This window comes from Ectopseudomonas chengduensis (assembly GCF_900102635.1).
Lineage (GTDB): Bacteria > Pseudomonadota > Gammaproteobacteria > Pseudomonadales > Pseudomonadaceae > Aquipseudomonas > Aquipseudomonas chengduensis.
Genome location: NZ_FMZQ01000015.1, coordinates 1 through 167007, shown reverse-complemented (window position 1 = coordinate 167007; position 167007 = coordinate 1). Strand labels below are relative to the sequence as shown.

The window sequence follows — 167007 nt, the reverse complement described above, 5'->3', positions numbered from 1 at the left end:
ATTACGAAGCGCTGCTGCCGTGGAGTTGCTCGCCAGCGAGCGCATCCTGACAGACCCGCCACATCAGCAGTAGGTGGGGTTTATGGAGCAGTTACTTCTGCACCACCTGAACCCCGGGAACCCGGGCGAGCAATTCATTGACGCTGGCTGGGCGCAGGCGCTCGATATCAGCGCGGGTAAAGACGCTGACTGCCGAGCTGCTTTCGCTTCGCTTCTGGACGTCGCGGTTGGCGGTTATCAACGTGTCGTCGAGTTTCAGGGCGTCGTCGCGAGACGGTGTTTCGGCCAGAACAAGACTTGGTGCCAGGGCGATGGCCAGGGCCAGGCGTGACAGTTTCATTTTCTTTCCTCAAAGGTCGGCAGATGTTCGAGGAGGGCAGGCGGCGCTTGACCGTGTCGCCCTCCGCAACACCAGTCGCACCGCCTTGGCCGGTCTCCGGGCTCTCGACCCGCGTCCACCTTCCCAGGCTTGGCCCAGTGGCTGTTGGACGTGGCGCAAGCTCAGCGCTTGCCGTCGATTACCGTTGCGGGGGCAGCGTCGGGTTTGCTCAACACAAGCGCACCGACTTCCCGTTTAACAAGCTGTTGAAAAACTACCTGCGTTGCCATTGCTGCGTTAAAAACAGGCTCGGAATGCTCATTTACAGCTCGTAAACTCTGCTTCCTCGCCTGTTTTTGCCTTGCACTGGCAGCCTCGCCTACGTTTTTCAACGAGTTGTTAACACCGCTTGCGCAGCGCACCCTGGCGGAACATGAATGGCGCGCACCTTAGTGCGCGCGAGTATGAATGACAAGCAAGCCCCGCTCATTCAGCGATGAGTGGCGCTCATGCTCTGATCGGTCTTCATCCTGGGCGGCGCTTGCCAGCCGTGCTGGATCGTCGTGCGCTGATCAGGCGGAGGCTCCTGATGGCTGAGGCGGTTCGCCGTCTTGTGCAGATCGAGCACCAGTTGCGCCAGGACTTGTGCAGCTTGCAGGGTTTCATCTGCACTCTGGCTACTGCGTTCGGCGGCGCCAGTAATGGCCTGGGCCTGATCATTGACTGCATGCACCTGCGCCAGTTGGGATTGCATGCCCTGACTCAGTTGGCCAAGGCGGCTCTGCATCGCTTCCACTTCGTGCTGGATGCGCGCTAGGGCTGCGGTGGCTTCATCGGAACGCGTCACGCTGCGCTGCGCCGCTTCCTGGCAACTGTGCATGCTGCTCATGCTGTCCAGGGTCTGCTGGCGCACGCTGGCCAGGGTGGTGGTGATCTCTTCGGTCGCTTGCGCCGTGCGCTGCGCCAGGTTGCGTACTTCATCTGCCACCACCGCGAAGCCGCGGCCGCTGTCGCCGGCACGGGCGGCTTCGATCGCAGCGTTCAGGGCCAGCAGGTTGGTTTGCTCGGCGATGGCGTGGATCGCCTCGCTGATGTGCTGAATCTCTTCGGTCTGTCGATTCAGTGTCTGCAGGGATTGGCTGGACTGTTCGATGCACTCGGCCAGCTGGCTGACTTCCTCGGCATTCTGATTAACCGCAGCGCTGCCCTGGCGTGTCATGGCCAGGGCCTGTTGCGAGGCGCGTTCGCTGTCGAGGATGTGCGCGGTGGCCTGGCCGATGCTGTGGTTGACCTCGACCATCGCGCGGGCAGTGGAGGTCGCCGCGTTCTGTCCCTGGGTGGCACATTGACTGGCGTTGATGGCGGTGCGCGTAAGCCCTGTGGAGGTCTGTTGCAGGGCCGCACCGGCAGTGAGGATGCCCTGCATGGTGTGGTCCATCTTGTCGACGAAGCTGTTTACCCAGCCGGCCAGCGCGCCGGCCTCGTCACTGCCGAACAGTTCGGGAGCCAGGCGGTTGCTCAGTGGTGCGCCGCATTCGGCGGTTTCCAGGAAGAAGTCCGAGAGCGCCTGGAGCCTGCGCACGCGCGGACGCAGGCTCAAGCCCCAGTAACCGAACATCATGGCCGCTGTGGCGATCATGCCGGCCTGTACCGCGAACGCCGGTATCAGTTGCTGCAGTTGCCACTGCAGCAACCCCAAGGCCAGTAGACCAAGGAGCAGGTGGCTGGAAAGTGTGTAGCTGAGGCTACGCTGACGGTAAACCTCCTCCAGGTCGCCCTCGCACATCAGCCCCCAGGTATCGGGCGAGCCGGGCATCTGCAGCGTCAGTCCGGCGCCGATCACCGGGATGTGCCGGTAATCCGGGTAGCCTGGGTAAAGGGCGAAAAGGTTCCTGCCGTTGCGGATGGTTTCGCGCACCCCCGGGTGCAGCTCGCCCGTTGCAGGATCGGTGAAGCGCAGCTCGAACTCGGTGTGGTTCTGCACTCGAACGGTGCCGAAAGCGGTTTTTACGCCCTGTTTCAGGTTGTCGCCGCCGCTGAAGGTGTCGTCTTCGAAACGTGAGCGGGACAGGGCGGTGCCCGGGGCGATCTGCGGGTCATGACGGCTTTGCACCATGAACAGGTAGTTGTCACCCGAGTCGCGGTAGACGTGTCCGGCCTCGCGCTGGATCAGGTCGCTCAGCACGTCGTTGGGAATGCGTGCGCACAGGCAACCGACTACCTTGCCGGCATGGCGTAGCGGTTGATGGAACATCAGGGTAACGGCGTCATGGAACTTGGAGGTGGTCGCACCCAGTTGCCGGGTCACCGGGTCGATATAAGGACCGTGCAGGAAGGGCGCGGCCAGGCCGGCGGCGAGGGCCTTTGCATCGTGGCGCTGACCTGCGCGGGGTGCATGAGTGGAGGCGATAACGAGGCCACTGACGTCCACCACGAACAGCTCGGAGACTTCCGGCATGTGGCTGTGCGCTCTCTGCAGCTCGCTGTTGGCCGTGACGGGCCAGGCCTGCTGCAGGCCACTGGCGATCAGCTCGAGCTCTTGCCAGTGCTGGCGCGTCCAGCTGACCAGCAGATCGACACGGGTTTGCGCCAAGCCGGCGAAGGTTTTCTCGACTCGCGCCACCTGTCCGGCATTGAGCAGGCATGACCAGCGCATGGCCAGTTTGCCGGTTTTGCCGAACCAGGGCAGCCAGCGTCGTTCCTGTCCGGTGAAGTTCATCTGATGACTGCGTAACGACATGATGCGCCCCTGTCCGCTGCTCAATGCTGAGAGCGTAGCCCAAAAATTTTGCAATAATTGGGCCGGGCAGGGCGTCAGATCAGGGCTGTAGCTGGCTCAGGCGTTGGCGTACTGCGCGTTCGATACCGGCTTCGTCGAGGCCACATTCGGCGAGCATCTGGCTCGGTTTGGCGTGCTCGACGTAGTAGTCGGGCAAGCCCAGATGGAGCATTGGTACCTGGATGTTCTCGGCGGCGAAAAATTCGCTGACCGCGCTGCCGGCGCCGCCCATGATGCTGTTTTCTTCGATGCTCACCAGCAGCGCGTGGCTGCTTGCCAGTTCGCGCAGCAGGGCTTCGTCCAGCGGCTTGACGAAGCGCATGTCGACCACGGTGGCATCCAGTGTTTCACCCACGCGCAAGGCTTCGGCCAGTTGCACGCCGAAAGCCAGCAGGGCGACGCCCTTGCCCTGGCGGCGTACTACCGCCTTGCCGATCTCCAGCGGCTGCAGGCCAGCGTCGAGCGGTGCATTGGGGCCGGTGCCGCGCGGGTAGCGCACCGCTGCCGGGCCGTCGAACAGGTGGCCGGTGGTGAGCATGCGGCGCAGCTCGTTCTCGTCGCTTGGGGTCATCACCAGCATGCCGGGGATGCAGCGCAGGTAGGACAGATCGAAGCTGCCGGCGTGGGTCGGGCCGTCTTCGCCGACCAGGCCGGCGCGGTCGATGGCGAACAGCACGTCGAGGTGCTGCACGGCGACGTCGTGGATCAACTGGTCATAGGCGCGCTGAAGGAAGGTGGAGTAGATCGCCACCACCGGCTTGGCGCCTTCGCAGGCCATGCCGGCGGCCAGGGTCACGGCGTGCTGCTCGGCAATGGCGACGTCGAAGTAGCGCTCGGGGAAGCGCTCGCTGAAATCCACCAGATCCGAGCCTTCCTTCATCGCCGGGGTGATGCCAACCAGGCGGTTGTCAGCTGCGGCCATGTCGCACAGCCACTGACCGAACACGTTGGAGTATTTCGGGCCGCTTGGCCGCTTCGGGCTAGAGAGCGGCGCGGCGACCGGAGTCACCGGTTCCAGCTTGGTGATGGCGTGATAGCCGATGGGATCGGCCTCGGCCGGGGCGAAGCCCTTGCCCTTCTTGGTCACCACATGCAGGAACTGCGGGCCGTCGAGGTCGCGCATATTGCGCAGGGTGGCGAGCAGGGTGGGCAGGTCGTGGCCGTCGATGGGGCCGACGTAGTTCCAGCCCAGTTCCTCGAACAGGGTGCCGGGTACCAGCATGCCCTTGGCGTGTTCCTCGACCTTGCGCGCGATTTCCCAGGCGCCGGGCAGGCGCGAGAGGATCTTCTTGCTGCCCTCGCGCATGCTGGCGTAGGTGCGGCTGGAGATGATCTTGGCCAGGTAGTTGGACAGGCCGCCGACATTCTTGGAGATCGACATGTCGTTGTCGTTGAGGATCACCAGCATGTTGGCGCCGACGTCGGTGGCGTGGTTGAGCGCTTCGAAGGCCATGCCGGCGGTCAGTGCGCCGTCACCGATCACTGCCACGCTCTTGCGCTTCTCGCCCTTCAGGCGGGCGGCGATGGCCATGCCAAGGGCCGCGCTGATGCTGGTGCTGGAGTGGCCGACGCCGAAGGTGTCGTACTCGCTCTCGCTGCGCCGCGGGAAGGCGGCCAGGCCGTCTTTCTGGCGCAGCGTGCCCATGCGCTCGCGCCGGCCGGTGAGGATCTTGTGCGGGTAGGCCTGATGGCCGACGTCCCACACCAGGCGGTCATCGGGGGTGTCGAAGACGTAGTGCAGGGCGATGGTCAGCTCGATCACGCCGAGCCCGGCACCGAAGTGCCCGCCGCTCTGGCCAACGCTGTAGAGCAGGTACTGGCGCAGTTCGTCGGCGAGGGTTTCCAGGTCCGCTTCGGCCAGGCGGCGCAGTTCGTCGGGCGTGTTGGCGCTGTCGAGCAGCGGCGTCAACGGGCGCTCGCGGGGGATCTCGTGGAAAGTGGTCGGCATCAGGCGAATCGTTATAGGTGTAAAAGATGCGGCAGTTTACCTGATGCCAGGAAAACAGCCCAATCCGCTGACCACATCGGCGTTACCGGTAGTTTCGTGCGAGAAAATCCAGCAGCAGGGCGTTGACCCGCTCGCCGCATTCGGCCTGCAGCCAATGGCCGGCGCCGGGCAGGTCATGGCGTTCCAGGTGCGGCACCTTGTCGCCCATGCGTTTCAGCGTCGGCGCCTCGAAGCGGCCCACCGGATCATGCTCGCCGAGCAGGAATAGCGTTGGCTGCTCCACCTGAAGCTCGGCCAGGGCCTCGGTGCGTTGCCAGTTGCGCTCGAAGTTGCGGTACCAGTTCAGCGCGCCGCGAAAGCCATGGCGCTCGAAGGTGCGCAGGTAGTGGGTGAACATCGCCTCGCTGCACCAGGCCGGCAGTGGCAGGTCATCCGGCATGCCGTCGAACAGCCGCGCATCGGCCGGCTTGTCCGTCGCCAGCAGGGCATCGCCGAGGCCGCCGAGCAGCAGGCGCAGGCTGCGGCCAATGTCTTCGTCCAGCTCGGCCTCGGCCAGCCCCGGTTGCTGGAAATAGAGGATGTAGTGGAAGCGCCCGGCGTAGGCTTCGCGCATCATCTCGATGGCCGGGCGTTTCGGCCTGCCGCCGAAGGGCACTGACAACGCGCCGAGCGCCTTGACTCGCTGCGGCTCCAGTAGCGCCAGGTGCCAGGCCACTGGTGCGCCCCAGTCGTGGCCGACCACCGCCACCTCGCGCTGGCCGAGCTTGTCCATCGCCGCCTGGATATCGCCGCACAGGGTGAGCAGCTCATAGGCCGCCGGGTCGGCCGGCGCGCTGCTGGCGCCGTAGCCGCGCATCTCCGGGGCGAACACGCGGTAGCCGGCGGCGGCCAGCGTCTCGATCTGCGGATGCCAGGCGTACCAGCATTCGGGAAAGCCATGCAGCAGCCACACCGGCTTGCCGTACTCGGGGCCGGCGCTGTACAGGCTGAGTTCGATGCCGTTGACGGCGAGCAGGCGATGGTCGATGTGCATGGATAATTCCTTGGCTATGTCTGAGTTAAGTGTTGGGGGGGTAAAGGGCCGTAGGGTGGGCCGGGCGGCGCTCCGCTTCAGCCCACCACCGACGGTCAGCGTGGGCTAAAGCCCACCCTACAAGGCTCCGAACCTTCCCGGAACTGCTTGGCAACAGCTAACGCGGACATAGCCAATTCCTTACCAGGTGTCGACGAAGGGACGTTTCTTGCCATCGCGCCGGGGCGGGCGCGGCGCCGCATTGAGGCCGCGCAGCAGCCAGGCGCGGCTGTCGGCTGGGTCGATCACGGCGTCGATCTCCAGATAGCTGGCCATGTTCAGCGCCTTGCCGTTGTCGTAGGCCTTGGCCACCAGCTTGTCGAACAGCGCCTGGCGCGCGGCCTCGTCCGGCTGGGCCGCCAGCTCCTTGGCAAAGCCCAGGCGCACCGCGCCTTCGAGGCCCATGGCGCCGAACTCGCCACTGGGCCAGGCAGCGGTGAACAGCGGCGAGTGGAAGCTGCCCGCGGCCATGGCCTGGGCGCCGAGGCCGTAGCCCTTGCGCAGCACCAGGGTGAAGAAGGGCACCGTGAGGCTGGCGGCGGTGACGAACAGGCGCGAGACGTGGCGCACCGTGGCTTGTTTCTCCGCGTCCGGGCCGACCATGAATCCGGGGGTGTCGCACAGCGAGACGATGGGCAGGTCATGCGCCTCGCACAGTTGCAGGAAGCGCGCGGCCTTGTCGCCGGCCACGGCATCGATGGCGCCACCCAGGTGCACGGGGTTGTTGGCGATCAGCCCGAACGGCTTGCCCTCGATGCGAATCAGCGCGGTGATCAGGCCGGGTGCGAACTGGCGGCGCAGTTCCAGCACGCTACCGTGATCGGCGAGCAGCTCGATCACCTTGCGGATGTCGTACACGCGCAGGCGGTTTTCCGGGATCACCTGGCGCAACTCGCGGCTATCGCTGCATTGCCAGCCGGGTAACGAGCCTTGGAAATAGCCCAGGTATTGCTTGGCCACGGCAACCGCTGCGGTTTCGTCCTCCACCAGCACGTCGATCACCCCGTTGGGGCCTTGCACGCTGGTCGGGCCGACCTGCTCGGGGGTGAAACTGCCGAGGCCGCCACCTTCGATCATCGCCGGGCCGGCCATGCCGATGGTCGCGTTCCTCGTTGCGATGATCACGTCGCAGCAACCAAGCAGCGCGGCGTTGCCGGCGAAGCAGCGGCCGGAGACCACGCCCACGGTCGGCACCAGACCGGAGAGTTTGGCCATGGCCACGAAGGTATGACAGTCCAGCCCGGCTACGCCGACGAAGTCGGTATCGCCCGGGCGGCCGCCGCCGCCTTCGGCGAACAGCACCACCGGCAGGCGCCATTGCTCGGCCAGGGCCAGCATGCGGTCGGTCTTCTTGTGGTTCATCACGCCCTGAGTACCGGCGAACACCGTGTAGTCGTAGGCGATGGCCATGCAGCGCGCGGCCTCGGCGCCGAAACTCGCGGCGTTCACCGTGCCGATTCCGGCGACCAGGCCGTCGGCCGGGCTCAGCTCCAGCAGCTCCTCGGGCGAACGCCGACGGCGCTGGGCGGCCAGGGCCATGGCGCCGTATTCGATAAAGCTGTCTGCATCGAGCAAGTCCGCCAGGTTTTCCCGCACGGTGCGCTGGCCGGTCTTGCGCCTTTTCGCCACGGCCTCGGGGCGACCCGCATCGGTCAGGCGCGCGTGGCGTTCCAGTACCTCGGCCAGATCGGCGCGGATATGCGCCAGGTCGACTGCCTGCTCGCCGTGGGCGTCGAGGCCATCCACCTCGGCTGGCTCCAGGAATGCCAGCGCCTGGCCCTCACCGATGGCGTCACCGGGGGCCACGGCCAACGCACGGACGATGCCGCTGTGCTCGGCCTTGACCTCGAACTCCATTTTCATTGCTTCCAGCACGGCGATGCGCTGGCCAGTGGCTACGGCATCGCCCTCGGCTACCTCCAGGCTGACCAGCACGCCAGCGTTGGGGGCGCTCAGGGCCAAGGTGCCGGGCGGTGCATCGACAGTGGCCTTGGCGCTATGCAGCGAGGCGTCAGTGGCGAAGTAGCGGTGCGGGTGGGCCTGTGCGCGGGCTGCCAGCAGGGCGTCCAGTTGGCGTTCGACGTAGGTGGTGTCGACCTGATTGGCGATCACCGCCTCGCAGTGCAGCAGGTTCTGCAGCAGGTGCAGGTTGCTCGCCACGCCGTCGAGGCGGAACTCGCACAGCCCCCGATAGGCACGGCGCAGGGCACCGGGGTAGTCACCGGCGCTGGCGATCAGCTTGGCGATCAGCGAATCGTAGGCCGGGCTGACGGTGTAGCCGGCATAGCCGCAGCCATCCACACGCAGGCCGGGGCCGCTGGGCGGCTGGTAAGCGCTGAGCACGCCGCTGGCCGGGCGCGTCGTACCGTCGGCGAGCAGGGTTTCCAGATTCAGGCGCACCTGCACGGCATAACCGTTGGTCGCGGGCGGTGTGAGCAGCTTCAGTTCGGCCAGGCTGCTGCCGGCGGCCAGGTGCAGTTGCGTGTGCAGCAGGTCGACACCGGTGACCTGCTCGGTGACGGTGTGCTCCACCTGCACGCGCGGATTGGCCTCCATGAAGTAGAAGCGTCCTGGTTGGTCGAGGTCGAGGAGGAACTCGAAGGTGCCGATGCCGCGATACTGCACCTCGGCGGCCAGGCGCAGGGCGCTGGCGATGATCGCGTCACGGGTAACCACATCCAGATCGGGGCTGGGCGCGATCTCCACCAGCTTCTGATGGCGGCGCTGCAGGCTGCAGTCGCGCTCCCACAGGTGGCTGACTGCGCCACTGCCGTCGCCGAGTACCTGCACTTCGATATGCCGGGCGCGGCGCACGCGCTTTTCCACGTACAACGCGCCACTGCCAAAGGCGCCCTGGGCCTCGGAGGCGCAACGGGCAAAGGCCTCGGCCAGTTGCGCCGGCTCGTCCACTGCACGCATACCGCGCCCGCCACCGCCGGCCAGGGCCTTGAGCATCACGCTGCCGTGTTCGGCGAGAAAGGCCTTGGCCTGCTCTGGCGTCACCGCCTGGTTGATACCGGGCACCAGTGGTACGTCGCAGCGCTCGGCGAGATCACGGGCGGCGGCCTTGTCGCCGAACAGCTGCAGGGTTTCCGGCGTCGGGCCGACGAAGGTCAGCCGGGCAGCCTGGCAACGGCGGGCGAACTCGGCGTTCTCGGCGAGAAAACCGTAGCCGGGGTGGATGGCTGCACAGCCCTGTTCACGGGCGATGCCAATGAGCTGATCCATATCCAGATAGGCCGCCGGGCCGCGTCCCGCCAGCGCCACGGCCTGATCTGCCTTGCGCGTGTGCAGGCAGGCGCTGTCGTCCTCGGCGTACACAGCGACGCTGCGGATACCGAGGTCGGCGCAGGCCTGGGCGATACGAATGGCGATCTCGCCGCGGTTGGCGATCAGCAGGGCGGGGAAGGGCATGGCGGCTCCGGACGTCTTGTCGTTATGGAGCCATCTTAGGAGGCTGGTCGCGTGGGTAAAGCAAGCCTTATGCGGCGATCATGCGGTCATAGATGACAATGATGGAGCGGGGCGGCTATCGCGGCTGAAGCCGCCCCCACAACAGCGGCCTAGCTGCGTCGTTCGACTATGTAGCGCGCCAGCTCGCGCAGCGGTTCGGCGCTGTTGCCGAACGGGCGCAGCACGTGCAGGGCCTGGTCGCGCAGCTCCAGTGCGTAGTCCTTGGCCGCGTCGAGGCCAAGCAGGGCGGGGTAGGTGGGCTTGTCGTGGGCTTCGTCCTTGCCCTGGGTCTTGCCCAGGGTGGCGGTATCGCTCTCCACGTCGAGGATGTCGTCCTGCACCTGGAAGGCCAGGCCGATGGCGCGGGCGTATTGCAACAGGGCCTTGTGCGCCAGTTCGTCGGTGTTGCCACTGGCCAGGGCGCCGAGCGCCACGCTGGCTTCGATCAGCGCGCCGGTCTTGTGCCGGTGCATCACTTCCAGCGCCTGCTGGTCGAGTTGCAGGCCGACCGAGCCAAGGTCGATGGCTTGACCGCCGACCATGCCGGCCGGGCCTGCAGCCTGGCTCAGCAACTCGATCATCTGCAGGCGCGTCTCGGCATCCTGCGGATTGCGCCGGTGGTCGGCGAGCACTTCGAAGGCCAGGCTTTGCAGACCATCGCCAGCAAGGATGGCACTGGCTTCGTCGAAGGCCTTGTGGGTGGTCGGCTGACCGCGACGCAGGTCGTCATCGTCCATCGCCGGCAGATCGTCGTGCACCAGCGAGTAGGCATGGATCAGCTCCACCGCACAGGCAGCGCCATCGGCACGTTCGAGATCACCTTCGAGAGCCTCGCAAGCGGCGTAGACCAGCAGCGGGCGCACGCGCTTGCCGCCGTTCATCACGCTGTAGCGCATGGCCTGGTAGAGGCGTTCGAGCTCTGTGCGTGGAGCTTGAAACAGCGCTTCCAGTGCAGTGTCGACGCGACTCTGGCAGCGCTTCTGATACGCCGCAATCATGCGGGCTCGTCCGTGTCGAAGGGGGCGGGCTGCAACTCACCGTCGCGCTCGAGCAGAATCTGCACCTTCTGCTCGGCCTGGGCCAGGGCGGCCTGACATTCACGGGTCAGGCCGATGCCCTGCTCGAAAGCAGTCAGCGAGTCTTCCAGCGACAGCTCGCCGCTCTCCAGGCGCTCGACCAGCGTCTGCAGTTCGGCGAGGGAGTGTTCGAAGTCGGGGGCGGCTTTCTTGCGGGCCATGGTGGCTGGTCTCGGGAAGCGTAGAATCGGGCGCGACACTAGCAGAGGCGCGCTTCTCGGGCAAATCAGCGGGTTTTGGAGGCGCAGAGCCGCGCGCCTGGGGAATGTCGATTCAACGCGATCGTTCGTAGGAGCCCCGACTCGGGGCGAAGCTTTTCAAATGCGCGGCGCCTTGATTCGCGGCGGGGCGCTGCTCCTACACATTCGATACGTTGACGCCTGACTGAGTGGCATCAGGCGTGCTCGGACACTGTCCGGTCTATTTTTCGCAGGGCTGGTTTTTACGCGGAGAAGTAGGTGCTCCAGAAGTAGTACAGGGTCATCGTGCTGCCGACCAGGATGACGAAGCAGCGCAGCAACGCAGGCGCTAGTTTCTCGCCCAGTGCGCCGCCGACATAACCGCCGATGGTGGCGCCGGTAAGCAGGATGGCCAGCTCGTACCAGCTGACCCGGCCGGCGATGACGAAGGTCAGTGTGGCGATGCTGTAGATGACTGCCGAAATCAGGTTCTTCAGGGCGTTGGCGCGGGCCAGCGGGTGGCCTTCGATGGAGAACGCGGCGAGCTGCAGAATACCCATGCCGGCGCCGAAGTAACCGCCGTAGATCGAAACGCCGATATGCGCGCCCAGCGACAGTGGCGTATGCGGCGGATGTGCGGATGCCTTGTTCTTGCGCCGCTCGGCCAGCCAGCGTCCCAGCCATGGGCTGGCGGCGAACAGTGCAGTGGCGGCCAGCAACAGCCAGGGGATCAGCACGCGGAACACATCGTCGCCTCCGGCCAGCAGCAACAGACCGCCGAGCAGGCCGCCGGCCAGACCGGCCAGCAGCAGTGGAAGCAGATAACGACCCAGCGGCCGCAATGAGGCGCGCGCTGCCCAGGCACCGGCCAGGCTGGCCGGCCACAGGGCCACTGCGTTGGTGGCATTGGCCGTCACCGGTGGCAGGCCGGCGGCGAGCAGGGCCGGGAAGGAAAAGAAGGTGCCGCCGCCAGCCAGGGCGTTCATGCCCCCAGCGGCGAAACCGGCGAGGGCCAGCAGCAGTAGATCGAACAGAGACATCGGGCAGGCTCGCACAAAAAAGGTGCAGCATAGAGCTGACCCTTCGGTCAGCCAAGTGCGACTAAAGTGACGAACCTGCCAATTGTCGTCTGTGCCAGGCCTATGCTTTGCGGCATCATCGCAGCACCTGTATTCGGTACCCGCGATGAACATCGACACCCGTATCAAATTCCGCCACCTGCTGTGCTTTCTCGAAATCGCTCGCCAGCGCAGCTTCGCCAAGGCAGCCGATGCCCTTGCGGTCAGCCAGCCGGCGATCTCCAAGACGCTCAAGGAGCTGGAGGAGATCCTCGAGGCCAGCCTGTTCGAGCGGGGCAGGAACGGGGTGAGTCTGACCGCTGCCGGGGTGGCCTTCATGCGTTACGCCGGCCCCTGCGTGCAGGCGTTGCGGGATGGTGTGAACAGCCTGCGCGAAGGCGAGCACGAGGCTGGGCAGGTGCGCGTGGGCGTGCTCTCTACCGTCGAGAGCCTGCTGATTCCCGAGGTGGTGCGGCGCCTGCATCAGCGCCACTCGGCGCTGGTGGTCAGTGTTGCTACCGGGCCGGGCGCCTACCTGCTTGGTCAGTTGCGCGTTGGCGAGCTGGACCTGGTGGTCGGGCGCATGACCGACAGCCCGGACATCCAGGGCCTGACCTTCGAGCACCTGTACAGCGAGTCGATGAGCCTGGTGGTGCGCCCCGGTCACCCGCTACTGGCCGCCGGCGCCGCCGCGCTGGGACAGCTTGGCGATTACCCGCTGGTGCTGCCGACGGCAGGTACCACCATCCGCAAGCATGCCGACAGCCTGTTCGTGCAGTGCGGGGTGACGCCCTCGCGGCAGCGCCTGGAAACCCTGTCGCCGGCGCTGAGTCGGCGCTACGTGCTGTCCGGCGATGCGCTGTGGGTGGCGCCGCAGGACGCGGTGTGCCTGGACGTACAGCGTGGCGAGCTGGTCGAGCTGCAGTTGGGTGTGCAGGAACCGGGTGGCTCGGTGGGTATCTGCCGCAACAGCGCGCTGGCCCTGCCGCTGGCCGCCGAGCAATTCTGCGCGGCGCTGCGTGAGGTGGCCGAAGCCTACCGCGAAGGGCTTTTTTAATAACCATTTGGTTATGGATAGGCGGCGTCTTTTCAATATTCCCCGCGTCTGCTTTGTCGGAAACTGTGTTTCAGCCTGATCCCAGGTCGACTCCACAATACTCACAACAGGAGCGCACCATGCCTGCCGAGGACAATCGCCGTTTCGTCATTCGTGACCGCAACTGGCACCCCAAAGCCCTGACGCCCGATTACAAGACCTCCATCGCCCGCTCGCCGCGTCAGGCGTTGGTAAGCATCCCGCAGTCGATTTCCGAAACCACCGGCCCGGACTTCTCGCACCTCAAGCGTGGTGAGCACGACAACGACCTGCTGCTCAACTTCAACAACGGTGGCCTGCCCATCGGCGAGCGCATCATCGTTTCCGGGCGGGTGATGGATCAGTACGGCAAGCCGATCCCGCACACCCTGGTGGAAATGTGGCAGGCCAACGCCGGTGGCCGCTACCGGCACAAGAACGACCGCTATCTGGCGCCGCTCGATCCCAACTTCGGTGGTGTCGGCCGTGCTTTGCTTGGTGGTGATGTCATTGCGGTTATGTAGGGCTGAGGTTTTTTGAATCGAATGGCTGTTCAGGATCCCAGCCGTGTCCGTCGGAAGCAGTGCTGGCCTTTGAGCGCATGCCATGGCTGACCTGGCGCCCTTCAAAATCCATTCGCTGGCGGATCCTTGCGTCTGTACTTCACCAAATGGACAACCCTTTCATCGGTTTGATTATTTGCTCAACTCTACCGTCTACGAGCTGAGGTGCGAGCCCTTCGGTGGAGTATCGGTGAGGCAATAAAAATCAATATATATCAACGATTTATATCGTGATTAAAGCCGCAGGTTAACTGCTGGCACAGGCGTTGCTCTAGCGTCATCAACCGCTTCAAGACAACAACAATCACAAGTGGTGAGACGTGATGAAAACGCGAAACTCTCTCGATGGCCGTTGGCCGTTGAGTGCCTACCGCCGTGCACCCTGTTTGCTTAGCGCAATACTCCTACCTGCTTTCTTGGTTGGCTGCGAAGCGCAGCTAAATCTCTCCGGCGTAGAGGCCAGCAGCTCCAAGGCCGTTCAGCGCACCGATTTTTACCAGGCCATGGCCAGTACACCAGGCGTCACTCTGCTGGCCGGTAACAATGGCGTGCTGTTGAGCAGTCTCGATCAGGGCAAGAACTGGTCGCGTCAGATCATCGCAAATGGTCGCAGCCTGATTGATCTGGATGCCTGCGCCGACGGCAGCTTCATCGCGCTCAGTTTCGACAACTATCTGTGGCATAGCCACGATCAGGGCAAGAGCTGGCGCGAGATCCAGTTGCCGACCCAAGAGCAGATGCTAACGGCGGCCTGTTCGCCAAGCGGAGCCTGGTGGGTCGCCGGCGGCCTAAGCACGTTGCTCGGCAGCACTGACTTGGGGGCCAACTGGCAGGAAACCAGCCTCGACGAAGACGCCATGCTGACCAACCTGCAGTTCATCGACCGCGACCATGCGGTGGCCGTGGCTGAGTTCGGCATGCTCTTCGCCAGCCAGGACGGCGGCGCCAATTGGCAGCTGGCCGGCACCCTGCCGGATGAGTTCTACCCGCACGCCAGCTACTTCCGCAGCCTCGAGGAGGGCTGGGTCGGTGGCCTCAACGGCTTCATCTACCACACCACGGATGCTGGGCAGAGCTGGCAACGCCAGAGCACGCCGAGCAGCGCGCCGATCTTCGGCTTTCTAGCGAGCGACAACGGCCTGTTCGCCGTCGGCGACCACAGCAGCGTGCTGCAACTGGCCGGTGAACAGTGGCAAACGCTGCCGACGCCCGATGCGCCGGTCTACTTGCGCGCCATCACCGCGGATAGCGCGCAACGCCTGATCGTTGCCGGCGGCCGCGGCCTGCTGCTGACCCTCGACACCGCGCCCAGCGCTACGCCCGCCGTTGCCACCACGACCGACTGAGACCCGTCACCATGCCGATACTGCATCCGTTTAGCCATAAGTTGGCTCAGGCCAAGGTCTGGCTGTTCGACCACCCGCGCACCGTGCTGGCGATCATCGCGGTGCTGACCCTGTTCTTCGCCCTGCGCATTCCCGGGCTGAAGGTCTACACCGACTTCTCCGATCTGCTGCCGCAGGAACACCCGTACATCCAGCTGCACAACAGCATCAAGGACAGCTTCGGCGGCGCCAACGTGCTGGTCATCGGCGTGGCCTTCGACAAAGGCGACCTGTTCAGCAACGAGCGCCTGGCCTTGATCGATCGGGTCACCCAGGCGGTGGACAGCCTACCCGGAGTCAACCACAACCTGGTCAGCAGCCTGACCCACCGCAACTCGCGCAAGGTCTGGCTGACCGAGGTCGGCAGCATCAACTCCGAGCCTTACTACCAACCCGAGTTTGGCCAGCTCTCCGCCGCGCAGTTGGACGCGATGAAAGCCGACGTGGTGGCCAACCCGCGGGTCTATGGCCCATTGGTGTCGCCGGACCTGCAAGTGGCGCTGGTCAAGGCGCAACTGATCGAAGGCCAGCTCGACTACGCCAAAACCTTCGCGCAGATCCAGGCGCTGCGCGAAGCCGAGAAGATCGACGGGGTGACCCTCTACGCCACCGGCCAGCCGGTGCTGGTGGGCTGGGCCTACACCTACATGAGCCAGATTTTGCAGATCTTCATCTGCACCGTGCTGATCATGCTGGCGCTGCTGGTAATGCATTTCCGCAAGGCCTATGGCGTGCTGATCCCACTCGGCGGGGTAATGATATCGACCATCTGGGGCCTCGGCATCATCAGCCTGCTGGGCTACAACCTCGACCCGCTGGGCCTGGTGATTCCCTTCCTGATCGCCGCCCGGGCCATGAGCCACGGCGTGCAGCTGGTCGAGCGTTATTACGCCGAGGTCAAACTGCTCGGCGACGGCCCGCTGGCCGCGCGCGCCACCTTCGACAGCCTGTTCCGCCCCGGCACCCTGGGCATTGTCTCGGACGCCATCGGCCTGCTGCTGATCGCCATCGGCTCAATCGCCCTGAACACCAAGCTGGGCATCTATGCCTCGCTGTGGGCGACCACGGTGATCTTCAGCGTGCTGATCGGCGTGCCGCTGCTGCTGTCGATCCTGCCCAAGCCGAAGAACCCGGAGATGCGCGAGACCGCGCTGCGCCACATCGGCGCGATCTGTGCGCGGACGGTGGCCAACCCGAGCGCCGCGCGCAAGGCGCTGGGCCTGGCCGCACTGGCCATCCTCGCCAGCCTGTGGGCCTCCTCCCAGGTGCGCATCGGCGACTCCGAGCCCGGTTCGCCGATCCTCTACCCGGAACACGACTACAACGTCTCGTCCAAGGAGATCAACCAGCGCTTCCCCGGCTCGGAAGAGCTGTACATCGTCGCCGAGCATGCCGAGAAAGGCGGAATCAAGAAACCCGAGGTGCTGCGCGCCCTGCAATCGCTGCAAAACCACATGCTCAGCGACCCCTCGGTCGGCGGCAGCAAGGGCTTGCCGGACCTGATCACCCAGGTCAACCGGCTGATGCACAACGACGATCCGCGCTGGCTGCAGATTCCCCACGACGCCAATTACGTCGGCGGGCTGATGTTCACCTACATGGCCTCCAGCCCGATCCCCGGGGCGCTCAACGAGTTCACCGACACCGACGACCGCGTCGCCAACCTGGTGTTCTATTACAAGGATCGTCAGGGCGAGACCATCCGCCGCGCCATCCACATGGCCAAGCAGTGGATCGAGCTGCACGGCGATGCAGTGCCGGGGCTGAGCATCCGCCTGGCTGGCGGTACCCTCGGCGTGGCCGCGGCGATGAACGAGTCGGCATTCGAGACCAACCTGGTGGTGCTGCCGCTGGTGTTCCTGCTGATCTTCGCCTTCGTCATGCTGTTCTACACCTCCTGGCATGCCGGCTTGATGATGCTCCTGGCGATGGCCTTCGCCACCGCGCTGACCTACGCCTATATGGGCCTGGCCGGCATGGGTATCGACATCAACACGGTGCCGGTGATCGCCGTCGGCATTGGCGTGGGCATCGACTACTCAATCTACATGATGGATCGCATCCGCGAGGAAATGGTCAAGTTTGGCCGTCTCACCGACGCGGTGCGCCAGGCCATCGCCACCACCGGCATGGCCATCAGCTTCACCGCACTGACCCTGATGGCCGGGATCATCATGTGGGTGATCCTCTCGGACCTGCGTTTCCAGTCCGATGCCGCCCTGCTGCTGTGCGTGATGATCGTCATCAACGCCATCGCCGCCATGTTGCTGGTACCCGCCTGGGTGCTGGTGTTCAAGCCGAAGTTCATCACCGGGGCCTATGCCGACGCAGACGGCATTCTGCACGCCGACGCTGTCGTGCCCGCCTCAGCCGAACCCCTGCCGGTCGCGCCCTGCGTGGCGACCGGCGGGCTGCCGCAAGAGGAACGCCATCCGGCCTGAACCGGATGTCTTCCCACACTTAAACCGCACGAGGACCTGTCATGCCGACAACAACAAAAATGGGCCTGCGACACTGGAGTCTGGCCCTGCTGGGCGGCTCAAGCCTTGCTCTGACGCCACTGACTTCGGTCATGGCCGAGGAAGAAATGCAGTTCACCGGTTTCTACGAGAATGCCACCTTCGTTCGCGATAGCGCCGGATTGTCGAAATTCCGCAACACCGTGCAGGTCAACGCGGACAAGAAATTCGGCACCCTGGGCCAGCTGAACTTCAACAACGTGGCCTTCCACGGCACATTCCGCGCTACCTACGACGGGGTCTACGACCTCAACAGCAGCGAGTACGGCAGTGGCGCCGGCGGCGCGGTCAACCTGGAGAACAACATCGCCGGCGCGGGCTCGACCGTGCCGCACGGCGGTGGCATCCGTCCGCCAGGCACCTTCTTCGGCTTCAACGACGCGCGCAACCCCAACGAGGGGATGATCGTGCTCGGCGAAAACCTGCACAAAACCCGTGGTGGCGTGGCCTTCGGCGTGCCGGTACGGCCCTGCGACAAGGACAGCCGCGGCTGCATCGACGACTATCTGGACTACAGCAGCAACGACCTGCGTTTCCCCGAGTTCAACGAACGCCTGGACTTCATCCGCGAGCTCTACGTCGACTTCGACAACGATCTGCCCAACGGCGATATCCTGAGCTGGCGCCTGGGCAAGCAGCAGGTGATCTGGGGCCGCACCGACCTGTTCCGCGTGCTCGACGTGATCAACCCGGTCGACTACTCGCGTAACAACATCTATGACGAGCTGGAAGACATCCGCATTCCCATGTGGATCGCCAAGGCCGACTGGCGCATGGGCGCCGGCGAGGTGTTCGACGACCTCAACCTGTCGTTCGTGTGGAACTTCGACAAGTTCCGTCCGCACAACCTCGGGCAGTGCGGCCAGCCCAACTCGATCCTCGACGCTGGCTGCTTCTTCCGCGGCATGAACAACCTGTGGGAAAACGGCGGCACCGTGGCCAACTTCGCCGGCGGCAACATCGCCACCGACTTCGGCCCCGGCCAGATCGGTATCCGCAAGGCGCACATGCCGTCCTGGAGCCTGTCCAACAGCCAGTTCGGCATCAAGCTGGAAGGCGTCTATGGCGATTTCGGCTTCTCGCTGAACGCCCTGACCTACCGCTCGCAACTGCCCTCGCTGCGTGGCGGCATCCCGGCGCAGAACGCCTTCACCGGTGAAACCGCGGTATGGCCGGGCCTGATCGCCTTCGATATCCATTTCCCGCGGGTCAACCTGATCGGCGGTTCGATGGACTACTACTCGCAAGCGATCGACACGGTGTTCCGCTTCGAAGTCGCGCACACCGAGGGCGAGGAGTTTGCCAACACCCTGCAATCACGGCTGTTCTCTGAGTCCGACGTCACCCGTTACGTGATCGGTGCGGACAAGAACATCTTCATCCCCTTCCTCAACCCGGGCCGCGCCTTCCTCTTCTCCGGCCAGCTGTTCGGCCAGCACATCCACGAGCACCAGCTTGAGGATCGCCCACTGGGCAAGGCCGGCATGCCGGACTGGGAGCAGAACTGGATCGGCACCCTGCTGGTGAAAGGCTGGTGGATGAACGACCGCCTCAGCCCGCAAATAATCGTCGCGCATGACTTCAAGGCCCAGGCCACGGCCATCGCGCCGAGCGTGGAATACCTGTTCAGCGACAACTTGAAGATCGTCGCCGGCGCCAACCTCAAGGTCGGTCGCGGCGCTCGCGAGTTCGACGACTGCCGCAGCTGCAACCCCTGGGACCCCTTCACCAGCTATGGCCTGCCGGAGGGCGCCACCGCCGGTCTGAGCGGCTACGAGCCGCTGGGCCGCTTCCGCGCCGGCCCCATCGGCATGGCGCAGAAGGAAGACGAACTGCAACTGACCCTGCGTTACAGCTTCTGATCAATCACGAGGAATAGCCATGAACAACAAGAAATCCCGGCAGAGCCGCACCCTGGCGCTGGCCCTGTTGACGCTGGGCGCGACCAGCGGCGTGCACGCCGCCGACGAGGCGGTGATCCAGCAGTCCTTCTACCCCTACCAGAACGACAAGCCGAGCTTCGCCGGTCTGAGCGCCGGCATGACCATCAACAAGGGCAACGTCGCCCAGTTCAAGGAGATTCTCGACCCGGCCTTCTACGGCTTTATCGAGAAAGGTTGGGTGGAGCTGAAGGTCGGTGACACCACCTCCTTCGACCTGCACCCCAACTATGTCGAGGCTACCCGCCAGCACATGGACACGGTCAAACTCGGCGCGAAGCCCGGCGAGATCAGCGGCGCCGTGGCCGGCCGGCCGTTCCCCCAGGAGCCGGACGCGAACGACCCGCGCGCCGGCGAGAAGCTCGCCTGGAACTACAAGTACGGCTACAACTGGGGCGACAGCGCCGCCATCTCGCCGTTCTACTGGAAGTTCCGCGACATGAACACGGGCAAGTTGGAACGCACCATCAAGTTCGACTTCCACTTCCTCAACTTCACCCGCCGGGTCAACCAGGAGCCCACGCCGGCGATCACCCCAAACCCGTCGCAGCTGTTCCGCGGCATCTACGTCAAGGTGCAGGAGCCGTATGACGTACGCAACACCCAGCTGTTGATCCACCGCGCCGAAGACGACCTCAAGCGTGACAACTCCTGGCTGTACCTGGGCTTCCAGCGTCGCGTGCGGCGCCTGGCCACCGGCCAGGTGACCGATGCCTTCCTCGGTTCCGACTTGATGATCGAGGACTTCGAGGGCTACAACGGGCGTATTTCCGACATGCAGTGGAGCTACAAGGGCACCCGCTTCATGCTGATGCCGTTCTACAACCACAACGACCTGACGCTGGACAGCGAAACGCACAAGGACAGCGACGGTTACCAGGTGGTGGCGTTCGGCGGTCAGGGCGGCTGTTTCCCCAACATCACCTGGCAGCTGCGCAAGGTCTACGAGGTGGAATCGGTGCCGGTGGACGGCAGCCACCCACTGTCCAAGCGCGTGCACTACATGGATGCGCAGACCTTCACCGTGCCGCGCACCGTGTCGTATGACCGCAAGGGCAGCATGTGGAAGACCTTCACCATCGGCCAGGCCCACCCGGATCACCACCTGCCGAAGAACAAGGGCTCCGGCGTGTCGATCGACGACAGCTTCACGATGATCGACATCCAGGCCATGCACTGCACCACGGGGCAGTTCAAGGGCCAGGTCGATCCGGAGATGAGCAAGCCGGAGATGTTCAGCGTGCAGCACATGCGCGCCACCGGTAACTAAGCAGCGCCACTCGGTCCGGCCGGTTAGACGCGGCCGGGCCTTTCTCCCAACCAGCAGCCCAGCCAACAGCGCCGTCCGCATGGGCGGCGCTGTGAGAAGCCGTGCCCGCAGGCCAGGAACCTGTCGAGCGGGATCCCTCCAGCAAAGGTTCAGCCATGAATAATAACAACAGACTGTTTTGTGCCTTGCTCTACCTCAGCCTGCACCCGCTGTCCGCCCTGGCCGATGACGAGCTCATCGACAAGGCCTTCTACCCTTACCGCGCGGCAATACCCGAGGCCGACGGTCTGAACACCGGCATGCTCATCGAATCCGACAACGTCGAGCGCTTCAAGGAGCTGCTCGACCCCGCCATGCTCGGCTTTATCCGCCAGGGCTGGACTCGCATCGAGGTCGCGCCGACCACCTCGTTCGACCTGCACCCCCACTACGTCGAGGCCACCCGCAAACACCTGAACAGCGCCAAACTAGGCGCCAACCCCGGTGAGATCAGCGGCACCATTGCCGGCCGGCCCTTTCCCGCGGAGCCGGATGCCGCCGATCCGCGCGCCGGGGAGAAACTCGCCTGGAACGTCAAGTACGGCTACAACTGGGGCGACAGCGCGATCATCTCCCCGTTCATCTGGAAGTACCGCAACATGGACACGGCCGAGGTGGAGCGCACCATCGGCATGACCATGAACTTCCTCAACTTCACCAATCGGGTCAACCAGCCGCCGCTACCGGCCATTACCCCCAACCCGTCGAACAAGTTCCGGGCGATCTACCTCAACATCGACTCGCCGCAGGATCTGCGCAACACCCAACTGCTGATTCATCGTTTCAACAACGATCTGAAGCGCGACAACTCCTGGCTCTATCTGGGCTTTCAACGCCGCGTCAGACGCCTGGCCACCGGGCAGATGACCGACGCTTTCCTGGGCTCCGATCTGATGATCGAGGATTTCGAGGGCTACAACGGGCGCATCGCCGACATGCGCTGGAGCTATCAGGGTACCCGCTTCATGTTGATGCCCTTCTACAACCACAACGACCTGGCCCTCGACGAGGGCAGCACCGACAGCGAGGGCTACCGCATGGTGGCCTTCGACGGCAAAGGCAACTGCTTCCCGCGCATCACCTGGCAACTGCGCAAGGTCTATCAGTTGCAGGCAACGCCGCTCAATACGTTCGCCCGCCACCCGCTGTCCAAGCGCGTCCATTATGTGGATGCACAGACCTTCGCCGTGTCGCGCACCGTCTCCTACGACCGCCAGGGCGAGCCGTGGAAGACCTTCACCATCGGCAAGGCGCACCCGGATCATCACCTGCCGATCAACAAGGGCAGCGGAGTCGCGCTGGACGACAGCTTCTCGATGATCGACATGCAGGCCATGCACTGCACCACCGGACAGTTCAAGGGCCAGGTCGACTCCGAGCAGAGCAAGCCAGAGATTTTCAGCGTGCAGTACCTGCGTGCAACCGGGAATTGATCCCTCGTACAGAGGCGCTCTTATCTCTGCTCATCTCAGGATCGCCAGTGCATTAAAAAGGACGTGCAATATGACACTCACTCATGCTCACCCCGCCGAACAGTTGCTCTTGCTGTGCGACGCCAGCGGCCTCATCACCTACGTCAGCCCGGCCTTTGCCAGCCTTGCCGGCTACCGCCCTGGGCAATTGCTCGGTCAGCCGGTCAATTGTCTGCGCCACCCAGAGATGCACGCCGGCCCGTTCAAGGATCTTTGGGGCACGGTGAACAAAGGCCAGTCGTGGATGGGCATGCTGCAGAACCGCCGCGCCGATGGTCAGGGATTTTGGGTCGACGTCTACATCAGCCCGATCCTCGAAAACGGTGAGGTACTCGAGTATCAGGCGATCTACCAGTTGCCGACCCCGCAGATGATTGCCCGCGCAAGTGAAACTTATCGTGTGCGCGCTCAAGGTCGACAGCCGGCCTGCCTGCGCTGGCCGAACCCGAGTCAGGCGTCTCGCCAGAGCCTGTGGGCTTGCCTGTCAATCGCCCCTCTGGCTGCGCTAAGCATCAGTCTGCAGCCCATGCTCGGCGGGCTCGCCACGCTAGGTTCGGCAATACTCTGCTGGTTGCTGCTGCAGCGACAAGCCCGGCCATTCGCTGCGCTCGTGCGCAATAGCCGCAGTCTGGTGCAGCATCCAATCAAACAGTTGATCTACACAGGCCGGGTGGATCAGATCGGACAGATAGAGCTGGCCATGCGCTTGCTGGAATTCAGGCTGGCCGCCTTGCTCGCACGCATTCACGACAGCAGCCGTCAGGTTGCTGAGGGCGCCGGTCAGGCTACTAGTCTGGTCGGCGCTAGCAGTGCTGCCTCGCACGACCAGCAACAGGAGCTGGCCGGAATCGCTGCGGCCGTCGAGGAGTTCGCTGCGACCACTCAGCAAGTCGCCAAAAGCACCTTCGACGCAACCAGCCTGGCCCAGCAAGCCGAAGCATTGACCAATGACGGTCGTCAACGCATGGAGCGGGCCAGATGGAGCATCAACCGGCTTTCCGACACGCTGGAGAGCTCAGGGAGCGCGGTAGCCGCCCTCGCTCAACACAGCCAGGATATCGGGCGCATTTCCGAGGTGATTCGCAGTATTGCCGAACAAACCAACTTGCTTGCGCTCAACGCCGCCATCGAAGCCGCGCGGGCGGGCGACAACGGTCGTGGCTTCGCAGTGGTCGCCGACGAGGTGCGCTCGTTGGCCCGCCGTACGCAGAGTTCTACCGACGAGATACAGGGCATGATCGAGGTACTGCGTCAAGGCACTAGCCAAGTGGTGCAGACGATGGAGCAAGGCCGCAGTCATCTACTGTCAAGCGTTAGCGAGGTTGATGGCGCCGCCACAGTGCTACTGGGTATCCTCGACAGCACCGCCAGCATTCACCAGTTGAGCACGCAAATTTCCAGCGCCAGCGACCAACAAAGCCTGGCAGCGGAGGAGATTAACGCCAAGCTGCATGCCATTCATCAGCTGGCGTTGCACGGTGGCGAACAACTACGCAACACCCTGAAGTTTGCCGAACATGTAAAGACTCAAGCTCAACGCCAACAGGCCTTGGTTGGACATTTGCTGAACGGCTAAGGCGTTGTCTGAACGCCCGCTACCGCTCGCGCTGGCTGTTTGCTGGGGCGCTACGCCGCGGCACACGGACAGCGGCGAGTCTGCTCCAGCCGCCTCAATGGGCGCCTGCCTGAGTCGCACCAGGTGACTTGGGCAGACGCCTACGAGGCATACGCATTACTAAGGAAGTTCTGCAAAGGCCATTTACCGTCACTCCCGCGCAGGCGGGAGCCCAGGTACTACGCAGCTTGTGGATTATTCCCCTGCGGGCCTGCGCCAGCGCTGTGCAGTGATAAAGCTGCTGTCGCGCCTGCGCCCGACTATTTCAGCGTTTCCCTAAGCGAGGCGCTGAGGTTTCGTCAGGGTACGAATGCAACCTCAGCAGTATTGGAGCTGGTAAATGGCGACTCAATCCTCGATGCCGATCTTCTTCAGCCGGTAGGCCAGAGCCGGGCGGCTCAGCCCCAGCAGGCGGGCAGCACCGGAGACGTTCTGCTTGGCTTGCTGCATGGCTTCGCGCATTAGGCTTTCCTCGATCTCGTCGAGGCTCAGGCCGCTGCCCAGCAACTGGCTGATCCAGCTGCCCTGGCCATTGTCCGGCTGGATCAGCACGCCGTCCGATGACACTCGCTCGCTGTCGATCGACGTTTCTTTCGGCGGCCGTGGAAACAGCGCCGGCACGCTGATGCTTTCGTTCGGTTCGGTGAGGATGATGCCGCGCTCGATGACGTTTTCCAGCTCGCGGATATTGCCCGGCCAGCTGTAATGCAGGCAGGCCTCCAGGGCTTTGTCCGAAAGGCCGAGGGTTCTCTTGCCGTACTCCTCGTGGAAGCGCTGCAGGAAGTGCTCAACCAGCAGCGGAATGTCCTCGCGGCGTTCGCGCAACGCCGGGATCGCCACCGGGAAGACGTTCAGCCGGTAGTACAGGTCGGCGCGAAAACGCCCGGCCTTGACCGCTTCGGCCAGGTCCTCGTGGGTGGCGGCGATAACCCTTACGTCGATCTTGCGCGTGCGGTTGTCGCCAACTCGCTCCAGCTCGCCCTCTTGCAGCACGCGCAGCAGGCTGGCCTGAGCGCGCGGGCTGAGTTCGATCACCTCGTCAAGGAAGATGGTGCCCTTGTCGGCCCGCTCGAAGCGGCCCATGCGTGGCTGAGTGGCGCCGGTGAAGGCGCCTTTTTCCACGCCGAACAATTCGGACTCGATCAGGTCCGGCGGGATCGCCGCACAGTTCACCGCGACAAAGGGCTCGGCGGCGCGTTTGCTACGCAGGTGCACGCTGCGCGCGATGACCTCCTTGCCTACCCCGGTCTCGCCGAGCAGCAGCACCGAGACTTTGCCCTGTGCGGCCTTGTCCATCATCTTGCGCACGGTCTGGTAGGCCGGGGTCTGGCCGATGCCGTAGTACTGGCCTTCCTGTTTGTCGAGGTTGGTACGCAGCGACACCAGTTGCGATTGCAACTCGTAGAGTTCCTCGATGATGGGGTCGCTCTTGAAATACTGTTTGAAGCTGGCTACATCGTCCCACTCTTCGGCCGGCTTGCCGATGATCCGGCACTTGTCGCCGCCGCAGCCGCGGCAGCTGACTTCCTTGAAGATGACTTCCCGGCCCATGAACGCCGAGGAATAGGCGCAGGCGTAGCCGAGCAGAGTCCAGCACACCGGGTCTTGCATCAGCCCCAGCTCGGTCTGGCAGATTTCCACCTCGAAGGAGTCGATCCACTCCACCTCGACGTAGAAGCGCCCGCTTTCCTTGTCGATATCGACCTCGGTGGGGCGGGCCTTGACCAGGCCCTTGAGCGAATGCAGCTGCGGGCCGGCGAGGAACATGTCGTACTCGCTGGCATTCGGGCGCAGCTTCCAGGCCAGTTCGGCGTCCTTCAGTCCGGACTGGTAACCCATGCGCAGGAAGAATCCCTTGGCCCGCTCGATGCCCAGGGTGTTGACCATCTCGCGGCGGAAATTGGCCATCGCGGAAACCTGCAACAGCAGCATGCGCTGCTCGCCCAGCCAGATCTTGCCTTCCGTGCTCTGGAAGTGGATGAGGCTGGTGAGGTCCTTGAAGTCTGCGTATTGCATCTCGGGTTTATAGCGGATAGGCATGAACTCAAATCCCCTGATTTATTGTTGTAGGGGGCGCTGAAACACCTGGAAAGCACACGGCAGTCGATGTATTCAGCGAACACTCCAGGCGGCCTTTCCGGCCGTGTTGGCGCAACGCCAACTCACCATATTCGCCTTTTTCGGCAGATGAAAGTCAACCAAATGATGAAAGGCACGAGTATCCGGGGCTGTGCCATCGGTTGCCCTGCGCAGGGGCTGTGAGCATTTGCTCAAGTGCGGCGAAGCAATTGAGCAAATGCTCAAAAAGCCCGTGTGGCGCCTGCCTTCACGGCGTGTTGCAGGTGCCGTTCAATAAATTAAAAATCATTTAAATACAAATACTTATGTTCTTTTTTGACGCCTTGGCACAGGCGTTGCGTTAGCGCCTTGGCCAGCAACCAGCCAGGAACCGGCCGAGATGAAAGACCCAGAGATTCCCTTCGATCAGCTGACCCGGTTTGTCCGGGTGCGCAGCGAGCCGGATGCCAGGTTCGTCGAATTCGATTTCGCCATTGGTCATCCGGAGCTGTTCGTCGAGCTGGTACTGCCACGCGCAGCCTTCGCCACGTTCTGCCAGCGCCAGCGTGTGGTGCAGATGGACGCGGCGATGTGCCAAGCGGTGGATGAAGACGCGGCCAAGTGGCGCTACGGCGATGTCGGACGACGCGAGGCAAACGATCGAGAGTAAGCCCGAGCGACAGCCGAACACACACAACAACAAGAAGGTACGTTTGAAATGAGCGTAGAGATCAAGACCAATACGGTGGAAACCCTCCGCCACACCTACGGCAACCTGCAGCGCCGTTTCGGTGACAAGCCGGCGAGCCGCTATCAGGAAGCCAGCTACGACATCGAACCGACTACCAACTTCCACTACCGGCCGCTGTGGGAGCCGCAGCGCCAACTCAACGACCCCAGCCGTACGGCGATCCGCATGGCCGACTGGCACGCGGTCACCGACCCGCGCCAGTACTTCTACGGTGCCTACGTGCAGGCCCGGGCGCGCATGCAGGAAGCCGCCGAGCATACCTACGGCTTCTGTGAAAAACGTGGCCTGTTGAGCCGCCTGCCCGAGGCGCTGCAGCACAAGATCCTGCGTTGCCTGGTGCCGCTGCGCCACGCCGAGATGGGCGCCAATATGAACAACAGCGGCATTGCCGGCGACTGCATCGCCGGCACCATGACCCAACTGCACATCTATCAGGCCATGGATCGTCTGGGCATTGGCCAGTACCTGTCACGCATCGGCCTGCTGCTCGGCGAGGGCAGCGGCAGTGCGCTGGATCAGGCCAAGGCTTACTGGATGGACGACCCGATCTGGCAAGGCCTGCGGCGCTACGTAGAAGACAGCCTGGTGATCAAGGACTGGTTCGAGCTGACCCTGGCGCAGAACCTGCTGCTCGACGGCATGAGCTACCCGCTGATGTACCAGCGCTTCGATCAGCAACTGGGCGAAGAGGGCGCTGGCGACGTGTCGATGCTCACCGAATTCATGCGCGACTGGTACGCCGAAAGCACCCGCTGGGTCGACGCCATGCTCAAGGTGGTGCTGGCCGAAAGCGCGGACAACCACGCGCAGATCCAGACCTGGGTGGATGCCTGGGAACCGCGCGCCTATGCCGCACTGCAACCGTTGGCCGAAGCGGCCACCGGCCTGGCCGCCCTCGACGACGTGCGTGCCGCGCTGGCCGCCCGCCTGCACAAACTTGGGCTGCGCAGCCCCGGAGTACCAGCATGAAACAACTGGCTTTCATCGTATTCCAGGACAACGACAACGCCCGTTACCTGGTGGACGCCATCATCCAGGACAACCCCCACGCCGAGGTTCAGTACCAGCCCGCGATGATCCGCATCCAGGCCGAGCAGCGCCTGGAAATCCGCCGCACGACAGTGGAGGAAATAATCGGTCGCGAGTGGGACGTCCAGGAAATGCTCATCGACGTGATAAGCATCGGCGGCAACGTGGCCGAGGACGACGACAGCTTCGTCCTCGAGTGGAAGAACTAGGAGGCAGACCATGACAACTCAGAAGAAAAAACTCAGCCTGAAAGACAAGTACCAGTACCTGACCCGCGACATGGCCTGGGAACCGAGCTACCAGAAGAAGGAAGACATCTTTCCCTACGAACGCTTTGAGGGGATCAAGATCACCGACTGGGACAAGTGGGAAGATCCCTTCCGCCTGACCATGGATGCCTACTGGAAGTATCAGGCCGAGAAAGAGAAGAAGCTGTACGCCATCTTCGACGCCTTCGCCCAGAACAACGGCCACCTGAATATTTCCGATGCGCGCTACGTCAACGCCCTCAAGCTGTTTCTGACCGGTGTTTCGCCGCTGGAATACGGCGCGTTTCAGGGCTATGCCAAGGTTGGCCGGCATTTCAGTGGTGCCGGTGCGCGGGTAGCCTGCCAGATGCAGTCGATTGACGAGCTGCGTCACGTGCAGACCCAGCTGCACGCCATGAGCCACTACAACAAGCACTTCAACGGCCTGCACGATTTTGCCCACATGCACGACCGGGTGTGGTTCCTCTCGGTACCCAAGTCGTTCTTCGACGACGCGCGCTCGGCCGGCCCGTTCGAGTTCCTCACCGCCATCTCGTTCTCCTTCGAGTACGTGCTGACCAACCTGCTGTTCGTGCCGTTCATGTCCGGCGCCGCCTACAACGGCGACATGGCCACGGTCACCTTCGGCTTCTCCGCGCAGTCGGACGAAGCGCGGCACATGACCCTCGGCTTGGAAGTGATCAAGTTCATGCTCGAACAGCACGAAGACAACGTGCCGATCGTCCAGCGCTGGATCGACAAGTGGTTCTGGCGCGGTTATCGCCTGCTCAGTCTGGTCGGCATGATGATGGACTACATGCTGCCGAACAAAGTGATGTCCTGGGCCGAAGCCTGGGAGGTGTATTACGAGCAGAATGGCGGCGCGCTGTTCAAGGATCTCGAGCGCTACGGCATCCGCCCGCCGAAGTACCAGGACCAGGCCACCATCGGCAAGCAACACATCACTCACCAGATCTGGGCGACCTTCTACCAGTACTGCCATGCCACCAACTTCCACACTTGGATTCCCAGCCAGGAAGAGCAGCAGTGGCTCGCGGAAAAGTACCCGGACAGCTTCGACAAGTACTACCGCCCGCGTTTCGACCACTGGCAGGAGCAGCATGCCAAAGGCCAGCGCTTCTACAACTACACCCTGCCGCAGCTGTGCCAAGTGTGCCAAGTGCCGGCGCTGTTCACCGAGCCGGACGACCCGACCACCCTCAGCCACCGGCAGATCGAGCACGAGGGCGAGCGCTATCACTTCTGCTCGGATGGCTGCTGCGACATCTTCCAGCACGAGCCGGAGAAGTACATCCAGGCCTGGCTGCCGGTGCACCAGATCTACCAGGGCAACTGCGAGGGCGGCGATGTGCAGACCGTGGTGGAGAAGTACTACCACCTGAAAAACGGGGTGGACAACCTCGAGTACGTCGGCTCGCCCGAGTACCTGCGCTGGCTGGCCTGGAAAAAACTCGGCACTCCGGCAGTGCCCGCCGGTGCGGGCAACACGCGCGACGCCGCCTGATGCGTCACCCCGGGTCGGGGTGGCGCTGCCGCCCCTGACCACCCCGATTCCAAGAACAAGAGGGTCAGCTAATGACTGTTAATGCGATCAGCGAATACCGCGCCACGCCGCGCGACCTGCAAGCCAATTTCCATGGCATGCAGATGCTCTACGTCTACTGGGAAAAACACCTGATGTTCTGCTCGCCCTTCGCCTTTCTCGTCGCCCCGGCGATGACCTTCGGCGCGTTCCTCGAGCAGGTGTTCATGGAGGCGATCAAGGCCCATCCAGACAGCGCGCGCATCGATTTCAGCGCGGCTGTGTGGCAGCTCAATGGCCAGCCGTTCACTGCCGATCCCAGTGCCAGCCTGGAAGCCAACGGTATTGACCACAAGAGCCTGCTGCGCCTGAGCACGCCAGGCTTGAACGGCGTTCAGGGTTCGTGCAGCTGAGAGGTGTGCCATGAGTTACAACGTCACCATTGAACCGACCGGCGAAGTGATCGAAGTGGAGGACGGCCAGACCATCCTCCAGGCCGCTCTGCGCCAGGGCGTCTGGCTGCCGTTCGCCTGCGGCCACGGCACCTGCGCCACCTGCAAGGTGCAGGTGGTCGAGGGCGAAGTGGATATCGGCGAAGCCTCGCCGTTCGCCCTGATGGACATCGAGCGCGACGAGCGCAAGGTGCTGGCCTGCTGCGCCATTCCGCTCTCCGACCTGGTGATCGAAGCCGACGTCGATGCCGACCCGGACTTCCTCGGCCATCCGGTGGAGGATTACCGGGGGGTGGTCAGCGCCCTAGTTGACCTGTCGCCGACCATCAAGGGCCTGCACATCAAGCTGGATCGGCCCATGCCGTTCCAGGCCGGGCAGTACGTCAACCTGGCATTGCCGGGCATCGACGGCACCCGCGCCTTCTCGCTGGCCAACCCGCCGAGCCGGAACGACGAAGTCGAGTTGCACGTGCGCCTGGTCGAGGGCGGTGCGGCCACCGGCTTTATCCACAAACAACTGAAAGTCGGCGACTCGGTGGAGCTGTCCGGACCTTATGGGCAGTTCTTCGTGCGCGACTCGCAGCCCGGCGACCTGATCTTCATCGCCGGCGGCTCGGGCTTATCGAGCCCGCAGTCGATGATCCTCGATCTGCTTGAGCGCGGCGATACGCGGCAGATCACCCTGTTCCAGGGCGCGCGCAATGTCGCCGAGCTGTACAACCGCGAGCTGTTCGAGGCGCTGGCCGCGCAGCACCCGCAGTTCAGCTATGTGCCGGCGCTCAGCCAGGCCAGCGACGACCCGACGTGGCAAGGCTTCAAGGGCTTCGTCCACGACGCCGCCAAGGCGCATTTCGACGGCCGCTTCGGTGGGCAAAAAGCCTACCTGTGCGGCCCGCCGCCGATGATCGACGCGGCCATCACCACCCTGATGCAAGGCCGGCTGTTCGAGCGTGACATCTTTATGGAGCGCTTCTACACCGCCGCCGATGGGGCCGGCGAGAGCAGCCGTTCGGCCCTGTTCAAGCGCATCTGAGGTGAACCATGAACCGTGCCGGTTATGAGATTCGCGAAACGGTCAGCGGCCAGACGTTCCGTTGCCTGCCCGACCAGTCGGTGCTCAGTGCGATGGAGCAACAGGGCAAGCGCTGCGTGCCCGTCGGTTGCCGCGGCGGCGGCTGCGGCCTGTGCAAGGTGCGCGTGCTGAGCGGCAGCTACCAGTGCCACAAGATGAGTTGCAGCCATGTGCCGCCGGAGGCGGCCAAGCAGGGCCTGGCCCTGGCCTGCCAACTGTTTCCCCAGACTGACCTGAGCATCGAATGCCTGCGCCGCCAAGGCCCGGGCGACCACAACAACAAGAACCAGCAAGAGGTGTCGTCATGAAAAAAGGCGTAATGCGCCCCGGTCACGTCCAGCTTCGCGTACTGAACTTGGATAGCGCCTTGGCCCACTACTGCGACCTGCTCGGTCTGATCGAAATGGACCGCGACGAGCAAGGGCGCGTCTACCTGAAGGCCTGGACCGAGGTCGACAAATTCTCCGTGGTGCTGCGCGAGGCCGATCAGCCGGGCATGGATTTCATGGGGTTCAAGGTGATCGACGAGGACTGCCTGAACCGCCTGACCCAGGATCTGCTCAATTATGGCTGCCTGATCGAAACCATCCCCGCCGGCGAACTCAAGGGTTGCGGTCGGCGGGTGCGCTTCCAGGCGCCGTCCGGACACTTTTTCGAGCTCTACGCCGACAAGGAGTACACCGGCAAATGGGGGCTGGAGGAGATCAATCCGGAAGCCTGGCCGCGCAACCTCAAGGGCATGCGCGCGGTGCGTTTCGACCACTGCCTGCTGTATGGCGACGAGCTGCAGGCGACCTATGCGCTGTTCACCGAGGTGCTCGGTTTCTACCTGGCCGAACAGGTGGTCGACGACAACGGCACGCGCATCGCGCAGTTCCTCAGCCTGTCGACCAAGGCCCACGACGTGGCCTTCATCCAGCACACGGAGAAGGGCCGCTTCCACCACGCCTCGTTCTTTCTGGAAACCTGGGAAGACGTGCTGCGCGCAGCCGACCTGATTTCCATGACCGACACCTCGATCGACATCGGCCCGACCCGCCACGGCCTGACCCATGGCAAGACCATCTACTTCTTCGACCCCTCGGGTAACCGCAACGAGGTGTTCTGCGGTGGCGATTACAACTACCAGGACCACAAGCCCGTGACCTGGCTGGCCAAGGACCTGGGCAAGGCCATTTTTTACCACGACCGGGTGCTCAACGAACGTTTCCTGACCGTGCTCACCTGAAAGCCCGGCTCGCCTTTTTGCAGAGATTGCGCAGATGAAAGAGATCAAGCACTTCATTAACGGTGCCTTCGTCGGTTCGGCCAGCGGTCGCACCTTCGACGACATCAACCCGGCCAACGGCCAGGTGATCGGCCGCGTGCACGAGGCCGGCCGCGCCGAGGTCGATGCCGCGGTGCAGGCCGCACGTGCCGCGCTGAGCGGACCGTGGGGCGCGATGAGCGTGGCCGAGCGCGCGGACATTCTGCACCGCGTGGCCGATGGCATCACCGCGCGCTTCGACGAGTTCCTCGAGGCCGAATGCCTGGACACCGGCAAGCCGAAATCCTTGGCGTCGCATATCGATATTCCGCGCGGCGCGGCCAACTTCAAGGTGTTCGCCGACCTGCTGAAGAACGTGCCCAGCGAAGCCTTCGAGATGGCCACGCCGGACGGCAGCGGCGCGATCAACTACGCGGTGCGCCGCCCCAAGGGGGTGATCGGGGTGATCAGCCCGTGGAATCTGCCGCTGTTGCTGATGACCTGGAAGGTCGGCCCGGCCCTGGCCTGCGGCAACACCGTGGTGGTCAAGCCCTCCGAGGAAACCCCGCTGACCACCACCCTGCTCGCCGAGGTGATGCAGGCCGCCGGCGTGCCGGCCGGGGTGTACAACGTGGTGCATGGTTTCGGTGGCGATTCCGCCGGGGCCTTCCTCACCGAGCACGCGGATGTCGATGCCTTCACCTTCACGGGTGAAACCGGCACCGGCGAGTTGATCATGCGCGCCGCCGCCAAAGGCGTGCGCCAGGTCTCGCTGGAGCTGGGCGGCAAGAACGCCGGCATCGTCTTCGCCGACTGCGACATGGATAAGGCCATCGAAGGCACGCTGCGCTCGGCCTTCGCCAACTGCGGTCAGGTGTGCCTGGGCACCGAGCGGCTGTATGTCGAGCGCTCGATTTTCGAGGAGTTTGTCGCCCGCCTGAAGGCCGGTGCCGAGAGCCTGGTGATCGGCCCGCCGGACGACCCGACCAGCAACTTCGGCCCGCTGGTTAGCCTCAAGCACCGCGAGAAGGTGCTGTCCTACTACCAGCAAGCCGTCGCCGACGGCGCCACCGTGGTCACCGGCGGCGGCGTGCCGCAGATGCCGGAGGCATTGGCGGGTGGCGCCTGGATACAACCGACCATCTGGACCGGCCTGGCCGACGACTCGGCGGTGGTCACCGAGGAAATCTTCGGGCCGTGCTGCCATATCCGTCCGTTCGACAGCGAAGCCGAAGCCGTCGCCCTGGCCAACAGTCTGCCCTATGGCCTGTCCGCCACCCTCTGGAGCGACAACGTCAGCCGCGCGCACCGCGTCGCCGGCCAGTTGGAGGCCGGCATCGTCTGGGTCAACAGTTGGTTCCTGCGCGATCTGCGCACCGCCTTCGGTGGCAGCAAGCAATCCGGGATCGGTCGGGAAGGGGGTGTGCACTCGCTGGAGTTCTACACCGAACTGAAAAACATCTGTGTGAAGTTGTGAGGCCGTGATGAGCGCACCCCAGAACAGCCCGGAAATCGGCCGCGAAATCCTCGCCGCCGGCTATCGCACCAACCTGCACGACAGCGGCGAAGGCTTCCCGCTGATGATGATCCACGGCTCCGGCCCCGGCGTCACCGCCTGGGCCAACTGGCGTCTGGTGATGCCCGAGCTGGCCAAGCGCCGCCGGGTGATCGCCCCGGACATGCTGGGCTTCGGCTACAGCGAACGCCCGGTCGATGGTCAGTACCACCAACAGCGCTGGGTTGAACACGCGCTTGGCGTGCTGGATGCCCTGGGCATCGAACAGGCCGACCTGGTCGGTAACTCCTTCGGTGGCGGCCTGGCCCTGGCCCTGGCCATCCGCCACCCCGAGCGAGTGCGCCGGCTGGTGCTGATGGGCAGCGCCGGGGTTAGCTTTCCGATCACCCCGGGCCTGGATGATGTGTGGGGCTATGAGCCGTCCTTCGCCGCCATGCGCCGGCTGATGGACACCTTCGCCTACGACCGCAGCCTGGTCACCGACGAGTTGGCTGAGCTGCGTTACCAGGCCAGCATCCGCCCCGGTTTTCAGGAGTCGTTCGCGCAGATGTTCCCCGCACCGCGCCAGCGCTGGGTCGATGGCCTGGCCAGCAGCGAGGCGCAGATCCGCGCCTTGCCCCACGAAACCCTGGTGATCCATGGCCGCGAGGATCAGGTGATCCCCCTGGCCGCTTCGCTGACGCTGGCCGAGTGGATCGTCCGCGCGCAATTGCACGTGTTCGGCCAGTGCGGCCACTGGACGCAGATCGAACACGCCGCCCGTTTCGCCCGCCTGGTCGAGGATTTCCTCGCCGAAGCCGACGCCCGCCATTCCTGAGAGAGACCGACATGGACCAGATAATGATCAACGCGCTCGGCGACGAGCTGTACCAGGCCATGCTCAACCGCGAGGCGATCAGCCCGCTGACCGAGCGTGGCTTCGACATCAGCGTCGACGACGCCTACCACATCTCGCTGCGCATGCTCGAACGACGCCTGGCGGCCGGCGAGAAGATCATCGGCAAGAAGATCGGCGTGACCAGCAAGGCGGTGCAAAACATACTGGGCGTGCACCAGCCGGACTTCGGTTACCTGACCGACGCCATGGTGTTCAACAGCGGCGAAGCGGTGCCGATCAGCCAGCGACTGATGCAGCCCAAGGCCGAGGGCGAGATCGCCTTCATCCTCAAGAAGGACCTGATCGGCCCCGGCGTGACTAACGCCGACGTACTGGCCGCCACCGAGTGCGTGATGCCCTGTTTCGAGATCGTCGATTCGCGCATCCGCGACTGGAAAATCAAGATCCAGGACACCGTGGCGGACAACGCCTCCTGCGGCCTGTTCGTGCTCGGCGACCAGGCGGTATCGCCGCGCCAGGTCGACCTGGTCACCTGCGGCATGGTGGTGGAAAAGAACGGCCACATCATCAGCACCGGGGCCGGCGCTGCGGCGCTCGGTTCGCCGGTCAACTGCGTGGCCTGGCTGGCCAACACCCTGGGCCGTTTCGGCATCGCGCTGAAAGCCGGCGAGGTGATTCTGTCCGGCTCGCTGGTGCCGTTGGAGCCGGTCAAGGCCGGCGACGTGATGCGCGTCGACATCGGCGGTATCGGCAGCGCCTCCGTGCGCTTCACCTAAATTGGAGGCTTGCAGATGAACCAGAAACTCAAAGTCGCGATCATCGGTCCGGGCAATATTGGCACCGACCTGATGATCAAAGTGCTGCGCAACGCCAAGTACCTGGAAATGGGCGCCATGGTCGGCATCGACGCCGCCTCCGACGGCCTGGCCCGCGCCCAGCGCATGGGCGTGGCGACCACCCATGCCGGCGTCGAAGGGCTGATCAAGCTGCCCGAATTCGCCGACATCGATTTCGTCTTCGACGCCACCTCGGCCAGTGCCCACGTGCAGAACGAGGCGCTGCTGCGCCAGGCCAAACCGGGCATCCGCCTGATCGACCTGACCCCGGCGGCCATCGGCCCGTACTGCGTGCCGGTGGTCAACCTGGAAGAGCACCTCGGCAAGCTCAACGTCAACATGGTCACCTGCGGCGGCCAGGCGACCATCCCGATGGTCGCCGCGGTCTCCCGCGTGGCCAAGGTCCATTACGCCGAGATCGTCGCCTCGATCAGCAGCAAGTCGGCCGGTCCGGGCACCCGCGCCAACATCGACGAGTTCACCGAGACCACCAGCAAAGCCATCGAAGTGATCGGCGGTGCGGCCAAGGGCAAGGCGATCATCATCATGAACCCGGCTGAGCCGCCGCTGATCATGCGCGACACCGTGTATGTGCTGTCCGCCGCCGCCGATCAGGCCGCCGTCGCGGCCTCGGTGGCGGAAATGGTTCAGGCGGTGCAGGCCTACGTGCCCGGCTATCGCCTGAAGCAGCAGGTGCAGTTCGACGTGATCCCCGAGTCCGCGCCGCTGAACATCCCCGGTCTCGGCCGGTTCAGCGGGTTGAAGACCTCGGTGTTCCTCGAAGTCGAAGGCGCCGCCCATTACCTGCCGGCCTACGCTGGCAACCTCGACATCATGACCTCCGCCGCGCTGGCCACTGCCGAGCGCATGGCCCAGTCGATGCTCAAGGCCTGAGGAGAATCGCCATGACCTTCAACCCCGGCAAGAAACTCTATATCTCCGACGTCACCCTGCGCGACGGCAGCCACGCGATCCGCCACCAGTACTCGCTGCAGAACGTGCAGGACATCGCCCGCGCCCTGGACCAGGCCAAGGTCGACTCCATCGAGGTGGCCCACGGCGACGGCCTGCAAGGCTCCAGCTTCAACTACGGCTTCGGCGCGCACACCGACCTGGAGTGGATCGAGGCGGTCAACGACGTGATCAGCCACGCCAAAATCGCCACCCTGCTGCTGCCCGGTATCGGCACGGTGCACGACCTCAAGGCGGCCTACAACGCCGGCGCGCGGGTGGTCCGCGTGGCCACCCATTGCACCGAGGCGGATGTCTCCAAGCAGCACATCGAATACGCCCGTGAACTGGGCATGGACACCGTCGGCTTTTTGATGATGAGCCATATGATCGCCCCCGAGCATCTGGCCAAGCAGGCCAAGCTGATGGAGAACTATGGCGCGACCTGCATCTACGTGGTCGATTCCGGTGGTGCGCTGAGCATGCAGGACGTGCGCGAGCGCTTCCGCGCGGTCAAGGCCGTGCTCAAGCCGGAAACCCAGACCGGCATGCACGCCCACCACAACCTGTCCCTTGGCGTGGCCAACTCCATCGTCGCGGTGGAGGAGGGCTGCGACCGCATCGACGCCAGTCTCGCCGGCATGGGCGCCGGTGCCGGTAACGCGCCGCTGGAGGTGTTCATCGCCGCCGCCGAACGCCTCGGCTGGGAGCACGGCACCGACCTCTACACCCTGATGGACGCCGCCGACGACATCGTCCGGCCGCTGCAAGACCGTCCGGTGCGGGTCGACCGCGAAACCCTGGCCCTCGGCTACGCCGGGGTCTACTCCAGCTTCCTCCGTCATTCCGAAGTGGCCGCGCAGAAATACGGCCTCAAGGCCGTGGACATCCTCGTCGAACTGGGCAAACGGCGCATGGTCGGTGGCCAGGAAGACATGATCGTCGACGTCGCCCTCGACCTATTGGCCGCCCGTAAGGAGCGCAACTGATGAACCGTACCCTGACCCGCGAACAGGTGCTGGCCCTGGCCGAGCACATCGAAAACGCCGAGCTGCATGCGCATGACATCAGCAAGGTGACCAACGATTACCCGGACATGACCTTCGCCGACGCCTACGACGTGCAGTGGGAAATCCGCCGGCGCAAGGAGGCCCGCGGCAACAAGATCGTCGGCTTGAAGATGGGCCTGACCTCCTGGGCGAAGATGGCACAGATGGGCGTGGAAACGCCGATATACGGCTTCCTCGCCGACTACTTCAGCGTCGCCGACGGCGGCGTGGTGGATTGCGCCAAACTGATCCACCCGAAGATCGAGGCTGAGATCAGCTTCGTCACCAAAGCCCCACTGCACGGTCCGGGCTGCCATATCGGCCAAGTGCTGGCGGCCACCGATTTCGTCGTGCCGACGGTGGAAGTGATCGACTCGCGCTACGAGAACTTCAAGTTTGACCTGATCAGCGTGGTCGCCGACAACGCCTCCTCGACCCGTTTCATTACCGGCGGGCAAATGGCCAATGTCGCCGACGTGGACCTGCGCACCCTCGGCGTGGTGATGGAGAAGAACGGCGAAGTGGTGGAGCTTGGTGCCGGTGCCGCAGTGCTTGGCCATCCTGCTTCCAGCGTGGCGATGCTGGCCAACCTGCTGGCCGAACGCGGCGAACATATCCCGGCGGGCAGTTTCATCATGACCGGCGGCATCACCGCGGCGGTGCCGGTGGCGCCGGGCGACAACATCACCGTGCGTTACCAGGGCCTTGGCTCGGTGTCCGCGCGCTTCGTTTAAACCCCATGCGGCCGGCTTGCGTGCCGGCCGCTACTATTTTTGAAGGACGAGGCCATGCCCATCGCTCAGCTGTATATCCTCGAAGGCCGCACCGACGAACAAAAGGAAACCCTGATCCGCGAAGTCAGCGAGGCCATGTCGCGCTCGCTGGACGCGCCCATCGAGCGGGTGCGCGTGATCATCACCGAAATGCCGAAAAACCACTTCGGCATCGGTGGTGAATCGGCGAGCAAGCTCAGGCGCTAGCAGCCTGTTGAAATTCCCCTACGGCCTGTCTGACTTTGCCGTGTAAGGTTTACGATATCGGCTCCAATCTGCCGGGAACCCCGATTTCCATGCGTGGCGCCGATATCACACAGGAATCCTTGTTCACTGTCGCCAAGCTTGATGACTTTGTGCCAGCGACTCACCCCCTGCGCGCCATCCGCAAGCTGGCAGACACCGCTCTGCAGCGGATGAGCGCCCTGTTCGACACCTTGTATGCCGACACCGGCCGCGCCTCGATCGCCCCCGAGAAGCTGATGCGGGCGCAGTTGCTGCAGTTGTTCTACTCGCTGCGCAGCGAGCGGATGCTGATGGAACAGCTGGGCTACAACCTGCTGTTCCGCTGGTTCGTCGGCCTGGCCATTGATGATCCGGTGTGGGATCACTCGGTCTTCTCGAAGAACCGTGACCGCCTCAATGCCCAGGCAGTGGCCGCCGAGTTTCTGAGCGAGGTGGTACGCCTGGCGGAGAAGCAGGGGCTGATCTCGGATGAGCACTTCTCGGTCGACGGCACATTGCTGCAAGCCTGGGCCTCTCAGAAGAGTTTCCGTCCCAAGGACGATACGCCAGACGACCCGGGCCCCGGCCCGCGCAATGCCCCGCCGGACTTCAAGGGGCACAAGCGCAGCAACGACACCCACGCCTCGACCAGCGATCCGGATGCCCGGCTGTACCGCAAGAGCCACAACACCGGCGCGCAGCTGAGTTACATGGGGCATGTGCTGATGGAACACCGCAGTGGTCTGGTGCGCAGTGCTCATGTGACTCTGGCCGGTGGCCATGGCGAACGCGAAGTCGCGCTGGCGATGCTGAGCAAGCTGGGTGGTCGCCGTCGCCGCACCCTGGCCGCGGACAAGGCTTACGACACGGCAGACTTCGTGGCCGCCTGTCGTGCCCTCGGCGTGACACCCCATGTTGCGCAGAACACCAATGGTCGGCGCAGCGCCATCGATGGCCGTACCACGCGCCACGCCGGATATGGTCTGAGCCTGAAGATTCGCGCCTGGATCGAAACCCACTTCGGCTGGCTCAAGGCGGCGGCCGGGCTGCGCCAGGTGAAGCAACGCGGACTTGAGCGTGTCGACGCGCTGTTCCAGCTGGCCATGGCGGCAAGCAACCTGGTGCGCCTGCCGAAGCTGCTGGCTACAGGCTCAATGGCATGAGCGCGTTGACGGGGAAGGTGCGCCTGGAGCACGCCAAATCGGGCTATTTCCATCGATTGGCGCCCTAAACGGGAAGTAAACGAGCGCGACCACTGCTGCCAGAAGCAGTGGACGTAATCATCGCGGCGAATTTCAACAGGCTGCTAGATCAGGTCCGTGCTAACGGGGTAGAACCCGGTCCACTTCGTGGTGCTGGGTGTTCAGGGCTGCAGCTGGTAATTGCACTATGACCTTTGTTGTTTGCGTTGTTGCTTGACCTGGTACATCTCGTTGTCCGCCAGCCTGATGGCCTCTTCAGCGGTGGTGCCATCAGGCATCACTGCCACTACCCCAACGCTCGCACCCTGATACTCATAGGGAGGCAGGCCGTTACCCAGGTCATACTGGCCAATAGTGGCCTTGCTCAAGCGGGTCTGCATGAGCAAGGCTGCATCCCGGAGTTCTTGCGCAGAGTCCGGGCGCTGGAGGGTGTTGCCCAGGGCGATGACGATGAACTCGTCTCCGCCGATGCGGCCGACCATGTCGCAGGTTCTAAGGCTGCGCTGCAGCTCAGTGGCGATACCAAGCAGAAACTGATCACCCGCCTGGTGGCCGTAGCAGTCGTTGATGAGTTTGAATCCATCCAAGTCGATGACGGCAACGAGCACATACTTGCTGTCGCGCTGAGCCAAGGCGAACAGCTGTACAAGGTCACGCATGATGCCGCGCCGATTGGCGAGTCCAGTCAGCGGGTCGGTCAGCGCTAGCCGGCCAAGTTCGCTGTTGGCGGCCTGAAGTTGTGCGACCAATAGCTCGCGTTCCAGGGCGTAACCTAGCAAGCCCGACAGCAGAGCAAGCAACGGCTCCACATTGGCTGGACGGGCTACCTGAGCCGAGCTTGCCGCGCAGACGGTGCCCAGGACGCGGCCATCCTGCGATCTGATAGGTGCGCTCAGATAGGTCTTGATGCCCAGAGCCTTGGCCGCGTCGGAGTCGCCCCAGCACTCGGCAACGTTGTCTGAGTAAAGACGGTTCTCTTCAAGGGCTCGCTTGCACAGGGTATCGGCCCAGGGTACGACCAGCCCCTCCGGGATGATCATTGCGCCCGCATTGCGTGCAAACTCGACGCGTTGCACGCCCTGTTCGGTGTCGATAGTGGTCAGGTAGGTCGACTCCATGCCGGTGAACTGGTTAAGCAGCGACAACAAAGGGCGCGCCAGTTGCTCCAGCGTTTGCGCCTTGGGGATGGTTTCCGACAGCAAAGAGAGAATCTGATCCATTGGAGCGTACCGATAGTGACGTTGCGTGGTTAGTGTCATATAGCTGATTGGCATGACATAGAGCAGATACTCCCGCGCTGCGTCAAATCACCCCGTCACCCCAGCGCCATAGTCACAATGAAAACGGCCATTGAGTGTCGTGTTGGAGGTTGGTTTCAGTGTAGTTGTAGATGCTGCGGATATCCTCTTGCGGCGTCATGGCTGGCTTGTGCAGAACTTTGCCCAGCCTGCTTCGAGGTCAAACTCGGGCCATTGAGTGTTGGATCATGTGGTAACGAGCGCCGGTCAGAATCAGCAGTCTGGTTGCGATGGCGTCACGTGTATCGATGTTGAGCAGATCGGCTATAAGTTTCGGTGTGTCTTTCCATTGCAGTACTGGAAAGTGCTGGCGCTGCCTGGCCTTCTTTTTCTCTGCCTTGCTCAGCAGGTTGTCCAAGTGTCCGCGCCAGCGGGCAGGATTGTCCCCCTCGCGTAAGCGCCTGGCCTTGGCTGCATCCAGTATTTGCTCGATCTGGCCCCTGATTTCATCAGCAGTCCGGGTCTTGGTTGCCCAGATGGGTTGCAATGCAGTAAGCACATGCTCGGTGCTGATGATGTCAGCCGACAGCTTGCCCATGGTCGGGAAGGCGTAGAGCTCCAACTTGCGTAGCCAGCCTTTCCGCCACTTCTCAGACCAACTGCCGCCATGTGCCTGTTGGTATTCGCGAGCGAGATCTTCGAACGTCGTGCGACGTGCTGCGGCCTGGCGTTCGGCCTCGCGCTTGGCTTCCTTTGCCGCGTCGCGGGTTGCCAGTGGGTCGCTTCCGGAGGCGAGGAGCTTGCGTTGGTCGGCGGCCAACTGCCGTGCTTGGCCGAGTGTGACGGCAGGGAAGGGGCCTAGCCCCATTTCGCGGCTGCGGCCATCCAGCTTGTAACGGAAGATCCAGCTGGTGTCGCCGCTCTTGGATACCTGGAAGTACAGGCCATCGCCATCATTGGTTTTTCCTGGCGTTGCAGCCTTGGCTATCGACTCCACGGTCTTGCTGGTCAGCTTGCCTATTACTCGCTCCTACTCCAACACACCCCCTCAACCCACACTCTGACCCACACCTTGGTTGCTGATTTTATGGATGGCTACGGGATGTCTTGGGACAGACCCTAAGCTGTAAGGCGCGTATTTTCTAGGGCTGTAGGATCTTGCTGGATTTCTTCGGGCAATAAAAAAGCCGGCTTGTGGCCGGCGTTTTAGTTGTTCAAGCTATTGATATCAAAGGGTAATATGAATTCTGCATTCTCTATCCCCACACTTGTCCCCACATTTTCTTCGTGCGTAGCTCCATCGTTTCGCGAATCCAGTCCAGATCAACACTTAGTGGGGAGCGCCTTGGGCTGTACCGAATCGGACACAGGCTGACTAAGGCTCTTGATGAGATCAGCAATGGCAGGCGGATGAACAGGCCTTTGCTTGTACTGGGCGGCGAAATTTTTGATACCCCCTGGTCTGCCGAATATCCCGCTTAATCCGCCCACTATGAACAGAAGCGATAGCCCGAGCGTGAAAGGCACTAGGATTAGGCCGAGGAATACGAATAGGCAGCCGCCTCCCACATCATTGTTCTGCTCCCGGATTGTTGCCAGCGTCTGCGCATCGGGCTTGATGTAGAGGTTTTCATCCAACCCCAGTATGTCGTGGGCGAACAGCTCTGTCTGGCCACGACCGCACAGCGGCTTGCGAGCATTTTTGCTGTATTTGCCAAAGGCGCGCTGACGGGTGAAGTGCTCAAGCAGGGTTTGTTCGACGTCCCAGGCGTCTTCGCAATAGGTAAAGAAGAACTCTTGGTCAATCATCTTTTCATCGCCGTGCCCGCCGTAGGCGAGGCGTTCCTTGAGACTGGGCTTTTTGGTGTAGCCGAGTTTGTACAAAAGCCCACAGTTAGTCTTCAGGCGTGCGTAATAGACATAGCCGGCCGGGTTTTTTGGCCGTTTGAACCAACGCCATAGGTTTTTGAGCATCGCCAAGGTCCGTCTCGAACAAAAGATCCAAGATTATGCGTTGAGGCGGCGGCGACGGCGAATGGTTGACGGCAAGCAAAGCCTTGGTTGAGTTGACGCGGCTACGAATAACTTCCCCTTCGTCTTGGTGGCTGGAGTTGCCTAGCGGATGTCACCGGCACGAGCCGAGGTCTGGCTGGTGCGGTGGGGTCGCCACGCCGTTCCAGCGCCCCATTCCGGATGCGGACCGAATGACCTATCTTGTGTTCATCCATTGATGAACACAGGGAAGAGTCAAATGGCAATCCAAAAACACTTCAGAAATCCTCTGCTGGCTACCAGCGCCTTGCTTGTGTCCCTAGCTTGGGCGTTGCCGGCCTCGGCGCAGGTACAAAAGTGTGTCGATCCCGTCACAGGGAAAATCACCTTTTCGGATCGCGGCTGCAGCTCAGGCGAAGAAATGACTTCGATTCGGGTCGCTCCGGCCAACAGCAGCCAGTACCGCAATCATCAGCCGGTCTATTCGCAGCCCGAAATCAGCCAGCAGCAAAGCGGCCCGCGCGTCACGGTCGTGGGTGACAGCGGCAACAGCCGGCGCAATGCCGGCCCGCTCCGCTTCGACAGCACCCTGCAAGACGAGGCTTGCGCCGTAACAGGCCGCTCCCGCGCCACATTGCCAACGCAACGGGTTTTCAACGGTCTGTTAGGTTGATCCCAGTCAAGGACTCACCCGACCGCGCTGGCTCATGCTCAACTTGTCGCCGCAATGACATTTGCGCCGGGAGATGCATCGCCTGCGAATGGAAACAGTGATCCGGAACAAAAGCTTGCTTACCCATATCGGTAAATTTAACGTGCATCCACCCAGTACATTTGTTGCTGGGTTTTTCCACCGGGGCGGGCTCAGATCCTCCCCTCAATTAGCCTTGAGGAAGTACTCATGAAAAAAATCCTGGTTCCGCTGTTCGCCCTGAGCGGCGCGCTGATGCTGCAACCGGCGATTGCTCAGGACGGCGAAGCGCTGTTCAAGAGCAAGCCTTGCGCAGCCTGCCACAGCATCGATGCCAAGCTGGTTGGCCCGGCATTCAAGGAAGTCGCCGCCAAATACGCGGGCCAGGAAGGCGCAGCCGACATGCTTGCCGGCCACATCAAGAACGGCAGCCAGGGCGTCTGGGGTCCGATCCCGATGCCGCCAAATGCTGTAACCGAAGAAGAAGCCAAGATCCTCGCCGAGTGGGTTCTTAGCCAGAAGTAACCTAGCGTCCTGGAGGACGTCATGACAGTGTCCCGACACGCAGTATCACGTTTGGGGCTCGCCCTGGCGTCCCTCCTCCTGATTCCCGCAGCCCTGGCCGCGGCACCTGATGCCGAACGCTGTACATCTGCTTGCGATCGTAGAGCCGCGGAATCAGGTGATACAGCGAGCCGATGGAGATCATCGCCACCCAACCGAGGGCGCCGGCATGTACGTGGCCGATGGTCCAGTCGGTGTAGTGGGACAGGGCGTTGACGGTCTTGATGGCCATCATCGGACCTTCGAAGGTGGACATGCCGTAGAACGCCAGCGACACCACCAGGAAGCGCAGCACCGGATCGGTGCGCAGCTTATGCCAGGCGCCGGAGAGGGTCATCATGCCGTTGATCATGCCGCCCCAGCTGGGCGCGAGCAGAATCACCGACATCGCCATGCCCAGGCTCTGCGCCCAATCCGGCAGTGCGGTGTAGTGCAGGTGATGCGGGCCGGCCCAGATGTACAGGGAGATGATCGCCCAGAAATGCACGATGGACAGGCGATAGGAATAGATCGGCCGCTCGGCCTGCTTCGGCACGAAGTAATACATGATGCCGAGAAAGCCCACCGAGAGGATGAAGCCCACCACACTGTGCCCATACCACCACTGGATCATCGCGTCGGTGGCGCCGGAATAGACCGAGTAGGACTTCATCAGGCTCACCGGCACCAGCGCGTGGTTGATCACGTGCACCATGCCGGTGACGATGATGAAGGCGCCGAAGAACCAGTTGCCCACGTAGATGTGGCTGACCTTGCGATACGCGATGGTGCCGAAGAACAGGTAGGCATAGGCCAGCCAGACCAGGGTCACCCAGGCGGCGATCGGCCATTCCATCTCCGCGTATTCCTTGGAGGTGGTGTAGCCCAGCGCGTAGCTGACCACCATGGCGACGCACGCGGCTTGCCAGGCCCAGAAGACGAACTCGCCGAGGCTATCGGAGATCAGGCGAACACGGCTGGTGCGCTGCACCACATAGAGTGAGGTCGCGAACAGCGCGTTACCGCCGAAGGCGAAGATCACCAGATTGGTGTGCATCGGCCGTACGCGACCGAAGCTGGTCCAGGGCAGATCGAAATTCAATACCGGCCAGACCAGTTGCGCCGCAATGAACACGCCCAGGCCCATGCCGATGATTCCCCACACCACCGTCATCAGGGTGAACTGACGCACGACGCGGTAGTTGTAGAGGGGAGATGCCGATGTGGACGCTTCGATCATGGACGTGCATGAGGCAACTACGCACGCGCCTGGGGAACACAGGCATGCCGCGCACCTGCCACTCCTTCGTGAGGTCAGGTTCGTGAGCGCGGCAAGCGGCCGCGTCGGCTGGGAATGCCGCCCATTGTCGACCGACCGTTGAGTTATCTCTAATGAATAGTGTTGCCGTTATAGCGCAATTTTTTTGCTATATATGTGACGCTTCGACGGTACGCGAAACATTAGCGATGCGCGGCTTCAAGCGATCGCCGCGTAGGCCTGACGTCCGTACTGCTCCACCACCGCGGCGACGATGCGCATCACTTCCAGGTTGGCTTCTTCCATCTGCTCAAGATGCCGCAATGCCTTCTCCAGATGCTGCGCCTGGAAGGCATCGATGGCGGCCTGGCCCTGATCGTGCACTGCGGTGTGCGGCCGCTCGATCCGCTGGAAGTGCTCCAGGTCCTGCATCTCGCGGTTGCCTTCCCCGTAGTACCAGCGGCCGAAGCGGCATTCGCGCTCGCTGGGCAGTTGCGCGCTGCCCTGGGTATTGCTGCCGGGCAGCTGGTTGTAGACGACGAACTTGAGCGACAACTCGTCGAGGTTGGCCAGTTCGATACCGCACGGAACGACGAATTGTCGATGCCATGCCGCATGCTGCCGGCCAGCTGATGCAGGGTCCGCATGGCGCCGACGGCCAGCTCGGTGGTCTGGCTGAAACCCTGGGCGAGCTTGCCCTGCAACTGGATGTAGTCGTGAACGCTGGCGATTTCGGCCTGGACTTCGCCGATCTTGCGCACGATGTCCTCGGTGGCGAGCGCGGTCTTTTCCGCCAGGCTGCGAATCTCCCCGGCCACCACCGCGAAGCCGCGCCCCGCCTCACCGGCCCGGGCAGCCTCGATCGCGGCGTTGAGGGCCAGCAGGTTGGTCTGGCTGGCGATTCCGCTGATCAGATCGACGATCCCGTTGATCTCCTTGGAATGGCCGGCCAGGGTGTCGACCTTGTGCGAGGCCTGGTTGAGCCCGCTCTCCATGTCCGAAGCCTTGCTCTGCAGCTCGCCGAAATGCTTCTGGTTGCTCAGTGCCGCCGAGGCCACCTGCTCGGCATGCGCCTTGTTCTGGCCCAGCTGTCCGGTGAGGTATTCGAACGAATCCCCCAGATGCGCAATCGAGTGGCTGAAGCGAATCAGGTTGCCGGCCACGCCGCGGTAATAATCGAACTGCCGACCGCTGGTTCGATTGGCCAGCTTGGCGGCCTCCAGCTCCTGCTCCAGTTCGGCGATCCGCGAGCGCTGCTCGTTACAGGTCGCCTGGAGGCGGTCCTGTTCCTGCTGCAGCTTGCGCGCCGTTTTCTTCCATCCAAACAGCATCGAGGATTCCTCGCTCTTTCAGCTCAGGGTGAAGCCGTTATCGACGACCCAATCCTGACCGTAGACGCCACGCGCTCCTTGCGACAGCTGAAACAGAATCACGTTGGCCACCGCGGCCGATTCCAGGAAATGCCCCGGCAGCAGGCGCTGGGCGATGCCATCGGCCACGCCCTCGAGCTGCTCGTCCGACAGGCCCAGGGTGCCCCAGATCGCCGTCGCGGTAGGGCCGGGCGATACCATGTTGATGCGCACGCCCAGCGGCGCGAATTCCACCGCCAGGGTACGGGCCTGCGCCGCCAATGCCGCCTTGCTGGCGATGTAGGCCGCCAGGCCCGGATAGGTCGAGCGCGTCAGGAAGGTACCGATGAAGACCACCGAGGCAGACTTCGCCAGCTCATGACGCAGTGTTCCCAGCGTATTCAACGCACCCGCTCCGTTGACCGCCCATTGCCGATCGAACGCCGCCATGTCGAGGCCATCCGCCAGCTCGGCAATACCGGCGTTGGGCACCAGATAATCGACCTGCCCCAGCTGCGCGGCGCGTGCCCGCAAGGCCTGCAAGTCGGCCGGCACGGTCACGTCGCCCGCCAGCCAGACCAGTTGCTCCGCGTAGGTCTGCAACAGCGGCTCCAGTCCGCCCAGCGCGCGGGACATCGCCAGCACCCGGGCGCCGCGTTGCAGCAGTGCCGTGCACAGCGCCAATCCTATGCCCGAGCTGGCGCCCGTGACGACCGCCAGGCGATCCTGAAAATCGTTTTTCATCATCATCTCCGATGCTCGACATTGCCGAGCCGCAAGCTGCCCCTCCCCTCCGGGAACGGACAGCGGTTTGGAACTCTCGCCGGCAGACCTGAAAGGGCCGGCATCGCACTCAGCCCGGATGCCCGTCGACCCGCGCGGCGACCAGCATCGGTGCGTAGCGCCAGACGTACAGCGCGAAGGCCGACGCCCAGCAGATCGCCGCCAGCCAGAGCCCCGGCACAGGCCATGCGGTCGCCAGGAATACGCGTGCGAAGGCGCCCAGATTGAACAGCACGAAGGCCCAGACCACGCCCGCCGGCAGCTGCAACGGCCGGCCGGTGTGACCGAGGGTGACGCGCGCGATCATCGCCAGGATCAGCCCGCTCATGGACCCCACGCTCAGCGCGTGCAAAGCGGGGCTGGATTGCGCCAGCACGCCGAAATGCCACAGCGCCAGGCCGAAGCAGGCCACCACCAGCCAGAGCATCGCCAGGTGCAGCGACCACAGCAGCGGCACCTTTCTGAGGTCGGCGTCGTACCAGCGGACCAGGCGCAGCAGATGCCCCAGACCGATGGCCAGGAACAGCAGCCCGATCAGCGCATGGGGCGCCAGCGCCACACCGAATGCATGCAGAAGCGCGATCAGCGCACTGCCGACCAGCAGCGACCAGTCGAGCCAGGGCCAGGCCTTGACCTGCGCCGTACGCCCCAGGCCGCGCTGAGTGAAGAAAGGAATCACCCGGCCGCCGATCAGCGCCATCAATGCCGCCACCAGCCAAAGCCCCGCCAGTACGCCCTGGCGCTGCAGCGCGTCATTGCCTTGCAGCACGCCGGCCAGCATCAGCGCATCGGCACCGATCATCAGCGTCAGCACCACCACGATGGGGTAGTTGCGCTGCTGCCGCACGGCCCAGAGCATGCGCGCCATCATCCAGGCGACGACGAGCAGGAACAGCAGATCCAGCGGCACCAGCAGTGGCGCCGGCAGCCCAAGCAGCCAGCCCAGGCGCGCCGCCAGCCAGATCAGCGCCACGCCCATCAGGCGGTTGCCGGAAGGCGCCACCTGACCGGTCCAGGTCTGGACCGCGGTCAGCAGGAAGCCGGCGACGATGGCCATGGCGAAGCCGAACAGCATTTCGTGACGGTGCCAGGCCAGCCAGCCGCCAGTGGGTTGGAAACCGGGCCAGAAACCCGTCCAGGCCGCGACCCAGAGCGGAATCGCCAGTAGCGCGTAGACGCCACCAGCGAGGAAGAAAGGACGAAAGGCGAGACGCCAGACAGGCGGGATACTCAGGGCTTTTCGCCGGTCGACTACTTGCACGGAAGGCCTCCAGGGTTTTCTTCTAAGCCCGCCGCGCAAAAGCGTCACTGCGCGGCGGAAACGACGCTCCAGCCAATGCGGGAGCCAGGACTACTTTCTACAGGGTAGGCGGCCTCGACAGACTTGATTGCAATCAGCTTTTTACCGAGGCGAGGGGAAAGCGACAGCCGGTGGGGCGAAATACGGTGTAGGGTCTGTTGCCGTTTCGTCGCGAGCCGCGTTGCTGCGGCGCGGCCGCGCACGAAATGGCAACAGAGCCTAGCAACGAACGAAAGAAGCCGGTCACCGGCAGTCCGCAGAACCGCATCGCAGAATGGCATGAGTGAAACGATGCTCAGCGTGACGCACCCGCACGCGATGGGCTGTGGCCTGGGTGATACGAAGCCTTCTCTTCCTGGCGGAAGAGAACTGGAAGAAGCGTGCCCCCGGCAGGCCGGGTTCGCCCTTCGGTGAACCCGGAGCAGAAGCCCTTACTTGAGTTCCGGCTTGACCGGCTCCACCTGGGCCGTGCTTTCACCCTCGCTCACCGACTTGCGAAAGCCCGCGATCGCGCTGCCCAGATCCGAGCCCAGGCCACGCAGGCGTTTGGTGCCGAACAGCATGACCACGATCAGAAGAATGATCAGAAGCTGCCAGATGCTGATACCCATCATTTTGCTTACCTCGATTGCGTCGAATGCGGTCAATGACCCGCGTGATCGTTGTGTTCGGTTTCGGACATGTGCTCATGCATGTCGTGGTGCTGCATGTCCGCGCCCTGCTGCAGCACCGCATGGTCGATCTCTTCGAAGCGCAGCACCCGTCCGCCATGTTCGGCAGCGAGCTGCTGCGCCTGCTGCTCGTCGGCGAAACTGGCCAGGGAGACACCCATGGCGCCCTTGAGCGGCGTACCGGCGACGTACCAGGCCGTGCGGGCGTCGATCAGGTGCTCGTCGCTGGGGTGCGCCCATTCGCTCTTGCCCATGTCATGCACATAGAGCTTGGCATCGAGAAGCTTGTTTTCCGGCTGAAGGTACCAGCCGAGCATCTCGGCGGTGGAGCAGAACTTCTTCACGCCGGCCTTATCCACCGCCTGGCCTTTCGGGCCGGGGAAGTCGGCGATGATCATGCCGCAGACGTGGCATTCGTCACTTTCATGGAAAGCCACCGGGTCGAGCGATTGCTGGACTTCTTGCTTGTCGCCACAGGCGGCCAGCCCGAATGCCAGGAGCATCGCGAGCAGCGCCTGGCCGCCGGTACGGTACAGATTGTTCATCATTCGTTTCCCTCCAGAAAGTCAGGCCAGGCGCCGACGGAAGATGCCATAGGCCAGCAGCAGCGATGCGCCTGCCCAGGCCAACAGGCAGAGCCAGAGCACGGCGTTCGGCACGGGTAGGTCGCCGCCCAGCGACAGCACGCCCATGGCGCCGCCGCCTTCGAAGCCGGACAGATTGATCAGCCGGTAGATGTCGGTGGGGTTGAGCAGCAGCAGCCAGGGCAGCAGTTCGGGGCTGAACTTGCCCTCGCTGAGCACCAGCAGCGCCAGCAGCACCAGGTCGAACACCAGCACGAACAGGAACCAGACCCCCAGTGCCAGGCCGGCGGCGCTGGATTTCTCGCTGACCTTGCTGCTGAGCACGTAAGCCAGGGCAAGGAACACCCAGCCCAGCAGCGTGGAGGAAACCATGAAGCGACCGAAGGCCCAGAGCAGCAGGCCCAGCTCGATATCCTCGACCAGCAGCCCGATCGCCACGGCGGCGCAGCCGAAACCGATGAGCACCGCCAGCGCCAGGATCATTCCATGGCCGACGAACTTGCCCAGCAGAATCTGCCCGCGCCCCAGCGGATAGGTCAGCAACAGCATCAGGGTGCCGCCCTCGTCCTCGCCGACGATGGCGTCATAGGCCAGTAGCAGCGCGATCAGCGGCATGAGGAAGGTGGCCAGGCTGGCCAGGCTGGCGATGGTCGCCGGGATCGAGGTAAAGCCCAGCTGGCCGGAGGCCGCCGCGCCAAGCCAGGCGATACCCACCGCGAGCACGGCGAACAGCAGGCTGATGGCCAGCAGCCAGCGGTTGCGCAGGCCATCGCTGAGTTCCTTGCGGGCGATGTTCCAGACCTGGTTCATACCCTGCCCTCCGCGGCCTGCACATCGCCGGCGCGCTCCATGTAATAGCGGTACAGATCCTCCAGCGAAGGCTGGTGGATTTCCACATCGTCGGGTTCGCTTTCCCCGAGCAGCTCACGCAGCAACGGCAGCTTGTGGCCGTTGATGGCGATCACCTCGACACCATCCTCGCCGAGACGCTGCGCCGAGTGCCCCGCATTGGCCCAGCGCTCCAGCCAGGCCTCGCTCTGACTGATGCCACTGGCGCGGATACGCACCGGCAGGCCGGCCTCGCTGCGCAGCTGCTTGAGGCTGCCGATGGCCTGCAGGCGCCCCTTGGCGAGAATAGCCGCACGGTTGATATGCGCCTCCACGCCGGGCAGCACGTGGGAACAGAGGATCACGCTGGTACCCGTCTGGCGCAGCCGATCGATCAGCAGGTAGAGCTCCTGGGTGGCGATGGGGTCGAGCCCCACGGTAGGTTCGTCGAGCAGCAGCAGGCGCGGCTCGCCGAGCACCGCCTGCGCCAGGCCGAGCCGCTGGCGCATGCCCTTGGAATAGGTCTTCACGCGGCGATCGGCGGCGTGGGCGAGGCCGACCTGCTCGAGCAGATCGTCCACCTGGCCCAGCGGCGTGCTCTTCAGGCGCGCGAAATGACGCAGGGTCTCGCGCCCCGTCAGTTGCGGATAGAAGGTGACGTTCTCCGGCAGATAGCCCATCTGGCGGCGGACATCGGTGGTGCGTGGATCACGCCCCAGCACCTGCACCTGCCCCTCGCTGGCCTGCAACAGGCCGAGGATCAGCTTCATGGTGGTGGTCTTGCCGGCGCCGTTATGGCCGAACAGCCCCAGCACCTCGCCTTCACCCAGGCTCAGGTTCAGATCATGCAATACGGTCATGTCGCCATACCGCTGGCTGACGCCCTGAATCTCTACAGCACTCATGAGTTAGGCCCCTGCGTTGTATTCATCAATTCCTCGGTAGGCAGTTTCATCAACGGATGGCTGTCCTGCACACCCGGCGACTTGATCACCGGGAAGGCTCGCTGCACCCAGCGCAACACTTCGATGCTGGGGCTATTCATCAACAGGCGCACCTGCGGGTACATCCACAGCAAGCGGTCGACGTTGTCGTTGGGTTCGTAGGGCACATCGCCCAGACCGTCGTCGTTGCGGTCCCAGCCCAGGTAGTCGCTCCAGTAATTGCCGCGCCCGTCGACGGACCATTCCTGGGTGCGCACCGCCACGTACTTGACCTGCCGCTCGTTGGCAACGAAGGCATTGTCGGAAATGTAGTTGTTCTCGGAACCGGCAGTCAGGTGGATACCCAGATTGCTGCGCTCGAAATGGTTGCGCTGGATTGTGTTGAACTGCGAGTTGTAGATGAACAGCGCCTTGCCTTCATCGCCGGCGGTCGTGCCGCCCCCCAGATCGACACGCTGCACGTCAATGACGATGTTGTCTCGCAGGGTGGAATAATTGATGTAATTCATCAGGATGCCGTAGTTCTGATCCTGCTCGGAACGGTTTCCGATCACGGTCAACTGGCGGCTCTGCATCAGCGCGTAGCCGGTACGGGTCCGGCGGGTAAGATTGCCGGTGACATGATTGTCATGGGCGAACATGTAGTGCACGCCGTAGCGCAGATCCTCCATCAGGTTGCGCTCGATACGGTTGCCATTGGACGTGTCGATGTACACGCCATCGCGGGTTTCGCTTATATGATTGCCGGCCACCAGCGCGCCACGGGCGCTGAACAGGTGGATGCCGTTGCCGCGATCCTGAGAACGCACCTCGGGATCGCCCTGGATTCGATTATCGAGAATCTGCACATTCTCGGTGCGGTCGGCCCACACGCCGAAGCCTGCGCCACGCAGCCGATTGTTGCGCACGATCACGTCTTTTACGCGATCTCCGATGAAGATGGCCGAATTCATCTCGGTGAGATTTCGACCCCAATCGCGCAGCTCACAGTTCTCGACCACCACGTTGTCGGCGCCGATAAACAGCACACTGCCCTGACCACCCGAGCTCAGCACGGCACCTGGCGCGCACTGCAGCTGTATGGGCTGGTCGATGCGAAAATTGCCGCTGTACTCACCGGCAGGCAGTACCCAGCGGTTGTCGCCCGCCGCCTGAAGCGGCAGGCTGGAAATAGGCTGAGGATTTGCGAAAGCGGTACCGGCACAGGACAGGAGCACGTAAAACGCCCCTTTGACAGCCTGAGATCTGAACAAATCGCTACCTCCCCGGGATCAGACAGTTGGAACAGCCGGCAATCGCCGGCTGGTTAAGCTGCGGCCTGTCTGGTTGACACAACGCAGGCCACAAATGCGGGGCGGCGGAATCCGCTCGCCCCACTGTCGACCGTCAGGCCTTTTCCACCATCATGCGACCCATCATTTCCATGTGCAGGGCATGGCAGAACCAGCTGCAGTAATACCAGTACACCCCAGGATTGTCGGCCGTAAAGGTGATGGACGAGGTCTGCTGCGGGCTGATTTCCATACTCACACCATGGTTGACCATGACGAAGCCGTGAGACACGTCCTCGATCTGGTCGATGTTGGTGATGACCACGGTGACTTCATTACCCTGCTTGACGGTAAACTCGGGGATGCCGAAGCTTGGCGCCATCGAGGTCATGTACACGCGGACCTTGTTGCCGTCGCGGATGACCTTGTTGTCGGTCTCCAGAGTAACGCCATCCTTCTTGGCCATCGCGACGGTTTCGGCGAAGTAGGGGTCGTTACGATCCCAGATCTTCTTGGTCTTGATCTGGTCGCGACGGGCCATGATGCAGTCGTGCGGTTCGGCGAAGGCCGGGCCGTCATGCACCAGCTTCATCACGTCGCCGGAAATGTCGATCAACTGGTCGTTCTCCGGATGCAGCGGGCCGACCGGCAGGAAGCGGTCCTTGGAGAACTTGGACAGCACCACGACCCACTTGCCGTCGGCTTCGCTCGACTCGGTCAGCGAAGCATGGTTGTGGCCCGGCTGATAGTGCACGTCCAGCTTCTGCTTGATGTAGTTGACCTTCTCGCCCTTGTAGGCACGGATGGCTTCCTCGATGTTCCATTTGCACAGCTGGCTGTCGATGAACAGCGTGGTGTAGGCGTTACCGCGGCCGTCGAAGGCGGTGTGCAGCGGGCCAAGGCCCAGTTCCGGCTCACCGACCACGGTGTCGCGCTCATCCTTCAGCTTGCCGGCGAACAGGTCGGGCAGCTTGTCGATAGCGATGATGGTGCAGGTCGGCGACAGCTTGCCGGCGGCGATGAAGTACTTGCCGTCCGGCGAGGTGTTGCAACCGTGCGGGTTCTTCGGCACCGGGATATAGCGGGTGACCTTGCTGTTCTTGCCATCCTTCTTGCGGCCATCGACCACCGGCACCTTGGAGTCGCCGAGGGTGATGAAGTTGCCGGCCTTGATTTCGGCCTCGATGGCATGCACGTCGAAGATCACGACCCAGTCGCGCTCGTTGCGCATGGTGCCGCCCAGGTCCAGGGCTTTTTCCGAGTTGTAACAGGTGGCTGCAGTGAAGCGACCGGTGTAGTCCATGTCGGTGTTGTCGAGGTTGCCGTCGACGATCACCTGCCAGGCCACTTCCATGCTCTCGGCATCGACGGCGTTGTACATGGTGAAGCAGTTGTCACCATCCATGTCGAAGCTGGTGCCATCGTTGGGATGCGGGATGAAGAACTCGGCGTTGCAGAACACATACTTGGTGTACGGCACCTTCTGCAGACGCAGGCCGTGGATCGCCTGGACGTTGGGGATGGTGGTGATCTTGTCCGTCTTCATGATGTCCAGACGGATACGCGCGACGCGGCTGTTGGCCTTGTCGTTGATGAACAGGTACTTGCCGTCGTACTTACCATCGGTCATGGAGATGTGCGGATGGTGGCAGTCGCCGTTCGGGTAGTACTTGCCCATGATGCGCTTGCTTTCATCGGTGATACCCCAGCCAGTGGCCGGATCGGTATTGAACACCGGGATACGCATCAGTTCGCGCATGGACGGAATGCCCAGTACACGCACCTCGCCCTGGTGGCCGCCGGACCAGAAGCCGTAGTACTCGTCCAGTTCGCCAGGACCAACGTGAACCTTCAGTTGCGACTCCTTGACCGCCTGTGCCCAGGATTCGCGGGTCATCACCGCGCCGCCGAGAGCCGTGGCAGCAACGGCGGCACCGGTGACTGCGCTGGCGCCGAGGAAGCCGCGGCGGCTCAGGCCGAGTTTCTCGGGCACTTGCGGAGTGTTCTTGGAATCTTTGTCGCTCATGGGGTTTCGCTCCTTTGGGACGTCTTCAAACACAGGTCTAACAACCAGTTTCGAGCGGCTCGCAGTGGCGCGCTCAGGGTTCCACCACTTGCACGGGGATCAACTGCGGTGCAGCTGGGGCCTTCTTGTCACGCCGGGCGCGCTTGTTCTTCGCAATCAGCGGCGGACACTTGTTCTCGTTGTGATAGGTCATCTGGCAATCCAGGCAGTAATGGCATTCGTTGTGGTTGATATGCCCATCCGGATGAATCGCCTGCACCTCGCATTCATTGGCGCAGATCTGGCACGGACTGCCGCACTCCTTGCGCCGCTTGAGCCAATCGAACAGCCGGAAGCGACCGGTGATCGCGAGCCCTGCACCCAGAGGGCAGATGTAACGGCAGTACACCTTGCGGGTGAATATATTGATCACCAGCAATGCCACCGCGTAGAGCACGAACCACCACTGACGGTCGAACTTGAGGGTGATGGCGGTCTTGAATGGCTCCACTTCGGCAGCCTTCTCGGCCAGCATCATGGATTCCAGCGAGATACCGAACAGCACCAGCAATACGATGTACTTGATGGCCCAGAGCCGCTCATGCACGGCGAAGGGCACGTCGTACTGGGGAATTTTCAGCTTGCGCGCGGCTTCGTTGATCAGTTCCTGCAGCGCACCGAAGGGGCACAACCAGCCGCAGAACACGCCACGCCCCCAGAGCAGGATGCTCGCGGCGGTGAACACCCAGAGAATGAAGATCACCGGGTCGGTCAGGAACAACTCCCAGCGGAAGTCCTGCACCAGCGCATGAACGAAGGTCAGTACGTTGACCACCGACAGCTGCCCCAAGGCATACCAGCCGATGAACACCACGGTGAAGACCAGGTAGCCATGGCGCAGCATTTTCAGGAAGTTGGGGTGCTTGGCGAACTTGTCCTGCATGAAGAGGATGACGGTCAGCAGCGTCAGGGCGGCCAGGATCACGCCGATCTGGAAGCTCTTCTGGTACCAGATGTTGACCCACAACGGGCGGTTGGCCTCGTCGATGGCGGCCTGTTCCTCGGCGGTCAGCGGCGGACGCTCGAAATATTCTTCGGGCAACAGATAGGGCATCTCGAAGCTGGTGAAGATGCTCTCCACCGGACCGACCTGGCGACGCACCAGTAGCTCAAGGTTCCAGGGCGAGCCCGGATCGAAGCGGTACTGCTCACGGGCGGTGAAGATCGCCATCTCGAAGAAGTCCGGCATGCCCTCGGCATAAACGTCGGACAGGCGGATGAAATCCAGATCGCGGAAGCTGATGGTGTCGCCGAACTGGCGCAACTGCACCCGATCGAAGATGCCACCGCGCACATAGCCCGAGCCCTTGAAGGAGTATTCGCCGTTGGCCAGCACCGCGAACGCGTGCTCGCCCGGCTTGAGGTTCTCCATCAGTTCGCTGTACTGACGTTCGCCCAGCAGGTTGCGGCCAATGGTGGGCGGGTTCAGATGGGTGGCGTAGAGATCGATGAAGGTCTCGTCGCGCTGCTCCGCTGCGGCAACGTCGACACCCTCGGCCTCGGTGCCCTTGAAGGCATCGTCGACCTGGCCACGGGTAAGGTGCATGCGACGGATGGCGCCATTGCCCACCAGCTCGGTCCAGCTGGTCGGCTGGAAGACGTCCTCGCGCACCAGCGCCGGCTTGGGTCGCGCGGTGGCGCCCGCCTCGACCAGCCCCAGATCCACGGCCACGGTATGGGCCGCACGCATGACGATCTCGTTGATCACCATCACGGTCACGGTGGCGCCGGTAACGGCGTCGACCGTGACCGCGCTCTTGTCGCTGGAACGACCGACTACCACGCGCTGGTCGACGTGGATGCCGCTGTAGTTGGCGTTGAAGTCGTGAACCTTCTGCTCGGGAATACCGATGAGCACGATGGGTTCGTGGTGCTCGAGCATGTAGGCATCGACGATGACGCCCTTGGGGTCGAGCAGGATCTGCATGTTGATCGGCTTGCCGGAGTAGGCCGGCATGTCCGTGACGTTGATGCTCTGGAAGGCGTACCCGTAGATCGTGCCCACCCCGTCCGCAAGGGTGCGCACCTGGTACTCGCCCTCGGGCTCGGAAATTTCGGTGACTTTCGGGAAAAGCAACTCGATGCGTTGCTGCTCTGCTTCGTACTCTTTTGCCTGTGCCACGGATACACAGAACATCAAAGCCAGGAGGATCGTAAAGCCAGCTACCCAGCGGCGCGAGGTGCCGACGACTGCAAAACCTAGGGATTTCATTGATTTACTTTACTTCCACTGCTGGATGTAGTCGCCATGTTAGGGATGTCGCCCCAAGCCATCCTTGACGCTGATCAACCTCACGTCCTTGGGAGCTGTTTCATTGCGCCAAGTCAATGCCGTGCCGCTTAGTCACGTAAGACTCAGCCTAGACGATATCCTCTGCACTGTCTCCCGGCCGAAGCGGCGCCGCCTGGGGAGCCGCCCGCATCACCGTCGTTCACTTCCGTCCAGGCGGCGTCAGGTAGGCCGCGGTTGCACCCAGACACCATAATGTTGTTTGCCAGCGGATCTAGCGACGGTGAAATGGCTATGAAACAGATCTGTTCGAACACCCAATACCCTGTTGGACACGAAAATCTCGTCCAGCCTAAACCGGACGCACCCCGCTTTCAGGGTACGCACACCCCGCCGCCACCATACTGCCCGACACCCCAGCCCGGGACGGAGAGTACAACGTCCGCACCATCATCGGCGCCGAGCTCAAACGCCGCCTAGGCTCTTTCCGGATCAACAGCTTCGCCGATGATCTGGCCCTGGCTGCCCAGCACCTGTACCTCTCGGGCGATGGATATCAGCATTGCCGCCATCATCTCTCGCGCTGGGAGCCTGCTTCACAGGTTTGAACTGACGCCCCTCGCTGATGCCGGAGGCACGAGAGCATCAGTAACCATGAAAACGCGCCTGGTGCTGTTCGATCCAGGCACGATCCTCATCGGTTACAACTGGCCTGATGTTTCCCGCGCCATCTTCATAGAGCACCGTTGTAACGCAGAGTGGATCATCAGAAATTCGCTGCGAAACATAAGAAACATCCTCACCAGAGAAGCGCGGCAAGGGCGGCAGATCGGCTTCAATGTTTTTGAATATCTGCTCGAACAGTTGGGCGTTCGGGTCAGATACTGCATTCAGGTAGGTGACGCACCTGTGCTCTTGCCCATCGGGAAACACAATGCAGAACCGATCCGGCACTCGATAACGCTTCGCCGTCACATAGTCCGTCCGGGCAGCCATCTTGAGGAAATCCAATTTCGCTTTATCGGTGCCGGCAATGTTGTAGGCCCGTCCCGCCAGGGCATAGACGGTGCCGGTTGAGGCGTCATACAGCGCCCACAGATTGATAATCAGCTCTGCATCCATTCTCTTGAACCTTCCTTTCATAGCATTTCCGGATGCTGAGCCGCCGCCAGTTGGCTAGTCAAGTTTTGCCGTTTTAGCTCGAAGAACTGAACAACAACTACAGTTGCTCCCGCCGCCAGTGCTCCAGCTCCCTGAGCAGCGCTGCCAGTTCCCGTATCTGCGCTCTGGTCCCACCTTTGTCGGCATTGCGTGACGCCCGCGCTTTACCGCTGACGCTGGTCGGTCCGGTGCTGTGTTTCCAGGGTTGCCATTGGCGTATCAGCTCCGCCTGCCGCGCCCGCCGTTCGGCCGTCCAACCGCTCGCCATGCTCCACCTCCAATAGTTCGTTTGGCGCTTTTGGTTTTTTCTTCGCGCGCGAGCGCGCAGGGCTACCGTCGTTATTCACCTGTACCTGATTGCCAATGTTGGCCTGCTTCACGAAGGCCACCTGTTTCGGTGCCTTGAGTTCGCCCAAGGTTTGCAGCGTGGCGCGCGCCTGATTCTGCGCCTTCAGCGCCAGCTTCATGTAACGCTCCAGCTTGTCCATATCGGTGCTGGTCAGCGCATTGCTGGTCAGCCTGGCGAACAGGCCGTCCAGAGTATGGGCCTGGGCAATCAACATGCCTTCTGCCCGCGACAGGTCATTGCTCTGTACCGCAGCCGTCTGCTGTTTAAGCTCCGCGATCATTTCGTTGATCTGCGTGTGTTGAATGTTTTGGCAGATCGTCAGTACCGACGCACTGAGGCACTCGGGGCTGGTCACGGTGCGGGCCAAGGCCTGCTCTGTGGCTTCGCCATGCCGCAGTTCAATTCGCAGGTTTTGCTCCATGGGTTTCTCCAGGCTTTTCATTGATCGGGCCAGTGATGCTGATACGGATCGGCTCTTAGGGGCACGCTGTCGCTAGACCAAGCGCAACGCCACCTTTGCCTTCGGCCCAAACATTGCGCCGGGCGCGAACGGGTCGGGCAGCAGGTGCGTGGGTGTGATGTGGATGAACTCAGCAACTGCCAGAAAGGCAGCCTCGTACAGCGGGCTTCCTGCGCCCCATTTAGCGCTCCGGCGTTCGGAGCCGCTTTCCAGATCGTGAACGGCCACCAAGTGGGACAGGGTGCGCCAGCCTTCTCGCCGCGCGCGTTCACGATCCGCGCGGTTGATGTTCAGCAGATCGGCCAGCGCCTCGAAGCCCAGGGCGTCAGCGATACCGTCATGGTCCAACACGATCAGCCGACCATAACTCAGCAGCACAAGGCGCAGGCTCTCCCATTCAGCGGCGCGATGCTCGCGTGATTGTTCTTCCATCGTATCGGCGGCCAGCTTGGTGAACGGCTCGAACTGGCGCAGCTTGCGGGCTTGGCGTCGAAGCTCCCGACGTTCGGCGCATATCTGGGCACGGGCTTCGCACATACTCCGACAGACGCGCCGAGCAATGGTCAGGGTGTCGCGAGCCGTAGTGGTTGGCTTGAGACCGATCTCGGCCAGGGTGCGGATGATATTCATGGTTTCAGTTCTCCAAGATGTCGGCGTTAGGCCAGCGCCAGCGAGCGGCGGCTAAAGCTTCGGAATAGGTCATTGGCTGGCCGACCATGCGGCACTTCTCCCCGCTGGGTATGAGCACGTCCCAGGCGGTGCGCCGCATCTCGCCATCGTTGGCGGCGACCTCTGCGATCAGCACCAGGCGATTGCGCTTGATGTACTGCCGTAGGTCTGGCGTCAGCTTGCTGGATGGGGAAACGATCAGGCGCCCATCCTTGGCCTTTACGCTGAACCCCCGGCTGCTCAGGAAGTCGATGGCGGCCATTAGAAAACCTCCGCGTCGGCATCGTCGAACTCGGGAGTCTCGGTGGGGGATAAGTCCCGACTCGAAGTCCTGCATGTCCTAATGTCCTGCTGCTTGGCTGCTGTTGGGGTGTTTTGCAGGACTTCAGGACTTGCAGGACTTTGCTTCGGTAGCTTTCTTTTGATCTCCCACTTAACCGCGCCGCCGATCTTGCCCAAGCACTTGCAGTCAATGCCCAACTGTCGAAGCGCTGGTGCGGCTCGGCGTAGTGCGTCGCCAAGCCCTTTGGGGGAGCGCGGCCAGGAGTCGCAGCCGGTCGGGCGGTACTGTTCCAGGGTGAGCAAGATCTCCTTGGCTGGTGCTGTCACGCCTTGCGGACGCGCCTCGATCATGTCCACCACAGCCGCCGCAACAGGGCTTGCGTCAATAGTGCGCGCCAGGCTCTCTTGCCGGCTTGCGCCGAACTCCCGCATGAAATCCTCGGGGGCGTGTCCGGCAGCTTGCGCGACGGCCATTCCAAGGAGTGCGAACTCGACTAGGCGCGGACGGTCATCGGCGGTGATGCGCATGTCCGGCAGAACTGCCAGCGCCTTTGCCGCAATATCCAGCAGGCCGCCCAGCAGGTGAGCACGGTTCTCCTCGTACTCACGCCACAGGCCGGTTACTTCCTGGCGCTCGGTGATAACGGGCGTCTCGATGGTAATGGCGCGGTCCACAAGATCCTGTGCAGTCACAGCGGCGGAAATGCCGTTGAGAATGATCGGGCGCTTGACGGTGATGACGCTCTCCTCGGCGTCTGAGTACAGTTTGCGCTTGGCAAATCCGCCTCCGGTGGCGAGCACACAAAGCGCGTCCTGCATGGGTGCCGGCAGGTGGGAAATGTTCTCGTAACTGACCATTGCGCAGGCTCCGGCCGATACGAAAACATCCTCGACTGTCTTGGGTGCCCCGCGCAGGTCGCAGGCGTTGGGGTCGATCAGCCGGCGCAAGGCTATTTGTGTCGTGCTCTTGGCGCTCCCTTGCTCGCCCAGCAGCTCCATTACCGGAAAGGGTGTCTCCGGTCGCAAGCATTCAATCAACCACGTCAGGACCAGCAGGCGGGAACCCTGCGGCACGTTGGCGACCTTCCACAGCGCGTCGATAGACCCGCCGGGGATAGGATCGGGTAGCGGCTGCATAGACTCGGGGCGAACGAAGGCGATATCGACTTCCTCGACGATCTCCCAATGCCCAGCGCGAAGTCGAACGGCTCGGCTGCTGCCAGGGGCGGCCAGGTCGAGCCAATACTCTCCATTGCCGCCTGCCGTGCGCAGGTGAACAGAACGCAGTTCGCCGTGGAACCGACCAAGCCCGGCCAGGGTGGTTATTGCCTCGCGAATAGACTGGTCTCGGGGCGCCTTGCCCGTGTCCATGTAGAAGCCAGCCACCAGACAATCGCGGAACTGCCGACTGGGCAGGCTGCGGACTTCTCCGGTCTTGCGGTCGCGGACAAACACGTCTTTGTTCGAGTCGTGGAACAGCTCAAAGCGCTGCTCGACGAATTTGACCAGCAGCGACGCCTGGCTCTGCTTTTCGTCATCCTCGTCGCCTGGCTCGAAGTGTTGCTCGGTAGGCCCGTCATCCTCGGGCAAGTGATTGCCGGGCGCTGCCACCAGTTCGAGAAGCTGCTCGACAGTTCCGCCTGCATCAAGCCAGTCGGACACGTCGCCCTTAGGAGACAGGCCAGGGAGACAAAGCACTCGCACATCAGCCGCGACTATGCCGAGCGCGTGCGCTACCTTGTCGGCGTGCTTGCGCCCAGGCTCGTCGTTATCGGGCAGGATGACCACGCGGCGATCGGCAAAATGTTTGCTCAGTTCGTCCGGCCACTTTCCGGCGCCGCCTGCGTTACAGGTAGCAATCAGGCCAAGTGACTCCAGGCGGAGCACGTCTTTCTCGCCTTCGACGATGAACACCGACTGGCTAGGGTTCGCCTCGATCAGTTGCGGCAAATGGTAGGGAACCTGGCGCACGTCCTTAACCAACCAGATCCAGCCGCCTTTGCCGTCCGGCTTGCGCTGGCGAAAGTCTTTAGGCTCGAACCGGACTACCTCAAACAGCAGCCGGCCTTCCTCGTCCTTGTAGGCATAGGTGGTGTCGATTTGCGGCTTGACCAGGACTTTAGGACTTGCAGGACTTTGAGTCAGCTTCTGTTCTTTCAGTCCATTTTTCTCCAGCCAGCTCAATTGCCCGGCGCGGGTGGTGATGCCAGTCTTTCTTGAAATCAAGTCGAGCACGCCGCCGCCGATGCCCTCTTCGTGGTCGTGCCAGACACCCTTGTCCAGATCCACAGCAAGCGACCCATGCGAGCCGAAACGCAGCTCGGTAGGTTTACTGAGTGCTGCATTGGGATCTCCCAGCAGCAGGTTGGCGACTGGCCCAATAATGCCTTGTAGGTCGGCAGTGCCTTTCTCCGGGCAAAGCGAACCCTTCGGCGTGTGGACGCCGTTTTGAATAATCATTCGGGTTACTCCTTGTCGAAGCGGCAGTCGATGCCTTTCAGGGCGGCGCGACCGGAGTTCGCCGTGTCTCGAACTTCGCCAATGCGGGGCTTAACCCGCTCGGTGTCATCGTCTGCACGGACGTGCTGGTCGCTTTCCGGCAGGCTGTAGCGGGTGACGGTACAATGCTTGCCCCAGCGATTCGGCACCCGCTCTGGTTGGCGAGTGAACGCCAGGCCGTGGCGGTTCGCTAGCTCGGAAATGGTGCGGACGTTCTTGTTGGCGGCTCCGGTGCTCATGATTAACGACCCTCCAGACGATCTGCGACCCACTGGTCTACGAGATCACCGTCCCAGCCAACGGCGCGTTTGCCGATACGAATGGCTTTTGGAAACTTTCCATCGGCCATGAGCTGGTAGATCCAGGCGCGGCCAAAGCCGGTGGAGGCCATAACATGCCGTAGGCGGTAGATACGGCGTTGGGTGCGGGGAGCGTGGGCGTGGGTTTTCGCGGCTATGACTGTGGTGGGCATACCAAATCTCCTTGGCGTTCAAAACGCTTGAATGGATGGATCTGGTATCCCGATTATGGGTAGAGAAAACGTTGAAGCGAGGCTTACGAAAGATCTCTACCTATTCTGATTGCGTTGGGTTTTTGGCCTCCGCCCTGAAAGTCGGTTGTTCTTACAGATACGATCATATTGCTCGGCCTTTGGCCGCAGCATCGAAACTTCGGTTTGTAGGAGCGAGAGTTGCTGGCGAAGTCTGTTGCTCTCGTCTACGACCTTGCGAATCAGGTCGTGGCTGCGATTCAGGTCGGCAGGTAGAACAAGATCAACGATGTCGTCTGAGACGGTTGCGTATTCGTTTACTACCTCGTTCTGGGCGGGCTTCCGGGGAAGGTCGCCAAGAGTGAGAGGCCAATCAGTTTTGCCTTTGACTTTTAATAGCTGAGCCCACGAAACAAGTTCGGTGATTTCATAGGTTTGCCTACTGCTGCGCAGTAGGCTCTTCAGCTCAGCTTCCCGGACACGCTTTCTCCAGCGATCTATCGCCTGCCTTTCTTTCTCATGAGGCCGTATGTCTCGTGCCGCAAATAGCGCTGCGGCTTGACTCAACGTCAGCCGATCACCTGATTTGTACATATGTCCGGGGCAGTCTTCTGACGCGCTCATGCTCGCTTGAACTCGCCTTGAATGACATTTTCCGATGATCGCGTGGTAATAAAGCACGCCCACTCAGCCATCAGCGCCCGCCGCTTCTCCAGAAAATCGGATCTGGAATAGGCAGCTTCGGTCTGGTCGCGCTCGTCGTGCGCCAGCGCTAGTTCGCAGACTTCGCGCGGGTAGCGTGTCCGCTCGTTTGCCCAGTCGCGGAAGCTTGACCGGAAGCCGTGGCGGGTGATGTCGTCATGACCCAGGCTGTGCAATAGGGTACGAACGGCGTTGGCATGGATAGCTCCGGTTTTACCCTGACCCGGGAAAAGGAAAGGGCTGCCCTCAACGCGCGGTAGCTCCTGAAGCATCTTCACAACGGGCGGCGCCAAGGGTATCTCAAACGCCTTGCGCATCTTCATCCGAACGGCCGGCAGCGACCAAACGCCCGACTCCAGGTCAAACTCATCCCAGGCGGCCAAGCGAATCATTTGTGCTCGTGCGCCGGTAAAGATCATCAGGCGAGCGGCCACGGCAGCGCGCGAATCGTGGGCGGCGAGGGTGGTCATTAGTACCGGGACGTCTTGCCACTTCATCGCAGCGAAATGTTCGCGCTTTCGGGCCTTCTTCTTCTCCGCACGGCTCAGAAGGTTGTCCAAATGCCCACGCCAGCGGGCGGGGTTGTCGCCTTTTCGCAGCTTGCGAGCCTTGGCCGCATCCAGTACCTGTTCGATCTGTCCGCGCACTTCGTCAGCGGTGCGGGTTTTGCTGCCCCATATTGGTTGGAGAACACGTAATACGTCCTCGGTTTCGATATCCCCGACGGATTTCTTACCGATGATGGGGAAGGCGTACAGCTCCAGCTTGCGCAGCCAGCCCTTGCGCCACTTCTCTGACCAGGTAGTGCTATGCGCGGTGTGGTAGTCCATTGCCAGGCCTTGGAAGGTCACGCGTTGAGCTTCTTTGGCTCTTTGTGCCTCCCGTTCGGCTTCGCGCTTGGCATCCCTGACGGCCATCGGGTCGATGCCGTTCGCCAGTTGCTTGCGGTGCCCCGATGCGATCAGGCGCGCTTCCTTCAGGCTTACCCTGGGGTAGCCGCCTAAGCCCATATCGCGACGACGGCCCGCAATTTGATAGCGCAGCAGCCAAGACTTGCTCCCCGACTTCTGTACGGCAAGTCGCAAGCCTTCGCCATCATCATAAGACCCTTGCTCGCTCAGGTTCTCGACTTGCTTCGGGTTTAGCTTGCCCACGCTCCGCTCCTTGAATCTCTCCCCACACTTCTCCCCACACTTTTGCTCTGGATGGGGCTGGTTTTGGGTGGCTTCTGGTGGACAGATATTAGGCTGTAACCCGCATGGTGTCTAGGATTGAGCGGAAGTTGGTAGAAATCACTAGACAATAAAAAAGCCGGCTTGTGGCCGGCTTTTCGGAGGTGGTCAGGACTTATTTTTGGTAAGCCGCGACTGCCTTGTTGATCAGGCCGCGGGCTTCTTCAGCGCCGCCCCAGCCTTCTACCTTGACCCACTTGCCCTTCTCCAGATCCTTGTAGTTCTCGAAGAAGTGCTTGATCTGCTCGATCAACAGCGCGGGCAGGTCGGTGTATTCCTGAACGTCTTTGTATAGAACGGTCAGTTTGTCGTGCGGGACGGCAACCAGCTTGGCATCGCCGCCGGCTTCGTCGCTCATGTGCAGTACGCCGACCGGACGAGCGCGGATCACCGAACCCGGTGCGACCGGATAAGGAGTCACGACCAGCACGTCGAGGGGGTCGCCGTCGTCAGCCAGAGTGTGCGGGATGAAACCGTAGTTGGCCGGATAGAACATCGGCGTGGCCATGAAGCGATCGACCATCAGGCAATCGGTGTCATGGTCGATTTCGTATTTGATCGGCGCGTGGTTGGCCGGGATTTCGATGGCAACGTAGATGTCGTTCGGCAGGTCTTTACCAGCCGGGATCTTGCTGTAGCTCATGGGGGAAACTCCCAGGGAGGGCCAAAAAAGTGGGGCGCATTATAGGCGTATTCGCAATGCGTTACTACGGCGGCCTACTCAGCCATTGGTCGCGTTTTCGATCTTCTGGTAATCGGGGTGTTGCGCCTGCAAGCGCTGCAATCGGGCGAGTGTGTCCTGGCGGTAGAACAGCGCCAGTTGCCGGTAGACATCCGGGAAGGCGTCGGCCAGCAGGTCTGGGGCGGTGAAGAAGTATTCGCTGGTGACGGCAAAGAACTCTGCCGGGTCTTCGGCGGCGTAAGGGTCGATGGCGGTTTCGGCCTCGGGGTTGGCGTCCAGCTCGGAGTTCAGGGCGTCATAGGCGCTCTGCATGGCGTGGGCCCAGTCCTGCACACGCATGTCGCGGTGCAGCGGCGGCAGGCCATTGGCGCCGCCTTCGAGCATATCCAGCTTGTGTGCCAGTTCGTGGATCACCAGGTTGTAACCTTCCCAGCCGCCACTGGCCTCGACCCCGGGCCAGGCGAGGATCACCGGGCCCTGTTGCCAGGCCTCGCCGCTGCGCGCGTCGTCCCATTCGTGTTCGATGCCGCTGGCATCGCGGTGGCGCTGCGGGCTGATGAAGTCATCCGGGTAGAGGACGATTTGGTGAAAACCCCGGTACCAGTCCAGATCGCCCAGGTGTAGCAGTGGCAACTGCGCCTGGGCGGCCAGCAGCAGGTGCTCGACCGGGCCTAGTTCCAGGCCCGGCAGGGCGGTCAGCTGTTTGTCATGCAGAAACAGCACGGCGCGCTCGCGCAACTGCTGCTCTTCGTGCTCGTCGAGGCCATCGAGAATTGGCAGGCGTCTGCGTACTTCAGCCCAGTGGGCCGGATCGACAGGGTTGTTTTCGAGGGTGCGACGACGGCGCCAGGCCTTGAAGGACCACATGCATGCGGGCTCGTTGAGAAGACCCGGCCACCATAAGCACACCAGGCGCTCGCCACAAGTCGGCATAAAGGCTGCAAAGCCTCTCGCAGCTTCGCTGCAGCAGGAGAGCTGAGCATGGCGCTGCAACTGCTGGAACACCCGGGCATCACGCTGGCGTCCGGCACCGGACTGGACTTGCCGCACCAGGCCGCGCGGGCTCGGGCGATGTGGCTGGCCGGTCGCCGGCAGCGACCGCCGTTGCTGCTGGTCGTGTTGCTTTGGGCGCGCCACTGCCCTGATGTGGTGCAAAGCCTGGAGCGTCATCTGGACGCCCTGTTCGCCGATTTTCGCTGTACGCCTGAGGGTTGGAGTGAAACCCAGGCGGCGCGCCAGGTGCTGGCCGCACTGAATCTCCAGTTGTTTCGCCGGCTGCAGGCCGGGCAGGGCGTCGCCGACTTACATGCCGGTGTGCTGCTGATGCAGGGCGATGAGTTGCAGTTTCTGCAGGCGGGCAGTGTCGGCCTAGCGCGTGCGCACAAAGGTGTCTTGCAGATTCTGGCAGGTCGTGAGGGGCAGGCTCTCGGCGTCCAGGCAGAGCTGGCGCTGGTTCAGCACAATCTGTTGCCCAGCCGTGGCGAGCATCTGCTACTGGCGCCGCAACCGCTGCTCGATGTGAGTGATCTGCAAGGGCTATGTATCCAGGCGCAGGGTGGCTTGTGCGAGCGGTTGCAGCCGTTGTTGCAGGCCCCCGGCGCTGCAGTGCTGCTCGGCGTGGGGGAAACCCAGTGCCTGACGCCGGCGCGGTCCGCTGCGCCGCGCCTGGCGCTGGCGCAGATGGCCTGCGGCCAGCAGCTCGATGGTTGGACGCTGTTGCGTCAATGTCCTTATGGGCCGCCTGGGCGTTTGTATGTCGGGCGTGACGAGTCCGGACGTGAAGCCGTGCTCTGGTTCGCCGAGGAAGATGCAGGCGAAGCCTTCTGGCAGCGTGAGTGGGCGTTGCGGCGCAGTCCGCAGCAGGCGTTGCCGCAGGTGTTGTCGCCGCATCAGGCGCGCAGTCACGCGTATCTGGTCCTGGCCAAGCCGCCCCGCGGCATGCGCAACCTGTTCGATTGGGTGGCCGCCCATGGTGCGCCGGATACACAGACGCTGATGGGGGTGGTGACGCAACTGATCGCAGCCGTGCGTTCGTTGCAGCGCCGTGGCATGCAGGGGCTTTGGCTAAACCCCAGGCAGATTCTGCTCGGTGATGACGGGAGGGTGCTGTTTCTGCCTGGCGCAGCTGCGATCCTGCCCGGTGTAGCGCGTCAGCCTGTGCCTGAGCAGGCTGTGCCGCTGGCGCCGGAACTGCGCAGCGGCCGTGCACTGGATGGTCGTGCCGATCAGTTCGCCCTGGCGGCGCTGATGTACTGGCTGATGTCGGGGCAATGGCCGGAGGCGGCGCGCAGCGACGTCAAGCCTGGACACTGCTACGTGCCTCTGGCGACCTTTACCGTGCATGTGCCGCAAGGCTGGGATGGCGTGCTGGCCCGCGCCCTGGCGCCGCAGCCACAGGCACGTTTCGAGGCGCTATCGGAATTTCAGCTGGCATTGCAGCAGCCCTTGCAGGCGCGTCGCAGTCAGGCGCTAAGGCGGGCACCCTTGCAGATGGCACGCCTGGCTGTGTTGGGTCTGGGCACGCTGTCGTTGCTGTTGGGGCTGCTGCTCAGTCTTGGTGGCTGACGGGCAGCCGCTGCGCCTGCGAGGCGATCAATCGGAGTTGATCGGCAGTACGTAGTTCTTGAACTGTTCGTCCTCGACGAAGCCGATGGACTCGTAGACCTTCTGCGCCACCTCGTTGTCGCGGCTGGTGGCCACGCGCATGCGCACGGCGTTGGTTTCCTTGGCCATTTGCTTGGCGGTGTGCAGCAGGCGGTCGGCAACCAGTTGGCGGCGAGCATCCTCGGCGACGTAGATGTCGTTGAGAATCCACACGCGCTTGAGCGAAAGCGAGGAGAAGCTGGGGTAGAGCTGGCAGAAGCCGAGCAGCTTGTCTTCATCGTCGGCCAGGGCCAGGTAGATCACCGACTCCTTGCGGCGCAGGCGCTTCTCGAGGAACTTGCGTGACGACTCGGGGTAGGGCAGCTCGTTATAGAACTCGCGGTATTTGACGAACAGCGGGGTCAACAGGTCCAGGTGCTCCAGGGTGGCTTGGACGATGCGCATGGTGGGCCTCGGCTTCTCTCTGTAGTGGGGCAGGAGTGGCGATGCAGCTGTTGTGCCAGCGGGTCAGTCGATGCTGCCTCAAAGCCAGTTGAATGCGCAATCCAAGCAAGCGTTTGATTTTCTGGCTGTGGAGCAACTTGGCATTGGTGCATCTGTCTGAGCTGGGCGCAGCAGTCGCCTGGCGGGTGCTGTGCTAACCTGCCGCCATCGCTTTAAGCCCTATGAACAGGGCGCGTTCAGAGGTCATCAATGCACATCCATATTCTCGGTATCTGCGGCACTTTCATGGGGTCGCTGGCTGTTCTGGCCAAAGAGCTCGGCCATCGCGTCACCGGCTCCGATGCCAACGTTTACCCGCCCATGAGCACTCAGTTGGAAGCCCAGGGCATTGAGCTGATGGAGGGCTTTGATCCGGCGCACCTGCAGCCGGCACCGGATCTGGTGGTGGTGGGCAATGCCATGAGCCGTGGCAACCCGGCGGTGGAATACGTGCTGAACAAGGGGCTGCCCTACGTTTCCGGGCCGCAGTGGCTGGCCGATCACGTGCTGCAGGGGCGTTGGGTGTTGGCGGTGGCCGGCACCCACGGCAAGACCAGCAGTTCCAGCATGCTGGCCTGGGTGCTGGAACATGCCGGTATGAGCCCGGGCTTTCTGATCGGCGGCGTGCCGCAGAATTTTGGTATTTCCGCGCGCCTGGGCGGCACGCCGTTCTTCGTGGTCGAGGCCGACGAGTACGACAGCGCCTTCTTCGACAAGCGCAGCAAGTTCGTCCACTACCGCCCGCGAACAGCGATCCTCAACAACCTGGAGTTCGATCACGCGGACATCTTCCCGGATCTGGCGGCCATCGAGCGGCAGTTCCATCATCTGGTGCGCATCATCCCCAGCGAGGGGCTGGTCATCCATCCGGCCAGCGAAAGCGCGCTGGCGCGGGTGATCGAGATGGGCTGCTGGACGCCCGTGCAGACCACCGGTGAAGGTGGCCAGTGGCAGGCACGTCTGCTCAGTGCGGATGGCTCGCGCTTCGAGGTGAGCTTCGACGGCAAGGTCGAGGGTACCGTAGAGTGGAACCTGACCGGCCAGCACAACGTCGCCAACGCCCTGGCCGTGCTCGCCGCAGCGCGCCATGTCGGCGTGGTGCCGGCGCTGGGCATCGAGGCACTGGGCCAGTTCATCAATGCCAAGCGGCGCATGGAGAAAGTCGCCGAGGTGAACGGCGTGACCATCTATGACGACTTCGCCCATCACCCCACGGCCATCGCGACCACACTCGATGGCCTGCGCAAGCGTGTTGGTGACGACACTCAGGTGATCGCGGTGATCGAGCCGCGCTCCAATTCGATGAAACTCGGCGCCCATCGCGACGGTCTGGCCGAGTCAGCCGCACAGGCCGATGCGGTGTTCTGGTACGCGCCGCCCAATCTCGGTTGGGACCTGGCCGCCACCGTGGCGCAGGCGCGCAACCCGACGCGCGTGTGCGACTCGCTGGAGTCGATCATCGATGGCGTGAAGGCCCTGGTGCGCCCCGGCACCCAGGTGGTGATCATGAGCAACGGCGGCTTCGGCGGCCTGCATGGCAAGCTGGCAGCAGCTCTGGAGGGATGAATGTCTGGCCCTGAGAGAATAACCCTGGCGATGACCGGCGCCTCAGGCGCGCAGTACGGCCTGCGCCTGCTCGATTGTCTGGTGCAGGAGGATCGCGAGGTGCACTTCCTGATCTCCAAGGCCGCGCAACTGGTGATGGCTACCGAAACCGACGTGGCGCTACCGGCCAAACCGCAGTCCATGGCCCAGTTCCTGACCGAGTACACCGGCGCGGCGCCGGGGCAGATTCGCGTTTACGGCAAGGAAGACTGGATGGCCCCGGCTGCCTCCGGCTCCGGCGCGCCGACGGCCATGGTGGTGGTGCCGTGCAGCACCGGCACCCTGTCGGCCATTGCCAGCGGCGCCTGCAACAATCTGATCGAACGCGCCGCCGATGTGGCATTGAAGGAACGCCGCCAATTGATCCTGGTGCCGCGTGAGGCGCCGTATTCGAGTATCCACCTGGAAAACATGCTCAAGCTGTCGAATCTGGGCGTGACCATCCTGCCGGCATCGCCCGGCTTCTATCATCAGCCACAGACGCTGGATGATCTGGTGGACTTCGTGGTCGCGCGCATCCTCAATTGCCTGAATATCCCCCAGGACATGTTGCCGCGCTGGGGCGAGCATCATTTGGTGTCGGATGACTAAGGAGAGTGCTGATGTCCATTGTGAGTCGCTGTGTGTTGGGAAGCGTCCTCACCTTGTCGTTGCTGCCGGTTGCAGAGGCCTCCATGCGCTGCGGTACCGCCCTGGTTTACGAGGGCGAGCGTAGCGTCGAGGTGTTGCGCAAATGCGGTGAACCCGATCAGCGTGAGGTGACGCCACCCAGCAGTCCACAGGGTGGCGGCGTGACAGTCGAGCAATGGATGTATGGGCCTCGCAATGGCGTCTATCGCTACCTGCGTTTTCTCGATGGCAAGCTGGTGGAAATAAGGGGCGAGCGCGGATGAGACGGACTTTGGCACTCACTCTGCTGCTGGCGCTGAGCCTGACCGGCTGCGCCACCGTGCGTACGCTGGATGCGGCCAAGCCCGGTGCCCCTGTGGTTTATGCAGGGACGCGGCTGGACTGGTATGCGATCAATGGCGGCTGCTGCCCGCTGGATCGTTTCGGCGCCGAGGCACCGCGTTACGCGGGGCTGGATCTGCCGGCCAGTGCGCTGCTCGACACCCTGCTGTTGCCGTTTTCGCTGGCTACGGCGCTGGGTGTGAGCCTCGGTGTCAGCGGCGGGTTGTAGCCCGGGTTGTAGCCCAACGGATGCAATCCGGGAAAGGCGCTGGTGCGCGCGGCGCGGGCTACCGGATTGGCGTTGGTGGCGTCGTTCAGCAGGTTTCCGTTTCCACTTCCTGGCACACGTCGATCCACTCGGCTCCGACCAGTTCGGCCATGCGCGGCGGGGCGATGCGCACCGCGCTGTGGGTGGCGCCGGCCGCTGGCAGCACTTCATCGAAAGCCAGCAGCGAGCGGTCGCAGTAGACGCTCAGGGGCGTGGCCAGGCCGAATGGGCAAACGCCGCCGACCGGATGGCTGGTCAGTTCGACCACTGTTTGCGCATCGAGCATGCGTGCCTTGGTGCCAAAGCATTCCTTCATCTTGCGATTGTCGATGCGCGCATCGCCACGGGCGACGATCAACACGTCACGCTCGGCGATGCGGAAGGCCAGGGTCTTGGCGATCTGCCCTGGCGCCACGCCATGCGCTTCGGCAGCCAGCGCCACGGTGGCGGTGCTGGTCTGCAGCTCGATGATCGTGATGTCGGGCGCCTTGGCGGCGAAGAAGGCGCGGACAGAGGCCAGGCTCATGAAACGGTCCCCCAGGGCTGTCGAGATGAGCACGGTGCGCCGCTGCTGCAGTCGTGACCGTGCTGAAAAACAAACGGCCATGCTCGCGCTGCATGGCCGACACGTCAATGCTGAGATAGCCTCAGTTTGCCAGCCGATGGGCTGCTTTTGCTGTCTCATCGAGCCCGTAGCGACCTTTTTCGTCTCGCGTCACCCGGCCCATGGCCACGTCGGGGTCGTGGGTGAATACCAAACGGCCGCCGCGGGCGACCAGGTCGGCCAGCAGCGCCTCCTTCTCCTCGATCAGGCCTTCAGGGAAACGGTCGTAACCCATGGTGATCGGCAGGTGCACCCAGGGCGCGCCAGGGATCAGGTCGCCGGGAAACACCACCGGCCCGCCCGGCATGGCCACTTCCGGCAACAACTGGCCCGGTGTGTGGCCATCGCTCCAGTGCAGGCGCCAATCGGGGCCGAGCAGTGCGCAACTGTCGGTTTCATCGATCAGATGCAGGCGTCCGCTGGCCTCCAGCAGAGCCAGCAACTCCGGGATGTAGGAGGCCTTGTCGCGGGCGTGTGGCGTGCAGGCGCGCTGCCATTGGCGTCGACCGGTGACGAAGCGCGCGTTGGGAAACAGCAGGCGTGCCTGCTCGCCATCCTGCCAGGCGGCGAGCAGGCCGCCGGCGTGGTCGAAGTGCAGGTGGGTGAGCACGACGATATCGATATCGGCATCGCTCAGGCCGAGTTTCGCCAGTTCATCGAGCAGGACGTGATGCGCTTCCTGCACGCCGAAGCGCTGTTTCAGCTCGGGGCTGAAGAAGGCGCCGATGCCGGTTTCCACCAGGATATTGCGCGCGTCTTCCTGCACCAGCAGGGCGCGGCAGCCGAGGTCGATGCGGTTCAGTTCGTCGGCCGGCATCCAGCGTTGCCAAAGGGCCTTGGGCGCGTTACCGAACATGGCGCCGCCATCGAGTTTCTGGCTGTTGCCGGTCAGGGTGGTCAGGGTTCGCATGACGGTATCTCTTGTTCTTGAAGGCGGCTGTGCTCGATCTTGTATTGTCGCCGAGCCTTGCCGGGGGAAAAGCGCCGGCGCCGGTGAATAAAAAGCGCGGCGCCGAAGCAGCCGCGCAACACGCTCAAACCTGTAGGGCGGGTGAAACCCGCCGGATCAGGGGTGGCTAGAACTGCTCTGCAGCCAGACCATAAAGCGGCTGGCTGCCGGCACGAATGCTCGCCTCCAGGCTCAGGGTGCGCGGCAGCAGACGGGCGAAGAAGAACTCGGCGGTGGCCAGCTTGCCGCCATAGAAGGCCTCGTCTTCGCCCTGCTTGCTTTGCGCCACGGCGGCCATGCGTGCCCACATGTAGGCGTAGGCGACGTAGCCGAACAGATGCAGGTACTCCACCGAGGCGGCGCCGACGGCGTTAGGCTCGCTCTTGGCCTGCTCCAGCAGCCAGCCGCTGACCGCCTCCAGGCGCTCCAGGGCCTCGATCAGGCGTTCGCGGTAAGGCGATTCATGGGCATGGGCGAAGTCGCGCACCTCGGCGGCGAACAGTCGCAGCGCGGCGCCGCCGTTGGCCACCACCTTGCGCCCGAGCAGGTCGAGTGCCTGGATGCCGTTGGTGCCTTCGTAGATCTGTGCGATGCGCACGTCGCGTACCAGCTGTTCCTGGCCCCATTCGCGGATATAGCCGTGGCCGCCGAATACCTGCTGGCCATGCACGCAGCTTTCCAGCCCGGTGTCGGTGAAGAAGGCCTTGGCCACCGGGGTGAGCAGGGCGACCAGGGCTTCGGCGTTGTGGCGCTCGTCGGCGTCCTCGGCGTACTTGGCCAGGTCGAGCTGCTGACCGACATAGCAGGCAAAGGCCCGGCCGCCCTCGTTCAGCGCCTTCATGGTCAGCAGCATGCGGCGTACGTCGGCGTGGACGATGATCGGGTCGGCGATCTTGTCTTTGGCCACCGGGCCGGTGGCGGCGCGGCTCTGGATGCGCTCGCGGGCGTAGCTGACGGCCGACTGATAGGACGCCTCGGCGCAGCCGATGCCCTGGATGCCGATGGACAGACGCTCGTAGTTCATCATGGTGAACATCGCCGCCAGGCCCTTGTTGACCTCGCCGATCAGGTAGCCGGTGGCGCCGTCGAAGTTCATCACGCAGGTGCTTGATGCCTTGATACCCATCTTGTGCTCGATGGAGCCGCAGCTCACGGCGTTGCGCGATCCAAGGCTGCCATCGGCGTTGACCATCACCTTGGGCACCAGAAACAGCGAGATGCCCTTCGGCCCGGCCGGTGCGTCCGGCAGCTTGGCCAGCACCAGATGGATGATGTTCTCCGTTAAGTCTTGTTCCCCGCCGGTGATGAAGATCTTGCTGCCGGTGATCCTGTAGCTGCCGTCGGCCTGCGGCTCTGCGCGGGTGCGGATGATGCCCAGATCGGTGCCGGCATGGGCCTCGGTCAGGCACATGGAGCCGGCCCAGCGGCCTTCGTACATCGGCGGCAGGTAGGTGGTTTTAAGGTCTTCGCTGGCGTGGGCGTCGATGGCCAGGCAGGCGCCGGAGCTCAGCGCCGAGTACAGCGCGAAGCTGGAGCCGGCGGCGTAAAGCATCTCCTCGAAGGCCACGGCGAGCATCTTGGGCATGCCCATGCCGCCGTAATTCGGGTTGCCGGACAGGCCCACCCAGCCGCCTTCGGTGTAGGTAGCATAGGCCTCGCGAAAACCGGCCGGGGTGCGCACGTTGCCGCCATCCCACTGCGCGCCTTCCTCGTCGCCGCTGCGATTCAGCGGAGCGATCAGCGTGCCGGTGACCTTGGCCGCCTCTTCGAGGATGGCGTCGGCGGTGTCGGCATCGACGGTTTCCGCCAGGGCCGGCAGGCGTGCCCACAGGCTCGGCGCCTGGAAGACTTCATGGAGGACGAAGCGCATATCGCGCAGCGGGGCGTTGAATTCGGGCATGGTGCAACCTCGACAGCGGAGGCGCCGCGACAGGCGCGGCGCGTGGAACGAAATGCGTCAGTCGGCTTCCGCCGGACTACGCGACTTATCCTTGATGCTGGTGAATTTAAGCAGATGGGTGCGTTCGACCAGGATGTACAGCGCAGCGCCCGCGGCCAGGCCCCAGCCCGCGCCGTAGACGGCGAGCACCACACCCATGGTGCCGGCGATGCCGCGCTCGGTGTTGTTGTTGAGCTGCTCGAAGCCGACCATCAGGCAGATGTAGCCGGTGAGGATCAGCGTCAGCGACAGGGCGATCGGCAGCACCGGCTGGAAGAAACTGACCAGCGGCAGCATGAACAGCGCGGCGAAACCGGTGATCCAGAAGGTGCCGGCGCCGCTGTAGATCGAGTCCATCGCCTTGCGCCCGTACTTGTAGCGCTCGGCCATGGTCGCCGCCACCGCCGTCCACAGCGGGCCAGCCAGGCCAGGGTAGGGCGCAAAGAAGGCATGCAGGGCGTTGCGGATGGCGGTCACCAGGTGAATTCGGTCGACGTTGTTTTCGATCACCTCGTCGGTGCGCAGTTCATCGGCGCGCTGCATCAGCGACTGGCCGACGATGATGTCGCCGAAGGCGATCACGTAGGCGATCACCGCGGTGGGCACGGCCAGCATGAACACGTCCAGGCCGGGGAAGCCGACGTTGAAGGGCAGGTAGTTCCACATTTCGCCGAAGGCCGGCGCGGTGATGCCCCATTTGACGTCCGGCATCTTGTACTCGCCCACGGCGATGCCGATGAAGATGGCGATCAGCATGCCCGGCACCATGCCGTAGTTGACGATCTTGCGCGCCAGCGGCACGCGCTCGGTCAGGCCCTTGAACGACACCGAGAACATCAGGTACAGGCAGATCAGGCTGCCCAGCACCAGAGAGATCGGCGTGTTGGCCAGGCGGCCGCCGGCGCTGATCTCGCCCATCAGCGCGGCGATGCCGGCGCCGATGATGATGCCGCCCTTCATCGAGTTGGGGATCAGTCGCACCAGGGCGCTGCCCAGGCGGGTGACGCCGAGGAAGAGGAAGATCACGAACACCAAGAACTGCAGGGCGAACAGCGCCTGAATGGCCGCGGGACCTGGCTCGTAATTGCCGAGAAACAGCAGCACCACCGGAATGCCGGGAGTGATCCAGCCGGGCACCAGCGGCACGCCGAGCAGCGCCGGCAGCATGAAGCCGATGCCGCACACCACCACGTAGGCCAGGGCCACGTCGTAGGGCAGGCCGAGGTATTTCTCCAGCAGCGGGATCATCGCCAGGCTGACCACGAACATGATCAGTGCCTGCAGCATCTCCGCGGTTTCCCAGCGGTAATGCACGAACGGCAGGCGCAGCTTGAACGGGCCGAGGGGCCAGTACGGTTGTTCGTCGCCGTCACGGCGCTGGAAGATTTGCATGAGGGTTCTCCGTCGGCCGCCTGGGCCGGTTCTTGTTGTTGTGCAAACGGTGGGCTGCGGTCTGTGGGAGGCGCTTTAGCGGCGACGCTCGCGGCTGAAGCCCCTCCCACAAGGGATCAGAGGGCCTTGGCCATATCGCGCAGGACGAACTTCTGGATCTTGCCGGTGCTGGTCTTGGGCAATTGGGTGAAGACCACGGTCTTGGGCACCTTGAAGCCGGCCAGGTGCTCGCGGCAGAAGGCCATGATTTCGCTGTCGCTGGCCTGCTGGCCGGTCTTCAGGGTGATGAAGGCGCAGGGCGTTTCGCCCCATTTCTCGTCCGGGCGGGCGACCACGGCCGCCTCCAGCACCGCCGGGTGGCGATAGAGCACGCCTTCGACCTCGATGGTAGAGATGTTCTCGCCGCCGGAGATGATGATGTCCTTGAGGCGGTCGCGGATCTCCACATAGCCGTCGGTATGGCACACGCCCAGGTCGCCGGTGTGGAACCAGCCGCCTTCGAAGGCTTCGGCGGTAGCGCTGGGGTTCTTCAGGTAGCCCTTCATCACGGTATTGCCGCGCATGAAGATCTCGCCGATGGTCTGGCCGTCACGCGGCACCGGCTCCAGGGTTTTCGGGTCGGCCACCATCACCCCTTCCAGGGTCGGGTAGCGCACGCCCTGGCGCGCCTTGATGGTGGCGCGTTGTTCCAGCGGCAGCTCGTCCCATTCGGCGTGCCAGGCGCACAGGGTCACCGGGCCGTAGACCTCGGTAAGGCCGTACACATGGGTGACATGGATGCCCATCTCCTCCACCGCGCCGATCACCTTGGCGGGCGGCGCGGCGCCGGCAACCATGGCCTTGACCGGGTGATCGATGGCCGCCTTGGCCTCGGCCGGCATGTTCACCAGGGCGTTGAGCACGATGGGCGCGCCGCACAGGTGGGTGACCTGCTCGTCGCGGATCAGGGTGAGGATCTTCGCTGGGTCGACGCGGCGCAGGAACACATGCACGCCAGCCAGCGCGGTGACCGTCCAGGGGTAGCACCAGCCGTTGCAATGGAACATCGGCAACGTCCACAGGTAGACCGGGTGGTTGCCCATGGCCCAGGTCATCTGGTTGCCCATGGCGTTGAGGAAGGCGCCGCGGTGGTGGTAGACCACGCCCTTGGGGTTGCCGGTGGTGCCGGAGGTGTAGTTGAGGCTGATGGCCTGCCACTCGTCCGTCGGCCACTGCCAGGCGAATTCGGGGTCGCCCTCAGCGAGGAAGGTCTCGTAGTCCAGGTCGCTGACCGCCTGGCCCTCGCCGTACTCGGGGTCGTCGACGTCGATCACCAGCGGCGGGTGGTCGAGCATGCCGATGGCAGCGTGGATCACATCGAAGAACTCGCGGTCGGCGATCACCACCTTGGCTTCGCCATGCTGCAGCATGAAGGCGATGGCCTCGGCATCCAGGCGTACGTTGAGGGTGTTGAGCACTGCGCCGATCATCGGCACGCCGAAATGCGCTTCGAGCATGGCCGGAATGTTCGGCAGCATCACCGCCACCGTGTCGCCCTGGCCGATGCCGCGGCCGGCCAGCGCCGAGGCCAGGCGCCGGCAGCGCGCGTAGGTCTCGGCCCAGTTGCGGCGAATCGAGCCATGCACCACGGCCGGATAGTGCGGGTAAACCGCCGCGGTACGCTCGATGAAGCTCAGGGGGCTGAGGGCGACGTGGTTGACGGCGGCGCGGCCGAGGCCCTGCTCGTAGATCGACATGGCGGATACACCTTTGGCTGATTGTTAGCTCTGGTTATTCCGGTAATGATGCAGGCATTACCGAAGCTTGCTGGCGATGATTTATAGGTCATTACTAGTAAATATGGAAGTTGTACCAAGGTTTTATAGAATAATTACTATATGAAGACTGACGCTCATCTCTCCGCCGTTCCCCTGCAGTCCTGGCTGCGCATCCAGCGCGAGGCGCCGCCGCTGGGCGAGCGGGCCGAGGCGCTGCGCCAGGCCCTGCTGGGCTGCCCGCAGGTGCGCCAGGCCTGGTACCTGGCCTGGCAGCCGGCCAGTCGCACCTACGCTCAGGTGGACGGGGGGCCGCGCCTGCCGCCGGGCATGGGCGACCCGCTGGAGGCCAGCGACGAGGCGCTGTTCGCCGCGCTTGGCGAACAATCGAGCCTGACCTTCGACGCCCTGCGCCGGCTGCCCTGCTGGCTGGCCGGGCGTCTGCGCCGCGCCGCGCTGCATCATGGCCAGGCGCTGGCCCTGCAGCTGCAGCCCGGCCAGCCCGGCGTGCTGCTGTTGCAGGTCGACGAGGCGGCCGGGCTGGAATGGCTGCCCTGGCTGCGTGAACTGCTGGTGCAGATGGTCGAACTGGCCTCGGGGCTGGCGCGCAGTGCGCCGCTGCTGTCGGCCGATCCGCAACCGGCGCTGCTGCTCGACGCCGAGGCGCGCCTGCTGGAAAGCAACGCGTCGCTGCAGGCGCTGCTCGGCGAGCGCGCGCTGGCCCAGGTCGGTGAGCTGTTGCCGGTCAACCATCTGCCGCTGGTGCGCGCTTGCCTGGAGCAATGCAGGGCCATCGAGGCGGTGGAGGCGCAGGACGGCGAGCGTATCCTGATCTGGAGTTTCGTCCCCGATGTCGCCGAGCGGCGGGTGCTGGCGCGCTGCCGCGAGGCCACCCGCGAGATCCGCGAACAGCGTGAGGCCGCGCGGGCGCGGCGGCTGTACCGGCTGATCACCGAGAACACCACCGACCTGATTTCCCGGCATACGCCGGGCGGCGTGTTTCTCGACGCCTCGCCGGCCTGCTGGACGCTGCTCGGCTACTGGCCGGAAGAACTGCGCGGCATGGCGGTCGACGGCCTGCTGCATCCGCAGGACCAACTGCAGCAGGCCAAGCAGGCGCGCGAGGCGCTGGAGCAGGACGGTTATCACACCATGACCTACCGCATCCGCCACCGCGACGGCCACTACCTGTGGTTCGAGACCGCCAGCCGCGCCATTCGCGAGACCTACACCGGCGCGGTGGTGGAGGTGGTCAGCGTGTCGCGCGACATCACCGCGCGCATCCAGGCCGAGGAGAACAAGCGCCGCCTGGAAGACGAGCTGGCGCACACCACGCGGCTGATCACCCTGGGTGAGCTGGCCTCGGGCATCGCCCACGAGATCAACCAGCCGCTGGCGGCGGTGGTCAACTACGCCAGCGCCAGCCAGCGCTACCTGCAGGGCGTCGGCGGCGATCCTGCCGCTGTCGACAAGGTGGCTCAAGGCCTGGCGCGCATCACCGAACACGCCAACCACGCCTCGGCAGTGATCAAGCGCCTGCGCGCCTTCCTGCGCAAGGGCCAGCGGCGCATGCAGGCGCTCAATCTGGCCGAGGTGGCGCGCGAGGCCGTGCGTCTGTGCAACTGGGAGGCGGGCGCGGCACAGGTAGCGGTCAGCGACGCCTTGCCGGACAATCTGCCGCCGGTATTCGCCGACCGCGTACTGCTCGAACAGGTGCTGCTGAACTTGTTGCGCAACGCCATCGAGGCCAACCGCGATCAGCATCCGGGCAGCGCATCGCAGATTCGTCTGCAAGCGCAGGAGCGCGAAGGCAGCCTGATGATCCGGGTGATCGACCAGGGGCCGGGTGTCAGCGAGGAGCAACTGGGTAAGCTGTTCACGCCGTTCTACACCAGCAAGGCGGACGGCCTGGGGCTTGGCCTGTCCATGAGCCGCAGCATCGTCGAAGGTTTTGGTGGGTCGCTGGACGCATTGCCGGCCGAGGGCGGCGGGTTGTGCCTGGAGTGTCGTTTGCCGTTGGGCAGAGAGGATTAGGTTGATCTGTAGGAGCCGGCTTGCCGGCGATCAGGACTCGTGGCGCGACGCGAATCGGCGGACTGTTCGCTGGCGCTCCTGAGTCCGCCCTACGAGCGGCCAAGTCACTGATAACAACAAGAGGAGCAGCACAGGGATGCAACAACTGGTTTATGTGGTCGATGACGACCAGGGCATGCTCGACTCGACCCTCTGGCTGCTGGAGTCGGTAGGCCTCAAGGGTGTGCCGTTTACCAGCGGTCGTGCCTTTCTCGAGGCCTGCGACCCGGCGGCCAATGCCTGCGTGCTGCTCGATGTGCGCATGCCGGGCATGGGGGGCCTGAACGTGCAGGAGGAGATGCGCGTGCGCGGTATCGACCTGCCGATTATTTTCGTCAGCGGTCACGCCGACGTGCCCATCGTGGTGCGCTTTCAAGGCCGGCGCGGTGGATTTCATCGAGAAGCCCTACAACGAGCAACTGCTGCTCGACAGCGTGCAGCAGGCGCTGGAGCGCCGTAAGCCTGTAACCAGGCGCGATCCGCGTCTGGCCGAGGTACAGGCGCGGCTCGATCAACTCACCCCACGTGAGCGTGACGTGCTGTTGCCATTGGTGCGCGGCTATACCAACCGTGAAGTCGCCGAGCAGCTGGATATCAGCGTGAAAACCGTCGACCTCTATCGCTCACGGGTGATGAAGCGCATGCAGGCCGAGACGCTGGCCGAGCTGGTGGGTATGGCCATCGCCGCCGGTCTGGTGGACAGCCTGGCGTTGCGTGAGCCTGCGCGCGCCTGAGTCTTCAGGCTGAGCCCTGCTGCAGGTCGAGGGTGGCTCGACCGTAGACGCCGATCTGTTCGGCCGGCTGCGGGACGCCATACAGGTAGCCCTGGAAGTGGTGACAGCCCAGGCGTAGCAGAGCATCGCGCTGTGCCTGGCTCTCTACGCCTTCGGCGATGACGCGCAACTCCAGCGCCTGCCCCAGAGCGAGAATGGTCCGCACGATGGCGGTATCGCTGGCATTGTCGAGCAGGTCGCGAACGAAGCTGCGGTCGATCTTCAACTGGTCGAGTGGCAGGCGTTTCAGGTAGCTGAGCGATGAGTAGCCGGTGCCGAAGTCGTCCAGCGAGAAACGCACGCCGCGGGCTCTGAGCTGGCCCATCTTGTTGATCAGCGCTTCGATGTCCTGCACCAGCTGGCTCTCGGTCAGCTCCAGCTCCAGCTTGTGCGGGTTGGCTCCGGTCTTCTGCAGCGCGCTGAGCACGTCGGTGACGAAGTCCGGATGATGAAATTGGCGGGCGCTGACGTTGATCGCCACGGTCAGCTCGGCGCGCTGCGGGTCATTGGCCCATGAGGCGAGTTGCTGACAGGCCGTGTGCAGGATCCAGCGGCCCATGGGCAGGATCAGCCCGGTACTTTCCGCCAGCGGAATGAACTCGCCAGGCGGCACCAGACCGCGCTGCGGGTGCTGCCAGCGCACCAGCGCCTCGGCGCCGAACAGCTCACCCCGGTCATCCACCTGCGGCTGGTAGTGCAGAAGCAACTGACCCTCGCTCAGGGCGCGGCGCAGCTCGTGCTCCAATGTGGCGCGGGCGGCCAGCGCCTGCTGCATGCGCGGGTCGAAGAAACACAGGGTATTGCGCCCGGCTGCCTTGGCTTCATACATGGCCAGGTCGGCGTGCTTGAGCAGTTCCTCGGGCTTGTCGTGCGGTTGCGAGAACAGCGCTACACCGATGCTGGCGCTGCCGCTGTGGCTATAGCCGGGCAGCTCGAACGGGGTAGCCAGAGCGCGCAGCAGCTTTTCCGCGACATGCTCGATGGTGGCGATGGCAGCCTGAGGCTCAGGCTCGAGGTTCTCCAGTATCAATACGAACTCATCGCCGCCGAGGCGCGACAGGCTGTCTTCGAGGCGCACCTGATTGAGCAGGCGCTCGCTGACCTGTTGCAGCAGCAGATCGCCCATGTCGTGGCCGAGGGTGTCATTGAGCTGCTTGAAATTGTCCAGATCGATGAACAGCAGCGCGCCCTCACGTCGACTGCGTGCGCTGCGGGCCAGGGCGAACTGCAGGTGTTCGAGCAGCAGGCGGCGATTGGGCAGACCGGTGAGCGCGTCGTAATAGGCGAGTTGATGGATCTGTTCGAGGTTCTTCTTGTGCTCGGTGATGTCGGTGGAAATGCCGCACAGGGCGTAGATGCTGCCATCGGCGGCACGCAGCGGCAGCTTCACCGAAAAGTAGGTGCGCTCGTTACGGCCGTAGCGATCACGGTTGGTTTCCTCGCTCTCGATGCGCTCGCCAGCCAGTACGCGTCGGTCGTTGATGCCCAGTGCTTGTGCCGTGTCACTGTCGAAGAAGTCGGCATCGCTATGACCGATGACCTGTTCGGCGCTGCGTCCGAACAGCTCGCAAACCTTGCGATTGACGTACTGATAACGCAGTTGCGGGTCCTTGATGTAGATATGCGCCTCGACGCTGTCGAGGATGGTATTGAGGCGCGCTTCGCTGGTCTTGAGGTGTCGGGTCTTGTCCGCGACCTGGCGGCGTAACAGCAGGCTGCCGCCAATGGCCAGCGCCAGCAGTGCGGCGAGCAGCGCCAAGCCCCACCAGAACAGGACGGGCACGCTGCGCTGCTGAGGCGCTCCGCTCCAGCGCTGCAGCACCTGAAAGTAGATAGAGCCAGGCGCTGATTGCCAATTTTGCAGGTGCTGGTCGATGGCACTGAGCAGCTCGCCGTTGGTACCTTTGCGCGTGGCGTAGAACAGCTGTGCAGGCTGGAACATGATCGGTGTTGCGCTCAGGCGGTAGCTGGCGGCGTGATAGTCACCGAACAGATGATTGGCCACTACTGCATCGGCCTGCTCGGCAAGCACCATGGCAAAGCCCTGGCTCAGGTCGCTGAGCGGAATCATCTGTGCCTGCAGGCCAAAGCTGTCGAGCAGGCTCTGCAGATACTTGAACTGAATCGACCCCTCCAACGCTGCGATACGCAGGCCGCGCAGGTCGAGCACGCTCCGCAGGCGCAGCTCTTCGTGGCTGTACAGCTGTGACCAGCTGAATAGCGAAGGCACCTGGTGGAAGTCCATCAGTTGTGCCCGCTCCTCGCTGAAGGCGACGTCTGGCAGCAGATCGATCTCGCCGTCCTGCAGCAGTTGCAGGCATTGCTGCCAGGCGCAGGGCACTGTCTGCAGCTGCCAGCGTTCCTCATTGGCAATGGCCTGCAGCAGTTCACCGAGAATGCCCGATGGCTGTGCGTTGGCATCGGCAAAGATCTTTGGCTCGTTGGCGTACACGCCGACCCTGACCATGCGTGCCTCTGCGGCGGTGCTCCAGGCGCAGCCCAGCAGGCACAGACACAGCAGCAGGTTAACGAGGCGGGGTGAAAAGAGGGGCTTCATGCGCGGGTCGACTTCCATGGGCAGAGTTCCAGCAGCCTGTTCTGCAGTATGGCCGCCTATACCGAGTATGCGAGCCCAGTGCGGTGCTCAGTCGGCCCAGCCGCGATAGACGTGGGTCATGGGTCTGGGGCCTTTCAGGTAGCCGGTATCCAGCTGGCGGATATGAAAGCCCCCGGCCTCGATCAGCGCGGGTATGTCGCGATCCAGATGGCAGCCGCCGGCCAGCGGTTTCCACAGCGGCGTCAGGCGTTTCTGCCAGCGCACCACAGGCAGATCCGGCGCCAGGCCATGTTCGCAGAACAACAGACGACCACCGGCTTTCAGCACCCGGCGCATTTCCCTGAGTGCGGCCAGCGCATCGGGGATGGTGCACAGGGTGAAGGTGCAGACGATGTCGTCGAAGCTGGCGTCCTCAGCCTGAATCTGCCCCAGCTCCAGGGCGATCATTTCCACCGGCACCTGGCAGCGCGCGGCGCGTTCACGGGCCAGGCGCTGCATGTCGGCGGACGGGTCGACGCCAACGATCACCTCGACCCGCTGCGGATCGTAGAAGCTCAGGTTGAGGCCACTGCCGATGCCGATCTCCAGTACTCGCCCCCTGGCCAGCGGCACGATCTGTGAGCGGGCTTTCATGACCGCGCCCATGCCGCAGGCGAAATCGATCAGATACGGCAGCACGTGGCGGTCATAGAGGCTCATGGTTCAGGCTTCGTCTTGCTCGTCGTCGCCGTCATCGTTGTCACCGCGATAGGCAGCGAAGCACTTGAGGCTGTGGCTGACTTCGCTGCCCTCGATCAGCCAGCTGTCGTCCGCTTCGCTGTAACGCGCGGCCTGCACCGAAGCCAGGGAAAACTTCCACAGGCGGCGTTCACGGCCGTCTATGCAATGTACTTGCAACAGGGGTTTGGCGGCGCTGTCACTGCCAGCCGTGCCGGCGCTGATCTGCGCCAGCAATTCGGTGTCGAGGTCGAACTGCCAGGCATACAGACCGTCGATCTCGAGCATGTCGGCGTCTTGCAGGGCCTCGATCAGGCTTGTGGGTTTCATCGTTTCATCCACGGTATCAGCGCCCAAGCCGGCGCAGGTCGGAAGACTCTATCACGCGTACGCCGTCTTCCTCTTCCAGGGCCAGGCGCCACAGGGCACGGGCCAGGGCGCAGGCGTCGATGCCGCGATACTTGCCCGGTAGCCAGCGCAGCAACGGGGCTGCGAGGCGCTCGCCGAGACGAAATTCGTGCCGCGCGCCGAGCAGCAGCGACGGGCGAGCGATGGTCAGTTGCGGCCAGTCCATGGCCTTCAGCGCCTCTTCGGTCTCGCCTTTGACGCGGTTGTAGAACACCTTTGATCCGGGGTTGGCACCGAGGGCGCTGATCACCACCAGATGCCGTGCGCCCAGCTCGCGAGCGCGCCGAGCGAAGGCCAGTACCAGGTCATGATCGACGGCACGGAAGGCTTCCTGCGAGCCGGCCTGCTTGATGGTGCTGCCCAGGCAGCAGAAAGCGGTATCGACCTGGCCGGACAGCTGCGGCAGCAGCGCTTGCAGGTCGCCCACCGGGTTTTCCAGGTGCGGGTGCGCGGCCAATGGGCGGCGCGTAGGCGCCAGCACGCGGGCGACCGTCGGCTCGCTGAGCAGGCGGTCGAGCAGGTGTTCACCGGTGAGTCCGGTGGCGCCGGCGATAAGGATGTGCTGCGGGGTCAGGTACATGCGGTTGTCTCTTGTCCGTTACAGTTCAGCTTAGTCCTTTGCCGGACCACTGGCCACGGCACTGAGCGCACGCTCGGCCTGGCTCTGGCGCAGGTTGCGCCAGTGCTGGAGTACGCCGCGTGGCGCCCAGATCTGCGGTTCGGAAGGTTCGAAGCCGTCGCTCTGCTCTCGCTCGGCGACGCGTTCCTTGGCCAGCTCGAAGGCCCGCTCGAGGTTGTCGGTTTCGCCCAGCGCCTCGGCGAACAGGGCGCGGCCGAAGTAGGTGAAGTCGTTCTCTTCACTGCAGCCGAAGGACACCCGGTCGGCACGTGCGGCGGTCATCACCAGGGTCTTTTCGTCTTTCAGCGGCGGGATGAAACCGCCGGAATAGCAGGCGGAGATCACCACCACCTTGTTGCGCTGCTTGAGTGGAGCGAGCAGGGCAGCCAGCTCGCTGGCGGGCAGGTCGGCCAGTTGCAGGCGCGGCTGGTCGAGATTGAGCTCGTGACGGCGCGAGCCGTGGCTGGTCAGATAGATGAAGATCAGGTCTTCTTCGCCACTGCGTGCGGCCAGCGCCTGCACCACGCGGGTGAGATTCTCGCGGGTGGCCAGTGGGCGGTCGGCGAGATGGTCGCGGTGGTTGATCAGGCTGATGCTGCCATGGGCGCCAAAGCGCTCGCGCATCAGCCGGCTGACGTAGTCGGCTTCGCGCATGAATACGCTTTGCTTGCCGTCGCCGGCCAGGGTTAGCGCATACAGCTCGCGCGCCGGTGTCGAGGCTGGAATCGCGGCGATGGCTTCATCGAGCAGATGCCCTTGTTGCAGCAGGCCCAGCTCGAGGCTATCGGGCAGCACCTGGCCCTGATCGTCACGTACCAGGCGGCCGCGTTGCCAGGTGCCGGACTGGCGACTGCCATCGGCCAGGGTCAGGGTGCCTGTACCGCTGTACTCGCCAGCCGAGAAGCGGCCCCGGTAGGCGCTGCCATCGCTCAGCGTGAGCAGGCCTTCACCTTCATACTGCCAGTCGGCGAACTCGCCAAGGTAGCGGGTGCCGGCGCCGTCGGTATATTCACCGGGGCCCTGCATCACGCCCTCGATGAACTCCCCGGCCCAGGTTTCGCCGCTGGCGCTCTGGTAGCGGCCCTTGCCGTGGAATTCGTCATTCTGGAAGCCGCCGCTGTAGTTGTCGCCATCGGCATTCTGATAACTGCCCTGGCCGCTGAGCAGCCCTTGGGCGAACACGCCGCTGTACTGGTTGCCGTAGGCGTCGCTGCGCACGCCCTGGCCCTCTGGCTGACCGTTGACGAACTGGCCCTGGAAGCTGCTGCCGTCGGCCATCTCCAGTTTGCCCAGGCCATGGAAGCGGTCGTTGAGAAATTCACCCTGGTAGCGCTGGCCGCCCTGTTCCAGCAGGCCGACGCCGCTGAAGCGATTGCGTTCGAAACCGCCCTGGTAGCGGCTGCCATCGCTGTAGGTCAGGGTGCCCTGGCCATGGAACATGCCTTCGTGGAACTCGCCCAGATAGTGCTCACCACCCGGGCCTTGCCATTCACCGCTGCCTTCGAGCATGCCGTCCTTGAATTGGCCGACGAACCAGCTGCCGTTGCGGTAGTCCAGGCGTCCCGGCCCTTGCAACAGACCGTCGACTATCTCGCCGCGATACTGGCCACCATCCGGCAGGGTGGCATTGGCCGGCAGCAGCGGGCGTGCTTCGTCGCAACCGGCGAGCAGCAGAGACAGGCAAAGAGGCAGCAAGCGCAGGGCAAGGGGATTCATGAGGGACGTCCAGGTCGGTGCTTTGTCCGCAGTATGCCGCAAGCCTGGACGCTTGCGTTGCCGAGTCGCACGCTTTGCTGATGTGAGAACGCTCCCGTTCCGGCAGCTGACGCCGGAAGCGGGAACAGGCAGGGGTCAGACGAAGCAGAGGGTCAAGGGTTCGGCAATATAGGCCGGCTTCTCCTGGCCTTCGATCTCCAGTACGGCGCGGGCCTTGAGCAGCCACTGGCCGGGGTTCTTCTCGGTAGCGTCGGTCAGCGTCACCACCAGGCGCACCTTGGAGTCGACCTTGACCGGCTGGATGAAACGCACGCTGTCGAGACCGTAGTTCACCGCCATCTTCAGGCCCTGCGGCATGATCATGATCTTTTCCATCAGCATCGGCACCAGCGATAACGACAGGAAACCGTGGGCGATGGTGGTGCCGAAGGGGGTCAGCTTGGCTTTTTCCGGGTCGACGTGGATGAACTGGTGGTCGCCGGTGCACTCGGCGAACTGATTGATGCGCTGCTGGTCGATGGTCAGCCACTCGGACTTGCCGAGTTCCTTGCCAACATAGTCCTTGAGCTCTGCTACGGGTACGAACGGCATAGTTCCTCCTTGAGGACGCGGGTGTTTTTCTTGTGTGCGTGAACCGTTGCGGCCTAGATCATCACGGGTCCGGCAGCGGGTCAAGCCTGCCTTGGCGTAATGAATGACGCGGCATAGGCCAGCCTGACGAAGCAATACAGAGGCCAGCGCGCCTATAATGGCCGACATGCCTCAATAGATGCCCGGAATCCCCTCTGGTAGGCCGCTGAAAAACTACCTGTGTTGTCATTGCTGCGTTAAAAACAGGCTCAACATTCTCATTTACAGCTCGTAAACTCCGCTTTTTTGCCTGTTTTTGCGGGGCCGCCATCGGTGTTGCACTGACTGCCTCGCCTACGTTTTTCAACGGCCTACTCGCGAGCGGAAATACGGCCATCGCTCGTCTTCTGGAGACCTCAAACATGCTGCTTCGCGGCCTTTCCTGGCTGGTGTTGTGCCAGTTGCTGGGTACCGTTCTCAACGTCCTGCTGTTACCGATGTTGCCAGGGCCGATCATCGGCATGCTGCTGTTGTTCGTTTTTCTCATGCTGCGCGGCGAGGTGGGCGAGCCGCTGAGCGTTGCGTCCAGCAGCCTGCTCAAATACCTGCCGCTGATTCTGGTGCCGCCCGCCGTGGGTGTGATGGCCTATGCCAGCGATATCGCCGCGGATTTCTGGGCCGTGGTCGGCGCGCTGGTGCTGTCGCTGCTGGTATCGCTGGCCTTCGCCGGCTGGCTGATGCAGAAACTGATCGAGCGCCAGCAGCGCCGGGAGGACGTATGAGTCCCGATTGGCAGGGCGCCTGGCAGGCGCTGACCCATCACCCACTGTTCGGCATCGGCATCACCCTGGGCGCCTACCAGCTGGCCATGGCCGCCTATGAGCGTACTCGCTGGGTATTCCTGCAGCCGGTGCTGGTATCTATGCTCACGGTTATCGGCATCCTGCTGCTGTGCGGTCTGAGTTTCGCCGAATACCGGAGCAGCGTCGCGGCGCTGACCCTGCTGCTCGGCCCGGCCACCGTGGCCTTGGCGGTGCCGCTGTATCTCAACCTGCGGCGGATTCGTCAGCTGTTCTGGCCGATCATTCTGACCTTGCTGGTTGCCGGCACCTTCGCCACCGTTCTTGGGGCAGGGCTGGCCTGGTTGTTCGGTGCTGAGCGAGTGATGCTGATGAGCATGGCGCCCAAGTCGGTGACCTCGCCTATCGCCATGCTGGTGGCTGATCAGATCGGCGGTATCGCGGCGCTGGCGGCGGTGTTCGTGATGATCACCGGGGTTATCGGTGCCATCGTCGGGCCGTCCATTCTGCGTCTGTGCAGGGTTCATCATCCGGCGGCGCAGGGTATGGCGCTGGGCATCACTGCGCATGCCGTGGGTACGGCGCGAGCACTGCAGGAGAGCGATGAGTGCGGTGCCTTCGCGGCATTGGCGATGAGTCTGATGGGGGTGATCACCGCCGTGCTGTTGCCTCTGGCGATTGTCATGCTCCTGTGAGAGCCTGCCTGACCATCCCTGATGTTCCGGCAGCCTTGCGTAGATAACAGGCCGTAAACCATGAAGCTACCGCTGTTCCCGCTCAACACCGTACTGTTTCCCGGCTGCGTGCTCGACCTGCAGATATTCGAGGCGCGCTACCTGGACATGATCAGTCGCTGCATGAAGCAGGGCAGTGGTTTCGGTGTGGTGTGCATCGTCGAGGGCGCTGAAGTGGGCGAAGCTGCCAGTAGTTTTGCCGCGATTGGCTGCGAGGCCCTGGTGCGCGACTTTCAGCAGCGTACCAACGGCTTGCTGGGTATTCGCGTGGAAGGTGGGCGGCGTTTTCGTGTCGAGCACGCCCAGGTTCTGCCTGACCAACTGACCGTCGCCGAGGTGCAGTGGCTTGAGGAGCAGCCAGACAGCCCACTGCAGGCCGAGCACGCCGATCTGGCTGCCCTGCACGCTGCCCTGGCCGAGCATCCGCTGGTGGCGGGGCTGGCCATGGAAGGCGTGGTCGCCGGTCAGCAGCAACTGGCCAATCAGCTGGCCTATCTGTTGCCACTGGAGCCTGCGCAGAAACTGCAGCTACTTCAACTCGATGACCCCGCTCTGCGGCTGGAGCAACTGCACGTCATGCTGGAAATGCTCCAGGGCGATGTCTGAGGCGGTGTGTCAATACGCATAGCGCAGCAGTGCAGTGGACAGCTGCCAGGTCGCCATGGCGCCCAGGACCGCGAGGCAGGCGGGCAGGACGATCCACCACAGGCGAGCCGGTAGTGCCGGCAGCGTTTCCTGGCGCTGACACAGCGCCAGGCTCAGGCCGCAGACGGCCGAGGCCAGCAGGGCGCCGGCGATGATGTCGCTGGGCCAGTGCACGCCCAGGTAGACCCGCGACAGAGCGATCGCCAAGGCCGGCAGGCTCGCCACCACCAGCCAGGCCAGGCGCAGGCGTGCCGATTGACCGCGGCCGGCCAGCACACCCAGCACCAGAAAGAAGGCAAAGGCTGCCGAGCTATGCCCACTGGGAAAGCTGAAGGTGGTCAGTGGCTCGCTCAGCACGTCGGGGCGCGCCCGGGCAAAACCATGCTTGAGCGTGGTGTTGCCCAGCGCCGTGACCAGCAGGGTCGAGCCGGCGAACAGCAGGTGACGCCAGCGGCGTGCCAGCAGCAGCAGGATGCACAGCACCGCTGCGGCTACCAGCTGGATATGGAAGTCGCCCAGTCGAGTGATGGTGCCGATCCAGCGATCCAGGTGCGTCTGGCGCTGTTCCTGGACCAGGGCCATCAGGCCCTGATCCAGTGCGTCGAGATGCGGCCAGCCAATGACGATGGCCAATAGCAGCAACAGACTGAGACCGCCACCGAGCAGGCTGGCGCGCGGTTTTTCCGCCAGGCTGGCCTGGATAGTCAGCAGCAGAATCACGCCAATACCTGCCAGCAGCACCGCCGCTTCTGTCCAGAAACCTTCTGCCATGGGTAGGCGCAGGGCCGCACCGGTCGCCCAGCCCGGTAGCAGGTAAGCCACCGCCCAGCCGGCAGCTGCCACCAGACTGACCAGAACGAAGCGCAGCAGCGGCATGCTCAGCATGCCGGCTACCAGTGGCAGCATGGGGCGCAGCGGGCCGATGAAGCGACCGACCAGCAGGCTGGCCACGCCGTAATGGCGGAAATAGAGTTCGGCGCGCAGGATCCACTGCGGGTGGTGACGCAGCACCGGCAGGCGGCCTATGTTGTGCTTGAAGCGTCTGCCCAGCGAATAGGAAATCATGTCGCCACACAGCGCACCGCTGTAGGCCAGCAGCAGCGTCTGCCACAGCGTCAGTACGCCGCTGCCGGCCAGCAGCGCGACGCTGAACAGCAGCACCACGCCGGGCAGCACAATGCCGACCAGTGCCAGGCACTCGAGCAGGGCGATAAGGAAGATCGCCAGACCCAGCCACTGCGGGTTGCCACTCAGCCAGGTGGTCAGGTTGTCCAGCCAGACACTCATCGTTCTGCTCCCGCAGCACTCAACAATCGATAATCACGCCCTTCGACCTGTCCACGGCGCAAAGGGTTGCGTGTGCAATGACGTGCGTAGGTGGCATCAACGAAACGGTAGGGCAGGTGCTCGTCGCGGCCCTTGGGAATGCCCAGGCGCGCGCACTGGATGATCGCGTGCGGCCGTTCGCCGACATCCTCGACGAACAGCTGCTGCGGGTCGAAGCGACGCGCATCCCAGTCCGGTACTTTCAGGCCCAGCGCTTTGCACAGCAGTGTCTGCCCGGCGCACAAACGTTCGGGGGAGCGGGGCTGGTCGAGGCTGCCTGGGTTGTTGCGTTGCATTGCCGCCAGGGCATCGGGGCCGCTGATGGCGTCGACCCAGGGATGCGCGGACTTGATCAAGTCCGGTCTATAATACCTGTAAGATTCGACCTTGCAGGGGCTTGAAAATGGCACGTCTAATTTCCTACTTGCGTATGTCTACAAGCGAGCAGCTTCGCGGCTTTTCGCTCGAACGGCAACGCAAATTGATCGCCGAATTTGCTGCAAAAAATGGCCTATCCGTCGAAGAAGAAAACACCCTTGAAGATATAGGCCGATCTTCATTTTCGGACGATGCACAACAGAAAGAATTGGCCAAATTTTTCGAGAACTTAAACGCCGGAAAATACGAGCCGGGCGACGTTTTCGCCCTTGAAAATATCGACCGTTTGACCCGTCGCGGCCCGGTAGACGCGATTTTAAAAGTCAATCAAATAATTTCAAAAGGCTTGAAATTAGCAATTATTAGCGGAAATGAACAAAGAATAATTGAAGACGTAAACGACGTTTTTACAATTATCAACTTGTCAATTGATGCTTCCCGTGCAAACAAAGAGAGTAAAAATAAAAGCGATAAAGGTTTAAGCAATTGGCAAGAAAAAAGAAACCTTGCCGCAACCCATAAAATAGCGATGACGGCACAAGCCCCGGCTTGGCTTGATACAGAAATATTTTATATTTTTGATGAAGAAAAAAAGAAAAATATCAAGCGTAGAAAATACGTTTTGAACGAAGAAAAAGCCGAGGCCGTCCGGTTGATTTTTAATCTTTATTCAAGCGGAAATGGTGCGTTAAAAATCAAAAATATTTTGAATGAAAGAAATATTCCAACCTTCAAAGGTGCCGAATACTGGGAACCTTCGATAATCACAAAAATACTAAAAAACCCGGCTACTTTTGGACTTTACCAACCTAAAAAACAAGGCACCGGCAAACGTGATTTGATTGCAGCAGGCGAGCCAATCAACGATTATTTTCCGCCCGTTATCACCCGTGATCTTTTCGAGCAATGCGAACGCATACGCGAAGGAAATGGCACGCGGAAAGGCCGCAAAGGTAAATTATTTACCAACCTTTTTACTGGCCTTTTGAAATGTGTCGATTGTGGCGGCCCCGTTCATCTACTCAACCCAGGCATTGACAAAAGGAATAAGGTTCAAAAGTCAATTTATTATCTTGTTTGTAAACGTGCAAAATTTACAAAAGAATGCACAACCAAGCGTGTTAGATATGACGACTTTGAAACGGCACTTTTAAAAGCCATTCAAGAGATAAACCTTGCGGATATTTTGAACGAAAATAATCCGCTTGAAACGCTCATTAAAAAGCAGCGTTCAAAAGAAACAGAAATAAACAAGAAAAAGAAATTGATCGAAAATTTTCAACGCCAGTTTTTAGAAAATGACGGCGACTTGCCATCGTTTATGATTTCGCAAGCAAAAGACGCGGAAATTTCTATAAAAGAACTTGAAGAAGATCAAAGAGCAATTGCAAGCGAAATCGCCCAATTAAATATCTATAATTCTAATGTTGATAATGCAATTGAAGAATTAAAAGAAAATGCGGACTATGGAACAAGATCAAAAATAAATTTGCTTTTCCACGAAATTATCAAAAATATTTCACTTGATACGGAAAACCAATTTTACACCGTCCGCTTTAAAAATGGCGTTATGCGAGTGATTACAGCGGCGGGCTTTATTGCCACCACCGAGGAACAAACCCCGGCAGATATAAACCAAATCTTGCAATCAATCGAAGGCCCAAGCATTCCAAGAGAGATAGCGACAGATGCGGAAAAATTGATTGAATATCTAAAAGCCCGCGAGGTTATAGAATAAGTCTTGCAATCAAACGCACAAAAAAGCACCGCGTAAAAATCTAACATTCAAACGATATTAGAAAGGCTGTCATTGATTGATGGCCTTTTTTATTGTCTGACGTTTTTTAATATGTCTGACACTTTTTAATGGCTGACAATTTGTCTGACACTTGAAAGCATTAAAATATATGATAAATTATTTTATATGAAGTCTTGTTTTAATAGGCAAGCAATGGAAATGTCAGACCAATTAACTGACGTTAATTAGTCTGGCGTAGAAAAACCTTCGGTCTTTTCCACTCCATTTCCGCTTGATTTTCTACACTTCGTTTGAAAATTAAAGAGCAAAAAGCAAAAGGCATTTGCTTACCAAATTAACCAACAAAAGGAAAATATGAGAAATGCACGCATTACAATAAGAGCAAGCGAAGAACACATAAATAAGTTAAACGCTTTATCTCAACAATTAGAAATCACAAAAACCGACTTAATCAAAAAAATCATTGATGATGGTTTTTCACAGATAGCAGAAATAACAAACCCCGATTTACTCGTCGCACTCGATAAAATCGAGAAAATGCTTTACTCGATTGGAAACAATATCAACCAGATGGCTAGGAAGGTGAACGCTGGATCAGCATTCACAAAGCAAGATATTGACGCATTAGAGCAAGTATCTAAGCGTTTTGAAACGCTCTCAGATTTGATCGCTACAAGAACCAAAAAGACGATCATTAAAAAGAGAGGTTCAAAATGATTAGAAAGAAATTAAGCACATACAAAACAGTCGGATCAATCGGGAACGGCTGCAATTACATATCAAAAAAAGCCGCGTTGGTTGGCGGCAGTGAAGCCAAATTTGACAACACAAGCATTGAAGAATATTCAGCGTTGGCGGTTAAGAAATTTGAGCAAGTCAATAATAAATTTGAAAATAAATCAGGAAGAAAGCAGGAAAGCAAAGCCATACACGAAATGATTTCATTTCATAAAGATGATGATTTGACGCCAGAAAAGGCGGCAGAACTTGCTTTAAGTGTATGGAATAAAGCCCTCGATTTAGAAAATAGAAAACACAGATGGGCAGTCCATACAGACACAGACGAAATGCACGTCCACCTCGTATGGAACAAAAGAAACAATAAAGGCGAGATTTACAATCAAAAAGATGATTATGCACTTTTTGAAAAATTATGTTATGAAGCAGAAATCGAAAATGATTTGACTATTGTTAAAAATAGAAAATTCCTAAACCCATTAACCCCAACCAATCCGCAGCCGTCTAACGAATACAGGCACGAACAAAAAGGACTTAAATCGGAAAAATCAAAATTTAAAGATGAAGTGAAATCAGCAATTGATAACGCTATGTCTTCAAGTGATTTTCTCGAAATTATGGACGCTCGCGGCTTTTCCATTATTCACAACGGAAACAACGCATACACGCTTGAAAAAGACGGGATTGGCTTCAAGGCTTCGGACGTGGGAGCGTCCTATAAGCACTTAAAAGGCCATTTTGGCGATGATCCAGAGTTCTCGACCACCCTTGCACGTCTCGGCAAGAAAACCCCTTTAAAACGCGAATACGGAAGCCTTAGCGGGCCTCAATTCCAGTCCGCCCAGGACTACGACAAGAAACAGAAGAAAAACCGCGTTCTTGATCTTAGTTTTTCTACTACGGACGGCCAGTCATACAAGTGGAATGGATCGAATAGGGAAGCATTCAATTATAAAAATGGCGTTGCTACTTTTTACAATTCATCACCAACGGCCATTAAAGCAGGATTGCAGCGATTAGAAGAAACGACAAAAAACCCAAAAGATAAAGAACTTGCCGTCAATGGCTCGCACGATTTCAAGCGTAAAACTTGGCTTGAATTTCACAAAATGGGGCTTGATAAAAAAGGTTTTTCTCTCAAAGGTTATTCACCAAGTGCAAGCGATAAAGCAGAACTTGAAAGAATAAAAAATCAAGCGAAAGATAAATACACAAAAGCAAAAGATGAAATACAGAAAAACGAAATTAAGGAAAAAATAGAATTTGCAAAAGATGGCTTGTCAAAAGATGGTTTATCAAAAGACAGTAAAATAAATGTAAGTCCAGAGGCTTCGGATAATGGCACCACTGGCAGCGGTGTAAAAGACCAAAAAGCCGAGGAACAAAAAACCAAGGAATTGGAACAAAACAAAGACAAAAACAAGCAACAAGAACAAGCGGGAGATAAATCAGGAAAATATAAAATTGATGGTGCCCCCGTGTCTATGTCGCAATTGAAAGAGGCAGGAGAAGCCGCATTGTCTGCCAAAATTAGAGAAGCGGGAATGTCATCAAAATACGCTTCATTGATTGAAAAAGGTGCAGACGTTCAAGCCGCGAAAAACATCGCAGAAACTCAAAAGAACAATGCAGAAAACGAGGCACATCAAGAAGAACGCGAAGCCGAGAAAGCGAAACACAAAAGAAGAATGAAACTAAAACCGCAATAAAAAAACGCCTTTTGGCGTTTTCCTGTTTTCACTAATTTACCTCCTTTTCTTTAACTACATTCGCCAAAATATGCGAATGAAGAAAACCCTTTAACGCCTTTTGCAATCATTGCATTAGTAAATGCCAAGCCTTGTGCTGTTGCTTGTTCGTTTCCTACGCAATCAGGGGAAAAAGTAGCGGCAGGCACTGCATAATCAACCACGCAAGATAAACCACCTTCCTCATCAAAAACCCTGATTAACTCACCGCCAAAAACGTCTAAATCTGCTTGTGAAACAGTGCAAGCAGGATCAGAAGAATTGTTTTTATTGTCGCCCGGATTTACTCCAACATTGTCATAATATTGCTTGAAATCAATGGCGTTTTTGTCCATTGCCACTTTTACAACATACGCAGCATTTGCAGAAGAAAAAGCGAATATTGCTAATAAAGCGATTGTTATTTTAGTTTTTTTCATTTGACACCTCATTTTTAGTTAATTTATTTGTAAATACCTTTTCGTATGCGAAGAATAAGAACAGTGCGAGCATTGCACTGCCTGTTAATGTAAGATCATTTAAAGCGGAAACAATACCAACAGCCAACGCCATTACAAAAATAAAAATATGTTCTTTCATAAAAATAAAAAAAGTTATACTTAATAATAGTATTATCATACTATTATTAAAAGTCAAATTAGAACAATTTTTCATTTTTATTTTGTTCAACACCATATTGAACTTCCATTCCATAAAATCTTTCTGCTTGTCTAATTTTGTTGGCTCTTTCTTTTCTCATTCCTCGCGGCATACCAGCCGGGCCATAGTCCGAATCTTGACCATATTGATCATAAATTTTCTGTAAGTCCTCTTGGAAATCACACCAAGGACGCACAGACCAATGGGGCTTTAAAATTCCCGATAATTCAATATAATTTGAACACGCCGCACCGGATTGAGAAGACCACGAAACGCATTGATCTTTTTCATCTTTGTTAATCAAAAATTTTGTTGGATAGAAACCTAAAACGACCTCAAATTTTTGTTTAAATTCGTGCTTACACTCGCTAACCGGAAGACTCTCAATAGAAGCCGCTTCAATCATTCTTCTTACTTCTGCGGCTCTGCCGCTTGCGTAATATTCAGCAGTCCATTGCTCGTGTCTTGCTTTACTTTCTGCACATTTTTGTGCAGGCCAACCTAATTGCTCGCAATATTCGTGAAATTCGATTTCAGCAAAAGCAACATCAAAAGCGGCTGAGGTTAAAAGAGCGATTAAAAGATTTTTTGTTTTTTTCATAATTTCCTCCATTTTTTATTTAAAAATTTATTCCTATTTTTGCAAGAGTATCGACAGCCGTTGTTATTGTGTGCGGCAAATCTACGATTAAAGATGACGCAATCATTATGGTTATTGGCTTTCCATAGCCATTTTCTGCCGTTCCATCGGCTACCTCTTTAAGTCCATAAATACCTATTAAAAAATAAATAAAACCGATTACTTGGAAAATCCCAACAATTGTATATAGATTATCTATAAAAATTTGTGCAGTTGTTTCATTTGCTAACCTAGCAACTCTTTGTTGTAAATCACCAGTCAATCCAGACATTTCATTACTAAAACAAGATTTAGAAATTGCGGCTGATTCTTCTATGATTTGACAAAAATCAACTTTAAAATACGTATTTGTAATTACTGACAAAAGTGCTTTGAAATTTATCGTAAAAGCACCCGCAAGAATTGTTATCAATGGGATTGATAAACCAACTTTGCCACCTTCCTCGGTCAATAATTTTAGTTTATAGGCACCCACGACCATCAAAAGAAGGCCGAGAGGAAAGGAGATTAAGCCGATAAATTCGAGGATTGCAGAGATTAACTCTCTGCGTGCTTCCGAGGCGTCAACGCCTCCAATATCTGCCCCAAAGGCGAACGCCGGGGCGAAAAGAAAAGCGATTAAAAATAGTCTATTTACATTCATTATTTCCTTGATCGATGTTAGTCATTTTTTGGCTTAAAGCCTGATTTGTTTTTTAGTTGAGAACTCACCTCGCCCATTGTTCTTGTTATGTCCTGAATTGCTCTTGCTGGGTCAATTTCTGACAAATATTCTTTAAGGATAAAATCATATTCTAACCCTTCTTTCTCTACTTTATCAGTAATCAATTCCTCGCTATTTTGAGCGATTAAACAAAGGATCAATAAAGACCTTAATGCTTGTGTATCGCCATTTGTGAAAGCGTCCATTGCCGCTTGTTTTATGCGTGATTTGAGCGTGTCATTTTTTAAGGTTGAGCATATTTCATCAATTCGCTTTATCAATTCTTGCAAAGTGTATTGAGTGATTGATTTTTTCTTTATATTCTCTTTTTCTTCTTTCATTTTGTATTTCCCCTTATTGGTTATTGTTTAAATAACTGTCATCGAAAAATTCCTCTTCATCTTCAACAGTTGATTGATCTTCTTTTTCTTCTTCTTTCTCTGGCTTGGCATTTTTACTTTCAAAGCCTGAAATATCGGTTTTTTTAGGGTAAAGCGTGTCATATGAATATTTAACTTTAAAACTTACAGTTTTGCCGCCTTTTTGCACTTCGCTAAAGTCTTCTATCAAGCCTTTATCTTTTAACGCTTTATTGGCTTTTCTAACATTGAAAATAAACTTTCTATCAGCCATTGATTCAGGAATTTGAAATCTAAATTTCAAAATATCAACAGAAAAATGATTCTCCTTATTCGCTCTATTAGTCACATAAAGCAAATACAAGATTCGTTGGTAATCGCTTTTAAGCCCTTTCAATACTAATCTGCTTACATCGTATAACTCGTTTATACCGTCAAAAAATGCTAAATATCTTTTATCTACGGTAAGTTTTAATTTTTTTGTCTTGTCTTGCTCTGGCGAACTTAAAAGAAAGCGTAAATTATGACGAACCTCATTTAAATAAAATACTACTTGCACTTGCTCTAATTTAGAAATTGTTTCGCAATAACGCTTGAAATAAGTATCTTTATGATTTGCTTCAATTCCAAGAAATTTTGCTAAGTCATCAAAATAAAACTCAATTTCGTTATTTTTTTGCCTTACCGTTTCTTTAACTATGAATAGAAAAATATCAAAGTCATTAAAGATTGAAAGCATTTCTGACTTAAACTCTAAGTCTTTATACTGAAAATATTTCGGTATTTTTAAGATGTTGTAAGAATCGCCAGCCCTTACAGAGTTGAAAAAAGGCGTCACTAAAAAACTTTTTGGAACTGAAATAAAATTCTCTGCTGTAAATGTTTTTCTCTGTTTTGTTGTTTTTTTGATTTTCATTGTTCTAATTATCTCTTGTTTATATTAATATTTAATCATGTAAAAATATTAAATCAAGAGACTACGCGGCTTTTATTTACAAAAGCCCGGAACAATTAAAAGAAAAGTCATTAAATAAAGGTTATTCATTACACAAACCCAGAACACTTATTACACAAACCTAGAACAGATTTACACATACCCGGAACAGGAAGCCCGAAAAAAGCCTATAAACAAGGGAAAACCTAACCCCTAAACTATATATATATTCTATATATATTAAACTACTTATAAACATTGATTGAAAAAGCCTTTTAACTGATAATTGGCTTTTTATATTTACGCACTTATAAATGAGTAAAAAAGATGAAGGGCGAAAATCTCGCAAGATTGGCTATAAATGATCGACTTGTTAATGAGGCATTAGAGACGCAATGGTGCAGCGAAAGAGACAAAAGAGCATTGGACTGCGTTCATTTTGATGAATATTGCTTTAATGTCATTGATATTATCTCGCCCATATCAACAGGGTTAATGAGTGAGGAAACAGCATTAAAAGGTGCTTTGAAAGCGTATACGCTTTTTGTTTGTCTTTATTCTTTAAATCTTAAACAGGACGAAGTAGATCAAGAGAATCTAAATCTTGTAAAAGAGGCTATTTCAAAGAATGTTGAAAATAATTGGCCGTATTTTTATGAGAAAATAGAAAATAATTATCGAATGAAAAGAGAAATCAAACGCTTGACTGAAGATTGATCAATCATTTATTTTTGGCTTCCAACACACGCAAAAGGACGTTGTAGAATGAGCCTTGACCTTCTGGAACAAGAGAAAAAAGCAATCGCAGCACTCGAAGCGATTCGCAAGCGTATCGCTGACGAAGGCGACAAAATTAAGAAATTGCAAAAATTGGGCGATGAATTAAAAGCCCTTCAAGAAAAATACGAACTCGACAAAGATCAATTTATTGATACCTTTGCGATGTTCTTCAAGAAAGAGCCAGAAACCGTATGGATTGAGGTTGATGGAAAGGCTGTTAAATGGCCGAAATCTCGCCGGGGTAAACCTTCCCCCGAGATTGCTAAAATCATCGGTAAAAAGACCTATGCAGAATATATTAAGGCTAATGCCTTGACTGACGAACAAGCGAAAAAACTCAACGCTGAGTAATTTCGCAGAAAAAACAAAGCCCCAATCAAGGGGCTTTTTTTATGCCTGTAAAAAATATTTTTCTCAAAAATACGGCACGATATTTTTTAAGAATCAACGAGAGTTTTTAAGTTTTCAATTTTTTGATAGTCCGTTTTATGGCTTATTTACGCCATAATTTCTTGTCAATAGCAGAATGAAAATATATTTATTGTCGGACTATAAACATTAAATACCGTTCAACTATAATTAAAAACCTATAAATAATTACGCACTTATAATTGACTATTATTTTTTATATGGTTAAATATTTATAAGACAATAAGAAAGGGGTGTAATTATGTATGAAACAGTATTTGACTATGAGAAAAATAGATTAGTTATCGGCAGTATTAGATATATAAGAAAAATTGCAGAGCAGCAGATTGATTTTAAATATTATGTTTATAACAGCGACAATGAAAAGAAAATATTTATTGTTACTGATGATTTATCTTTTTATGAATATAACAAGAGATTTTACGAATCTGCTCATAAGAAATTAAGACCTCACTTTGTCAAATTCATTGATTTAAGAGAGTTTGAAAATTTCAATTATGCAAATGTTAGAGTAACGAAGATTAAGAAGTATAAAGCGGCAAAATCTCTTGGGTTAACTACTAAAATAACAAGACATATTGCGGCAGGCGGTGAAAGCACCAACGGCGTTAAATTTGATAGCCCAACACTTCAAGCGTTTGACGAAACTTTTCATAATGTTGATTTTTTTAAATTTAAAGAGCAATGTTATGAATATAAGTTTTTAGTTTCTATGGTTGGCGAAAAAGGAAAGATATTAAATAGAGTTAATTTAAATGTAGGCGATTTAGCCATTATTTATTGCCCTACATTCTTCAATATTGAACCAGATAGCGAAGGCAGGGAAATACGCGGAAATCGCTGCTCTGTTCAATTTCCGGTTTTTCAAATTGGTGAAAGCGAGTATGTGGCGGAGGTAAACGAAGGCAACAAGGTTTATAAAGAAATGATCGAGCAAAATAGACTTGTAAATGAAATGATTGATCTATGATTAAATTTAGAAAATAGAAAAGACATTAAATAATGTCTTTTTTTATTTTTAGCGGTTTACGCCTTTATTTTCGAGGTTGATTTTAAGCCAAAATTTAGCCTGATTTTCAAAAAACCGTTCTATTGAATACCAGTCAAATTACGCACTTGTAAACGACTTTCAAGATTTACCCCGCCCTTAAATCTTAAATAATTGCGAAGCAATACCCCCAGAATGGCGAGCCACTGCACGCCCGCTTTTAGGCTTGTAAAAGCCATTTTCCGGCGGTTCCTCGCGTGCATGCAGAGCCTGCACACGATCAACCCCCCCGATCTAAAAACGCTCTAAAACACGCCAATTGGCCGGGAGGACACAACCGGGCCAATCCCCGCACGCAGTGCGTAAAATGGGCGGATGACCTACCCAAAAAATTACAGGTTAAACCTGTACGACTTGATCAGCACCGCATTGCCAGGCCCGTGAGCGCTGAAGTTCAGCGAATCGCCGCCGCGTGCGTAGTACATGTAGATATGTCCGCCATCAGCGAACAGTGCCTTGCGCTTCTCGGTGTAGCCGAGCGATGCGTGGCTGCCCTTGTCGACCAGGTAATAGGCCTCGGTCTCGATGATCCGTGCACTCAGCCACAGCGCACCGACGCGATGGCGGATGACCTTGCCGAGCAACTCGCGGGCCAGCAACTGTGCATCGCGATCGAAGAAGGTATCGGGCAATGGCCTGGCGCCGGGCCAGGGCAAACTGAGGGTGGGTTCGGCAGGCTTCATCTGTCGTAAGGGGGCTAGGTCTCGGGCGGCGAGCATAACAACAAGAAGCTTAAAAATGCCTGAACGTTCCAGCACCCTTGGTGCCGATGTTTGCCCATCGGTGCGCTACCCCGGCAAGGACCGGCGTTGCCCAGCATTCAGCACCTGGCGGACGAGCTGCCTACCGCTTGCCAGACGCCGCTGGGCGTGGCCTTGCGAGCCCGCTATAATCAGCCCCTTTTTCCAACTGCCAGACCTCCGCCGCCATGACCGAGTCCGTGCACGACTACATGACCCGCCTGGGCCAGGCCGCCCGCCAGGCCTCCAGGGTGCTCGCCCGTGCCAGCACCGCGCAGAAGAATCGCGCGCTGCAGGCCGCCGCCGATGCCCTCGACGCCGCTCGCGCCGAGTTGACCGCCGCCAACGAACTGGACCTGGCTGCCGCCCGCGCCAGCGGTCTGGAGCCGGCCATGGTCGACCGCCTGGCGCTGACGCCGAAGGTGATCGACAGCATGATCGAAGGCCTGCGCCAGGTGGCGACCCTGCCTGACCCGATCGGCGAGATTCAGGGTATGCGCTACCTGCCGTCCGGTATCCAGGTCGGCAAGATGCGTGTGCCGCTGGGCGTGATCGGCATCATCTACGAGTCGCGGCCGAACGTGACCATCGATGCGGCCAGCCTGTGCCTGAAGTCCGGCAACGCCACCATCCTGCGTGGCGGCTCCGAGGCCATTCACTCCAACCAGGCGATTGCCCGCTGCATCCAGCAGGGCCTGGCCGAGGCCGACCTGCCGGCGGCTGCCGTGCAGGTGGTGGAAACCACCGACCGCGCTGCCGTCGGTGAGCTGATCACCATGCCGGAGTTCGTTGATGTGATCGTGCCGCGCGGTGGCAAGGGCCTGATCGAGCGCATCAGCCGCGACGCCAAGGTACCGGTGATCAAGCATCTGGATGGCGTCTGCCACGTCTATGTCGACGTCGCTGCCGATCTCGACAAGGCCATTCGTGTCTGTGACAACGCCAAGACCCAGCGCTACTCGCCGTGCAACGCCATGGAGACCCTGCTGGTGCACCAGGCCATCGCCGCGCGCGTGCTGCCGCCGCTGGCCGCGATCTACCGTGACAAGGGCGTGGAGCTGCGTGGCGATGCCGCGACCCGCGAACTGCTCGGCAGCGATGTGCTGGAAGCGACTGAGGATGACTGGTTCGCCGAGTACAACGCGCCGATCCTGGCGATTCGCATCGTCGACTCGCTGGATGCGGCCATCGAGCACATCAACCACTACGGCTCGCAGCACACCGATTCGATCATCACCGAGAACTTCAGCGATGCTCGTCGCTTCCTCACCGAGGTGGATTCCGCTTCGGTGATGGTCAATGCCTCGACCCGCTTTGCCGATGGTTTCGAATATGGCCTGGGCGCGGAGATCGGCATCTCCACCGACAAGCTGCACGCCCGTGGCCCGGTTGGCCTGGAGGGGCTGACCAGCGAGAAGTACGTGGTCTTCGGCGATGGACACATTCGCACATAAATGAAACGGATCGGCGCCCGACGCATCGGCCTGCTCGGCGGTACCTTCAACCCGGTGCACATCGGGCATCTGCGTGCGGCACTGGAAGTGGCCGAGTTCATGGCACTGGACGAGCTGCGGCTGATCCCCAGCGCCAGGCCGCCGCATCGCGACACGCCGCAGGCCACGGCTGAGCAGCGTCTGGCCATGGTCGAGCTGGCGGTGGTCGGCGAGCCGCGGCTGACGGTCGATGACCGCGAGCTGCGCCGCGACAAACCGTCGTACACGGTGGACACGCTGGAGTCGGTGCGTGCCGAGCTGGCAGCGGACGATCAGCTGTTTCTGCTGCTCGGCTGGGACGCTTTCTGCAGCTTGCCGAGTTGGCATCGCTGGCAGGAACTGCTCGAGCATTGCCACCTGTTGGTGCTGCAACGGCCGGATGCCGACAGCGAAGCGCCGGAGGCGCTGCGCGATCTGCTGGCCGCGCGCAGTGTCAGCGACCCGCTGAGCCTGCAGGGTGCAGGCGGGCAAATCAGTTTCATCTGGCAGACTCCGCTGGCGATTTCCGCCACGCAGATTCGCCACTTACTGGCAACCGACCGCTCGGCGCGCTATCTGCTGCCGGATGCGGTACTGGCCTACATCCAGGCGCACGATCTGTACCGTGCGCCCAATGCTTGAAACGTCGCGCATGTGCGCAGGCGTCCATTACACGAGGCAAATGAGTCATTTATGAGCAAGCAGAACATGCCCAGCGAAGAGCTGGTCAAGATCGCCGTGGCGGCGCTGGAAGAAATCAAGGCGACCGACATCACCGTGATCGACGTCAAGGACAAGACCAGCATCACCGACTTCATGGTGATCGCCAGCGGTAGCTCCAGCCGTCAGGTCAAGTCGCTGGTGGAAAACGTGCTGGAAAAGGTCAAGGAGCAGGGGGTGCGCCCGATCGGTAGCGAAGGTCTGGACAGCGGCGAATGGGCCCTGCTCGACCTGGGCGACATCGTCGTGCACGTGATGCTGCCGACCGCGCGTCAGTTCTACGACCTCGAGCGCCTGTGGCAAGGCGCCGAGCAGAGCCGCGCTCAGCATAGCGCCGAGTAAGCCTGGATCGTGCGGATCAAGTTGATCGCCGTCGGTTCGCGCATGCCGCGCTGGGTCGAGGAGGGCTGGCAGGAGTACGTCAAGCGTCTGCCTGCCGAACTGCCGCTGGAACTGGTGGAAATCCCCCTCAACACCCGCGGCAAGAATGCCGACGTTGCCCGCCTGATCCGTCAGGAGGGGGAGGCCATGCTGAGCAAGGTGCAGCCCGGCGAACGTATCGTCACGCTGGAGGTCCATGGCAAGCCGTGGAGCACCGAGCAACTGGCGGCGGAGCTGGAGCGTTGGCGTCTCGATGCGCGCAACGTCAACCTCATGGTCGGCGGTCCGGAAGGGCTGGCGCCGGAGGTCTGTGCGCGCAGCGAACAGCGCTGGTCGCTGTCGCCACTGACCCTGCCGCATCCGCTGGTGCGTATTCTGCTCGGCGAGCAGATCTACCGAGCCTGGACCGTGCTGTCCGGCCACCCGTATCACAAGTGATCACCTAGTCATGCCGCAGCCGATTCGCCTCAAGGATCACGAAAAGGACGCTCGCCTGGTCAAGCGCCGGGTGCTCGTCGGCGGGGTGGTGATCATCCTGCTGACGTGCGTGCTGATCATGCGCATGTACTACCTGCAGGTCGTGCAATACGAGCATCACAGCACCCTGGCGGAAAACAATCGCATCCACGTGCAGCCGCTGCCGCCGACCCGTGGGCTGATCTTCGACCGCAATGGGGTGATCATCGCCGACAACCGTCCCAGTTTCAGCCTGACCGTGACTCGCGAGCGCGCCGGTGACTGGTTGAGCGTGCTCGATACGGTGGTCGAGGTGCTCGAGCTTTCCGAGGATGAGCGCGCGCTGTTCGAACGCCGTGTGCGCCAGGGGCGGCGGCCGTTCGAGCCGGTGCCAATCCTGTTCGAACTGTCCGAAGAGCAGATCGCGCGTATTGCGGTCAACCAGTTCCGCCTGCCGGGCGTCGAGGTGGCCGCGCAACTGGTGCGGCATTACCCGCAGCAGGAACACTTCGCCCATTCGGTCGGCTACGTCGGGCGCATCAACGAGCAGGAGCTCAAGCGCCTGGATCCGACCGATTACGCCGGTACCCACCATATCGGCAAGACCGGTATCGAGCGTTTCTACGAGGACGATTTGCACGGTGAGGTCGGCTACGAAGAGGTCGAGACCAATGCGCGTGGTCGCGTGCTGCGGGTGCTCAAGCGCGTCGATCCGAAACCGGGCAAGGACATCGTGCTCAGCCTCGATGTACAGCTGCAGGAGGCGGCCGAGAACGCCCTGGGTGGTCGACGTGGAGCAGTGGTGGCCATCGATCCGAACAATGGTGAAGTGCTGGCGATGGTCAGTCAGCCCAGCTTCGACCCCAATCCCTTCGTCACCGGTATCAGCTTCAAGGCCTATGGCGAGCTGCGCGACTCCATCGATCAGCCGCTGTATAACCGGGTGCTGCGCGGCCTCTATCCGCCGGGCTCGACCATCAAACCGATGGTTGCCGTGGCCGGTCTCGATGCCGGCGTGGTCACGCCCACTTCGCGGGTGTTCGACCCCGGTTTCTATCAGTTGCCCAATCACAGCCACAAATACCGTAACTGGAACCGCACCGGTGACGGCTGGGTCGATCTCAACCTGGCCATTGCCCGCTCCAACGACACCTATTTCTACGATCTGGCGCACAAGATGGGCGTTGATCGCATGCATGACTACATGAGCCGCTTCGGCCTCGGTCAGCGCGTGGCGCTGGACATGTTCGAGGAGACCGCCGGCCTGATGCCTTCGCGTGACTGGAAACGGGCACGTTATCGTCAGCCCTGGTACCCGGGCGAGACGCTGATTCTCGGTATCGGTCAGGGTTACATGCAGACCACGCCGCTGCAGTTGGCGCAGGCCACCGCGCTGATGGCCACGCGCGGCAAGTGGATTCGCCCGCACCTGGCCAAGAGCGTCGACGGCCGCCTGCCTGCGGACCCCAATCCGATGCCCGATATCGTCCTGCGTGATCCGAAATTCTGGGATTACGGCATTCACGGCATGGAAGAGGTATTGCACGGCCCTCGCGGTACCGCGCGCAAGGTCGGTGACAGTTCGGTCTACCGCATCGCTGGCAAGAGCGGTACGGCGCAGGTGGTGGCGATCAAGCAGGGTGAGAAGTACGACCGCAACAAGGTGCAGGAGCGCCACCGTGACCACGCCCTGTTCGTCGGTTTTGCGCCGGCGCAGAAGCCGCAGATCGCCGTGGCGGTCATGGTGGAAAACGGCGAGTCAGGCTCTGGCGTTGCCGCCCCGGTGGTCAAGCAGGTGATGGACGCCTGGCTGCTGGATAAAGAGACCGGTCAGCTCAAAGCCGAATTCGCCTTGCCCCAGACTGCCGAGGTCAGCCAGCGATGATCAGCAATTTCGACCGCACCCTGTCCGACGAGGACGTACTGCGTCGTCGCGCCAGCCTGTTGCAGCGCATGCATCTCGATGGCTGGTTGCTGTTGCTGTTGCTGATTCTGGGCACTGGCAGCCTGTTCATTCTTTATTCAGCCAGTGGCAAGAACGTCGACCTGCTGCTCAAGCAAGCCTCGTCTTTCGGCATCGGCATGCTCGCGGTGGTGGTGATCGCCCAGTTCGACCCGCGCTTCATGGCGCGCTGGGTGCCTCTGGCCTATGTGGTGGGTGTCGCTTTGCTGATAGTGGTGGAGGTGATGGGCCACACCGCGATGGGGGCGACACGCTGGATCAATATTCCCGGGGTGATCCGTTTCCAGCCTTCGGAGCTGATGAAGATCATCATGCCGATGACCATTGCCTGGTACCTGTCACGGTATAACCTGCCGCCACGCTTCAAGCACATCGTCATCAGTCTGGCGATGATCGGCATCCCTTTCGTACTGATCGTCAAACAGCCGGACCTGGGGACTTCGCTGCTGATTCTCGCCTCGGGCGCCTTCGTGGTGTTCATGGCTGGCCTGCAGTGGCGCTGGATCATTGGTGCCGCTGCCGCTGTGGTACCGATCGCGGTGGGCATGTGGTACTTCGTCATGCATGACTACCAGAAGCGCCGTGTGTTGACCTTCCTCAACCCGGAGAGCGATCCGCTGGGGTCGGGTTGGAACATCATCCAGTCCAAGGCGGCCATCGGTTCTGGTGGTGTATTGGGCAAGGGCTGGTTGCTGGGTACCCAGTCGCACCTGGATTTTTTGCCGGAAAGCCATACGGACTTTATCATTGCCGTGCTCGCGGAGGAGTTCGGCCTGGTCGGCGTCTGTCTGTTGTTGCTGCTCTATCTGCTGCTGCTGGCGCGTGGCCTGGTGATTACCGCCCAGGCGCAGACGTTGTTCGGCAAGCTGCTGGCCGGGGCGCTGACCATGACCTTCTTCGTCTACGTATTCGTCAACATCGGCATGGTCAGCGGGCTGCTGCCGGTGGTTGGGGTGCCGCTGCCCTTCATTAGTTACGGCGGAACCCATCTGGTCACGCTGTTGTCAGGCTTCGGGATATTGATGGCGATCCACACCCACAGAAAGTGGATCGCTCAGGTTTGATTTGGGGGTTTTGAGTTAATGCATTCTCTGCGTAGTTGGGCTGCTCGTACGCTCATTGGAGTCGGTATCGCCGGCGCGCTTGGTACAGGCGCACAGGCGCTGGCGGCCGATTACGACGGTTCGCCGCAGGTGGCCGAGTTCGTCGAGGAAATGACCCGCGACTATGGCTTCGCCAGCGAGCAACTGGTCAGTCTGTTCGCCGAGGTCGAGCGCAAGCAGGCGATCCTCGATGCCATTTCGCGCCCAGCGGAGAAGGTCAAACCCTGGAAGGAATACCGGCCGATCTTCATTACCGACAAGCGCATCGCCCAGGGCGTGGAGTTCTGGAGCAAGAACCAGGCTGCGCTGGAAAAGGCCGAGGCCGAGTACGGTGTGCCGCCGCAGTTCATCGTCGCGATCATCGGCGTGGAAACCTTCTACGGTGGCAACACCGGCAGCTGGCGAGTGATGGACGCGCTGTCCACGCTGGCCTTCGACTACCCGCCGCGCGCGCCGTTCTTTCGCAAGGAACTGCGCGAATTTCTGCTGCTGACCCGTGAGGAGCAGGTCGATCCGATCACCCTCAAGGGGTCTTATGCCGGTGCCATGGGCTTGCCACAGTTCATGCCGAGCAGTTTCCGTGCTTACGCCGTGGACTTCGATGGCGACGGCCATATCAACATCTGGAGTAACCCGACCGATGCCATCGGCAGTGTTGCCAGCTATTTCAAGCGCCACGGCTGGCAGGCCGGCGGTCAGGTCGCCAGTCGCGTCGAGGCCAGTGGCGCTCGCGTCGACGAAGGCCTGACCCAGGGTCTGGACCCGGTGAAGAGCGTCGCCGAGCTGCGCGCGCTGGGCTGGAACAGCCAGGACAAACTGGCAGAAGACCTGCCGGTCACCGCGTTTCGTCTGGAAGGTGCGCAAGGCGACGAATACTGGTTCGGCTTGCCCAACTTCTACACCATCACCCGCTACAATCGCAGCGTGATGTATGCCATGGCGGTCAACCAACTGGCCGAACTGCTGGTCGAAGCGCGGGGTAATCGATGAGTGCGTCCAAACTGCTGCCGCTGGCAGCCTGCGTCACGGCAGCGCTGTTGCTGGCGAGCTGTTCTTCCAAGCGTGCACCGCAGCCTGCGGTGGTGCCCGGTCAGTCGGCTGGTATTTCCGGCCCGGATGATTTCAACCGGCCGCACAAGGATGGCGCGCCCTGGTGGGACGTCGACGTCTCGAAGATTCAGGACGCCATCCCCATGCCCCATTACGGGCCGGTCAAGGCCAGCCCCTATGTGGTGTTCGGCAAACAGTACTACCCGATTCAGGACGCCCGCCGCTACCAGGCGGTCGGTCCGGCTTCCTGGTATGGCACCAAGTTTCATGGCCAGGCCACTGCCAACGGCGAAACCTACGACCTGTACGGCATGACCGCAGCACACAAGACGCTGCCGCTGCCCAGTTACGTACGGGTGACCAACCTGGAGAACGGCAAGGTCGTGATCCTGCGGGTCAACGATCGTGGGCCGTTCTACTCCGACCGCATCATCGACCTGTCCTTCGCTGCGGCGAAGAAGCTCGGCTATGCCGAGAAAGGTACCGCGCGAGTCAAGGTCGAAGGTATCGATCCGCATGAGTGGTGGGCGCAGCAGGGCCGTCCGGTACCGCTGGTGCTGGCCAACAATCAGCCGGCCAAGGCTGCCGTTGCCCAGCCCGTCGCGCAGCCTGTGCCGCAGCCTGTCGAGCACTATTCGCCGCCGCCCACGCAGCACGCCGCTGCGGTGGTGCCGGTGCAGATCGACGCAAAAAAAAACGATTCACTCGGAGCCTCTGGCCTGTATCTCCAGGTGGGAGCCTTCGCCAATCCGGACGCTGCGGAGCTGCTCAAGTCCAAGCTGAGCCAGACCAGCAGTGTGCCGGTGTTCATCAGCTCAGTGGTGCGCGACCAGCAGATTCTGCATCGGGTGCGCATGGGGCCGATCAGCAACCAGGGCGAGGCTGAGCAACTGCAGAGCAGCGTGCGCCTGGCCAATCTGGGGCAGCCCACGCTGGTACGTGCCGACTGATGGCAACTTAACCGGCCTTTGCCGGGCTAAATCCGAGGCTTGCCTGGTGCGAGTCGAAAGATGGCCCTGTGGGGTCGTACAACCCAAGCAATGATTTTCGAGAGACGGATGAACATCACCAGCTTCGTGCAACGTGCTTCACTGGTTCTTACCCTTCTGGCCGCCCCCCTGGCCATGGCCAACCCGCAGGTGGTGCCGGCGCCGCCGCAACTGGCCGCGAAATCCTACGTGCTGATGGACGCCGCCAGCGGCAATATCCTGGTCGAGAACAACGCTGACGAGCGCCTGCCGCCCGCCAGCCTGACCAAGCTGATGACGGCTTACATCGCGACCCTGGAAATCCGTAATGGCAAGATCGGCGAGCAGGATCTGGTAACCATCAGCGAGCACGCCTGGCGCACAGGTGGCGCTGCGTCCGGTGGCTCCACCATGTTTCTGCCGGTGAACAGCCAGGCCACGGTCGACGACTTGCTGCACGGCATCATCATTCAGTCCGGTAACGATGCCAGCATCGCCATCGCCGAATACATCGCCGGCAGCGAAGATGCCTTCGCTGACATGATGAACGCCACTGCCGAACGTCTGGGCATGAAGAACAGCCACTTTGTGAACGCGACCGGCCTGCCGCATCCTGAGCATTACTCCAGCGCCCATGACATGGCGATCCTGGCCCGTGCGATCATCAATGAAGATGCCGAGCACTATGCGATCTACTCGCAGAAAGAGTTTCTCTGGAACAATATCAAGCAGCCCAACCGTAACCTGCTGCTGTGGCGTGACCGCACCGTCGATGGCCTGAAGACTGGCCACACTTCGGAGGCGGGCTTCTGCCTGGTCGCCTCGGCCGTACGTGATGGTTCGCGCATGATTACCTCGATATTCGGTACTGACAGCGAGCAGGCCCGCGCAGCGGAAACCCAGAAGCTGCTGACCTATGGTTTCCGTTTCTTCGAAAGCCGCACCTTCTATCAGAAAGGCGCCGAGCTGGCTCAGGCCACTGTCTGGAAAGGCACTGCGCATCAGGTCAAGGCCGGCCTCGCCGAAGACCTGACCCTGACCATGCCCAAGGGCCAACTGGAAAAACTGCAGGCCAGCATGACCCTCAACCCGCAACTGATCGCACCGATCCAGCAGGGCGATGTGATCGGCAAGGTCGAAGTCAAATTGGGTGACGAGGTGGTGCGCAGCACTGACCTGGTAGCGCTGGAATCGGTTGAAGAGGGCGGCCTGCTGCGCCGTCTGTGGGACAGCATTCGGATGTTCTTCTTCGGCCTTTTCAACTGACAAGCCTGGCCGCTCCTGATGGAGCGGCCCTTTTCTGGACGGGCCGCGAGCCCGCTGACGCCATGACCGATAACGACGTTCAAGCCCCTAAAATCGAATTTCCCTGCGAGCGTTACCCGATCAAGGTAATCGGCATTGCGGGTGAGGGTTTCTCCGATCTGGTGATCGAGGTGATCCAGCGCCATGCGCCGGATCTGGATGCCTCCACGCTGGTGCTGCGCGACAGCCGTAACGGCAACTTCCTCTCCGTGCAGGTGCTGATCACCGCCACCAGCGTCGAGCAGTTGCAGGCGATTCATGTCGACCTGCGTGCCACCGGCCGCGTGCATATGGTGCTGTGATAGCCATGCCCGAGCTTGTCGTCCGTCACCTAGGATTGGTCGACTACCAGCCCACGCTGGAAGCCATGCGCGAGTTGACCCGTGAGCGCGATGCACAGACCCCGGACGAAATCTGGTTGCTGCAGCATCCCAAGGTGTTCACTCAGGGCCAGGCTGGCAAGGCCGAGCATGTACTCGCCGCCGGCGATATTCCGGTGATTCAGGTCGAGCGCGGCGGGCAGGTGACCTACCACGGCCCCGGTCAGCTGGTGGCCTATCTGATGCTCGATCTGCGTCGCCTTGACCTTGGTGTGCGTGAACTGGTCACCGCCATGGAGCAAAGCCTGGTGGAGCTGTTGGCCAGCTATGGCATCGAGGCTGCGCCCAAAGCGGATGCGCCCGGTGTATACGTGGCAGGTGACAAGATCGCCTCGCTGGGGCTGCGCGTCAGCCGTGGCTGCTCGTTCCATGGTCTGGCGCTGAACGTCGATATGGACATGTCGCCTTTCCTGCGCATCAACCCATGCGGCTACGCGGGGCTGAAGATGGTGCAGATGCGTGACCTGCTGCAAGCGCCGCCCGTGTTCGACGAGGTGTCGCAACGTCTGGAACAGGCGCTGTGTGCCCGTCTGGGTTACGTGTAGGCTCATGCGAGCGAATGCGTAGGCGCGGCGCCCCGCCGCGAACCTCACAAAGCTTCGCCCCGGGGGGCTCCTACGCAGGCGCGTAGCCACGCATGCTTACTGACAGTAACGAAAAAGGGACGCCGAGGCGTCCCTTTTGTTTTCCGAGAGGATCTGTCTCAGTTCAGATTCAGCGCCGGAATCAGGCTGGCGTTGACCTCCTGGCCAGGCACCGGAACCGGAGCGGCGAGACCCAGGTTGTTCTTCTCGAACACGCGATCAGCGCGGTAGCTGGAACGCACCAGCGGGCCGGCAGCGACTTCCATGAAGCCTTTCTCCAGACCGATGTCGCGCAGGCGGTTGAATTCTTCAGGGCTGACCCAGCGTTGCACCTTGAGGTGGTTGCGCGTGGGTTGCAGGTACTGGCCGAGGGTGAGGATGTCCACGCCGATGGCGCGCAGGTCATCCATGGTCTCGAGGATTTCCTCGTCGGTTTCACCCAGGCCGAGCATCAGGCTGGTCTTGGTCAGCACGTCGGGGCGGTGCTTCTTGGCGTGCTCGAGCACCTTGAGGGTCTTCTCGTAGCCGGCGCGTGGATCGCGAACCAAATAGGTGAGACGTTTGACCGTCTCGACGTTCTGCGCGAAGACTTCGAGACCGGAGTCGACCACGCGCTCGATGGCCTGATGATCGCCATCGAAATCCGGGGTCAGGGCTTCGACCACCACCTGCGGGGTGTTTTCCTTGATCGCTCGCACGCAGGCTGCATAGTGGCCGGCGCCGCCATCTTCGAGGTCGTCACGGTCCACCGAGGTCAGCACGATATAACGCAGGGCCATCAGTTCCACCGACTTGGCAGTGTTCTGCGGCTCTTCCAGGTCAAGCCAGCCATTGGGGTTGCCGGTGTCCACGGCGCAGAAGCGGCAGGCGCGGGTGCACACCGAGCCCATCAGCATGATGGTGGCCGTGCCGTTGGACCAGCATTCGCCCATGTTCGGGCAGTGCGATTCCTGGCAGACGGTACTCAGGCGGTGTTCGCCGACGTTGCGCTTGACCGCCTCGAAACGGCTACCGCCAGGAGCCTTGACCCGCAGCCACTTGGGCTTGGGTTCGAACACCTGGGGTTCGGCCGAGGCGCGGCGCTTCTGACCATCCTTGATCGCGGTGATGCCTTGGGCGGTGCGAAATTTTTCGCCGCTGGCGACGGATTTGGGCGAGGAGGTGTCGGACATCGGAAATCTGGGCTCCGGTAGAGGCTCCGTGGGCAGGTGGCTTTTGGCCGCCGGCCAGTCTATCACAGAAGGTGTATGCAGACGCTGAGGCCGCCTGTCGACAAAACACCGCCAAGGCGTTTTTTGGGGGGGGCGTCGCTGTGACCGCTCGGCAAGGCGCTTGCCGATGATGGCAAGCCCCCCTGAGGTGTCAGTGCTGGATTCAGCGTGTGCGCAGCTGTTGCAGCTGTTGCAGCAGTTGGGTGTTGGGGTAGCCATCGGCTGGCCAGTTCAACTGCAGTTGCAGGGCGCGAATGGCCTTGCGCGTGTTGGCGCCGATGATGCCGTCGGCCGGACCCGGGTCGAAACCGGCCTGGGCCAGCAGCTCCTGCAGCTCGACACGTTCACTACGCCCCAACTGACGCTCACCCCGGGGCCATTGCCCCTTGATTTCGGTGCTGCGTAGCAGGTTGTCGGCGAGCAGGCCGATGGCCAGCGCGTAGGACGTGGAATTGTTGTACTTGAGGATGCTGCGGAAGTTATCCAGCAGCAGGAAGGCGGGACCTTGATGCCCAGCAGGCAGCTGCAGGCTGGCGCGGGAGCTCGCCGCTGCGCCTGTCGGTGCCAGCGGCCTTACGCCGAGCTCTGCCCATTCGGCCAGCGTACGGCGCTGATCCGGGTCGGCCAGGGCGTAGTCGAAGCCGCTTGGCAGGTTCACTTCGAAGCCCCACGGCTGGCCACGCTGCCAGCCGGATGCCTGCAGATAGTGGGCGGCCGAGGCCAGAGCGTCGGCCTGGGAGTTCCACAGGTCGCGCTTGCCGTCGCCGTCGAAGTCGACCGCATGCTGGTTGTAGGTGGTGGGCATGAACTGGGTCTGGCCCATGGCGCCGGCCCAGGAACCGACCATGCGTTCGCTGGGCACATCGCCGTTCTGCAGGATTTGCAGGGCGGCCAGCAACTGGGCACGCCAGAAGCCCTGGCGGCGACCGTCATAGGCCAGGGTAGCGAGGGAGCGGATTACGCTGTGGCTACCGATATTGTTACCGAAGTTGCTCTCCAGGCCCCAGATGGCCACCAGGATCTGCGCTTCGACGCCATATTGCTGCTCGATGCGTTGCAGCATGGCGTTGTGTTGGGCCAGCAATACCCGGCCGCGGCCGATGCGGCTGGAGGAGACGGCGCCGTCGAGATATTCCCACACCGGGCGAGTGAACTCGGGCTGACTGCTGTCTGCCTTGAGCACCGCAGGGTCAGGGGTGACGCCAGCGAATACGCGATCGAACAGCGCCGCGTCGATGCCGGCGGCAATCGCTTCGCTACGCATGGCCTGGCGCCAGTCGGCGAAACTGGGCAAGGTTGTTTCGGTTGCAGTCTGGACCGCTGCAGGGGCTGTGGCGGTAGGCAGATTTTCCGCCGGGGCCTGGGCGCAGGCCGCCAGCAGCAGAAGGGGAAGCAGAGCCAGGACGCGACGAGGAAGCTGGTGTGGCATGTCTATCTCAGGACGTTTAAGCAGGCGCTTACCTTAGCATGCTCGGGCAACAGGCAGGGCCATCAGTGAGTCAACATACCCCATAAAGCAAGAAGCCTCCCAATTGTGGGAGGCTTCGCGGCGGTAGCTGCCTTTGCCTTTCTGTGGTCGTTCCTGGCGGGAACGAAACAGCGGCTGGGCGACGATGGATTTGGCCTTGTTCGGCCGTTTGCCGGTTTTCTTGCTCATGGCATTTCCTCATGCAGACTGGCCTGCGCCAATGCAGGCGGCGAGGACTATGCGCCGCTGTTCAGAAAATGTCCAGACGGGGCGTAGGGCGGGTGCAACCCGCCATCATCGGGTGGCGGGTTGCACCCGCCCTACGGAGAAAGACGCAGCCGTTGCCCGGCCAGTTGCAGGGTCAGCTCGTAGGGTGGGCTTTAGCCCACCAACGGTGGTGGACGTGGGCTGAAGCGGATCGCCGCCCGGCCCACCCTACAAGGAAGCAGGCAGCAACAATTACAGGCGCAGGCGCTGTCCGGCTAACTGCAGGGTCAGCATGGCGAGCTCGCTCCACGGATCACCGGGCGCCTGACCCTTGATCTGCGCGTCGATCAACTGCGCCTGCTGCAACAGCTCGCCCCAACGTTTGCTGCTGTGACGCTGTAGGGCCTTGGAAACCAGTGGCCGGCGTTTGTCCCAGACGGGCGGGCGGGCGCTGGAGAAAGCCTTGTCCAAGGGGATGCCCTGGCTTTGCTGGTGGGCGATGCCGGCCAGCAGGCGAATCTCGCGCGCCAGCGCCCAGAGGATCACCGGGGTTTCCACGCCCTCGCCACGCAGGCCTTCGAGCATGCGCAGGGCATGGGTGGCGTCACCACCGAGGGCGCAGTCGATCAGGCCGAAGACGTCGAAGCGGGCGCTGTCGGCCACTGCTGCTTGCACGGTCTCGGCGTCGACCTGATTGCCTTCGGCGAGCAGCTTCAGCTTTTCCACTTCCTGGGCGGCGGCCAGCAGGTTGCCTTCTACCCGTGCGGCGATCATTTCCACCGCATCGGCGCTGGCGCTCAGGCCGGCCTGCGCCAGGCGCTGACGAATCCACTGGGGTAACTGGTTGGCGTCTACCGGCCAGATCTGGATGAACTGGCTCACCTGGCCGTCGATCAGGGCCTTGGCCCATTTGGATTTCTGCGTGCTGCCGTCGAGTTTGGGCAGGCTCAGCAAGAGGACGGTGTCCTCGGGCGGGCGGGCCAGGTACTCGAGCAGTGCGGCTGTGCCCTTGTCGCCTGGCTTGCCGGAAGGCAGGCGCAGTTCCAATAGGCGTTTCTCGGCGAACAGCGACAGGCTGGCGCCAGCCTGCAGCAGGTTGCCCCAGTCGAAGTTGGCTTCGGCATTGAACACCTGACGCTCGCCGAACCCCTGCTGACGGCAGGCGTTGCGGATGGCATCGGCCGTTTCCTGGCAGAGCAGCGGCTCGTCACCGCTGATCGCATAGACAGGCGCCAGTGCGCCCTGCAGGTGTTTGCCGAGTTGCGCGGGGGCGAGCTTCATCGAGGTGAGGTCATGAGGCGAGCGGGCAAGGGGCCGCAATGCGGCCCCGGCACCTTACTGGATCGGCAGTTCGATCGGCGACTGCTGCGGGGCGACCTGGCTCTCACGAGCCCGGCGCTGCGCTTCCAGTGCTTCGGCTTCGGCTTTGGCGCGGGCCTCGGCGGTCTGCTGCAACTGGTCGAGCTGGGCCGGGGTGATCTGCTGCAGGTTCTGCGTGAGCTGCTGGATCAGCTCGCGACGCATCTCGCTGCGCAGTTGCGCGGCTTCCTGATCCGAACCGGCCAGGTTGTTGTCATCCTGCTGGTAGTAGTTCTGCACTTCCACCTTGTTGCCGGTCAGCAGCAGGTTCTGTGTGCCGCGAATCTCGTATTCCAGGCCCATGGTCAGCTCGTACTCGGCGGTACGTGCGCCGCTGCTGTAGCTGGCGCCGCGACGATTCTCGGTCTCGCGGGCGATCACCAGCTTGTAGGGGGCGCCGGAGTAGACGCGAACGTCGTTGTTCTCCAGCACTTCACGTACTTGCTGCACGGTGTCGCCGTAGGCATCGCGCGCGCTGACGTCGAGTTCCTTGAGGGCGAACTGCACATCGCCGGTGCCACGCAGTTGGAAGCCGCATGCGCTGAGCAGGCCAGCCAGGCCGATGACCAGCAGATTCCGTTTCATCATTCTCATATCCCCTTGGCGGATCACGGCGCCACACATGTGTGGCGCCGAGCTTAATCAGTTGGCGACTATGTTGACCAGCTTGCCTGGCACCACGATGACCTTGCGAATGCTCAGGCCTTCGGTGAAGCGCAGGACGTTCTCGTTGGCACGAGCGGCGGCCTCGATGTCTTCGCGGCTGGCGCTGGCCGCAACGATGATCTCGCCGCGCAGTTTGCCATTGACCTGCACCACCAGTGTCAGGCTGTCCTGCACCAGGGCGGATTCATCGACCTGCGGCCATTGCGCATCGATCACCGCATCGGCATGGCCCAGGCGCTGCCACAGCTCATGGCTGATGTGCGGGGTGATCGGCGCCAGCAGCAGAGTGACGATTTCCAGACCTTCGTGCACCAGTGCACGGTCCTGTTCGGTAGCGGTGGCGGCCTTTTCCAGCACGTTCATCAGGGTCATCACCTGGGCGATGGCAGTGTTGAACTTGTGGTGCTGGCCGATATCGTTGCTGGCCTGCTTGATCGCCAGGTGAATGGCGCGGCGCACGGCTTTCTGCTCGTCGCTGAGAACGGAGACATCCAGCTTGCCCGGCAGGCCGGCGCTGACATGGCCCTGAGCCAGGCGCCAGACACGACGCAGGAAGCGGTTGGCACCCTCGACGCCGGCATCCGACCATTCGCAGCTCATATCGGGCGGCGAGGCGAACATCATGAACAGGCGGCAGGTGTCGGCGCCGTACTGGTCGATCATGTCCTGCGGGTCGACGCCGTTGTTCTTCGACTTGGACATCTTCTCGGTGCCGCCGATCTCAACCGGCAGGCCGTCGCTCTTGAGCTTGGCGCCGATGACCTTGGCCTTGGCGTCACGCTCGACCTCGACGTCGGCCGGGTTGAACCAGTCCTTGCCGCCGTTTTCCAGGGTGCGGTAGTAGGTCTCGGCAACCACCATGCCCTGAGTCAGCAGGTTCTTGAACGGCTCGTTGGAGGAGACCAGGCCCTCGTCGCGCATCAGCTTGTGGAAGAAGCGCGCGTACAGCAGGTGCAGGATGGCGTGCTCGATGCCGCCGATGTACTGATCCACCGGCAGCCAGTGGTTGGCCGCAGCCGGGTCGACCATGCCGCCCTCGTAGTGCGGGCTGGCGTAGCGGGCGAAGTACCAGGAGCTTTCCACGAAGGTGTCCATGGTGTCGGTTTCGCGTTTGGCCGGTGCGCCGCATTTCGGGCAACTGCACTCGTAGAACTCGGGCATGCGCGCCAGCGGGCTACCGGCGCCGTCCGGCACCACGTCTTCGGGCAGCACCACCGGCAACTGGTCTTCCGGCACCGGCACGTCGCCGCAGCTATCGCAGTGGATGATCGGGATCGGGCAGCCCCAGTAGCGCTGGCGGCTGATGCCCCAGTCGCGCAGGCGGAACTGGGTCTTGCGCGCGCCGTGCTCGCTGGCTTCCAGGTCGCCGACGATGGCGTCGAAGGCGGCGCTGAAGTCCAGGCCATCGTACTTGCCGGAATTGATGGTGGTCAGGCCGGCCTTGTCGCCGTACCAGTCCTGCCAGGTGCTGGCGTCGTAGTCCTTGCCCTCGCCGGTATAGACCTGCGTGATCGGCAGGTCGTACTTGTTGGCGAATTCGAAGTCGCGCTCGTCATGCGCCGGCACGGCCATTACCGCGCCTTCGCCGTAGCCCCACAGCACGTAGTTGGCGACGAATACCGGCAGTTTGTCGCCGGTCAGCGGGTGGATGACGAACTGGCCGGTGGCCAGGCCCTTCTTTTCCATGGTGGCCATGTCGGCCTCGGCCACGGAACCGGCCTTGCATTCGGCGATAAAGGCGGCGATCTGCGGGTTGCCTGCGGCAGCACGCTGGGCCAGCGGGTGTTCGGCGGCCACGGCGACGTAGGTGGCGCCCATCAGGGTGTCGGGGCGGGTCGAGTAGACCTTCAGTTGGCCGTCGATGCCGATGCTGGCGACGTCGTAGTCGAACACGATGTCGGCACCGAAACTCTTACCGATCCAGTTGCGCTGCATGGTCTTGACCTGCTCGGGCCAGCCATCCAGTTCATCCAGGCTGCTCAGCAGCTCTTCGGCATAGGCGGTGATCTTGAAGTAGTACATCGGGATTTCGCGCTTCTCGATCAGCGCGCCCGAACGCCAGCCACGGCCGTCGATGACCTGCTCGTTGGCCAGTACGGTCTGGTCCACCGGGTCCCAGTTGACGGTACCGTTCTTGCGGTAGATCACGCCCTTTTCGAACAGACGGGTGAACAGCCACTGTTCCCAGCGGTAATAGTCCGGCTTGCAGGTGGTGACTTCGCGCGTCCAGTCGATGGCCAGACCCAGCGATTTGAGCTGGGACTTCATGTAGGCGATGTTTTCGTACGTCCATTTGGCCGGCGCCACCTGGTTCTTCATCGCGGCGTTTTCCGCCGGCATGCCGAAGGCGTCCCAGCCCATCGGCTGCAGCACGTTCTTGCCCTGCATGCGCTGGTAGCGCGCGATCACGTCACCGATGGTGTAGTTGCGCACGTGCCCCATGTGTAGCTTGCCGCTGGGGTAGGGGAACATCGACAGGCAGTAGAAGGTGTCCTTGCCGGGCTGTTCGCTGACGACGAAGGATTTCTGCGCGTCCCAGTGGGACTGCGCGGCGGCTTCTATTTCACGGGGCGAGTACTGTTCGTGCATGGCTCTGGCGCTGAAGGAATGGGGCTTGCGGAAAACGTCGTAGCATACATGAGCGCCGTCTATCGAGGGAAACCCAGATTGCATGCGCACGCCGTTGGTCGCGGCGCAACGCTGCTTGCAGCGCCTTCGCTAAACTTTAGTCATGGCCCGCACATATCGGCTATCGCGAGGTGTCAAATGGCTGTTGCACGGCAAGCGGAGAGGGGAGATGGCCTCTATGGGCGACTGCTGCAGCGCCTTGCGCTGGCGCTGGAAGAGGCCGATACCGCCAGTCGCCTGCATGCCGAACCCCTTCGCGAACTGGAGCTCGATGGGCTTAGCCCGGCGGAGCTGGAGCTGATCCGCGCCTATCTCAACCGTGACCTGCATTGGCTGCGCGGCTGGCACGCGGCAGCCGAAGAGCTGGCGTTGATTCAGCGTCAGGCATTGCGCAGCGGCAAGGCGGCAGGCAGCAAGCCGATGGGCAGGCCCAAACCCCTGATGAAGCGTCGCCAGGCGCTCTGTTGCGCGTTGTGTGGGACGTCGGTGAGCTGGCATCGCGGGCAGGATGCGCAGGCGTGCCAGGCCTGTGGTTCAAAGCTGTTTCGCAGCGGCAATACCCGCTAGGATCAGGCGCCCCGGAGGTGCCTGATGCCGATTCGCTACATTCTCAAACAACTGCTGATGCCGCCCGGCATCCTGCTTCTGCTGATGTTGCTGGGCTGGTGGCTGCGTCGCCGTTTTCCCCGCTTGGCTATGGCCTGTTTGCTGATGGGCTTTGGTGGGCTGTGGCTGATGAGCTTGCCAGCGGTGATGCAATGGAGTGCAGGCCTGCTCGAACGTGAGCCTGCGCTTGAAGAGGCGCAGTGGGCGACGCTGGCGCAGCGTGTCGATGCCATCGTGATTCTTGGCGCCGGACGTGAGCAGAACGATCCAGGCTGGGGCGCAACCGATCAGCCTGGGCTGATGGCCCTGGAGCGCCTGCGCTATGCCGCGCGCCTGGCGCGTGCATCCGGCCTGCCAATGGCGGCCAGCGGTGGCCTGCATTACGGCCAGCCACCCAGCGAGGCGGCGCTGATGGCCGATGCCATGCAGCGTGATTACGGCCTGGACATTCGCTGGCGCGAAGAGCGCAGCCGCACCACCTGGGAGAATGCCGCGTTCAGCGCCGAGTTGCTGCAGCCGCAGGGCGTGCGTCGTGTGGTGCTGGTTACGCAGGCCTGGCACATGCCGCGTGCCCGCCGGAGTTTCGAGCAGGCCGGCTTCGAGGTGATCACGGCGCCGATGGGCTATCTCAGTGCCGGCTATGAGCGCCCGCTGGGTGGCTGGCTGCCGGAGTCACGGGTTATCTGGCAGAGCAGTCAGTTGCTCAACGAAGCCATCGGCTTGTTGGCCTATCCCATCGTCTACGGCAAGCAGTAGGGCGTACTCACCGCAGGCAGTACGCCTGCGGATTTTGCGTTCCGAGGGCTGGCGGGCTGCTCGCTTCGCTCGCGAGACCGCCCTACAGGGTCTTGGCCATGCGGCTGGCCAGCAGTGCCCAACCCAGCAACAGGGCGCAGAGAATCGCCAGCGGCCAGATGCGCCATTGCAGATAAGGTGTGAGTCCCTGCATGGGCAGCACTTCGCCATAGAGCACGCCTTGTTCGAACTGCGGCAAGCCGAACTGGATACGGCCCTGCGGGTCGATCACCACGGTCATGCCGTTGTTGGTGGCGCGGATCATCCAGCGTCCGGCCTCGAGCGCGCGCATCTGCGCCATTTGCAGGTGCTGCAGCGGGCCGATGGAGGTGCCGAACCAGGCATCGTTGCTCACCGTCAGGAGGATTTCGCTGTCCGCTGCCAGTGCTGCGGCGAACTCCGGGTAGACCACTTCATAGCAGATGAATGGTGCGATGCGATGCCCCTTGGCTAGCAGCGGTGGCTGGTCGGCCGGGCCGCGGGCGAAGTCGGACATGGGCAGGTCGAAGAAAGCAATCAAGCCGCGCAGCACTTCCTGCAGGGGCACGTATTCGCCGAATGGCACCAGCTTCTGCTTGAGGTAGGTGCCCTGGCCTTCGCCGAAACTGGTGATGGCGTTGTAGTAACGAATCTCCCCGCGCTCGTTGGACTGCCGCACCGGCACGCCGGTGATCAGCGCACTGTTGCGGTCACGGGCGAAGCGATCCATCACGCCGATATAGCCCTGGGCCATGTCCTTGAGCACCGGGATCGCCGTTTCCGGCCAGACCAGAATATCGACCCGCTCGGCACTGAAACTGAGGTCACGGTACAGCGCCAGCTGCGCGTTGAGCTGGGCCGGGTCCCATTTCAGGTTCTGCTCGACGTTGCCTTGCACGGCGGCGACCGTAAGGCTGCTGCCTGCGGCTCGGGTCCAGTCGTGATCCTTCAGCGCCAGGCCGGCGAGCCAGGGGCTCAGCAGCAGGAGCAGGGCGCAGATGTAGCGCGGTTTGTGCGGACGCAGGCGCTCCAGGTTGATGATCAGCGCGGCCGACAGGGCGATGACGAAGGATGACAGCCAGACGCCGCCGACGGGCACCAGACCGGCCAGCGGTCCGTCGAGCTGGCTGTAGCCGGCATACAGCCAGGGGAAACCGGTGAGGAACCAGCCGCGCAACACTTCTTGGGTGACCCATAGCGCGGCGAACGCCAGGGCGTCGGCCAGTGGCGCTTCGTTGCGGCGTATCCAGCGCGCCCAGAGAGCGGCAGTCAGGGCGAAGAACAGGCCCAGGCCGGCGACGAAGCCCAGGGTGAGAATGCCGGCCAGTGCCGGTGATGCAGCACCATAGTCATGGATGCTGACATATACCCAGCTGGTACCCGCGGCGAACAGCCCGAAGCCATAGCTCCAACCGCGCAGCGCTGCCTGGCCGGGGCGCAGGTGGCGCAGACCGAAATAGAACAGGGCAATGGACAGCACGGCCAATGGCCAGAGGTCGAAAGGGGCGAGCGCCAGGGTGGTCAGGGCGCCTGCACCGCAGGCGAGCAGGTGACCGGGCCAGCCCGGACGAGTGATCCATTGCAGCATGAGCGGGTCCTTGGGAATCGGGGTGGCGCAAGGGTAGGGGCAGGCAGTGGCAGGCGGCAAGTGCCAGGGCTGTTCTGAAAAAGCCATTTATCGCCACTCCCGCAGATGCGGGAGCCTAGGTGATTCGCAGGTTCTGGATGCGCGCCTGCGCGGGTATGACGGCTTTTTCAGTGCCGGATGCATCCGGGGAGGCTCGGTTGCCATCCCCGGATAGCAGCCGTCAGCGGCTGACTGGCGTCAGGCGCAGCAGGTGGATGCGACGGCTGTCGGCGTTGAGCACGCGGAAGCGAAACTCGCCGATCTCGGTAACTTCGTTGCGCTTGGGCAAGTGGCCGAACGCGCTCATCACCAGACCGCCGACGGTGTCGTACTCGTCGTCGGAGAACTGGCTGTCGAAGGTTTCGTTGAAGCTGTCGATGGGCGTCAGTGCCTTGATCAGGTAGTCGCCGGAGGGCAGCGGCTTGATGTAGCCGTCTTCCTCGACATCGTGCTCGTCCTCGATGTCACCAACGATCTGCTCGAGCACGTCCTCGATGGTCACCAGGCCGGCGACGCCGCCGTATTCGTCGATGACCACGGCCATGTGGTTGTGGTTGGCGCGGAATTCACGCAGCAGCACATTCAGGCGCTTGGACTCGGGCACGAAGGTGGCCGGTCGCAGCAGGTCCTTGATGTTGAAGTTGGGTTGTTCACCCTGCAGGATCAGCGGCAGCAGATCCTTGGCCAGAAGGATGCCGATGACGTCGTCGAGGCTCTCGCCGACCACCGGGTAGCGCGAGTGCGCTGCGTCGATGATGGCGGGCAGGAATTCGCGGGGCGTCTGGCTGGCCTTGATGCTGATCATCTGCGAGCGCGGCACCATGATGTCGCGTACCTGCAGGTCGGCGACCTGAATGGCGCCTTCGACGATGGCCAGTGCTTCGCTGTCGAGCAGCTTGTTCTGGTGGGCTTCGCGCAGGACTTCCAGCAGTTCCTGGCGGTTTCTCGGCTCATGAGCAAAAGCCTGGGTCAGCTTGTTGAACCAGGACTTCTGCTCGTTGCTCGATCGGTCTTCGCTCATGGCGTTTTACTCGGGGTCCTTGTCAGGAAAAGTTATTGGCTATCTACGTGTCGGCTGTTGAGGTCGCAATCAGGCTTTTGTAGGAGCCGCGTGCTCGCGGCGAAGGGATCGGGCGCACCGATGTCGTGCTGTCGCCACGATCCTTTCGCGCCGGGGCGGCGCTCCTGCATAGCGTTTCATGATCACGTCATTCGTCTTCCGCATAAGGGTCAGGATGACCCAGTTCGGCGAGCAATTGTCGTTCCAGTTCTTCCATCTCGAGGGCTTCGTCTTCCTCGATATGGTCATAGCCCAGCAGGTGCAGGCAACCGTGGATCACCAGGTGGGCCCAGTGCGCTTCCGGTGTCTTGCCTTGCTCGGCAGCTTCGCGCTCGACCACCGGTACGCAGATCACCAGGTCGCCCAGCAGCGGAATGTCGAGGATGCCGTCAGGAATCTCGGCAGGGAAGGATAGGACGTTGGTAGCGTAGTCCTTGTGCCGCCAGGTGTGGTTCAGCTCGCGGCCTTCGGCTTCATCGACCAGGCGGATGGTCAACTCGGAGTCGGCCGTGCGCTGGCGCAGCGCCAGTTCGCACCAGCGGCGCAGCTGCGCTTCGTCCGGGTGCTGGCCGTCAGTGGCCAGTTGCAGGTCGAGTTCAAGCATCGTGGCTGTCGACCTTGCCGTGCAGGCGCGCGTCGTGGCGCTCGTAGGCTTCGACAATGCGCTGCACCAGCGGGTGACGCACCACGTCCTTGGGCTTGAAGTGGGTGAAGCTGATGCCGGGCACGTCGCGTAGCACGTCGATCACGTGGGTCAGGCCGCTCTTGGTGCCGCGCGGCAGGTCGACCTGGGTGATGTCGCCAGTGATCACGGCGGTGGAGCCGAAACCGATACGGGTGAGGAACATCTTCATCTGCTCGACGGTGGTGTTCTGACTCTCGTCGAGAATGATGAAACTGTTGTTAAGGGTGCGGCCGCGCATGTAGGCCAGCGGTGCGATCTCGATCACCTGCTTCTCGATCAGCTTGGCCACGTATTCGAAACCGAGCATCTCGTAGAGCGCGTCGTACAGCGGGCGCAGGTAGGGGTCGATCTTCTGCGCCAGGTCACCGGGCAGGAAGCCGAGCTTCTCGCCGGCTTCGACCGCCGGACGCACCAGCAGGATGCGTCTTACCTGCTCGCGCTCCAGGGCGTCCACCGCGCAGGCCACGGCCAGGTAGGTCTTGCCGGTGCCGGCCGGGCCGATGCCGAAGTTGATGTCGTTGTCGAGGATGGCCTTGACGTAGCGCTGCTGATTGACGCCGCGTGGCTTGATAACGCCCTTCTTGGTGCGCAGGGTCACCTGCGGCGCATTGCTGGGGTTGGCCAGCTCTTCGACGCCGGATTCCTGCAGGTACAGGTGCACCAGGTCGGGGGACAGCTCGGTGGCTTTGGTTTCGCGGTACAGCTTGCGCAGCAGGGTTTCGGCGGCCTGGGTCTTTTCGGCGGCGCCAAGCATCTCGAACTGGTTGCCACGGTTGCGGATTTCCAGACCGAGGCGCTCTTCGATCAGGCGCAGATGCTCGTCGAACTGGCCGCAGAGATTGGCGAAACGGCGGGCCTCGAAGGGTTCGAGGGTGAAACGATGAGGTTCTAGAGAGGTGTTCAAGGTGATGGTGTGATCGTCACTTGTCTGGGTATTGAAAGGCAGCATAACGCTGGGCGCCGACAACGCAAAGTGGGGGCGCCCGCTACGTTAGTGGAGGGTGTCGGCATCCAGCAGGGTGCCGCGCAGCGAATGGGGCAGGGCGTCGTCGATATGCACGTCGACGAACTGACCGATCAGGCGCGGATTGTCGCAGCGGAAATTGACGATGCGGTTCTGCTCGGTGCGGCCCTGGAGCATGCCCGGGTCCTTCTTCGAGTAGTCGCTGACCAGGATGCGCTGCACTGTGCCGACCATGCGCCGGCTGTTCTCGAAACCGTTCTGGTTGATGCGGTGCTGGAGCAGGGCCAGGCGCTGCTTCTTCACCTCGTCCGGGGTGTCATCGACCAGATCGGCGGCCGGGGTACCGGGGCGCGAGCTGTAGATGAAGGAGAAGGAGAAGTCGAAACCGACGTCCTCGATCAGCTTCATGGTCTGCTCGAAGTCCTTCTCGGTCTCGCCGGGGAAGCCGACGATGAAGTCGGAGCTGATCAGGATGTCCGGCACGGCGGCGCGCAGCTTGCGGATGCGCGACTTGTACTCCAGCGCGGTGTGGTTGCGCTTCATTGCCGCGAGGATGCGGTCGGAGCCGGACTGCACCGGCAGGTGCAGGTATTTGACCAACTGCGGGATCTCGGCATGGGCGGCGATGATCGCGTCGGAGAACTCCAGCGGGTGGCTGGTGGTGTAGCGGATACGCTCGATGCCATCGAGCGCGGCCACGGCATGCAACAGCTCGGCGAAATCGGCGATATGGCCGTCCGGCGCTTCGCCACGGTAGCCATTGACGTTCTGCCCGAGCAGGGTGATTTCCTTCACGCCCTTCTCGGTGAGGGAGGTGATTTCCATCAGCACGTCGACCAGCGGGCGGCTGACTTCCTCGCCGCGGGTGTAGGGCACCACGCAGAAGGTGCAGTACTTGCTGCAGCCTTCCATCACCGAGACGAAGGCGCTGGGGCCGTCGACGCGCGGTTCGGGCAGGCGGTCGAACTTCTCGATCTCGGGGAAGCTGATGTCCACCTGCGCGGTCTTGGTGGTGCGTGCGGCGTCGATCATTTCCGGCAGGCGGTGCAGGGTCTGCGGGCCGAAGACCACGTCGACATAGGGCGCGCGGTCGCGGATCGCCGCGCCTTCCTGGCTGGCCACGCAGCCGCCGACACCAATTACCAGGTCCGGGTTGGCCAGCTTCAGCTCACGCCAGCGGCCGAGCTGGGAGAACACCTTGTCCTGCGCCTTCTCGCGGATCGAGCAGGTATTGAGCAGGATCACGTCGGCGTCTTCGGGCTTTTCCGTGACCTCCAGGGCCTGATGCTCGCCCAGCAGGTCGACCATGCGCGAGCTGTCGTACTCGTTCATCTGGCAACCGTGGGTTTCGATATAGAGCTTCTTGGTCATGGCACTGTCTGAGGTGGTTAAAAAATGACCGCGCATTATAGGGGAGAGGCGGGCGACAGGCTACAGTGGCGGGTAAGCGTGCAGAGCAAAGCTGGATTGGGGCAATAAGCGCTCAACGTGTCCCCGAGAAGTCCTGTTCTGGTACCAATTCGTTTCCTTTCAGCAAATACAGGGTGTCGATCAAGTCATAGGCTGTGCCGCCGTAGCAGTCTCGTCCCTCGCCTTGTAGGCGGATGCGGTATTGGCCGTTGTCCTTGGACACGCGCAATGTCTGGATGCTGCAACAGCGCGAAGTGTCGGCGAGTGAGCTGGTGATGTCGTCTTTCGAGGGGCTGAGCTGTCGCAGGGGTTTTCCATGTTGCCATTCCTCTAACTTGGGGCAGCTTTCCGCTTCAGTTACAGGTAGAAGCACCAAGCAGCGGTCTGCAGCGGTGGCAACGCTGGCCAGGGCCCCGCGCACAGGTTGAGGACAAGGAGGCGATCTGTAAGCGCTCAGTCGCTTTTCATGCGCGGCGCCGCATAGCTGTTGATTGGTTTCCAGCGCGCGGTGGAGCCTGTATTCATTTTCCAGGTTCTGCCGGATGTCTTGAAAACTGGCGGTATTGTTGATCAGTCGTCCGAGCAGAACGAGGCAATCCTGTTCGCGGCCAGCTTTGAGGTAGGCAAGTGATAAGTCACTACGCAGCCAGTACCAATCGGCATCAAGGGTTTCAGGGCGGCAGGCATCCTGCTGTTGTTTGGCTTGCTCCAGGCGAGCGATAGCCCCCTCGTAATCGCCTCGGGAGAAGAAGTCGTTGACCAATGGACGATGAATGGCCTGTGGCGAACAGTTGGCTTCTGTCGCGTGTATTGGGAGTGCCAAGGTAATGGTGAACAGCAAGAGATAGCGAGTTAGACGTCTTGTCATGAGTGGCTTCCTTAGTTAGCGAATATTATTACCGGCAGTGCTGTCTGGAGTAGTGAACGGTGTTCCGTTTGCGGAACGGTATGTGGATGAGGCTTTTCCTGGCCCGGCGGGCTACTCGCTGCACTTGTGAGGCCGCCCTACGGTGTGGGCTCGGCACCTGCCGCCTTGTGCTATCCTGCGCGCCCTGTTTTTCCTGACTTCGAGTCTTCATGAGCAAGCGCGATCCCATCTACAAGGTGATTTTCCTTAACCAGGGCCAGGTGTACGAGATGTACGCCAAGCAGATCTATCAGAGCGATCTGTGGGGCTTTCTGGAGGTGGAGGAGTTCGTCTTTGGCGAGCGCAGCCAACTGGTGGTCGATCCCAGCGAGGAGAAGCTCAAGGCCCAGTTCGAGGGGGTGGTGCGCAGCTTCGTGCCGATGCACGCGATCATCCGCATCGACGAGGTGGAGCGCCTGGGCACGGCGAAGATCAGCGAGGCCAAGGGCGGCGGCAATGTGATGCCGTTCCCCATGCCGATGCCGGACAAGTAAGCGGCGGCTGCACGGGATAAGGTAGGGTGGGCTTCAGCCCACCGCCTCAAGCGTAGAGTCATGCGGTGGGCAGAAGCGCATCGCCGCTCGGCCCACCCTGTGGGTCAGGGCAGCGGCGAGAAGGGCGAGCGACCTTCGGCGGTCTGCAGTTCCAGCAGGTAGCTGCGGAATATCTGGCCCAGCACCTGGCTGGCGATTTCCAGTTCATCGCGACGCATCTGCGCCGACACCAGGTCGGCGCTGTCCATGGCTTCGTCCGAGCCATTGACCGACGCCATCTTCAATACGATGTAAGCCTGCACGTTGTTGGCCGGTACGCCTTCGCCACGGAAGAACATGGTGCCCAGGCGCAGCTGCGCTTCGGCGTGGCCCTGCAGCGAGGCGCGCTCGAACCAGGTCAGGGCCTGCTTGAAATCGCGTGGGGTACGTTTGCCGTCGTAGTAGTACTCACCCAACTCATAGGCGGCCTGCATGTTGCCGGCGCGCGCCATTTCCTGGCAGCTGGCCAGGGCATCGGGCATCTCTTCGGGGGAGGCGTTCAGCGCGCAGCTGCCGCTGGCGGGGATCAACAGCGAATTACCGCCTGCGAATGCAAACAGCGGGAGGAAAAGCAACAGGCAGCCCAGGGACAGGGTGCGGCCGGTGCGGTTCATCTGGATAACGGGACCTCGGCAGTTCAGGGCGGGTGACGTGCCCGGTCGGCGCAAAACGTGCCGACCCTCGCATTATGGAATAAACCGCGCGCTTGTTACAAAGGCTTTACCCGGTCTGTCGTTTCGCACTTCCCGGTAGGCTCAGCAGCAGCCAGGCCAGCAGCGGGTAAGCCGGTGCCAGCAGCACGTGGAACAGGTCGATGCGGCGCAGCGGCCCGATCACGCCTTCGGTGCCGACTGCCACACCGGCCAGCAGGAACAGGCCCACCACCACAGCTGCGCTGATCGCTGGCGCGCGGCGCGGCCATTGGACTGCGCCGGCATAGAGAATCAGCACCAGCGTGGCCAGGTTCAGCGCCAGGCGGTAGTCCTCCATATAACCAAGCTGGCGGAACAGCTCGAAGAAGGCGCACAGGCCGAGCAGGATTCGCCCCCAGTTCGGTCGACTCCAGGCCCAGCCACGGCCCAGCGCCAGTGCTGCGGCACCGAGTAGCGGCAGGCCGAGAAAGCTGCTGGCCTGCGAGAGCCACAGGTGCGCGGCCTGCCAGCTTGGGTCGAAGCCGTAGCGAATCACGCCGACGCTGGCCGCCGCAGCCGGCAGCAGGAAGCCGAGCAGGGCGCAGAACAGCGCCGGCTGATCGCCCTCCCCGTAGCGACCGCGTGCCCGGCCGATCAGCCACACACAGGCAGCGCAGGCCAGGGCCAGCAACGCGTCACTGAAGGCCGTGCTGTACTGCATCAGGCTTTTTTCAGCTCGGCGAAGGCGCGCTCGGCGGCCGCGAAGGTGATTTCCAGCTCCTTTTCACCATGGGCGATGGAGGTGAAGCCCGCTTCGAAGGCGCTCGGCGCCAGGTACACACCGCCGTCCAGCATCAGGTGGAAGAAGCGATTGAAGCGTGCGCTGTCGCTGGCCATCACGTCGGCGAAGGTGACGATGTCGTCGGCGCCGCTGAAATACAGGCCGAACATGGCGCCCGCCTGGGTGGTGACGAAGGGGATGCCGGCGGCATCGGCGCGCTGCTGCAGGCCATCGAGCATGCGCGTGGTGTAGTCGCTCAGCTCGGTGTGGAAGCCCGGACGGCTGATCAGCTTCAGCGTGGTCAGGCCGGCGGCCATGGCCAGCGGGTTACCCGACAGGGTGCCGGCCTGGTAGACCGGGCCGAGCGGGGCGATGCACTCCATGATCGCGCGCTTGCCGCCGAAGCAGCCCACCGGCATGCCGCCGCCGATGATCTTGCCGAAGGTGGTTAGGTCCGGGGTGACGCCGTAGTGCGCCTGGGCGCCGCCAAGGGCGACGCGGAAACCGGTCATCACCTCGTCGAAGATCAGCACCACGCCGTGCTTGTCGCACTGCTCGCGCAGGCCTTCGAGGAAGCCCGGCGCCGGTGGCACGCAGTTCATGTTGCCGGCCACCGGCTCGACGATGATGCACGCCACTTCCTTACCCACCTGCGCCAGGCATTCGGCCACGGCGTCGATGTCGTTGAACGGCAGGGTCAGGGTGTGCTTGGCGAAGGCCGCCGGCACACCCGCGGAGTTCGGCACGCCCTGGGTCAGGGCGCCGGAGCCGGCCTTGACCAGAAGGCTGTCGGAGTGACCGTGGTAGCAGCCCTCGAACTTGATGATGCTGTCGCGGCCGGTGTAGCCACGGGCCAGGCGGATGGCGCTCATGGTCGCCTCGGTGCCGGAGCTGACCATGCGCACCATCTCCATCGACGGCACCAGCGAGCAGACCAACTCGGCCATCTCGGTTTCCAGCGCGGTCGGCGCACCGTAGGAGAGGCCGTGCTGCAACTGACGACGCACCGAGTCGAGCACGTCCGGGTGGCTGTGGCCGAGGATCATCGGGCCCCAGGAGCCGACGTAGTCGACGTAGCGCTTGTCGTCTTCGTCCACGACGTAGGCGCCTTCGGCGTGCTTGAAGAACAGCGGCGTGCCGCCGACGCTGCGAAAGGCGCGCACTGGCGAGTTGACGCCGCCGGGGATGTGTTTCTGGGCGTTGGCGAAGAGGATTTCGGAACGGGACATGGCAGGTCTCTCTGGAAACGAATCAGTCGAACAGCGCGGCAAAGGCGCGGGCGCGGTCTTCCACCTCGGTGGCGGAGTCGGCAGCGAACAGGGCGTGGATCACGGCCACCATGCTGGCGCCACGGGCGATCAGGCCTGGCGCGGTGCCTAAGGTCACGCCGCCGATGGCGACGATGGGCTGGGCAAAGCGCGCGCGCGCCTGATCCAGCAGCTCCACGGTGGCAGCCGGAGCGCCGGGTTTGGTGTTGGAGTTGAAGAAGCGGCCGAAGGCGATATAGCTGGCACCTTCGGCGACGGCGCGCTCGGCCAGCTCCAGCTGGGCGTGGCAGGTGCCGCCGATGACGGCCTCGGTACCGAGGCGGGCGCGGGCGGTGGCCAGCGAGCCATCGGTCTGGCCCAGATGCAGGCCGACGCCCAGGCGTGCCGCCAGCTCCAGGTCGTCATTGATGATCAGTGTGGCGCCATGGCGTCGGCACAGCTCGGCCAGGGTCTGGGCTTCATCGAAACGGCGCACGTCATCGGCGGATTTGTCGCGGTACTGCAGCAGGCGCGCGCCACCGATCAGCGCCGCTTCGGCATAGGGCAGCAGCTTGCCACCGGCCAGCAGCGGGGTGTCGGTGATGGCGTAAAGACCACGCAGCGCCGCAGTCATTGGGCGAAGTCCAGCGGCAGACGGCGCGGCACGTACTGACCGTGGCCCGGTTGTTCGGCGTCGCGCAGGGTGCGCCAGGTGTAATCCAGGGCGCTCTTCACGGCGCTGACCAGTTCCTCGCCCAGCGCCAGGCGACCAGCCAGGGTACTGGCCAGGGTGCAGCCGGAGCCATGGTAGCTGCCGGGCAGGCGCGCGCAGGTGAAGGTGTGGCGGCTGCCGTCACGGCAGTACAGGCGGTTGTGCACTTCGGCTTCGTCGCCGTGGCCGCCGGTGATCAGCAGGTGCTCGATGAAGGGAAGCAGTTTCTCGGCGCATTCGTCGGCGCTGCCTTCCGGCAGTTCGGCGAGGATGCGCGCTTCCGGCAGGTTCGGTGTGGCAATGGTGGACACGGCGAACAGACGCTCGCGCATGGCATAGCCGACGTCATCCTTGCCCAGCGAGCCGCCACCACCGGCGCGCAGCACCGGATCACAGACCAGTGGCACGCCCGGCAGCTGGCTCATCACCTCGAGTACGGTGTCGACCATGTCCACCGAGCCGAGCATGCCCAGTTTGACGGCGGCCACCGGCATATCGGCGATCACCGCGCGGGCCTGGGCCAGCACCCAGTCGCGGTCGAGCACGCGGAAGTCGGAGACGTTGACGGTATCCTGCACGGTCAAGGCAGTCACCGTCGGTGCGGCGTGGCAGCCTTGGGCCAGCAGGGCTTCGATATCGGCCTGCAGACCAGCACCACCACTGGGGTCGTGACCGGACATGCACAGCACTACGGGGCGGAAGTTTGGCGTTTTCATGGTGCGCGAGCTTATCACTAACAAGCCTCAAGTCGCTGCACGCCATGCCGGTCGTTAGCCTTTCTGATTCTCGTGCGTATTGGCGTTAGCCAGTCTGGAAATGGCATCATGCGCGGCCCTGCCGCCTTGCCCGAATGCCTCCGATGACGCTGCGTACCTGCCTGATCATGATGACCGCCCTGGCGGTGATCACCGATAACCTGATCATTCCTTTTTATCCGCAGTATTTCGCCGAGCGTTTCGACAATCCGCCGGAGCAGCATGTCGGCCTGTATCTGGCGGTGGTCAGCCTGGTGGTGATGGCGGTGTTCCCGCTCTGGGCGCGTCTGGCCAAGCGCGTGCACCCGGTGCGCATCCTGATCAGCGCGCAACTGATGGCCGGCAGCCTGACCGCCGCCTGCTATTTCATCGACTCGCTGCCGCTGTTCTGGGTGGTGTCGTTGCTGATGGTGGTGTTCAAGGGCAGCTACCTGCTGATGTACCCCTACGTGATGAGCCTGCAGCAGCAGGACAACCACACCCAGACCATCGGCACCCTGTCGGTGGTAGTGCACTTCGGCGCCATTCTCGGCGCTGCGCTGGGCGGCCTGATTCTGCAGATCATGAACATTGGCGATGTGTTTCTGGTGATGGCCGCCGGCGACTTCATCCAGATGGCCATCTGCATGCATCTGGTGCGTGGCTACCTGCCGGCGCCGGGCGAGCAGCCGGCGAGCGACGAGGCACCGGTGAAGAACGAGGCGCGCAGTCTGCCGGCGATCTACCGCCTGTGCCTGGTGATGCTGCTGTTCTACTTCGTCGGTTACGTCACCCGGCCGTTCTTTGCCGTCTACTGGCAGCAGGTGGCGCACTGGAACAGCGAGATGGCCGCCGGCTTCGTCTATGCGTTGCCTGGCGCCGTGGCCGTGTTGGCGCTGTGGTGGGGGCGCCGCGCGACCAAGCAGGGCAACACCCGTGACGGCATTCTCGCCGGTCTGCTGCTGGGCGCGGCGGCCACCTTCATCCAGGGCTTCGGCGATCAGTGGCTGATCCTGCTCGGCCGCGTGCTGTTTGGCTGGGCGCTGTATCAGGTCACCGTGCGCCTCGATGCCTTGCTGTTCGAGCTCAGCTCGCCGGAGCACTACGCGGTGGACTTCAGCAAGATCAATATCTTCCAGTGCCTGGGCAACATGGGCTCGGCCTACGGCGCGGGCTTGCTGGTCAGCCACTACGGTCAGGCCATGCCGTTCTGGGTCGGTGCTGCCGGGCTGCTGCTGACCGCCGCGTTGTTCCCGATGCTGGTGCGCAAGCCCAAGGTGGCTTGAGTCTTGAGTGGCGAATGATAATTTGATGCAGATGCGTATCGATGATTAAATTCGCTCTTCGCATTGCTTCCATCATCCGGGTTCGCCGCGATGCACGATATTCACCACCTGCTCGATGTGATTGCCCGCAGCCTGCCTGGGCTGCAGGGGCGTATCGGTGTGCCCGGTGCCGATCTGCTGGTGTGCGGTAGCGAGGGCAACGACCGGCGTATTGCCGCGCTCTATCAGCACTGGCAGCAGGCTCATCCCGAGGCCGGACCGCATTACTGGACGGTGCGCAGCTGGACCTACCTGGTCTGGCAGCCCATCTACCTGACCTTGCTCGGCGTACACCTGGCGCAGCGCGTGCCCTGTCTGGGGAGCCTGGGGCAGGCGGTGCAGGGCGGCGTGGTGTCGGGTTTCTGTCTGCCCGAGCACTGCCCGCAGCAGGCTACGGAAGATCAGCTGATCGGCCTGGCTGCCAGCCAGCTCGAGCAACTGCTGCGCCGCCAGCACGCCGAGTTCTGCCAGGTACAAAGCATCCACGGCAAGCTGGCCCAGCGCCTGGCGGCCGATTACGTGCTGGCCGCCTTGTTGCTGGTGCAGCGCCAGCTGACTCTGGACAACCAGCAACTGCGCGCGCTGGCGGCACGCTGGCTGGAGGCATTGGACTTGCGTGGTGGCAGCGACCTGCTGGAGGTGCGGCTGGACGATGGCCGCGACTGCCTGACCCTGGAGCGCAAGGCCTGCTGTCAGCATTTTCGGCGTTGCGATGGCGAGCTGTGCAGCACCTGCCCGAAGCTACGGCGTGACGAGCGCCTGCTGCGCCTGCGCGAGGAGCTGGCCCTGGCATGTTGATGTTGCGTGATATCGAAGTACGCCGCGGCGAGCGGGTGACGCTGGCGCTGGACGAACTGCACCTCGAAGGTGATCGCTTCACCGTGATCCTCGGCCACAACGGCTCGGGCAAGTCGACCCTGATGAACCTGCTGGCGCGGCAGCTGCAGCCGACCCGAGGTTCGCTGCAGCTGGACGGGCGTACCCTGGCCGGTTTTTCTGCCCGTGACTTTGCCCAGCGCGTGGCCTTCCTGCCACAGCACCTGCCCGATGTCGCTGGCCTGACCGTGCGCGAACTGGTGCATCTGGGGCGCTTCCCCTGGCGCGGGCTGCTCGGCCGCTGGCGCGCCGAGGACCATGCAGCCGTCGATCAGGCGCTGGCGCAGACCGATGTCGCCCATTACGCCGATCACCTGGCCGACAGCCTGTCCGGAGGCGAGCGCCAGCGCGCCTGGATCGCCATGCTGCTGGCCCAGCAATCGCCGCTGCTTTTGCTCGACGAGCCAACCTCGGCGCTGGATCTGGCGCATCAGTACGAATTGATGGGCCTGCTGCGCCAGCTCAATCGCGACAGTGGGCGCGGCATCGTTGCCATCCTCCACGACATCAACCTCACCGCGCGGCATGCCGACCGGGTGATCGCCCTCAAACAGGGGCGCATCTTCTTTGACGGCAGCCCGGACGAGTTGCTCAGCGGGCCGTTGCTCAGCCAGCTCTACGACATCGATATCGAACTGATCGAACAGCCCGGCAGCGCCCGCAAGATTGCCGTGGTGGCCTGAGCATGGCGGCAGTTTCGGCGCCCTCACGCCACCTTCTGACGCTGCTCGCGCTGCTGCCCCTGGCACTCCTGCACCTGTGGCTGGCGGCCGATCTTGATCCGTTCGAGCTGTGGGCGATGCTGGCTTCTGCCGAACACAGTTTCGAGTTTCTGCAGCTGCAACTGTCAGCTCTACCCAGGCTGAGCATGGCGCTGCTCACGGGCGCTGCGCTGGGACTGTCCGGCAGCCTGCTACAGCAGATCACGCAGAATCGCCTGGTGTCGCCCATGACCATCGGCGCCTCGTCCGGGGCCTGGCTCGGGCTGGTGCTGGCCACTTTGCTGGTGCCGACCTTCGCGGCCAGCCACGGACACTGGGCGGCACTGCTCGGCGCACTGCTGGCGGTCGGTCTGGTGCTGCTGATTGCCGGGCGCAGTGGCATTGTCGGGCTGCCGCTGGTGCTGGGCGGCATGGCCATGAACCTGTTGCTCGGCGCGCTGGCTGCCGGGCTGGTGCTGATCAACAACCAGTACACCCAGGGGTTGTTCGTCTGGGGCGCGGGTGATCTGGCGCAGATCGACTGGCACTGGGTGCAGTGGCTGTGGCCCAAGCTGTTGCTGGCAGTGCCAGTGCTGATCCTGGCGCCGCGGCCGTTGAGCTTGCTGCAGCTTGGCGGCGATGCTGCTCAGGGCCGTGGCCTGGCGCTGTGGCCGGTGATGCTGGTGCTGTTTCTGGCGGCGCTGTGGCTATGTTCGGTGTCGATCACGGCGGTCGGCCTGATCGGTTTCATCGGCCTGCTCACGCCGAATCTGGCGAAGATGCTTGGCGCCCGCACGGCGCGTGATGAACTGTTCTACAGCGCGTTGCTCGGTGCCTTGCTGTTGCTTGGTACCGACGCCCTGGCGCTGCTGGCCAATCGTGTCAGCGGCCAACTGGTGCCCAGTGGCGCGACGGCGGCGTTGATCGGTGCGCCAGTGTTGTTGTGGCTGGCGCGCCGACACCTGGCGGCGGAAGACCCGCGCGGCCTGCAGCTGCCGCGCGGTGCCGAGCGTTTCGGCTGGCGCAGTGCGCTGTGGGTGGCGCTTCTCGCCGTGCTGGCGCTGACCGTGGCGCTCGGGCTGGCCCGCGGTGTCGATGGTTGGCACCTGCAGTGGCCGTCGGCGCTGGTCTGGTCGCTACGCTGGCCGCGTGTGCTCACCGCCGCTTCTGCCGGCGCCGGTTTGGCGATTTCCGGTCTGCTGCTGCAGCGCCTGCTGCGTAACCCGCTGGCCAGCCCGGATATTCTCGGTCTATCCGCGGGTGCCACGCTGGCGGTGATGCTGGCGCTGATCATCTTCGGTGGCGCGGTGTTCGGCGCGGTCGCGCCGCTGGCTGCCTTCGTCGGCAGTCTGGCGGTGCTGGCGGTGTTGATGCTGCTGGGCCGGCGTCATCACTACTCACCAGCGCTGATGGCGCTGCTGGGGATTTCCCTCGGCGCGCTGCTCAACGCCGCCTTGCAGTTCGTGCTGGCCAAGGGCACGGGTGACTCGTTCGCGTTGCTCGGCTGGCTGGCCGGCTCCACCTACCGCGCCACACCGGCACAGGCATTGTGGCTGACGGTTGGCGTGCTGCTGTTCGGCGCTCTGGCATTGCTGTTCCAGCGTGCGCTGACGCTGATCGGCATCGGCGATGGGGTGGCCGCCAGCCGCGGCCTCGACGTGCCGCGACTGCGCCTGGCGCTGCTGGTGCTGGTGGCGCTGCTCTGTGCGCTGGTCACCAGCCTGCTCGGGCCAGTGGCGTTTCTGGGGCTTTTGGCCCCGCATATCGCGGTGATGCTCGGCGCGCGCCGGGTGCTGCCGCAGCTGCTGCTGGCGGCCTCGTTGGGCGCGGTGCTGATGCTGCTGGCGGACTGGGTCGGCCGCACCCTGATCTTCCCGTTGCAGATTCCGGTGGGCATTGTCGCCTCGGTGTTGTGTGGCAGCTATTTCGTCTACCTGCTGATTCGTGGGAGGTTGGCGTGAGGGCACCTCTAAAAACTACCTGCGTTGTCATCGCTGCGTTAAAAACCGTCTCAAAATGCTCATTTACAATCCTTAAACTGCGCTTTTTCGCCTGTTTTCGCCTTGCGCTGACGGCCTCGTCAACGTTTTTAGAGACGCCCTTGAAGCGTTGCTTACTCGGCGTTCTACTGCTTTGGCTGACGCCTGTCTGGGCGAGTGATGCGCCACGGGTGGCCGCGCTGAGCTGGGAGGCCACCGAGCATCTGCTGATGCTCGACGTGACGCCGCTGACCGTCGCCGATGCCGGGGATTACCGAGCCTGGGTGGTGCGGCCGACGCTGCCCGCAGGCGTGCCATCGAGCGGTTCGCGCCTGGAGCCCAATCTCGAATTGCTGGCCGAGTTGCAGCCTGAGTTGATCGTCATCCCGCCTTTGCTGGAAGACATCCGCCCGTTGCTAGAGCGTATTGCGCCGGTTCAGGTGTACCAAGGCTTCAGCCAGCAGCACGACAATCTGCAGGTGCAGCGCGAGGCGTTTCTCGACCTGGCGCGTGCGCTGAGACGCGAGGCATTGGCCAGGCAACGCCTGCAGGCGATGGACGCCGAGCTGGCGCAATGGCGCGAGCGGCTGCGGGCTCATTACGGGCAGCGTCTGCCGGCCGTCACGGTGATACGCCTCTCGTCGCCGACGGCCGCCTTCATCAACGGCCCCAACTCCATGCCGCAACATGCGCTGGCGCTGCTCGGCCTTCAGCCTGCGATGGACCTGGCGCCGAGCCCCTGGGGCATCACTCAGGTACCGATCACCGCGCTGGGTCGCATCGAAGAGGGCGTCGTGCTGCATATCGAACCCTTTGCCCAGGAGGCGCAGTTGTTCGCCTCGCCATTGTGGCAGGCGATGCCTTTCGTGCGTGAGCAGCGCTTCGCCGCGATGCCCTCGACCTGGACCTATGGCGGCGTGTTTTCCCTGCAGTATCTGGCCGAGGCCATAGGTGAAGCGCTGCTTAAACTGCCGTCTGAATCTGGAAAAGCGACCCAACAGTCCCTAGAGTAGAGCGATTCGAATATAAGTCTGCCGTGCGTGACGGCGCCATTTGATGGGCTAATGGGGGCCTGGGCGCTGTCTGACAGGGTTTTGGAGTCGTATGTACCGGCTGCTCCTGCTCATCGTGAGCCTCGTTTTTTCCTCGCTCGTGGGCGCCGTTACCTTCGACGAACATATGCGCACTTTGCCTCTGGGCCAGAGCATGTACGTGTTCGAGGACGTGCGCGGCGATGCCAGCATCGACGACATCGCCTCGCCCGCCGTGCAAGGTAGTTTCCGTCTGCATGACAAGCCCGTGCTCAACGCCGGCTATTCGCGCTCGGTATTCTGGCTGCGGCTGGACCTGCACTATCTGCCGCGCCAGGCGCAGGGGGACCGCAACTGGCTGCTGGAGCTGGCTTATCCGCCGCTCGATCACCTTGAACTCTACCTCCCCGACGAGGCCGGCGGCTTCGCCCTGGCTCAGCGTACTGGCGATTCGTTGCCTTTCGTCACTCGCCAGATCCGCCAGCACAATTACCTGTTCGAGCTGAACCTCGAGCCGAACCAGAACAAGCGCATCTATTTGCGCCTCGAAAGCCAGGGTTCGATCCAGGCGCCGCTGACCCTGTGGGCGCCCAACGCCTATCTGGAAGAGCAGCCCGCGCGTATCTACGTGCTTGGCATCATCTACGGCGTGCTGCTGGTGATGCTGGTGTACAACCTGTTCATCTTCCTCAGCGTGCGCGACACCAGCTACCTCTATTACATCCTTTATATCGCCTCGTTCGGCCTGTATCAGGTCTCGGTCAACGGTGCCGGCATCGAGTATTTCTGGCCCAACAACCCCTGGTGGGCCAATGCCGCGACGCCATTTCTGATCGGCTCGGCCGCCTTGTTCGGCTGCCAGTTCGCCCGCAGCTTCCTGCACACTGGCGAACACAGTCCCTGGGTCGATCGCCTGTTGCTGCTGCTGATGGCCTGCGGCGCCGTTGTGATGATCCTGGCGCTGAGCGTCAGTTATGCCACGGCATTGCGTCTGGCCACCTACCTGGCCCTGCTGTTCACCGTGGTGATCTTCGCTGCCGGGGTGCTTGCCTGGCTGCGCGGTATGCGCGTGGCGCGTTACTTCATCTTCGCCTGGACCGCCTTTCTCATCGGCGGCATCGTCAACACGCTGATGGTGCTGGGCTACCTGCCCAACGTCTTTCTCACCATGTACGCCAGCCAGATCGGTTCGGCGCTGGAAGTGGGCCTGCTGTCGTTGGCGCTGGCCGACCGCATCAATGCGATGAAGGAAGAGCGCACGCGCATTCTCCAGGAGGCCGGACGCAAGCTCGAAACGCTGAACCAGGAACTGGCCGACAGCAACCGTTTCAAGGATGAATTCCTCGCCACCGTGACCCATGAGCTGCGTACGCCGATGAACGGGGTGATCGGCTCGCTGGAGCTGATGCAGACGGTGAAGATGGACATCGAACTGGAGCAGTACCAGAAGACCGCTGCAGCGTCCGCGCGCGACATGATGCGCATGGTCAACGACATCCTCGCGCTCACCGAATTGCAAGCCGGCAAGCTCTATCCGCGGCGCGAGACGTTCAGCCTGCGCGGGCTGTTCGATGGTCTGCGTGCCCAGTATGCGGCGCGCGCCGAAGACAAGGGGCTGACGTTCGCCCTGGAGCTGGACGACAACCTGCCCGACACCCTGGAAGGGGACGCGGCCAAGCTGGCGCAGGCGCTGGGCTATCTGCTGGACAACGCCATCAAGTTCACCAGCCAGGGCGGCGTGACCTTGCAGGTCGGCCGCGTCGGTAGCGTGGGCAGCAACCTGCCGTTGAGTGTGGTGGTCAGCGATACGGGGATCGGATTCGCGCCCGGCGACGGCGACCTTTACCAGCGCTTCCATCAACTCGATGGCTCGATGACGCGCAAGTACGGCGGCCTGGGCATCGGCCTGGCGATCAGCAGGCAACTGGTCGACCTGCTTGGTGGCGTGCTCAGTCACGAGTCGCAGCCGGGGCAGGGCAGCCGGTTTCGCCTCGATGTGCCGCTGACTCTGCCGCTGCAACCTCAGGTCAGCGATGTTCGCCCGGCACGGCCGCAGGGCGGCGCGCTGCAGCGCCAGGCGCAGCAATGCACGGTACTGATCGTCGAGGACAATGCGATCAACCAGCTGGTAACCCGCGGCATGTTGCTCAAGCTCGGCTACCGCGTGCGCACTGCCGACAATGGTGCCGAGGCGCTGGAGTTGCTGCGCGGCGAGACGGTGGATGCGGTGCTGCTCGACTGCCAGATGCCGGTGATGGACGGCTTCGCCACCTGCCGCGCACTGCGCGCCCTACCGGGCTGCGCCGAGCTGCCGGTGCTGGCGATCACCGCGCACAGCCACAGCGGCGACCGCGAGCGCTGTCTGGCTGCGGGCATGAGCGACTACCTGGCGAAACCGGTGAAATTCGACGAGTTGCGCGTGCTGCTGCATGACTGGGTGCTGTGCCGCCCGGCAACGGTTTCCGGTGGCGCCGCGCCGGTCTGACTCTTTCGCAGGGCGTGATGAAGCCGCTGGGCCCTGTAGGAGCCGGCTTGCCGGTGATGCTTGGCGCCTGTCAGATCGATGATCGCCAGCAAGCTGGCTCCTACAAGTGCAGCTTTGCACGAGCAACCTCTTTCCCGATTCGGCGGCAGATTTGGCCGGATCGTCCCTTTAGTCATGGTCTGAATCCTGATTCACTGAATGCAGATGAATCAGGATTCAGACCATGGCTTATCGCACCACCGAAGCTCGACTCGACCGCGACCAAGCGTTGCGCGCGCGTATTCTCGACTGCGCCTTGCTGCGAGTAGCCGAGGGCGGTTTCGCCGCCCTGACCATGCAGGCGTTGGCCGACGATGTTGGCATCGCCACCGGTAGTCTGTACCGCCACTTTCGCAGCAAGGGTGAACTGGCCGCCGAGGTATTCGCCAGCGCCAGCCAGCGTGAGGTAGATGCTCTGGCCGCAGCCTTGCGTGGGCCGGGCAGCGCCAGTGAGCGCCTGCGCATCGGCCTGGAACAGTTCGCTGCCCGCGCCTGGCATAGCCGCCGCCTGGCCTTCGCACTGATCGCCGAACCGGTCGACCCGGAAGTCGACGAGCAGCGCCTGCTCTATCGCGAAGCCTACGCCGAACTGTTCATCGATCTGCTGGAGGAGGGTGCCGGCGCCGGTGAGTTTCGCGTCGAGCAGATCGGTCTGATGGCGGCCTGCCTGGTCGGTGCCATTGCCGAAGCGCTGGTCGGCCCTCTGTCGCCACCTGCTCGCGCCGCTCGCGAAGCAGGCCAACCCACCCTGGAGCTGGCGCAGGTCAGCGCCAGCCTTGCCACCTTCTGCCTGCGCGCCGTCGGCGCCAAGGAGCCCACGCGATGAAACCCAGCCTGCACGCCGAAACCCACGAGGTGTTCAACCAGGTACCGAGCCTCGATGGCGCCAATCTCTATCGCCTCGACCTGCCGCTGCAGGAGTGGATTCGCCGCTACGATGGCGCCTGGGCCCACGAGCGTTTGAGCGCCTATGGTGCGCTGGCCGGCGGCGCCCTGATGCAGGCCGGCTTTCTCGCCAACGAGAACAAACCGGTGTTCAAGAGTCATGATCGCTACGGCAACCGCATCGACCTGGTCGAGTTTCACCCGGCCTACCACGAGCTGATGCGCACGGCGGTCGAGCACGGCCTGCCGTCGCTGCCCTGGACCGATCCGCGCGCCGGTGCCCATGTCGCCCGCGCCGGGCTGACCTACCTGCACAGCCAGGCCGAAGCGGCCAGCGGCTGCCCGTTGACCATGACCTTCGCCGCCGTGCCGGCCATCCGCCTGCAGCCCAACGTAGCCGAGCAGTGGCTGCCGAAGATCCTCGCCACCGAGTACGACCCACGCAACCTGCCGATGGAGCAGAAGACTGGCGTGACCATCGGTATGGCCATGACCGAGAAGCAGGGCGGCACCGACGTGCGTGCCAACACCACCCGCGCTTATCCCATCGGCCTCGGCGGGCCGGGGCAGGGCTATGAGCTGGTCGGCCACAAGTGGTTCTGCTCGGCGCCGATGTGCGACGCCTTCCTCACCCTGGCCTACACCGACAAGGGCCTGTCGTGCTTCCTGCTGCCGCGTCACCGCACGGACGGCACGCGCAACGCGTTCTACATCCAGCGCCTGAAGAACAAGCTGGGCAACTGGGCCAACGCCTCCAGCGAGGTGGAGTACCGTGGCGCTTTCGCCTGGATGCTCGGCGAGGAAGGGCGTGGCGTGCCGACCATCATCGAGATGGTGGCGATGACCCGCTTCGATTGCATGGTCGGCTCCAGCAGCCTGATGCGCCAGGCGCTGACCCAGGCTGCGCACCACTGCGCGCATCGCCAGGTGGGTGGCAAGCTGCTCGCCGACCAGCCGCTGATGCAGAACGTGCTGGCCGACCTGGCGTTGGAAAGCGAAGCCGCGCTGGCCCTGTGCATGCGCATGGGCCGCGCGCTGGATCACGCGCATGACGCGCAGGAGGACAAGTTCGCCCGTCTGGTCACCGCCGTGGGCAAGTACTGGATCTGCAAGCGCGCGCCGGAAATGATCTACGAGGCCAGCGAATGCATGGGCGGTGCGGGCTATGTCGAGGAAACCATCATGCCGCGCCTGTACCGCGAAGCGCCGGTCAACTCGATCTGGGAAGGCTCGGGCAACGTGCAATGCCTGGACGTGCTACGCGCGCTGTCCAAGGAACCCGGCGTGCTCGATGCGCTGTTCGCCGAGCTGGGCGACGGCCACGGCGATGCGCGGCTGCGGGCGCATATCCAGCGGCTCAAGGCCGATTTCGCCGACACCGCCGACATCCAGTACCGCGCCCGCCAGCTCACCGAAGACATGGCCGTGGCACTGCAGGCCAAGCTGCTGCTGGAGGCCGGCAACGCCACGGTGTCCGACGCCTTTATCGCCAGCCGCCTGGAAGGCCGCGGCCGCGTCTACGGCACCCTGCCGCGCGGTGTCGACGTCGAGGCGCTGCTGGCGCGTAGCACACCGCACCTGGTCTGAGCGAGGACCGCCCGGCACGCTGTTTTTTAGCCGGGCAGGCGAGTAATCTTGCCGCCGATGGTTCTGTGTGCACGTCTGTGACGCGGATGAAAAGGGAACAGGGTGCGGCGAATCTCGCCAATGCCCTGGCTGCCCCCGCAACTGTAAGCGGCGAACGATGCCCTCATGCCACTGACTTCGGTCGGGAAGGCGGGCGAAGTGCCAAGCCGTGAGCCAGGAGACCTGCCATCGACAACGGGCGTTTCGCCCACCCCCTTATCCGAATCGTCGCGCGGTGGGCGCGGCAAAGGAACTCGCATGCATATCGAACCCGGTGTCGTCGAAGGCGCCAAGATCCTGCTCAGCTACGCAACGGCCGTCACGGCCTTCGGCCTGACCGCCAAACTCGCCCTGGACAGCGTACGCAACAACGGCGGTGTCGCCGCCCTGGCGCTACGCAGCCTGCTGACCACCGCCCTGGTATTCTGCTTCTTCGAAGTGTTCCCGCATCATGCGGTGGGCGTTTCCGAGGTGCACCTGATCCTCGGATCGACCCTGCTCCTGCTGTTCGGCGCTGGTGCTGCCGCCATTGGTCTGGCCGCGGGGCTGTTGTTGCAGGGGCTGCTGTTCGCTCAATTCGACCTGCCGCAGTACGGCATGAACGTAACCACGTTGTTGATTCCGCTGTGGGGCATCAGCTTGCTGGCCAAACGCATCGTCGCGCCGGGTACCGCCTACGTCGATCTTTCCTACAAACAGGCGCTGGCGCTATCGACTGCCTATCAGGGCGGCATCGTCGCATGGGTCGGGTTCTGGGCCTTCTATGGTCACGGCTTCTCCAGCGAAAACCTGGCAGCAGTGGGCAGCTTCGGCCTGGCCTACATGAGCGTGATCCTGGTCGAGCCGCTGATCGACCTGGGCGTGCTGGCCGCTGCCAAGGCGCTGTCGCGTTTCAGCCAGGGGCCGCTGTTCAACGTGCGCCTGCATCAGCCGGCCTGAACCGGTCGCTCAGCGGCGGCGCTGCCAGATCATCTTGCCGGTATTGCTCTCGGTGACCAGGTACTGGTCGCTGAAGCGGTAGTAGGCGGCGGGTTGATAGTCGGCGGCGCCAGCCAGGCGCACCATCAGCATGCCGCCCTGGCTGCGCCAGTGGCCGCTGTATTGCACCTCGCCTGGGCTGTCGTAGCTCCAGTCGCCTCCGCCGCCGACCGCGCGGCTCCACTGGGTGACGCTGCCGTCGGCATTCAACTGCAGGGTCATCAGGGTGTTGAACGAGGCGAAGCTGGTACCGCCGCTGTTGATGATCTTCTCGTGCACCCAGGTGCCGACCAGTGTCGGGTCCATCGTGCCTGACGTAGGTGGCGTCGCAATCGCCGCCTCGCGCTGAAACAGCGCCTGGCGTTCCAATACCTCCCCGTTTCTTGGGTTACGCGCGGCGATGCTGGCGTTGAGCATCGCGTTGGCGTAGGTCGCGTTCATGTTCGCCAGTAGCAGGCCCGATTGCGGGTCGCTGATCTCGGCGCGCAGCAGCTTGCCGTCGTAGCGACCTTTGACGACCAGGCGCAGGTGCTGGCTCTCCACGTACTCGCCTTCCACCACGGCGTCGTTCTGGCGCAGGATCAGCTCGCTCGGCTGGCCGTCGAGCGTGGTCCGGTAGTGGCCATCGAGTTCGCCGGCTTGAGCGCTTGAGCATGAGGCCATGGCCAGTAGCAGAACGATTGCACGAGACATGATGGTGACCTCCGACGAATTGATTCAAGCCTAGCCGTTGGCAGCGATAGGCGGGGGATCGCGCTATGTTTTCGTCACCGTATGCAGGCAAGATAGGGCCGTACGTTCAGTCAGGAAGATGCACAGTGAAAGCCTGCTCAGATGATTTCATCATTGCCTACACTCCCGAAGAGGCGGTTGATCGCCTCGCCGCGTTGCACCAGGAGGCCACTGGCGCCCTGAGCCACGCGCTCAAACGCTACCTCAAGGAGCGCATCCGCCCGGATGCCAGCGAGCACTGCCTGTTCCGCTACCCCGAATTGCGCCTGACCTACCTGTGCCAGGGTGAGGTGCCGACCACCGTGCGTGCCTATGCCAAGGTGCAGGTGCCGGGCACCTATGCCATCACCGTGACCCAGCCGGCGGCCTTCCGCAAATACCTGCTGGAGCAGCTGCGCCCGCTGATGAACGACTTCACCCTGCGTGTGGAAGTTGGCCGTAGCCAGCAGAACATTCCTTACCCATACGTGGTCGAGGGCGGCGATGAACTGGCCGGCAGTGGTGTGACCGCCGCCGAGCTGGCACGCGTATTCCCCAGCACCGACCTGTCTGCCGCCACCGACGGCACTGCCGATGGCCTGTACGACTGGGAGAACATCGACCCGCTGCCGCTGGCACTGTTCGACGCGGCGCGTACCGACTTCTCGCTCAAGCGCATCCAGCACTACACCGGCAGCGACTGGCGCCACGTGCAGCCATGGATCCTGTTGACCAACTATCACCGCTACGTCGACCAGTTCATCCGCCACGGCCTGGACATGCTGGTGGGCGACTCGCGCTTCACCCGCATGGTGCTGCCGGGCAACGTGGTGATCGAGCGCGGCATGGCCGAAGGTGAGATGCAGGCGATCATCGAGAATGTGGTCTGGCACCGCTACCAGATGCCGGCCTACCACCTGCAGGCCGAGGACGGCCACGGCATCACCCTGGTCAATATCGGCGTCGGCCCGTCCAACGCCAAGAACATCACCGACCACCTGGCCGTGCTGCGTCCGCACTGCTGGCTGATGATCGGCCACTGCGGTGGCCTGCGTCAGTCGCAGACCATCGGCGACTACGTGCTGGCCCACGCCTATATGCGCCGCGACGGCATCCTCGACCGCGTGCTGCCGCCGCATATCCCGCTGCCGGCGCTGGCCGAGGTGCAGCAGGCGCTGCAGGAAGCCGCCAAGCTGGTTACCGGTGAAGAGGGCGACGAGCTGAAGAAGCGCCTGCGCACCGGCACCGTGCTGACCTACGACGACCGCAATTGGGAGCTGCGCTGGGCCCAGGAGCGGCCGCTGATCAACCTGTCGCGTGCGGTGGCGGTGGACATGGAAAGCGGCACCATCGCCGCCCAAGGCTATCGCCTGCGGGTGCCCTACGGCACGCTGCTGTGCGTGTCGGACAAACCCCTGCACAGCGAGATCAAGCTGCCCGGCGCGGCCGGCGCTTTCTACGAGCGCGCCGTGACCCAGCATCTGCATATCGGTATCGCGGCGCTGGAGTTGATGCGCAGCCAGCTCAACTCGCTGCACTCGCGCAAGTTGCGCAGCTTCGACGAGCCGCCGTTCCGCTGAGTCAGGCCGCGACGGACGCCTCGTCACGCAGCAGTTCGGCCAGCGCAGCGCGGTCGATATTGGCGCCGCTGAGCACCACGGCCACGCGCTGGCCGGCATTGAGCTTGCGTTCCTGCATCAGGGCGGCCAGCGCCGCTGCGCCGGCGCCTTCGGCAAGGTTATGGGTGTCCTCGTGATAGGTGCGGATGGCGGCACGGATTTCCTCGTCGTCGACCCGCACGATGCGTGCGGCGCCGGCGCGAATCATGTCCAGCGCCAGTTGCTGTGGCTGGCGGCAGGCCATGCCGTCGGCCAGGGTGTCGGCGCGTTCGGTCTGCACCAGCCGGCCCTGTTCGAAACTTTGCGCATAGGCGTCGGCGCCGCTGGCGACCACGCCGATGATTTCGGTGTCGAGACCGAGCAGGTCGCGGGTGCGGATCATCCCGCAGATGCCCGAGCCAAGCCCGATGGGCACATATACCCGGCGCAGGTTCGGCACCGCTTGCAGTAACTCCAGAGCATAGGTGGCGACGCCGCGCACCAGATCCTCATGCAATGAGGGCACCCAGTGCAGGCCGTCACGTTCGGCCAGGCGCGCTGCCTCGACACGGGCCTCGTCGAAGTCGCGGCCATGTTCGATCACCTCGGCACCGAGGGCGCGCATCGCTGCGTTCTTCTCACGAGCGTTGCCGTGCGGCACCAGGATGCGAAGCGCCAGGCCGGCCGCGCGTGCGGCCAGCGCCAGGCTCTGGCCGTGGTTGCCCCGGGTAGCGGTTACCAGGCCGCGCACCTGCGGCTCGCGGCGCAGCAGGGCATCGATGTAGACCAGCCCGCCGCGCACTTTGAAGGCGGCGGTGGGCGCATGGTTCTCGTGCTTGACCCAAACTTCGCAGCCCAGGCGCTGAGCCAGCAGCGGCCAAGCCAATTGCGGCGTGGGCGCCATGTGACGGTAAACCAGTTGGGCGCTCTGCTGCAGTTGGGCGAGGTCGAACATGGGGCTGACTCCGGGTGGTGTTGACCCCGATGCTAGTGCGGCGCATTGTATGGGTAAATCTTTATATTGCATGGCAAGCAATGTGGCTTCCTGACCTGCAAGACAGCGCTCTCCCGACATACCTCGCCCTGGTCGAGGCCATTGCACTGGCCATTGGCCGAGGCGAACTCAAGCCTGGTGAACGGCTACCGCCGCAGCGCCGACTGGCCTGGACGCTGGGCATCAACCCGAGCACGGTGATGCTCGCCTACCGCGAAGCTGCGCGTCGACACCTGGTATCCGGCGAGGTCGGGCGCGGCACCTACGTGCTGTCCGGCAGTCATGAGGCAAGCCTGTTCCGTCTCAAGCAGCCGACCGCGCAGGGCGACCTGATCGACCTGTCGACCAACGTACCGGTGCATGACCCGGACAATCATGATCTCTCCGCCAGCCTCGCCGCACTGGCCGCACGCGGCAAACTCGATGCGCTGCAGGCCTACCCTTCGGCGGCATTGGTCGAGCGTGCGCATCTGGCGGGGGCAATCTGGTTGCGACGGCGTGGTCTGCAATTGGCACCGGGCGAATTGCTGCTCTGTGCTGGCGCCCAGCAGGGCGTGTCGGCGGCCTTGCTGGCGCTGTGCGAGGCCGGCGAGCCGATCCTGGTGGAGCGCTACAGCGCACCGGGGATCAAGGCCGCCGCGCGCCAGTTGCGCCTGCCGCTGCACGGCGTGGCGATGGACGAACGCGGCATCCTGCCCGATGACCTCGACCGCCAGGCGCGTGCCACCGGGGCTCGCGTGGCGGTGCTCACACCCTGTTTGCAGAACCCCACTGGCGCCAGCCTGGACGCCGAACGCCGCGCCGCCATTGCCGAGGTGGCCAGGCGACGCGGGTTGTGGCTGGTGGAAGACGACGTCTACGGCGTGCTCGGCAGCGAGGCGCCGCTGGCCGCGCAGCTCCCCGAGCGCTGCCTGCTGATCAGCAGCCTGTCCAAGAGCGTTGCGCCGGGGCTGCGTCTGGGCTTCATCGCCGGCGCGCCGGAGCTGCTCGAACGCATCGACCGCGAGGCACAGGCCACGCGCTGGGCCGTGGCGCCGCTGAGTCTGGCGCTGGCCTGCGAATGGATCGAAAGCGGCGTCGCCGAGCAGCGCCTGGCCTGGCAGATGGAGGAGTTACAGCAGCGCTGGCGCCTGGCCGCGCGCGTGCTCGGGCCACGCATGCCGCAGGGACGGGCGGTGGCGCCGCATCTGTGGCTGGACGACTCGCCGCCCGCCGGCCTGGCCGAAGCCTGCCGGGATCACGGCGTGGAGGTGGTGGCGGCCGAGGTGTTTGCGGTCGACGCCAATCCGGGGCACGCGGTGCGCGTCAGTCTTGCCGCGGCGGCCAGCCGCGCCGAGCTCAAGCGGGCGCTGGAAGGGATAGTGGCGGCCTGGCCGCTCTGACGGTTAGTCCGCCTGGGGCTGTTCCAATAGGTTTGCAACAGCGGATCGTCTAACGAAGATCAATGGATCGAAGGCACCGCCATCGCTGCTGCCTTCGAACGTGCAGTGGCGTGTGTAGCCCGCCATTGGCGCTATGGCGGGTTGCACCCGCACTACGAGGAAGTCCTAGCTCTGTTCATCCGGTGTATCGGGGGCAGCGCTGGCTTGCGCCTGTTCGGCCTGGGCGAAGTTCATGATCACCTCGCGAATGAGCCGTCGGCGGGCTGGCGAGAGCGCCAGGAACGCTTCTATGGCCTCGCGCTCCTGGTGGGGAACGCACTCGTACAGTTGCTGTTGCCTTTTTATCTGCTCAGGAACCTCCTCTCCGAATCTCAGGGTGCGGGGATCTATTCGTAGCCACTGCGCCAACACCAGCAGTTTGTCCTCCGTCGGCAGAGCTTCGCCTTTCAGCCAGCGCCGAACGCCATGCAAAGTTACGGGTTTGCCCCAGTAGCGCAAGTTGAACTCACGCTCGAGTACGGCGGGTTTGGCCTCGTAGCCTGCTTGCTCGAGTGTGCTGCGCAGGCGTGCGGCAAATTTTTGACGTGTGTTTTCCATGACGGGAAACACTACGGAGGAACACGACGGCGTGGCGTAACACAATAGGCAATATTGATTAAGTTAATTACGTAAATTATGGTTACGTTAGTGCTGGCGTAATGATATCGTCATGGCTCGATCATCAAGTGCATGCAGAGAGTATCCGATGAGACTGAATACCCCTGTGACGGGGCGAGAGCGTGACTTTCCGTCTGCGCAGCGCTTGATTTCGGCGACAGATACAAGGGGGCTCATCACTTACTGCAACGATGAGTTCGTCAGCGTCAGTGGCTTCGAACGTGAGCAACTGCTGGGGCAACCACACAATATCGTGCGTCATCCGGATATGCCGGAGGCGGTATTCGAACATATGTGGAGTCATCTCAAGGCCGGCAAGGCCTGGATGGGCATCGTCAAGAACCGCTGCCAGAACGGCGATTTCTATTGGGTCAGCGCCTATGTGACGCCGATTTCCGAGAATGGCCGGGTGAGCGGTTACGAGTCGGTGCGGGTGAAGCCGGATGCCGAGCAGGTACGCCGCGCCAGTCAACTCTATGCGCAGATACGCGCGGGTAGGTCGCCGGAGTCGTCGGGGCAAGGCCTGTGGCGTTGGGCCGAGATACTGGGTATCCCCGCCATGACCGGTTTGGCCGTGCTGGCGGCGTATCAGTGGGTTTCGCCTGTCGTGGGTCTGGCCTGTGCCCTGGCGGTGCCGTTCGCCCTGCAGGGGTGGAATGACCTGCGCCGGGAGCGCCTGCTGCAGCGTTTGCTGGATAGCCTGCAGGGGGCTTTCGACAGTGAACTGATCGCACGTACCTATACTGATTTGTCCGGCAGGCCCGCCCAGGTGCAGATGGCCCTGATCAGCGAGCGCGCGCGTATCCGCACGGTGCTCAGCCGCCTGGAGGATTATGCCGACCACAGTGCCGAACTGGCCCAGCGCAGTGGCCGTTTGACCAACAGTTCCGAAGCGTCCCTGCAGGCACAGCGTGGCGAGGCGGATATGGCGGCAACCGCGATGCACGAGATGGCGGCATCGATCGCCGAGGTATCGGCGCATGTTCACCGCACCGCCGATGAAGCCCGTCGGGCCAATATGCTGGCCCACGATGGCTCGGCCGAGGCTGGCAAGACCCGCGAGGTGATCGAGAAGCTGGCGCACACGGTGTCGGGGATCAGTGCATCGGTGGAGGGGCTGGCGCGCGATACCCAGTCCATCGAGCAGGCCGCCAGCATGATCCGGGCGATAGCCGAGCAGACCAACCTGCTGGCCCTGAATGCGGCCATCGAGGCTGCGCGGGCTGGTGAACAGGGCCGGGGCTTCGCAGTGGTGGCCGATGAGGTGCGGGCTCTGGCGTCGAAAACCCAGGATTCGACCCGGGCCATTCAGGACATCATCAAGACGCTGCAGGCCGGAGCACAGGGCTCGGTGGCTATTGCCCAGGCCGGTACGCAGGAGGCCGCCGCCGGTGTGCAGCAGGTAATCGCCACCCAGGACGCGCTGCAGGGGATCAGCAGTGCCGTCGACCTGATCCACGACATGGGTCAGCAGATGGCTGCGGCATCCGAGGAGCAGGCCCATGTCGCCGAGGATATTTCCCAGCAGATCACCCGGATTGCCCAGGCTTCGGATCTCAATGCCGAGCTGGCGGGGGAATCCGCGCAGGTCGGTAACGATCTGCAACAGACTTCGCGCGCCATGCATGCACTGGTCGAGCGTTTCAGCAGTTGAGAGAAATTATGGAAAACAGCGAAGACACTGTGGCCGCTGACCCGGACCAGTGGGATGGTGTCGACTCGGCGCTGGCCGGTGCCATTTTCGATGCGGCGGTGGATGCCATCATGGTCATCAATGCCCGTGGCATTCTCCAGGCGGCGAATCGGGCGACGGAGCAGACCTTCGGTTTCAGCGCCGACGAACTGCTTGGCAAGAACATCTCCATGCTGATGCCCGCGCCGCACGCCGAGGCGCATGACGGTTACCTGGACAACTACTGTGCCGGTGGCGAACGCAAGGTCATCGGGATTGGTCGGGAAGTCATGGGCCGGCGCAAGGATGGCGTCTGCTTCCCCTTGCACTTGAGCGTCGGTGAGTTCCAGCGCGACGGTCAGCGCCTGTTCGTCGGTATCTGTCACGATATCAGCGAGCGGCGCAAGTTCACCGAGCGCATCGCCTTTCTGGCCGCCTACGACGGCCTCACGGGTTGTGCCAACCGGCATGAGTTCATTCAGGGCCTGGCCATGGCCATGGAGGCTTGCGAGGTTTCCGGGCGGCAACTCGCGGTGCTGTTCATCGACCTGGACGGCTTCAAGCAGATCAATGACAACCATGGCCACAGGGTTGGCGACCGTCTGCTCAAGCTGGCGGCTGAACGCTTCCAGAAGAGCCTGCGCGATGGCGACATGCTGGGGCGGGTGGGCGGCGACGAGTTCGTCGCCTCGATCATGCTGGAGTCCGGGGCCGAGACTGCCGAGCGGGTTGCCGCGCGCCTGATCGAGGCGCTCAAGGAACCCTTCGTCATCGACACCCGCGTTCTGAGCGTCAGCGCGAGCATCGGCATCAGCCTGTACCCGGACCATGGCCAGTCCGCCGACGAGGTGATGAACGAGGCGGATATCGCCATGTACCAGGCCAAGGTGGAGGGCGGGGCGTGCATTCGTCTGTTCGACCAGGCGCTGCGCGAGCGCTCCGAGCGGGTCTACCGGTTGCTCAGCCGCCTGCGCAAGGCCATCTCGCTCGATCAGTTCGAGCTGCACTACCAGTTGCAGTTCGACATGCAGACCTTGCAGCCCTGCGGCATGGAAGCCTTGCTGCGCTGGCGCGACGGCAGCAATGGCCTGGTGGCGCCCGATCAGTTCATTCCGGTGGCGCAGGAGTATGGCCTGATGCCGGCCATCGGCCGCTGGGTCATTCGACGGGCGTGCCGGGACAATGCGGCGCTGATCGAAGCGGGGCTGATGGATGTGGCGGTGGCGGTCAACATCTGCGCGCCGTTGTTCAGCGAGGCCGGCTTCGTCGCACTGGTTCGCCAGACTCTGCGCGACAGCGGCCTGCCGGCCGAACGCCTGGAGCTGGAAATCACCGAGGATGTGGCGATGAACGCCTCGGCGCAGGTATTGCAGACTTCGGTCGAGTTGCACGAAGCCGGAGTCCGTCTGGCGATGGATGATTTCGGCGTCGGCTTCTCGTCACTGGGGCGCTTGAAACAACTGCGTTTCGACAAGTTGAAGATCGACCGCTCGTTCGTCTCGGGCTTGCCCGGCAACCCCAGCGATCAGGCGATCATCCAGGCCATTCTCGGCATCGCCCAGGGGCTGGGTATGCGCACCGTGGCCGAGGGGGTCGAAACCGAGGCGCAACTGGCTCTCTTGCAGGAAGGTGGATGCAGCCAGGGGCAAGGCTTCTGGTTCGCCAGGCCGATGCCGCTGGCGGAGTTGATCGAGTGGCTGCGGGCGCGTCGGTAGGCGCGAATGAAATCGCTCCTACAGTGCTCCTATCGTGTATGGCGGGTCGCACTCGCCCTGCGCCGGGCCCGTTTAGCCAAGCGCCATATGCAGGATCGGGAATGGCCGTCCGCCGCCGTCCAGACGTGAGCGATCGGTCACGACGAACCCCAGGTGCTGGTAGAAGCCCACCGCCTGCGGGTTCTGTTCGTTGACGTCGACGCGGGTGGCGCCCAGTTCGTCGATGGCATGGCGCATCAGCTGCTTGCCAATACCCTGGCCGTGGCAGGCCGGGTCGACGAAGAGCATTTCCACCATGCCTTCGCTGGTACCGAGAAAACCCAGGATTCGCCCCGACTCGTCACGTGCACAGGTCAATTGCACGGCCGGGAAATACTGCTCGCGCAGCAACGGCTTGATCACCTGCAGGTCGCTTTCCGGCAGGAAGTGATGGGTGGCACGCACGGCGGCCTCCCAGATTTCCACCAGGGTGGGCAGTTCGGTGTCGGTGGGTGTGTCGAGAATCAGCATGCTAATTGGTATCGGCAGGCAAACGGGGGATGGAGCATACCCGTCGGTTGAGTGTCTCAAGGCCTCTCAACCCTGTAGGTGCGGATTTATCTCTGGCGCGCAACATCCAGGCGATAGGTAGGAGCCCGCTTGCGGGCGATCCTTCCAGGCCTATGATCGCCGGCAAGCCGGCTCCTACACCCACGTTACGCCGACAGCTTTCGCCCGCGCTGTCATTTGCTGGCGTCGAGCACCACGCGGTAGCGTGCCTTGCCGCTGCGCAGATGGTCGATGGCCGCGTTCACCTGGCTCATCGGGAAGTGCTCGACCTGCGGCAGGATCTGGTGACGGGCGCAGAATTCGAGCATGGTTGCCATGCTCGAGGGTGAGCCTACCGGCGAGCCGGACAGGCTCTTCTGCTGCGGGATCAGGTTGAACACGTGCACCGGGATGGCGCTGGGCACGATGCCGACGAAGTGCAGGCGGCCCTTGCCGCGCAGGGTGGCGATCAGCGCCTGCCAGTCGAGATCGGCACTGGCAGTGACCAGGAGGAAATCCAGGCTGCCGGCAATCGCCTTCATCGCCGCGCTGTCGGTGGAAGCCACCACCTTGTGCGCGCCCAGGCGTTTGGCTTCGTCCTGCTTGTTCAGTGACGAGGTGAAGGCGGTTACCTCGCAGCCCCAGGCATTGAGAAAGCGCAGAGCCAGGTGGCCGAGGCCGCCGATGCCGACCACGCCGACGCGATCCGTCGGCTTGATGTCGTATTCCAGCAGCGGGCTGAACACCGTCGAGCCGGCGCAGAACAGCGGGCCGACCAGCGCCGGGTCGAGGCCTTCAGGCAGCGGTACAGCCCAAGCCCAGTGCGAGCGCAGGCGGTCGGCGAAACCACCGTGGCTGCCGACAATGGTCGGTTTCACCGAGCGGCACAACTGGTGCGAACCCTCCATGCACGAGCCGCAATACATGCAACTGCCCTTGTACCAGCCGATGCCGACGCGCTGGCCCAGCTTGAGGCCGCGTGCCTGCTCGCCGAGACGGACGATGGTGCCGACCACCTCATGGCCGGGGATGAAGGGGTAGCGGGCATTGCCCCATTCGTTGTCGATCATCGACTGGTCGGAATGGCAGATGCCGCAATACTCCACCGCCACTTCCACCTCGTCGGCGCCGAGCGGGCCGGGGTCGTAGCTCAGGCGCTCCAATGGTGCCCTGGGCGTCGTGGCGGCCCAGCCGGTGAAGGTGGCGAGTTCGGCGTTGTTGCTCATCGGTGGCTCCTGATCGCAGGGGGGAATCCGCAGCTTAGTCGCTCTGGCAGGACGTGGAAGCACCATCAGCGCCGCTTATCGTGGGTTACACTGCGCAGCTCATTTTCATCGAAGCCCGTTGCATGTCACGCCCTCGTCCCCCCGCCAGTCGTCGCCCTGCCGCCCCCCGCCGAGCGGCCAAGGCGCCGCCCGCGCAACCGCGCCTGCTGGTGCTGAACAAACCGTTCGACGTGCTCACCCAGTTCAACGATGAACAGGGCCGCGCCACGCTCAAGGATTTCGTCGACGTGCCTGGCGTCTATCCGGCCGGGCGTCTGGATCGCGACAGCGAAGGCCTGTTGTTGCTGACCAACGATGGTCGCCTGCAGGCGCGTATCGCCGACCCCAAGCACAAGCTGCCGAAGACCTATTGGGTGCAGGTGGAAGGGGAGCCGAGCGAGGCGCAACTGCAGCAGTTGCGCGATGGCGTGACGCTCAATGACGGCCCGACCCTGCCGGCCGAGGCGCGGCGCCTGGACGAGCCCGAGCTATGGGAGCGCGACCCGCCGGTACGCTTTCGCAAGAGCGTGCCGACGGCTTGGCTGGAGCTGGTGATTCGCGAGGGGCGCAATCGCCAGGTGCGGCGCATGACCGCCGCCGTCGGCTTGCCCACGCTACGCCTGGTGCGCGTGGCAATCGGCCCCTGGCGTCTGGACGGGCTACAGCCTGGGCAATGGCGTGAGGTGCCAGCGTTATTGCCATAGGGCGCGTCATTGCCGGCGAAGTTGGTGCGCACGGCGCACCCTACGGCCGGCGGTGTCCCTGTAGGGTGCGCCGCGCGCACCAGGGTCACGCCGATTGGGGCGGGTATAGGGGGAGAACGGCGGCGGCTGCGATGATCAGTAAGGTGCACCACGCAGCGGACGTTTTGTCGCAGAGGCCGGGCCGGCGACCCTGACCTGAATCAATAACCGGCCTTGATCACGGCGATACCTTTGTTCAGCACTTCACGCCAGGCCTGGCGCACTTCTGCGTCGCACTCCTTGTCGTGTTCGCCGATGGTCGCCAGCAGCGCGTCGAGCCACAGGTCGTAGAGTTCCGGGCGAATGTCCAGATGCTGGCGCGAGTGCGATTCGCCGAGGGCGCGCAGCTTGGTGTCAGGCATGCCGCGGGCGTGCATCACCAGGTTGAGAATGCCCTGGCGTAGCAGCTGTTTCTGCGCGCTCATGTCGGTGTCGACGAACTTCTCGCGAATCAGCGGCGAGCTGGCGAGGAAGTGGCGGTAGAAACTGTCGAAGAAATCCGGGCTGGCGCAGCAGCGTCCATAGCTCTGCATCACCAGATTGGCGGCGCTCATGTGTAACTCCTTGAATAGGCGGCAGGTCGCATCGAGACGATGGCCTGGTTTCAATCAGACGTAGTGCACTGGCCGAGTGGCTTAGCCGTGAATGCCGCGCGCGGTCTCGATGATGTAGGTGATGATCGGCTTGGCGAGGAAGGCGAACAGGCACAGGCCCAGGCCGAGGAACAGGATGGCGGTGCCGAGGCGGCCGGCCTTGGACTTCTTCGCGAGGTCCCAGATGATGAAGAACATGAACAGCATCAGGCCGCCCACCAGGACGTACATCATCAGGGCTTCAAATTGTTCGGTTTCCATGGTGCCTCATGATTCGGACGGAAAACGCAGGGCGGGAATTATACGCGCCCTGACCTGGCGCGCGGCATGATCCGCTTCACCCTGCGACTTTCAGTCGCGCAGGTGCTGCAACGGCAACTGCGTGCTGGAGAGAATCTGCTGCAGTACGAAGCTCGAGCGTACGCTGGAAACACCATCGATGCGCGTCAGGGTGCCGAGCAGCAGCTTCTGGTAATGGTCCATGTCCGGCACCACTACCTTGAGCTGGTAGTCGGCGTCCATCCCGGTCACCAGGCAGCACTCCAGCACCTCGGGGCATTTGCGGATTTCGTCCTGAAAGTGCTCGAAGCGCTCGGGGGTATGTCGGTCCATGCCGATCAGCACGTAGGCGGTCAGGCTCAGGCCAAGCTTCTTGCGGTCGAGCAGGGCGACCTGGCCGGTGATGTAGCCATCGTCTTCCAACTGTTTGACGCGGCGCGAGCAGGGCGAGGGCGACAGGCCAATACGTTCGGCCAGTTCCTGGTTGGACAGGGCAGCGTTGCGCTGCAATTCGGCGAGAATGTTCAGGTCGTAACGGTCGAGTTTGTCCATTTTTTAACTGGCTCATTATTGGATTGCGCTAGATAGTGCTCCTTTAGTTGCTAATTGCGCAATTGGTAAGTTTGTAAGCAATCTTAGCAATCTTATTTCGGCGCGGCAGGCGTAAGCTTTCTCTCAGTTTCACGGCCCGGACGACAAGTCCTACCGGCCTCGCCCAACCAGGTGAGCCGGCGCCGACGGTCCTACCGGATCGCACCGGCACCCGGGTCCGCACTGCCCAACCAGGCGGGCGACGAAAGCGGCGACAGCATCGCCAGCACCGGACAGATTTCCCGAGGGGGCCGCGAGGCCCCTTTTTTAATGCCTGGGATTTCTGCAGGAGGCTCGTGGGCTTTGGCGATTTTCGAGAAGCGGGGGGCGCTGTGGTCAGTGTTGGACCACTTCCGGTGGATCGGCATGCACCAGCACTTCGGCACGTGGATAGTGCTCATGAATCGCCTTCTCCACAGCCACGCAGTGAGCATGGGCCTGCGACAGGCTCATCTCACCCGGCAGCTCCAGGTGCAGCTGGACGAACCAGCGCGTACCGGAAATGCGTGTACGCAGATCGTGCGCGCCGAGCACGCCCGGCACCGAGGTGGCCAGCTGGTACATATGCTGAGTGGTCTCGCTGGGCAGTTCCTCGTCCATCAGTACGGCCACAGCGCCGCGCACGATGCTGATGGCGCTCCAGAAGATGTAGAAGGCGATGCCGATGGCGAAGATCGCATCCATCTGCTGCCAGCCGAAACGGGTCAGTAGCAGGGCGAGGAGGATGCTGCTGTTGAGCAGGATGTCGGAGCGGTAGTGCAGCGAGTCGGCGTGAATCGCGGTGGAGCCAGTCTCGCGCACCACCTTGCGTTGAAAGCTCAGCAGGGCGACGGTCAAGGCCAGCGACAGCAACATGACGGCGATGCCGATACCTTCGGCTTCCAGCGGCTGTGGCGCTTGCAGGCGCTCGACGCCCTGCAGGCCAATGAGTACGGCACTGACACCGATAAACAGCGCTTGGCCCAGCCCGGCCAGCGCCTCGGCCTTGCCGTGGCCGTAGCGGTGATCCTCGTCGGCCGGGCGCAGGGCGAAGTGCACGGCAACCAGGTTGATCAGCGAGGCGGCGCTATCGAGCAGCGAATCGGTGAGGCCGGCCAGCAGGCTGACCGAACCGCTCAGCCACCAGGCAATCGCCTTGGCCAGCACCAGGGTCAGCGCCACCGTCAGCGCTGCCCGGGTGGCCAGGCGCATCAGCCTGGCGTGCTGCGGGTTGTGCATGAGCTCAGGCAGCCGGGCGCAGACCGTAGGCGGCCAGTTGCTCGGCGCTGCCGCTGTGCTGGATCAGGCGCGGATCGTCCAGCGGCAGCTGGTGGCCGGTGCTGGTTTCGATCAGGGTCTTGAGCGCGTACTGGTCGACCTTGCCGTCTTCGCCGATCAGTTGCTTGAGCTGCTGCGGGTCGACCTGGGCGGTCTGGCCTTCGGGCAGGTAGATGGCGCCGGTGGCGAAGTCCACGGCAAAGGCGATCAGGCCAGGAATCACGTAGAACAGGATGCCGATGGCGTTGGCCCCGGCGATCACTGGGTCGATCCGGCCTTCGATCTGGCCGCGGCGATCCGGGTAGAAGATCGAGCCGCAAGCAGTCAGTTGGGCGAGCAGGGTAGCGGCGACAACGCCGGCGATGAAGCGGGATTTCGTGCGCATGAGCACCTCCAGGAAAAAGTGGCGCAACTATAGCAAGGCGATGATTGCAAAACTGCAGCGCGCTGTTTCAGACCAGCAAGTTGGCAGGCGGTTCGCCGTTATAATCGCCGGCCTGCTGTGGAGAAATGATGAATACCCTGCCGATCGATTCGCTGCTGCCCGCCCTGCGCGATGCCTTGTCCGCCCGTCACGAAGCCGTGCTGGAGGCGCCGCCCGGCGCCGGCAAGACCACCCGCGTACCGCTGGCACTGCTGAATGCGCCTTGGCTGGCCGGGCAGAATATCCTCATGCTCGAACCACGCCGGCTGGCCGCTCGTGCTGCCGCCGAGCGCCTGGCCAGCGAACTGGGTGAACGGGTTGGCGAGACGGTCGGCTACCGCATTCGCCTGGACAGCAAGGTCGGGCCGAACACGCGCATCGAGGTGGTCACCGAAGGCATCCTCGCCCGCCGCTTGCAGGACGATCCGGCGCTGGATGGCGTCGGCCTGGTGATATTCGATGAATTTCACGAGCGCAGCCTCGATGCCGATCTGGCCCTGGCGCTGACGCTCAATGGCCGCGCCATGTTCCGCAGCGAAGGCAGCGGCGAGGCGCCGCTCAAGGTGCTGCTGATGTCCGCCACTCTCGAAGGCGAGCGCCTGGCCGCGCTGCTTGGCGATGCGCCGGTGCTGCGCAGCGAAGGGCGCATGTTCCCGGTAGATATCCGCTGGAGCGCGCCGCTGGCGCCTGGTGAGTGGATCGAGCCGCGGGTCGTGCAGACGGTGCAGCAGGCGCTGGCCGACGAGCCGGGCAGCCTGCTGGTGTTCCTGCCGGGGCAGGCCGAGATTCGCCGCGTGGCCGAGCAACTGGGCGAGGTGCTGGCGGGGTGCGACGACATCCTGCTCTGCCCGTTGCATGGCGAGCTGGAACTGTCCGCGCAGCGTGCCGCCATTGAGCCGGCGCCTACCGGCAAGCGCAAGGTGGTGCTGGCCACCAACATCGCCGAGACCAGCCTGACCATTGACGGCGTGCGTGTGGTCATCGATGCCGGCCTGGCGCGGGTACCGCGCTTCGACCCGGCCAGCGGCATGACCCGCCTCGACACCCAGCGCATCTCCCGAGCCTCCGCTACCCAGCGCGCCGGTCGCGCCGGGCGCCTGCAGCCGGGCGTGTGCTATCGGCTGTGGTCGCAGGCGCAGCACGAGCAGCTCAGTGCCTATTCCGGCGCGGAGATTTTGCAGGCTGATCTGGCCGGACTGGCCTTGCAACTGCTGCGCTGGGGCGTGATGCCCCAGGAACTGAGCTGGCTAGACGTGCCACCGCCGGCCGCCTACGCCCAGGCGCTGGATCTACTCGGTCGCCTTGGTGCGCTGGACGAGCGTGGTGCACTCAATGCCCATGGCCAGGCCATGGCCGAGCTGCCGAGCCATCCGCGTATCGCCCATCTGCTGCTGCGTGGCCAGGCGCTGGGCCTCGGTGGGCTGGCTTGCGAGCTGGCGGCGCTGTTGTCCGAGCGCGACATTCTCCGCGGCGGCGGCGCCGATCTGCACAGTCGCCTGACCCTGCTCAGCGGCGAAAGCCGCGCCGCGCGCAACGCCGTGGGCGGCGTGCAGCGCGCGCGGCAACTGGCCAGGCAGTTCCAGGGCCTGCTCAAGAACCGGCCGGTGACCCAGGCCGTGAGCGACCCCGAGCATCCGCGCTGGCTCGGCTGCCTGCTGACCTTCGCTTACCCCGACCGCATCGCCCAGCAGCGCCGCGCCGGTGGCGCCGATTATCGCCTGGCCAATGGCCGTGCCGCGCAGTTCGGCGAAGCCGATGCCCTGATGAAGCACGAATGGCTGGTGGTGGCCGATCTGGGCAGCCGCCAGGGCCAGCGCGAGGAGCGCATCTATCTCGCCGCCGATCTCGACCCGGCGCTGTTCGCCAGCGAACTGGCCGAGCAGGTCGCGACGCTGGACGTGCTCGACTGGGACGAGCGCGAGGGCGTGCTGCGCGCCGAACGTCAGCGCAAGGTCGGCGAGCTGGTGCTGGAACGCCAGGCGCTGGCCGCGCTGGACGAGGCGGCGCGCGGACGGGCATTGGTCGGCCTGGTACGGCGCAAGGGCCTGGAGTTGCTGCCCTGGACGCCCGAGCTGCGCCAGTGGCAGGCGCGGGTGGCGTTGTTGCGCGAGCTGGACCTGCAGCAACAGGGGCAGAGTGAATGGCCGGACTTGTCCGATGCCGCCCTGCTGGCCAGCCTTGAGCAGTGGCTGACGCCATTCTTAAGCAAGGTCAACCGCCTCAGCCACTTCGCAGGCCTCGACCTGCCCTCGATCCTGCAAACGCTGTTGCCCTGGCCCTGGCCCTTGCCGCAACGCCTCGACGAGCTGGCGCCGCGCGCGCTGAGCGTGCCGTCCGGCTCGCGCATCGCCATCGACTACACGGAGCACCCGCCGGTGCTCGCCGTGCGCCTACAGGAGTTGTTCGGCCTGGCCGCGACGCCGCGCATCGCCGGTGGTCGTCTGGGCCTCAAGCTGCATTTGCTGTCCCCGGCACGCCGTCCGGTGCAGGTCACCCAGGATCTGGCCAGCTTCTGGGCCAACACCTATCTGGAAGTGAAGAAGGACCTCAAGGGCCGCTACCCCAAGCTATTCCATAAGCTCGATCCATGGGTTGAATCGCTTAACAGAAAATAGTTTGACTTTTTCTATTGTGGTGCGTTTCCATAACATTTAGGATTGACTCACCATCCAGGGGGTGAGCCATGTCCTATTACAATCCGCGTCACGAAGGTCGCCTGGTGCTCATCCCGCTACTGCGTGATGCCTTCGCCAGCCTCTATGTTCAAGCACAGGCCGGCTCGGTCGCCATGCCGCTCGAAGGTGATGACTCCAAGATCGTTTACCAACTCGATGAAGTTGGTGCTGGCGACGACTGCGACTTGTTCAATTTCCCCTTTTTGTTCCATGGCAACGGCGATCCCTGGCATGAGGCGAACGATTATTTCCTGAGCCTGATGCGTGATAAGCATCCAATCAATCGGCGCACTGATGATGTTCGGCGCCGTGCCAGCAAACTGCTTGATTATCTGCTGTTCTGCGAGGACAACGGCCTTGATTGGCTAGACTTTTCCGGTGCCCGCCCAGCGCTTCGCCCGACCTATAGATACTATTATCACCTTATTAACGAAAGCGATCGAAGCAATGCCGTAATCAACCAATATACGGCTGCTGTTTATCATTTCTACAAATACGTTGCCGAGCACTGGCATGACCTAGACATGAAGCGTGTTGATACGGTCAAACAAGTGCGGCTCATTGTGCAGGGTTCTAAAGGTGTACGAGTAATAGAAGCCGAGAAGCGCAGCCAAACACGGCGCACGACGCCGAGTAGTTCAGCACCGTTGGGATTCGTGCGGGACGATGGCGAGGATCTTCGCCCTCTGTCCAATCGTGAATTGGGCGTGTTTTTGAAAACCATCAGGAACGAAAAGGAGTGGTCTGCTCTTGAGCGCCTGATTCTGATGACTTCGCTGATGACGGGCGCGCGCAAGCAGACCGTTCTGACTATGCGACTGAAGCACCTCAAAGGCTTTACAGAGGATAGGTTGCTGACCGAGGGTGCGTATAAGCTCCATGCCGGCCCGGGTACCGGCATCGACACCAAGTTCGATAAGCCGCAAGAGCTATATGTGCCCAAGCAGCTTGCCGAGGAACTGATAACGCTCGCCCGAAGCCCGATGATGAAGAAACGGCGGGCCAAGTTTCATGCACAGATGAAAGCCGCGCATCCAGATTTGTCGATGGATGAGGACGATGTGTATTTGTTTCTCTCCGATCAAGGCAACTGTTATTACATGGCCGAGAATGACCCGCGCTATCCGATGGTGAAGTCACCGCAAATCGGCCAAGTCACGGAAACGATCAAGCGCAAGCTGGTCAAGAAAGCTACTGGCCCATTTTCGAGCGACTTTTATTATCATTGGTTGCGGGCGACCTTTGGCTATCAGCTTTATCAGCGATTGCAGGTCTTGGTGGAAAAAGGATTGATGCAGTCGGGCGAGGTCATCGATTTTATTCAAAAGCGAATGCACCACGAATCTAGGGAAACGACGGAAAATTACCTCAAGCTGTTCAGGATGAGCCACGAAAAGGTTATGGCTCAAGAAGTGTGGGAAGCTAAGCTGTTCGGAGTTGGTGATTACAGTATTTTTAAAACCGATGCGCACAATGATTAAGCAGGAGCGCTTCGAGCATCGCGCCAATACCCAAATCATTACGCTGCGTGAGGTTGCACAAGAGTTTGCTGAGCCGGAGCGTTTGCGCCTGCAACTGTCTGCGAAGGTGATGAAGAAGCCGCTGGATATTGGCAGTTGGGCGTACTGTATTCGCGGTAAGAACGAAAGCGCGAGTGATGATCGCGGTACGCCAGTGGTGCTGGACTCCTTTGTCGAAAGTCGCCGCGAACTGATTGTAAAAGTTCTGGAGTCCTTGGTCGGTCTGCGTGACGAGTCCGTCCTTGGGCGGTTCAAATGTCTTGAGCAGTTTATCGACTGGCTGGATCGAAAGGACTACAAAGAAATCTTTGCCAGTGAAGTCGCTGCCCAGCGAGCGTATCGAGCCTATACCGCGCACCTGAATGAGCGTATAGCGCAAAAAAAATTGAAGCCCATCAGTTCTAACATGCTTCAGGGTGAGGTCGCCACTCTTATTGCACTGCTCTATCCAGAGAACGGCCATCATATTCTCGCCGGGGCGCTTAGGATCAGGGGCGAAAGAGAGTCGGCGGCAGTCAGTGAGGCTCATGTGGAGTTGTACCGCGACCTTTGCTTGGCCATTGCCCAGCAACTCAGTGATTTAATCCTGAACAACAAGACCTATCCTTGGGTCGTCACCATCCGCGATTACGAGGTTGTTGTATTTCCATCGACTTGGGGGGCGGTCGGGCCATTCAAGGAGTCCCCGCTTTCGTATAACGCGGCTGAGCGACGTATTGCCACGCTCGAAGAATACTGGTCGGCCTGTGACAGGAGGGGGCGTAAAAAATATTGTAAATCCAAAACTAACCGCACCCTGAATGATAGCCAGGATAGGTTGCAGGCCGCTAATGGCGATGCCCGCCATTGGCACCGTCTTAATATGGCGAGCTTGGCCGCAAAAGCCTATGCGTGTCTTTTCCTGATGATTACAGGCGCCACCCCGACCGAATTTGCACAGTTTAGCTACGCAGATGCGCTCGAAGTCGAGAAGTCTCCAATCAAGAAAGAGTTGTCGGCTGTAAAGTTTCGTGCAGGCGGAAGGTTGAATGGTTATAACATCGGACGTGGTAATGGGCTGGATCTTTTGAAGGAGTACCTCAAGCTCCGCGAGTGGATTCTGAACGGCGTAACGCATGAGCGGCTGTTCTTTTCGATGCCGGAAGCTAAATCGAAAAACGTAGGAAACCCATTTGGCGAGCTTGACGTATCGGGAATGTTTAACAACTTCCAGAGGTCGATCAGCGGTACTTTTCTCGACCCTAAAGTGCCGCGATTGCCACCCAGGCTCATGCGCAGGTTTAAGAGCGCGGGGCTGCACACTGCTGGTCAGTCACCATCCGCCGTTGCGGCATCACTGGGGCACACCGAGGCGGTGAATCAACAGAGCTATGCCCAGGCGTCGTCTGAGCAGATGGAAAGCGAGTTCGGCCAGTTCTGGCAAGCCGTTCGCCATGCCGCCCAGGTCGTGCGTGAGCGAAGCGAAAAGGCCGTAGGAGGCGAGATCGCAACGCCGGCGGGGCATTGTGACGGGTTCAATCAGCCGATCCCTGTGCGCGATTTAGGGGCGGTTGCAATCGAGCCGAACTGCCGCACCCAATACGGTTGTCTGTACTGCGAACACTATATCTGTCACAGCGATGAACAAGACCTGCACAAGTTGCTGAGCTTGCAGTATGTAATCAATGCGGTGCGTAAAGTAACACCGGATGCTGCACATGCCGAAGCCTTGTACAAAGAGTTGTCGATTCGCATCGAGTTCATCCTTGATGCGCTTGCCGAGCGCTCCGATGCGGTGAAGCAGTTGGTCGAAACGGTCAGGGCCAAGGTGTTTGAATACGGGGAACTCACTGCATTTTGGGAGGCCCGCTTGAACCGTTATGAACAAATGGGGGTGGTATTTTGAATGCAGTTGTCCAGTCGATTGGTGGCCTGTTTTCGAGCGGTGGGTTCCCGGCAACCAGTGAGCCGGATAATGCGCTGCATCAATATGGCAAGCCTGCGCCCGACTTTGTGCTCTGCCGTGATGAAGCAGGCAATGCCACGGCTGTCTACGGTGACGAAGTATGGGACTTTAACCCGTACCGTCTGAGTGCAAAGAAAGTTAGAAGGATTAAATTTGACACGGTGTTTGGCGAAGGCGGGCTGGAGCAGCAGGTGCTGATCGACGAAGCCAAGTATCTGCTCTACTGCCTGATCTATTTTGCCGGTGGCGGGCGAGTCGGCACGCTGAGCGTAACCACGCTAGGCCAGCATTGGCTTGTGCTGCGCATTGCCATGCAATTCTGCCTTGAGCAGAGGCAAAAGCCTATGGTGGGCACACTGTCCTTGCAGAAACTCTTTACCGTCCCGGTGTATCTGGCAGCCTTTATTCGGGAAAAGAAATTTGCACACAGGGTTCTTTCAGGGATCTTGCAAGCATTGGCCAGGGTGGGCGAAGAGCGGTTGGGGTATCCGGTAGTTAATCCGAATAACTTTGATTTGAAGCGGGAGGATGGCAATCAGCATCCCGTCATTCCGACCCGCATCTATCTTAACTTTATCAATATCACCGGAAACTTGCTCGATCAGCTATTTGAGGGTGTCGGGCGTTTTGAGGGCTTTATCGCGTGCTTTGCCAATGAGTATTACGGTACTGCTCATTCATACCAAAAAAGTCGCAGTCTGGGCGGCAAGGCGAATTGGCGGCCAGACATGGCGCAGGCGCTCAAGGATCACAGCCTGACTTCGGTGTTTTCCGGTGATTTTGCGTGTCCTCACAAACGGAATTTGCAAGCTGTCTTGCTCAAAATGCAATATGTGGCCAAGACGGTCATTCATCTTTATACCGGCATGCGCGATCAAGAGGTGATGCGAATCCCGTACAACTGTTTGTCCGCTCAAATTGTCAGGAAGGCCGTTGTCGATGACCAAGGCGTTAAGCGGGATAGGCCCCAAACGGTAAGTGTTCTCTCGACCACCACAAAGTTCACCGGCTACAAGAAAGAGGGCGCATGGTTTGCGCCGGGCGAAGTCGTCAAGGCGGTCGAAGTGGCCCAGGCGATTTGTCGCGGACTGGCCAAGCTCTACCAAATCGAACTGGATGAGCGTTGTCCGCTGTTTCTGAATCCGGCCATCGTGGGTTATACAAGAAATAGCGCCGAGGTTGGCGTGCCGGCCTTTAAGGGTCGGGCGCTCGAAACAAGTGCTTTGCGAGCGATTCTAATTCATCCGGAGGACTTGCAAGAACTGGCGCACAGCGACCCGTCGCGGGACTTCTATAACGAACCGGAGTTCGCAGTCGGCCAGCCCTGGCCGCTGACTAGTCATCAATTTCGGCGCTCGCTGGCCTTTTACGGCAGCAGCAGTGGGTTTGTCTTGTTGGCGCTGATGGAAAATTGACCCACCCTGCCGATTGAAATTTGACCCAGGGCGGATTGCTGATTTTGTTACCAGCAACTGTGGATAAGTCTACCAGCGCAGCTGCTGTTGCCCCCACTCCTTCGCTAGCCCAGTTCAGTTGTTTAAGACCTGCCACACGCAGCCATGTAGCAGGCCGTCGTCGCCATGAAATCAGAACGGCTCATCGTCCTCCGGTTCCTGGCCGCCCTTACGCTTTCGCTCCCGTGATTTGATCTTGGCCTGGGCCGCCAAGCTACTGTGTTGCAGGCGATAGGACTCGTTACCGGTTTCGACGATGTGGCAGTGGTGGGTCAGCCGA

Annotated in this window: 148 protein-coding genes, 8 pseudogenes and 2 riboswitches; of the genes and pseudogenes, 74 read left to right on the top strand and 82 right to left on the bottom strand. The window is 61.8% G+C overall.

Annotated elements, in window-relative coordinates:
• Positions 1-91: 91 nt before the first annotated feature.
• The 8 genes from BLS08_RS21475 to BLS08_RS21435 form a co-directional block, all read right to left on the bottom strand.
• Positions 92-340 carry a TonB-dependent receptor plug domain-containing protein gene (locus BLS08_RS21475; protein WP_090337507.1) on the bottom strand — a complete coding sequence of 83 codons (249 nt, stop codon included), beginning with the start codon at positions 338-340 and terminating at the stop codon, positions 92-94.
• 70 nt (positions 341-410) lie between these two features.
• Positions 411-625: riboswitch (cobalamin riboswitch) on the bottom strand.
• A 184-nt stretch (positions 626-809) separates the two neighbouring features.
• Positions 810-3059 carry a methyl-accepting chemotaxis protein gene (locus BLS08_RS21470; RefSeq protein WP_244155386.1) on the bottom strand — a complete coding sequence of 750 codons (2250 nt, stop codon included), beginning with the start codon at positions 3057-3059 and terminating at the stop codon, positions 810-812.
• 79 nt (positions 3060-3138) lie between these two features.
• Positions 3139-5046, bottom strand: coding sequence for a 1-deoxy-D-xylulose-5-phosphate synthase (gene dxs / locus BLS08_RS21465; protein ID WP_090337503.1), 1908 nt, complete (start codon positions 5044-5046; stop codon positions 3139-3141).
• A gap of 82 nt (positions 5047-5128) precedes the next feature.
• A complete protein-coding gene (locus BLS08_RS21460) occupies positions 5129-6079 on the bottom strand; it encodes an alpha/beta fold hydrolase (RefSeq protein ID WP_090337501.1) in 951 nt (316 codons plus the stop codon).
• A gap of 180 nt (positions 6080-6259) precedes the next feature.
• Positions 6260-9532, bottom strand: coding sequence for a carboxyl transferase domain-containing protein (locus tag BLS08_RS21455; protein ID WP_090337499.1), 3273 nt, complete (start codon positions 9530-9532; stop codon positions 6260-6262).
• A gap of 149 nt (positions 9533-9681) precedes the next feature.
• A complete protein-coding gene (locus BLS08_RS21450) occupies positions 9682-10569 on the bottom strand; it encodes a polyprenyl synthetase family protein (protein ID WP_090337497.1) in 888 nt (295 codons plus the stop codon).
• Positions 10566-10808 (bottom strand): exodeoxyribonuclease VII small subunit, encoded by a 243-nt coding sequence (locus tag BLS08_RS21445; RefSeq protein WP_003463176.1) that lies wholly within the window; start codon positions 10806-10808, stop codon positions 10566-10568. The genes BLS08_RS21450 and BLS08_RS21445 overlap by 4 nt, the downstream gene beginning before the upstream one ends.
• Before the next feature lie 281 nt (positions 10809-11089).
• Positions 11090-11866 (bottom strand): sulfite exporter TauE/SafE family protein, encoded by a 777-nt coding sequence (locus BLS08_RS21435; RefSeq protein ID WP_003463174.1) that lies wholly within the window; start codon positions 11864-11866, stop codon positions 11090-11092.
• Between the two features lie 145 nt (positions 11867-12011).
• Here BLS08_RS21435 and pcaQ point away from each other — a divergent pair, with 145 nt between their 5' ends.
• The 8 genes and pseudogenes from pcaQ (at position 12012) to BLS08_RS21395 (ending at position 23723) form a co-directional block, all read left to right on the top strand.
• Positions 12012-12941: a pca operon transcription factor PcaQ gene (gene pcaQ, locus BLS08_RS21430; RefSeq protein WP_090337494.1), complete on the top strand. Its 930-nt coding sequence runs from the start codon at positions 12012-12014 to the stop codon at positions 12939-12941.
• Between the two features lie 119 nt (positions 12942-13060).
• A pseudogene (locus tag BLS08_RS21425) lies at positions 13061-13453 on the top strand (dioxygenase family protein); the annotation flags it as partial.
• 572 nt (positions 13454-14025) lie between these two features.
• Entirely contained in the window at positions 14026-14868 is an 843-nt protein-coding gene (locus tag BLS08_RS21420; RefSeq protein WP_208600922.1) for a WD40/YVTN/BNR-like repeat-containing protein, read from the top strand.
• A gap of 11 nt (positions 14869-14879) precedes the next feature.
• On the top strand, positions 14880-17348 hold the full coding sequence (locus BLS08_RS21415) for an efflux RND transporter permease subunit (protein WP_090337490.1): 2469 nt from the start codon (positions 14880-14882) through the stop codon (positions 17346-17348).
• 41 nt (positions 17349-17389) lie between these two features.
• A complete protein-coding gene (locus BLS08_RS21410; RefSeq protein WP_090337488.1) occupies positions 17390-19288 on the top strand; it encodes a DUF1302 family protein in 1899 nt (632 codons plus the stop codon).
• A 19-nt stretch (positions 19289-19307) separates the two neighbouring features.
• Positions 19308-20636, top strand: a complete 1329-nt coding sequence (locus BLS08_RS21405) for a DUF1329 domain-containing protein (protein WP_090337485.1) — start codon at positions 19308-19310, stop codon at positions 20634-20636.
• A 155-nt stretch (positions 20637-20791) separates the two neighbouring features.
• Positions 20792-22108 carry a DUF1329 domain-containing protein gene (locus tag BLS08_RS21400; protein ID WP_090337483.1) on the top strand — a complete coding sequence of 439 codons (1317 nt, stop codon included), beginning with the start codon at positions 20792-20794 and terminating at the stop codon, positions 22106-22108.
• Between the two features lie 70 nt (positions 22109-22178).
• A complete protein-coding gene (locus BLS08_RS21395; RefSeq protein WP_090337481.1) occupies positions 22179-23723 on the top strand; it encodes a methyl-accepting chemotaxis protein in 1545 nt (514 codons plus the stop codon).
• A 387-nt stretch (positions 23724-24110) separates the two neighbouring features.
• On the opposite strand, the gene BLS08_RS21390 is transcribed toward BLS08_RS21395, so the two are convergent.
• Positions 24111-25802 (bottom strand): sigma-54-dependent Fis family transcriptional regulator, encoded by a 1692-nt coding sequence (locus BLS08_RS21390; RefSeq protein WP_090337478.1) that lies wholly within the window; start codon positions 25800-25802, stop codon positions 24111-24113.
• Between the two features lie 418 nt (positions 25803-26220).
• Between BLS08_RS21390 and BLS08_RS21385 the strand changes: the two genes are divergently transcribed.
• From BLS08_RS21385 to BLS08_RS21310, 16 genes are all read left to right on the top strand, one after another.
• Positions 26221-26490: a phenol hydroxylase subunit gene (locus BLS08_RS21385; protein WP_045736206.1), complete on the top strand. Its 270-nt coding sequence runs from the start codon at positions 26221-26223 to the stop codon at positions 26488-26490.
• A 48-nt stretch (positions 26491-26538) separates the two neighbouring features.
• Entirely contained in the window at positions 26539-27540 is a 1002-nt protein-coding gene (locus BLS08_RS21380; RefSeq protein WP_090337476.1) for an aromatic/alkene monooxygenase hydroxylase subunit beta, read from the top strand.
• A complete protein-coding gene (locus BLS08_RS21375) occupies positions 27537-27809 on the top strand; it encodes an MmoB/DmpM family protein (protein WP_059392796.1) in 273 nt (90 codons plus the stop codon). Before BLS08_RS21380 ends, BLS08_RS21375 begins: the two co-directional genes overlap by 4 nt.
• Positions 27810-27819: 10 nt before the next feature.
• A complete protein-coding gene (locus BLS08_RS21370; protein ID WP_090337474.1) occupies positions 27820-29373 on the top strand; it encodes an aromatic/alkene/methane monooxygenase hydroxylase/oxygenase subunit alpha in 1554 nt (517 codons plus the stop codon).
• Positions 29374-29444: 71 nt separating this feature from the next.
• Complete coding sequence (locus BLS08_RS21365; RefSeq protein ID WP_059392798.1) at positions 29445-29804, top strand: phenol hydroxylase subunit P4; 360 nt, start codon at positions 29445-29447, stop codon at positions 29802-29804.
• Between the two features lie 10 nt (positions 29805-29814).
• Complete coding sequence (gene dmpP, locus BLS08_RS21360) at positions 29815-30876, top strand: phenol 2-monooxygenase reductase component DmpP (protein WP_090337472.1); 1062 nt, start codon at positions 29815-29817, stop codon at positions 30874-30876.
• An 8-nt stretch (positions 30877-30884) separates the two neighbouring features.
• On the top strand, positions 30885-31223 hold the full coding sequence (locus BLS08_RS21355) for a 2Fe-2S iron-sulfur cluster binding domain-containing protein (protein WP_045736212.1): 339 nt from the start codon (positions 30885-30887) through the stop codon (positions 31221-31223).
• Positions 31220-32143, top strand: coding sequence for a catechol 2,3-dioxygenase (locus tag BLS08_RS21350; protein WP_090337470.1), 924 nt, complete (start codon positions 31220-31222; stop codon positions 32141-32143). Before BLS08_RS21355 ends, BLS08_RS21350 begins: the two co-directional genes overlap by 4 nt.
• A gap of 34 nt (positions 32144-32177) precedes the next feature.
• Positions 32178-33638, top strand: coding sequence for a 2-hydroxymuconic semialdehyde dehydrogenase (locus BLS08_RS21345; RefSeq protein ID WP_037052689.1), 1461 nt, complete (start codon positions 32178-32180; stop codon positions 33636-33638).
• Between the two features lie 7 nt (positions 33639-33645).
• Complete coding sequence (locus BLS08_RS21340) at positions 33646-34494, top strand: alpha/beta fold hydrolase (RefSeq protein ID WP_037052691.1); 849 nt, start codon at positions 33646-33648, stop codon at positions 34492-34494.
• A gap of 11 nt (positions 34495-34505) precedes the next feature.
• On the top strand, positions 34506-35291 hold the full coding sequence (gene dmpE / locus BLS08_RS21335) for a 2-oxopent-4-enoate hydratase (RefSeq protein WP_090337468.1): 786 nt from the start codon (positions 34506-34508) through the stop codon (positions 35289-35291).
• A 15-nt stretch (positions 35292-35306) separates the two neighbouring features.
• The gene (locus BLS08_RS21330; protein WP_090337465.1) at positions 35307-36245 is read left to right on the top strand and encodes an acetaldehyde dehydrogenase (acetylating); all 939 of its coding nucleotides are present in this window, start codon (positions 35307-35309) and stop codon (positions 36243-36245) included.
• An 11-nt stretch (positions 36246-36256) separates the two neighbouring features.
• Positions 36257-37291 (top strand): 4-hydroxy-2-oxovalerate aldolase, encoded by a 1035-nt coding sequence (gene dmpG, locus BLS08_RS21325; protein WP_090337463.1) that lies wholly within the window; start codon positions 36257-36259, stop codon positions 37289-37291.
• Positions 37291-38085: a 2-oxo-3-hexenedioate decarboxylase gene (gene dmpH / locus BLS08_RS21320; protein ID WP_045736216.1), complete on the top strand. Its 795-nt coding sequence runs from the start codon at positions 37291-37293 to the stop codon at positions 38083-38085. Before dmpG ends, dmpH begins: the two co-directional genes overlap by 1 nt.
• A gap of 39 nt (positions 38086-38124) precedes the next feature.
• A complete protein-coding gene (locus BLS08_RS21315; protein WP_262385274.1) occupies positions 38125-38331 on the top strand; it encodes a 2-hydroxymuconate tautomerase in 207 nt (68 codons plus the stop codon).
• A gap of 89 nt (positions 38332-38420) precedes the next feature.
• Positions 38421-39512: an IS5-like element ISPa8 family transposase gene (locus BLS08_RS21310; protein ID WP_090337460.1), complete on the top strand. Its 1092-nt coding sequence runs from the start codon at positions 38421-38423 to the stop codon at positions 39510-39512.
• Positions 39513-39736: 224 nt separating this feature from the next.
• Here the strand turns inward: BLS08_RS21310 and BLS08_RS21305 are convergent, their stop codons facing one another.
• The 3 genes and pseudogenes from BLS08_RS21305 to BLS08_RS21295 all read right to left on the bottom strand — a co-directional run bounded on the left by BLS08_RS21305 (position 39737) and on the right by BLS08_RS21295 (position 42769).
• Positions 39737-40771, bottom strand: a complete 1035-nt coding sequence (locus BLS08_RS21305; protein WP_167375890.1) for a sensor domain-containing diguanylate cyclase — start codon at positions 40769-40771, stop codon at positions 39737-39739.
• A gap of 219 nt (positions 40772-40990) precedes the next feature.
• Positions 40991-41810: pseudogene (locus BLS08_RS21300) on the bottom strand (tyrosine-type recombinase/integrase); the annotation flags it as partial.
• 302 nt (positions 41811-42112) lie between these two features.
• Positions 42113-42769: a GIY-YIG nuclease family protein gene (locus BLS08_RS21295; protein WP_167375889.1), complete on the bottom strand. Its 657-nt coding sequence runs from the start codon at positions 42767-42769 to the stop codon at positions 42113-42115.
• Positions 42770-43040: 271 nt separating this feature from the next.
• Here BLS08_RS21295 and BLS08_RS26205 point away from each other — a divergent pair, with 271 nt between their 5' ends.
• Positions 43041-43454, top strand: a complete 414-nt coding sequence (locus BLS08_RS26205; protein ID WP_139204286.1) for a DUF4124 domain-containing protein — start codon at positions 43041-43043, stop codon at positions 43452-43454.
• Between the two features lie 228 nt (positions 43455-43682).
• Positions 43683-43997, top strand: coding sequence for a c-type cytochrome (locus tag BLS08_RS21285; RefSeq protein WP_090337452.1), 315 nt, complete (start codon positions 43683-43685; stop codon positions 43995-43997).
• Between the two features lie 115 nt (positions 43998-44112).
• Here the strand turns inward: BLS08_RS21285 and BLS08_RS21275 are convergent.
• The 22 genes and pseudogenes from BLS08_RS21275 to BLS08_RS21170 all read right to left on the bottom strand — a co-directional run.
• A pseudogene (locus BLS08_RS21275) lies at positions 44113-45255 on the bottom strand (cbb3-type cytochrome c oxidase subunit I); the annotation flags it as partial.
• 237 nt (positions 45256-45492) lie between these two features.
• Positions 45493-46604: pseudogene (locus tag BLS08_RS26745) on the bottom strand (methyl-accepting chemotaxis protein).
• 18 nt (positions 46605-46622) lie between these two features.
• The gene (locus BLS08_RS21265) at positions 46623-47366 is read right to left on the bottom strand and encodes an SDR family NAD(P)-dependent oxidoreductase (protein ID WP_065982997.1); all 744 of its coding nucleotides are present in this window, start codon (positions 47364-47366) and stop codon (positions 46623-46625) included.
• Between the two features lie 109 nt (positions 47367-47475).
• Positions 47476-48666 (bottom strand): NnrS family protein, encoded by a 1191-nt coding sequence (locus BLS08_RS21260; protein WP_058075124.1) that lies wholly within the window; start codon positions 48664-48666, stop codon positions 47476-47478.
• Between the two features lie 470 nt (positions 48667-49136).
• On the bottom strand, positions 49137-49319 hold the full coding sequence (gene tatA, locus BLS08_RS21255) for a twin-arginine translocase TatA/TatE family subunit (RefSeq protein ID WP_014851518.1): 183 nt from the start codon (positions 49317-49319) through the stop codon (positions 49137-49139).
• Positions 49320-49348: 29 nt separating this feature from the next.
• Complete coding sequence (locus tag BLS08_RS21250; RefSeq protein ID WP_058077829.1) at positions 49349-49921, bottom strand: nitrous oxide reductase accessory protein NosL; 573 nt, start codon at positions 49919-49921, stop codon at positions 49349-49351.
• A 21-nt stretch (positions 49922-49942) separates the two neighbouring features.
• Positions 49943-50770, bottom strand: a complete 828-nt coding sequence (locus BLS08_RS21245) for an ABC transporter permease (protein WP_090337450.1) — start codon at positions 50768-50770, stop codon at positions 49943-49945.
• Complete coding sequence (locus BLS08_RS21240) at positions 50767-51693, bottom strand: ABC transporter ATP-binding protein (protein WP_090337448.1); 927 nt, start codon at positions 51691-51693, stop codon at positions 50767-50769. Before BLS08_RS21240 ends, BLS08_RS21245 begins: the two co-directional genes overlap by 4 nt.
• On the bottom strand, positions 51690-52985 hold the full coding sequence (locus BLS08_RS21235) for a nitrous oxide reductase family maturation protein NosD (protein ID WP_090337446.1): 1296 nt from the start codon (positions 52983-52985) through the stop codon (positions 51690-51692). The genes BLS08_RS21240 and BLS08_RS21235 overlap by 4 nt, the downstream gene beginning before the upstream one ends.
• A 133-nt stretch (positions 52986-53118) precedes the next feature.
• Entirely contained in the window at positions 53119-55029 is a 1911-nt protein-coding gene (gene nosZ, locus BLS08_RS21230) for a TAT-dependent nitrous-oxide reductase (protein WP_090337445.1), read from the bottom strand.
• A gap of 73 nt (positions 55030-55102) precedes the next feature.
• Positions 55103-57280: a transcriptional regulator NosR gene (gene nosR / locus BLS08_RS21225; protein WP_090337443.1), complete on the bottom strand. Its 2178-nt coding sequence runs from the start codon at positions 57278-57280 to the stop codon at positions 55103-55105.
• 663 nt (positions 57281-57943) lie between these two features.
• The gene (locus tag BLS08_RS21220; RefSeq protein ID WP_139204284.1) at positions 57944-58420 is read right to left on the bottom strand and encodes a hypothetical protein; all 477 of its coding nucleotides are present in this window, start codon (positions 58418-58420) and stop codon (positions 57944-57946) included.
• 203 nt (positions 58421-58623) lie between these two features.
• Complete coding sequence (locus tag BLS08_RS26625; protein WP_244155384.1) at positions 58624-59229, bottom strand: hypothetical protein; 606 nt, start codon at positions 59227-59229, stop codon at positions 58624-58626.
• A 72-nt stretch (positions 59230-59301) separates the two neighbouring features.
• On the bottom strand, positions 59302-59898 hold the full coding sequence (locus BLS08_RS21210; protein WP_090337440.1) for a hypothetical protein: 597 nt from the start codon (positions 59896-59898) through the stop codon (positions 59302-59304).
• Between the two features lie 4 nt (positions 59899-59902).
• Positions 59903-60199, bottom strand: a complete 297-nt coding sequence (locus tag BLS08_RS21205; protein WP_090337438.1) for a hypothetical protein — start codon at positions 60197-60199, stop codon at positions 59903-59905.
• A complete protein-coding gene (locus tag BLS08_RS21200) occupies positions 60199-62679 on the bottom strand; it encodes a toprim domain-containing protein (protein ID WP_090337437.1) in 2481 nt (826 codons plus the stop codon). The genes BLS08_RS21205 and BLS08_RS21200 overlap by 1 nt, the downstream gene beginning before the upstream one ends.
• A 5-nt stretch (positions 62680-62684) precedes the next feature.
• The gene (locus BLS08_RS21195; RefSeq protein WP_090337435.1) at positions 62685-62957 is read right to left on the bottom strand and encodes a hypothetical protein; all 273 of its coding nucleotides are present in this window, start codon (positions 62955-62957) and stop codon (positions 62685-62687) included.
• 2 nt (positions 62958-62959) lie between these two features.
• The gene (locus BLS08_RS21190) at positions 62960-63190 is read right to left on the bottom strand and encodes an AlpA family phage regulatory protein (protein ID WP_186351527.1); all 231 of its coding nucleotides are present in this window, start codon (positions 63188-63190) and stop codon (positions 62960-62962) included.
• A gap of 96 nt (positions 63191-63286) precedes the next feature.
• Positions 63287-63832 carry a hypothetical protein gene (locus BLS08_RS21185; RefSeq protein WP_139204282.1) on the bottom strand — a complete coding sequence of 182 codons (546 nt, stop codon included), beginning with the start codon at positions 63830-63832 and terminating at the stop codon, positions 63287-63289.
• The gene (locus BLS08_RS21180; protein WP_090337432.1) at positions 63829-65064 is read right to left on the bottom strand and encodes a tyrosine-type recombinase/integrase; all 1236 of its coding nucleotides are present in this window, start codon (positions 65062-65064) and stop codon (positions 63829-63831) included. Before BLS08_RS21180 ends, BLS08_RS21185 begins: the two co-directional genes overlap by 4 nt.
• A 193-nt stretch (positions 65065-65257) precedes the next feature.
• Positions 65258-65785: an inorganic diphosphatase gene (gene ppa, locus BLS08_RS21175; RefSeq protein ID WP_013717208.1), complete on the bottom strand. Its 528-nt coding sequence runs from the start codon at positions 65783-65785 to the stop codon at positions 65258-65260.
• A gap of 78 nt (positions 65786-65863) precedes the next feature.
• On the bottom strand, positions 65864-66691 hold the full coding sequence (locus tag BLS08_RS21170) for a M90 family metallopeptidase (RefSeq protein ID WP_090337430.1): 828 nt from the start codon (positions 66689-66691) through the stop codon (positions 65864-65866).
• 114 nt (positions 66692-66805) lie between these two features.
• On the opposite strand from BLS08_RS21170, the gene BLS08_RS21165 reads away from it, so the two are divergent.
• A complete protein-coding gene (locus tag BLS08_RS21165; RefSeq protein ID WP_090337429.1) occupies positions 66806-68389 on the top strand; it encodes a serine/threonine-protein kinase in 1584 nt (527 codons plus the stop codon).
• 27 nt (positions 68390-68416) lie between these two features.
• Here BLS08_RS21165 and BLS08_RS21160 read toward each other — a convergent pair whose 3' ends face one another.
• Positions 68417-68872, bottom strand: coding sequence for a GNAT family N-acetyltransferase (locus BLS08_RS21160; protein ID WP_003463071.1), 456 nt, complete (start codon positions 68870-68872; stop codon positions 68417-68419).
• Between the two features lie 249 nt (positions 68873-69121).
• Here BLS08_RS21160 and mpl point away from each other — a divergent pair, with 249 nt between their 5' ends.
• From mpl to BLS08_RS21140, 4 genes are read left to right on the top strand one after another with little or no spacing between them, the layout of a single operon-like run.
• Complete coding sequence (gene mpl / locus BLS08_RS21155) at positions 69122-70477, top strand: UDP-N-acetylmuramate:L-alanyl-gamma-D-glutamyl-meso-diaminopimelate ligase (RefSeq protein WP_090337427.1); 1356 nt, start codon at positions 69122-69124, stop codon at positions 70475-70477.
• Entirely contained in the window at positions 70478-71107 is a 630-nt protein-coding gene (gene ubiX, locus BLS08_RS21150) for a flavin prenyltransferase UbiX (protein ID WP_021489517.1), read from the top strand.
• A gap of 11 nt (positions 71108-71118) precedes the next feature.
• Complete coding sequence (locus tag BLS08_RS21145) at positions 71119-71409, top strand: DUF2845 domain-containing protein (protein WP_055987304.1); 291 nt, start codon at positions 71119-71121, stop codon at positions 71407-71409.
• On the top strand, positions 71406-71696 hold the full coding sequence (locus tag BLS08_RS21140) for a YceK/YidQ family lipoprotein (RefSeq protein ID WP_090337425.1): 291 nt from the start codon (positions 71406-71408) through the stop codon (positions 71694-71696). Before BLS08_RS21145 ends, BLS08_RS21140 begins: the two co-directional genes overlap by 4 nt.
• A gap of 85 nt (positions 71697-71781) precedes the next feature.
• Here BLS08_RS21140 and BLS08_RS21135 read toward each other — a convergent pair whose 3' ends face one another.
• The 5 genes from BLS08_RS21135 to BLS08_RS21115 form a co-directional block, all read right to left on the bottom strand.
• Complete coding sequence (locus tag BLS08_RS21135) at positions 71782-72261, bottom strand: YbaK/EbsC family protein (RefSeq protein WP_090337423.1); 480 nt, start codon at positions 72259-72261, stop codon at positions 71782-71784.
• A gap of 121 nt (positions 72262-72382) precedes the next feature.
• Positions 72383-73249 carry an MBL fold metallo-hydrolase gene (locus tag BLS08_RS21130; protein ID WP_090337422.1) on the bottom strand — a complete coding sequence of 289 codons (867 nt, stop codon included), beginning with the start codon at positions 73247-73249 and terminating at the stop codon, positions 72383-72385.
• A gap of 166 nt (positions 73250-73415) precedes the next feature.
• Positions 73416-75188 carry an acyl-CoA dehydrogenase C-terminal domain-containing protein gene (locus tag BLS08_RS21125; RefSeq protein WP_090337420.1) on the bottom strand — a complete coding sequence of 591 codons (1773 nt, stop codon included), beginning with the start codon at positions 75186-75188 and terminating at the stop codon, positions 73416-73418.
• A 57-nt stretch (positions 75189-75245) separates the two neighbouring features.
• A complete protein-coding gene (locus tag BLS08_RS21120) occupies positions 75246-76619 on the bottom strand; it encodes a solute carrier family 23 protein (protein WP_090337418.1) in 1374 nt (457 codons plus the stop codon).
• Positions 76620-76735: 116 nt separating this feature from the next.
• The gene (locus BLS08_RS21115; RefSeq protein WP_090337417.1) at positions 76736-78355 is read right to left on the bottom strand and encodes an acyl-CoA synthetase; all 1620 of its coding nucleotides are present in this window, start codon (positions 78353-78355) and stop codon (positions 76736-76738) included.
• Positions 78356-78496: 141 nt separating this feature from the next.
• Here BLS08_RS21115 and BLS08_RS21110 point away from each other — a divergent pair, with 141 nt between their 5' ends.
• Both BLS08_RS21110 and BLS08_RS21105 read left to right on the top strand, forming a co-directional pair.
• Positions 78497-80407: a PAS domain-containing sensor histidine kinase gene (locus tag BLS08_RS21110; protein ID WP_090337415.1), complete on the top strand. Its 1911-nt coding sequence runs from the start codon at positions 78497-78499 to the stop codon at positions 80405-80407.
• Positions 80408-80543: 136 nt separating this feature from the next.
• Positions 80544-81180 (top strand): annotated as a pseudogene (locus BLS08_RS21105) (response regulator transcription factor).
• A gap of 4 nt (positions 81181-81184) precedes the next feature.
• Here the strand turns inward: BLS08_RS21105 and BLS08_RS21100 are convergent.
• The 6 genes from BLS08_RS21100 to BLS08_RS21075 form a co-directional block, all read right to left on the bottom strand.
• On the bottom strand, positions 81185-83776 hold the full coding sequence (locus BLS08_RS21100; protein WP_208600921.1) for an EAL domain-containing protein: 2592 nt from the start codon (positions 83774-83776) through the stop codon (positions 81185-81187).
• A gap of 87 nt (positions 83777-83863) precedes the next feature.
• Positions 83864-84475: a class I SAM-dependent methyltransferase gene (locus tag BLS08_RS21095; protein WP_090337413.1), complete on the bottom strand. Its 612-nt coding sequence runs from the start codon at positions 84473-84475 to the stop codon at positions 83864-83866.
• Between the two features lie 3 nt (positions 84476-84478).
• The gene (locus tag BLS08_RS21090) at positions 84479-84823 is read right to left on the bottom strand and encodes a DUF5629 family protein (RefSeq protein ID WP_017675519.1); all 345 of its coding nucleotides are present in this window, start codon (positions 84821-84823) and stop codon (positions 84479-84481) included.
• Between the two features lie 16 nt (positions 84824-84839).
• Positions 84840-85481, bottom strand: coding sequence for an oxidoreductase (locus BLS08_RS21085; protein ID WP_090337411.1), 642 nt, complete (start codon positions 85479-85481; stop codon positions 84840-84842).
• Positions 85482-85511: 30 nt separating this feature from the next.
• The gene (locus BLS08_RS21080; protein WP_090337410.1) at positions 85512-87236 is read right to left on the bottom strand and encodes a C13 family peptidase; all 1725 of its coding nucleotides are present in this window, start codon (positions 87234-87236) and stop codon (positions 85512-85514) included.
• 135 nt (positions 87237-87371) lie between these two features.
• On the bottom strand, positions 87372-87827 hold the full coding sequence (locus BLS08_RS21075; protein WP_090337408.1) for a MaoC family dehydratase: 456 nt from the start codon (positions 87825-87827) through the stop codon (positions 87372-87374).
• Between the two features lie 401 nt (positions 87828-88228).
• Here BLS08_RS21075 and BLS08_RS21070 point away from each other — a divergent pair, with 401 nt between their 5' ends.
• Genes BLS08_RS21070 through BLS08_RS21060 form a run of 3 tightly spaced genes read left to right on the top strand, consistent with a single transcriptional unit; the run spans position 88229 to position 89946 of the window.
• Positions 88229-88588 carry a CidA/LrgA family protein gene (locus BLS08_RS21070; protein WP_003463039.1) on the top strand — a complete coding sequence of 120 codons (360 nt, stop codon included), beginning with the start codon at positions 88229-88231 and terminating at the stop codon, positions 88586-88588.
• Entirely contained in the window at positions 88585-89301 is a 717-nt protein-coding gene (locus BLS08_RS21065) for an LrgB family protein (protein ID WP_090337406.1), read from the top strand. Before BLS08_RS21070 ends, BLS08_RS21065 begins: the two co-directional genes overlap by 4 nt.
• 60 nt (positions 89302-89361) lie before the next feature.
• The gene (locus tag BLS08_RS21060; RefSeq protein WP_090337405.1) at positions 89362-89946 is read left to right on the top strand and encodes an LON peptidase substrate-binding domain-containing protein; all 585 of its coding nucleotides are present in this window, start codon (positions 89362-89364) and stop codon (positions 89944-89946) included.
• A gap of 9 nt (positions 89947-89955) precedes the next feature.
• On the opposite strand, the gene BLS08_RS21055 is transcribed toward BLS08_RS21060, so the two are convergent.
• Together BLS08_RS21055 and BLS08_RS21050 are read right to left on the bottom strand one after the other, a co-directional pair.
• On the bottom strand, positions 89956-91272 hold the full coding sequence (locus tag BLS08_RS21055; protein WP_090337403.1) for a bifunctional DedA family/phosphatase PAP2 family protein: 1317 nt from the start codon (positions 91270-91272) through the stop codon (positions 89956-89958).
• Positions 91269-91667 (bottom strand): annotated as a pseudogene (locus BLS08_RS21050) (DNA-3-methyladenine glycosylase); the annotation flags it as partial. The pseudogene BLS08_RS21050 and the gene BLS08_RS21055, both read right to left, overlap by 4 nt.
• Before the next feature lie 47 nt (positions 91668-91714).
• Here BLS08_RS21050 and BLS08_RS21045 point away from each other — a divergent pair.
• From BLS08_RS21045 to BLS08_RS21035, 3 genes are all read left to right on the top strand, one after another.
• Positions 91715-93427: a recombinase family protein gene (locus tag BLS08_RS21045; RefSeq protein ID WP_090337402.1), complete on the top strand. Its 1713-nt coding sequence runs from the start codon at positions 91715-91717 to the stop codon at positions 93425-93427.
• Positions 93428-93802: 375 nt separating this feature from the next.
• Positions 93803-94165, top strand: a complete 363-nt coding sequence (mobC, locus tag BLS08_RS21040) for a plasmid mobilization relaxosome protein MobC (protein WP_090337400.1) — start codon at positions 93803-93805, stop codon at positions 94163-94165.
• The gene (locus BLS08_RS21035; protein WP_090337398.1) at positions 94162-95895 is read left to right on the top strand and encodes a relaxase/mobilization nuclease domain-containing protein; all 1734 of its coding nucleotides are present in this window, start codon (positions 94162-94164) and stop codon (positions 95893-95895) included. Before mobC ends, BLS08_RS21035 begins: the two co-directional genes overlap by 4 nt.
• Positions 95896-95945: 50 nt before the next feature.
• Here BLS08_RS21035 and BLS08_RS26200 read toward each other — a convergent pair whose 3' ends face one another.
• The 5 genes from BLS08_RS26200 to BLS08_RS26185 all read right to left on the bottom strand — a co-directional run bounded on the left by BLS08_RS26200 (position 95946) and on the right by BLS08_RS26185 (position 99191).
• Complete coding sequence (locus tag BLS08_RS26200) at positions 95946-96353, bottom strand: hypothetical protein (protein WP_139204281.1); 408 nt, start codon at positions 96351-96353, stop codon at positions 95946-95948.
• 218 nt (positions 96354-96571) lie between these two features.
• Entirely contained in the window at positions 96572-97174 is a 603-nt protein-coding gene (locus BLS08_RS26195; RefSeq protein WP_139204279.1) for a hypothetical protein, read from the bottom strand.
• Positions 97175-97193: 19 nt separating this feature from the next.
• Complete coding sequence (locus tag BLS08_RS21025) at positions 97194-97856, bottom strand: hypothetical protein (RefSeq protein ID WP_090337395.1); 663 nt, start codon at positions 97854-97856, stop codon at positions 97194-97196.
• A gap of 17 nt (positions 97857-97873) precedes the next feature.
• Positions 97874-98257 (bottom strand): hypothetical protein, encoded by a 384-nt coding sequence (locus BLS08_RS26190; protein WP_139204277.1) that lies wholly within the window; start codon positions 98255-98257, stop codon positions 97874-97876.
• A gap of 13 nt (positions 98258-98270) precedes the next feature.
• Positions 98271-99191 carry a RepB family plasmid replication initiator protein gene (locus BLS08_RS26185; RefSeq protein WP_139204275.1) on the bottom strand — a complete coding sequence of 307 codons (921 nt, stop codon included), beginning with the start codon at positions 99189-99191 and terminating at the stop codon, positions 98271-98273.
• Between the two features lie 345 nt (positions 99192-99536).
• On the opposite strand from BLS08_RS26185, the gene BLS08_RS26180 reads away from it, so the two are divergent.
• The 3 genes from BLS08_RS26180 to BLS08_RS26175 all read left to right on the top strand — a co-directional run bounded on the left by BLS08_RS26180 (position 99537) and on the right by BLS08_RS26175 (position 101388).
• On the top strand, positions 99537-99926 hold the full coding sequence (locus BLS08_RS26180; RefSeq protein WP_139204274.1) for a hypothetical protein: 390 nt from the start codon (positions 99537-99539) through the stop codon (positions 99924-99926).
• A 48-nt stretch (positions 99927-99974) separates the two neighbouring features.
• Positions 99975-100340, top strand: coding sequence for a hypothetical protein (locus tag BLS08_RS21020; RefSeq protein ID WP_090337392.1), 366 nt, complete (start codon positions 99975-99977; stop codon positions 100338-100340).
• Positions 100341-100659: 319 nt separating this feature from the next.
• Positions 100660-101388, top strand: coding sequence for a hypothetical protein (locus BLS08_RS26175; protein ID WP_139204273.1), 729 nt, complete (start codon positions 100660-100662; stop codon positions 101386-101388).
• A 428-nt stretch (positions 101389-101816) separates the two neighbouring features.
• Here the strand turns inward: BLS08_RS26175 and BLS08_RS21015 are convergent.
• Positions 101817-102149 (bottom strand): annotated as a pseudogene (locus tag BLS08_RS21015) (DNA-3-methyladenine glycosylase); the annotation flags it as partial.
• A 245-nt stretch (positions 102150-102394) separates the two neighbouring features.
• On the opposite strand from BLS08_RS21015, the gene BLS08_RS21010 reads away from it, so the two are divergent.
• The 11 genes from BLS08_RS21010 to lipB all read left to right on the top strand — a co-directional run bounded on the left by BLS08_RS21010 (position 102395) and on the right by lipB (position 112549).
• The gene (locus BLS08_RS21010) at positions 102395-103660 is read left to right on the top strand and encodes a glutamate-5-semialdehyde dehydrogenase (protein WP_090337390.1); all 1266 of its coding nucleotides are present in this window, start codon (positions 102395-102397) and stop codon (positions 103658-103660) included.
• Positions 103661-104320 (top strand): nicotinate-nucleotide adenylyltransferase, encoded by a 660-nt coding sequence (gene nadD / locus BLS08_RS21005; RefSeq protein WP_090337388.1) that lies wholly within the window; start codon positions 103661-103663, stop codon positions 104318-104320.
• A 66-nt stretch (positions 104321-104386) separates the two neighbouring features.
• Complete coding sequence (gene rsfS / locus BLS08_RS21000; RefSeq protein WP_003240193.1) at positions 104387-104740, top strand: ribosome silencing factor; 354 nt, start codon at positions 104387-104389, stop codon at positions 104738-104740.
• Positions 104741-104749: 9 nt separating this feature from the next.
• The gene (gene rlmH, locus BLS08_RS20995) at positions 104750-105217 is read left to right on the top strand and encodes a 23S rRNA (pseudouridine(1915)-N(3))-methyltransferase RlmH (RefSeq protein WP_003240195.1); all 468 of its coding nucleotides are present in this window, start codon (positions 104750-104752) and stop codon (positions 105215-105217) included.
• Between the two features lie 10 nt (positions 105218-105227).
• Complete coding sequence (mrdA, locus tag BLS08_RS20990; RefSeq protein ID WP_090337386.1) at positions 105228-107120, top strand: penicillin-binding protein 2; 1893 nt, start codon at positions 105228-105230, stop codon at positions 107118-107120.
• Positions 107117-108262 (top strand): rod shape-determining protein RodA, encoded by a 1146-nt coding sequence (rodA, locus tag BLS08_RS20985; protein WP_090337384.1) that lies wholly within the window; start codon positions 107117-107119, stop codon positions 108260-108262. The genes mrdA and rodA overlap by 4 nt, the downstream gene beginning before the upstream one ends.
• A gap of 18 nt (positions 108263-108280) precedes the next feature.
• On the top strand, positions 108281-109291 hold the full coding sequence (gene mltB / locus BLS08_RS20980) for a lytic murein transglycosylase B (protein WP_090337382.1): 1011 nt from the start codon (positions 108281-108283) through the stop codon (positions 109289-109291).
• A complete protein-coding gene (locus tag BLS08_RS20975; RefSeq protein WP_079782756.1) occupies positions 109288-110301 on the top strand; it encodes a septal ring lytic transglycosylase RlpA family protein in 1014 nt (337 codons plus the stop codon). Before mltB ends, BLS08_RS20975 begins: the two co-directional genes overlap by 4 nt.
• Before the next feature lie 108 nt (positions 110302-110409).
• Positions 110410-111585 carry a D-alanyl-D-alanine carboxypeptidase family protein gene (locus BLS08_RS20970; protein WP_090337381.1) on the top strand — a complete coding sequence of 392 codons (1176 nt, stop codon included), beginning with the start codon at positions 110410-110412 and terminating at the stop codon, positions 111583-111585.
• 62 nt (positions 111586-111647) lie between these two features.
• Positions 111648-111926 (top strand): DUF493 domain-containing protein, encoded by a 279-nt coding sequence (locus tag BLS08_RS20965; RefSeq protein ID WP_003463006.1) that lies wholly within the window; start codon positions 111648-111650, stop codon positions 111924-111926.
• Positions 111927-111931: 5 nt separating this feature from the next.
• Complete coding sequence (gene lipB, locus BLS08_RS20960) at positions 111932-112549, top strand: lipoyl(octanoyl) transferase LipB (RefSeq protein ID WP_084341550.1); 618 nt, start codon at positions 111932-111934, stop codon at positions 112547-112549.
• Between the two features lie 158 nt (positions 112550-112707).
• Here the strand turns inward: lipB and lipA are convergent, their stop codons facing one another.
• The 6 genes and pseudogenes from lipA to leuS form a co-directional block, all read right to left on the bottom strand.
• Entirely contained in the window at positions 112708-113760 is a 1053-nt protein-coding gene (gene lipA / locus BLS08_RS20955) for a lipoyl synthase (protein WP_090337379.1), read from the bottom strand.
• A gap of 202 nt (positions 113761-113962) precedes the next feature.
• Complete coding sequence (locus BLS08_RS20950; protein ID WP_090337378.1) at positions 113963-115228, bottom strand: lytic murein transglycosylase; 1266 nt, start codon at positions 115226-115228, stop codon at positions 113963-113965.
• Positions 115229-115309: 81 nt separating this feature from the next.
• Positions 115310-115456 (bottom strand): annotated as a pseudogene (arfA, locus tag BLS08_RS20945) (alternative ribosome rescue factor ArfA); the annotation flags it as partial.
• Between the two features lie 270 nt (positions 115457-115726).
• Complete coding sequence (gene holA / locus BLS08_RS20940; protein ID WP_090337376.1) at positions 115727-116755, bottom strand: DNA polymerase III subunit delta; 1029 nt, start codon at positions 116753-116755, stop codon at positions 115727-115729.
• A 54-nt stretch (positions 116756-116809) separates the two neighbouring features.
• On the bottom strand, positions 116810-117421 hold the full coding sequence (locus BLS08_RS20935) for an LPS-assembly lipoprotein LptE (RefSeq protein WP_167375888.1): 612 nt from the start codon (positions 117419-117421) through the stop codon (positions 116810-116812).
• Between the two features lie 54 nt (positions 117422-117475).
• Positions 117476-120088, bottom strand: coding sequence for a leucine--tRNA ligase (gene leuS / locus BLS08_RS20930; RefSeq protein WP_090337374.1), 2613 nt, complete (start codon positions 120086-120088; stop codon positions 117476-117478).
• Between the two features lie 177 nt (positions 120089-120265).
• Between leuS and BLS08_RS20925 the strand changes: the two genes are divergently transcribed.
• Both BLS08_RS20925 and BLS08_RS20920 read left to right on the top strand, forming a co-directional pair.
• Positions 120266-120694, top strand: a complete 429-nt coding sequence (locus BLS08_RS20925) for a hypothetical protein (RefSeq protein ID WP_090337373.1) — start codon at positions 120266-120268, stop codon at positions 120692-120694.
• 24 nt (positions 120695-120718) lie between these two features.
• Positions 120719-121489, top strand: a complete 771-nt coding sequence (locus BLS08_RS20920) for a YdcF family protein (protein WP_090337371.1) — start codon at positions 120719-120721, stop codon at positions 121487-121489.
• Positions 121490-121571: 82 nt separating this feature from the next.
• On the opposite strand, the gene lnt is transcribed toward BLS08_RS20920, so the two are convergent.
• From lnt to BLS08_RS20890, 6 genes are all read right to left on the bottom strand, one after another.
• A complete protein-coding gene (lnt, locus tag BLS08_RS20915) occupies positions 121572-123095 on the bottom strand; it encodes an apolipoprotein N-acyltransferase (RefSeq protein WP_055987261.1) in 1524 nt (507 codons plus the stop codon).
• A 220-nt stretch (positions 123096-123315) separates the two neighbouring features.
• A complete protein-coding gene (locus tag BLS08_RS20910; protein ID WP_017675494.1) occupies positions 123316-124155 on the bottom strand; it encodes an HlyC/CorC family transporter in 840 nt (279 codons plus the stop codon).
• A gap of 187 nt (positions 124156-124342) precedes the next feature.
• A complete protein-coding gene (gene ybeY / locus BLS08_RS20905; protein WP_055987259.1) occupies positions 124343-124798 on the bottom strand; it encodes an rRNA maturation RNase YbeY in 456 nt (151 codons plus the stop codon).
• Complete coding sequence (locus BLS08_RS20900) at positions 124791-125783, bottom strand: PhoH family protein (protein WP_055987457.1); 993 nt, start codon at positions 125781-125783, stop codon at positions 124791-124793. Before BLS08_RS20900 ends, ybeY begins: the two co-directional genes overlap by 8 nt.
• Before the next feature lie 87 nt (positions 125784-125870).
• Positions 125871-127214, bottom strand: a complete 1344-nt coding sequence (gene miaB / locus BLS08_RS20895; RefSeq protein ID WP_055987257.1) for a tRNA (N6-isopentenyl adenosine(37)-C2)-methylthiotransferase MiaB — start codon at positions 127212-127214, stop codon at positions 125871-125873.
• 112 nt (positions 127215-127326) lie between these two features.
• Positions 127327-128121, bottom strand: a complete 795-nt coding sequence (locus tag BLS08_RS20890; protein ID WP_055987256.1) for a hypothetical protein — start codon at positions 128119-128121, stop codon at positions 127327-127329.
• A 209-nt stretch (positions 128122-128330) separates the two neighbouring features.
• On the opposite strand from BLS08_RS20890, the gene BLS08_RS20885 reads away from it, so the two are divergent.
• A complete protein-coding gene (locus BLS08_RS20885) occupies positions 128331-128654 on the top strand; it encodes a DUF1820 family protein (protein ID WP_013717157.1) in 324 nt (107 codons plus the stop codon).
• Positions 128655-128758: 104 nt separating this feature from the next.
• On the opposite strand, the gene BLS08_RS20880 is transcribed toward BLS08_RS20885, so the two are convergent.
• The 5 genes from BLS08_RS20880 to BLS08_RS20860 all read right to left on the bottom strand — a co-directional run bounded on the left by BLS08_RS20880 (position 128759) and on the right by BLS08_RS20860 (position 132781).
• On the bottom strand, positions 128759-129307 hold the full coding sequence (locus tag BLS08_RS20880; protein WP_017675490.1) for a tetratricopeptide repeat protein: 549 nt from the start codon (positions 129305-129307) through the stop codon (positions 128759-128761).
• A 106-nt stretch (positions 129308-129413) separates the two neighbouring features.
• Positions 129414-130046 carry a DUF6962 family protein gene (locus BLS08_RS20875; protein WP_055987254.1) on the bottom strand — a complete coding sequence of 211 codons (633 nt, stop codon included), beginning with the start codon at positions 130044-130046 and terminating at the stop codon, positions 129414-129416.
• On the bottom strand, positions 130046-131335 hold the full coding sequence (gene hemL, locus BLS08_RS20870) for a glutamate-1-semialdehyde 2,1-aminomutase (protein ID WP_055987251.1): 1290 nt from the start codon (positions 131333-131335) through the stop codon (positions 130046-130048). The genes BLS08_RS20875 and hemL overlap by 1 nt, the downstream gene beginning before the upstream one ends.
• Before the next feature lie 22 nt (positions 131336-131357).
• A complete protein-coding gene (thiE, locus tag BLS08_RS20865) occupies positions 131358-131987 on the bottom strand; it encodes a thiamine phosphate synthase (protein ID WP_055987250.1) in 630 nt (209 codons plus the stop codon).
• On the bottom strand, positions 131984-132781 hold the full coding sequence (locus BLS08_RS20860) for a hydroxymethylpyrimidine/phosphomethylpyrimidine kinase (RefSeq protein WP_055987247.1): 798 nt from the start codon (positions 132779-132781) through the stop codon (positions 131984-131986). Before BLS08_RS20860 ends, thiE begins: the two co-directional genes overlap by 4 nt.
• Positions 132782-132924: 143 nt before the next feature.
• Here BLS08_RS20860 and BLS08_RS20855 point away from each other — a divergent pair, with 143 nt between their 5' ends.
• The 9 genes from BLS08_RS20855 to BLS08_RS20815 all read left to right on the top strand — a co-directional run bounded on the left by BLS08_RS20855 (position 132925) and on the right by BLS08_RS20815 (position 144685).
• Positions 132925-134085, top strand: coding sequence for an MFS transporter (locus BLS08_RS20855; RefSeq protein WP_055987245.1), 1161 nt, complete (start codon positions 132925-132927; stop codon positions 134083-134085).
• Between the two features lie 90 nt (positions 134086-134175).
• Complete coding sequence (locus BLS08_RS20850) at positions 134176-134922, top strand: siderophore ferric iron reductase (RefSeq protein WP_055987243.1); 747 nt, start codon at positions 134176-134178, stop codon at positions 134920-134922.
• The gene (locus tag BLS08_RS20845) at positions 134916-135683 is read left to right on the top strand and encodes an ABC transporter ATP-binding protein (RefSeq protein ID WP_055987240.1); all 768 of its coding nucleotides are present in this window, start codon (positions 134916-134918) and stop codon (positions 135681-135683) included. Before BLS08_RS20850 ends, BLS08_RS20845 begins: the two co-directional genes overlap by 7 nt.
• 2 nt (positions 135684-135685) lie before the next feature.
• Positions 135686-137662, top strand: a complete 1977-nt coding sequence (gene fhuB, locus BLS08_RS20840) for a Fe(3+)-hydroxamate ABC transporter permease FhuB (RefSeq protein WP_055987239.1) — start codon at positions 135686-135688, stop codon at positions 137660-137662.
• 140 nt (positions 137663-137802) lie between these two features.
• Complete coding sequence (locus tag BLS08_RS20835) at positions 137803-138693, top strand: ABC transporter substrate-binding protein (RefSeq protein ID WP_055987236.1); 891 nt, start codon at positions 137803-137805, stop codon at positions 138691-138693.
• 91 nt (positions 138694-138784) lie between these two features.
• A complete protein-coding gene (locus tag BLS08_RS20830) occupies positions 138785-141196 on the top strand; it encodes a hybrid sensor histidine kinase/response regulator (protein WP_055987234.1) in 2412 nt (803 codons plus the stop codon).
• A 223-nt stretch (positions 141197-141419) separates the two neighbouring features.
• Positions 141420-142061, top strand: a complete 642-nt coding sequence (locus tag BLS08_RS20825) for a TetR/AcrR family transcriptional regulator (protein ID WP_017675479.1) — start codon at positions 141420-141422, stop codon at positions 142059-142061.
• Positions 142058-143707 carry an acyl-CoA dehydrogenase family protein gene (locus BLS08_RS20820; protein WP_055987232.1) on the top strand — a complete coding sequence of 550 codons (1650 nt, stop codon included), beginning with the start codon at positions 142058-142060 and terminating at the stop codon, positions 143705-143707. The genes BLS08_RS20825 and BLS08_RS20820 overlap by 4 nt, the downstream gene beginning before the upstream one ends.
• 41 nt (positions 143708-143748) lie before the next feature.
• Positions 143749-143951: riboswitch (cobalamin riboswitch) on the top strand.
• Between the two features lie 53 nt (positions 143952-144004).
• The gene (locus tag BLS08_RS20815) at positions 144005-144685 is read left to right on the top strand and encodes an energy-coupling factor ABC transporter permease (RefSeq protein WP_055987230.1); all 681 of its coding nucleotides are present in this window, start codon (positions 144005-144007) and stop codon (positions 144683-144685) included.
• Between the two features lie 9 nt (positions 144686-144694).
• On the opposite strand, the gene BLS08_RS20810 is transcribed toward BLS08_RS20815, so the two are convergent.
• Positions 144695-145417, bottom strand: coding sequence for a hypothetical protein (locus BLS08_RS20810; RefSeq protein WP_055987228.1), 723 nt, complete (start codon positions 145415-145417; stop codon positions 144695-144697).
• Between the two features lie 125 nt (positions 145418-145542).
• Here BLS08_RS20810 and amn point away from each other — a divergent pair, with 125 nt between their 5' ends.
• Positions 145543-147015, top strand: coding sequence for an AMP nucleosidase (amn, locus tag BLS08_RS20805; protein ID WP_055987226.1), 1473 nt, complete (start codon positions 145543-145545; stop codon positions 147013-147015).
• Between the two features lies 1 nt (position 147016).
• On the opposite strand, the gene BLS08_RS20800 is transcribed toward amn, so the two are convergent.
• Complete coding sequence (locus BLS08_RS20800; protein ID WP_055987225.1) at positions 147017-147988, bottom strand: threonine dehydratase; 972 nt, start codon at positions 147986-147988, stop codon at positions 147017-147019.
• 80 nt (positions 147989-148068) lie between these two features.
• Between BLS08_RS20800 and BLS08_RS20795 the strand changes: the two genes are divergently transcribed.
• Positions 148069-149409 carry an aminotransferase-like domain-containing protein gene (locus BLS08_RS20795; RefSeq protein ID WP_090337369.1) on the top strand — a complete coding sequence of 447 codons (1341 nt, stop codon included), beginning with the start codon at positions 148069-148071 and terminating at the stop codon, positions 149407-149409.
• Between the two features lie 165 nt (positions 149410-149574).
• Here BLS08_RS20795 and BLS08_RS20790 read toward each other — a convergent pair whose 3' ends face one another.
• Positions 149575-150006, bottom strand: a complete 432-nt coding sequence (locus tag BLS08_RS20790) for a hypothetical protein (protein ID WP_055987221.1) — start codon at positions 150004-150006, stop codon at positions 149575-149577.
• A 148-nt stretch (positions 150007-150154) separates the two neighbouring features.
• On the opposite strand from BLS08_RS20790, the gene BLS08_RS20785 reads away from it, so the two are divergent.
• Positions 150155-151720 (top strand): methyl-accepting chemotaxis protein, encoded by a 1566-nt coding sequence (locus tag BLS08_RS20785; RefSeq protein WP_055987218.1) that lies wholly within the window; start codon positions 150155-150157, stop codon positions 151718-151720.
• 8 nt (positions 151721-151728) lie between these two features.
• On the top strand, positions 151729-153453 hold the full coding sequence (locus BLS08_RS20780; RefSeq protein ID WP_090337367.1) for a putative bifunctional diguanylate cyclase/phosphodiesterase: 1725 nt from the start codon (positions 151729-151731) through the stop codon (positions 153451-153453).
• 72 nt (positions 153454-153525) lie between these two features.
• Here BLS08_RS20780 and BLS08_RS20775 read toward each other — a convergent pair whose 3' ends face one another.
• Positions 153526-153963 (bottom strand): acetyltransferase, encoded by a 438-nt coding sequence (locus tag BLS08_RS20775; RefSeq protein ID WP_055987215.1) that lies wholly within the window; start codon positions 153961-153963, stop codon positions 153526-153528.
• A gap of 212 nt (positions 153964-154175) precedes the next feature.
• Complete coding sequence (ahr, locus tag BLS08_RS20770) at positions 154176-155207, bottom strand: NADPH-dependent aldehyde reductase Ahr (RefSeq protein ID WP_055987213.1); 1032 nt, start codon at positions 155205-155207, stop codon at positions 154176-154178.
• A gap of 122 nt (positions 155208-155329) precedes the next feature.
• Between ahr and BLS08_RS20765 the strand changes: the two genes are divergently transcribed.
• Positions 155330-155950: a pseudouridine synthase gene (locus tag BLS08_RS20765; protein WP_055987455.1), complete on the top strand. Its 621-nt coding sequence runs from the start codon at positions 155330-155332 to the stop codon at positions 155948-155950.
• A 200-nt stretch (positions 155951-156150) separates the two neighbouring features.
• Here BLS08_RS20765 and BLS08_RS20760 read toward each other — a convergent pair whose 3' ends face one another.
• The 5 genes from BLS08_RS20760 to BLS08_RS20740 all read right to left on the bottom strand — a co-directional run bounded on the left by BLS08_RS20760 (position 156151) and on the right by BLS08_RS20740 (position 159094).
• Positions 156151-156543, bottom strand: a complete 393-nt coding sequence (locus BLS08_RS20760; RefSeq protein WP_017675468.1) for a globin domain-containing protein — start codon at positions 156541-156543, stop codon at positions 156151-156153.
• 81 nt (positions 156544-156624) lie between these two features.
• Positions 156625-156843 carry a DUF2788 domain-containing protein gene (locus BLS08_RS20755; protein WP_003240295.1) on the bottom strand — a complete coding sequence of 73 codons (219 nt, stop codon included), beginning with the start codon at positions 156841-156843 and terminating at the stop codon, positions 156625-156627.
• Positions 156844-156933: 90 nt separating this feature from the next.
• Positions 156934-157413 carry an Lrp/AsnC family transcriptional regulator gene (locus BLS08_RS20750; RefSeq protein ID WP_004424680.1) on the bottom strand — a complete coding sequence of 160 codons (480 nt, stop codon included), beginning with the start codon at positions 157411-157413 and terminating at the stop codon, positions 156934-156936.
• Between the two features lie 375 nt (positions 157414-157788).
• Positions 157789-158670 carry a cation diffusion facilitator family transporter gene (locus BLS08_RS20745; protein ID WP_055987211.1) on the bottom strand — a complete coding sequence of 294 codons (882 nt, stop codon included), beginning with the start codon at positions 158668-158670 and terminating at the stop codon, positions 157789-157791.
• 4 nt (positions 158671-158674) lie between these two features.
• Positions 158675-159094, bottom strand: a complete 420-nt coding sequence (locus BLS08_RS20740) for a hypothetical protein (RefSeq protein ID WP_021489451.1) — start codon at positions 159092-159094, stop codon at positions 158675-158677.
• A 128-nt stretch (positions 159095-159222) separates the two neighbouring features.
• Here BLS08_RS20740 and hrpB point away from each other — a divergent pair, with 128 nt between their 5' ends.
• From hrpB to BLS08_RS20720, 4 genes are all read left to right on the top strand, one after another.
• Positions 159223-161748 (top strand): ATP-dependent helicase HrpB, encoded by a 2526-nt coding sequence (gene hrpB, locus BLS08_RS20735; RefSeq protein ID WP_090337365.1) that lies wholly within the window; start codon positions 159223-159225, stop codon positions 161746-161748.
• A gap of 68 nt (positions 161749-161816) precedes the next feature.
• Positions 161817-163289 carry a site-specific integrase gene (locus BLS08_RS20730; RefSeq protein WP_090337363.1) on the top strand — a complete coding sequence of 491 codons (1473 nt, stop codon included), beginning with the start codon at positions 161817-161819 and terminating at the stop codon, positions 163287-163289.
• A complete protein-coding gene (locus BLS08_RS20725) occupies positions 163249-165213 on the top strand; it encodes a hypothetical protein (protein WP_244155383.1) in 1965 nt (654 codons plus the stop codon). The genes BLS08_RS20730 and BLS08_RS20725 overlap by 41 nt, the downstream gene beginning before the upstream one ends.
• Positions 165210-166688, top strand: a complete 1479-nt coding sequence (locus BLS08_RS20720) for a thioredoxin domain-containing protein (protein ID WP_186351528.1) — start codon at positions 165210-165212, stop codon at positions 166686-166688. Before BLS08_RS20725 ends, BLS08_RS20720 begins: the two co-directional genes overlap by 4 nt.
• Positions 166689-166859: 171 nt before the next feature.
• On the opposite strand, the gene BLS08_RS20715 is transcribed toward BLS08_RS20720, so the two are convergent.
• Positions 166860-167007: ATP-binding protein (locus tag BLS08_RS20715; protein ID WP_235583997.1), on the bottom strand; the 148-nt coding region annotated here is incomplete at its 5' end.

Coding starts and splice junctions, on each gene's coding strand:
- BLS08_RS21475 (WP_090337507.1), bottom strand. CDS start 340: ATGAAACTGTCACGCCTGGCCCTGGCCATCGCCCTGGCACCAAGTCTT.
- BLS08_RS21470 (WP_244155386.1), bottom strand. CDS start 3,059: ATGTCGTTACGCAGTCATCAGATGAACTTCACCGGACAGGAACGACGC.
- dxs (WP_090337503.1), bottom strand. CDS start 5,046: ATGCCGACCACTTTCCACGAGATCCCCCGCGAGCGCCCGTTGACGCCG.
- BLS08_RS21460 (WP_090337501.1), bottom strand. CDS start 6,079: ATGCACATCGACCATCGCCTGCTCGCCGTCAACGGCATCGAACTCAGC.
- BLS08_RS21455 (WP_090337499.1), bottom strand. CDS start 9,532: ATGCCCTTCCCCGCCCTGCTGATCGCCAACCGCGGCGAGATCGCCATT.
- BLS08_RS21450 (WP_090337497.1), bottom strand. CDS start 10,569: ATGATTGCGGCGTATCAGAAGCGCTGCCAGAGTCGCGTCGACACTGCA.
- BLS08_RS21445 (WP_003463176.1), bottom strand. CDS start 10,808: ATGGCCCGCAAGAAAGCCGCCCCCGACTTCGAACACTCCCTCGCCGAA.
- BLS08_RS21435 (WP_003463174.1), bottom strand. CDS start 11,866: ATGTCTCTGTTCGATCTACTGCTGCTGGCCCTCGCCGGTTTCGCCGCT.
- pcaQ (WP_090337494.1), top strand. CDS start 12,012: ATGAACATCGACACCCGTATCAAATTCCGCCACCTGCTGTGCTTTCTC.
- BLS08_RS21420 (WP_208600922.1), top strand. CDS start 14,026: ATGGCCAGTACACCAGGCGTCACTCTGCTGGCCGGTAACAATGGCGTG.
- BLS08_RS21415 (WP_090337490.1), top strand. CDS start 14,880: ATGCCGATACTGCATCCGTTTAGCCATAAGTTGGCTCAGGCCAAGGTC.
- BLS08_RS21410 (WP_090337488.1), top strand. CDS start 17,390: ATGCCGACAACAACAAAAATGGGCCTGCGACACTGGAGTCTGGCCCTG.
- BLS08_RS21405 (WP_090337485.1), top strand. CDS start 19,308: ATGAACAACAAGAAATCCCGGCAGAGCCGCACCCTGGCGCTGGCCCTG.
- BLS08_RS21400 (WP_090337483.1), top strand. CDS start 20,792: ATGAATAATAACAACAGACTGTTTTGTGCCTTGCTCTACCTCAGCCTG.
- BLS08_RS21395 (WP_090337481.1), top strand. CDS start 22,179: ATGACACTCACTCATGCTCACCCCGCCGAACAGTTGCTCTTGCTGTGC.
- BLS08_RS21390 (WP_090337478.1), bottom strand. CDS start 25,802: ATGCCTATCCGCTATAAACCCGAGATGCAATACGCAGACTTCAAGGAC.
- BLS08_RS21385 (WP_045736206.1), top strand. CDS start 26,221: ATGAAAGACCCAGAGATTCCCTTCGATCAGCTGACCCGGTTTGTCCGG.
- BLS08_RS21380 (WP_090337476.1), top strand. CDS start 26,539: ATGAGCGTAGAGATCAAGACCAATACGGTGGAAACCCTCCGCCACACC.
- BLS08_RS21375 (WP_059392796.1), top strand. CDS start 27,537: ATGAAACAACTGGCTTTCATCGTATTCCAGGACAACGACAACGCCCGT.
- BLS08_RS21370 (WP_090337474.1), top strand. CDS start 27,820: ATGACAACTCAGAAGAAAAAACTCAGCCTGAAAGACAAGTACCAGTAC.
- BLS08_RS21365 (WP_059392798.1), top strand. CDS start 29,445: ATGACTGTTAATGCGATCAGCGAATACCGCGCCACGCCGCGCGACCTG.
- dmpP (WP_090337472.1), top strand. CDS start 29,815: ATGAGTTACAACGTCACCATTGAACCGACCGGCGAAGTGATCGAAGTG.
- BLS08_RS21355 (WP_045736212.1), top strand. CDS start 30,885: ATGAACCGTGCCGGTTATGAGATTCGCGAAACGGTCAGCGGCCAGACG.
- BLS08_RS21350 (WP_090337470.1), top strand. CDS start 31,220: ATGAAAAAAGGCGTAATGCGCCCCGGTCACGTCCAGCTTCGCGTACTG.
- BLS08_RS21345 (WP_037052689.1), top strand. CDS start 32,178: ATGAAAGAGATCAAGCACTTCATTAACGGTGCCTTCGTCGGTTCGGCC.
- BLS08_RS21340 (WP_037052691.1), top strand. CDS start 33,646: ATGAGCGCACCCCAGAACAGCCCGGAAATCGGCCGCGAAATCCTCGCC.
- dmpE (WP_090337468.1), top strand. CDS start 34,506: ATGGACCAGATAATGATCAACGCGCTCGGCGACGAGCTGTACCAGGCC.
- BLS08_RS21330 (WP_090337465.1), top strand. CDS start 35,307: ATGAACCAGAAACTCAAAGTCGCGATCATCGGTCCGGGCAATATTGGC.
- dmpG (WP_090337463.1), top strand. CDS start 36,257: ATGACCTTCAACCCCGGCAAGAAACTCTATATCTCCGACGTCACCCTG.
- dmpH (WP_045736216.1), top strand. CDS start 37,291: ATGAACCGTACCCTGACCCGCGAACAGGTGCTGGCCCTGGCCGAGCAC.
- BLS08_RS21310 (WP_090337460.1), top strand. CDS start 38,421: ATGCGTGGCGCCGATATCACACAGGAATCCTTGTTCACTGTCGCCAAG.
- BLS08_RS21305 (WP_167375890.1), bottom strand. CDS start 40,771: ATGGATCAGATTCTCTCTTTGCTGTCGGAAACCATCCCCAAGGCGCAA.
- BLS08_RS26205 (WP_139204286.1), top strand. CDS start 43,041: ATGGCAATCCAAAAACACTTCAGAAATCCTCTGCTGGCTACCAGCGCC.
- BLS08_RS21285 (WP_090337452.1), top strand. CDS start 43,683: ATGAAAAAAATCCTGGTTCCGCTGTTCGCCCTGAGCGGCGCGCTGATG.
- BLS08_RS21265 (WP_065982997.1), bottom strand. CDS start 47,366: ATGAAAAACGATTTTCAGGATCGCCTGGCGGTCGTCACGGGCGCCAGC.
- tatA (WP_014851518.1), bottom strand. CDS start 49,319: ATGATGGGTATCAGCATCTGGCAGCTTCTGATCATTCTTCTGATCGTG.
- BLS08_RS21250 (WP_058077829.1), bottom strand. CDS start 49,921: ATGAACAATCTGTACCGTACCGGCGGCCAGGCGCTGCTCGCGATGCTC.
- BLS08_RS21245 (WP_090337450.1), bottom strand. CDS start 50,770: ATGAACCAGGTCTGGAACATCGCCCGCAAGGAACTCAGCGATGGCCTG.
- BLS08_RS21240 (WP_090337448.1), bottom strand. CDS start 51,693: ATGAGTGCTGTAGAGATTCAGGGCGTCAGCCAGCGGTATGGCGACATG.
- nosZ (WP_090337445.1), bottom strand. CDS start 55,029: ATGAGCGACAAAGATTCCAAGAACACTCCGCAAGTGCCCGAGAAACTC.
- nosR (WP_090337443.1), bottom strand. CDS start 57,280: ATGAAATCCCTAGGTTTTGCAGTCGTCGGCACCTCGCGCCGCTGGGTA.
- BLS08_RS21220 (WP_139204284.1), bottom strand. CDS start 58,420: ATGGATGCAGAGCTGATTATCAATCTGTGGGCGCTGTATGACGCCTCA.
- BLS08_RS26625 (WP_244155384.1), bottom strand. CDS start 59,229: ATGGAGCAAAACCTGCGAATTGAACTGCGGCATGGCGAAGCCACAGAG.
- BLS08_RS21210 (WP_090337440.1), bottom strand. CDS start 59,898: ATGAATATCATCCGCACCCTGGCCGAGATCGGTCTCAAGCCAACCACT.
- BLS08_RS21205 (WP_090337438.1), bottom strand. CDS start 60,199: ATGGCCGCCATCGACTTCCTGAGCAGCCGGGGGTTCAGCGTAAAGGCC.
- BLS08_RS21200 (WP_090337437.1), bottom strand. CDS start 62,679: ATGATTATTCAAAACGGCGTCCACACGCCGAAGGGTTCGCTTTGCCCG.
- BLS08_RS21195 (WP_090337435.1), bottom strand. CDS start 62,957: ATGAGCACCGGAGCCGCCAACAAGAACGTCCGCACCATTTCCGAGCTA.
- BLS08_RS21190 (WP_186351527.1), bottom strand. CDS start 63,190: ATGCCCACCACAGTCATAGCCGCGAAAACCCACGCCCACGCTCCCCGC.
- BLS08_RS21185 (WP_139204282.1), bottom strand. CDS start 63,832: ATGAGCGCGTCAGAAGACTGCCCCGGACATATGTACAAATCAGGTGAT.
- ppa (WP_013717208.1), bottom strand. CDS start 65,785: ATGAGCTACAGCAAGATCCCGGCTGGTAAAGACCTGCCGAACGACATC.
- BLS08_RS21170 (WP_090337430.1), bottom strand. CDS start 66,691: ATGTGGTCCTTCAAGGCCTGGCGCCGTCGTCGCACCCTCGAAAACAAC.
- BLS08_RS21165 (WP_090337429.1), top strand. CDS start 66,806: ATGGCGCTGCAACTGCTGGAACACCCGGGCATCACGCTGGCGTCCGGC.
- BLS08_RS21160 (WP_003463071.1), bottom strand. CDS start 68,872: ATGCGCATCGTCCAAGCCACCCTGGAGCACCTGGACCTGTTGACCCCG.
- mpl (WP_090337427.1), top strand. CDS start 69,122: ATGCACATCCATATTCTCGGTATCTGCGGCACTTTCATGGGGTCGCTG.
- ubiX (WP_021489517.1), top strand. CDS start 70,478: ATGTCTGGCCCTGAGAGAATAACCCTGGCGATGACCGGCGCCTCAGGC.
- BLS08_RS21145 (WP_055987304.1), top strand. CDS start 71,119: ATGTCCATTGTGAGTCGCTGTGTGTTGGGAAGCGTCCTCACCTTGTCG.
- BLS08_RS21140 (WP_090337425.1), top strand. CDS start 71,406: ATGAGACGGACTTTGGCACTCACTCTGCTGCTGGCGCTGAGCCTGACC.
- BLS08_RS21135 (WP_090337423.1), bottom strand. CDS start 72,261: ATGAGCCTGGCCTCTGTCCGCGCCTTCTTCGCCGCCAAGGCGCCCGAC.
- BLS08_RS21130 (WP_090337422.1), bottom strand. CDS start 73,249: ATGCGAACCCTGACCACCCTGACCGGCAACAGCCAGAAACTCGATGGC.
- BLS08_RS21125 (WP_090337420.1), bottom strand. CDS start 75,188: ATGCCCGAATTCAACGCCCCGCTGCGCGATATGCGCTTCGTCCTCCAT.
- BLS08_RS21120 (WP_090337418.1), bottom strand. CDS start 76,619: ATGCAAATCTTCCAGCGCCGTGACGGCGACGAACAACCGTACTGGCCC.
- BLS08_RS21115 (WP_090337417.1), bottom strand. CDS start 78,355: ATGTCGATCTACGAGCAGGGCCTCGGCCGCGCCGCCGTCAACCACGTC.
- BLS08_RS21110 (WP_090337415.1), top strand. CDS start 78,497: ATGAAGACTGACGCTCATCTCTCCGCCGTTCCCCTGCAGTCCTGGCTG.
- BLS08_RS21100 (WP_208600921.1), bottom strand. CDS start 83,776: ATGAAGCCCCTCTTTTCACCCCGCCTCGTTAACCTGCTGCTGTGTCTG.
- BLS08_RS21095 (WP_090337413.1), bottom strand. CDS start 84,475: ATGAGCCTCTATGACCGCCACGTGCTGCCGTATCTGATCGATTTCGCC.
- BLS08_RS21090 (WP_017675519.1), bottom strand. CDS start 84,823: ATGAAACCCACAAGCCTGATCGAGGCCCTGCAAGACGCCGACATGCTC.
- BLS08_RS21085 (WP_090337411.1), bottom strand. CDS start 85,481: ATGTACCTGACCCCGCAGCACATCCTTATCGCCGGCGCCACCGGACTC.
- BLS08_RS21080 (WP_090337410.1), bottom strand. CDS start 87,236: ATGAATCCCCTTGCCCTGCGCTTGCTGCCTCTTTGCCTGTCTCTGCTG.
- BLS08_RS21075 (WP_090337408.1), bottom strand. CDS start 87,827: ATGCCGTTCGTACCCGTAGCAGAGCTCAAGGACTATGTTGGCAAGGAA.
- BLS08_RS21070 (WP_003463039.1), top strand. CDS start 88,229: ATGCTGCTTCGCGGCCTTTCCTGGCTGGTGTTGTGCCAGTTGCTGGGT.
- BLS08_RS21065 (WP_090337406.1), top strand. CDS start 88,585: ATGAGTCCCGATTGGCAGGGCGCCTGGCAGGCGCTGACCCATCACCCA.
- BLS08_RS21060 (WP_090337405.1), top strand. CDS start 89,362: ATGAAGCTACCGCTGTTCCCGCTCAACACCGTACTGTTTCCCGGCTGC.
- BLS08_RS21055 (WP_090337403.1), bottom strand. CDS start 91,272: ATGAGTGTCTGGCTGGACAACCTGACCACCTGGCTGAGTGGCAACCCG.
- BLS08_RS21045 (WP_090337402.1), top strand. CDS start 91,715: ATGGCACGTCTAATTTCCTACTTGCGTATGTCTACAAGCGAGCAGCTT.
- mobC (WP_090337400.1), top strand. CDS start 93,803: ATGAGAAATGCACGCATTACAATAAGAGCAAGCGAAGAACACATAAAT.
- BLS08_RS21035 (WP_090337398.1), top strand. CDS start 94,162: ATGATTAGAAAGAAATTAAGCACATACAAAACAGTCGGATCAATCGGG.
- BLS08_RS26200 (WP_139204281.1), bottom strand. CDS start 96,353: ATGAAAAAAACTAAAATAACAATCGCTTTATTAGCAATATTCGCTTTT.
- BLS08_RS26195 (WP_139204279.1), bottom strand. CDS start 97,174: ATGAAAAAAACAAAAAATCTTTTAATCGCTCTTTTAACCTCAGCCGCT.
- BLS08_RS21025 (WP_090337395.1), bottom strand. CDS start 97,856: ATGAATGTAAATAGACTATTTTTAATCGCTTTTCTTTTCGCCCCGGCG.
- BLS08_RS26190 (WP_139204277.1), bottom strand. CDS start 98,257: ATGAAAGAAGAAAAAGAGAATATAAAGAAAAAATCAATCACTCAATAC.
- BLS08_RS26185 (WP_139204275.1), bottom strand. CDS start 99,191: ATGAAAATCAAAAAAACAACAAAACAGAGAAAAACATTTACAGCAGAG.
- BLS08_RS26180 (WP_139204274.1), top strand. CDS start 99,537: ATGAAGGGCGAAAATCTCGCAAGATTGGCTATAAATGATCGACTTGTT.
- BLS08_RS21020 (WP_090337392.1), top strand. CDS start 99,975: ATGAGCCTTGACCTTCTGGAACAAGAGAAAAAAGCAATCGCAGCACTC.
- BLS08_RS26175 (WP_139204273.1), top strand. CDS start 100,660: ATGTATGAAACAGTATTTGACTATGAGAAAAATAGATTAGTTATCGGC.
- BLS08_RS21010 (WP_090337390.1), top strand. CDS start 102,395: ATGACCGAGTCCGTGCACGACTACATGACCCGCCTGGGCCAGGCCGCC.
- nadD (WP_090337388.1), top strand. CDS start 103,661: ATGAAACGGATCGGCGCCCGACGCATCGGCCTGCTCGGCGGTACCTTC.
- rsfS (WP_003240193.1), top strand. CDS start 104,387: ATGCCCAGCGAAGAGCTGGTCAAGATCGCCGTGGCGGCGCTGGAAGAA.
- mrdA (WP_090337386.1), top strand. CDS start 105,228: ATGCCGCAGCCGATTCGCCTCAAGGATCACGAAAAGGACGCTCGCCTG.
- rodA (WP_090337384.1), top strand. CDS start 107,117: ATGATCAGCAATTTCGACCGCACCCTGTCCGACGAGGACGTACTGCGT.
- mltB (WP_090337382.1), top strand. CDS start 108,281: ATGCATTCTCTGCGTAGTTGGGCTGCTCGTACGCTCATTGGAGTCGGT.
- BLS08_RS20975 (WP_079782756.1), top strand. CDS start 109,288: ATGAGTGCGTCCAAACTGCTGCCGCTGGCAGCCTGCGTCACGGCAGCG.
- BLS08_RS20970 (WP_090337381.1), top strand. CDS start 110,410: ATGAACATCACCAGCTTCGTGCAACGTGCTTCACTGGTTCTTACCCTT.
- BLS08_RS20965 (WP_003463006.1), top strand. CDS start 111,648: ATGACCGATAACGACGTTCAAGCCCCTAAAATCGAATTTCCCTGCGAG.
- lipB (WP_084341550.1), top strand. CDS start 111,932: ATGCCCGAGCTTGTCGTCCGTCACCTAGGATTGGTCGACTACCAGCCC.
- lipA (WP_090337379.1), bottom strand. CDS start 113,760: ATGTCCGACACCTCCTCGCCCAAATCCGTCGCCAGCGGCGAAAAATTT.
- BLS08_RS20950 (WP_090337378.1), bottom strand. CDS start 115,228: ATGCCACACCAGCTTCCTCGTCGCGTCCTGGCTCTGCTTCCCCTTCTG.
- holA (WP_090337376.1), bottom strand. CDS start 116,755: ATGAAGCTCGCCCCCGCGCAACTCGGCAAACACCTGCAGGGCGCACTG.
- BLS08_RS20935 (WP_167375888.1), bottom strand. CDS start 117,421: ATGATGAAACGGAATCTGCTGGTCATCGGCCTGGCTGGCCTGCTCAGC.
- leuS (WP_090337374.1), bottom strand. CDS start 120,088: ATGCACGAACAGTACTCGCCCCGTGAAATAGAAGCCGCCGCGCAGTCC.
- BLS08_RS20925 (WP_090337373.1), top strand. CDS start 120,266: ATGGCTGTTGCACGGCAAGCGGAGAGGGGAGATGGCCTCTATGGGCGA.
- BLS08_RS20920 (WP_090337371.1), top strand. CDS start 120,719: ATGCCGATTCGCTACATTCTCAAACAACTGCTGATGCCGCCCGGCATC.
- lnt (WP_055987261.1), bottom strand. CDS start 123,095: ATGCTGCAATGGATCACTCGTCCGGGCTGGCCCGGTCACCTGCTCGCC.
- BLS08_RS20910 (WP_017675494.1), bottom strand. CDS start 124,155: ATGAGCGAAGACCGATCGAGCAACGAGCAGAAGTCCTGGTTCAACAAG.
- ybeY (WP_055987259.1), bottom strand. CDS start 124,798: ATGCTTGAACTCGACCTGCAACTGGCCACTGACGGCCAGCACCCGGAC.
- miaB (WP_055987257.1), bottom strand. CDS start 127,214: ATGACCAAGAAGCTCTATATCGAAACCCACGGTTGCCAGATGAACGAG.
- BLS08_RS20890 (WP_055987256.1), bottom strand. CDS start 128,121: ATGACAAGACGTCTAACTCGCTATCTCTTGCTGTTCACCATTACCTTG.
- BLS08_RS20885 (WP_013717157.1), top strand. CDS start 128,331: ATGAGCAAGCGCGATCCCATCTACAAGGTGATTTTCCTTAACCAGGGC.
- BLS08_RS20880 (WP_017675490.1), bottom strand. CDS start 129,307: ATGAACCGCACCGGCCGCACCCTGTCCCTGGGCTGCCTGTTGCTTTTC.
- BLS08_RS20875 (WP_055987254.1), bottom strand. CDS start 130,046: ATGCAGTACAGCACGGCCTTCAGTGACGCGTTGCTGGCCCTGGCCTGC.
- hemL (WP_055987251.1), bottom strand. CDS start 131,335: ATGTCCCGTTCCGAAATCCTCTTCGCCAACGCCCAGAAACACATCCCC.
- thiE (WP_055987250.1), bottom strand. CDS start 131,987: ATGACTGCGGCGCTGCGTGGTCTTTACGCCATCACCGACACCCCGCTG.
- BLS08_RS20860 (WP_055987247.1), bottom strand. CDS start 132,781: ATGAAAACGCCAAACTTCCGCCCCGTAGTGCTGTGCATGTCCGGTCAC.
- BLS08_RS20855 (WP_055987245.1), top strand. CDS start 132,925: ATGACGCTGCGTACCTGCCTGATCATGATGACCGCCCTGGCGGTGATC.
- BLS08_RS20850 (WP_055987243.1), top strand. CDS start 134,176: ATGCACGATATTCACCACCTGCTCGATGTGATTGCCCGCAGCCTGCCT.
- BLS08_RS20845 (WP_055987240.1), top strand. CDS start 134,916: ATGTTGATGTTGCGTGATATCGAAGTACGCCGCGGCGAGCGGGTGACG.
- fhuB (WP_055987239.1), top strand. CDS start 135,686: ATGGCGGCAGTTTCGGCGCCCTCACGCCACCTTCTGACGCTGCTCGCG.
- BLS08_RS20830 (WP_055987234.1), top strand. CDS start 138,785: ATGTACCGGCTGCTCCTGCTCATCGTGAGCCTCGTTTTTTCCTCGCTC.
- BLS08_RS20825 (WP_017675479.1), top strand. CDS start 141,420: ATGGCTTATCGCACCACCGAAGCTCGACTCGACCGCGACCAAGCGTTG.
- BLS08_RS20820 (WP_055987232.1), top strand. CDS start 142,058: ATGAAACCCAGCCTGCACGCCGAAACCCACGAGGTGTTCAACCAGGTA.
- BLS08_RS20815 (WP_055987230.1), top strand. CDS start 144,005: ATGCATATCGAACCCGGTGTCGTCGAAGGCGCCAAGATCCTGCTCAGC.
- BLS08_RS20810 (WP_055987228.1), bottom strand. CDS start 145,417: ATGTCTCGTGCAATCGTTCTGCTACTGGCCATGGCCTCATGCTCAAGC.
- BLS08_RS20800 (WP_055987225.1), bottom strand. CDS start 147,988: ATGTTCGACCTCGCCCAACTGCAGCAGAGCGCCCAACTGGTTTACCGT.
- BLS08_RS20795 (WP_090337369.1), top strand. CDS start 148,069: ATGTGGCTTCCTGACCTGCAAGACAGCGCTCTCCCGACATACCTCGCC.
- BLS08_RS20790 (WP_055987221.1), bottom strand. CDS start 150,006: ATGGAAAACACACGTCAAAAATTTGCCGCACGCCTGCGCAGCACACTC.
- BLS08_RS20785 (WP_055987218.1), top strand. CDS start 150,155: ATGAGACTGAATACCCCTGTGACGGGGCGAGAGCGTGACTTTCCGTCT.
- BLS08_RS20780 (WP_090337367.1), top strand. CDS start 151,729: ATGGAAAACAGCGAAGACACTGTGGCCGCTGACCCGGACCAGTGGGAT.
- BLS08_RS20775 (WP_055987215.1), bottom strand. CDS start 153,963: ATGCTGATTCTCGACACACCCACCGACACCGAACTGCCCACCCTGGTG.
- ahr (WP_055987213.1), bottom strand. CDS start 155,207: ATGAGCAACAACGCCGAACTCGCCACCTTCACCGGCTGGGCCGCCACG.
- BLS08_RS20765 (WP_055987455.1), top strand. CDS start 155,330: ATGTCACGCCCTCGTCCCCCCGCCAGTCGTCGCCCTGCCGCCCCCCGC.
- BLS08_RS20760 (WP_017675468.1), bottom strand. CDS start 156,543: ATGAGCGCCGCCAATCTGGTGATGCAGAGCTATGGACGCTGCTGCGCC.
- BLS08_RS20755 (WP_003240295.1), bottom strand. CDS start 156,843: ATGGAAACCGAACAATTTGAAGCCCTGATGATGTACGTCCTGGTGGGC.
- BLS08_RS20750 (WP_004424680.1), bottom strand. CDS start 157,413: ATGGACAAACTCGACCGTTACGACCTGAACATTCTCGCCGAATTGCAG.
- BLS08_RS20745 (WP_055987211.1), bottom strand. CDS start 158,670: ATGCACAACCCGCAGCACGCCAGGCTGATGCGCCTGGCCACCCGGGCA.
- BLS08_RS20740 (WP_021489451.1), bottom strand. CDS start 159,094: ATGCGCACGAAATCCCGCTTCATCGCCGGCGTTGTCGCCGCTACCCTG.
- hrpB (WP_090337365.1), top strand. CDS start 159,223: ATGAATACCCTGCCGATCGATTCGCTGCTGCCCGCCCTGCGCGATGCC.
- BLS08_RS20730 (WP_090337363.1), top strand. CDS start 161,817: ATGTCCTATTACAATCCGCGTCACGAAGGTCGCCTGGTGCTCATCCCG.